Origin of the sequence: Candidatus Defluviibacterium haderslevense (assembly GCA_016712225.1) — a bacterium.
GTDB lineage: Bacteria > Bacteroidota > Bacteroidia > Chitinophagales > Saprospiraceae > Vicinibacter > Vicinibacter haderslevensis.
This window is the reverse complement of sequence record JADJRL010000003.1, coordinates 4,434,090-4,664,775: the sequence shown is the minus strand read 5'-3', so window position 1 is coordinate 4,664,775 and position 230,686 is coordinate 4,434,090. Positions and strand designations below refer to the sequence as shown.

Annotated in this window: 178 protein-coding genes and 2 tRNA genes (1 of these 180 running past the window's edge); 101 read left to right on the top strand and 79 right to left on the bottom strand. The window is 31.7% G+C overall.

Features of this window, described 5'->3' with window-relative positions; genetic code table 11:
- Positions 1–1,103, top strand: partial view of a metallophosphoesterase gene (locus IPK88_18220; GenBank protein ID MBK8245368.1) — the 3' portion only. It extends 70 nt beyond the left edge of the window; the window shows 1,103 of its 1,173 coding nt (coding positions 71–1,173); the start codon falls outside the window, past its left edge; its stop codon occupies positions 1,101–1,103.
- Between the two features lie 3 nt (positions 1,104–1,106).
- On the opposite strand, the gene IPK88_18215 is transcribed toward IPK88_18220, so the two are convergent.
- A complete protein-coding gene (locus IPK88_18215; GenBank protein MBK8245367.1) occupies positions 1,107–3,623 on the bottom strand; it encodes a hypothetical protein in 2,517 nt (838 codons plus the stop codon).
- Positions 3,624–4,396: 773 nt separating this feature from the next.
- On the opposite strand from IPK88_18215, the gene IPK88_18210 reads away from it, so the two are divergent.
- The 3 genes from IPK88_18210 to IPK88_18200 all read left to right on the top strand — a co-directional run bounded on the left by IPK88_18210 (position 4,397) and on the right by IPK88_18200 (position 6,269).
- Positions 4,397–4,717, top strand: coding sequence for a helix-turn-helix transcriptional regulator (locus tag IPK88_18210; protein ID MBK8245366.1), 321 nt, complete (start codon positions 4,397–4,399; stop codon positions 4,715–4,717).
- On the top strand, positions 4,714–5,217 hold the full coding sequence (locus tag IPK88_18205; GenBank protein MBK8245365.1) for a hypothetical protein: 504 nt from the start codon (positions 4,714–4,716) through the stop codon (positions 5,215–5,217). Before IPK88_18210 ends, IPK88_18205 begins: the two co-directional genes overlap by 4 nt.
- Before the next feature lie 494 nt (positions 5,218–5,711).
- Complete coding sequence (locus IPK88_18200; GenBank protein ID MBK8245364.1) at positions 5,712–6,269, top strand: hypothetical protein; 558 nt, start codon at positions 5,712–5,714, stop codon at positions 6,267–6,269.
- Positions 6,270–6,272: 3 nt separating this feature from the next.
- Here IPK88_18200 and IPK88_18195 read toward each other — a convergent pair whose 3' ends face one another.
- From IPK88_18195 to IPK88_18135, 13 genes are all read right to left on the bottom strand, one after another.
- Positions 6,273–6,956, bottom strand: a complete 684-nt coding sequence (locus tag IPK88_18195; protein MBK8245363.1) for an undecaprenyl diphosphate synthase family protein — start codon at positions 6,954–6,956, stop codon at positions 6,273–6,275.
- On the bottom strand, positions 6,956–7,285 hold the full coding sequence (locus tag IPK88_18190; protein MBK8245362.1) for a hypothetical protein: 330 nt from the start codon (positions 7,283–7,285) through the stop codon (positions 6,956–6,958). The genes IPK88_18195 and IPK88_18190 overlap by 1 nt, the downstream gene beginning before the upstream one ends.
- 410 nt (positions 7,286–7,695) lie before the next feature.
- A complete protein-coding gene (locus IPK88_18185) occupies positions 7,696–7,962 on the bottom strand; it encodes a hypothetical protein (protein MBK8245361.1) in 267 nt (88 codons plus the stop codon).
- A 114-nt stretch (positions 7,963–8,076) separates the two neighbouring features.
- Entirely contained in the window at positions 8,077–8,970 is an 894-nt protein-coding gene (locus tag IPK88_18180) for a hypothetical protein (protein MBK8245360.1), read from the bottom strand.
- 291 nt (positions 8,971–9,261) lie between these two features.
- Positions 9,262–9,681, bottom strand: a complete 420-nt coding sequence (locus IPK88_18175; protein MBK8245359.1) for a hypothetical protein — start codon at positions 9,679–9,681, stop codon at positions 9,262–9,264.
- A gap of 136 nt (positions 9,682–9,817) precedes the next feature.
- Positions 9,818–10,168 (bottom strand): hypothetical protein, encoded by a 351-nt coding sequence (locus IPK88_18170; protein ID MBK8245358.1) that lies wholly within the window; start codon positions 10,166–10,168, stop codon positions 9,818–9,820.
- A gap of 289 nt (positions 10,169–10,457) precedes the next feature.
- Entirely contained in the window at positions 10,458–12,062 is a 1,605-nt protein-coding gene (locus IPK88_18165) for a T9SS type A sorting domain-containing protein (GenBank protein MBK8245357.1), read from the bottom strand.
- A 67-nt stretch (positions 12,063–12,129) separates the two neighbouring features.
- Positions 12,130–12,915 (bottom strand): hypothetical protein, encoded by a 786-nt coding sequence (locus IPK88_18160; protein ID MBK8245356.1) that lies wholly within the window; start codon positions 12,913–12,915, stop codon positions 12,130–12,132.
- Positions 12,916–13,275: 360 nt separating this feature from the next.
- The gene (locus IPK88_18155) at positions 13,276–13,962 is read right to left on the bottom strand and encodes a response regulator transcription factor (protein ID MBK8245355.1); all 687 of its coding nucleotides are present in this window, start codon (positions 13,960–13,962) and stop codon (positions 13,276–13,278) included.
- Complete coding sequence (locus IPK88_18150) at positions 13,955–14,740, bottom strand: hypothetical protein (GenBank protein MBK8245354.1); 786 nt, start codon at positions 14,738–14,740, stop codon at positions 13,955–13,957. Before IPK88_18150 ends, IPK88_18155 begins: the two co-directional genes overlap by 8 nt.
- Complete coding sequence (locus IPK88_18145) at positions 14,737–15,132, bottom strand: hypothetical protein (protein MBK8245353.1); 396 nt, start codon at positions 15,130–15,132, stop codon at positions 14,737–14,739. Before IPK88_18145 ends, IPK88_18150 begins: the two co-directional genes overlap by 4 nt.
- Positions 15,133–15,341: 209 nt before the next feature.
- Positions 15,342–15,680, bottom strand: a complete 339-nt coding sequence (locus tag IPK88_18140) for a hypothetical protein (GenBank protein ID MBK8245352.1) — start codon at positions 15,678–15,680, stop codon at positions 15,342–15,344.
- Positions 15,681–15,870: 190 nt separating this feature from the next.
- Entirely contained in the window at positions 15,871–17,022 is a 1,152-nt protein-coding gene (locus tag IPK88_18135; protein MBK8245351.1) for a hypothetical protein, read from the bottom strand.
- A gap of 614 nt (positions 17,023–17,636) precedes the next feature.
- Here IPK88_18135 and IPK88_18130 point away from each other — a divergent pair.
- The gene (locus IPK88_18130) at positions 17,637–17,972 is read left to right on the top strand and encodes a YegP family protein (GenBank protein MBK8245350.1); all 336 of its coding nucleotides are present in this window, start codon (positions 17,637–17,639) and stop codon (positions 17,970–17,972) included.
- A gap of 161 nt (positions 17,973–18,133) precedes the next feature.
- Here the strand turns inward: IPK88_18130 and IPK88_18125 are convergent, their stop codons facing one another.
- Positions 18,134–18,547 carry a hypothetical protein gene (locus IPK88_18125; GenBank protein MBK8245349.1) on the bottom strand — a complete coding sequence of 138 codons (414 nt, stop codon included), beginning with the start codon at positions 18,545–18,547 and terminating at the stop codon, positions 18,134–18,136.
- Between the two features lie 659 nt (positions 18,548–19,206).
- Here IPK88_18125 and IPK88_18120 point away from each other — a divergent pair.
- The 6 genes from IPK88_18120 to IPK88_18095 all read left to right on the top strand — a co-directional run bounded on the left by IPK88_18120 (position 19,207) and on the right by IPK88_18095 (position 27,853).
- Positions 19,207–21,054, top strand: a complete 1,848-nt coding sequence (locus tag IPK88_18120) for a hypothetical protein (protein ID MBK8245348.1) — start codon at positions 19,207–19,209, stop codon at positions 21,052–21,054.
- A 1,480-nt stretch (positions 21,055–22,534) separates the two neighbouring features.
- Positions 22,535–23,497 carry a hypothetical protein gene (locus IPK88_18115; GenBank protein ID MBK8245347.1) on the top strand — a complete coding sequence of 321 codons (963 nt, stop codon included), beginning with the start codon at positions 22,535–22,537 and terminating at the stop codon, positions 23,495–23,497.
- 75 nt (positions 23,498–23,572) lie between these two features.
- The gene (locus IPK88_18110) at positions 23,573–24,142 is read left to right on the top strand and encodes a hypothetical protein (GenBank protein MBK8245346.1); all 570 of its coding nucleotides are present in this window, start codon (positions 23,573–23,575) and stop codon (positions 24,140–24,142) included.
- Positions 24,143–24,625: 483 nt separating this feature from the next.
- Positions 24,626–24,946 carry a helix-turn-helix transcriptional regulator gene (locus IPK88_18105; GenBank protein ID MBK8245345.1) on the top strand — a complete coding sequence of 107 codons (321 nt, stop codon included), beginning with the start codon at positions 24,626–24,628 and terminating at the stop codon, positions 24,944–24,946.
- Positions 24,943–25,446, top strand: a complete 504-nt coding sequence (locus tag IPK88_18100) for a hypothetical protein (protein ID MBK8245344.1) — start codon at positions 24,943–24,945, stop codon at positions 25,444–25,446. The genes IPK88_18105 and IPK88_18100 overlap by 4 nt, the downstream gene beginning before the upstream one ends.
- A 328-nt stretch (positions 25,447–25,774) precedes the next feature.
- Entirely contained in the window at positions 25,775–27,853 is a 2,079-nt protein-coding gene (locus IPK88_18095; GenBank protein MBK8245343.1) for a hypothetical protein, read from the top strand.
- A 63-nt stretch (positions 27,854–27,916) separates the two neighbouring features.
- Here IPK88_18095 and IPK88_18090 read toward each other — a convergent pair whose 3' ends face one another.
- Together IPK88_18090 and IPK88_18085 are read right to left on the bottom strand one after the other, a co-directional pair.
- Entirely contained in the window at positions 27,917–28,510 is a 594-nt protein-coding gene (locus IPK88_18090; GenBank protein ID MBK8245342.1) for a hypothetical protein, read from the bottom strand.
- A 4-nt stretch (positions 28,511–28,514) separates the two neighbouring features.
- Complete coding sequence (locus IPK88_18085; protein MBK8245341.1) at positions 28,515–30,245, bottom strand: AHH domain-containing protein; 1,731 nt, start codon at positions 30,243–30,245, stop codon at positions 28,515–28,517.
- A gap of 485 nt (positions 30,246–30,730) precedes the next feature.
- Between IPK88_18085 and IPK88_18080 the strand changes: the two genes are divergently transcribed.
- Positions 30,731–31,600, top strand: coding sequence for a hypothetical protein (locus IPK88_18080; protein ID MBK8245340.1), 870 nt, complete (start codon positions 30,731–30,733; stop codon positions 31,598–31,600).
- Between the two features lie 19 nt (positions 31,601–31,619).
- Positions 31,620–32,306, top strand: a complete 687-nt coding sequence (locus tag IPK88_18075; GenBank protein MBK8245339.1) for an HAD family hydrolase — start codon at positions 31,620–31,622, stop codon at positions 32,304–32,306.
- Between the two features lie 178 nt (positions 32,307–32,484).
- Here IPK88_18075 and IPK88_18070 read toward each other — a convergent pair whose 3' ends face one another.
- The 5 genes from IPK88_18070 to IPK88_18050 form a co-directional block, all read right to left on the bottom strand.
- Complete coding sequence (locus tag IPK88_18070; protein MBK8245338.1) at positions 32,485–33,369, bottom strand: hypothetical protein; 885 nt, start codon at positions 33,367–33,369, stop codon at positions 32,485–32,487.
- A gap of 7 nt (positions 33,370–33,376) precedes the next feature.
- Complete coding sequence (locus IPK88_18065; GenBank protein ID MBK8245337.1) at positions 33,377–33,586, bottom strand: hypothetical protein; 210 nt, start codon at positions 33,584–33,586, stop codon at positions 33,377–33,379.
- Between the two features lie 141 nt (positions 33,587–33,727).
- Entirely contained in the window at positions 33,728–34,198 is a 471-nt protein-coding gene (locus IPK88_18060) for a hypothetical protein (GenBank protein MBK8245336.1), read from the bottom strand.
- 19 nt (positions 34,199–34,217) lie between these two features.
- Entirely contained in the window at positions 34,218–34,448 is a 231-nt protein-coding gene (locus tag IPK88_18055; protein MBK8245335.1) for a hypothetical protein, read from the bottom strand.
- A complete protein-coding gene (locus IPK88_18050; GenBank protein MBK8245334.1) occupies positions 34,448–34,717 on the bottom strand; it encodes a helix-turn-helix domain-containing protein in 270 nt (89 codons plus the stop codon). The genes IPK88_18055 and IPK88_18050 overlap by 1 nt, the downstream gene beginning before the upstream one ends.
- 1,028 nt (positions 34,718–35,745) lie before the next feature.
- Between IPK88_18050 and IPK88_18045 the strand changes: the two genes are divergently transcribed.
- The 5 genes from IPK88_18045 (at position 35,746) to IPK88_18025 (ending at position 41,529) form a co-directional block, all read left to right on the top strand.
- On the top strand, positions 35,746–37,002 hold the full coding sequence (locus IPK88_18045; protein MBK8245333.1) for a site-specific integrase: 1,257 nt from the start codon (positions 35,746–35,748) through the stop codon (positions 37,000–37,002).
- A gap of 121 nt (positions 37,003–37,123) precedes the next feature.
- On the top strand, positions 37,124–38,134 hold the full coding sequence (locus tag IPK88_18040; protein MBK8245332.1) for a hypothetical protein: 1,011 nt from the start codon (positions 37,124–37,126) through the stop codon (positions 38,132–38,134).
- Between the two features lie 89 nt (positions 38,135–38,223).
- Positions 38,224–38,562: a helix-turn-helix domain-containing protein gene (locus IPK88_18035; protein MBK8245331.1), complete on the top strand. Its 339-nt coding sequence runs from the start codon at positions 38,224–38,226 to the stop codon at positions 38,560–38,562.
- Complete coding sequence (locus tag IPK88_18030) at positions 38,562–40,055, top strand: DUF3987 domain-containing protein (protein MBK8245330.1); 1,494 nt, start codon at positions 38,562–38,564, stop codon at positions 40,053–40,055. Before IPK88_18035 ends, IPK88_18030 begins: the two co-directional genes overlap by 1 nt.
- Positions 40,056–40,134: 79 nt before the next feature.
- Positions 40,135–41,529 (top strand): hypothetical protein, encoded by a 1,395-nt coding sequence (locus IPK88_18025; protein MBK8245329.1) that lies wholly within the window; start codon positions 40,135–40,137, stop codon positions 41,527–41,529.
- Between the two features lie 163 nt (positions 41,530–41,692).
- On the opposite strand, the gene IPK88_18020 is transcribed toward IPK88_18025, so the two are convergent.
- The 4 genes from IPK88_18020 to IPK88_18005 all read right to left on the bottom strand — a co-directional run bounded on the left by IPK88_18020 (position 41,693) and on the right by IPK88_18005 (position 43,901).
- Positions 41,693–42,442 (bottom strand): hypothetical protein, encoded by a 750-nt coding sequence (locus tag IPK88_18020; GenBank protein ID MBK8245328.1) that lies wholly within the window; start codon positions 42,440–42,442, stop codon positions 41,693–41,695.
- A gap of 11 nt (positions 42,443–42,453) precedes the next feature.
- A complete protein-coding gene (locus IPK88_18015) occupies positions 42,454–42,912 on the bottom strand; it encodes a hypothetical protein (protein ID MBK8245327.1) in 459 nt (152 codons plus the stop codon).
- An 8-nt stretch (positions 42,913–42,920) separates the two neighbouring features.
- Positions 42,921–43,019: a hypothetical protein gene (locus IPK88_18010; GenBank protein ID MBK8245326.1), complete on the bottom strand. Its 99-nt coding sequence runs from the start codon at positions 43,017–43,019 to the stop codon at positions 42,921–42,923.
- A 573-nt stretch (positions 43,020–43,592) separates the two neighbouring features.
- The gene (locus IPK88_18005) at positions 43,593–43,901 is read right to left on the bottom strand and encodes a hypothetical protein (GenBank protein ID MBK8245325.1); all 309 of its coding nucleotides are present in this window, start codon (positions 43,899–43,901) and stop codon (positions 43,593–43,595) included.
- Positions 43,902–44,891: 990 nt separating this feature from the next.
- On the opposite strand from IPK88_18005, the gene IPK88_18000 reads away from it, so the two are divergent.
- The 3 genes from IPK88_18000 (at position 44,892) to IPK88_17990 (ending at position 50,407) form a co-directional block, all read left to right on the top strand.
- Entirely contained in the window at positions 44,892–47,906 is a 3,015-nt protein-coding gene (locus IPK88_18000) for a hypothetical protein (GenBank protein ID MBK8245324.1), read from the top strand.
- 63 nt (positions 47,907–47,969) lie between these two features.
- Entirely contained in the window at positions 47,970–49,475 is a 1,506-nt protein-coding gene (locus IPK88_17995) for a T9SS type A sorting domain-containing protein (GenBank protein MBK8245323.1), read from the top strand.
- Positions 49,472–50,407 (top strand): T9SS type A sorting domain-containing protein, encoded by a 936-nt coding sequence (locus IPK88_17990; protein ID MBK8245322.1) that lies wholly within the window; start codon positions 49,472–49,474, stop codon positions 50,405–50,407. The genes IPK88_17995 and IPK88_17990 overlap by 4 nt, the downstream gene beginning before the upstream one ends.
- Positions 50,408–50,453: 46 nt before the next feature.
- Here the strand turns inward: IPK88_17990 and IPK88_17985 are convergent, their stop codons facing one another.
- Together IPK88_17985 and IPK88_17980 are read right to left on the bottom strand one after the other, a co-directional pair.
- A complete protein-coding gene (locus IPK88_17985; protein MBK8245321.1) occupies positions 50,454–50,636 on the bottom strand; it encodes a hypothetical protein in 183 nt (60 codons plus the stop codon).
- A 574-nt stretch (positions 50,637–51,210) separates the two neighbouring features.
- The gene (locus IPK88_17980) at positions 51,211–52,356 is read right to left on the bottom strand and encodes a T9SS type A sorting domain-containing protein (GenBank protein MBK8245320.1); all 1,146 of its coding nucleotides are present in this window, start codon (positions 52,354–52,356) and stop codon (positions 51,211–51,213) included.
- A 104-nt stretch (positions 52,357–52,460) separates the two neighbouring features.
- On the opposite strand from IPK88_17980, the gene IPK88_17975 reads away from it, so the two are divergent.
- The 7 genes from IPK88_17975 (at position 52,461) to IPK88_17945 (ending at position 67,905) form a co-directional block, all read left to right on the top strand.
- Positions 52,461–58,697 (top strand): hypothetical protein, encoded by a 6,237-nt coding sequence (locus tag IPK88_17975; protein ID MBK8245319.1) that lies wholly within the window; start codon positions 52,461–52,463, stop codon positions 58,695–58,697.
- Positions 58,698–58,704: 7 nt separating this feature from the next.
- A complete protein-coding gene (locus IPK88_17970; protein ID MBK8245318.1) occupies positions 58,705–60,333 on the top strand; it encodes a T9SS type A sorting domain-containing protein in 1,629 nt (542 codons plus the stop codon).
- A gap of 43 nt (positions 60,334–60,376) precedes the next feature.
- Positions 60,377–62,023 (top strand): hypothetical protein, encoded by a 1,647-nt coding sequence (locus tag IPK88_17965; protein ID MBK8245317.1) that lies wholly within the window; start codon positions 60,377–60,379, stop codon positions 62,021–62,023.
- The gene (locus IPK88_17960; GenBank protein MBK8245316.1) at positions 62,002–62,619 is read left to right on the top strand and encodes a hypothetical protein; all 618 of its coding nucleotides are present in this window, start codon (positions 62,002–62,004) and stop codon (positions 62,617–62,619) included. The genes IPK88_17965 and IPK88_17960 overlap by 22 nt, the downstream gene beginning before the upstream one ends.
- 413 nt (positions 62,620–63,032) lie before the next feature.
- A complete protein-coding gene (locus tag IPK88_17955) occupies positions 63,033–65,366 on the top strand; it encodes a hypothetical protein (GenBank protein ID MBK8245315.1) in 2,334 nt (777 codons plus the stop codon).
- A gap of 38 nt (positions 65,367–65,404) precedes the next feature.
- Positions 65,405–67,159 carry a hypothetical protein gene (locus tag IPK88_17950; GenBank protein ID MBK8245314.1) on the top strand — a complete coding sequence of 585 codons (1,755 nt, stop codon included), beginning with the start codon at positions 65,405–65,407 and terminating at the stop codon, positions 67,157–67,159.
- Positions 67,159–67,905 carry a hypothetical protein gene (locus IPK88_17945; protein MBK8245313.1) on the top strand — a complete coding sequence of 249 codons (747 nt, stop codon included), beginning with the start codon at positions 67,159–67,161 and terminating at the stop codon, positions 67,903–67,905. The genes IPK88_17950 and IPK88_17945 overlap by 1 nt, the downstream gene beginning before the upstream one ends.
- Positions 67,906–68,007: 102 nt before the next feature.
- Here the strand turns inward: IPK88_17945 and IPK88_17940 are convergent, their stop codons facing one another.
- Both IPK88_17940 and IPK88_17935 read right to left on the bottom strand, forming a co-directional pair.
- On the bottom strand, positions 68,008–68,553 hold the full coding sequence (locus IPK88_17940; protein ID MBK8245312.1) for a bifunctional (p)ppGpp synthetase/guanosine-3',5'-bis(diphosphate) 3'-pyrophosphohydrolase: 546 nt from the start codon (positions 68,551–68,553) through the stop codon (positions 68,008–68,010).
- Positions 68,554–69,207: 654 nt separating this feature from the next.
- Positions 69,208–69,873, bottom strand: coding sequence for a hypothetical protein (locus tag IPK88_17935; protein ID MBK8245311.1), 666 nt, complete (start codon positions 69,871–69,873; stop codon positions 69,208–69,210).
- A gap of 1,751 nt (positions 69,874–71,624) precedes the next feature.
- Here IPK88_17935 and IPK88_17930 point away from each other — a divergent pair.
- The 12 genes from IPK88_17930 (at position 71,625) to IPK88_17875 (ending at position 89,501) form a co-directional block, all read left to right on the top strand.
- Positions 71,625–72,293 carry a recombinase family protein gene (locus IPK88_17930; protein ID MBK8245310.1) on the top strand — a complete coding sequence of 223 codons (669 nt, stop codon included), beginning with the start codon at positions 71,625–71,627 and terminating at the stop codon, positions 72,291–72,293.
- Between the two features lie 69 nt (positions 72,294–72,362).
- The gene (locus tag IPK88_17925; protein MBK8245309.1) at positions 72,363–72,590 is read left to right on the top strand and encodes a helix-turn-helix transcriptional regulator; all 228 of its coding nucleotides are present in this window, start codon (positions 72,363–72,365) and stop codon (positions 72,588–72,590) included.
- 2,231 nt (positions 72,591–74,821) lie between these two features.
- On the top strand, positions 74,822–76,294 hold the full coding sequence (locus IPK88_17920) for an SAM-dependent DNA methyltransferase (GenBank protein MBK8245308.1): 1,473 nt from the start codon (positions 74,822–74,824) through the stop codon (positions 76,292–76,294).
- The gene (locus IPK88_17915; GenBank protein ID MBK8245307.1) at positions 76,294–77,475 is read left to right on the top strand and encodes a restriction endonuclease subunit S; all 1,182 of its coding nucleotides are present in this window, start codon (positions 76,294–76,296) and stop codon (positions 77,473–77,475) included. Before IPK88_17920 ends, IPK88_17915 begins: the two co-directional genes overlap by 1 nt.
- Before the next feature lie 38 nt (positions 77,476–77,513).
- A complete protein-coding gene (locus IPK88_17910) occupies positions 77,514–78,734 on the top strand; it encodes an ATP-binding protein (GenBank protein MBK8245306.1) in 1,221 nt (406 codons plus the stop codon).
- Positions 78,725–79,330, top strand: coding sequence for a hypothetical protein (locus tag IPK88_17905; GenBank protein MBK8245305.1), 606 nt, complete (start codon positions 78,725–78,727; stop codon positions 79,328–79,330). Before IPK88_17910 ends, IPK88_17905 begins: the two co-directional genes overlap by 10 nt.
- Positions 79,331–79,333: 3 nt before the next feature.
- Positions 79,334–82,309 (top strand): HsdR family type I site-specific deoxyribonuclease, encoded by a 2,976-nt coding sequence (locus tag IPK88_17900; protein ID MBK8245304.1) that lies wholly within the window; start codon positions 79,334–79,336, stop codon positions 82,307–82,309.
- Between the two features lie 734 nt (positions 82,310–83,043).
- Positions 83,044–83,793, top strand: a complete 750-nt coding sequence (locus IPK88_17895) for an ATP-binding cassette domain-containing protein (protein MBK8245303.1) — start codon at positions 83,044–83,046, stop codon at positions 83,791–83,793.
- A gap of 7 nt (positions 83,794–83,800) precedes the next feature.
- Positions 83,801–84,502: an ATP-binding cassette domain-containing protein gene (locus IPK88_17890; protein ID MBK8245302.1), complete on the top strand. Its 702-nt coding sequence runs from the start codon at positions 83,801–83,803 to the stop codon at positions 84,500–84,502.
- Positions 84,503–84,517: 15 nt separating this feature from the next.
- Positions 84,518–85,654, top strand: coding sequence for an ABC transporter substrate-binding protein (locus tag IPK88_17885; GenBank protein ID MBK8245301.1), 1,137 nt, complete (start codon positions 84,518–84,520; stop codon positions 85,652–85,654).
- Entirely contained in the window at positions 85,654–87,792 is a 2,139-nt protein-coding gene (locus IPK88_17880) for a tripartite tricarboxylate transporter TctB family protein (GenBank protein ID MBK8245300.1), read from the top strand. Before IPK88_17885 ends, IPK88_17880 begins: the two co-directional genes overlap by 1 nt.
- A gap of 89 nt (positions 87,793–87,881) precedes the next feature.
- Positions 87,882–89,501, top strand: a complete 1,620-nt coding sequence (locus IPK88_17875; GenBank protein MBK8245299.1) for a hypothetical protein — start codon at positions 87,882–87,884, stop codon at positions 89,499–89,501.
- On the opposite strand, the gene IPK88_17870 is transcribed toward IPK88_17875, so the two are convergent.
- Positions 89,498–90,229, bottom strand: coding sequence for a M15 family metallopeptidase (locus IPK88_17870; GenBank protein ID MBK8245298.1), 732 nt, complete (start codon positions 90,227–90,229; stop codon positions 89,498–89,500). The genes IPK88_17875 and IPK88_17870 overlap by 4 nt on opposite strands.
- Positions 90,230–90,258: 29 nt before the next feature.
- Here IPK88_17870 and IPK88_17865 point away from each other — a divergent pair, with 29 nt between their 5' ends.
- Genes IPK88_17865 through IPK88_17855 form a run of 3 tightly spaced genes read left to right on the top strand, consistent with a single transcriptional unit; the run spans position 90,259 to position 93,431 of the window.
- Complete coding sequence (locus IPK88_17865; GenBank protein MBK8245297.1) at positions 90,259–91,131, top strand: branched-chain amino acid ABC transporter permease; 873 nt, start codon at positions 90,259–90,261, stop codon at positions 91,129–91,131.
- 1 nt (position 91,132) lies between these two features.
- Complete coding sequence (locus IPK88_17860) at positions 91,133–92,020, top strand: branched-chain amino acid ABC transporter permease (protein MBK8245296.1); 888 nt, start codon at positions 91,133–91,135, stop codon at positions 92,018–92,020.
- Positions 92,021–92,051: 31 nt separating this feature from the next.
- Positions 92,052–93,431 (top strand): serine/threonine protein kinase, encoded by a 1,380-nt coding sequence (locus IPK88_17855; GenBank protein ID MBK8245295.1) that lies wholly within the window; start codon positions 92,052–92,054, stop codon positions 93,429–93,431.
- Between the two features lie 361 nt (positions 93,432–93,792).
- On the opposite strand, the gene IPK88_17850 is transcribed toward IPK88_17855, so the two are convergent.
- Positions 93,793–94,353 (bottom strand): hypothetical protein, encoded by a 561-nt coding sequence (locus IPK88_17850; protein MBK8245294.1) that lies wholly within the window; start codon positions 94,351–94,353, stop codon positions 93,793–93,795.
- 386 nt (positions 94,354–94,739) lie between these two features.
- Here IPK88_17850 and IPK88_17845 point away from each other — a divergent pair, with 386 nt between their 5' ends.
- From IPK88_17845 to IPK88_17825, 5 genes are all read left to right on the top strand, one after another.
- The gene (locus IPK88_17845; protein MBK8245293.1) at positions 94,740–95,486 is read left to right on the top strand and encodes a hypothetical protein; all 747 of its coding nucleotides are present in this window, start codon (positions 94,740–94,742) and stop codon (positions 95,484–95,486) included.
- 540 nt (positions 95,487–96,026) lie between these two features.
- On the top strand, positions 96,027–96,827 hold the full coding sequence (locus IPK88_17840) for a hypothetical protein (protein MBK8245292.1): 801 nt from the start codon (positions 96,027–96,029) through the stop codon (positions 96,825–96,827).
- 427 nt (positions 96,828–97,254) lie between these two features.
- Positions 97,255–97,704, top strand: a complete 450-nt coding sequence (locus tag IPK88_17835) for a hypothetical protein (protein MBK8245291.1) — start codon at positions 97,255–97,257, stop codon at positions 97,702–97,704.
- Between the two features lie 587 nt (positions 97,705–98,291).
- Entirely contained in the window at positions 98,292–99,524 is a 1,233-nt protein-coding gene (locus IPK88_17830) for a site-specific integrase (protein ID MBK8245290.1), read from the top strand.
- Positions 99,525–99,532: 8 nt separating this feature from the next.
- The gene (locus IPK88_17825) at positions 99,533–100,465 is read left to right on the top strand and encodes a hypothetical protein (GenBank protein MBK8245289.1); all 933 of its coding nucleotides are present in this window, start codon (positions 99,533–99,535) and stop codon (positions 100,463–100,465) included.
- Positions 100,466–100,515: 50 nt separating this feature from the next.
- On the opposite strand, the gene IPK88_17820 is transcribed toward IPK88_17825, so the two are convergent.
- On the bottom strand, positions 100,516–100,872 hold the full coding sequence (locus IPK88_17820) for a hypothetical protein (protein ID MBK8245288.1): 357 nt from the start codon (positions 100,870–100,872) through the stop codon (positions 100,516–100,518).
- Positions 100,873–101,212: 340 nt separating this feature from the next.
- Here IPK88_17820 and IPK88_17815 point away from each other — a divergent pair, with 340 nt between their 5' ends.
- From IPK88_17815 to IPK88_17800, 4 genes are read left to right on the top strand one after another with little or no spacing between them, the layout of a single operon-like run.
- On the top strand, positions 101,213–101,431 hold the full coding sequence (locus IPK88_17815) for a helix-turn-helix domain-containing protein (protein MBK8245287.1): 219 nt from the start codon (positions 101,213–101,215) through the stop codon (positions 101,429–101,431).
- A gap of 2 nt (positions 101,432–101,433) precedes the next feature.
- Positions 101,434–103,014 (top strand): hypothetical protein, encoded by a 1,581-nt coding sequence (locus IPK88_17810; GenBank protein MBK8245286.1) that lies wholly within the window; start codon positions 101,434–101,436, stop codon positions 103,012–103,014.
- An 11-nt stretch (positions 103,015–103,025) separates the two neighbouring features.
- A complete protein-coding gene (locus tag IPK88_17805; GenBank protein ID MBK8245285.1) occupies positions 103,026–103,634 on the top strand; it encodes a hypothetical protein in 609 nt (202 codons plus the stop codon).
- Between the two features lie 39 nt (positions 103,635–103,673).
- The gene (locus tag IPK88_17800; GenBank protein ID MBK8245284.1) at positions 103,674–106,076 is read left to right on the top strand and encodes a T9SS type A sorting domain-containing protein; all 2,403 of its coding nucleotides are present in this window, start codon (positions 103,674–103,676) and stop codon (positions 106,074–106,076) included.
- 148 nt (positions 106,077–106,224) lie between these two features.
- On the opposite strand, the gene IPK88_17795 is transcribed toward IPK88_17800, so the two are convergent.
- The 8 genes from IPK88_17795 to IPK88_17760 all read right to left on the bottom strand — a co-directional run bounded on the left by IPK88_17795 (position 106,225) and on the right by IPK88_17760 (position 112,682).
- Positions 106,225–107,211, bottom strand: coding sequence for a hypothetical protein (locus tag IPK88_17795; GenBank protein ID MBK8245283.1), 987 nt, complete (start codon positions 107,209–107,211; stop codon positions 106,225–106,227).
- Between the two features lie 170 nt (positions 107,212–107,381).
- Entirely contained in the window at positions 107,382–107,750 is a 369-nt protein-coding gene (locus tag IPK88_17790; protein MBK8245282.1) for a hypothetical protein, read from the bottom strand.
- Between the two features lie 468 nt (positions 107,751–108,218).
- Positions 108,219–108,293, bottom strand: a tRNA-Pro gene (locus IPK88_17785).
- 17 nt (positions 108,294–108,310) lie between these two features.
- Positions 108,311–108,399, bottom strand: a tRNA-Ser gene (locus tag IPK88_17780).
- A 34-nt stretch (positions 108,400–108,433) separates the two neighbouring features.
- Complete coding sequence (gene dnaA, locus IPK88_17775; protein ID MBK8245281.1) at positions 108,434–109,843, bottom strand: chromosomal replication initiator protein DnaA; 1,410 nt, start codon at positions 109,841–109,843, stop codon at positions 108,434–108,436.
- A 265-nt stretch (positions 109,844–110,108) separates the two neighbouring features.
- Entirely contained in the window at positions 110,109–110,870 is a 762-nt protein-coding gene (locus IPK88_17770) for a menaquinone biosynthesis protein (protein ID MBK8245280.1), read from the bottom strand.
- Positions 110,871–110,877: 7 nt separating this feature from the next.
- Positions 110,878–111,495 (bottom strand): histidine phosphatase family protein, encoded by a 618-nt coding sequence (locus IPK88_17765; protein MBK8245279.1) that lies wholly within the window; start codon positions 111,493–111,495, stop codon positions 110,878–110,880.
- Positions 111,495–112,682 carry a CofH family radical SAM protein gene (locus tag IPK88_17760; protein MBK8245278.1) on the bottom strand — a complete coding sequence of 396 codons (1,188 nt, stop codon included), beginning with the start codon at positions 112,680–112,682 and terminating at the stop codon, positions 111,495–111,497. The genes IPK88_17765 and IPK88_17760 overlap by 1 nt, the downstream gene beginning before the upstream one ends.
- Positions 112,683–112,925: 243 nt before the next feature.
- On the opposite strand from IPK88_17760, the gene IPK88_17755 reads away from it, so the two are divergent.
- The 7 genes from IPK88_17755 to prmA all read left to right on the top strand — a co-directional run bounded on the left by IPK88_17755 (position 112,926) and on the right by prmA (position 122,631).
- Positions 112,926–113,810: a glycosyltransferase gene (locus IPK88_17755; protein MBK8245277.1), complete on the top strand. Its 885-nt coding sequence runs from the start codon at positions 112,926–112,928 to the stop codon at positions 113,808–113,810.
- Between the two features lie 162 nt (positions 113,811–113,972).
- The gene (locus tag IPK88_17750; protein ID MBK8245276.1) at positions 113,973–116,792 is read left to right on the top strand and encodes a TonB-dependent receptor; all 2,820 of its coding nucleotides are present in this window, start codon (positions 113,973–113,975) and stop codon (positions 116,790–116,792) included.
- 32 nt (positions 116,793–116,824) lie between these two features.
- Positions 116,825–118,414, top strand: a complete 1,590-nt coding sequence (locus IPK88_17745) for a T9SS type A sorting domain-containing protein (protein MBK8245275.1) — start codon at positions 116,825–116,827, stop codon at positions 118,412–118,414.
- A gap of 200 nt (positions 118,415–118,614) precedes the next feature.
- Positions 118,615–119,598: an aldo/keto reductase gene (locus IPK88_17740; GenBank protein MBK8245274.1), complete on the top strand. Its 984-nt coding sequence runs from the start codon at positions 118,615–118,617 to the stop codon at positions 119,596–119,598.
- Between the two features lie 26 nt (positions 119,599–119,624).
- The gene (locus tag IPK88_17735; protein ID MBK8245273.1) at positions 119,625–120,851 is read left to right on the top strand and encodes a carboxylesterase family protein; all 1,227 of its coding nucleotides are present in this window, start codon (positions 119,625–119,627) and stop codon (positions 120,849–120,851) included.
- Between the two features lie 52 nt (positions 120,852–120,903).
- Complete coding sequence (gene folD, locus IPK88_17730; GenBank protein MBK8245272.1) at positions 120,904–121,779, top strand: bifunctional methylenetetrahydrofolate dehydrogenase/methenyltetrahydrofolate cyclohydrolase FolD; 876 nt, start codon at positions 120,904–120,906, stop codon at positions 121,777–121,779.
- A gap of 24 nt (positions 121,780–121,803) precedes the next feature.
- Positions 121,804–122,631, top strand: coding sequence for a 50S ribosomal protein L11 methyltransferase (prmA, locus tag IPK88_17725; protein MBK8245271.1), 828 nt, complete (start codon positions 121,804–121,806; stop codon positions 122,629–122,631).
- On the opposite strand, the gene maf is transcribed toward prmA, so the two are convergent.
- The 9 genes from maf to IPK88_17680 all read right to left on the bottom strand — a co-directional run bounded on the left by maf (position 122,609) and on the right by IPK88_17680 (position 129,249).
- Positions 122,609–123,196, bottom strand: a complete 588-nt coding sequence (gene maf, locus IPK88_17720; GenBank protein MBK8245270.1) for a septum formation protein Maf — start codon at positions 123,194–123,196, stop codon at positions 122,609–122,611. The two genes, prmA and maf, sit on opposite strands and share 23 nt — an antisense overlap.
- 18 nt (positions 123,197–123,214) lie before the next feature.
- Positions 123,215–124,126 (bottom strand): UbiA family prenyltransferase, encoded by a 912-nt coding sequence (locus IPK88_17715; GenBank protein ID MBK8245269.1) that lies wholly within the window; start codon positions 124,124–124,126, stop codon positions 123,215–123,217.
- Position 124,127: 1 nt separating this feature from the next.
- On the bottom strand, positions 124,128–124,625 hold the full coding sequence (locus tag IPK88_17710) for an HAD-IIIA family hydrolase (GenBank protein MBK8245268.1): 498 nt from the start codon (positions 124,623–124,625) through the stop codon (positions 124,128–124,130).
- A gap of 10 nt (positions 124,626–124,635) precedes the next feature.
- The gene (gene iscX, locus IPK88_17705) at positions 124,636–124,884 is read right to left on the bottom strand and encodes a Fe-S cluster assembly protein IscX (protein ID MBK8245267.1); all 249 of its coding nucleotides are present in this window, start codon (positions 124,882–124,884) and stop codon (positions 124,636–124,638) included.
- A 24-nt stretch (positions 124,885–124,908) separates the two neighbouring features.
- Positions 124,909–125,250, bottom strand: coding sequence for a 2Fe-2S iron-sulfur cluster binding domain-containing protein (locus IPK88_17700; GenBank protein MBK8245266.1), 342 nt, complete (start codon positions 125,248–125,250; stop codon positions 124,909–124,911).
- A gap of 238 nt (positions 125,251–125,488) precedes the next feature.
- Positions 125,489–126,703 (bottom strand): NADP-dependent isocitrate dehydrogenase, encoded by a 1,215-nt coding sequence (gene icd / locus IPK88_17695; protein MBK8245265.1) that lies wholly within the window; start codon positions 126,701–126,703, stop codon positions 125,489–125,491.
- Between the two features lie 434 nt (positions 126,704–127,137).
- Positions 127,138–127,905, bottom strand: coding sequence for a hypothetical protein (locus tag IPK88_17690; protein MBK8245264.1), 768 nt, complete (start codon positions 127,903–127,905; stop codon positions 127,138–127,140).
- Between the two features lie 18 nt (positions 127,906–127,923).
- On the bottom strand, positions 127,924–128,658 hold the full coding sequence (locus IPK88_17685) for a hypothetical protein (protein MBK8245263.1): 735 nt from the start codon (positions 128,656–128,658) through the stop codon (positions 127,924–127,926).
- A gap of 18 nt (positions 128,659–128,676) precedes the next feature.
- A complete protein-coding gene (locus IPK88_17680; protein MBK8245262.1) occupies positions 128,677–129,249 on the bottom strand; it encodes a hypothetical protein in 573 nt (190 codons plus the stop codon).
- A gap of 342 nt (positions 129,250–129,591) precedes the next feature.
- Here IPK88_17680 and ruvB point away from each other — a divergent pair, with 342 nt between their 5' ends.
- Positions 129,592–130,617: a Holliday junction branch migration DNA helicase RuvB gene (gene ruvB, locus IPK88_17675; protein MBK8245261.1), complete on the top strand. Its 1,026-nt coding sequence runs from the start codon at positions 129,592–129,594 to the stop codon at positions 130,615–130,617.
- A gap of 247 nt (positions 130,618–130,864) precedes the next feature.
- Here ruvB and IPK88_17670 read toward each other — a convergent pair whose 3' ends face one another.
- From IPK88_17670 to IPK88_17655, 4 genes are all read right to left on the bottom strand, one after another.
- The gene (locus tag IPK88_17670) at positions 130,865–131,404 is read right to left on the bottom strand and encodes a DUF3575 domain-containing protein (protein ID MBK8245260.1); all 540 of its coding nucleotides are present in this window, start codon (positions 131,402–131,404) and stop codon (positions 130,865–130,867) included.
- Between the two features lie 186 nt (positions 131,405–131,590).
- Positions 131,591–131,917, bottom strand: a complete 327-nt coding sequence (locus tag IPK88_17665) for an iron-sulfur cluster assembly accessory protein (GenBank protein MBK8245259.1) — start codon at positions 131,915–131,917, stop codon at positions 131,591–131,593.
- A gap of 12 nt (positions 131,918–131,929) precedes the next feature.
- The gene (iscU, locus tag IPK88_17660; GenBank protein MBK8245258.1) at positions 131,930–132,319 is read right to left on the bottom strand and encodes a Fe-S cluster assembly scaffold IscU; all 390 of its coding nucleotides are present in this window, start codon (positions 132,317–132,319) and stop codon (positions 131,930–131,932) included.
- Between the two features lie 94 nt (positions 132,320–132,413).
- On the bottom strand, positions 132,414–133,634 hold the full coding sequence (locus IPK88_17655; GenBank protein ID MBK8245257.1) for an IscS subfamily cysteine desulfurase: 1,221 nt from the start codon (positions 133,632–133,634) through the stop codon (positions 132,414–132,416).
- A gap of 255 nt (positions 133,635–133,889) precedes the next feature.
- Here IPK88_17655 and meaB point away from each other — a divergent pair, with 255 nt between their 5' ends.
- The 7 genes from meaB to smpB all read left to right on the top strand — a co-directional run bounded on the left by meaB (position 133,890) and on the right by smpB (position 140,870).
- Positions 133,890–134,882: a methylmalonyl Co-A mutase-associated GTPase MeaB gene (meaB, locus tag IPK88_17650; GenBank protein MBK8245256.1), complete on the top strand. Its 993-nt coding sequence runs from the start codon at positions 133,890–133,892 to the stop codon at positions 134,880–134,882.
- Between the two features lie 9 nt (positions 134,883–134,891).
- On the top strand, positions 134,892–136,598 hold the full coding sequence (locus IPK88_17645) for a M23 family metallopeptidase (GenBank protein ID MBK8245255.1): 1,707 nt from the start codon (positions 134,892–134,894) through the stop codon (positions 136,596–136,598).
- 1 nt (position 136,599) lies between these two features.
- The gene (bcp, locus tag IPK88_17640) at positions 136,600–137,097 is read left to right on the top strand and encodes a thioredoxin-dependent thiol peroxidase (protein MBK8245254.1); all 498 of its coding nucleotides are present in this window, start codon (positions 136,600–136,602) and stop codon (positions 137,095–137,097) included.
- 162 nt (positions 137,098–137,259) lie between these two features.
- Complete coding sequence (locus IPK88_17635) at positions 137,260–138,438, top strand: NADP-dependent malic enzyme (GenBank protein MBK8245253.1); 1,179 nt, start codon at positions 137,260–137,262, stop codon at positions 138,436–138,438.
- Positions 138,439–138,508: 70 nt separating this feature from the next.
- Entirely contained in the window at positions 138,509–139,936 is a 1,428-nt protein-coding gene (locus tag IPK88_17630) for an aldehyde dehydrogenase family protein (GenBank protein ID MBK8245252.1), read from the top strand.
- Between the two features lie 17 nt (positions 139,937–139,953).
- Positions 139,954–140,424, top strand: a complete 471-nt coding sequence (locus tag IPK88_17625) for a hypothetical protein (GenBank protein MBK8245251.1) — start codon at positions 139,954–139,956, stop codon at positions 140,422–140,424.
- Entirely contained in the window at positions 140,421–140,870 is a 450-nt protein-coding gene (smpB, locus tag IPK88_17620; protein MBK8245250.1) for an SsrA-binding protein SmpB, read from the top strand. The genes IPK88_17625 and smpB overlap by 4 nt, the downstream gene beginning before the upstream one ends.
- 142 nt (positions 140,871–141,012) lie before the next feature.
- Here the strand turns inward: smpB and IPK88_17615 are convergent, their stop codons facing one another.
- Positions 141,013–142,473: a GWxTD domain-containing protein gene (locus tag IPK88_17615; protein MBK8245249.1), complete on the bottom strand. Its 1,461-nt coding sequence runs from the start codon at positions 142,471–142,473 to the stop codon at positions 141,013–141,015.
- Positions 142,470–142,823, bottom strand: a complete 354-nt coding sequence (locus tag IPK88_17610) for a hypothetical protein (GenBank protein ID MBK8245248.1) — start codon at positions 142,821–142,823, stop codon at positions 142,470–142,472. The genes IPK88_17615 and IPK88_17610 overlap by 4 nt, the downstream gene beginning before the upstream one ends.
- A gap of 493 nt (positions 142,824–143,316) precedes the next feature.
- Between IPK88_17610 and IPK88_17605 the strand changes: the two genes are divergently transcribed.
- On the top strand, positions 143,317–144,957 hold the full coding sequence (locus IPK88_17605) for a M1 family metallopeptidase (GenBank protein MBK8245247.1): 1,641 nt from the start codon (positions 143,317–143,319) through the stop codon (positions 144,955–144,957).
- A gap of 143 nt (positions 144,958–145,100) precedes the next feature.
- On the opposite strand, the gene rplS is transcribed toward IPK88_17605, so the two are convergent.
- On the bottom strand, positions 145,101–145,454 hold the full coding sequence (rplS, locus tag IPK88_17600; GenBank protein MBK8245246.1) for a 50S ribosomal protein L19: 354 nt from the start codon (positions 145,452–145,454) through the stop codon (positions 145,101–145,103).
- Between the two features lie 89 nt (positions 145,455–145,543).
- Positions 145,544–147,796, bottom strand: a complete 2,253-nt coding sequence (locus tag IPK88_17595) for a gliding motility-associated C-terminal domain-containing protein (GenBank protein MBK8245245.1) — start codon at positions 147,794–147,796, stop codon at positions 145,544–145,546.
- Positions 147,797–147,898: 102 nt separating this feature from the next.
- Here IPK88_17595 and IPK88_17590 point away from each other — a divergent pair, with 102 nt between their 5' ends.
- Positions 147,899–148,468: an L-threonylcarbamoyladenylate synthase gene (locus IPK88_17590; GenBank protein MBK8245244.1), complete on the top strand. Its 570-nt coding sequence runs from the start codon at positions 147,899–147,901 to the stop codon at positions 148,466–148,468.
- Positions 148,469–148,925: 457 nt separating this feature from the next.
- On the opposite strand, the gene IPK88_17585 is transcribed toward IPK88_17590, so the two are convergent.
- The 3 genes from IPK88_17585 to IPK88_17575 form a co-directional block, all read right to left on the bottom strand.
- Positions 148,926–150,479 (bottom strand): PDZ domain-containing protein, encoded by a 1,554-nt coding sequence (locus IPK88_17585; GenBank protein MBK8245243.1) that lies wholly within the window; start codon positions 150,477–150,479, stop codon positions 148,926–148,928.
- The gene (locus tag IPK88_17580) at positions 150,479–151,948 is read right to left on the bottom strand and encodes a glyceraldehyde-3-phosphate dehydrogenase (GenBank protein ID MBK8245242.1); all 1,470 of its coding nucleotides are present in this window, start codon (positions 151,946–151,948) and stop codon (positions 150,479–150,481) included. The genes IPK88_17585 and IPK88_17580 overlap by 1 nt, the downstream gene beginning before the upstream one ends.
- 93 nt (positions 151,949–152,041) lie before the next feature.
- Positions 152,042–152,911: a sigma-70 family RNA polymerase sigma factor gene (locus IPK88_17575; GenBank protein ID MBK8245241.1), complete on the bottom strand. Its 870-nt coding sequence runs from the start codon at positions 152,909–152,911 to the stop codon at positions 152,042–152,044.
- A gap of 223 nt (positions 152,912–153,134) precedes the next feature.
- Here IPK88_17575 and IPK88_17570 point away from each other — a divergent pair, with 223 nt between their 5' ends.
- The 5 genes from IPK88_17570 to IPK88_17550 all read left to right on the top strand — a co-directional run bounded on the left by IPK88_17570 (position 153,135) and on the right by IPK88_17550 (position 162,100).
- Positions 153,135–153,509: an activator of HSP90 ATPase 1 family protein gene (locus tag IPK88_17570; GenBank protein ID MBK8245240.1), complete on the top strand. Its 375-nt coding sequence runs from the start codon at positions 153,135–153,137 to the stop codon at positions 153,507–153,509.
- A gap of 69 nt (positions 153,510–153,578) precedes the next feature.
- Positions 153,579–156,227, top strand: coding sequence for an AAA family ATPase (locus IPK88_17565; protein MBK8245239.1), 2,649 nt, complete (start codon positions 153,579–153,581; stop codon positions 156,225–156,227).
- A gap of 284 nt (positions 156,228–156,511) precedes the next feature.
- Positions 156,512–159,793, top strand: coding sequence for a SusC/RagA family TonB-linked outer membrane protein (locus IPK88_17560; GenBank protein MBK8245238.1), 3,282 nt, complete (start codon positions 156,512–156,514; stop codon positions 159,791–159,793).
- A 30-nt stretch (positions 159,794–159,823) separates the two neighbouring features.
- Positions 159,824–161,266: a SusD/RagB family nutrient-binding outer membrane lipoprotein gene (locus tag IPK88_17555; GenBank protein MBK8245237.1), complete on the top strand. Its 1,443-nt coding sequence runs from the start codon at positions 159,824–159,826 to the stop codon at positions 161,264–161,266.
- A 15-nt stretch (positions 161,267–161,281) separates the two neighbouring features.
- Positions 161,282–162,100, top strand: coding sequence for a hypothetical protein (locus IPK88_17550; GenBank protein MBK8245236.1), 819 nt, complete (start codon positions 161,282–161,284; stop codon positions 162,098–162,100).
- Between the two features lie 545 nt (positions 162,101–162,645).
- On the opposite strand, the gene IPK88_17545 is transcribed toward IPK88_17550, so the two are convergent.
- Genes IPK88_17545 through IPK88_17535 form a run of 3 tightly spaced genes read right to left on the bottom strand, consistent with a single transcriptional unit; the run spans position 162,646 to position 165,809 of the window.
- Positions 162,646–164,145, bottom strand: coding sequence for a GldG family protein (locus IPK88_17545; protein ID MBK8245235.1), 1,500 nt, complete (start codon positions 164,143–164,145; stop codon positions 162,646–162,648).
- Positions 164,146–164,154: 9 nt separating this feature from the next.
- Entirely contained in the window at positions 164,155–164,874 is a 720-nt protein-coding gene (locus IPK88_17540) for an ABC transporter permease subunit (protein MBK8245234.1), read from the bottom strand.
- A gap of 8 nt (positions 164,875–164,882) precedes the next feature.
- On the bottom strand, positions 164,883–165,809 hold the full coding sequence (locus IPK88_17535; protein ID MBK8245233.1) for an ATP-binding cassette domain-containing protein: 927 nt from the start codon (positions 165,807–165,809) through the stop codon (positions 164,883–164,885).
- Positions 165,810–166,087: 278 nt separating this feature from the next.
- On the opposite strand from IPK88_17535, the gene IPK88_17530 reads away from it, so the two are divergent.
- From IPK88_17530 to IPK88_17460, 15 genes are all read left to right on the top strand, one after another.
- Positions 166,088–167,137: a hypothetical protein gene (locus tag IPK88_17530; GenBank protein ID MBK8245232.1), complete on the top strand. Its 1,050-nt coding sequence runs from the start codon at positions 166,088–166,090 to the stop codon at positions 167,135–167,137.
- Positions 167,138–167,215: 78 nt separating this feature from the next.
- On the top strand, positions 167,216–167,734 hold the full coding sequence (locus tag IPK88_17525) for a UpxY family transcription antiterminator (protein MBK8245231.1): 519 nt from the start codon (positions 167,216–167,218) through the stop codon (positions 167,732–167,734).
- Between the two features lie 100 nt (positions 167,735–167,834).
- A complete protein-coding gene (gene rfbF / locus IPK88_17520; protein MBK8245230.1) occupies positions 167,835–168,611 on the top strand; it encodes a glucose-1-phosphate cytidylyltransferase in 777 nt (258 codons plus the stop codon).
- Positions 168,596–169,672, top strand: a complete 1,077-nt coding sequence (gene rfbG, locus IPK88_17515) for a CDP-glucose 4,6-dehydratase (protein MBK8245229.1) — start codon at positions 168,596–168,598, stop codon at positions 169,670–169,672. Before rfbF ends, rfbG begins: the two co-directional genes overlap by 16 nt.
- Positions 169,673–169,680: 8 nt before the next feature.
- Complete coding sequence (gene rfbC, locus IPK88_17510) at positions 169,681–170,232, top strand: dTDP-4-dehydrorhamnose 3,5-epimerase (GenBank protein ID MBK8245228.1); 552 nt, start codon at positions 169,681–169,683, stop codon at positions 170,230–170,232.
- A 28-nt stretch (positions 170,233–170,260) separates the two neighbouring features.
- Positions 170,261–171,091, top strand: coding sequence for an NAD(P)-dependent oxidoreductase (locus IPK88_17505; GenBank protein MBK8245227.1), 831 nt, complete (start codon positions 170,261–170,263; stop codon positions 171,089–171,091).
- Positions 171,092–171,124: 33 nt separating this feature from the next.
- A complete protein-coding gene (locus tag IPK88_17500) occupies positions 171,125–171,853 on the top strand; it encodes a cephalosporin hydroxylase family protein (protein ID MBK8245226.1) in 729 nt (242 codons plus the stop codon).
- Positions 171,854–171,877: 24 nt separating this feature from the next.
- The gene (locus tag IPK88_17495; GenBank protein ID MBK8245225.1) at positions 171,878–173,389 is read left to right on the top strand and encodes an oligosaccharide flippase family protein; all 1,512 of its coding nucleotides are present in this window, start codon (positions 171,878–171,880) and stop codon (positions 173,387–173,389) included.
- Entirely contained in the window at positions 173,379–174,560 is a 1,182-nt protein-coding gene (locus IPK88_17490) for a glycosyltransferase family 2 protein (protein MBK8245224.1), read from the top strand. The genes IPK88_17495 and IPK88_17490 overlap by 11 nt, the downstream gene beginning before the upstream one ends.
- Positions 174,561–174,591: 31 nt before the next feature.
- Positions 174,592–175,776, top strand: a complete 1,185-nt coding sequence (locus tag IPK88_17485; protein ID MBK8245223.1) for a glycosyltransferase family 4 protein — start codon at positions 174,592–174,594, stop codon at positions 175,774–175,776.
- Positions 175,777–175,787: 11 nt separating this feature from the next.
- Positions 175,788–176,927, top strand: coding sequence for a glycosyltransferase family 4 protein (locus tag IPK88_17480; GenBank protein MBK8245222.1), 1,140 nt, complete (start codon positions 175,788–175,790; stop codon positions 176,925–176,927).
- A 2-nt stretch (positions 176,928–176,929) separates the two neighbouring features.
- A complete protein-coding gene (locus IPK88_17475) occupies positions 176,930–178,237 on the top strand; it encodes an oligosaccharide repeat unit polymerase (protein MBK8245221.1) in 1,308 nt (435 codons plus the stop codon).
- The gene (locus IPK88_17470; protein MBK8245220.1) at positions 178,230–179,336 is read left to right on the top strand and encodes a glycosyltransferase family 4 protein; all 1,107 of its coding nucleotides are present in this window, start codon (positions 178,230–178,232) and stop codon (positions 179,334–179,336) included. Before IPK88_17475 ends, IPK88_17470 begins: the two co-directional genes overlap by 8 nt.
- A gap of 8 nt (positions 179,337–179,344) precedes the next feature.
- Positions 179,345–181,225, top strand: a complete 1,881-nt coding sequence (gene asnB / locus IPK88_17465; GenBank protein MBK8245219.1) for an asparagine synthase (glutamine-hydrolyzing) — start codon at positions 179,345–179,347, stop codon at positions 181,223–181,225.
- Positions 181,226–181,262: 37 nt separating this feature from the next.
- Positions 181,263–183,374 carry a bi-domain-containing oxidoreductase gene (locus IPK88_17460; protein MBK8245218.1) on the top strand — a complete coding sequence of 704 codons (2,112 nt, stop codon included), beginning with the start codon at positions 181,263–181,265 and terminating at the stop codon, positions 183,372–183,374.
- A 213-nt stretch (positions 183,375–183,587) separates the two neighbouring features.
- On the opposite strand, the gene IPK88_17455 is transcribed toward IPK88_17460, so the two are convergent.
- From IPK88_17455 to IPK88_17415, 9 genes are all read right to left on the bottom strand, one after another.
- Positions 183,588–184,766: an acetyl-CoA C-acyltransferase gene (locus IPK88_17455; protein ID MBK8245217.1), complete on the bottom strand. Its 1,179-nt coding sequence runs from the start codon at positions 184,764–184,766 to the stop codon at positions 183,588–183,590.
- A gap of 79 nt (positions 184,767–184,845) precedes the next feature.
- The gene (locus IPK88_17450) at positions 184,846–185,673 is read right to left on the bottom strand and encodes an MOSC domain-containing protein (GenBank protein MBK8245216.1); all 828 of its coding nucleotides are present in this window, start codon (positions 185,671–185,673) and stop codon (positions 184,846–184,848) included.
- Positions 185,674–186,480 carry a class I SAM-dependent methyltransferase gene (locus IPK88_17445; protein ID MBK8245215.1) on the bottom strand — a complete coding sequence of 269 codons (807 nt, stop codon included), beginning with the start codon at positions 186,478–186,480 and terminating at the stop codon, positions 185,674–185,676.
- A gap of 12 nt (positions 186,481–186,492) precedes the next feature.
- Positions 186,493–187,770 (bottom strand): DUF2130 domain-containing protein, encoded by a 1,278-nt coding sequence (locus IPK88_17440; GenBank protein ID MBK8245214.1) that lies wholly within the window; start codon positions 187,768–187,770, stop codon positions 186,493–186,495.
- 184 nt (positions 187,771–187,954) lie between these two features.
- Positions 187,955–190,399, bottom strand: coding sequence for a ribonucleoside-diphosphate reductase subunit alpha (locus IPK88_17435; GenBank protein MBK8245213.1), 2,445 nt, complete (start codon positions 190,397–190,399; stop codon positions 187,955–187,957).
- Positions 190,400–190,455: 56 nt separating this feature from the next.
- Complete coding sequence (locus tag IPK88_17430; GenBank protein ID MBK8245212.1) at positions 190,456–191,433, bottom strand: ribonucleotide-diphosphate reductase subunit beta; 978 nt, start codon at positions 191,431–191,433, stop codon at positions 190,456–190,458.
- 412 nt (positions 191,434–191,845) lie between these two features.
- Complete coding sequence (locus IPK88_17425; protein ID MBK8245211.1) at positions 191,846–192,799, bottom strand: magnesium transporter CorA family protein; 954 nt, start codon at positions 192,797–192,799, stop codon at positions 191,846–191,848.
- 235 nt (positions 192,800–193,034) lie between these two features.
- Positions 193,035–194,591 carry a hypothetical protein gene (locus tag IPK88_17420; protein ID MBK8245210.1) on the bottom strand — a complete coding sequence of 519 codons (1,557 nt, stop codon included), beginning with the start codon at positions 194,589–194,591 and terminating at the stop codon, positions 193,035–193,037.
- A 10-nt stretch (positions 194,592–194,601) separates the two neighbouring features.
- Positions 194,602–196,620, bottom strand: coding sequence for a caspase family protein (locus IPK88_17415; GenBank protein ID MBK8245209.1), 2,019 nt, complete (start codon positions 196,618–196,620; stop codon positions 194,602–194,604).
- Positions 196,621–197,481: 861 nt separating this feature from the next.
- On the opposite strand from IPK88_17415, the gene IPK88_17410 reads away from it, so the two are divergent.
- From IPK88_17410 to IPK88_17375, 8 genes are all read left to right on the top strand, one after another.
- On the top strand, positions 197,482–197,988 hold the full coding sequence (locus tag IPK88_17410; GenBank protein ID MBK8245208.1) for a hypothetical protein: 507 nt from the start codon (positions 197,482–197,484) through the stop codon (positions 197,986–197,988).
- A gap of 1,153 nt (positions 197,989–199,141) precedes the next feature.
- Positions 199,142–199,714 (top strand): OmpA family protein, encoded by a 573-nt coding sequence (locus IPK88_17405; GenBank protein MBK8245207.1) that lies wholly within the window; start codon positions 199,142–199,144, stop codon positions 199,712–199,714.
- Positions 199,715–200,079: 365 nt separating this feature from the next.
- Complete coding sequence (locus tag IPK88_17400; protein ID MBK8245206.1) at positions 200,080–203,664, top strand: caspase family protein; 3,585 nt, start codon at positions 200,080–200,082, stop codon at positions 203,662–203,664.
- Between the two features lie 89 nt (positions 203,665–203,753).
- On the top strand, positions 203,754–207,254 hold the full coding sequence (locus tag IPK88_17395) for a caspase family protein (GenBank protein MBK8245205.1): 3,501 nt from the start codon (positions 203,754–203,756) through the stop codon (positions 207,252–207,254).
- A gap of 436 nt (positions 207,255–207,690) precedes the next feature.
- Positions 207,691–209,331 carry a tetratricopeptide repeat protein gene (locus tag IPK88_17390; GenBank protein MBK8245204.1) on the top strand — a complete coding sequence of 547 codons (1,641 nt, stop codon included), beginning with the start codon at positions 207,691–207,693 and terminating at the stop codon, positions 209,329–209,331.
- 81 nt (positions 209,332–209,412) lie between these two features.
- Positions 209,413–211,224 carry a tetratricopeptide repeat protein gene (locus IPK88_17385; protein MBK8245203.1) on the top strand — a complete coding sequence of 604 codons (1,812 nt, stop codon included), beginning with the start codon at positions 209,413–209,415 and terminating at the stop codon, positions 211,222–211,224.
- 61 nt (positions 211,225–211,285) lie between these two features.
- A complete protein-coding gene (locus IPK88_17380) occupies positions 211,286–213,571 on the top strand; it encodes a DUF928 domain-containing protein (GenBank protein ID MBK8245202.1) in 2,286 nt (761 codons plus the stop codon).
- 30 nt (positions 213,572–213,601) lie between these two features.
- On the top strand, positions 213,602–215,617 hold the full coding sequence (locus IPK88_17375) for a caspase family protein (protein MBK8245201.1): 2,016 nt from the start codon (positions 213,602–213,604) through the stop codon (positions 215,615–215,617).
- A gap of 493 nt (positions 215,618–216,110) precedes the next feature.
- Here IPK88_17375 and IPK88_17370 read toward each other — a convergent pair whose 3' ends face one another.
- From IPK88_17370 to IPK88_17355, 4 genes are all read right to left on the bottom strand, one after another.
- A complete protein-coding gene (locus IPK88_17370) occupies positions 216,111–216,968 on the bottom strand; it encodes a sulfurtransferase (protein MBK8245200.1) in 858 nt (285 codons plus the stop codon).
- An 803-nt stretch (positions 216,969–217,771) separates the two neighbouring features.
- A complete protein-coding gene (locus IPK88_17365) occupies positions 217,772–218,212 on the bottom strand; it encodes a transposase (GenBank protein ID MBK8245199.1) in 441 nt (146 codons plus the stop codon).
- A 117-nt stretch (positions 218,213–218,329) separates the two neighbouring features.
- Entirely contained in the window at positions 218,330–219,094 is a 765-nt protein-coding gene (locus tag IPK88_17360) for a hypothetical protein (GenBank protein MBK8245198.1), read from the bottom strand.
- An 18-nt stretch (positions 219,095–219,112) separates the two neighbouring features.
- Positions 219,113–219,673, bottom strand: coding sequence for a sigma-70 family RNA polymerase sigma factor (locus IPK88_17355; GenBank protein ID MBK8245197.1), 561 nt, complete (start codon positions 219,671–219,673; stop codon positions 219,113–219,115).
- A 218-nt stretch (positions 219,674–219,891) separates the two neighbouring features.
- Between IPK88_17355 and IPK88_17350 the strand changes: the two genes are divergently transcribed.
- The 4 genes from IPK88_17350 to IPK88_17335 all read left to right on the top strand — a co-directional run bounded on the left by IPK88_17350 (position 219,892) and on the right by IPK88_17335 (position 224,723).
- Complete coding sequence (locus tag IPK88_17350) at positions 219,892–221,445, top strand: hypothetical protein (protein ID MBK8245196.1); 1,554 nt, start codon at positions 219,892–219,894, stop codon at positions 221,443–221,445.
- Between the two features lie 144 nt (positions 221,446–221,589).
- Positions 221,590–222,879 (top strand): CHASE2 domain-containing protein, encoded by a 1,290-nt coding sequence (locus IPK88_17345; protein ID MBK8245195.1) that lies wholly within the window; start codon positions 221,590–221,592, stop codon positions 222,877–222,879.
- A 131-nt stretch (positions 222,880–223,010) separates the two neighbouring features.
- Positions 223,011–223,931, top strand: coding sequence for a hypothetical protein (locus tag IPK88_17340; GenBank protein ID MBK8245194.1), 921 nt, complete (start codon positions 223,011–223,013; stop codon positions 223,929–223,931).
- Between the two features lie 93 nt (positions 223,932–224,024).
- Positions 224,025–224,723 carry an alpha/beta hydrolase gene (locus IPK88_17335; protein ID MBK8245193.1) on the top strand — a complete coding sequence of 233 codons (699 nt, stop codon included), beginning with the start codon at positions 224,025–224,027 and terminating at the stop codon, positions 224,721–224,723.
- Positions 224,724–224,770: 47 nt separating this feature from the next.
- On the opposite strand, the gene IPK88_17330 is transcribed toward IPK88_17335, so the two are convergent.
- Together IPK88_17330 and IPK88_17325 are read right to left on the bottom strand one after the other, a co-directional pair.
- Positions 224,771–225,184, bottom strand: a complete 414-nt coding sequence (locus IPK88_17330; GenBank protein ID MBK8245192.1) for an SET domain-containing protein — start codon at positions 225,182–225,184, stop codon at positions 224,771–224,773.
- A gap of 172 nt (positions 225,185–225,356) precedes the next feature.
- Positions 225,357–230,468, bottom strand: coding sequence for a T9SS type A sorting domain-containing protein (locus IPK88_17325; protein MBK8245191.1), 5,112 nt, complete (start codon positions 230,466–230,468; stop codon positions 225,357–225,359).
- Between the last annotated feature and the right edge of the window lie 218 nt (positions 230,469–230,686).

Below are 230,686 nucleotides of genomic sequence, written 5' to 3'. Positions count from 1 at the left end.
AAATAAAGCAAAATATATTAACCCATATTAGAAATTTTATTGAATGGAAATCAATAAGTGCCATAGATATGGTAGTCACTACTGGCGACCTAATGGATAAAAATGGCTCCAATAAAAGTCATAATTTAGCAATAGATTTACTTGAAAACATACGAGATCAATTTTTCAAGGATAATACAAAGCTATTTTGTACACCGGGTAATCATGATTTATATGATGATTTTGTAAAGTCCTTATTAGAAGTAAACAAATTAAAAGAAGATTATCTTAAAAGTAAAATAGATGCAATAACCTTTTCTGAAATAGTTGATGAATCAAAAGAAAAATTAATCGAAGCTTATAAGTTCTATCTTGAATTTATGCAAGCTATAAAAGCTAATAATTACAAAGGTCATGAAAATATTGAATCACTTACTGGTTGTGAGCAAATAGGTATTGGTCAAAATTACAATATACTTTTGAGTTGGATAAATTCAAGTTGGTTATGTATGAGAGATGAAACATGGAATGAGTCTTGTAAATTGGAATTAAAATTTAAGTATAATAATTTTGATCATGAAAGAATTTCCATAGGAAATAAATTGATGGATCCAATTTGTGAAAAATTAAACTTAGCTGATAATAATAATATAATCTTAACAATTGCAATTTCTCATCACGATCCTAAATTACTCTGTTATGAAGATAAAACAAATTACTTTCATAAACTATTAGGACACAATATTGTATTAAATGGTCATACTCATAATTCGTTGTTTGATGTTCCTTTTTTAACTACAGGGGATGATTTCATTTCTATAATTGAAGTTAACTTAAATCAAAAATGTAATATACATTATAAGTTAAATTTAAAAGGTGATGATATTTTTAACATCGAAAAAATAATAAAAAATAGAAAATTGACTATTTTCAATAATAAATACGAAGATTTTATTTTAAAATTAAGATCTCATTATCAAATTAATGATTTATTGAGTGATATTCAATGGAATAAAAATGAATTAGTAGAATTTGCCCAAGAGCTCCGTATTAAATATGAAAAACCTAAATTAAACATTCCAGAGATTTTAGATTATGATTTAGAACAGAGGTCAAAAATTTAAGAATTAAATTTGATTCTTATATTTTAATGTAAGATTATATATCTTTTTTTGGATGCTAACTCTATAGGCGAAAATCCTTTCTCTAGCTTCTGCATTAATTGGAAAAAAACCTCCATGTGGATCTGCCACTAAGTTTGAGTATGAAGCTGTGTTCAAAGCACTGCCAAGATTGTAATCCCTTTTCAAAATAACTGTCTTTGGAAGGTTAGGGAAAATTTCCTTTGCAAAATCAATCATGACTCTAATTGTAAAGTCCTTATAGTCTTCAAAAAAAGACTTTGTACTTGTATTTTCAATCAAATTGATTGATAGTTCTAATACCTTAGAAATTATAGTTCTAATTTCTTCAAAAAATTTATTTTTCTTTAAAAAATCAATTACTTGAAATACTTCCACATTCATTGATACTTTTTTAAAATTTTCATTATTAAATAACAAAAAATGGAATGGAGTAGACTTAAAAGTCGAATTTAGAGTAATAAATGGATCGTAATTCTTATTAATAAATTTAAGTGTTAAAATAAAATCAAACAATGTCCTTCTCAATATTTCAACCCGCAATGACCCATCAATATTATAATTTTCAGTGGTTTGTAAAAATATAAACCAAAACCATTTTGTAAATAAGTCTAATTCATCTCTGTTGAAAATCAATGAAACCCAAGCATAATAAGTAATAATGTAATTAATCCTTGAATCCAAATTATCTGGTGTACAGAACTCAAATAAAGATTGCTTTATGTCCAAATTATTTTCTTCATGAATTTGGATAGCCAATTCTTCAGATAATTTACCAAGGGGTTGGATGATATTTCCTAAAAAATACGAGTTTCTATCATAAAAGTATCTTAAAATTTGTTGATTAAAAGCCTCTTTCGGTAATGCGATTAAAAATATTTCAGGCTGAAAAAGTTGATAATAATTGATATGCAGAGCATCAATTGTAGATGAGATTCCAATTGTTTGGCTTCCGTATATAGCAATAGGTAAATAACTTTTATCATTTAACTCAGGAATTTCAAGAGTATAAACTATTAATTTATACATTAAATCAAATGATTGAATTAGCCTATGAACACCTCCATTAAATTCAACTTTATTATCTGAATTATATCCGTATCTTTTACTTTCTTGAAATCTATTTTGATATGCTATTTGAAATACTTCAACATATTTATATAATACCTTTGAAACATCTTTTACAGAATGATAGTTATGTTCAAATTTAAAACGATACAAAGAATCATTATCCTGAGCTAACTTATATATAATATTTTCTAAATTACAAAGGATAAATTTTAAATCCAATGCATAATTGATTAAAGAAATATCTGTGATCAAGTCATTATAACTTATAAAAGCTGAAATAATATTATTTGTCAGTTCTCTAGAAACATGTAATTTTTTTAAAATACTTTCAATCTTATTTATTGTTATCTCAACATCAAATTGGTTTTCTAAAACAAACTTAGATGTTGCATTTAATTTTAATGGTGTAATAGTTTTTGGATTTGGGGTACTACTACTGAACTCTAAATCCTCAAATTGCAAGTTGGTGTGGACCTTTCTGATATGATTATAAATACCAGCATTAATTAAATCATTATTATTCCAAAAGTTTAAGTAATCAAATAAACTCTCAAAAGTAATAGAATAATCAGAACGACCATCGATAAAATGCAATTTAATATTAATATTAGGGAGTGTTTGTTTAAAGATTCTTTTCACCTCATTACCATGACCTGTTTTCAATTGAATTTTTGAAGTTAACTTAATATTTTCGCAACCATAATTTTGCATTTTAAATAAATCATCTGTCCAATTAGTATCAAACAAGCTTTGGGCTATACCAAAAGTTGTATGGGTATCAACAAATAAATGGTTTATTTCTGAATTTTGTGGTTGATTTGGAATAGACATTGTTCTTATCAGAGTAATAATTCTCTTAACTTCAATTAAGTTATTTCCAACAACAATTAATGTTAGTTCATGCCATGAATAAGACGTAGAAATAATTATTGGATTATTAATATATTGTGATAATTTTATTTTTAAATTTTCTTTAATTTCATCAATATAATTTGCTTTAGAGTCTTTATATATTAAGTAGTTAATCTTTAATCTTACAATACTAATAAAGTTATAATTTCTTAATTCATGTAATTCGTTTAAATTAAGATAAATATTTTCGAGGGAATAGATAATTTGATATTGAAAATTTGTGGAGTTAAATTTATGCAGAATATGCTTGGAATAAGGTTTGAAATGAAAATTTCCAAAATAGAAATCATCAATTAGAGTAAGTGAAATAATATCAAAATTACCCAATGAGGTAAAGATTACTGGCTCATAAAGATGTTTATTTAATCCTGATCCGTCAATAAAATCTGATAAACATTTTTTATACCCTTCAAATATTGGTAATAAATTTGAATCTACAAAAGTTTTATGGTCGAATGAAAGTGTCGAGTAGGCAGGTACGCAAGTTAATCCAATAAAAATACCATAATTCTTTTCCATAAAGAAATAAAATTTATTTGTGGGCGAAGTTAATAAATTAATTGCTAGTAAGTTGAATTTATTTCACTTCCAAAAACTTTACCTTTTGCTCAATAAATTTGATTTGAGGTTGATAAAGTTTCTTCATTTCAGAAGTAAAGTAATATTCTTCATGTTCCGGAAAAGCTATACTTCATCTATTTTTTTTACTCTTAGAAGTAAGAGCGCTAGATTTATGCTTATTCGCTTAGGATTTAGTTACATATTAACAAGTCTTTGCCCTATGAGAATTTTCACTATTGGAACTTGGTTTTTGCTGAGAATAACTGATAAGTGTACAGAAAATGGTCAAGAAAAAAATAATCATTACCTTCTTTATAATTTTTTTTAAGTAAATATAGCCAATTTTTTACAACATGTGGATAACTCAAAAAGTCAAAATCCTGTGAATAAACTACCATTTCCAAAATAATCATTAAAATAAACACCAAATAGGCCTTTCATCCCATTGGATTGCTTTTAGCAATCCCTTACAAATTTGCGTCAAAAAGTATATTAAATATGGTTATGATAGTGATATAATATCAGCATATTACAACCTAATAAGTTTCCTGAAATGTTCTAATCGAACACCTGGAATCCATACTAAAATCGAAGCTGGCGAAAAAAATTTGCCAATTTGGCAATTTTTGCCCTCTACATATAGAATTGAATAGAGACTAAAGTTAGAACATTAGAAAGCTAATCATTTTCTAGTTATTAATTTTATGTCCCATCCATCAAATTATTTAAGGATGTATCGTAAAAAGTCGCCATTAACTCAGAGCGATATGGGTTTTCTAATTGGCCTTAAAGAAATCTCAAATATTTCCAGATATGAAAAAGGTCAAAGACAACCAACGATTGAATTCCTTCTGAATTACCATCACATATTTGAATTATCGATAGAATCATTCTATGAACCAAAATCAGAATTGATTAAAGGACAACTCACTGAAAGGATACAAATGCTCATATTGGAGATAAAAAAAAGCAATAACACATTAAAGAATACCCCTAGAATTAAATTTCTTGAACATATTATTATTAGACTAACTAATTATATAAATCAATGACTCAATCAACACAAAGGAAGAATATAGTTTATGCATTGTATCCTAATGCGAATGGTTTTGGTTTCGTGTATTTGGAGAACCCTAGGAAACTCCTAGATTATGGAGCAGTTCGAATAAATCCAATAAGTAATAGAAAGGTGCTAGACCGGATCAAGAAGTCTTTTGATTATCTCAGGCCATCCATTGTGATTATCCAAGATCCAGACGGTAATGCTTCTAGGTCCGGAAGGAGGGTGCATAGGCTAATTGATAAAATTATCTCTTTGGCAAACGAAGAGAAGTTAAAAGTAGTATTGTATTCAAGGGATCAAATCAGAGATGTTTTTGAGCAATTTGGAGCGGTCACCAAATATGAAATAGCTAAGGTATTACTAACGGAATTCAAGGAGTTGGAGTTACGGGAACCTAAAAAAAAGAAGACATGGCAAAGTGAGAGTCATAATATGCCCATATTTGATGCTCTTTCTTTGGCTTTGACTTGGTTTTGGATTAATGGATAGTAATTAATTTTTACTTTGTTAATGGTAAGTATACCCATTTACACTTGGTTTGGTCAAATTTTTTTAAATTTGGATTTTAAAGCAAATATCAAAATAAGGCTGATTTACTTGTAAGATATCATTTTATACTAGAGCGGGATGGTGAATAGAATTATTTTCATTCAAGAGAGGCCATATTGGAATTTATTAAGTTTAGCAAATTGTTGATACATTATATCAAGTGAAAACGAAATTATAAGTTACTGTTTATTAGAGTAAAATAGCGTATTTGACTTCCTGTAAACTTGTTGTTGTTTTTTTTTAAAATATTACCATAAGAAACTCAATCAAATTGAGTGAAAATTACCACTAGGAATTATTTTTGGATAGGTTTTAATATTTATCAAACTAAATCATTTTCTAATTGTCTATTAAATTAGAGTCGTACTATTTATATTTTTTGTAAACCAAATCTACAAATTGCAATATTACTATTATAATGATAAACTAGTTAAATGATAAGTATTAAATTGTTTGATCCAATTAAAGTTGGACTTTTAGAAACAAAAATTTGGCAAGCCTATTATAGACATGAATATATTAATTTAATACGATACCTATTTTTATTATTGAAAATTCTTTTTAAATCGGATTACTACTCTTTGCTGCGAGCTACTTTTTATGCAGCTAAAACAACAATTCATTTTAGCATAAGTAAGGGAAATGAAAAAAAGGACATGATTGTTTGTAATCTTTCTAAATTTTTTGAGATAATAAATTCAAAGTGTGAAGAAAGAATAAATTATAAATTATGTGCCGAAATGGAATATAATTGGTGGATGGTTGATAGATATCCACAGCGCTATAAAACTTCAAGAATTGATGCAATTGCACAAGCTATGGCAACATTTTACAATATTGAAAAAGAAGATTTATATGAATTCGCTAGGTTAAGAACTGAGGCAATGCTACTTCAAGATAATGCGGAGTTGGAGAATAAAAATCCTGATTGGGAAATAATTGAGAAAAAACTTACACAGTCATACATAAATTTAAAAAAATGTATTCAGTAAATATCAAATTCCAAAATTTAATTTTTTGGCTTTATAGTTAATTATAATTTGATTTAGATATTGAATGGTGAATTCTGGAAAATGAATATCAATAATAATAAAATCTGCATAACGTGATTGCAAAGGTAGAAAACCACTTAATCTTGTATTTCCACCTGTACGAATAATCAAATCTAATTTTGTGTTGATCGTTAAGTTGTTTTCATCGAATACACCATCCAAAATAGAATTTTTAAGCTCTATAATGGGATCATATCCAATTAATAAATTCAATTTATTTTGATTATTTTTTGTTTTATATTCAACATCATTGAGCAAGCTTACAAATTTTTTCAATTTTTCTTCGATTCCTTTTTTTGTTAAATAAGTTTCCAAATTCGACAATCCTATCCATCTAATTTGAAAATCCACTTTATGAAAGAGGGTCATAAATACAGATTCAAAAAACATAATTCCAATTGATAAGAAATCGTCAATTTCTTTCTTTGATCTATTAAGATTGTCAAAGCTTAATAGATATATTGAAATTTCAGTTAGTTCCGAATACGTTTTAAATGAATATTCAATAATATCGATTATATTGTTAAAACTCCTTAAATAAGCATCAAAATTTGAAAGTTGATTTTGCGAAGCCCACCTTCTGTTTCCATCGGGTATGATACCTAAATGTCTAAGTGAATTATTCATTACCAAACTAATTTCAACATTAATGATTCAGATATAAAAATCAAAATCCACATTATGACTTCTCCTGAAGATCCTTCAAATTTAAAGTTAAAAATTTCAAATTTAATTGGACCTGATTTTGACTCAAAAAGAATAACTACTATTCCTGCTCCAATCGCAGCAAGAGGAATTCCTATACAGGCGAGAAAATGATCTGTATAAATGGTGATAAGCCATTGGCTATTGTAAAGTATTTGAGAAATATAAAAATAGCACCAAATTGAAGAGAGGATTGTAAAACCAATAATTGCTAATATATAAGCTATTACTTTTAACGTATAATGTTTCATTGATTTTTTATTCAGTAGAGTTGAGAATAATTCGGAGATAATATTGAGAATATTTTAGCAAAATTTTAAATTTTACAAATTTGTAATTAATTTAAATGAATCATATACTAGATGCCATAAAATACAATTATATCCCACTATAAATTGTTTTTCGGCAAATTTCATTAATATATATCTTATTAAATATTGGCCAAATATATATTATGGAAACAGTATTATAATGAATGTTTTTTGGTTTATAAAGTATATTGTTTCATCTTTTTGTTTTTGATGTGTTTTATTACTATTACTCTAAGCTTAGAAACTGATTGTTTCATAAAATCTAGCTACCTATCTAAAAACATTGGTTTTCACAATTTTGTTCTACAACATTTTCAATTCGTATCATTATTTGGAACCTTTGTGAAGATCTATCGCTTAAATACTGATGCATGTCCAATAAACTTCATATGTTGTATCGTCTCTTTCTCTCCTGCAACATTGAAACTCAATTTATAAACATCACCCTCAATTGGTCCTCCATTTGAAATAACAATTCCAGCATCGTTAACAAAAACATGTTCACCATCTTTGCTTTCATCAAGTTTACCAGATGTCCCTTTAAGAACAACATGGTGGGGCTTGATTTTGGCTGATGCTGTAATATCACTAATTAAAATAATTGTATCATCTGACATAATTTGTTTTTTAAAAATGAATAATTTAAAACAAGGAGTGATATTAAATTAATACCACTCCTTCCTTAATAAGTTATACTATGTGAGTTATTGAATCAGGTAATGTATTTAAAGCTAAATATTCATCAAGTAATGCTTTGAACTAATACGTTGTTCTATAAGCCTACAAATATTTTGATGTCTCAAACTCATACCTCTCAATTTATCCAATGTAGTTATTGTTTCATCCATACTCTCATTTAAAACGGTGAATGTCATTTTCTCATCCAGTGATCCTTCCCAACCATGTTCAGCTAAACGGTCTTTTAGATTTTGAATAATACCTTCATATTTGCTATCTAGTTCAACCCAAGTATCAATATCTATTTCTCCCTCAGCAAGCCTTTGAGTCAGACCTAATTGAAGTACCTTCATATTTAAAAGGTTCTGTGCGTCAAGAACTGTCAGTCCCCATTCTGCCTGATTTTTTATGTCATCAATGCTCTGCATAACTCGATAAAATATAGAAGTGGCCGTCACTGCTTCAGACCCAAAAGTGTCTTCATCCAGAATGTTTGTGGACTTTGCCATTAAAAAAGCGAACATGCCTGGGCAAAGTCTAGACATTGAAAATGACAAAGAAGATGCTGACTGGGAACTTGATTTTGCGGCTTCTGCAACTGTGTTGACTACCATAGTATATGCTTCTATTGCTTCTTTATCCATTCCTGGGGTAGGGGAGGTAGGATTATTTGCGGCTATCGCTGCTTTTAAAACTGAAACGACTACTGCTGCTATCTTGTCTAAACTAAACTCACTAGTATACTCGATTTTCATATCTGATGCATATTCTAATTGTCTTGCATCTGTAATTTTAGCACTTGCTAAATGTGAGTCAATTTCCGAAAAAAACATTGTTTTGTTTGCATCATTTTGAGATTTTAGAGCGTCTTCAAGTTTTTTAATCTCATCAGCAGCTTTTACATGATTATCTGCTACTTTTTTAACTGATCCAGCTGTACATGCCATATTTTTTAAATTTTAAATTGTGAAATAATTAATATTTTGATTTATATTTATATTTTGAATGATACATTCTTTGAGCAATTCTTGTTATTTTATCGATTGGAAAGTCCGAAAGGATATTTTATAATTATAAGTTGGTAAATTGGCAAACATTAACCTAATATATATTTTCAATTTTAGGATTAAAAAGTTTAAATTACTTTTTAAATCTATTTGTATAATCCAATTAAACACAAAGTTTTTTACATTCTTCTATTGCTAAATTTTTTGCTTCATCATCATTTAGTGCCGTTATTATAATATTTTTCCCCCTTTTTTGCAATTACAAGTAAATATATAATCAAAATAGCCGGGTTTATTTGGAGATTCTTGCATGCTTACAAATGTAATTTGTGTAGGTGTAAGCCACCACAGATTAACCCAGTTTAAGGCATTACAGGAAATACATGCTGCATCAATCGCTGTTGCAAAAGGCCACATTATGCCACCAAGAATTCCAGTTACAACTATGCAAGTTGTTTGTATAATTGGAACAATAATATATCTAGTAACCCAAATTATCACCTTTACTAGAATCGTAACAAACCAACATAGCCAGTTTAGTGGCCATTTCCTGTTTTTACATAGTTGCTGTTGTTGACTCACCCAAGTATCTACTGGATCAAAGATAGTTTGTGTTACATAAGTTATGACAGTAGTACAAATCAATGCCATAATTTCAAACTTAATTGATATGTTTTAAATTAATATTTTATTGGCTCTTGTGTGTATTATTAATACGCCTAATGTTAATCATAGGGACAATTGTAGTGTCCCTATGATTAAAAACAATAGGACAAACATTTGGCAATTAATGATGCGTTGGATGCCAATGACAACTATGCCACCAATATGGACAACAACGGTACCAAGGGTAGTTCTTATTCCACCACCAACACCAAATTGGTCTCCATGGGAACCAGCAACACCAGTGTACCCACGGAAGAACAAAGATTATGCGATCAATCTTTAGTTCTAAAAGGGCTGCTTCATCAAGTTTAATACCAACTGAATTCACAATTTTAAGAACATCAATTTCAGTGGCGTTTTGTTTGACTTGCTTTTCAACTTCAGCGCCTAACTTTCCGAATAATCCATTAATCTCAGAATGTACTTTTGCCAGTTCAAGATTTAAGCCTGACTTACTCTTTTCATCGCTCATTTTAATTTATTTTAGGTTATAAAATATTTATCATGACAAATGTATGATACATCATAGGAGTAAATCAAGAGTATAATTACTTAAACCAATTACAATACTTACTTAATATTTAATTAGTCTTATATTGAGAAATGTACTTAATAGTTGAATATTTAATTATGGTTGTACTATGTAAAAGAACTATTGTAAGTCTTAAATCTAGATCAAATACAAACAGGCATTTATATAAAAACATATGATTAAATCAGCTACTAGCAAATTAGTAGATATAACTTCTTGATTTTATATATCAAATAATTTTGTTAAACTTTTGACGGCCAATAGTTATCCCTTTGAATTTTAGCTCACAAATATACAGTCCATTAGGAATTTTATTAATGTCAATAAAATTAGCTCTAGAAGTAGAATGATGCAATATTGTTCCTGCTAAATTTACAATATTTATCTCATCAAATTTAACTTTGGATTTAATTTCTAAGGAATTTGTTGCTGGGTTAGGGTAAAGTTCGAACCCGAAATTATTTTTAACGACATTTGTTGCTACTTTATATCTTAAATCTGAAATATTGAAAGCGAGGTATTTTGACCATCTGTCCAAACAACTATTTTTACAAAGAATTCCAGCAATAAGTAGGATACTGTCTTTAATTGAATATTCAATGTTTCTGATTGCAAATTCAGGATCCCAGTTAAGAGTGCCAATTTCACTATAATAGGAAGATTTTGTTATTCTAATAAGGTCATCTGAACTATTTGTTAAATGTTTAGAAGGCGATGCTAATATTAATAAACTAGTATCAGATTCAACGATAAAATTATGAAAATTATAGTAATTATGAGAATCTATATTTGGATTTTCAATATGCATAATTTCTTTTCCGTTTTTATCAAACCAAGCCATCCAACCATAAGCCTCATTATTAACACTGTATTGATCATAAATGAAAATTGAACCATTTATAATTCTTGTTTTTGTATAATCAAAGTATCTTGGAAATTTATAGTGATTTGTTATATCAACTCTATTTGTTATTGATATTTTATAATTATTATCTATATTAAAATATACCAATTCAACTTTGGCTGGAAAGGCGCTTTCATCTTTAGCAATATGACTTAATGTTGCAATAAAGAGATTTGAATCAATTTGATTAATTTCAGTCCAATTATTATGAATTCTGTCAGCATCAATTGATGAATTAATACTTAAACTATCGAATGGATCTAAGTCCAATTCTAATTGGTCATTTACTTTATAAAAGTAAAGTCTTCCTTTACCAATTGGTGAATACTTTTTAATAAAAATTAATTGATTTTTTATACTATTTAATTTATAAACAGTACCTACCCCACTTGGTGGGTTGATCTTAGCAAAACTAATAGTTGTGTCAATACCATGGTAAAAAGTCAATAGTCCTCCAGAAATGTTACTTATTGTTCGTTTAAAAATATTGCAATTTGTTCCACTAAAACTAATCCAATTTGGAAAATTAGGATTAAATGGTTTAATTACTCTTAAACCAGTAATTTCTAGATCTCCAGTATTACTAAAGTAATAATTTTGCAATGATTCTTGTCTTTCAGTAGAATATCTATTAAATATAGAAGTCCAAATTACCTCTCCAGATTTAATATTAATTTTTTGAATTCCTCCTCCATAATAATCAAAAGTTAAATCAATGTCTTGAGTGAAAACATAATCATTAAAAATATACATTTTGCCAGTCTCATATCCATATTTACTATGATATCCATCAATTTGACTAAGACTGTCTCTAAATGTAATTTCCCATTTGGGTTTTATATTGAATTTTACACTTGGTGATGGCCATGTGTTCTGTGCTTGTAGAATTGTAAAACCAAAATGAGTTAGTAATAGTAAATAAATTTTCATCGAAATTGAATGTTTGAAGTGAAAAAGATTCTCAGAAGCTACTAACTCCTGAGAATCTAATAAAAATTTATTGTTCACATATTTGAATACAATCCGTAGTTGTTGCATTATTTAAATTGCACCATCCAGATTGTGGTGAAATACTTGTACATGATCCTAAACTAGTAATTGTTGTTGTTTTTACTATTTGTCCAGTTTGAGGATTAATACACATTTCTGTGATCCTTTGACAGCAGTTGGTTCCACACAATGTCCTTCTTATTGCCCAATGATTATTTGCGTCAGTACCCATGCAAAATCTAAAACAACCTGATTGATAATAAGCAATATTTAAAGGTGGGTTTGAGCCACAATAATAAAATGCACTTCCGCCCGATTGAATTGCTTGTTGTATAAAATAGTTTTCAATAGCTATTAACATTCTATTGTCAAACAATGTAATAAATGAAGTGAAAGTATTGTTTTGGTATGCCGCAATGGCGTCATCAAGGAATGATGTACAATCAAAAATATTATTCGTCCATCTCCAATCAGAAATAAAATAATTTATAGGTCTACCAAGATAATCATAACAAATTCTTACATCTATCTCTACGGTAAATGTGCAATTAGGATATTGAGGTAAAGTTAAATTCGTTGTAATGGTATACATGTTAGAATTGTAACATGGGTGAGTAGGAGTTTCTAATTCGGGCGGCACGCAGTCATTTAATCCTCTGGCCACCAAAGATTTAGTATTCTTTAAATTTTTACTTGTCTCGCCCACTTTATCTAGCTCTTTTTGACAGGACCAAATTAAGGCTGAGGTTAAAAGAAGTGTAAATAGTAAGAAAACAATTTTTAAGTTTTTCATATAATATTAATTTAATGGCTGAACAGCAGAACCCACCGTTTTGGGAATCTTCCCTAAAGCATTATGAGTTTGCAACATAAAAATACAAAACAATCTAGAAACTATTCATTCAAAGTGATTAATTTGCCATTTAATACTTTTGGATGGGTCCTAAATTTTCATATCAATGAATGTTCTCAAGTAATGCTATCAAAAAACAAAATATAATCTAAATGTTTAATTTAAGGTTTTTAAATGCATTTAAACGTACCCAAAGATAAAATTGAATTACCTATTGTCAAGCTAGAATTTATACTTAAATTTATTGCAGGAATTACTTAAGTTTAGCCTAAAATATTTATTTATGATAAAAACAAGAATTTATTCATTAAATAAATTATTCCTAAAGCAATATATAACTAAACCGGCAATATTTTTTGTATTAGTTTTCTCCATTAATTTTGCCCTAATTCCATCAATTGTACGAGTACTCAAGAATATAAGTTTCCCGATTTCTGCGGATGTTTTCTCTCTACATATCAACTGCAGTACTTCCAATTCTCTTTCGTCAAAAAGAAATCTTGCATTTGTTTTACTGGAAAGGTTATTATTCTTTCTAGCGACATTCCTTGCCAACACTTCTTTTACTAAATCATTATAATAATATCCGTTGGAGATGCATGAATATATAGCCATTCGAATTTCCTCAGGATCTGAGTTTTTTACTAAGTATGCATTTGCTTTTGCATTTATAAGTTTAATGATGAAGCCATCATCGTCATGCATCGTTAAAATAATTATAATAATTTTCTCATCTGTTTTGCGGATATGTTTTACGACTTCTAACCCATCCATTTTAGGCATTTTAATATCCAATAGTATAACATCTACTGGATGGATATTCATTTTAGCTAACAGTTCATCACCATCACTAGCCTCAATATCAATTCTTAAATCAGAAAATTTTGACAGACTTGATATCAAACCATTTCTTAGAATTTTGTGATCATCTGCAATAGCAATTTTAATTGGACTAGGCAATATTTCCATTATATTTATATTACTCAATTAATATTTGAATGAAGACATTTTGCTCAATATTTTCTACATCATAGTAAAATTTTATTGTGCCTTTTAACAAATTTAAGCGATGTTGTACATTTTTTAATCCTAGACCATTTTTATCTCTTAATCCATCCGCAAATTCACTTTCTGTAAATTGCTTGCCATTATGTGTAATTAAAATTTGTATACAATTCGAATTTGCTTTTAATTCAATTTTAAATTGATTTGCCAAACTATGTTTTTCAGCATTGAATATTACCTCTTGGATTATTCTAAATAAAAGTAGTTTGTTGAAGTTGTTGAGTGGTACTCTTTCAACATTTGTGAAATATTCTATTTTTGAATCTCTGGTTGCCATAAATGAATTACAGAAATCCTCAATTGCATAATTAAATCCCAATTCTTGTAATGATACTGGATGTAATAAATGAGAAATACCTCTTATCTTGTCTATACTTCTATCTATTATTTCAATAGCCTTTTTAAGGTTTGAATTCTTCTCTTCTCCTTTTTCACGTATTTGAGAGGTCAAATACATTTTTGCTCCAGCTAACATAGGAGCAATTTCATCATGAAGGTTATCACCGATATTTTGTCTTTCTAGTTCTTGTGATTTAATAGTTGCCTCAGCCAATAAAAGTTCTTGATCAATTTTGAATTGGGTCCTTTCTTTTTCTAATGCAACGCCCTTTGTATTATGTATCACAACGAATATCAATACTCCTAATATAATTAAAAAGAGAAAAATAGTTCCGAGTACTATTGCAAAAGTTATACTCATTTTAAGAATCGTATGCCTAAAAATATAATAATATATTTAATAATATTGAATATATTTTGTACATTCCAAACATAATTAAAAATATTAGTTTCTGTTATAACATATTGTGCACAAAGCAATAATAACCAAGTGCAACCATAGTAAAGTAAAAAAGCGGTAACAAACCAAAAATTTGGTTCATATACTATAATATTGGACTTTGGTATTCTTAATTCATCAGATAAATAGGTTAAACTGCATGTAAAAACAATCATTCCTTCTAATATTGCATTAAATGGATTTAAATTGGTTAAGGAATTGTACTGGAACAAATATAATCCTGTTAATGCTAATATTAACCAATTGCCAGTATATTTATTTACCGTAATCGAAACAAGCTTAAAATAGTTCAAAATAATTACTGATTCAATAATAATCAAAAATTGAAATATAAATAGATTTGATAATTTGAATTCGGCTAAGATGAATGAAATAAATTCAATAATTGTATTTAAAATACAATACCATATAATCCATTGGAATGATTTTGTTTGAGGACCTTTTCTAATACATAAGTATGTAATTGCAATTGTTAATATAGCTGAAATATTTGCAATTAGGTTCACCCAATAACAGTATTACTTCCGCAATTAGGCGGACAAGGCCTACTTAGTTCTAAAATATAGCCACCTGTCATATCGTCGCCATTTTCATCTATACCGACTACAATAATAACTCTCTTGTTATTCTCATATCCATTATATAATCTAATTCCTTCACATCCATTCTGGTTAATTATTCCTAACATTTTATTGTTTCCAAATGCATAGGCTTTAGGGTTAGCTTCAGAAATAGGCATATTAAGAGAGGACTGCAATCCAGCCCAATTTGAGGCCATTGATTGTGCTTCAGAAAGGGTAACGTAAGTTCCTGTATTTGGGTCGAAATTTGAAGTTGGCATTATTTGTTTTTTAATAAATGATTAATAAATATAAATTTCGCCACAAATATGTAAACAAAACTATGGATAACAACCAATACAATGAGTAAATTAACTTATAGAAACAAAAATAAGTAATTCCTGCAACATTCTAAGTATAAATACTCAAAGAAAATTTTAACTTTTAGAAGTGTACAGAACCTAGTAATGTTTAAAATCCGATGTCTAAATCGGCAATATATTGTACAGCTGCATCTCCAAGTTTTTTGATTACAGCCGATCTAACTAATTTGTATATTTCTTCATTTAGAACCACCTTTTGCGATGCCTTAAATAAATGTGTATCAGCGCTTTTGTATTCGAACCATAAAAATCTAGTTGATGATTGGGTAGAACTAAAATAGAATGATGCCATTGCCATGGCAACATTTTCTCCATCAGATTGAGCTGAACTCATTTGAAAGTTCCCTTGTTTCAAATTAGATCCATTAGTGTCAAACAGTACTAGTTTTCCATCATTATTCGATAATGCCTCCAGTGCCTTAATAGTTTCATTTATAACAGCCTCTTGTTGGCCAGTAGCGATAGCCTTTAATATCTCAAGAACAACTTTATCCATAGTAAATGAGGCAGTATGAGAATCATATTTCGTAAAGTTGAAGCTTTCAATAACCCAACCAACATTTTCAAGGACTTCAACATATTTCTTATACCAATTCTCTGTATTAGTCCATCTGTCAAATGCTGTATTTGCTGCTAATTGAGCCAATAAAGTTGAATTTAAGACATCATTCTTCTGTAATTTTGGAATTCCTGTTACAAATGAGATAAGGCTTCCAGAATCAACAAATCCTGCTTTTTCACCTTCGTTTACTTCTAAAGTAAGATCAGTCCTGCCTTCAATTTTCTTGAAATCTAATGTCAAATTATCAATATAGCTTAATGACTTAGTTAATAATTTTTGAGAGCTTGAGAATTGTTTTGCTTCATGTTGTACAATTAATTGATCTAAATTATTTATAGAAATTTGACTATCTAATATTGAGCTAAACCCAATTATTTCGCCAGCAAATGTAGATCTTATATGGACAGTTGATACGTATGTACTAATAGCTATATCATGTGAAGCAGGAAATAAATAGAATTTTGTATCTTCACCAATATCTCTCTTAACTGCTGTTGCTAATTGACTTTCACCTACATCAATTGTCAAGCCAATACTAATATTTCGTTCAGTATCAATGATAAAGTTGTATGAGATGAATCCTCTCGGATGAATTGTGATTGGATCGCGTGGGTATATGCGCCATTCTTGATCTACATCGCTCTTATTTTCTAAAATAAATTTGTAATGCTTTTCCATCTTATCTAATTTTTATTCAAAGATAAACAAAGATATTTCTAATTTGTAAAATTGCGAAATTATAAGTATTATATGTATAGAAGTTGCAGAATATACTTAATATAAAATCTAAAATTTATATATTTCTAAATGGAATTTCAAATTGATAATATAAAAACAATGAAAATATGTAATGCCTTGTATTATTTTATATTAATTATAAATCTACTAAAATTTCAGAAATCTAATTCCAATTATGCCAACCTATGAATTAATATTATTTTATTTTAAAACATTAAAATTTGGGTATTTTCTGCAATTCAAAGTGATTATTACTAATAGATATTATTAGGTTGGTAAAAAAATAGTTTTGGGACAATATATTATGTGGATTTTGTCATTTTTAATTTTTGATGCATACTGGATAGAATTAATTTAAAATTTCACATTGTCTATGAAATTTGATCAAAACAAGTAAATGATTCTAATTCTGGAAATCAATTGTTTTCAAAGACTAGGTTTTCTGACATGGAATTATTATTTTACTTTGGGTATTTCCTGCAATATGAAATAGTATTTTTATTGATTTGAAATTATAGGAATTAGATAGTTTTGCATAAAATTAAAATTTTAATATGGAATTACCAAGGTATGAAAAATTTAGAAGTTCAAAAAATAATGAATACTATTTTAGACTTCGATCAAAAGGAAATGGAGAAATCATTTTAGCAAGTGAAGGCTATTCTACCAGTCAAGCTAGAGATAATGGTATTAATTCAGTGAGAATAAATTCGCCATTTGAGGAACAGTATGAAAGAAAGCAGAATAATGACAGCTATACTTTTGTGCTTAAAGCAAAAAATGGGGAACCAATAGGAAGAAGTGAAAGTTATACTTCAAGCCAAGCAAGAGAAAATGGCATTGATGCAGTTAAAAGAGATGCTCCTGGTGCAATTGCAGTAGAGGTATAAAGTTTTTTTGATACAAACTTAAAAAAAATGCCATGTCTGAATATTAAATTGGTAATATGTATATATAATTAATTTAAATCTTATGCAGTCCAATGTGCTTTTATGTTTTATATCAATTAAAATTAAAAAATAGGCTTTTAGAAAAGCCTATTTACAAATTTTCAATTTGCAGGTATGAATAACTTTGTCCCAGCAAAAACAAACAACCTTTGATCAGACAATGGCTTGATGTTATCAATAAAAATGTTTTTCATTGCATCAAAATGAATATACCTAAGAAATATTTCATCATTAGATTTCATCAAGAAATAATAATTCAGAGCAGATAAATTGCCATTTCTAGTATGACGAATTTTATTTTTTTCCAGAAATCTATCAATTCTATCAGAATCTAGACAAAGTTTGAATTTATCAATGAAATTCAAATCAACTAGTTTTGGTAGATATAATGCTCTGAGTATTTCCAGATAATAAAATTGAAATGTATTTTCCAAACCAATTTTATAAAAGCGATAATTTAATTGTTCATAATAATACTCAGTTAGATTTGAATTTCTAAATTTGTTGTTTAACATATGTTACATTTTTAAGCCAGTGGGCTCATAAAATATTTATGGTTACCTTGACTCCTTAAGATTCAAAATAAATTCCTAAAGGGTCAAGGCAATCAGGCAAATATTTGCTATCTTTGTTAAATTACAATTTATATTATCATACTAAATTTAAATTTAAATAGCAACATTTATGTAAATTGATTTATTAAACCAAAAAATCATGACTTTAATTCGACTTTTTTTATATAATTTTTACAGCATTATCGTTATCTGTCTAATATATTTTTTGTTGAATCAGTATTTTGAATTTAAGCTCGACAAAGCTAATATTTTATCAGCGGCATCATTTATTGCTATACTTGTAGCATTAAATATAAGTTGGATAAGAAATTTAATTTTACCAATAAGAGTTTCTTGCAATGTAGAGAGATTTAATTCCGAAATATGTTTAAAAGTGGAATTTTCTAATCCATCCAAGGTAGGTGTTAAAATTACTGATATTCAAATATATGGATACACTAATACTATATTGCCTTTTATATTAGAAAAGGAGTCATTAATATCACATAGTTTTCATTTTAATAATTTTAATAAACATGCTTTGGAAGGGAGTATGTACTTAACAATAAAATATTATTATCCATCAAATAATATTAGGAAGCATATTAAATTGACAATCAATGAGTAACACAAGAGCATTAGAAGTTATTGAAAATTCAGCTCACCCTTGGGAATCATTTAATACTATATTTGGGGACCATACGTCTATTTTGGATGACCTATTTAATAGAGGTGTACGAACTAATTTAGAAGGATATGTAAAAACAAATTCTAACTTTGAAATTCAATTTTGCAAAACACAATTAGATCCAGTTCGCGTGTCAAACACACATAGAATTCATGTACTACAAGGCAAAATTGGAAGAGGCAAAAGTACATTTGTTGATTATTGCAGGAAGGTTGTAATGCCTGATTTATATGGTGATGAATTATTAATTTTATTTGTTGACTTACAAACTTTCGATATTGATAATACGGATATTAAATTACGGAATAAAATTATTGAATGTATAGAAGAAATATTGCTTATTCGATTTTTTAATTCGGATCTGTATAAATTGCAAAGAGTATTTATAAAGCATTTCGGATATCCTAATATTAGCCCAATTGACACAATTAGCATATACACAGAAATAAAATCAGTTGATACTTTAATTAAATTTGTAAATGATTTTATTAGCCAAGGTACTTTTAAGATATGTGGAATTTTATTAATATTGGATAATGTAGATGAAAACCCAAAAGAAGTAATAAAAATATGCGATATCTTAATTAAAGATTTAATTAAGATTTGTGAGAACAAGCTAAATATGGTGCCTTTTACAGTTTTAGTACCTGTTAGAGATTACAATGCGAATTCATTTAGCCATACTCAAAAAGTTAATAACACTAATTTAAGGAATGTTGAGGCAAATAAAATTATTTTTAATAAAATAATTCTACTTAAAAACCAAATATCCTTAAATACCAGATTAGATTATCAAGACATTATTGATTATCATGTAAGAGTTGATGGTATTTCTCGTATTCAACAAAAAGTAATTGTTATTTCTAAAATTGATTTAGTGAATTATCTTGAATCATTTGCTGACTCATTATTTAAATCAAATGATGGTGATGTATATGAAATTTTACATCAACTAAGCGCTGGAAATTTAAAAATTTTGATAGCAAATGTTTTTAATATTTTGCATTCCAACAAGCTTCCACTTTCATTATTGTTTCGAAAATATTTTATCGATAGAGATTTGCATACTATAAATGAAATAGATGAGCCGTTTACTGTTGAAAATGTGATCGAGTGCTTACTATCAATACATTTTCCTTATTTCACACATTTGGAAAGTCATATAATAAATTTGTTTAATTGCAATAACTCTAGTAATCCAAAGGAATTCAGAGATCAGCTAGTACTTATAAAGATAATTTGTGCTGCAAATAACATTGGAAGCTTTACGGTAAACAATATTAAAGGTATTTTTGAGCAGTATAATTACAGTTTAAAATTAGTTGAAAGGGGTCTTAAATTATGCTTTGAAAATGGCATTTTAGAAACTGATATTGGTATTAGATTAAGTCACCTTGATATTGAGCATACTCAAATTAGATTATCCTCACTAGGTAATGTTTATTTATATTATTTGTTGACTAATGTTACTTACTTTCAATATGTTTGCGAAGACACTTATCTTCCAGATGATTATGTAATTCCTATTCTATCGAAATATTCAAATGGTAATTTTCATGGAAGTAAAGAAAATCGGATATTGAGTGGGATTAAATTATGTGAATACTTAATAAGTGTTTTGGATAAAGAAAAACAAATTATTGAAAATAATTTAAATAAGAGTTATGATTCTTTTTTGGAAATATTTGGGTATCCTGCTTCTTCTAAGAATTACCCCTTTCAAGATAAATTGCGAATTATAATAAATTCTGCAAATAGAAAATTATACTCCAATGCTTAGCATAAGCCAAATTAAATCTTTTGATATATTGTCACCAGTTTTCAAATCAAATTCATTTTTTTTAAATTATACTGTATTAATATTCCATTAAATTCAAATAACTTATTTATTTTGCTAAATTATTTTTGTTTACAATTAATTCATTTGTATTGAACCACCCCATAGCCAGCCATGTGGTATCAATACGTTAAAGATAATAAGTCTTCTAGAATATGGATATAATATATTGTTAAAATCAATACTGCATCCTATAGGACAACCCCACAATTTTGATGCAACTATATGAAGAAAATCGATCAGACATTTCTCACGATATCTGATTGTATTACAAAAATAAAATAAGTTCTAAACTAATTTAAATTTCATAGAGATTAATAAACAATAGGAAGTATAACAATAATTTCTCTAACTCTAGATTCAGAATATCCAAATGGAAAATGAATTGAATATGATGATATGATTCTATATCCAAGTACTATAGTCAGATCATTAGTATCTAGATCTTCTGGATAAAGTTACGCAAATTGGAAGATTTGCAACGGAACATGCACTACAGTAATTATTACCAGTGGAATACTCTACAACCTATACTCAGGACAAGAAACACAATCCTTAAATACCTATAAAAATCAACACCAATTATACTCTTCATCCCATTGGATTGCTAAAAGCAATCCAATATAATTTGCGTAATAATGCATATCCTAGCAATATTTACAGAGTTAGAGATAAAAATGCTATTTGTAATAATTAGACAAACTAAAGCTGGATAGATAGATATACTGGAAGAAGGAAATTACCAGATAGGATCACCAGATCAGAATTTATGAAGAAAGCTTGATTGTCAGTTAAGATAGTGTCTAAAACGCTCAATTCTCTCATATATCGAGGTTTGATTAATATCAGTAATGAGAATCATAAATCACTAATTCACCCATCACAGTGGAAAGGAAAATAGATACTACACTACTCCATACACCCAGAGAACTGAATGACATAAACTAGGGAACAATGTTATCCAAGTCTAGTGAACGGAGGTGTAAAACTAAGATTAAACTAAAGGATATTAAGTACTAATTTTTACTTGCCCATTTAAAAATCTAAGTGCGCACTCATTACAAACCACTAAATAACCTAAATTTACAAAATATTCTAATAGAAATTAGAATATTGGAATTTGGATTGATCTTAAAATTATTATCTTGAATACAAGATAATTCATTATATAGATCGATTTTAAAACAAATGAATTACAATAAGCCATCTATTATTTTCTATAGATATCCAATATTTGCTTTAAAACAGTAGATAAATTAACATCAGTTCTTTTATGCAAAAATTTATTTAGTCTGTTTATTTTTTCATGAAAATAAATTTTGATATATTTGTATGTCAAAATATTGATAAAGAAAACTGTAATTTGCTTTCGATTTTGTTGGATTAATTTATTAGTCAATTATATTAAAAAATTTGAATACATATGACTGAATATAAAAATAAAATATATACATTAGGCGAAGAACCTAAAATTGGCGATTTAGAAGTATTTGGTAAGTTTCAAAGCGATATTGATGAAATGATATTTTTTTTGCAACAATTTTCAAACTTAATCTCTGATAACGGACATATAATATCTTTCATATCAGATGAAGTGTATCTAGAATTAAATACAATTCTAATTGATTCATCTGCTAACACTTTAAAAAGTATAAAATATTGCTGCTCGATAGGATGTTTTAGTGATGCTAATACACTTGTGCGAAAAATTCGAGATGATTTATTATTGTATATTTACTTACTTGAAATAATCAATTCTAGGGAAGTATTTGATATTAATTCATCGAATAATATAAGTAGTGAAAATACCCAGATTGAAATTGAAAGATTAGTAGAAGGATTAAATTCAACTAGGGTTAACAAAAAAATTAGGGATGATGATAAAATATTAATTGCATGGTGTACAAATACAATAAATGAACTTCCAAAGAACTTACAAAGAAAACTAGGTTTTGCAGATTATATGAACCGAATTAAACAAAATACACTAGTATCAAATATAATTGAAACTTATGCTTTAAATTCATACTGGAATAAATTAAGTTTACAATTAAATAATTATGTTCATAATAATGGAAAAGAATATACAAAAAGAAATATAGTTAAAATTGGCCCCAATGTTAAAAGCTTGCTAGAGGAAATAAGTAAAAATGTTAGTTTAGTGTCTTCTTTTTTTATTGTATTAATAATAATGATTGATCCAAGGTTAATTTCTTCATCGGACTTAATAGACTATCTAGACTCTGGACAAGAGCCACCTGATAACTGTCAATATTGGGTAGCTCCATTTATTCAAGAATTTATCGATATTAAAATTGTGAAGCTTCACCCTGAAATAAAGCAATACTTAATAGATAAAAATATTCATGGAATGGAAATAAAATAAAATAGCAACTTCTAGGCAACAAATAGTTGCTTTCATAATAAAAAATTAACTATTTAATAAGTAATATAATTTGATATGGGTGTAAAAAGAAGATTAACTACAGAAATATTACAAAACAGAGATAGTTGTATTATAATATCTTTTATAATTATAATTCAATATTATACAAGTATTTCAACAGATGTGATTTTTAAACATTTCCTTGTTAAACATAATAAAGAAATCGAGTCTATGACAACTCAAGGCATTAGTATTAATGGCTTAAGTCCAGAAGAAATTTATATTAAACTTTCAAGGTATATTTTTGAAACAAGCAATGGAAACACTCAATTCAACAATACATATTTGTTAGAAATATTTCAAGATTTAATTATATCATATGATATTGAAGCCAAAATTGTTAATTTTAATACTGAAATAAGTTCCGTTGAAAATGATCTTATATCAAAATCAGCTTTTGCAACCATTACATTACATAATGAAGTAGATGTTCATGTTGTTCCAATAGGATGGGATGAAGAATTCTATGCAATTAACCACGGAAATTATATTAATATTGGTAATTCTATTCTTGAAATTCTTGATAAGTTAAATTGTACTAGTTTAGGAGATGGAGTATTGTTTAATAAAAATGAAATTACTTAATATTAATTAAGATAATATAATGCACTCAAGTTCAAACTTTTATTATTATGAATCTAGCAATTCCGATACTTATTTGTTTGATATTTAATCAATAATATTACTTAACCTGTGGATAACTCAAAAAGCTAAAATCAGGATAATAAACTACCAATTCCAAAATAACCAATAAAATAAACACCAATTATACCTTTCATCCCATTGGATTGCTATTAGCAATCCTTTTCAAATTTGCTTCAAAATGCATATCTCAAATGGAAATGAAAGTGATATAATATCGGCATAATACAACCTAATAAGTTTCCTGAAATGTTCTAATCGAACACTTGGAATCCATACTAAAATCGAAGCTGGCGAAAAAATTTGCCAATTTGGCAATTTCTGCCCTCTACGAATCGAATTGAATAAAGACTAAAGTTAGAACACTAGAAAGCTAATCATTTTCTAATCATTAATTTTATGTCTCATCCATCAAATTATTTAAGGATGTATCGTAAAAAATCGCCATTAACACAGAGCGATATGGGATTTCTAATTGGCCTTAAAGAAATCTCAAATATTTCCAGATATGAAAAAGGTCAAAGACAACCAACGATTGAATTCCTTCTGAATTACCATCACATATTTGAATTATCGATAGAATCATTCTATGAACCAAAATCAGAATTGATTAAAGGACAACTCACTGAAAGGATACAAATGCTCATATTGGAGATAAAAAAAAGCAATAACACATTAAAGAATACCCCTAGAATTAAATTTCTTGAACAAATTATTATTAGGCTAACTAATTATATAAATCAATGACTCAATCAACACAAAGGAAGAATATAGTTTATGCATTGTATCCTAATGCGAATGGTTTTGGTTTCGTGTATTTGGAGAATCCTAGAAAACTCCTAGATTATGGATCTGTTCGGATTAATCCTATAAGTAATAGAAAGGTGCTAGAGCGGATTAAGAGATCACTTGATTATCTTAGACCATACCTAGTTATAATTCAAGACCCAGAAGGAAAGGCTTCTCGAGTAGGTAGAAGAGTCCGCAGATTAATCGATAAAATTATTGTCTTAGCAACGGAAGAGAATCTCAAAATAGTCCAATACTCTAGGGATCAAGTTAGAGATGTTTTTGAGCAATTTGGAGCGGTCACCAAATATGAGATAGCTAAAGTCCTACTAACTGAATTCAAGGAATTGGAATTGCGGGAACCTAAGAAACGCAAGACTTGGCAAAGTGAGAGTCATAATATGCCGATTTTTGATGCACTCTCTTTAGCTTTGACATACTATTGGGTGGAGGAATAAATAATATAAATTCAAATCCTGTTTAAATTCCCAATATTTAAAGCTACGCCTAGATTTAAAAATGAAATTATTATTTAATTTAAACTTTTAGGCCAAATAACAAAGCATTTATTTGTTATTATTCAATTAATTGTAATTTCCAATCAACTATTTGTTAAGCTGCCTAAATGAATTTAATCAAGATACTCTATATTGTATTAATAGGAATTCAGAATTGATATACCAAAAAATATCCATAATTTGAAATACAAGAAATTAATATTTCAGATGCGTAATTACTTATAAATATTTTTAATATATTTGTAAGTAAATATAAAATCTAATAATTATGAAAATTTGGAAATTGCAAGGAAATTTGATATTAATCACATCAAGTTTTTTTTTAATACTTCCACTAAAATTATACTCTCAAGACATTATATACTGTATTGATGGAAGAGTAATGAAGTCAATTATAAAAAAAATTGAAGACGATAATATTACTTATAGTTATTTTACTGATAAAAATAATGTGCCTTATGAAATCTCAAAAAGAGAGATTACTGGTATTATTTATCATGATAGTATATCCGTAATGTACAACAATATATACACAGAAAAATTAAAAGATCTCCTAAAAGGGAAACTAATGCCCAATGAAGCTGAAATGCAAATAATAAAAAAGCACAATGTGCCAGGTATAGAAACTCGAAAAATTAATCTAAGTTTGGAGACAAATTATTCAAGAATACTAAAGTATAAGAAGTTTGAAGAAAATAATTTTTTAAAACTAGAAATGCAAGGAGACGTTATTAAAAAAGCGCATTTGACATTAGAAGGAGAGAAACTTGCCCTTAATGGAATTCAAATTGATAAGGCTTATGGAAATTCTTATATTGAAGTAAAAGTAGGTGACTTAGAATTCGATAAAATATTAGAAATTGTAGAAAGATTAGATACGAATGTAGCAATGGTTCAATTAAATTTGTTGAGAAAAAATATTACTAAGAGTGGAGAAATATTTGAAATAATTAATGGTGAATTTACTATCTATGAATATTTTGTAAAAAGCAATGGGGATTGGAAAATAATAAATAAGGAAATTAAAACTCAACAAAAAGAAGTACCTAAAAAAATAAATAATCATGTTCTTAAGACTCATCAGAATTCGAATAACAACTTCAAAGACAAATCTGAAGATAGGGATAAAATAATTGATGTTAGGAAAAAGGAAGTTATAGGAAAATTATTATACAATGATGGTAAAATATATGAGGGTGAATTATTAAATGGCCACAAACATGGAGAAGGTAAAATAACCAATGTTGATGGAACAACTTTTGAAGGGAGGTGGAGAAATGATACCATGGTAGGCAATGCAACTATTATTATTCCAAATAAGAGTAAATATAGTGGAGAAGTAAAATTAAATGGAATTAAAAATGGGAACGGGACTATTACATTTAATGATTCAAGCACTTTTGTTGGGCAATTTTTGAATGATAATTTTTATATTGGAAAATTAACTGATAAAAAACAAAAGGGACATTGGGTAATATATACAGGTGAATTTAAAGACAATCAATTATATCACGGAACAATTGCAACTATAATTTTGAACTGTCCAAAATGCGATGTGATTATCGCTGAGTTTAATAATGGAAATAAAGGTCTGGATATCGCATATAAACTCAATGAATATGAAAAGCATTTAACTATAAGAAAAACAGAAGTCAAATACAAACCAATTAAAAAAAATCGGGTAGAATTCGGTTTGGCATTTTCTGCGGGACGCGATTATGCGAAAATCTCTGGAGCAGATGCAGATCTTAAAGATTCAACTAGTTTTGGATATTCACCTTCCATATTTATGAGCGTTCAAACATCTAAAGCCAGTTTAATTGAATTTTCTGTGCATTACACTTCAAAGCAGTTTAGATTTTATAATTCCGGAAATAATTATGAATATAATTTTGAGAACCAATATAGCTATAATACAAATAATGCGAAATTGCAATTTCAAGAAGTCGGAGTATCAACTAAATTTAAATTCAGCTTCATTTTTATTGAGGGATTTATTAATAAAATTATTAGTGCAAAAAGAACCGGAGGGATTTTTTGTCTAGATAAGTTAGGTGTAAATGATAGAATTAGTGATAATTATAAATATGACTTTTTCAGTCTCAAAGACTATCCTGTGATTTCTGGTCAACGCCCAATGAATGAATACATTTACGGAATTTCAGGCGGCTTAGAAATTAGAGGTGATCATGTATTATTAGGCATGGGATATAGTTTGAATTTATCAAATTATTTTAATAAAAATTACCAAATATGGAGTGAAGATAATAACATTGACTTTTATCCTACTAATGAAATTGATCTGAAAATTGGTTATTTATTTTTAAAGATGGGATATATTTTTTAGGTTGTAATGAGTAGAAGTTTTTGTTATCCAAAATAAGGAGTCATTTATATTAAAGCTTTGATTTTACAAAACTGAAGTATATTCAAATGATATCCCGGTCAACTTTTCTTTCTGCATTATTTTTTTTAGAGTTTCGCTAACATACAAACCTGAAGTAATTTCCCAAAATTCTTGTGGCGCAAAAAACAAATGATAATCAATAATTTTTGAAAGAGAAAAAACTGGTTTTATAATATGAGAAGTATCCTTAACGAATATAGTTTTTTGATTATCAAGCACATCAAGTTTTTGTCGAAATCTTGGAATATAATATTCCTTAATTTCATCCGCACCATTTATAATAGCCTTTATCCATATAATTCCTTCCTTGCCGGTTAATTGTGCGCTTATTACACTTTTCATCTTTTCAGACATTAGTGGCCACGCAAGATTATTTGGTTGATAATCTAACCATATATGTCTCAATCCTGACAAATCATCACTTATTATCAATCCACCTTTTCCTCTTGAAACTTTTTTAAGGAATAATGCAAAAGGTAATTCAGACTTTTCTATGACTTTGGATATTAATTCATGAGCTATTGGCGTAGCTTCTTTGGTACAGGCAAAAGCTGTACTTGGTTTTAAATTTTCAGCTAAGAAATAATATTTAGTCATTGTATCACCAACCTGTTTTATTAAGTATATTAGGATTTTGTAAAAGTGGTTGTTTTACATATTTATCAAACAACTTTAAAAATTTAGTTGGATTTCCTGCAGCTTCTAAATCTGCAGCTTTCATTCCATTTAGAACAAACTCGTGATATTGTGCCGGATGCTTAGAATAATGATCAACATCAGAAATATCCACTTTATTCCAAGCCCCATTAAGCTCTAAACCATATTTGTTTGCAATTACTTCGAACTGAGCAGTGTACTTAGAAAGATGCTTATTAGAAGCGATATGATGTATAATATTTTTTCCACCTTTTGCGGCAAGATCTTTAGTATACTCACCTTTTTTAGATAAGTCAATGACGTCATCAACCTTTTTTAAATATTTTACTCCTTTACCAGATGCATCACCAACAACAGGAACAATGCTTATACCGGATAAGAAAGCACTTTTAAAATCTCCTTCAGTAATATAAACAATAGCGTTTACTCCGTCGGCAAATTCACCTATTACAGGAACAAGGCCTATAGCATCTAAACCAAAGTGAATATTCTTTATTGAAAATGCTTCTTTAAAACCATTTCTAAAAGTGTTATTCACAATACCGCCATAATCAGTTTCGAATGGAACAGTACTATTCCCATTTGTTCCATAACCACCACTGGTACTATTACCTCCATTGGTGAAAATTCCTCCATTTAAAGTATTTTCACCAATAGTTGAATATCCTCCATTAATTGTGTTGCGACCATTGGTACCATATCCACCATTAGTTTCATAACTTCCTTGAGTATTATTTCCACCCTTGGCTTCAAAGCTTCCCTTTGAATCATATCCACCTTCAGTGTCGTAATCTCCCTTAGTATTATAGTCTCCTTTTTCCTTGTAATCACCTTTAGTCTCGTAATCACCTTTGGATTGATAGTCACCCTTTTCTTTGTAATCACCTTTGGACTCGTAATCACCTTTGGATTGATAGTCACCCTTTTCTTTGTAATCACCTTTAGACTCGTAATCACCTTTGGATTGATAGTCACCCTTTTCTTTGTAATCACCTTTAGACTCGTAATCACCTTTGGATTGATAGTCACCCTTTTCTTTGTAATCACCTTTGGACTCGTAATCACCTTTGGATTGATAGTCACCCTTTTCTTTGTAATCACCTTTGGACTCGTAATCACCTTTGGATTGATAGTCACCCTTTTCTTTGTAATCACCTTTGGACTCGTAATCACCTTTGGATTGATAGTCACCCTTTTCTTTGTAATCACCTTTGGACTCGTAATCACCTTTGGATTGATAGTCACCCTTTTCCTTGTAATCACCTTTAGATTCGTAGGTTGGATCAACTTTATAAGTAGGGTCAACTTTGTAACCTCCTTTTGTTTCGTAAGTTGGATTAATTTCATATCCAACTTTTGTTTGATTATCTAATTTAACATTATATGTTGGATTATCAATTTTGTAATCACTTTGGGTTTCATAAGTAGGATTATACTCATAGGTAGGTTGAATGTTATAACTTGGTGCTGGTTTGCTTTTTTGTTTTACTTTATAAGTTGGTTTTACTTTATAATCTCCTTTAGATTCATAAGTTGGCTTTACTTTATAAGTAGGCTTAACCTTATAGGTAGGATTTACTTTATATGTAGGGTCAATTTCATAGCTTCCTACGCTTTGGGAGTATGTAAAAAATGAACTTAATTGAATCAATAAGAAAAAAAATAAATGCTTCATCTATTGCATTATAAAATTAAAATCCAAATATATATAATATTTAATAAATCTTACTTAATTTGAAAGATTTAAGTAAATTTTGCAATTAGAATGCATGAAATACTTGTTTTCTGTTAAAAAATTGGGGGGTATAAGTTTTACATTATTCAAATGATCAAATGTGAGATATTTTTAAGCAATTTCTAAATTGAGATGTATATAACTGAATTCAAGAACTCGGCATCACGTGAACATAAGAAAAGGACTTTGGGATAATGAGGCCGAAATATGATAATATTTGAATTGATGCACTCTCTTTGGCTTGGTACTATTTAGAAGAATATTTAAATAATAAAAGATGTGTAAAATAATATTAAACACTAAAATTAATAAATTCAGAAGTTAAAATGCCTATTTTTGCAATGAAGGCAAAGCTTTATGATTACAACTAAAGTAAAGTTAAGCAAATTAAAAAAACCATAACTCAACAAACTAAAAACTTATATATGCCAGAAAACGATACTAAGTTCAGAAAAAAAATTAATGAACTTGGAGATCTTTGGAATAAGCAAAAGAATAATGGTATTAAGGTTGTTATATTGCTATTTTTAGTAATTAGTCTATTTGCCCAAATCTTTCCACCAATACAAGCATTTGTTTCATCGCAGAAGTATATGCTTCTTGCAATTGCAGGAGCTATGATGTATATTATATTTGACTCTATAGTATCAACTCCGCAGAAATCACGATTTGATCAATCTGTTGTTGCAGTTCATTTTACTGATCTGCGCCCTTTCCTTCATACTGCGTTTAAGCAGGCGGTAATCGAAATCAATATTGCAGCTTATTCTGGAGAAACATTTTACAATTTATTGACAGAGTTTTTACAGGGTGTTTTAAATGGAATTTATAAACCTCGTCGACTGTATTTACGTTTAATAGTCCCTGATTGCAAAGCATATATGTTTGTTCCCTGTGAGGTTGATAATCTTAAAGTAAATGAAGATTATAAAAAATCAATTCAGGAAAGAAATAATCGATTTGCAAATGAATTTGTACACTATTTTTCTGATATTAAAATACGATTTCCAGAAATAGATATTTTACTGAGTATTCGAAAACATAAATTTTCACCGTTATTTAAAATGATTATGATACAACCTAAAATAGTATTTTTTGGTATATATCCATTGGCTGAAACACCAATAAATATAGGTGGTGAAAATATTAAAGTTTGGGACTTTAGGGGAGAGCGTGTTAAAATGGTTGGATTACAATTTGATGGGACAAAAAGTGAAGTAGAACTTGCCAATGAAGTTTCACAATGGTTTGAATCAGTGTGGAAAAATTTATCTGAAATATTAATAGAGATTTAAGCAAGTATAATTTAGTAAAATGAATAAAATTAATTGGCTTATAACTGATTTTGATAGGACGCTTATACAATTATTTTCGGATTTAGATTTAAAACAACTTTTTAAAGAACTAAAAGTTGTTTATTTGGAGAATGGAGTGAATGAGAACTATTTAGTTCCAATGAATGATCCATATGAGATGTGGGTTGCTACATATAAATATCTGCAAAAACAATTCAATCCCCTAAAGGCAAAGGAAATTCATAGTATTGCCACATCAGTAATAACAAAATTTGAAATCAAAGCCTCTAAAAACGCTATTCTGCTACCGAATGTTGTAAATACACTTTTATGGTTAAAGAAGATGAATATCAACTGTGCAATTGTTTCAACCAACTCAACTGAAGCGATTAAACTAATTTTAGAAAGAAATAATCTTTCAGTTATCATTACACAAGTATTTGGCCGTGATGATAACATTCCAATGGAAGAACTAAAACCAAGTCCTACACTTATTCATCGAGCGATTTCAACCCTAAAGGCCAACCCGAAACATTCAATTTATATAGGAGATAGTAAAGATGATATGATTGCAGGGAATTCAGCAGGCATACCTGTGATTGGGGTTTTAACAGGAAAGACGAGCGCCAATGAACTTTTATTGTCTGGTGCTCATATAATTCTATCTAACTTTTCATCTCTTCAAGAATTTGATCATCTTTTTTGAATTTCAAAATATTGAAGAAAATAAGTAACATTCTAGAAATTACAATCAATTAATGTGAATAGGTTGCCACTGATCATAATGATATCTATTCTTTATTAGAATACAATTATTGTATACATCAAAGACTTGATTAAGTTTAGTACATTGTTGCCCATTTTTGCATCAAGATAAAACGAAGTTATAAGTTTCTGTTTATTAGAGTAATATCCCGTTTTGGACTTCCTATAAATTGATTTTTGTTCATTTCAAAATTTCGCCATGAGAAGTACCCCACCAATGAATCTGTCTTATTTGTTAATATATCCAAGTACTTTATAGTTGTTTTGAGGTATAAATTATATTTAATATTATCTAAAGTTTTTCCATCAAAATCGAAAATATAGCTCCATATGACACCCCGACCAATCTTATTTTGTGAAGGAATAGAAGATAAGGGAGTAGTTATTTGTTCAAGATAAATTTTCTTAATAAGTGTATGAAGAGTGTCATCGGTAAAAATTAATAAAATAGTACTATCTTTAAATTTCGATATTGTTCTGTTCCCAATATTAGTCAAAGCAATTTTGAGATAATATTCTTGTTTCTCAGAATTTATTTTCTCAAAGTGAGGACTCCCCAAGAAGGTAAGTTCTCCTTTATTCTGAGCTATTTTATTAGATTCATCATTAATTATTTGTTCAATCTTCTGATTTAACTTATCAAGTTTTTTTAAATTAAGATATCTCTCATTTAGGGTCGCAAGTGTATATGCATGAATTTTATCAATTTGAGGCTCTATTGTATCTAAGTACTGAAGTTTTGTACTTATTTTATTAGTGACACTTTTAACCTCTGAGCGAAATTCTGTTTCTTTAGTTTCTCTGGCTATTTCGCCTTGGCTTATTAAATATTCTTTAAAAATTGCAATTAATGTTAGAACTATTACACAAACATAGAAATTTATTCCTTTATTGGTTAATTTGAATGGTTTCTTAGAAGCATTGTCTATTAATTTTCCTTCAATTGGTATAACCAATACAGGAATTGAAAGTAGTATTAAGAAAACATTAATAATGGTCAACATTCTTGAATTATGAATTAGATAAGCAAATAGGTATATTTAATAATTTATCCTTATATTGTATAAGAGCATCTTTGAGATATAAATTATCGGCATTTATAATAGTTTCAGGACCTTCTTTTTCATTAATCGGAATAACTACTACGCTATTGGCAAGTAATTCCCATGCAAATAATGAATTTAAAAAAGAGAGACAAAGGAAGAATTTAACTTTTTTCATGGAGTAAAATTTCTAAATATCAATGAAACATCGAACCTTCTTATATAGTGATTGAGTCCTAATACAAATATAACTTACGAATAATAAACATAGTAATTATGAATCAAACAGCCATTTCAAAAAATGGAAACCGTTGACTCATTAATACTTGAAGATTTCAACTTCAAAGTCTTTTTTCCATAAAACAAATTTATCTTCATCAAATTCAATTTTTTGAAAACCAAGACTTTCAGCTACTTTAATAGAAATATTATAATCGGACTCCTCATCATTAAGAAGACTAATTTCAATAGAATCATTATGCTTAAATAGATTAGGAAAAATAGCATCTACCATTGCATTTTTAATGAATCCTTTTTTTCGGTAGTTAGGGCTAGTGAAAACATGCAAGTCCTCTTCCATAATATAGACAACACTAACGCATTTTCTGGATTCTGTTTCTAAAATAAAGTAAATGCTATTATATGATTTAGGATTACTTCTTGCAGGAGTAGGAAGTCCTAAAACTAATTTCAATATAACACAATTAGTAATTTGCTCAGACATTTTCACATCGGGTAAAGTATCAGAGTTGTATCTTAAAATATACTCTGCCAAAGTAATATTTGTCATTTCAGATGCTTAAAATTAGTTATACTAAATCCCTAGAATTGTCCTTTTGGTGTCTTATGTATTTAAGTTTTTCTAATTGGGAATTATCAATCTCAAATTGAAATTCCTTTTGTCCAAAGTTCATACCTGAAATATACGAATTGATTGAGTGAATATGTTCCAACAATTCCAGCAATACCTTTGGTTCGTATTTAGCAAGAAAATACCCAGCATTAAATCCCTTTATATATTTACTTTCAACATTTTCCATCAGAAAGTGTCTTTTGAATGTTTTTCCAAATATACATCGATTGAATCGGTATCATAGAGAATTATTTTCTTTTCTGGTTGAGAGAATCGAATCTTTCCTTCATCTCTTAATTTTTGTAGTGTAGTCTTGCTCTTAATCCGAAGTTTTGACATAGCTTCTTCATCAGAAATCCATTTATCTCTTTTGAAACCTTCCTTTTCTTTAATACGAGCCACTACTGTTTCAATAAGAGCATAAAAAGCTTCATCTGATAGGCAAATGACTTCCATTAAGTCAAATTTTATATTTCAAGCGGTGATTAAATAAATTATTTTTTTTCATTTGTGTTGAGCAATTCACATTCCTCACAGAAAAGCTTATTTACTGACCTATTTGTAATTTTAATGATGTTATATAAGTAATGTCAAATTATTATATTACACAATTGCGTTTATACAGTTATAAGGTGTTGTTTTATGCTCAACTCTATTTTTAATCAATTTAAATCCAAATGTAGATAATTTTTTAATGAAACGTCCTTAGATTAAATTTTTAAGTATTTCTTGCAAGTTAATTGCATAAAGTACTTATTTGTATAATTGATATTTAAATTCTTATTTTAACCTAAAGAAGAGAAAGGATTACACTATATGTGAAATATCTGTTTTTTTTGTGAAAAAAATAATTATAGGAGGGCAGCACATTAAACACCACTTAAAAGGCCACACCTAGATATAAGGAGTAAAATATAAAACACAAATAAACTCATTGTACTTATTTCCTATGAGAATCGAATATTTAACTTTATAGTTTGATTTTTGAAGGATTGACTTACTTTTTATCTATAGTTTTGACATAGTCTCTTAGTAAGAAATCAAATTGTCTCCTTTTATTCCTTCTTTATCTTTTAACCGTGCAACTACTGTCTCGATAAGAGAATAAAGAGCTTAATCGGACAGGCAAATGAAATCCATAGTACAAATGTGAGTAATTTAAAAATACTTCAATTTGAATTTATAAGTTAAATTTTGGAAAAATATGCTGGCAAATCGCTGGCAAATAAAAAAGGAGCTATGAAAACTACTTCATAACTCCTTGGTTTTCAGTCGGGGCGGAGGGATTCGAACTCTCGACCCCCTGCTCCCAAAGCATAATATTATATACTTTGTTTGCTAGATTATTTCTCGTTTGTTCTTATAAATATGCTGTATTTCAGTCATTTAGTATCATGTTATTCATATTTATTATATGAGTAATCATAGTTTCTGTATGCAAATCATATGCAAATGACTTACATTTGCATACAAACTTTTAAACAATGGATAAAAAGGTTTTCATTTCAATTGCCTTAGACAAACGAAGAAAAAAAGATAATGGTAAATATCCAGTCAAACTCAGGGTCTTTACAACAGAACCCAGGATTCAAAAGTTATACTCCACTTCTTTTGAGTTTACCGAAAAAGAGTTTCAAAATATCTGGATTACTTCAAAGCCTAAACAAGAGATCCGAGATATAAGAGAAAAGCTAAAGGATATTGAAAAAATGGCTTTTGATAAAGCTGAAGATTTGGTCCCTTTCTCGTTTTTTGAGTTTGAAAAAAAGCTGTACACGAGTAAAGGTGACCGTCAAAATTTGATCTTCAAATACAAAGAACAGATTGAACGATTTAAATCTTTGGACCAAATTGGAACAGCCAAAATGTATGAATTAAGTTTAAAATCATTATTGGCTTTCTCAAAGCAGTTATCCGGCAAAGAGATTGAATCACTTAATTTCAGAGAAATTACTTCGAACTGGCTGGAATTATATGAAAAGCACATGACTGGAACTTTGAATAGAAGTACAACTACAATATCCATGTATTTACGTTCACTTAGAGCAATTTTTAATAATGCGATCGCAGCTAAAGATATTGAACCCGAATTTTATCCGTTCGGCAAAAGGAAATATCAGATTCCAAGCTCTAAATCCGTGAAGAAAGCACTGGATAAATCGCAACTTAAAATCCTTTTCGATGCAATTCCCAAAACACCGGAACAGGAAAAAGCCCGAGATTTCTGGTTTCTATCTTATTTATGTAATGGGATCAATGTCAAAGACATTGCTCTACTTAGATATGAAAATTTAAATGGGGATGAATTGACATTTATTCGAGCGAAAACAAGGACAACATCTAAGTCGAACTTAAAAACAATCACTATTTATTTGAATGAATATTCGAAAAATATTTTATCCAAATACTCCAATACGACTAAGAATCCAAAAAATCATATCTTCACAATCGTTTCCGATCTGGATTCGGAATTAACGAAATTTGATAAAATTAAAAACTTTACTCGTTTTATAAACCAGAATTTAAAAATACTGGCTAAAGACAACGGTATTACTGAAGAAATCTCCAGTTATTGGGCACGACATAGTTTTGCAACGAATTTAATTCGGTCAGGTGGCTCAATGGAACTGGTCGGTGAATTATTCGGACATAGTGATAAAAAGACAACGCAAAATTATTTTGCTGGATTTGAAGACAATGAAAAGAGAAATATAATTTCAAAAATTATGGATTTTGGTTAATCTATATCAAATTTATTTTTCAGTAAAAGCCTTATGGAATCATTAATTACGGTAATGCAAAGTAGGAAAAATTAATTTGATAAGAACGAATTTTAAGTAGAAACCTATTTCAATTAAAAGTATGACAAAGTATATCATTAGTGTCAAAAAAGATCGACTTAATGAGCACCTTCTTGAGGGTGATCATGATTTTCTTTCCTTCTTAGATATATTAGATAAGTATACAGTTACTTTAGATACGCTAAGCAATTTTTCAATTGTTATAGATTATGAAATTCAAGTCCCAGTTTATTTATCTGCTTTGCAAGTTTTAAAATCTCATTCGAATAATGAAGAAATTATTGGAAAAAGAATACCACTTTATCATTATGTGAATGGATACTTTAGAGGTGTTCAATCTGATATTAATCCTGGTGTTGATAAAGTGGAATATTTATTGGAAAATATAACTTCAATTTTTCAATCAATGATTCAACCATTTCATTATGATAATACATATAGACAAATTTATGATTCAGGAATGGTTAGTCATTTAAATATAATTGGTTTTAGTGAAAATTTATGGTTTGAATATGGAATTCAAATAGGGAAGCAAAAGCAAGCTTGGGATATAATCTTAAAAGATCCTGATGCTTTTATAACATATTTAGATATGAAATGTGTCCCTCAGTCACAAAAAAGCATAATTAGTAACTTGTATGAAAATATTGTTACAATCAAACGAATATTACAAAAAATAGAAATCAACGAAGAGGAGAATTTTAAATCTAAACTTACAAATCAGGAAAAAGAAGAAAACAATTTTTTAAAATCAACTATTGAAGACTATCTTTTCCAATTTAAAAGTCAGATAAAAGAAAATGATTATGATTCTTTAGTCAAAGCTTTAATGCAATATTTTGAAAATGGTTCATTTCCTATATTATCGCAAAAGATTAAAATTGGTAAAGTTAATAAAAAAAAATTCGGCTGGGCATTAAATGAAATATATAGAACGGATAAGAGCGGTAAGTTAAGTTTGGAATATCTTAGGTTTGCAAATAAGTATTTATCAATCTTTGAAACGGTTACATTTGATGAAAATGACTACGTAAACAGCAATTTATATAAATATTTCACTACTAAACTGTAATAAAATAGGACTGCCCACTAAAACCACCAAAACCACTTTTTAGACCACCAAAACCACCTTGGATATTTGTAGCTAATTAAAACAGCTATATGCAAAATCCATTTGAAATAATTGAGGCAAAGCTTAATAGCATCGAAAATATTTTGCTTGAACTCAAACACAATCCAGAAATCCAGAAAAAATATCATGAGAATGATCGTTGGTTCGATCTTCAAGAACTTCGAGAATATTTACCTGATAAGCCTTCCAAAGCTACAATATACTCATGGGTTCAAAATCGGTCAATTCCTTATCATAAAGGAGCAAAAAAATTAAGGTTCCTTAAGTCTGAATTAGATGCCTGGATGAAGAAGGGGAGAAAGGATTATTCTTCTGGTTCAGATCTGCCAGTAGAAAGTTATTTAAAAATTAGAAAAGGAAATAAGTAATGAAAGATCAAATGAATACCTCGGAGGGTTCTTCGTTAAATGAACAGAAAAGACATTCTAATTACGGAGAGCCTAAAACAAAATCTGACTTCATAAATAGTAATAAATTTGAAGATATTAATTCTGAATTTGAAAAACTTAACAATGAATTCACTGAAGAAAATGAAAATAAAGAAAACCCTTTTCCTGTTGATATTTTGCCTTATCCTTTCAGAGAGTTAATTATTGAATGCAGCAAATCATTGAACTTTCCAAGTGACTATACTGGCACTGCTATACTTTCGGCCATCTCAACGACCATTGGGAAAAGTGCGAAGGTAAAAGTAAAGGAATCATGGTTTGAATTTCCTAGTTTTTACATAGCCCAAATTGGAAATCCAGGTGCAGCAAAAAGCCATTCTCTAGAATTAATGTTTAAGCCATTCCAAGAAATTGACAATTCATCGATAAAAAAATTCAAAAATGAATTTGAAGAGTTTGAATCCTTACAGGCAGTAAGCAAAAAAAATAGAAAAAGTCAACCTGGGAATATTAAACCTGTTTTAGTAAAAACTGTTTTGAATAATTTTACTCCAGAAATACTACACCAACGGTTGGCAGATAATGATCGTGGTTGTGTAGTTGTAAGTGATGAATTGGCAACTTTCCTTGAGGGAATGAACAATTATTCCAAAGGAGATCAGACTACTATTTATCTTTCTTTTTGGTGTAGTAAGCCGACATCAATTGACCGAGTTAAAAGTCCAATACCTTTGTGGTTGCCGCAACCATTTATTAATATTATAGGAGGTTTACAACCAAGAGTTATACCAAAACTTTTTCCAGCTGGTAAATCTGATAATGGGTTTATTCAAAGATTCCTTTTTGCTTTTCCTGAATTTTCAGAGAAGCAACCCATTAATGATATTGAATTAAATGAAACTTTGTTAAAAGATTACAGCGAATGGATATATAATTATAGGCAATCAAATCCAATAATTGTCGATGAAGAATCAGGGCATTCGAAGCCGAAGATTTGTTTTTGGAGTCCAGAGGCTAAGATTTTCTTTTATGATTGGCATAAAGAGCATATTAAGCAAGTAAATGATAATGCGGATAGTCTAAAAGGTGAAGTTTTGAGCAAGTTTGATATTCATTTTGTCCGATTGGCTTTGACGTTACAGATTATGAATGACAATAAAACAAACCAAATATCATTAAAAGCGGTACAAGGTGCGGCAAAGCTTTGTATCTATTTTCAAAGAAATATAATGAAGGTTTTGGACATATTGCAAAGTAGTAATCCTTCTATTATGCTAACAAATGATAAACAGAATTTATATAATGCCTTACCTGATAGATTTACTACTGCTGAAGCAATATCAATAGGTAGGGAAGTTGAAAGTCGAGGCGGAAATTACTTTGATGAAAAAGCAGTTGATAGGTTTTTAAAGAATCAAAACTTGTTTAAAAAACTTGCTCATGGGGATTATGAAAAAAAATTCAAAAGCTAAATGTCCTTTTTGTCCTTTTTGTCCTCAAATACAGATTTAGGGACGCTAAGGACAAAAAGGACAATAATGAAAACAAACTATGAAAATTTCGGAACAATCAATACATGCAGCTAAAGAGGTCCCATTGTTAGAAATTATCGAGCTTTTTGTTCAATTAAAACCATATAGGAACGGATACCAGGGACTTTGTCCATTCCATAAAGAGCGAACTCCATCATTTTTTGTAACTCCAGGTCGTGGTTACAAATGTTTTGGATGTGGAGCTAAAGGTAAAAATCCAATTGATTTTATTATAATGCATAATGGATCAACATTCATTGAAGCAGTCAATGAAGTTTTATGCTTATCAGGAATTCAAGCCTTGGAATCTGAGTACTGTTATCAGAATAAGATTCCAAGTATTAAAAAATCTACAACGAACAAAGAGCCGCTAACTTTTTCCCATATTCCAAACGAACTTGTCAATAGGTCCATTCAAATAGACCAAAATGGTTTTCAAATTTCAATGTCAAACAAATTTGTGGAATACCTCATTCATTACTTTGGTCCAGAAATTGCCAGTCAATTAGTAAGTAACTATTGTATCGGTAGTTCAAAACATAGATTTAAACACAAAGATTATCCAAATTATGAATGCCAAGCAGGTGCAACAATATTTTGGCAAAAGGATATAAATGGTAAAGTTAGAACTGGTAAAATAATGCTTTATAAAGCCAAGACGGGTAAAAGAGTAAAAGAACCATTCAGTCATATTACAATGGTTCACTCCATTTTGCAACTTCCAGATTTTGAATTAAGGCAATGTTTGTTTGGAGAACATTTGTTAAATGATAAATCAAAACAGGTCGCATTAGTTGAAAGTGAAAAGACCGCAATATTTGCCAGTGTTTATTTTCCACAATTTATTTGGTTAGCGACTGGTGGTATTGAGAATTTGACATATGCTATATGTAAGGTTTTAAAGGGAAGGAAGGTGATTTTGTTTCCTGATCTTAACGGTTTTGATAATTGGACTAGGAAAGCAAAAGAATTTTCAGGTATTGGAAATTTCAAGGTAAACGACTATCTTGAAAAAAAAGCCATTGAGTTTGCAAATGAAAACAATATTGAATTGGCAGAATTACGAAAAGAAGGATTTGACCTTACAGATGTTTTAGTGAGAATTAATTACAAAGAGTTTAACCGTGAAACTTCAAAGCCACTATTGATTATAGAAACATTTCCAGAATTAGGAACTACGGAAGTCGACAACATAATACAAATTCGAACAATTCCAGCTTATGTAAGTGAGACGGGAGAACTTTATATCGAAACACCTATCGGGACAACCTATACTATTTACCCAAGTATTGAACATTATAACAATAGACTATGTTTGCCGGATTTCATAGACAAAGATAAAATCTCTATTAATGGATTTAAAGTGGTACAGATTAATTTAGATTTGTTAAAAATAATTTTAAATGAAGATTGAAATGAAAAAGGTGTAAATTGGTGCTATGAAAAGAGTAATCAAATACCTTGAATTAGTTGCAAAATAATCCAATGTCAATTAAATGCAATTCATTTAACTCAAGGTAGTGTTAACCGACTTTTCGTTGAGCTCAAGTTAGAAACTTGTCTGGCTAGGCAATAACTTATAATCTCTTTAAATCCGGATATTCTTCTTTATCCCAATAGTCCTGGAGAGTTCCAACATCATTAAGCATCTCTGCATATACTTTGTTCTCTTTTATTAGATTCACGAATAATTGAGCAAACTTTTTAAATTCGACTGTAATTCGCATTAGATCAGGAAGAATTATTAGTACATTTCTTTTGTGCTTGAGCTCTGAGGCTAAGTTCATTGATTTATTCCTATCTTCGCCTGAATAATATTTCTCTAGAAAAGCTGGAGATATTATTTTATATTTATCTTCCTTTTTACGAGTATTATTCTCCTTATCGATTTCGTGAATTTGATCATCACCTTCAAAAACATACTTAGGATGATGCGTTAGGATAAAAGCTTTAGGATGTTTTAAAAAATTTGCCCATAACTTTATTTCTTTTACAATAACCATCTTTTCTTCTCTATAGGATTCGGGTAAACCAACTATTTTCAGAACCTCCATTATTTTCTCTGTAAACAAATACAAATGCATAATATAAAGTGAAAAAAAATGAAAATCATCTTTCAAGTGATGAGCACATTTTAAAAATGCTTCAATATAAATTGACTCTCTATATAAATGACATCCTATACAATTATGATCATTCTCTAATTTGTCACCAAATGCCTCATTGATGTCACACATTAAAGGCAACCCATCTTTACCACTCCACAATATCTCAGTATTAAAATACTCTAAAAGCTCACCTGTTATCTTTTTTAATTTCTTAGACATAATTTAAAATATTAACTAACTTCCAAATTATTTTTCACATCTTTTATGAACTGAGTTGATATTCCTGATACTATTAAGTAATCATGGTCATTAAAACACATCAAGAATGTGCATTCTTCATTTGATAGATAGTACACAAAACTAAATGTATCTTCAAGCAAAGTACATAGATCTTCAGAATTTAATTTTATTATTAACTTGGTATCTTCTATTGGATCAAGAAACAATAAAACATCTCTAAATCTAGTCGTAAAATCACAAGAATACTTCCATCCATTAACTAAAGATATACTTTCTCTATTGGCTTTATTTATTTTTTCCCATAAGAATGAATAATTCTCATTTTCATAATTAATAAAATTATTATCTACTATTTTCATAAAACTATCATACTCAGATTCATTAAATAAATAATAACTAATATTATTCTCTGCTAAACTTCTAATTATTTCATTATAAACTAAATTCATTCTAACTATTACTTTTTTGACCCTCCTCCAGCTGGAACCTCATCAAGTAAAATATGCACCTTTGACCGCCGCATTTCTGATCTTTTCCTTGAGTTTTGCCATCCAATATGCGGAGCATCTTGGCCTTAATTGGATGAGAAAAATTAATACTTACTTCATCACCACCAATAACTCGCTATTAAACAGGTATTGAATTTCCGTTGGCATCTTTCGTCCATTTAGAAACATACTATTGAGACTTATTTACACCAATTGCTTTGAAGGCTTCATTTAATAAATCATTAAACATTGCATCTTTACCTCTAAGATCTATATCATTTGCTTTAAGCTCATACCTCAATTTTGAAACTTATTTCAATCGTTCATAACCTCTTAGTCCATTTTAAGCACAGACCCCGATACAAATGTAATAAATTATCCAGCGGCTTGAAAATTTGCATCAATATAATATCCAGGATACGCTCCTTTTCCCAAATATGTTGCAACCATAGGTATTTTTACAACTTCTTGAGCAACATTTTGTGCTACAAATGTTGCCACAGATGTAATTGAAATCCGATCTGAGCTGCTGAGTCACTAGCAACCTTTACCCCAGGTGGTGGTGTTGAATATATGTCAATAGTTATTGGCCTGACTATTTTTTTACAATCTTAGGTTGATAAGCGGGGAACTTTCCTAGATTACAATAGGAGCCAGATCTTTAAACGCAGCGTCAAAAAAATATCAAGAAATCTCATAGGTATTTCTAATTCCATCTTTATCAAAGTAATTAATCTCTTAACTTCATTTGATCCATTGAGGTTTAGGGCATTGAATTCTTCGAGTAGTTCTATATCATCGCTCCAATGCTGGAATAGAATCAATTCATCATCTTTGGAAGTTTTGACTTTTGGATAATTGGATGCTTTGGATTGGTTATTGTAAGAAATTTTAACCTCAGCTACTAACCATGATCGCTTTGTTGGACTGAATACCTTCAAATTTTTCATTTTAAACTGGTTTAGATTATTAAAGAATATTTCTAAACCATTATAATTTATGAATGAATGTTGCTGAGGAGGGCATTTATTGCCAAAATTGCAAATTTAGGTTAAGAGCAAACTCATAATTTGACACATTTCTGTCAAACATATTTATAGCTTTTCTTCAAATTTTGGGTCAAAATCATACGCTCGTTTAAAAGTTCCCTACGTTAGTACGAAATGTCTTGCCAAATTCAAGGAAATATTTGACCTTTGGCTTAATATTTTAAATGATCTGAGCTAAAAGACAAAATCGATCCTTAATCGTTTAGTAAATTATAAATAGATGTAAGACAAAGGCTAAAGAATGGAATATTAAAGAATATTCCCTTTTAGGTTAAAATAATACATGATGTGCTTTTAATTGAATTTGTGTTTGGAAACTCTTGTCTTTTAAATATTGGCTAAGGGTTTTCACTGAATTTCATAGGTGTTTACCCTGAATTTTCATAGATTGAAGCTTCAAACTCAAAATTTAGTTGGATATTTGGAAAAGCAAATTTGAGAATTCAGATCTTTTCTTTTTTCTAAATAATGAAAATTCTTGAATTCTTAAAGCAGCATTTTAATTGAGTCAAAGTCTTTAGTTAAATTGATTTATTGAATTTGTCTGAATTGTTAAAATCTTAAATACTTCTTAAAATATTATAAAATAAATTAAGAAAAATTAGGCAATTTGAAATTACCAATTTAACTTTGAATTGGAACAACCCCATAATCATAAAGAATTTTCATTCTAGGCAATAAAGTCCAATTTAGATGATGGTTTTGTTTAATATATTATAGAAATAACAATTTTAAATAAATAAAAAGCCCACGATCACCCATCGTAATGGGGCGCAGGCCAACTAATCGTAACATTAGGCTGCAAAGATAGAGCATTTTTATTATTGTAATTGTTTGAATTGGTTTTTATTTCTAACCGTCTTGTGAGAACAAGACATAAATTCATTAATTATGAAAAATATTATTTTATTAAATTTAGTTTTCTTTCTTTTGTTAAAAAACAATTGTTATTCACAAAATATCAATTGTTTCAATGATGGATTTGCTAGCTTGCAACCCCAAGTAACAAATTGCCCTTTTTCAGAAATGGCTCCTGAAGATATTGATAATTTACCTTTAGTTAAAGTCTATATTAATATTCATTTTATTAATTCTAGTTTTGGAAATTTTCATCCTGGAACAACTCCAGATAATGATCCAACCAATGGGAATGAATATGCGGATAGAATGATATTAAATGCAAATGGAATATTATCAAACCTCCAACCAAATCCAATAGGTAACCATCATAAACTAGGGGATTCCAAAATAAGATTTGAATTGTATTCAGACCCAAATAACACAAATGATGTAAATCATGGAGTATGGTATTGGGATACAGAACCTACTACTTTGCCTTATGAAAATGTAATGAATATTATTATGTATAGTAATGACGATGAAGACGGTGATTTTAATGGCTATGTATATAGTATTAATGGATGTCCGAATCGAGCATATTTACATGGTGCTTACTATAATGTTATAAATAACGGACCTTTTTTATGGTGGTCATATGGTCCACTAATGTGCCATGAAGTCTTTCATACTTTTGGATTATGTCATTCTTATTCTATTGATGCGTCAAATATATGTAAAGATGTTGACATAAATCCACAAGTCGAATGTAATAAGTCTGCTGGTCATCCTGATTGTGGATCAGGAGGAGGTATTTATTGTAATCCTTGGAATAGTGGTAGTACTAATATGATGGGGAATAATGGAACTTTTAATTCTCTTACAATCTGTCAATGGGGACTTGCTTACAATAATTTGATTTCAAGAGGTTGCTCACATGTTGATTTTTGTGAACCGAATAATAATCCAATCGAAATAACTGTAAATACTTTGTGGGATAAGTTAAAAATAGTTACCCAACCAGTCCAAATTATGCCTGGAGCTACTTTAACTATAACATGCGAAGCACGATTTAGTCCTACAGCATATATTGAAGTTAGAAGAGGAGCTAGGTTAATAGTGGATGGAGCATTATTAACCAATTTATGCCCGAGTGCTTGGCCTGGAATTCAAGTTTGGGGGAATCCGAATCTAGATCAACCTGATCCTGCATCAAATCCTGGTAATGCAACTATAGCTGGAATTGTTAGAATAATAAATAATGCTACTATTCAACATGCTGGGACTGCCATTTCTACTGGAGCTTGGGCATTGGGTGGTGCAGGATGGCAATATGTAGGAGGGGTTGTTTATGCAGAAAATAGTAATTTTATAAATAACAAAAGAGCTGTTGAGTTCTTGTCCTACAAGTTTTCAAATAAAAGTAAGTTTATTAATTGTTTGTTCACAGAACCAGACGGTTGGGCAGGTAATTCCGTTGGGGTAACAATTTGGGATTGTAATGGAATTGTTTTTAATCGAAACAGATTTCTAAATTTAGATGTTGCAGGTATTTATGGTATTGATTTTGGAGCTATTATTGTTGACCATAATCAATTTAGAAATTTAACAACTGGAATTGAATCTTATAACACTCAATTCTATAAAGGAAACTTAGAAATTGGAAGTGAAGCTTTTACTCCCAATTATTTTAAGAATAATAGGAGGCACATATTTTGCAGCTCAACGACTGGATTGGATAAAGTAAATATTATAAATAATGACTTATTTGATGCCCAAAAGAATGGAATCATACTTGATGGTTCTTCTTATTACAATGTATCTAAAAATAGATTCATGAATACACCACTTGCAATGAGTAGCACTGCTTCAGGGTTTGATGGAAATTTTATTCGTTGTAACACTTTTCAATCACATACAAATGGGATCAAGTTTGAAGCTTACAATGAACAAACTCAATTTCTGGACAATTGTATTGAATCAACAGTTAATACAGGAATTGTTCTGAATGTTGGCACTGAAATTAGATACGAACAAGGTGGTGCTGGTCGTCCAGCTGGAAATTGCTTACAATCAGCCTTGGATATATCAACGAACAATAGTCTTGCATTTAATTATTTTGCAACCCCACAACCTTCCTTAACCCACTGCAGTCCAACAGATAATAATTGTCAACGACCAACAAATAATCTTTCAGATGGTGGATCGAATAATTACTTTTTAGGAGTTGGAAATTGGAATGGTCCAAATGGCTGTGGTAATGGAGGAGGAGATGGATTAGCACCTCCAACTATTGTAAATGCACGAAATCTAGAAACAACTGCTTTATTGGCTTGGCAACAAAATCCTGGTGATTTAAGTCTTAAAAAAATATATAATGAAATGAAATTGCAAACACGAAATGCAATCCGAACTGAAATCAAGAATGCATTAGCAACTTATTCATATCAAGAAGCTATAAATCTGTTAATTCCGAATTATTCTGAATTTGAGTTGAATTTGGCTTTCGCAATAAGAATTCAGGAGGGTAATTTTACAGAAGCTGCAATCTTATTAAGCAATATGCCAACAAATAATCAAAATGAAATTTGGCATAAACAAATACAGGCGATCAATTTAGAAAGAGCTCAATTAGGTTCAAATTACACATTAAATAACGAACAAGACCAATTATTAACTCAGATAATGAATAGCAACTCATCAGAGCGAAGTTTTGCTAGATCACTATTAGCTTTATTAAAAGGAGGATCATATGCATTTGATGTATTGCCAACCGAATTACCAGCAGAACCCAGAGTGAAATCACAATTGAAATTAGAAAATGAATATTTCAGATTAAGTCCAAATCCCGCAAAAGATTATATAGAAGTTTGGGTTAAAAATAGTAATATGTTTGAAACATTGGAATTAGTCACTTTATCTGGTACAGTCACACAAAGACAATCAATAAAAGGAAAATCAAATATAAAATTTGAACTTTCCGATTGTATTTCAGGATCATATTTTATTAAAGCAATTGATACTGATAATAAAGTGTTACAAATTAAGCAATTCGAAATTATTAAATAATTATTTATTCAGTACAGAAACAAGATGATTTGTCTTGTTTCTGTACCTTTAAATTTCAGAACTATGAAATGTCTATTGACTTCAATAATAATTCTCTTGTTCCATTCTAATAATACTGGCCAAGTTCCATTTAGTAGATTTTATGATTTTAATAATGACAATGAACAAGGTTGGAAAATAGTTCAAGCCAAAGATAAATTTATAATTGCCTGTGGCAATTTATGTGATAGCAACACAGTTTTTTGTAGTGGATTGTTATGTTTTGATAAAGATTGGAACCTCGAATGGAAGAAAACATTAGATAGTTTACCGCCTCTGTTTTTTGATTTTTTGGTTTCAGATAATGAGTTTATTTACTGTGCAGTAAGTACTGACAGTAATTATGGCCAAGAATTTTATTTAATGAAATTTGATCTTGAAGGAAATGAGATCAAGAAAAAATATTATGGACCATTTCTCAATTATGTATTACCTTTTACTATTAGTATTGATCATGATTATTTATTTATCAATATCCAATACCATAAAGTTGATGCAAATAAACCAGGATATGATTCCACTCAGGTGTGGTACATGAATAAAAATTTTGAATTAATATATTCATTTACAAATACTGATCAAAAATCTTATGAAGGATTGATTGGTTTTGAAAAAATGACAGATGACAATTTTTGTAGTGCTAAAATCTATTATGTAAAAAATGGTACAAAAGGTTTAATTAAAAAATTTGACACTTTTGGAAATATTATTTGGACATATTCAATTGATGATATTTCTGAAGAATATTATCAAGGAATAAGAGTAAGAACTACCTCCGATTCAGGCTGTGTAGGCATATGGAACAAAACTTACTGGCCCCTTTTTAATGATACTTTTCCTCAAGCACCTGTTATTTTCAAGCTTGATAAAAACGGTAGTTTGTTGTGGACCCATACTTTTTACAGCAAATATAGGAAATTTTTAAATTCAATTTTTGTAACAAAAAATGGTGATATCATTGGTATTGGCGATTCTGAATCTTTTGGACCAGGTGTTTTTTATAAAAGTAATGGATGGGTAGTAAGATTTAGTCCAAGTGGACAATTACTTTGGGAACATACATATAATGATCCAAGATCAAAAACTGGTTATGCTCATTTTAATAGCGGTGTCGAAGAGTTAACGACAGGTAATTTGGTAATGGCAGGTTCTATTTTTCCTAAAACCGAATCTGGCATAAGAGTAACAAGTGATGTTTGGATCGTAAGAATGGATGAAGAAGGATGCATTATACAAAGTTGCGATTCGATGCAATTAGTTGGAACAGAAGAATTGTTTCATAAGGTTAGATACAAATCAATAGTATGTACTAATCCTATAATTGATCAATGCTTAATCAATACTTCAGATATTTCGCAAACTATTCATTTAGAAGTTTATTCCACTAATGGAATTAAAGTATTAACAATTAGGAATTTACAATTTCCGACTCAACTTGATTTCAGTACATTAGATGATGGAATGTATTTTTTTCATTTTTTAAATAACTCAAACAAATTGATTCAAACAATTAAAATAATTAAATTATGAAATATCTCTTAATTATATTTTTATCAATTATTTCAAATCGAATCTACAGTCAATTGGAATTTGCCCCGATTGGTGCAAAATGGACTTATGAAACCACAAATTATGACTTTACTGGAGTAAAATCAAATTCGATTACTATTTTTGAAAGCACACAAGATACAGTAGTAAATCAAAAAAAATGTCGATTATTGAATCGATATGAAATAGTGAAAGGTATAATTGGCAACCAGAATATAACTTATTTATATAAACCAGCAATAATATTTCAAGATAAGTACAAAATTTATCATTTATTTCATGACAGCCTCTATTTGCTGTATGATTGGAAATTAAAATCCGGAGATTCTATAGGATTACAAGGTGAAAGATTCCCCACTGGAGGATTAGTTCCAAGGTATTCTACTAAAATTATTAGCAATATATTAGATACAAGTTTTGGATTTTCTGTTCGAAAAATAAATCAAAACATGTTCTGTGGTGGCAGATTAGGTAGTGGGGTAAATATAACACAGTTTGAAAAATTTGGCATGATAGAAAATTGTCTCTTTTATATGGGTGAGTTTTGTGGATTTGATTATAACAAATCTTTTCACTTGAGATGCTATCAAGATGATCAAGTCGGACTTATAAAATTTGATTCAATTACTTGCGATTCAATACGTACAAATACCAAACAAGTTTCAATTGGACAAAACCCCATTATATACCCCACAATAGTTACAAATAATTTGAATTTGTTAATGGCATCTGATCAAATTGTAAAACTAGAAATATATTCAATAGACGGCATAAAACAAGTAAATGCAATAATTAATAGTAATTTTTCTAAGAATATTATTGATGTTAGTCTTCTAGATTCCAATGTTTATTTTTTAAAGATCTACTTAAAAAATGGAATTATTCAAGTAGAAAAATTTATAAAAATTAAATAGTATTATTTACTTTAAGATTAAACTCATTTTACTGCCGACCAGGCTGTCAATTACCCAATAGGTTCAAATTTTTCATGTAATTTGTAAGATTACTAAAATCCTTAACATCAAATTTTGGAAACATTTCTTCTGCCATATGTTTTGTATCTTCAGTTCCAATTCTAAAAGAAATTAGTGTCCCTATATTACCTAAGATAGCGTGTCTTTTATCATCATCTAATTGATGCATATACTGATGAGCTAAAATCATACCTACTTTAAACTAAAGAAATGGCTTTGAGCTTTCAAATGTAAAGGCTTACGATTAATATACAGTAATGGAAAACTATTTGGATATAATGATATCAACATTTAACCAAGGTGTATACGTACCTATTATTGAATAAAATGAAGCTTTAGTTCGATATGCAAATAAACATATTGTGTAAATTATTTAATGATTTGAAGCACAGGAAACAGCAGCTAAACAAGATAGACGTTCTACCAATCAATTCTAATCTAAAACAAACTTATTTAGATGAATTGTATCAAGCACAATAAGTAAGCTTGTAAACAAATGGTTAATATTTATTTCCTGCCAGAATTGCAATTTCCAGCATAAATAGGAAGATAGAAGATGTAAATATTCAAAGTTCTTTCCTCTATCCTGTTAGATAATGACAACAACTAGTGCGATTGTCGACAAACATGAGTGTAAAATAATGAATATAATAAAACTAAGTACTCAAAAATATGTACAAGTCACTTTAAAACAAATGTTACTAATATACTCGTTTTGTAGTTATATATTTTTAAATTTTGAATTAATTTACAATTACAAATTTCTTAGAGCCAATTACTTTTTTAGATTTGCCATCATACGCATTAATGAAATATATCCCAGATTGATATCCTGTAATATTGTTAGTAATTAACTTATATTCATTAATTTCATAGTTCTCCGTTGGGCCTATTATTTTACCTTCTACATTGGTGATATTTATCTCAATATTTTTCTTGCCTTTCGTTATACATTCAAAATAAATGACATTTTTAGCAGGATTTGGATAGACTTCTGAAATTACACTTTCCTTTGATTTTTTATTGACTGATATGCTTCTGATGTCTAATTGAGTTGTATCTCTTGTAACACAATCACCTAATGAAACAATAGTTCGGATTATCGTCTTAATTCCCGGATATGCAAATTTTACATGATCTACTTGGTCACCAGTAAATTCCTGCACTCCTTCTGGATCAATAATGCTCCAGAATATTTGACAACCTCCTAATCCCGCCAAAGAAGCATGAAAGAAGTTAAAACTAAATTCACCTTCTTTAAAATTATCTGAATATTTAAATTGTGGATAATTCTTTTCGAAATCACATGTGCCAGTAAAATGAAAATTAAATCCATTATTTGATTCATAATTATTAATAAATATAATATAATTTTCACCCTGATTTACTTTAAGATCAGCAAGGAAATTATCAGCTGTTCCATAACATCCCTTTTTTTCATTTAGATCTTTTGATTCAGGTTTAAGACCAGTTGCGCCCATGCATCTTTCATAATTATTGTATAGGGTTCCTAGGTTTTTTCCAGAACCCATACATCTTATTGATTCCAATTTATCACAAGTTGAATTGTTTTTATAAATTATGAAATCTATATCATCATTTTGAGCTAATGGTGTTAAATCAAATGAAAATGTACCTGATTTAGTTATTTGAAATTGAATCCAAATTGAATTTGTTTCTTTAGTATCTGAATCAATACAATTTGAAATTCCTAAATTATCTTGTTCAGTTCCATAATTATCTAAACTAGATATTTTAAAATCTTTGCTGCATGGAAGAAATGTTTTCTTGCAATCCCCGAATGGGAGTGATTGTGCAGTTAAATTTAATTGAGCAATGAAAATAATAAATATTATTTTTCTAATAGATTTATTGGTATTTGATCTCATAATATGAATTTCAAATTCTAGATTCAATAATCATGCCAAAATAAAATTTGGCATGATCTTTGGTTTTAAAAATTTCATCACTAATTAGTACTAATAATTTTACTATGAAGAAAACTAGCCAACTTTCGTTTATTTCTTTCTTGTTGCTATGTCAAATAATTTTTGGAAATAAAATAACTGCACAAGAATTAGCTTATCAAAATTCAGATATTAATTATTCCAGTTTTCCCAATTGTACAAATCCATCAGATTTCATCATTTATAGATTTGATGCTGAACGAATTGAATTTTCATGGGCTGGAGTTGAAGCACCAAAAAATGGTATTAGGTATTTAGTAAGATTTCGTTATTTGGAAAATGACATTGCATATCCTTGGCGCGAGAAATTAATTCCAGAAGGAAGGTCGTGTGTACTAAATTCATTAGATAAGACTAAAACAATTGAAATTGAAGTAAAGAAACTTTGTGATGGTATTGGTGGCAAGTACGAGTTATCATCAGATTGGGTACAAGTTATTAAATATGATTTAAATCCAAATAAACCAAGGTCTGAATTTACTTCAATGGAGGAATGCAAGTGGATATTGGGTGCAACAACAACTCGTTTACAAGATAATAATTATCAAGTTGAAATAAATTCAATAGCGCCTCCAAACAATCCTTTTTGGAGATATGAAGTTCAATATAAAGCTTGTGTCTCAGGTGCTCAATATCAGCATATTTTTATTTTAACAGGAACTTCAGATACTATCATTTCTCCTCCTGAAGGAATTTGTGAAATGGCAGTTAGAATTATTTGGGGTGGCGCTGGTGGTGAAAACTATGAGCATTGGTGTACTTGGCAAACTATCATTATTAATAAGGACAATAACCCGCCTATCTCAAGCATGCCTTGCGGTACAGGTCATTCTATCAATATTTCAAATACTAGTCCTTTAAATAACGGTGCGAATGGTCAAACTTGGACCGTATCTGGTCTACCGTTTGTTGTAAGTAATGTAACATCTTCTGCAACTCCAGGAATATACAGTGGTAAAGGAATTTTATCTTTTCCTTTTGGCAATAAGCAATTAGAAGTTGAATTTACTGGTATTGGAGTTAACAATCAAATGCAAGTTTTCTCAGGTACAGTAACTGGAGTAAATGGAAATCTAACTTGTTATAAAACCGGAACAAATTTTAGTATAGGAGGTGATATTTGTATTGCTAAAGCAAATAAAGAAGGATGGAATGCTGATGGTACATGGGCTGCTACAGGATTATCAACAAATCCATTTGGCTTTGATATAAGTGGAAAGTATAAGAAACTGCCACCATATAATGGCTACAAAGAAGGTGACCCTTATGATGATAATTTTGATCCTAATGGCTTTGATGCTAATGGTATAAATAGAGAAACAGGATCTAAATATGGGCCTAATGGTTGCAGTAGAGAAGGATTGGATAAAGATGGAAAGAATTGTGACCCAAGTGATGGCAAAGGGCCATATTGGTGGATGTCAGGTGGAGGATTTTCAGAATCGGGCAAAAAATTTGCTGAAACATTAGGTGAGACCTTAAGAGTTCATGTTATTGCAACTTTAACAGATCTAAATGAATTTATTACAACAAAAGCAGGATTAATTGATGATAAATGCAATGGATTTAGAACAATAATTAACACAAACCTAGACCCAAGTTGGAATGCAGAATTTATTAAAGGTGCTGGAGGAAAATATTTTGAAAAAGGAATGAGTAAAAATTTTACTTCACCACCAAGTGAACTTAACACTAGTATATTGAGAAGAGGAGGAAAACAAAATGATCTTGAAAAAGCACATGTAGATCTATATAATTGCGATGTAGAATATCAAAAATATGATGCAATAATAAAAGAAATTGAACTAATTCTTACAGAGCCAAATATTACAGAACTGGTTGCTAGAATTAAAAATATTATTTCTTACCTTCCTAAAGATAAAATTGATGCTTTTGAAGCTGACAATCAAGTCTTTTTAGATTGGCTAAAAGAAGAAATAATCCGCCAACTTACAACGGATGAGGAATCAAGTTTTAGCTTGCGTCAACAGCCCAAGGGATTTAATTTAGAACCGTTTAATGGAATAAATTTCAATGAATTTATTCCTAATTCTTCAGAAATAGCATCTACTGACGATATATATATAGAAGAAAGTCAAGAAAGTTATAATCAACAATTAAATTATAAAATTCAGCAAGGTCATCAGATTATATTTGGAAAACACCGCGCGCTTTGGTATGAACAGGACGCTTTAATGAAACATTTTATGAAGGACGAACCTCCATGTCTTCATGAAGGATCTAAAATGCCAATAATTTTATCTAAAGTAGTTGCTGATGAAGAACAGAATATTTACTTTGATAATATAGTATTTGGCCCTAATTCAGGCACTTGTGATATTTATTTTGTTGTTAATGTAAATACAACTGGTAATAAATTTGTGTTTCAGGCCATAGGAGTTGAAATTTCAGAAGGAGGATTAATAAGTCCTACCAAACTTAAAATTAATAATGATATAGATATTAGAATTAATAATACCTCTAAATTAAAGATTAAAGGAAATGCAAATGAGACATATGTTGAATTTGATTGCAATGGGCTTAAAGAAATCTCAATTGATGCTGAAGTTGAATTTTGTAGAAATTTCTTAGTTCCTGTCGATCCTGCAACGCAAGAAGTTATTCAAAATCCCGACACTAAAGTTAAAGCTGCGTTTGCAGTCAAAATGGCAAGCTGGGGCCAATTCATGATTTCAATAAGCATTGGAAGTTTCGCAATTGCAAATGCGCAAGATATAAAGTGGACACTTTCCAAAGCTATATTAGATTTTAGCGACCATTCTTCACCTGCTTTTACCTTTCCGCCTAATTACGGAGGTGCATTTGTAGATGCTAATGGTCATCCTACTCCAGAATGGAGAGGTGTTTTTATTGATACTATTCAAGCTACATTACCCAAAAAGTTTTCTAAAGCCGGCTCACCACCTATTTCAGTTGGTGCGTATAGAGTTATTTTTGATGGTATGGGATTCACAGGAAATGTTGCAGCTAATCATATTTTAAGTATCGATGATGGAAGTATAGGAGGATGGGCATTATCAATTGACAACATCACAGTAGGTATAACTAAAAATGAATTATCAGGAGGGAGCATGGCAGGCATGATAAATGTTCCAACTTTTACTGAAAATTTAGCTTATTCTGCAACAATTTTCCCAGGGGATAAATATGAATTTCAAGTAACAACTACAGGTGAATTATCTGCAAATTTATGGGCTGCAAAAGTAATATTAGAAAAAAATTCAGGGGTGAGTATAGGTGTCCAAAATGGTGATTTCAATATCTTAGCTAACTTAAATGGTAAAATAGAGGTAGATGGCAATTTGGGTGGAATCAATGTTAAAGTTCCTTCTATCCAATTTGAAAATGTTCAGATAGGTAATAAAGACCCATATTTCAGTCCAGGTAAATGGTCAGTTACTGGTGCAGTTGGCATCAAGTGTGGTGGGTTTGAAATTACTGCTGAAAAAATTGGTTTATCACAGGGCGCAACAACAAAAGATGTAAACTTAGACTTAACGGTAAAAGTTACCCTAACTGATATCGTTTCAGGAGAAATGGGTGGTTCTGCATCTTTAAAAATTAAGGGAAAGCTTGAGGAAATAAGTGATAAACAAAAATGGATTTATGATAAAATTGAGTTAACAGGTATTTCAATAAAGGGTAACATATCAGGTAATAAAATTTATGGCGATCTTCAGTTTTATGATAATCAAGATAATCCAGCTGTAGGCACAGGTTTTAAAGGTAGTTTACACTGCGAGTTCAAAGGATTAGTAGAACTCAATGTGTTCGCCACTTTTGGACATTTTTCTGACTACAAATTTTTCTGTGTAGATGCAATGGCGTATTTAGACAAGCCTATACCTATGGGATTCCTGTCATTGTATGGTTTTGGTGGAGGTATTTATAATAGAATGTCAAGAAATGCTTTACAACCATTACAAAATAATAATTATGAACCTGGACATATATTACAAGCAGGTCTAGCTCCTTCTGGTGCTGTATATAGCCCTGATAAGAATTTGGGATTGGGACTCATTGCGACAATTGCTTTAAGTGCATCTGTAAAAGAAGCATTTAATTGCAATGTTACATTTGGTGTTCAGTTTCTATCTACAGGTGGATTGAGCAATGTTAGTATTGACGGAAATGCAAGGTTTATGGCAGCATTAGAAATGATTCAATTGCCTGTTAAAATACCAGGTTCGAAGCCTAATGGAGCTATGCTTAGTGCTAATATGGCTGTGAAGTATGATTTTCAATCTCATCAGTTTGATGGAGATCTTGAAGTATATGCAAATGTTTTAGGAATTTTAAAGGGAGCAATGCCTGGTGATAAAATGGTAGATTCTAAAATCCATTTTGGTGCTGGATCTTGGTATATTTATGTTGGAACACCAGAAATGCCTTGTGGTATTAAAATTGCAATTCCAGGTCTTGGCACTTTAGCTGAAGCTAGATCATATTTAGATATTGGTACAGATGTACCAGATTTCATTCCTCTTACTGAAAAAGGGTTTCCAGATTTAAAAGGATCCAATTTAACTGCTAGAGGAAGAAATTCAGGAACTGGTTTTGTATTCGGAACTGCAATGAAATTTGGATTTGATGAAAAATCATTTTTAATGTTTTATGCAAAAATGCAATTTGATTTTGGCTTTGATATGATGGTTTCTAAATTTCCTAATGTCCTTTGTTCAAATGGTTCTGGAGGAAGTGAGGCTTTAGGAATTAATGGTTGGTATGCACAAGGTCAATCATGGGCTAATCTTGAAGCGAATGTTGGAATTAAAGTAAAAGTATTTAAAAAGAAAAAGAAATATGAAATCTTTTATCTGTCGGCTGGAGTAGGAATGGCAACAAAATTACCTAACCCATTTTATGCTACTGGACAAATGAGGGCATCGTATAGAATATTAGGTGGACTTGTTAAAGGAAAATGTAATTTCATATTTGAGATAGGCGAACCATGCGATATTGTTGGAGAAAATGATGAAGCTTTAGAGGCTGGCGTAATATTAACATTAGGGCCAAATGATAAAAGTGAACAACAAGAAGTTACTGTACGACCTGAGGCTGAATTTTCGGTTGATCTAAATACAATTCAAGAAGATATTGATGAAAATGGGAGTACTCACAATTATATAGCAAAACTAAAATCTGTAAGTTTGAAAACTAAAGCAGGATCAGAAATTCCAAGTAAAACAATAATTAAAGCATCTTCCTTGACTTACACTCCATATTACTTTTTACCATCAAACGACACCTTGATTTTCAAGGTAGCAGTTGAAGTATTTAGAGATGGTGTATTAGACACCATTGAAGAAAGACAAGCAGAATTCACAACAGGATCTTATCCAGAATTCATTCCAGAAGGTAATATTACTGGGTCCTATCCTTTTGATAATATGGAATACTTTTATCAAAAAGAATTTAAAAATGCTCAAGGGTTTATAAAACTAGCTTATGGGATGCCTGAATTATTTATTGGAGCATCTAAAAATGATATAAGAGCACGATTTACAGCTGGTGGACAACGAGTCGAATCAGACGCGGCTTATGATTTTGGTCAAAGTCAGATTATTTTTAACATACCTAATTTAAATCATAACCAAGACTATTTACTTGAAATAATAGATACAAGAAAGAAAAGTAATGAAACTGGAGACTTTCAAGTCTTGTGTAAAATTAAATTTCACACAAGCCAATTTGATTATTTTAAAGATAAGTTAGTTGCTTTCGTTAGTAGTAGTACAGTAAATGAAGAATCAAACCATGATTTCATTCTAACTTCATCTGCTCCTGAAAAATTTGCACAATCAGAAATTCCAATGATTAATGTTTATCCAGGATTCAATCAATGGTTTATGGAAAAAATTGGAAAACTAGGTATCGATGAATACGTATTTTGTCCTCATAAAACTATGACAGAATATTTTAATAAATTATTGTATCCAGACGCAATTGATGTAACTCAAATTTCAACAAGCGGTATTCGATGGATGCAAGCTTCAAATTCAGTGAAATTGATTAATCTAATTAGTGATAGTAATAAATCAATAAAAAAACAAAATTCTAATACAGATCAATCTAAAAAGAAAAAGTCAGTTGATGAATCTTGTCCTGACTTCGATGAAATTTCATCAATTGATCTTTATTTCTATGGTGATGTATTATGTGAACTTAGATACTCTCCACCTGGCCTGAATTTTTCAACCAGCAGTGTAACTGTAAATCTTAAAACTAAAACCGTTAAATAAAACAATTATGAAAAAAATATTAATCTTACTTTTAATTAGTTCATCCATTTTAGCACAGCCGAGTTTGTTGCTTGATATTGAAAAAGGTTCTGGTTCAAGTGACTATACCGGAATAAATTTCATCAGAGTAAATTCAAAGTTATTTTTTACAGCCACAAATGCAAGTCTTGGCTCTGAATTATACATTACTGATGGCACACCTGGAAAAACAAAATTAGTAAAAGATATTTATCCAATAGTATCAGAAGGTTCTTCACCAAAATTTTTAACAGAATTTAATGGACAACTATTATTCGCAGCTCAAGAAAATCTTCATGGCCTGGAATTATGGATATCTGATGGTACAGAAGCTGGTACACATATAGTTAAAGATATTAATCCTGGTCCGAGTGAATCCATGTCAGGATCGGTTGGAAAAGGCAAACAGATTATTAGTTTCAAAAACAAAGCTTACTTTTTTGCAAAGGATAAGCCAGGTGAAAATCCTGCTCTTTGGGAAACTGATGGTACAGAACAAGGAACTATTAAATTAGTCACCTTTAATTCAACTTTTCCTGATCCCAACAATTTAACAATCTTTCAAGACAATTTATATTTTACTGTAAAGGAAAATTCTACAGAAGGATATGAATTATATTCATTCAATATTTCAACCAAATCTATAAAATTGGTTAAGGATATTACATCTAATGATGATACCAAATTTAGTGAAGTTACATCAAGTTCTAAATATATATATTTTGTTGGACAATCGACGCTAGATGGTAATAATATTTATGTAAGCGATGGTACAGAACAAGGAACAAAAGCAATTAAAAAAATTATCAAAGTTGGGTTTAATCCAGCAGGTAAATTCACCTTTACAAATGATAAAACCTTTTTCTTTGCGAATGATTCAATTTTTGTTACAGATGGATCTTCTACAGGGACTATAAATCTAGGTTTAAAAGTTCATAATACTAATGCCTCTAATTGGGTTTCTGATGGAGACAAAATATATTTTGAAGGCATTAATCCTGCAACAAATTTAGGATATGAACTATACCAATCGGACGGTACTATTCCAGGAACTAAAATAGTTAAAGATCTTAATACTGGAAGTGATGGGTCCGATCCAGTTTATCTTACATTGATTGGAAAAACTCTATATTTCGTAGCAAATGATGGGGTGAAAGGTCCAGAAATCTATTATACTGATGGCACTAGCGCTGGCACAAAATTGCTTTATGATATTGTACCTGGTCCGAGCTCATCAAGTCCAAGATATCTTAAATATTTCGGAAGTAAGCACTTGTTTTTTTATCAAAATGATAATGTTGTTGGTTTGGAACCATATTCCTTTGAGTTGAATATTGTTGGAACTGTTGATACAAAATCAAAATTCCAATCACTTCAGGTAAACTCATTTAAAAATCACTGGGAAGTATTACTACCTGGGAACCTAAATTCAGCATCAAATAAGACCAATCTTGAATTATTTGATCTTTCTGGAAGAATTATAAAGTCAGTTAAGATTTCTTCATTAAATAATTCAAGAATAATAATGCAAAAGCCTGATATAAAGGGAAATTACTATATTAACTTAAAAGCAGGTAACAAAATTTTCATTTCCAAACAGCTATCAAGTTTTGACTAAACCTAATATTTTTTTAAATAACATATTAAAAAAAATTACACAAATGAGAACATTAAATAAACCTGTAATTTTTCTTTTATTTTCACTGATTAGTTTAACTTTAAAGAGTCAGTGTTATATCAATCTAGGAGATTACTCAGGTGCTACACCCCAAAGCACATCGTTCTTTGAGGCAGATGCCTGCGATTTAAGGAGTGTATTTCCAGATATCGCTAAATTCGCAGTATATGATTTTGGATTCTATACTGAAACAGAACCAATGGCAGGAAGTGAAGGATACGAATCATTCTTGACAGTAGCAAAAAGTCAAATTCATCATGACTATTATCTGCTTTTTGCTAGAATTAATACCCCATCTGGTTTAAATCAAAGAATTATAGTGGAATTCAAGTTTCCATTTGAAGAAACAGCTTTTAATTGTCTTATAGAAGATGATATTAAAAATTTTAGATTATATTTAACAGCCTATTGTAATGACCAATTGAATAAATCTGGAAGTGCTGATTTAGCAATTCAGAATACTATTATTAAATATAAAAAATTTATTGAAGATAAAAAAGAATGTTGTGTGACGGGTTTAACATTTAGTTGTTCAAGTGCTTTAACTGATGAAGAATTGGAAAAAGTATATAATGATCTGGGTTACTATAATATTGTTGGGAGCATATCTAATGTGATTTCGAATCAAACTAATATTGGAACTACATTTTCAAGCGACGTATCATGTAGTATTAATAACTATAATTGTTTAGAAGTACTACTAAACGTGCATAATGAATTAAATAAGTACGTATCAACAGTAATTCATTTTAATGTTAACAATTTAGCAGGTACCACTATAAGTAATTCTAATAACAATAACGCAATTCTAAACATTCATGGTGTTATACAAAAAATGAATAATAATACCTATAAAGGCTTCATTAATGTAAAATCTGAACCTGGCAAAGGTCCAGGGCATAAATTATGGTTTGTTAAATTACCTAATGTTACTTTGAGTGATGACATGTTGAAAGCTGATGTTAAGAATCATTTTAAAACTTTATGTGGGAGTGCTCCTACTATAGAGGTTATAGATGGAGATTCTAATCCTGCAAGCAAATTGAATACTACAAATTATTCCAATACTGACCATATTATTGTTATCGGTGAAACTGCATCGAATATCTTGAATTTTTTGAAAAAAAATCAAACATTATGTAGTTTTGATTGTAGCGGTTGTGGAATTGCTGACGATCTAGGGAATCAAGTATTAATAGAGAGGTTTAATAAAACCCGATCAAGTAAAACAGGCGGTTTTTTAAGAGCACTTTCTGTAGAAATATCAGAAGGATTATGTAGCCACATAAATATAGTTGATGGATTTATAAATTACAGTCAATTACCATCTCATATGATTGATTTCAAAACAAACTCTAAAACAGACCTTATTGGATACCTAAGTGTTCATGTAATGGGGCACAATTCAATAATTGGTACCCACCAAGATCATTTTTATCCGAATCACTTTATGGCCGATGGAGAAGGTATTAAACATTTCATGTCAAGAACAGAATTAAAAAACACAACAAATTGTCCTAAATGTTTTAAATTAACAGATTTATATAACTTCAATAATTATACAGGAGTAAAAGAATTAACTGTTTTCGATGCCCTAAAAGAAAAACTATGTGCCGTAATTGGGGAATAGCATTTATAGTTTTCCTATTACTTTTTGATTGTAATAAAAAAAAAGAATCAAATAGAATAGTAATTAATGATATTAAGAACAAGGATTCAATAGTAATTAATACAAATTGTAGTTATTTTACCTCATTTATTCATGAAAATTTTCATCCCGAATTCTATGGAGATTGGCATGGTTCACAATACTTTTTATTCTATAACTCTGTAGATGAAGAATTTATTTCATTTTCTGTAAAAAATGGAATAGGAAATTTAAAAGAGGCAACAAGATTCGAGCATGATTTAATGATATGGCTATATGATACTTATTATATTAAAAAAGATTCACTTAATTCCATATATTCTGAGTATTATTTTTGTAATCAGGCCTTTAGTGTTAAAAATCGCACACTTATTGACATTAAAGCAAGCTTGACTAAAGATTATAACTTTAAAATAGAATTAATTGATCAAATAGTACCTAACAAGCAATTTTTATACTATTTAAGATTTACTTCAAATAATAAATTGTATAACATAACCTACACAACTAAAAATATAGAATTAATATATAGTAACTATTTTGGAAAGGAATTTTATAATATCGTTCCAAAAAAATAAAATATTGATTGTGGTTTATCCTAATCAGGTTTAATAATAAACTAAAAACACATTGTTTGATTCTATAACAATTTTATGCAGTCAAAATTAATCACTAGAAAACAAATATTGTTCTTGAGAATTGAAAAAGGGAAAAGTTAAAAACTTGATGCATTCATGAAGCAACAAACTACTATCAAGTATGAAATGTTATAATTGAGTTTATTTAATTCAATACTATTATTCAAATAGTATGAATTTTTCATTTCATTAAGTACAATTTACTAAAAATAGTCTACTTGTTTTAACTATCAAAATTAAGAGAATATTGCTTTAGGATTCAAATATGTATATAAATAGCACAAATTCAATGATTTACAATTTATTTTAAAAATTGGTAAGGTTTTTGATTATATAGTATAAAAATCCATTATATGAGAACATATGTTATTTCTTTTTTATTTTTTATTGGAGCTTTTATTGTCGTTTCAAACGGACAAGAAACACCTCTAATATATAAGCTACAGGGGTTTGTTGAAACTGATAAAGTCATGCTGCGGTGGGCACCAGCTAATGAGAAGTCTTGGCGTGAAGGCATAAAGACTGGCTATAAATTAAGTAGGTTTACCATTTCTTATGATGGTGTAGATTATACTAAAGAACAATCTATTGAAAGTAAAGTCATATTATTAGATACTATCAAGCCTCTTCCTGAAGACGATTGGGAACTTAAAGCAGATTCAAACCGCTATGCAGGAATTGCTGCTGGAGCAATATATGGAGATACATTCGAAATAGAAGATTTATCTTCCTCTGCAACAATAAGAGCATTTAGCCAAATTAAGCAAAATGAAAATCGGTTTGCATTTTCATTAATGGCAGCTGAAATGGATTTTTCTGTTGCTTCAGACATGGGTTTAGCATACACAGACACATATGAAATTCAACCTGGATATGAGTATTTATATATCCTAACCTTAGGTCAAGATAAGGATACATTAGTGTTGGAAGACGGATTGTTTATTGCGAAAATTGATTCTATTTCAATTTTAGATAAAGTTGACTCTCTTGTAGTTACTCCTGGTGATAAGGCAGCATTTATTCAATGGAGTTTGCCAATAGAATCTGAATATTCTGCTTACCAAGTGGAACGTTCTTCAGATGGTGGTCAAACCTTTTTAAAAATAAATGATTTGCCTCAAGTAACAGTGGAAGGCGAAAATCAGCAAGGAATTAGTATTACAGATACTTTAGCTGATAATAATACTGTATATGTTTACAGAGTCAGAGGTATTAATTCATTTGGAATGCTAGGACCACCTTCCGATACTATTCAAGTTCAAGGTAAAGTAGGAAAGAAGGATTATCAAATTGTGATAACCAACATTGATGAAGTTGTCAACCAAGGTATGTTGATTCATTGGCAGTATCAGAATATTCCACCTACTAATGAAATTGCTTTTGTTGATGTATATAAAGCAAGAGGTGTTGATCAAGATTATGTAAAAATAAATCCAAGCCCCATTCCAAACACTCAAAATAATTTCATGGACCCAAATCCATATCTTAGTAATTATTATAGAGTTGTAATGACTGATATACATGGTCATCAATATATCTCAATACATTCATTATCACAGAAAGCTGATAGCACGCCTCCTGCAGTTCCTACTCAACTTGTTGGAACAATCGATAATAATGGTCAAGTAGTCTTAAAATGGGGTCGAAATACTGAAGAAGACATGAATGGTTATAGGGTATTTTTATCTAATTTTAGAGATTCAGTTTTCGTTCAAGTGTCGGAAGACATAATTAGAGATACTTTTTATAGTTATACAGTAAGTTTGAATACACTTACCAAGAAAGTTTATTTTAAAATTACAGCAGAAGATCAGAGGCATAATAGATCGGAGAAATCATTAGTTTGTGAGATAACAAGACCGGACATAATTCCACCATCCAATCCACTGCTTCATGTTGTTAACCCAACTCCCGCAGGTATCTATATTAGTTTTGTCCCTAGTATGTCTGAAGATGTAACTTTTCATAAGTTGCAAAGAAGAAAATTGGGAACTAGACTCTGGTCCACATTGTATAGCATCCCAGGAGTTCAATATGGACAATCATATGCTTATGTAGATTCGACAGTTACCATTGATTATATATACCAGTATAGAATTTTAGCCATTGATGGTGATGACAATTTTTCAAGCTCAAAAATTATTGACGTAAGAGCTTTTGATACTGGATTAAGAGGTGACATATTAGCTTTGGAGGTGAACAAAGTTACATATACAAACAATACCGCAAGCGGCAATTCATCCAATTATGTAAGTGCATACCCATCAACTGTCAATATTATACAATGGGATTATCTTAAAAAAGATGATTTATTTAGTTTTGAAATATACAGATCCATAGAAAATGGCCCATTTAGAATAATAGATGTAGTCTATATGAATAGAAATACGCATACCTATCCACCAGAATTAATGCAGTTTGTTAATTTGAACAAATTCTTTTATATAGATATGGCAATGCTTCAAAAGAATGTCATAGGACAAAATGGTTCCGGAAATGGTGGTGGTAATGGTGCAGGAGGAAATGGCTCAGGTGGAAACGGAGCAGGAGGAAATGGCTCAGGCGGAAATAATCCAAATGGAAATGGTAATAGTACAAATAGAATTTATAACTATAAAGTCATAGCACATCATAAAGATGGTGCTACTTCAACCTTTTCGCAGTCTACATCGGTTACAGTAAATTAATAAATTATAGAGATATTTAAAAATTAACATAAAAGGTTATGAGAACTACACTTAATATTTTTATATTTTTTATTTTTATAAGTATAAATTTAAGAGGGCAATGTTTTGAACATCTAGATATAGAAGAATTAACAGGATTTGAACCTTCTCATAATCAAGAATTAAACGAACAATCATGCAATGCCATAAATAATCTACCAACCGAATTTGTGAATGATTTTGGAATTTATGATTTTGCCAATTATATCATTACAGGTGCTGATGCTGACGGGGTTGAAGAAAATATTCAATTAGCAATTCCAAAAATCCATAAAACATATTACTTATTAATTAGTAAAATTTCTGATCCGAACGGTTTATATTTAGATTTTCGAGTAAATTTGAATTTGCCCAATTCTGGTATTTTTGCATGTGTAACTGATAGTAAAAAGAAATTACTAGAAGAAAAGATAGCAATAAAAATTAGAGAAAAATTTGCATCTAATAACAATATTCAGATGGGTGTAAACTCTGCAATTGTAGTTGGAATTCTTCAATTTATAAATTCAGTAAATTTGCTCAAAGCTGGAATTTGCTGCGATTACTCCAAGGATGATATTTTATCTCTAATGAAAAGTAATGGATTTATGCAAATTCCTGGTACTGCACATTTGCTTCCTGGAGGACTAGGAATTACTCCTAGATCTGGTGGAATTATTGGTGCTATTCCATTTACCTTTTCAGCAGGCGGAGCAACCTTAAATCTAGTTTCAAATTTAAATAAAGAGATTAATTTTTTTGCTTCAATTAACAAAACTTGTACTGGCTATTTATCACAAAACTCTGACTTATGTGATGGCAAATTTGATATAGTTTCTGATGATTTTAAATCCTCTACAGATAATATAAAAATTTGGTACCATATATGGGATGATCCAGAAAGTAGCAATGACATACTTTTTCAGAAAATTGTAGATTACAAAACCTATACTGAATTAAAAACATTAGCGATTTATGGAGCTGAAAAAAGTGCAGGATGTGAAGAAACTAATAGGGCATTTAATTGTGGAAGCTTTGATATTACAGATGAAATAGCAATGGGTCTTGGAACTGGTTGGATAATTCAAAGTGCATATAAAACAATGGTTCCTTCTTCAAAGCTTGAATATTCAATTCCAAATGCTGGAAAATGTGAAAGCAATTTTGGTTATGCAGATATTGTAAATCCTATAACGGGAGACATTTGGGAAATTAAGCCAGAAACACCAGGTTCAATAAAATTGGGCAAAGAACAAGTAAAAAATTATGTTACTCAAGCGAATATTTATTGTCAACCCAAAAAGTGGAAACAAGGCACTGGATTTCCAATTACAATAGTCTACAATCCAATGTTTCCAAAAGATGAATTTAAAATAAAAAATATAGATCCAGGACTGGTAACATATGAAAAAAAACCAAGACAATCTCCCCCATGCGATTATCCAGCTATAACTGTTCCATCAGATGCATTAAGAAGAATGTTAAAATGGTATGAAAAACATGCTAACCTATCTGAAAAAGAATTAAAACCAGCCATAGTAAAATATTTGGCTTTTGAGGATCATGAATTAGCAATTACTCTCAATGAATATATTGAAGAAATCAAAAATAATTCGTGTTTTATTGCTGCAGGTGTTGCAGTAGGTATCGTTGTAGTTACTCTTATTTGTCTTGCACCCACTGTTGCTGCATATCTTGTTACTGCTGGAATGACAGTTGGTGTTTTAACAATGAATATAAGGTACTTTGTAGAAACTTCTGATAATTTATATTAATGGAAAATCAAGTCAATTTATATCAAAGCGTATATATTGATTGGTTTGCAATTTTTTGTAAAACTGAACCTGAAAATGTAAAAATTATGGCCTATTGCATTGGTCATAATCTACCTATTCTAGTTGAAGAAATTACAGGCATAAATATAAATAAACCACCTTTTACTTTACTTGCAATTAATTTTGATTTTGACTTTCCAGAAATATACTATTCTGAATTGGATGGTATTAACTGGATGAAATTAAAGGTATTAACTTATGTGACATATACTGGATATTTAATATTATGCTTTAAACACAAAGATGGAAGAAAGTTAGATTTCTTATCCAAAGACTTTGATTGTAATGATGTGAAGTTTTGGATAAAGGATTTCCCTCTGAAAGAATTTTTTGATATATATTATTCTCAACCCAGAAAACTACCTTTTAAGTTGCCAAAGCTTAAATATGAATTTGAATTTTTTGGATTGGTATCAGAAGACATTTCTATTTCCATTGAATTAATTGATTTTTCAAGTTCTAATGTGAAGATTTGTGAACAATTGATTGAGGATAAATTAAAAGATTATAATAAAAAGAGTATAGCCAATGATTACAGAATTGGAGTGGTCCATAATTTTAGTTTTGAAAATGAGGAAAATAAACTTATAGCCCATATTGATTTTGGTTCCGCATCTTTGGCTTTACTAAAGGAAATTTTAATTGCAATAAATATTAAAGATTTTATTAAGAAAGTTATCATTTAATTTATTTTGAAAATTCCATTATTGTAATAAAATAATGTTTATTTCAAGCAGTTTCATTAGTAATCGAACGTTGGTATCACTTGATCATAAGTTACTAGATATTTAAATATTAATGTATTCATCATATTCTAGAATCTTTCCTTCTAATCGCTTTGCCAAAAATTTATTGCCATTATTAAGTTCCTTTAGTATAACCCGCGCTTCATAATGATAGTTGATTTTTTTCTGGTTGTCCCAATGTAGTGGAGGTGGTTGTAGGTTTGTTATTCGGTCTGCAAGTTTTACGGCCCATACCTCTGGTTGCAATTCTTTAATTCTTGTTAAGCTGTCTTGCATCTGTTTGTCTTTTGGCAAATCACTATTCTTTGTCAAAGCAGAAACGGCTTTAGCAATATCAACACCGAACTTATTTTCTAATTCTTCAAATTTAGTTGAAGTATCTTCAATTGTGTCGTGAAGTAATGCAACTTGGACAGCAAAACCTAAATTAAAATGGTCTGTATGGGAAGCTGCAATTATTATTTCCATTGCCACATTACTTAAATGCACAACATAAGGAAGCTCTGTTCCTGGAATTTTCTGGTCCATCTCTAAGTGTTTTGATGTAGCAAATTTTATGGCTTCTTGATAAAGATGTTGTACTTCCATTTATAAATTTTATGAATTCATTTTGTTTCAAAGGTAAGTTAAAGAATTTTGAGATACTTAAATATATTCTAAAAAATATTTATAATTCTTAGTTTATTACCAATTTTTGATATTTAATATTTTACCTTGGAGGCTTCTCCCTTTTATTTCAAGTTTATTTACATCAGATATATCTCTATCAATGTCCTTAAATACAAATCCTTCAGGTTCAGGTTTATTTTCAATTATGTTAAACTGCTTACAATGTTTTTACAGTTCTGAAAAAATCAATATGAAGTTCATTGTTTGTCCATTTGCAACATCTAGCCAAATTGGTTACACAGTAATATTTTCTATATAAAACCATTCACTTTTATGACTTGATTCTTTAACATAAAGAAAAGTTGATGCCCATATTTTTTTTTATCACAATTGATATTTCCATTGTAGGAACAGTGCACAACAACTTGTGATTCTTCATTTTCCTGGTCCAGTAATATATGTTTTGTTAATATATCAATTATGATTTCTAGTGTTGAGGTTGGAATTTCAATTTTACATATTTCTATTATAGCTGTAGATTTAGTGTCTAATGAAATTCAATGATATTTAGTTTCATTAAGGAGTTTACTGACCCAAATCAAGTTTATCAGTTCACGTTTGAGATGATACTTTTCATGTTACAAGATTAAAAATTCTATTATTTATATGAAGTTTGTCCTTCCAAATGTAAATTAAAATATTTTCGTTTGGAATTCTTTTAGGAAGAAAATCCAATGAATTTGTTTTTACAGTTGCTTCACGTTGCCAATCATTTCCTATTCCACTGACAACGATTGTTTGATTTTCACATTCGACTTTTAAAACAGATCCGTTAAAAGAAAATTTTGTTAAAGCTTCATCAGAAGAATTAGACATTAAATTCCTTAATTTTTTTACCATGATTCGAAACCATTCGTGTTCAATAACTGCCTTCGGATTTTCATTAAATGCCTTTGCATCTCTTTTCCATGGTAAATGTTCTTCGAAAGCAAGTCCTTCATTTAACCAGTCAGGCCTATACTTCAGATCTGCTTTTCGCAAACAAAATGCTATATACGCTAACCCTTGTTCAAACGATTCAACAAAAAGTGGTAAAAAAAAATCAAATTCTCCAGCTTTTCTTTCAGAAATGTAAAAGCCATAAAAATTATAACCCTCTTGAAATTGGCGACTGATTCCATGATTAGCTTTTAGTTTACAGTTACCAAAATCAAATTGCAGCCCATCTCCAGTTGGAAGAAAACCAATCTTAATTAAGATTGTTTTTACCGAAACATTTGCTTCATAATTTACTTTCATATTGGCAAATTAAAGATTGAAATTATTCTTGTATTAGGAAATTTTCGTTTTAAATCCTTAATAGAATAAGATTATTTTCAAAAATATTTTTATCATTCATTATACTGGTACATCTTTTTTCCATTTTAACTCGTTTAATACATACTACTAGAGGTCAAATATTTATTTTAATTTTTTTGACAAGTATTTATTACAAAATTAATTTTATCGTCTATTATATTCTGTGAAGCATAGTTGTACAAAATTGACAACCCTGCTCGAATGCGAAATTTGTTTTACTTCTTGTCTAAATGTTTAAAAATTTTAATATTCTACGATCATTTCCTTTTTTATTTTACTGATTTAATTGTTTTATTATCATCATTTAGTTAATTAAATAAGGTTTGGTTTTGTTTTGATGTTTTATTTTTTTAAGTTGTCTCAATGGGGTTGAAGTATTTGAAAATTATTGATTCTATTTTTAAGCATTCCCACCCAAACTTCTGTTTGCAAATCTTTTATTTTTATTGAGCTATATTGCATCTGCTTGGCTTTAGATAAATCATTATTCATTTCTAAAACATTGTAATAAAATAATTTATAATTCACCAAATATTTTTAAATTATTTTTTACAAATAATCTTTTCATTTGCATAACGAATTAATTCCGAATAAATAAAGTTTACTGGTAACTTTAATATACATGTCATAATAATAATAACAACTAATTCAGGCTCCTTAATAATGTAACAAATTATTAATGTCAAACTGAAGCTCAATGCAGTGCTACTATTACCATAAATTCCTAGTTCTCTTTCGATATAATCCGAAATTATAATTTTCTTTTTAAAAGACTTATAAATAAACCAAAAAGGATATAGCCCAGCCCTTAACATTAGAAAAAATGCACATATTAAAAACCATCTAATAAACTCCAAATAAAAATAAATTTGCTCGGTATCCTCCTTTTCCGAATTTACTTAAAAATCAGCGTGGAGAAATCTTCATCCGGCAGCAAGGTTCGACCAAGAACCTAATGTACAAACGTTGATACCCCACGCTGTAGTCGTGGCGGTACTTGCATGTACATTAAAAAACTCGCGAATGGTTAGGAATTTGGTCGATTTTGCTACCTTGCGAGTACGCTAATTGCTCTTATAAGGACAAATATAAAGATAGTTGCCTTCTTTATAAACACTTATTGCCATTTTATATTAAATTCTATTAATTGCTGTAGATAGATACAAGGTTATATACTAAATGAATATCTTTTCAAAATTATGTGTACGAAATGGAATGTAGTCCTATCTTAATTGACAATTGACGTCCAAATTTCCGATCCCCCCCACCTGAATTTGTAAATCCAATATTTCGAAAAAAGTGTATTGGCTTTAAATTGATTTTTTAAATCCTTAGTTGTGTTTACTTATTGTCTGATATTAGTGCTTCAATAACTTGATCAGGTTTAATATATTCAATAATATTCGTAAGTTGATCTTCTATTATTCTTACAATTCTAGAATAAAAACCAAACGATTATGGATTTTATTTGCCTTTTGCCTCTAGGTGAAATGGGCATCTTGATTATTTACAAATAAATAAAATATTTTTTGTTCAATTCATTATAGTACGTTATAATATACGTATATTTGTGCGTACCTATTCAAAATGCAATTAAAATCTCAAAAAAATGAAAAGTTACAGATCAGGAACAGGCGTTCGACAAAATAAAAAATGTAACTTTTAATAATTACACCTCTAAAAATTAAAAAATGAAACATTACATTGCATACCTACGTGTATCAACAAAGGGTCAAGAAAAGTCCGGATTGGGTCTGGAAGCTCAAAGAGCAATTATTGAACACTTCACAAACTTGGAAAAGTCCAAAATAGTCCGTGAGGTCTTGGAGGCTGAAAGTGGTAAAGACATTGAGAACAGGCCAGGGTTAACTAATGCAATCCAGGAATGTGAAACAATGGGTTATACATTGATTGTTGCCAAATTGGACCGATTAAGCCGAAATGTAGAACATATATTTCGTATACATAACCGTTTAGGTGATTTATTCAGGTCATGTGATCTACCCACCACAGATTCACTTACATTATCAATATTTGCAGGTCTTGCTCAAAGGGAACGTGAAATAATATCTATCCGAACCAAACAAGCATTAGCTGCCAAAAAAGCCAGAGGCGAAAAACTAGGCACAATCAAAAACTTAAACCGATTTGGACGGGTAGCTGGTAATAAAGCCATTAAAGAAAAGGCTATGAATAAAAATCAGATGGCAAAATCATTTATTAATAAATGTAACGGAATGACATTAGAGGCCATAGCAACTGAACTTAATAATAATGGTTTCAGAACTTCCCAAGGCAAGAAATTTCATAAGACATCAGTGAAACGATTAAGAGAAACAATATCTGATAAATATGAATGAGATTTTCATTCGATTCATTATGAGTAGTACTATAGAGAACTTATTGAAAGGGACATCAAAACAAAAAAAATGCAAGACTATAACAATCTTATAAATCAACTTAAGGCCCGAAAGGAAGAACTTAGCCTAACCCAGGAACAGATTGCAGATAGAATGCAGACTGAAAGAGTCAGAGTTAATGAGCTATTCTCGCCAAAGAAAACAAATATGACCGTTAAAACACTTCTCAAGCTATGTAAAGCCCTAAATGTAACAATTCAAATAAACCCAAATTCAACAAAATCATCCTTAACCTGAGAAATTGGTCACCAAATTGAAAAAAGGAGATTAAGTCTATATTTTTTTAGCTAAAGCCGGGAGTGGTTTTTAAGGAGAATGTCATGAAGTAATATTTATCTGGGGATCACAAGTATAATTGCTTTGAAATTGAATAAATCCAGCAAATTATTATATTTGGATATTTATCAGTCAAAAAAAAATCATATAATTTTCTATTTATTATTGATTTTCAGAGAGTTAGCATATCGTTTTATAACAATATTACATATCCAATTGTGGTATGTGAGAATTTGAAATTTAAAAATTGAGAGAAACGTCCGAAATGGAATTAGTTTTTAAAGACCGATTTAAAGAGATAAAATTTTGTTTTTAGAAATGGTTGAATTATACTTTATAATATGTACCACCTTATGGATTATGACGTTTATTTGACAATTCAGCTTGTCACGATAATTCGAGCACATCTCATGATTCTTATACTTTATATGCCATTTTGGGTCTTTAATGAATCATTTAACGGCAAGATTTACAATTTTGCTTAGTCAAGACACAATGATAAATATAAGTAAATACGCTTCAGCAACACCTAATATTTAAAAGTCAAAGGAAATGCCTTAATATCTTTTCTTATATTTGGCAATAATAAACCAATATAAGTAGGTGTTTAAATCATGAAGATCAGTAAGTATAGTGTATATCATTGGTTAATAGACTGCACAATTTTTTAAGACGATTAATCTTAATTTCTTCAAAAGAGAATTTAATCAAAACATCCGAAATAGAATAACATTTTAAAGACCACTTTTAAGGGATAAAAATTTTGGTATTTGAAAATGAAAGAACGTACTATAGTATATATGTATAGAGGGCTCTTATGAAGGATGGCGTACTTTTTGCCAACGCAACTTGTCACTATAATTCGAAAGCAGCCCAACGATTCTTATGCTTTATTTGCCAATTTGGATCTTTTATGAATCATTTTACGGCAAGAATCACCATTTACAAATTTTGTTTAAGCATAACACCATGATAATTTACGGTATAACCCTTGCATAACCCAAAGGCCAAATCCTAAAATTCAAAAGAAATGCCTTAATATCCATCTTATAGTTACCAATATTTTACAAATATAGTATAGGAAAGAAATTCATGCTAATCTTTAAGAAAATTGAATATCAGGAGGCAAAAGAATACCCCATTTATTAAAACGATTATTCTTATTGTCTTTCAAAGTGGATTTAATCCAAACACAGGAAATTGAAGTAGAACCTACACCCCGATTTTGAGGGTAAAAAAAATTGTTTAAATAAAATTTATAAATCATTTACAATCTCTTATGGTATACTTATAGTGTTTACGCGCATTTATAAACCCCTTATGTTTGATTTTTTTCCAAACTTCATTTATTACATGCAATTTAACAAGCCCAATAAGTTGCTACAAATCTTTATTTGCCCAAAACCAATAACTATTAGAATAAATGCTTACGACAAACTAAATTAGCCAAAGCTTTAAATGACAAGGAAAACCCATTTAATCTTTTCTTATATTCGCCAATATTTAAAATACAATAAAATACCAACTAATAAGTAATGAAAATTAGGACAATCATATGGTATTGCAAAATACACACTCTGGCGTTTCAAAATAATAAAAGAGTCTTTTTTTTGCCCGCCCACAGAGAACAAAGCAGTTAAAATATTACCTAATTTACAGATAGAATATTAAATTTTAACACCATAGAATGACTAGATAGAAAATTAGATTGAGTCATTAGGCTTCGGATTATGCACTTACACATTATAACTTGATAAAAACTAGGTCATGAATTTAGTACGCACTTGTTAGGATGGAAACAAAATAAAAACATTAGGAAAATAAAAATTGGGATGATCGTCCGAAATTGAATTATGCATTAAACACGGCTTTTGGGGGGTAAAATTTGTTTGTTGAGAATTAAAAAAACGTCATATTATTATGTATATTTCTCCTTATGAGACAATTGAGGTCTTTTTGCTAACTCAGTTTGTCCCTATAATTATGGAATAACCTAAAGCTTAGGGTATTATTTTTTCCAAAGTGTAAAATATTTAGAAATTCTTTGGCAACCGAACAATTTGTACATTTGCTATTTCCTAGAAATACGATTTCGACCCTTTTACCAAACAAAAAGAGCCATTTTGCAGAAAAAAAATGCCAATTTTTAACCACATAAATTTAACTTTACTAACGGATTTCAAGAATAAAACATGACCCAAAAACAATTAGAGGATTATCTGTGGGGAGCAGCTAACATACTGAGAGGAATGATTGATGCGGCTGACTTTAAACAATATATTTTTCCTCTGTTGTTCTTCAAACGGGTAAGCGACTTGTGGGACGAAGAATTCCAAACCGCATTAGACCAAAGCGATGGCGACTTGACTTTTGCTGAGTTTGCCGAGAACCACCGTTTTCAAATACCAAAAGGGTGCCATTGGGAAGATGTAAGAAAGAAAACCGTTGATGTGGGTGCATATTTACAAAAAGCACTGAATGGCATTGAGAAAGCCAACTTTGAAATGCTGCATGATGTGTTTGGTGATGCCCAATGGACCAACAAACGCAGAATGAGTGATGAGAAAATGCTTGACCTGATTGAGCATTTTAGTAAAATGAAACTCACCATTGCCGAAGTGCCCCATGACATTATGGGCGAAGGCTACGAATACCTGATTAAGAAATTTGCTGACGACAGTGGACATACCGCAGCTGAGTTTTACACCAACCGTACGGTGGTAAAGCTGATGACGCAAATTACCGACCCTAAAAGCAGCGAAAGCATTTATGATCCCACATGCGGTAGCGGCGGTATTTTGCTGAGTGCCGCTTTGCACCTGAAAGAACAAGGAAAAGAATACAGAACGCTGAAACTTTACGGGCAGGAACTCAACCTCATTACCTCTGCCATTGCACGTATTAATATGTTTATGCACAATGTAGATGAGTTTTTGATTGTGCAGGGCGACACCTTAGACAGCCCACAGATATTGGAGAATGACGAACTGAAAAAGTTTGACGTGATAATGGCTAACCCGCCTTACAGCGTAAAAAAGTGGAGCCAAAGCAAATGGATGAATGACCCTTTTGGACGCAACATTTGGGGAACACCACCACAAGGTTGTGCCGACTATGCTTTTCAACAACATATTATGAAAAGCCTCAACCCCGAAACAGGTCGTTGTGTAGTGCTTTGGCCGCATGGCGTGTTGTTTAGAGACAGTGAGGCCGAAATACGCAAACGCATGATTGAATTAGATTTTGTAGATGCGGTAATTGGTTTGGGCAAAAACCTTTTTTATAACAGCAGCATGGAAAGTTGTTTGCTGGTGTGCCGTATGAAAAAGTCAAAGGAAAGAAAGGGAAAAATAATTTTCATTGATGCAAAAGATGAATTAAGAATTGACAGAACAAATGCCTGGTTAGAACCAAAACATATTGACAAAATATCCAAAGCATATTGGAATTACAAAGACATTGATGGATTTGCTAAAGTTGTGAGTAATAAAGCAACGCTTGAAAACAATGGAAATCTGAACATCCAACTTTACTTCAAACTAAACAATGCTATAAACGAAAACAAAGTTAAAGACTTGATTGCTGAAATTAAATCAAGTCAAAAATTAATAAACAATTCCTTGCAGAATTTATACAGTCAACTTGATAAAATTGGGATAGAATAATGAAGTTGAAAAAAAATAAATGGAAATCATTAACACTTGATGAAGCATGCACCTTCGTTAGGGGTGTTGTGTTTTCCACTAAAGATGAAGTTGATTCAGGTGGTTATGCAATTCTTCGTTCACACAATGTTGATTTTGAAAATAGCAAAGTGAGTTTGCATAATCTCAAATATGTTTCAGATACAGTGAAAGTAAAAGATTCGCAAAAGTTGATGAAGGATGATATTTTGATTTCAGTTGCAAACAGTAAAGAACAAACAGGTAAAGTTGGTTTCTGTAACGAGGACACAAATTCATACGCAGGTGGCTTCATGGCAATTCTAAAACCCAAAGAAACCATTCATCCATTTTATCTCTTTAACTATCTTTTATCCAATGAATCGAAAGATTTTATTGCAGGAAGAACGCAAGGAACTACCAATATTTTCAATATTACTTTTGAAAGAATAAAGGATTTAGAAATCCCCCTTCCTCCACTCTACGAGCAAAAACTAATAGCAGCCCTTTTTCAATCCATAGAAATGGCTATAGAGAAGGTAGATGGGCAGGAGAAGAATTTGAAGGCGTTACAAAAATCAATGGTAAATGGTTTGTTAAGCAAAGAACCAAGATTTGGGGATTTATTGAACAGCAAGAACTGCACATCAACCACATTTGGCGAAATAACTGAATGTGATAAGAAATATCCCGAACACGAAAAAGAAGTGGATCGCTTTGTGGGTTTGGAATGGATTGAAGCAGACAATTTTCAATTGCAGGGTTTTGGATTAGTTGCCAACGGAACCACTTTTACCAAACGCTTTTGTAAAGGCGATGTGATGTTTGGCAAACGCAGAGCCTATTTAAAGAAAGTAGCTGTTGCCGATTTTGATGGAATATGTTCAAGCGATATTTTAGTAATCAGAGCCAAAGCAAAAAAATTGTTGCAAGGATTATTGCCTTATTATATTTCGTCAGATGCTTTTATTCAACATGCTGTCAGCACTTCAGCAGGTTCACTTTCACCAAGGACCAAATGGAAAGATTTAGCCGAATTGCAAGTTTCTTTTCCTGATTTGAAAAAACAGCAAAAGATTTTAGAAGTTTTGCAACAGTTAGACAGTACAGTCAATCAACTAAAGCGACAGAAAACAACTTTGAAGAATTTGAAGCAAAAACTATTAAATGAAATTTTAGGATAATAAATAATTACAAATTTGAACAATAGAAAAGTAATACAATGAGTAAAATCAGAATAAAGAATTTCGGACCCATCAAAGAAGGCTTCGGTACAGAATGGATAGACGTGAAAAAAGTTACCGTTTTTATCGGTAATCAGGGTTCGGGGAAAAGTACTATAGCTAAGTTAATTTCGACTTTTACATGGATGGAAAAAGCATTGGTAAGAGGCGACATTAAAGCCAAAGATTTAGAAATTTACAATCGTTTCAGAAAAAAGCATTGTGCTTATCAAAATATTCATAATTTCTTTCGAGACGAATCTGAAATAGAATATTCAGGCTTCGCATATTCCTTTAAATATTCAGAAACAAATTTCAAGGTATTCAAAAACAAAAATGATGGTTATTTGATCCCAAAGGTTATGTATGTGCCTGCAGAAAGAAATTTTGTAAGTGCGGTTGTTCAGCCAGAAAAACTAAAATATTTACCATTTACATTAAATACTTTTTTGGAAGAATTTATTCGTTCTAATGAAGAGATAGATGATAATTTAAAAATACCAATTAATGATATAGAATATCGATTTGACAAAAAGAAAAGATCTTTTAAGTTATATGGAAATGATTACGAAATAATATTATCTGAAGCCTCTAGTGGATTGCAGTCCTCAATTCCATTATACTTGGTTTCAAAAAATCTTGCAGAAGGAATAAATAAAGTGACTGACTTCACCAAAACAAAACTTAGTATTGAAGAAAAAGAAAAGTTAAGAAATCAATTGCTCAAAATATTAATTGATAAAACGATAAACGAGGATTTACAAAATACAGCCATTGACTTATTATCGAATTTAACTAAAAACGATTGTTTTATAAACATTGTAGAAGAACCTGAACAGAATCTTTTTCCTAGTTCACAACAAAAAATGTTAAATAGCTTACTTGAATTTAACAATATTAATAAAGGTAATAAGTTGATTATGACAACGCATAGTCCATATTTAATAAATTATTTGACCTTAGCTGTTGAAGCAAACAAACTAAAACCGAAAGTCAATTCTGATGATTTAAAAGCTAAATTAAATGAAATTGTACCCTTGGTATCAACAGTTGATGGTAATGATTTAGTGGTTTATCAGTTGGATGAAAAAAATGGAACTATCGAAAAATTGAAAGAATATAAAGGCCTTCCATCTGATGAAAATTATTTGAATGAAGGTTTGGCTGAATCAAATGATGAATTTTCTAAACTCTTAGACCTTGAAGATTTATGCCAATAGATTTTTATACAACACCCTGTGCTAACCCTGATGGTAATTGCACAACGAACACACTTCCTTGTTTAGCTAATATTCCAAATCCACAGTTTGGTATTACAGATGAAGCTGGTGGTAATAGTACACCTGCAAGGGTTGATATTGCAAACCCCGAAATTTGGGATTTAACCATTACAAACAATTCAGGGGTTGATGTCATATTTAAGGCAGTTGATTGGTGTGTTCTAATTTTCAGAACGGGCATTTATGATTTAGATGATGAAAACAGAACAATAGTTCAATTTTCTTCGGATAATGTTGGAACTGAATGGATTAAAAGATGTGAAGGTTTTCTTCAATTTGATAATAAAATTTGTTTTATCGAAATTAAGAGAATTAGGACACAGCCGAGTAAGTGGATAAAAGATGCGAGGGAAAAGTTTGAAGAAACCATATTGAGTTTTAAAGAACATCATCCACATTTAGCATCACAAATTACAAAGCCTATTTTAGTAAATCCAAAACATGCTGGACTTGCACCAACCGAAATGATTCAGAAAAGAATATTGAAAGATATAATTGGAGTTGAATTTACCAGACAAAAAAGTATTACCATTTAAATTATGACATTCAATGAACAAAATTCCGTAGAGCATTTTATAATTCACCAATTCACTGGGGTGAACTTAAATGCTGTGGAAGGCAATGTAGTAAAAGAGGATGCCGTAGAATATGATTCGGTAAAATGGAAATATGTGCAAGCCGATTTATTGCAACGGGATTATACCGAAGTGTTTGTAGAAAGGGAATTGAAAGAAGCGCTTTGCCGCCTCAATCCTGATATTGCCGCAAATCCCGACAGAGCAGAAGAAGTTATTCATAAACTCAGAGCCATTCTGATTACAGTAAACAATGTGGGTTTGGTAAGAGCTAATGAAGAATTTTCTAAATGGCTTCGCAATGAAGTAACTCTTCCAATTGGTAAAAACAACGAGCATGTTGCTATTCGCCTGATTGATTTTGAAGTATTGAAGAACAACAGTTTTGTGCTTTGCAATCAGTTTAAACTAAGAGCAAGAGAAACCAAAATTCCTGATATTGTGATGTTTGTCAACGGAATTCCGTTGGTTGTTGGAGAAGCTAAAACACCTGTGCGTCCTTCTGTTACTTGGTTTGATGGAGCACATGATATCAATGTGGTCTATGAAAATTCCGTTCCGCAATTATTTGTTCCCAATGTGTTTTCGTTTGCTACCGAAGGCAAAGAAATATTTATCGGTGGTGTAAGAACTCCTTTGGAGTTTTGGGCACCATGGCGTTTAGAAGATGAAAAACACGATTTAAGTCATTTCATCGGTTTGCAAGATGTAGCCAAACAATTAACGCATTTACTCAAGCCTTCAACGCTGTTGGATATTTTGCAGTATTACACCGTTTACGCCACCAACAGCAAGAAGAAAAAAATAAAAGTGGTTTGCCGCTATCAGCAATACGAAGGAGCCAATGCCATTGTGCAACGGGTAAGAGAAGGAGAAATTAAGAAAGGATTGATTTGGCATTTTCAAGGTTCTGGAAAATCGTTGTTGATGTTGTTTGCTGCTCAGAAATTAAGAAAGCAACAAGACCTAAATAATCCAACAGTTATGATTGTAGTGGACAGAGTAGATTTAGATACTCAAATCACAGCCACGTTCAACACTGCCGATGTGCCCAACATGATTACTACCGATAGCATCAAAGAATTACACAAGCTATTGGAACAAGACACTCGGAAAATTATCATTACGATGGTGCACAAATTCAAAGATGCTTATCCCGACATGAACAAACGGGAAAACATTATTGTGATGGTTGATGAAGCACATAGAACACAGGAAGGTGATTTAGGACGTAAAATGCGAAATGCTTTACCAAATGCTTTTCTTTTTGGTTTAACAGGAACACCAATTAATAAAGCGGATAAAAATACATTTTGGGCTTTTGGTGCCGAGCAAGACAGTGGCGGATATATGAGCCGTTACACTTTTCAGGAAAGTATAAGAGATAATGCAACTTTGCCTTTACACTTTGAACCACGTTTGCCGAATTATCACATTGACAAAGAAAGTTTGGACATTGCTTTTAAAGAAATGGCAAACGACCTAAGTGAAGAAGACAGAAACAAGCTAAGTCAGAAAGCCGCTAACATGGCAGTGTTTTTAAAATCACCTGAACGTGTAAAAACCATAGTTTCCGACATTGTAGAACATTTTAAAGCACACGTTGAACCCGAAGGTTTAAAAGCCATGATTGTAACGCCAGACCGTGAAGCTTGCGTTCAATACAAAGTAGAATTAGACCTTTTGATAAATCCAGAAGCAAGCGAAGTTGTTATCAGTTCATCAGCCAATGATGATTTTGATTTCAAACAGAAGTATGCAATGGACAAAGACAAGCAAGAAAAAGTAGTTGAGAAATACAACGATGCAGATTCGCCCTTGAAATTTCTGATTGTAACAGCAAAATTGTTGACAGGTTTTGATGCACCGATTTTGCAAACCATGTATTTGGACAAGTCACTGAAAGACCACACTCTTTTACAAGCCATTTGCAGAACAAACCGACTTTTCCCAAATAAGACATTCGGCAGGATTGTGGATTACTTTGGCGTATTTGACGACACTGCAAAAGCACTTGCATTTGATGAAGAAAGTGTAAAACTAGTAATTACAAACTTGCAGGAATTGAGAGAGAAACTTCCTGAATGGATGGAAAAATGCTTGAACCATTTTGTAGGTGTTGACAGAACCATTGCGGGCTTTGAAGGATTATCAAGAGCACAAGACTGCATTAACACCAACGAAAAGAGAGATGCTCTTGCAAAAGATTTCAGCAGCCTGACAAAACTATGGGAAGCCTTATCACCTGACCCAGTTTTAAATCAATTCGAGAAAGATTACAAATGGTTGTCGCAGGTTTACACTTCTGTAAAACCAGCATCAGATGACAACGGCAGATTGTTATGGCATGCTTTAGGTGCACAGACAACAGCACTCATACATGAGCACATTCATGTTTCGGGTATCAATCACGATATGGAAGAAATGATTTTGGATGCTGAAGTGATTGACGATTTAATGAATAAGAAAGACCCAAAGCAAGCAGAGAAGGTTTTGAAAATTCTTATCAGTCGCTTACACAAACACGGCAACAATCCAATATTTAAAAGACTTAGTGAAAGACTGGAAGCCATTCGTGACAAGGCAGAGAAAGGATTGATAAATTCAATTGAATTCATCAAAGAACTTTGCCAGTTAGCAAAAGAAACATTACAAGCCGAGAAAGGAACTGAACCTGAAGTAGAACAGAAAAATGCAAAAGCTGCCCTGACAGAATTGTTTCTTGAACTGAAAACCGACACGACACCAGCCATTGTGGAACGTATAGTAAACGATATTGACGAAATTGTTAAAGTAGTTCGCTTTGACGGTTGGCAAAACTCGACAGTTGGAGAAAGAGAAGTGAAACGGGAATTACGAAAAGTGCTTTGGACAAAATATCAAATTAAAGACGAGGATTTGTATAACAGGGCGTATGAGTATATCAAGGAATATTATTAACTATCGCACAATTTAATGGATATTTGGAAGCTTCATAAGCTTGAATCTGAACTACAAAGTTGTCAAAAAACTATTCAAAATTTTACTTCAATCATCGAAATTCAAAAGAGGAAACTAAATCTCAACATTAGCAAAAAGATAGGTCAATTGGACAACTCAAAACATCTAGCCAGAGATGTTTCTAAAATTGGTCATTTTGGCAAAGGCGATTATCAAGTACAAGTTGAAGATGATAGAGACTTGGAATATATTATGAGCCTGATAAGACAAGTTATACAATAGTTAAAGTTATCACAATATAATCATTTTTAGAATTTAGCCAAAGTCTGTTGTGTTTTAGACAGTCATGATAACAACAGAAAGGATTTGAGTTAAATGAAGTTCTGAGATTGATTTTTTTGTTGAAAATCCCGTCCAGTAAAACTGAAAACCATGATTTGAAGCACTTTTTACTATTCGAAAATTTAGGTCAGTTAAATAAAAAATGACCTTACTGACCATAATAAACCAACCAAATTAACGTTTTAACTAAGAGGTAAAATTTTAAATACCTTATTTTTACACAATAATATATTGCTTTTTGTACAATGTATAGTTAAATATTTGGCAATAATTACCAATGATCAACATGAACTCAATTCAAAATTAATAGAATGAATTTGCCATTAATTTCTAATAGATAACTTTAAAGGTAGAAGAAATATCAGGTAACAACTTATATTTGTAGATTATAAATGAATCTTCAATTAAAACATATTAGCTTCTCGCATTCACCTGGAAAGCGAATTCTCAAAGACATCTCATTGTCTTTAGAGGAGCAAAAGATTTATGCTTTGATGGGAAGCAATGGGGCAGGGAAGACAACTTTGTTCAATCTCATTTCAGGTTTCATAAAACCGCAAAGCGGTGAGATTTTTTTCGGAGAAATAAATCTCACTTACCAAAAGCCCTACAAAATAAACCGCCAAGGCATTGGCAGAACCTTCCAGGATTTGCGATTGATTAATAAACTATCGGTGAAAGAAAATATCGTATTGGCAATGCAGCAAAACCCAACTGACAATTGGCTCACTGCAATGTTGCCTGAAAATTTTCACCGTATCACAAACGCAGCACAGGAGAAAAAGGCAAATGAAATTGTTGAACAGTTTTTTCTAAGTGATGTGATAAATTCTTTGGCGGCTGAAATTTCTTACGGACAACAAAAACTTCTTTCACTTGCTTGTTGTGTGGCAAACGGTGCAAACCTGTTGTTGCTTGACGAAGCAGTGGCAGGCATACAACCCGAGTATCGCAACAAGATTGCAATGCTTATTAAACAATTGAAAGAACAAGGCAAAACCATTTTACTTATTGAACACAACACTGATTTTATTGCCGATGTTGCCGACAAAATTTTCTTTTTACACGATGGAGAAATCTCCACCTTTGAGAATATGGAAACGCTTAGAAAAGACAAACAGGTAATGGAGGCATACATCTGAAAACAAAATGCTGAAAGTAGAAAACATAACAACCGGTTACGGTAAAAAGCAAGTGCTTTTTGATGTTTCATTTGAAGTGAAGCAAGGCGAAATTGTTTTGATTGCAGGAAGCAACGGAAGCGGAAAATCTACTTTACTCAAAGCCATTTACGGAATGTTGCCACAATGGAACAACGGACAAATAATTTTTGACGGAGATAATATTACAGGCAAACCAACCTCAGCACTTTTGAAAAAAGGTATTCTATACATACCCCAGAAGAATAATTTATTTGAAGACCTAACCGTGAAAGAGAATTTGGAAATGGCTGGTTTAACACTTAATCAACAAATTTTACAGCAACGAATAGAAAATGCACTTTCAATTTTCATAACTCTTGAGCCACATTTGCACCGAACACCAATGAAACTTAGCGGTGGCGAACGCCAATTGCTCACTTTGGCAATGGCGATATTACACGAACCGAAAATGATTTTGGTTGACGAACCTTTCACTGGGTTGTCACCTCAAAATATTACCTTCGTTTCTGAAAATTTGAGAGAGTTAAACCATGCAAATGGAATCACTTTGCTGATAGTAGAACACCGTGTTAAAGAATGTGTACCGATTGCAAACCGAATTATTGGTTTAAAACTTGGCAAGGTTTTTAGAGAATCAGAAGTGAAAGCAAACTTTGACATCAAAGAATTAAATTCAGTATTTGTTTAAAAAAATTCATTCAAAATGAGAAACATAAAAATTTTAATAGCACTTTCAATAATTGTAAATGCTCTTATAGGATGCAATTCATGTAACCAAGGCAAAACCGGCGCAAACCAATATGTAATTGGTTGCAGCACTCCCCTGACTGGTGAGGGTGCGAATTATGGTAAGTCAACAAAAGAAGGCGTTGAACTTGCCGTTGAAGAAATCAACAACAAAAAACTTCTTGACAAGCCATTCAAAGTGATTTTTGAAGATGATAAAATCAATGCAACTGATGGAGTTAATGCCATAAACAAATTAGTGAGTGCTGATAAAGTTCCTTTGATAATTGGTCCGTTTGGTTCATCAGTTACTTTGGCTGTTGCACCAATTGTAAATAAAAACAAAGTTGTCATGATTGGTGCAAGTGCAACGGCTGACGGCATTGCAGATGCAGGAGATTATGTTTTTAGAATTACACCTCCAAATTCAAAACAAGGAAGTGATGTTGCTGCATTTTGCCATAACAAATTGCAATCAAAGAAGGCAGCAATTATTTTTCAGAACAATGATTACGGCATAACTTTAAAAACTGCTTTTGAAAATAAATACAAAGAACTTGGTGGGGAAATAACAATTAGCGAAGGTGTTGACATTGGAATTAAAGATTTGAAAACGCAGATTGTGAAAATCAAAGCAACCAATCCCGATGTTGTTTTCTTTCCATTGCATGTTGCTGAATCTGGCTTGCTTTTAAAGCAAGCGAAAGAATTAGGATTGATTGTTAAATTCATAAGTTGCGATGGGGCGATGGTTGAAGATTTATTGAAGATTGCAGGGGATGCAGCAGAAGGAACATTCTACACAACTTTGGCTTTGGGTTATGGAGTATCTGACGACATGATAAATTCCTTCAATGAAAATTTCAAAAAGAAGTACAACAAAGAACCTGATGTGTATGCTGCATACTATTATGAGGTTACAAATATTGTAGCCATGGCAATTAAAGCAAACAGAATGGATGCTGAAAAAATTAAATCATACTTGTATGCAATGACTGGAGATAAAGGATATAAAGGCATTACAGGAATAACAACCTTTGACAAAAATGGAGAAGTAAATAAATCATTCTATGTTTATCAAGCATTAAACGGAAAATTTAAACTTTATAAATAATGCGATTTTATTGTAAGAAAGACACTGATAGTTTTGAAGCATTCAAAGATAAAGTTGAAATCATTGAACAGCTTTTATATCCCCCTGTTTCAATCCCATTAATTGAATCTAATTATCAAAACAACGGAATTGGAAAAAAAGCAGCCCGTGAAATTGTTCAATCAACAACAGATTCACTGGTCATTTTGATTGTTTTTTCAACTGTGATTTTTGTCCTTTCAAGCGAATTGAATATTCACCCTGCTTGGTCAGTTGTTCCATTTTTTTCTTATATAATATTCACTTCAATTTTAAAACTTATTCTAGGTCATAGAGTTCTAAGGGAGTTGCTTTTTACTTTTTGGTTTCTACTTACATTTATTATTGCAACAGGGTTTTCTATTGGTATCTTTTTCGTTATGCGTAATCAGAACTTTTCAATTTTGATTTCAATTTTAAGTGCCATTGTCCCTATTCTAATTATGATAGGATTTGTCGTTTTCTTTATTCTTAAAAGAAGAGACAGTTTCATAGACGCATTTTATTCAAAGCGAAAAATTGACTTTGCCAAAATCAAGTCCGATTTTATTTCTCAAAACCCCGGGGACGACAACATGGAAAAAAAGGAGCAGATTGAAAAATTCTTTAGATATTCAAATCGTAAGAGTGACAAAGAAGAAAGCATTCGCTATTTTGCGATTTACCTATCATCACAAGAAAAGCGTTTTTTTGTAATTGATAAAGTAATTACTACAGTTCCGTTTTCGCTAAGAAATATTTGGCTTTGGTCATTGATAATTGGTGTTTGCACTTTATATGTGAAGAAGGAATATCAAATGCTTTTAGGTGGCTCAATTGATAATAAACTCTTTCAAGACTTTACTTCTGATTTCTTTCGTGTGTTACTAATTGCAGTTGTGTCCTACATTGCTACGAATGTAATTAGTGAACTCCTACAGTTGAGAGAACAGTATGTTCAAGGGAGAGATGAGATGAAATCGTTAAATGAAATTATCAAAAACTCAAAAAGGGATTTTAGTCAAGTTGCAACTAATGCTGAATACTTAGTAGGAACAAGCAGTATTAGGTCTGCATTGAAAAAACTTCGGGATAAAGTTTCTGAAAATATCAATGAAAAACACCCTTTAGACTCTGTTTTCAAAAGTTTTACTGAAACTATTTCTGAGCAGTTTTTAGTCATTACAAATCAAGTAAAAGAAAACGATTTGATTAACCTATGGATTATTAGTTCACTCAATCAATACTTCAAAGTTTCTTCTGAAGAACTCAATCAAAACTCTTCAATAATTACCAAGTTTCAGTTCTTTGGGAAAATTCTTAAAGAAACCTTTCAACCAATTTTACAGAATGAAAGTTTTCTAAAAAAGTTTAAAGAAGATTACGAAGTTTACACTGTAATTGTATTACCCCCAAAACGATTTCTTAACTATGATGAAAATGGAACAAAAAGAAACGAGGACTGGAATCAATTCATTGTAAGTTGCATACTTTCAAAAAATAAAGAGTTAAAAATTAACAGGCATTTCTTAGCCATTGACCCTAATGGTTCAGATGATGATTTCTTGAAAAAAGAATTAGGCGAAGAGTGTATTGACTTAAAGAAAGAGTTTTTTCAAGAACAACTAAAAGATGAGTATTACTATTCAACAAATGCTTCACATAATGATGATGAGATAATTTTTGGCACAAAGGAATCCTTTCCCAAATTCAATTCAACTGATGCCAAATTGGGATATACCAATAAAGCATTGTCTGATGTATTGGATAATCTTCATTTCAATAATTCTTGCAAGGTTATTGAACTTAAAATACCTACAGGTGCTTCTTCTGATACTACCAAACTAAATATCTTTGCGGATATTTTATGGGATTCAAAGACCGATAAAACATTGGACTACTTTGCTATTAGGGAAACAAAAAGTAAAGAGTGGCTGTTTTGTTTCAAAACGGTTATGGACAAGTCCTTTGACTTTGCTCATATTGAAATTCACCATAAGAAAGAAGACATTGATAAATGGAGTAACATTTGCAAAAATCTTGACAAAGTATTCTTGACTGCCAAAACGCCCAATGAAGATGGAATACTAAAAGATGAAAACTTAGGAATCAGCATTTACCCAATAAATAATTATAAATAAAAGTCAAAAAAGTATGTTCGACATGATATCAAAAAAATCAAAAAAATCTGAAGAGATTAAAACAAAAGTAAAAGAACGATTTAAAAAAATTGAAACGAAAAAAGCATCTTCAACAAGGAAACCCAAAAGTGGCAAAGGAATCTAAGTGCTCTTTTACAAGCACTTTGCTTATTCAACCGCCAGGATGGACTTACCTTCCAGGCGGAATCTATTTTTCTTTGCCGTTACTGAAAGGTTTTCTTGAAAACAGTGGTTTGAATGTTTCTGTTTTAGATCTCAATATTGAATTTAGCCACCGCAATAGATTTTCAATTACGGCAGCAGAAGTAAACAAGGTTGGAGCATCTTTCAATCTTGAAACTTATAGTGAACTTTATTACAGGTCTGAAGATAGAATAACTGAAATTGTTTCTCCCTACAATGCAATTTGGGATATTCAGTCCGGGTTTAATTTTACTGGATGCAATCTAAAATCATCAGAGTCCATTAGAGAGTTTTCTTTTCTGAAATCTCCATTTGACGAAATGTATTTAGATACGTTATTGAAAAAAATTCAAGCGGAAGATATTCCTATTATTGGTTTTTCAATTATAGTCCCTTCGCAATTACTGACTTCGCTAATTGCTATTCGGGTTTTAAGAAACGCTGGCTACTTAGGTAAAATAATTGTCGGCGGAAATATGATAACTCGATTAGGTGATGATTTTATTAAGAAATGGATTTTTGAATTGATAGATGCAGCCGTTTTATTTCAAGGAGAGAAATGTATTGCTGAATATGTGGCTGCACATGAAAGCAATAGTTCGCTATCTTCTATTCCTAATTTGATTTGGAAAGACAAAAATGGAATTCAAAAAAACAGAATTGAATATCTCAAACCAACTGAATTTGGCAGACCTTCTTACAATGGAATTGAGAATGAAAAATATTGGGGAAATCAATACTTACCAATATTAGGTTCAAGAGGGTGCTACTATGGAAAATGCACATTTTGTGCAATCCCTTATGCTTACGGGAACAATGGCTTTTTGGGAAATGACAAACCGATTAATGTTTTTACCGATATCCAAAATGGTATTGCAACAACAGGAATTAGAAACTTTAAATTTGTTGACGAAGCACTTCATCCTACTATATTGAGAAAATTATCAGATGACATAATAAAACAAAGAGTTGAATGTAGTTTTGAAGGTTATGCAAGGTTGGATAACTTTTGGATGGATAGTAAATTTTTAAAATTGGTTTCTGCCGCAGGGCTGAAAAAAGTTTATATCGGATTGGAGTTAATCAATTCCACAAAAAGAGATTTACTGAATAAATCTGATTCAGATAAAGCAATTGAACTATTGAAAGCTTTTGCGGACAAGGGAATAAAAACTCATTTATTTACTTTGTTTGGCTACCCCGGCACTGGTGTGGAAGAAGCTATGAATACAATTGAATTTTGTTTGAATAATTCTAGTTTGATTGATTCAATTGATGTGTTTCCATTCTATTTTGCAAAGCATACGCAAGTTGGTTTGATAGACAAGAAATTATTTCCAAACGAAGATTGGGCAATTGAGTATGATTATTTACCAGCTGCTGAAAATGTATTAACTCAAATGGAAGTAGAAACTTTGTGCAACGAGTTAGAAGAAGTTGTTTGGGCGGAGCAACCACAATGGCTGCATCCTATTTACCGAATGTTTTCACCTTGGAAAAATTAAGGTTGTGTTAAACCATAAATTGCATTTTTATTTTTGATTTTACCCCAAAGTTGATTGCCGTAATCAAAGTGCCACCATTCGTTTGAATAGTTTGTAAACCCAGCTTCAATCATTAAGTGAAATAGAATTCTCCGATTGTGTAATGCTTCAAATTCAGCATTTGAAAGTTCAGAGCCATTCTCAATCATTTCTTCAAAAAATCTAGTTCCCGATTCAGTAATACTTGCATCAAATTCGCTACCCATGTTAAATTCAACTCCAACTTCATTTGCAAGAGTAACATCAACTGCACCACCTGTAAAATGTGGTGAAGGCATTTCTGGAATCAAACTTCCAATTGATGCGTATTTTGCAGCTTCATCATGTAATTGGCTTTTTGAAAAATTAGGATGAATTTGTTTTACATTTTCAAACACTCTCTTGTAAATTTCTAATTGAACTTTATAGGGTCTCCAACCATCATTCACAACCAAAACAAAACCGTCAGGCAGATTACTTGATGCATTTAAAAGCATTTTTGCAACTGAACTTCTCAAATAGCAAACAGATTCCGACCCTTCAAAGTTGTTTTGGTAATATGTGTTGGCAATTTTTAATCTCTTACTTTCAGTTAGTTGAACCAAAGACTCGTTGCATTCTTCAATTGGAACATTGTTATATCCATCGATTGGAAAGAGAGTTGGTATTTTTCTTTTTAAAGCCAAAGTCATTTCGTAAATTTGACGCAAAATTAGGAATTTTTTAGAACTTTAATTCATTGCAGATTATCATAAACATATTATTGAGTTGGCAGCTTTACTTACTGGTAGGGCTTTCGTTTAGTTTAATTTACTACACGATTAAGTTCTTCCATATTGCCAATGCAGCCATTATCACATTGGGTGCTTACATGGTCTTATTTTTCACAAATAAATTTTCAATTCCATTTCCGGTTTCAATTGCTTTATCTATTTCAGTGGCAATTTTAGTTGGTATGGGTTGTGAGATTTTTATTTATCGCCAAATGCGTAAAAGAAATGTTCCGTCATTGGCTTACCTCATTGCATCTATTGGTTTGTATGTAGTACTGCAAAATTTCATTTCACTTTTTTTCGGAGACGATACTAATATCATCAACACGGCAGAAGTAACGGTAGGCAATCAAATTTTCGGTGCATACATCACCACCATTCAAATGATAACCGTTGTTATTTCCATTACTTTGTTCATTGGAGTCAACTTGTTTCTGCAATATGCAGCAACAGGGAAATCAATTCGTGCCGTTGCAAGCAATCCCGAACTCTGTAACATTTATGGCATCTCATCCAACAAAATTGTTTTGATTGCCTTCGGCATTGGTTCAGCATTGGCAGCTACCGCGGGGATACTTTCAGCAATGGACACAAACATGATACCAACTTTCGGTTTCAATCTTTTGCTTTATGGAGTAGTAGCAATGATTATAGGAGGTGTTGGCAGTACAAGAGGACTTATTGCCGGCGCACTGCTGGTAGCCATAGTACAGCATCTTGCAGCGTATTACTTAGATACAAAATGGATGGATGCAGTTACTTACATTATTCTCATTTTATTTTTAATCTGGAAACCGCTTGGCTTTAGTGGCAAGTGGCTAAAAAAAGTGGAGGTGTAATATGGAATATATTTTGCACCTTTTTATTTTCATTTGCTTTTATACTTTGCTTTCGCAAAGTTTAAATCTATCAGCCGGTTTCACTGGTTTGATTTCATTGGCACATGCAGGTTTTTACGGAATAGGTGCATATACAACAGCAATTCTTACAACACAGTTTGGTTTTTCTTTTTGGTTAAGTATTCCTTTGGCAATGCTCATTAGCGGAGCAATTGCATTTATAGTTTCACTTATCGCTTTGCGGACAGTGGAAGATTATTTTATCATTTGCACATTGGGCATTCAGGTAATTCTTTTTTCCATCATGAATAACTGGATGAACTTGACAAGAGGCCCTTTAGGCATTTCTGGCATTCCTTCTATTTCACTTTTCGGTTTCAACTTAGACAGCAAAATTTCTTTTCTATCGCTTTCACTTATCTTTGTTGCAAGCCTTTGGTTAGTGTTGCGAAATATTTCCAATTCTGGATTCGGCAAAACGCTGACAGCTATCAGCGAAGACGAAATTTACTCACAGAGCATTGGCAAAGATGTTTACCTCGCCAAGACTGTTTCATTTACATTGAGTGCAATGTTTGCAGCCATTCCTGGGACATTATATGCTCACTACATTTCCTACATTGACCCCACAAGTTTCACTGTTTCAGAATCAATTTTTGTTCTCTCGATCGTTATCATTGGCGGACTTGGCAACTTGACAGGAAGCTTTTTAGCATCAGCATTTTTGGTTCTTTTACCCGAAGCACTTCGCTTTGTTGGTATGCCAGACAGCATTGCCGCCAACATGCGTCAAATTATTTACGGACTTATTTTAGTTATAGTGATGATGACGGGACGGAATGGCATAAAGGAATTGCTTAGATCCAATTTTATAAAGAATTCCAAATAAGATTTAAGTCATACAATCAAAATATTGAAATATGAATATAGGAGACAAGATAGATGGGAAATATATAATTCTTGATGAACTTGGAGAAGGAGGAATGGGTAAGGTATTTCGAGTTCAGCTGGGACCAGATCAATTTGCATTAAAAATATGTAAAGAATTGAATGAAGAGAGTATACGTCGATTTAAAAGAGAAGTACGACTAATGGCAAATATCAAACACGACAATGTTATGGAGGTTCTATACTATAATCTAGATACTGATACACCTTATTTTGTAATGCCCCTTTGCAAATTTTCTATAGACCAAAAAATTGATAAGTTGATGGCAAATCCGGAATTTGCTATTAATATTTTACTTCAAGCCTGTAAAGGAATTAATGCTATTCATATTTCGGGAATCATTCACAGAGATATAAAACCCAAAAATATTCTAATAAATATAGATAATAAAGTAAAAATTAGCGATTTAGGATTAGGTAAATTCACTGACCGGGATAGTACAATTTTAACAAATTCTAATGCTTTTATAGGCACTCAAGGATATATTCCGCCAGAATTTTATTTAAAAGGAGGAACAAAAAACGCTGCTATTCGAAGCGACATTTATCAGCTTGGAAAAACGATTTATAATGTGTTTACAAATTCTTATCCTGGATTAATTGAAAGAGGAAGATTACCTGCCGGACTTCAATATATAATTTTAAAATGTATCGATGACGAATTGAATCGCAGATATCAATCAGTTGGAGAACTTGAAAATGCTTTAAATAACTATTTAATGTCCTTAAATCCAGCATCAAATCCAAGGAATGAATACGAAAACTTGTTAAATATAGCTAAAGCCAACTCTAATCAAAATATTTACGATAAGGATAATTTAGAAAGTTTGATCCAAGCCCTTTTCTTTTTTAGTAGTGATCCTGAAATATTTTTTAATCAATTCAATAAAATTCCATTACAGCTTTTAGAAACATTAGCAAGTGATTTTCCACTACTTTGTTCGAAATTAATAGTTTTATATGATTCGTTAACTGAAAGGTATTTTCTTGAAAATAGAATTGACTTTTCTGAAGCAGATATAGTTGCAAAATCCATGAACAGAATTTTTCTGAATAGCAAAGATTTAGAAACTCGAATTAAAGCAATGCGTATTACACTTTTCACATCTGTGTACTGTAATAGGTTTAGTGCAATGGATACATTTGACAACATGCTACAAAGAATCAAAAATGATCAAGATTCTATTGCTATTGTCGAAATGTTAAAAGAGAATAAAAATTCTTACAAAAATATAGCAGATAGGATTCCTTCGTCAAGGCTTAATCCAATTATACAAGCATTACAACAAGATATTAAGCAGGAAAAAAACGAACAAATTGCCAATAATGCATTAGATAATGATTGGTTATAACCTTAATGGTATAATTATAGAATTATTTAAATTCTAAGTTATAAGGTATCCAAACGACTAACTGCTTTGTGTTTTATTTTTCTATATTACAACAACTTAGGCACTTCCCAAGTCATCGGAGTTCGCTTTTAAAGTATTATTTAATACATTCTTAATACTTTTGAGCATAAAACTGCACAAAATATCGCACCTAATCAATTATATTAACTTAATTAATTGATTTTTAGATATAACTTAGTCCCGAGCGAATCACCTGCTTTTGGAGAATTGACAGCAAAACCGAACAATTAAAGGAGAGTAGGGGAATGGGCTTTATTTTGACTGCTTAAAGAGATGAGACAATTTGCTTCAGATCTTAGTATCATTCACAACGATAACTTTCTGAATTTTCAAAATCAGGGTGGGTCATTTTGCTCCGGATTATGCAATTATAAATTAAATTCTGACTATTATACCTATTTGTTTTAATGCCAAAAAGACAGTAATGCCAAAATTCATGATATCGAATTAGTGTTTGAACATCCTTTTCTCTTAATTCAGGTAATCTTTTCAAGTCCATATTATCTTCCAGATCTGCAATTTTGACCTCTAATACCCGCTGGCTCCCGTTATAAATGCTTTGTATATAAACCTCATAGCTTTGATACGTATCATTAGTAAGTAAAACTACATCGTGAACTATATCTTGAGGAAAATATTTTAATAATCTTTCAGCACTCCATGTTGGGCAATCCTCTAATAGATCATGTAACAATGCAACTACTTTAGTGGATTCATCAACACATTTTTCCGCTACCCTAAACAAATGATCAGAGTAAGGAGTTCCTAGAAACTCATATTTTCCTGCAAATGCCCGTTCTACAATTGCTGCTGCAAGCGAATCAGGGCTTAATGATTGATCGAATAGGTCTACTTCAAACAAATGGCTAGATGATTAGTGTAAATATAGGGCAAAATCTGATTGGACTTCATATTCATATTGTTTTGTTCAAGAAGGTATTTGAAATTATATTCATATCATAAAGGGGGAATATTTATAATTTTTATAAATATCTACTTGCAAACTATCATTTTTCATAATATATTTGAACTTGAGTTTACAAATTTACACCTTCAATATGCCAGTTGGCAAACGGAGGCACAAACGGAGCCAATTTAGCTCAGAATAAGAGGAAACTATTAGGAAAGTAATAGAATATTAACATTACATTTATTTGCCACAATTATTGATTATTAAAATTTAAAAATATAATTTTGCATATTTTACTTGACGCGTATAAAAAGTATTGTTCCAAGTACAAAGTTGGAATGAAATTTCTATCTCAGAATGTGCATAAAATAGCAATTGAAACAAAATCATTTGATCTGGTAATGGAAGCCCAGTTTAATAATACTTATAGATTATACTTTAATTCAGAAGGTCTTCTAACGGAAAGTTTTCACAATGGGAGGGACTGCATTTATAAAATAAATTATTTCTATAATCACCAAGCCGTTTTAATATCTGTAACTTGCTCAAAATTACACAATTATGAGCTATGTTCAACTAGTGAATTTACTTATGACAGTAAAGGAAGAATTAAAATTGAAACAGTGAGACATTTTTCATTCAATTCAAATTTAATTTGGACAGAACAACACATCCATACATATAATGAAAATAAAGAAATAATAAATATTTTGGGTCTTTATAATAAAGATGATGAATTTATGATATACAAAACCTATGATATAAATCACAATTTAATAGAATCATTGACCTACCGTAATATAGATGAGATTATATCTTGGAAAAAAAACAAATATAATTTCAACGGTGAACTAATAAGATGCATCATACTTGATGATAAAAAAGAATTGATAGATGTGCTTAATTACTATAGGTTTAAGGATGGATTAAAATCGGTGTATTTACGCAAATCAAAAATATTCAATAAAGTAAGTGAATATCATTATACTATAGATGAAATGGGAAATTGGACAAATAAAATTCATATCTATAATGGGGAACCACGATTTGTTACTAATAGAACAACAGAATATCGTGATATTTGAGTTCTCATTTCAAAATTAATTCAATTATTTCATTAATGAAGTCATTAATAAAATGCGCTCTATAACTGGATTCATGTATACTTAGCAAACTTACTTAGACCACCTTCCTGTGTCTGACCATTTTGGACCATGCATAGTCTATAGGTGGAGTTGTTGGTTTTGTGAACAGGGGCAACATTTCAATATTATATTGAATATTTAAACAATTATATGCTAAATTTGGACCTTCGTTAAATAAACTTATTGAAAGATTATGGAATCGCAGATAGAATCGAAAACCTCTCAGAATCCCAAGGAACAAATTTATTTCAAAAATTTAACGACACTTACGGAATCAGAAAGAGAATTTTTGCTATCAGAGATAAAAAGGCAGAATAAATATATGAAGGATCATCCATACCAATAGATAGATTTAAGCCTTTTGTTGATAGGCCTGTGAGATTTAAGATAAGCGAGAAGAAAAGGGCCAACATTAAAAAAAATGCATAATGTGTTTTAATTCGGTTTACTCATTAGAATTGAAAAAACATATAATCTACAATGGACAAGAAAAAGCCAAACATTTTTGATGCAACAATGAATGCATTGATCTCTAGTATTCCTCTTGAAGAATACAAAATAATTTACGAAAATGAATCCAGTCGAAGATTTTTTGAGTTCTTTGTATTGAGGCATACAGATATCTTAAATTACAGGTCTTTGGTTGTTGGTAAATATCTTCCAGCTACACAGCAAGCAGTTGAGCAACAAAAAGCAGATTTAAAAAGAAGTAAGTTTAAGGATTTACTCCACATATCAGAAGATGAATTCCGAGAACCTATTGATGAGCTTATGCGACTATCATATGTTGGATTATTTCATAAATATGAAAACTTTATAGACAAACTTCTTGAAATGGTTTATGAAATGAACAATGATTCTTATAAGGATAAAGAAGATGTTGCAAATTTTTTTGAGCAAAAATTTGGGTTTAAAATGCGTGATTGGAAAAACAATAAACATTTATGGAGAATATCTTGGATATGCAATTGCGTAAAGCATAGAGATGGATATCCAGTAAAAGAGTTTCCTCCAGAAGAGTATAAAGATGCAATTAAAGATCAAAGAATGAGGCTCACTTCATTACAATTCAAAGAAGATGTAGAATTTATTCTTGGGTATATAAATCTCATTTACCAAAAATTCCCAATGTTTGCCATCTTAAAGGGTCTAACAAAACTAAATGAAAACTCTATGCACGATGAAGAATTTAAGGCTTCTCAAAGGATAAAATTGGAAGAACTAAAACTTAATGCTTCCAACTACTTTGGCTTACTGAAAACAAATAGACACCAAGATTAATAAAAGCTAGGGATATACTCTGGCTCACTAAAAAAAAAGATGCCGTTACTGAACATTAATAAAATAGCTCACCTCGAATAGGTTCTGTCGGTATAAGATGAGTTAACTCAATATGTTTGTGATTGTTGTAGATGATTTTTCAATCCTTTTAGATTTCTCAGAATAACCAACTTAAATATTTTTTGTACTCATCATAATTACCAGTATGATGTTTTGCCTTGTTCCTGAGTTATTTGATTGGGTAAGCTATGACACAGCGGAATTACTAACAGGATATCAACCGAGCGGTGAGCTTATGGCAATATTTGAGAATAATATAGACTTAGATAGCCAATAGCTTTAATTGGAAAATTTATCTACAATATTTCCAATATGATTTCTTAATTTTGAACGATTTAATATATTTTATTAATTAAATTTTAAAAATATGATTGATTTTTTTGTTTCGATTCTTGAATGGATATTAAAAGCTTCTGGCTTTTTTGGTGTCTTCCTTATTGCTCTTAAACTTGGTTTAGCTACATTTTTTACTAAAATAATCGAATTTCGAATCGAACTCGAAAAAGATAAAAAACTTGAAGATTATAAGATAGATCAATTAATTAAACTTAAAGCTGATATGATTGCAGAATTGATATTAGAATTTAATAAAAAAAATGGAGATTCGAATAGGTTAAACAAGTTGGCATTTGACGCAAGTTTATGGTTGCCAAAAAATTTAGTTGAAATGATGACAAAGATGTTAATAAAGGAACCTAATGCACCACATTATAAACAAGTTTTAGCAGAATTTAGAGTACACCTCCTAGGTGAAAATGAAAGAATATCGCCTGAATCAATTGCTCATTTTCCGGATCCTAGTCAAAATAATATGTAATCTAAAGGATTTTGAATTTAAAAATTTGCACCATATTTGTAACCCACTTGCACCTATATTTTATAACTAATTGATTATCAATAGTAATTACTTTCTGTATCGGGTAATTAACTTATTATATAGAATTTTTACTTTAAGTATTACAAGCTAACTATTTTATTTAAAAAAAATAACAAGTAATTTTGGAATCAGAACAATTGAGATTTGAGTAAAAAACATACTAAAGTAGATAAAAGGTTAGGAAAGTAGATAAAAGGTTAGGCGGTATTGTAGAATTATTAATTGATTATAAAAACAAAAAACAAACGTATTGTATGCAAATTGTATGCAAATAAAAAAGGAGCTATGAAAATGAATTCATAACTCCTTGATTTTCAGTCGGGGCGGAGGGATTCGAACTCTCGACCCCCTGCTCCCAAAGCAGTACTACAATATTTGCATTTAATTTTGTATCTTTGTATATGGAAATAAAATGGTAATATACAACATGTTATATAAAATTATAGTTTTGTTATTTTGTATATTATTTTAAATCTCACTTACACCAGCACTTACACCAAGATTATGGACTTTTTAAATTTTATATTATGATGTTAAGTTATAAAATATTGCAATACAAGCATAAAACGCTTAAGGATGGCACACATCCTATTATTTTACAAATTGTATCCAATGAAAAGCCGAAGAGGTATTCTATTGTCAAGTCATGTTTCCAAGATCAATGGAATGTTGAAAAAGGTGGGTATAATTCTAAAATGCCAAATTACAAAGTATTGAATATGCTTATAACAAATGTTCGTAGTAAGGTTGAACTGATCTTAAGCGATATGGCCAAAAGTGATAAGCCATTTACTTTTGAGGCTTTTGATAAGTATTATAAGGGCATTAATAAGCCAATTGGATTATACAGCTTTATTGAAACAATCATAGAGGAGCTTGAAAAAAAAGGTAAAATTGGTAATAAAAATGTCTATGTGGACACTTTAAAAGCTCTAAAAGGATTCAAGCCTAGTCCAAATCTACAACCAGAGGATATTGATTATAACTTCCTTGTTAAATTTGAAAGCTTTTTAGTTGAACGTGGTGGAAGCAACGGTGGTATCTCAGTAAGAATGAGAACTTTAAGAGCGATTCTTAATGAAGCAATTAATAGATCATATTTAAATAAGGACTTTTATCCGTTTTCAACACCACAATCAAAGAATGGAAAGTATAATATAAGTAAATTGAAATCTAATTTTAATCCTAGAGGTCTTTCAAATGATGAAATAGTAGCAATAAAGAACTTTGATTCTGACCTAAATAGTCACCTTAAATTGGCGCATTATTACTTTTTATTTAGTTACTTTGGTGGAGGAATGAATTTTACAGACATGGCACATCTCAAATGGAGTCACATTATGCATAATAGAATTAATTTTAGTCGCAAAAAGACTGGGCATAATTTTAGTGTACTTATAAGTGAGCCAATTCAATTCATTTTGGATCATTTTAATATACATAAAGAGGATAAAGGGAGCTATATTTTTCCAATACTTAATAACTTAATTCATATTTCACCGCAACAAAAGAATGATAGAATTAAGAAATGTTTAAAGCAATATAATAATGATTTGAAAATGATTCAAGTAAAATTGGGAATCCAAAGTAATTTGACATCATATGTCGCAAGACATTCATTTGCTCAAGTTTTAAAAAGTAATGGAATATCTAATGAAATTATTTCTCAAAAACTTGGTCATAAAGACCTCAAAACAACTGATTATTATTTAAGTAAGTTATCTGTAGATGAAACAGATTTTGCTGATAAAGTTTTATAATTTATAATATGGATTTCAATACTATAAAAAGAAGAATACAAGAATTGGGTTTTTATGGAAAGTTCATTAACAGAGATCGCTCTTATTATTTTGAAGAAATCGAAGGAGCTGAACCAGAAAAATATACAGAATTTGTAAAACCAGTATATAAAAATGTTTCAGAAATTATTTTAGCAATAGAATCGTTTGAAATTGAAGTTTTAGAACATATAGAAAAAATAATTAAAGGAAAGGAAAAAAGAAAATCTGAATTTTTAAAGGCACATTTTAAATCTGTTTATAAATCATTAGATGAATTAGCAAAGCCTATCTATTTTGAAAAAAATGAGTTCCATTATTTATTTAAATTATATAATCTTACAATTCCAGTTACTGCTTTATCCATAATTGCTGATGGAATTCCAAAAGAATTGTATTCTCCCATTGATGAGTTCATAAACCATAACATAGCTTATGATGAGCAAGGTATTGCTTATGAATGGTATACTGATAATGATATTGTAAATAGATTTAGAGCTGCAGTTTATATAGTTGTGGTTAAAAGATTTGTTGATAGTGTTTTGTTATTATTTGATGAAGGTCCAAAATCATTTCAGATTATTAATTTTAATAAAAATAGAAAATATTTGAAAGAATTATTTCCATTATCTGGAATTGGAAAAGAATTAGAAGATGATTTTTTAAATTTATTTAATGGGTCTCAACCAATAATTCCATTAATTTGGAGTGGATATCCAGGTGATCTTAAAGATATCATTATAGAGTTAAAAAAAGCGAATTTGTTTATAGGACTTAAAAGTAAATCTCATTGGGATTTAACTTTATTGTGTTTTAAAAAAGATCTAAATGAAAATTTTGTAAAAAGTACTTTTAGAAGCGGAAAATCAACAAAGAATTGCAGTGATATAACTAAAATTGTGCATTGCATGAAAAACCAATAAACCAATAAACATTAGATACTAAAATCTGTAGAATGACAGATACAATTATTCTATTTTGTGAATTCTATAATTTCAGCAGAGATTGTTACAGTTACTCTTTTTTTGTTTTGTATAATGTCAACACAAACATTGACAAGGGTTCTGCTTCCAGTTAATTCAATGCCTGCTGATTTTGCACTTGCTAATAAATTTGATTTAGCAATATTAATTAGCCCTTCGTTGCCTTTAATACTAATTTGCATCTTCTTTTCTGATGCCATACCTTTAAAACTTCCCAATACTTTAAAGTTGGAATTTGAAAGTACAACTTGAGTTTGGTTTATTTGTCCATAGCTTCCAAAGTATAAAGTTGGTTTACAAGATACCAATGTAATTGAAATTGCTATTGTTGCAAAGAATAATTTCATATTGAAATATTTATTTATTATTAAATATTGATTTTAAAAATTCAGGTATTTTATATTATAAATTTATTTAAAGTAACGATTTTGAATACTAATTTTTATTACAGAATTAAACTTTGAAAGTATTCTAATCATGTAAAAGTACAAAAATATTATTATTTTTCAATTAAATTTATTTGTGTTTTCAAGATTAAGCATAAATTGATAATATTCCAATCGCAGAGTATCTCAGAGTAATAACTACCTATTAATCAGTTAAGTAGGTTGACTTTTTCTTGTTGTTTTAGAAATTTTTTCGTATCTTTGTACTTCTAATTAATTATTACACAATTAAATTTATTGAATGAAAACCTTGCTAAATAATAGTAAGGCTTACCTCACACCAGATGAGGCAGCCGAATATTTGTCCATTAAAAAAAGTACCTTATATCAGATGACCTCTAAAGCATTAATTAAACACATTAAGTTGTCAAGAAAGATGCTTAGGTTTAAACTAACTGATTTAGATGAATTTATGGACGGTTTTAAAGTTAAAACTATTGACGAATATAAACTTATTTAATTATGGTACAAGTACTTGAAAGAAGTCAAAAAAAAGCACCAAGAAAGGCGGTATTTACTATTAGTGAAGTTTTTACACTTTTACCCATACTCCTTATTTCTAAACTAAAAGAACTGTTTGATGGAAAAAATTTAAATCTAGCCATAAAAGTTTGTTCTACAATTTATCATAAATATATTTTAAATAAAATGGATTTTGAGGAATATAATGTCTTAAGCAAAAGCTATAAGCTGCTAATGGTGAATAATAATAATGGAAATTATAAAATTATTTATAATCCATTGAAGAAAAATGATATACTTCAAAAATTTGTGTATAAAGATGGTACTACTTTTAGTAAATTAAATCATTTAGCTTGTAAATACAGAATTAATCCGAGCTATTTAACTGGTGAATTAGCGAAAATTTCATATACCACGAAAAAAAACAATAAATCGAAGTCCAAAAAAACAGACTACGAAATCCCAAATGGATTTAAAATAAATTTAGAAAAACTAAAGGCTACTTATACCACTGAAAATGAAATTGATAGTATTTTAACAGAGCATTGGAATTATATATTGAACAAAGTAGAATCAAAGACTTATACAACTCCAAAAATTAAAAAATTAAAGTATAAAGCTAATTCGAAATCTGATCCTTTAGAAATCATTGATAAATCAGAATTTATTGAAAGCAGGGCTTTTGACTTAAGAAATAGGTATAAGGTTATTCTAAATATGGCCCTTTCCAACACCATAGAACCAAAGAGGAATTCTACCAATTTTAGATTGGATTATCTGTTAACAAACTTTCCAAAGATCTTTGTAAACTTACTTGAACTGGACTCAGAGCCCATAACGGAAATTGATCTTGCTAATAGCCAGTTATGTATCTTTTTCAATTACTTAGATCAAGTAAAGTTAAGAAAGGGATTTCTATTGGATTTAGTTGAACCTTTGATTAATAATTATCTATTTAAATTAGATAATAATAGTAATATAAGTAATAATAGTAGTAAAAGCGGTAATACATATTACTGTTCCGATTTTTGGAGCATATTTGATCAAAAAGATGTAAGGTTATTTAAAGAACTCGTTTATGATGGAGTAATTTATGACAAATTAGTATTACTATCCATTGAAAGCGGAAAAGAAAAATCAAGGATTGAGATTAAAACATTAGTTTTTGAATTAATCTTTGGAAAATATAAATCTTATAAGGTAAATGAGTCAAATATATTAAATCAGAACTTCCCAAACGTCATAAAGCTCATTAAATCACTTAAGATGATATTTGAGCGCTTAATGGATCTCAAGGAGCTCGAGCCGATAAAATCGCTTAGATCGTCTGAAAATGAGGATATAAACGATTTGAATTATAAATCGGGTAATAATTACTTCCCAATTCTATTGCAAAGACTCGAATCCAGAATTTTTATAGATCATCTATTGCCTAAATTGTATAATAAAGGAATTTGCTGTCTTCCTAAACATGATTCCATTCTAGTTTGCCAAAGTCAACGATCAAAAACTCTAAATTTAATGAATAATGAATTATTCAACATATTCGATAATAACTTCAAATTAAACTGTAAACAATAAAAATCCAAATAATGAACAAATATCAAGAATTTTATTTAAATGATCCATGCAGGATTGCAGAAACTATTGCTCAAGAAAAACATTTTCGGGAAATTTATGAAGCGTCTTTAGATTGCATATTAGAAAAATCAGGTAAAGGGGTTGAGGGTTTAAATATAAACTTTGATAAGAATGGGACTTTTGACTATTTCAGTAATTGTATATGTACGAATTCATATTTTGATGTAACAGGGTCAAAAATTATATATTTTAATGACAATATTGAATTGTGGATTGCAGAATGGAAAGTCAGGTCAGCCAAACATCTTGTAAAACAAGAGTTTAATGTATATATTATTTTTTTTATAAAAAAATGTCACCAAGTTGATCGAATTACTAAAGTTGATCTGGTTCTTAAAGCAGTTAAAATTGACAACGACTTCATCAAGGATATTGATTGTGGAAAGATTAAATTGGATAATAAATCAATTTCAAGTAAGGCTAATTCATCAGAAATAGAGGAAAAAATGTATATAGTACCAAAAAATCATTGTAAAATACTTTCATGGGAAGAATTTGTTGATGAACAAATTGAAATAAGAGATTATTGCTCATTGCCCTATAATAATTGTTGCAATTGATAAAATAGAGACTATATTTGTTTGAATAAACATCCAAATATGAAATATTTTGTTATTTTCCTTGGTCTTTTACTTTCAATTGAATTGAAAAGTCAAATCAAATTTCATGAAACCTACCGATTTAATCCCTCTTGTAATGCTTGTGATGGGGTAGTTATTATTGGAATTTCTGGTTTATACACACCGTATTATGCCTATTTAACTGAAATCGGTTCAAAGGCTGTTAGATATGGACCCTTTTATGGTTCAGGTCTTACCATTGATTCTTTATGTGCAAAGTCTTATTTACTTGAAATTTCTGATGCTTGTGGCTGTTACGGTAAATATTACTTTAATTTAAATTCAGGCGTATTAAATGCCAATGTAATTCCAACGGATGCGACATGTACTTCAAATGGTGCAATTACAATTAACTTTAATATTTCCAATGACTATACAGTTTATTACAGGAAATCTGATCAACCAAATGAAATACGAAAAGATTACAATAAAGTCGCAAGTGCATTTATTTCTGATTTAAGTCCAGGGCTATACTATATTAGAATAGTTGATATTAATGGTTGCGAGAAATATACCTCAATTAATATAGCAAGTAAATCATTTACAGTCAACAATGCTATCCTTAATGCTTCTTGTAATACTAGTAATGGAAATTTGCATTTTAGTATTGTGGGAGGTTCAGCTCCATACAGATATGAGTGGTATGGCCCAAAAAATAATAATGATCCTTTTGTTTCTACAATGGAGTATGATATCCCTCAACTTCCAGCTGGAGTTTATACAGTTATAATTAGAGATAGTAAAAATTGCACTTTCTCAGCAACATATACTATTAATACAATAAATTCAATAAATCCAGTTTTTACATCTGGGTTTGCAGATTGTGATGGCATTAATGGCTATATTGATATTTTATCTTCAGGTGCTTTTTTACCTTATCTGGTGGAATATTCAGGTCAAGGGCACAGTGGAAAACTAAATGTAACATCAACTTCAAGTAAAATCCGTAGTCTTAGAGCAGGCACTTATAAAATAATAATAACTGATTCTAGAGGTTGCAAAGTTGAAAACAATGTTGAAGTTAAAAACGGTGCGCCTTGGATTCAACTTGAATCAATCGCTAGAGATAATTGCTCTGGCGATGGTGCATTTACTGCAACAATATTTCGGTTTACCAAATTTAGTTTATACGGCCCTGATGGAAAGCTTATTGGTAGTCCCACGACTGGCAATGGTGGTTCAGCTCCGTATTCTATAAATAAACTAATGGGTGGTTTTTACAAAGTAGTTATTGAATATAATGGTTGTATAAAAACATATGAATTTGAAATCCCATCAAATGGACCAACGGCAATAGCTGTAAGCCAAATTCCAATAAATTGTGTCACTGGAGATAAAGGGCTTATTACGCTAAAAATAACAGGTGGTAAAGCTCCATATAAAGTCCAGTATAGACATGAAAGTGAAGTTGGCCATAGTGTTTTAAGAGACTATCCCGGGCCTGATGCTTTTGTAATTACTTCAATGGAAGGATATTATTATATATGTGTAATAGATGCAAATGGATGTACCACATTGATTAAAGTTAAGGCTGAAATCAAAGGCGGTGTTGAAATTATCGAAACAAGTACCAAGCCATCGACATGTTATCAATCTAATGGAAGTTTTAATGTAAAATTATCAAAATCCCAGTATCCTTATCTTATACAGTTAAGAGGTCCAGTATCAAAAGACACTTTTAGATATGATACTGTTTTTACAATTACTGATCTATTGCCTGGCGATTATTTAATTACTTTTATAGATGGCAATAATTGCAAGGTTGAGTTAAGTTTTCATATTTTTGATGAATCAAATGATATTGTAGATCCAACTAAACTTTCACTTTTAAAAGGTTCGGGCGAGTCTATTCTTATTTATAATGATTTGGTAACTAATAATTATTATGTTTGGGGTATTAGTTTTTGCAGGGGTAGTATAAGGATAGATTCTATTTTAGGAGAAGGAATTAGCAATATTTTCTATTATGGCAAAGGCAATTCAGATGACTTATTACCTAATCTTAATAAAAATAATACTTATTTATGGTGTAAGTCTTATAGTGATGAATTAAAACGAGGCTGTAGTAATCTGCGCTATTTAAATGGACCACCAAATTTACCTTGTAATAATTCAACAAATAATATAAATACGCTAGATGATATTAAATTATTCCCAAATCCAACGACGGATGTTATTAATATTGATGTGGGAGAAATTCAGTTTAAAACTATAGAATTTGGACTAGCCAATTCAACTGGTCAGACATTCAAAATCATTCCATATAGAATTAGTAATAAACAATTTCAATTGGAATTAACTAAAATGCCAAAAGGAATGTATTTTATTTCAATTGTTATTGATCAAAGAAATATTGGGACCAAAAAAATTGTTGTAATTTAAAATTCTGGTGTTAAATCCAATAAACTAATGTAATAATAATTTTAAATTGCTTTAAACTAGATGTTTAATTACGTATCTAAGACTTTTAGTAATTCCATTTTCATGTACTAAAATTAAGATTATACGACAATATTACTATTTCTAAATACTAAATTTTGTTTGTATAGTTTTTAAATAGGTTAAGTTTAGTAGTCAATTTTAGACTATGATCGTAAATGTTTGCCCTGTAGAGTTCCTTGTATTTTTCAAGATCAATCTTGCGTATAGTATCAAAGAGAATCGGAGACATTGTCCAAAATTCAAGTCTTAATGTAATTAGATCACTTATTTCTTTGAAAATTCTCTCTTTCTTTTTTCTTTTTAATTTTACAATAAAATTGTCAGTCCATTTGCAGCTGAAATCGTTATGATACCCAGCAATTATATAAGTAAATTTTCCCTTTGGAAACACGTTAATAAAAGAAGTTGTAAAAGGTATAACCTTTTTCATTTTAAATTCTTCGTATGTTTCATCTTCACTAATTATATCCGCTACGCCAATATTAAGCGGCACAGATATGCAAACTTCAATTTTAGGGATCTGGATTGTTTCAAAATGGAAAATATTAAAATTCTTATTTTGTATACATTTTTCAAATTCATTTTTAAAATAAGTCAGATTCTTTATTCCATCTGTGTATCCATCAAGTAAAGCTACCACATGATCTAATAAATTTGGTGGTAATTTATCTATGAGCTCTGTTAACCTTTCAAATGCAAATTCTTTTCTTCGAATTTCTTGACATAATCCTCTATATGAAAATAGTGATTGATGCTCCTTATTTTTCAAATCTAAGGTTTTATTAGATTCAATAGCTTTAAAGATAGAAGAATCATGAATTGCACAAAATCCTGGAAATGAATATGCATTATTAATCCCAATTGATTTAAACTCAAAAAGTCCTACTTGCTTTATTTTGAATGAATTAGAGGGTTTAAGTTCAATTAAATGATTTTTATAAGACATTTCAGCTAAAATTCCATTTTTTTGAAGGACATGAGATGAGATAGCTTGATTTTGACAATTCTCAAACATACACTGTCTAGCTTTTTTCTCTAGCCTTAATGTTATTTCATGAATTTCATTTTGTAACATGCATACTAATATTTTGTTTTTTAACTGTATTGTTTTTTTAATTAGTGGGATATTTAAATTGAAAATGGTTTGTCACTAATTAATACTTAATATTTATCTATACATGAAAACAAGACAAAATAGGTACCTGAAATTATTGTAAATTTGAATCTATAATTCTATGCTTTTTATCATTGTTTAATATAATCAAGGGATGATCCACCTTGCATTATAGTCATTTTTGATCCTGATGTATTTCCTGATATTGAGTTAATATTCAATTCTAACTGAACACCAAGACCAAAAGTATTTAATAATTCAACAGTATTGCAGCTGCCATTTTTCTTTCTCCAATTATAGAGATGCCCTCCATTAAAATAGTATTCACCATTTTCTCTAAACTCCCTTTTATCAAGAAAACAACCATTTCCAGCTGGTGAATCAATGCACCAAGAGCCACCCTCAAACAAACATTTTTGAGAATTTGAAGTATCATCCTTACTACAAGATAATATTAAAACTGATAAATACATTACTAGTGCAACTTTTTTAATAGACATAATTTTAATTTACTTAGTTTAAATTTTGTTAAAGGTAGAAAATATATAGACTAAATGTCAAATAAATGATTTATTTTTAGTATATTTTTAAGGCAGTAAGATTGGACGAGTTCCAAAAAATTAAATTCTATCCTTATTGGATCACATAATAGTGAGAATCAATGCTACATCTATTATGGTTGAATTGCATTGTTTTTTTAGTTAAAATATATTAATATATATATGTAAGTAAATAATTATATTATCAATTCAAATTTGGTTGAGAATCATAGCCCCATTATAAATTGCCCCTATCATAGTTTTGAGTTTTTCCGATTAGCCCCCCTTAATTCTAATCGAAAGAGATTTTCAAAAAAAGCTAACTTATTTAGATTTTAGATGCTAATAGTTACACCATACTTACACCGAAAATTTTTTATAAAAAAAAAGAGCTATAATTTACATTATAACTCTTTGATAATCAGTAAGTCGGGGCGGAGGGATTCGAACTCTCGACCCCCTGCTCCCAAAGCAGGTGCGCTAACCGGACTGCGCTACGCCCCGAATCTATTCTTGTGCAGCGGAGGGGGAGGGATTCGAACCCTCGGTACCTCTTTCGAAGTACGACGGTTTAGCAAACCGTTGGTTTCAGCCACTCACCCACCTCTCCATGTTTCAAAAAGAGACGCAAAACTATAAAAAAACTACTTAACTCCAAGACTTTTTGAGATGATCTTTTCTAATTTATTTACTAAGTCTTGAAATAGCTTGTCTGTTTCCATTAAATTTTCGACCGTATCACATGAATAAATGACCGTACTGTGGTCTTTTCCGCCAAATGCCTGACCAATTACGGTCAAGGGTTTCATGGCCATTTTTTTTGAAAAATACATGGATAATTGTCGAGCTTGAACAATATTTCGTTGTCTGGCTTTACCTAAAATACTGCTAACGGGAACTTTTAAGTGGTCTGAGACTATTTTGGTGATGGATTCGATGGATACTTCTTGATTAACCTTATTCGAAAATCCAGCTAATACTTCTTTTACCAGTTCTATACTAATAGGACGACCAGAAAGGGTAGCTTGAAGTTTTAAATTCACGATAACGCCCTCTAACTCCCTAATGCTACTTTTAAGATTATGACAAATGACCTCCTTGACATTGGTACTTAGTTCTAAGTCCTTCTCTTCAAGTTTTGCATCAAGTATGGCCATAAGGGTTTCGTAATCTGGACTGAGTAGCTCCAATGAGGCGCCCCATTTAAATCGACTTATTAATCTTTCGTCTATTTCCTTCAAATCTTTTGGAGCCCTGTCTGAACTCATGATGAGTTGCTTCTTATTTTGATGAAGTTGGTTGAATAGATGGAAAAAGGTCTCCTGGGTGCCTGATTTGCCGGCTAAATACTGGATATCATCAATGATCAGAACATCCAAGGCATTAAAGAAATTAGAAAAATCAGATATGGAATTGTTTCTAATGGCCTGGATGAATAAATTGGTAAATTTATCTGAACTCAGATAGATGATCCTTGATTTTGGGAATTTCTCCAATATCCCGTTGCCAATTGCCTGGATTAGATGAGTCTTTCCTAAGCCTACATCTCCATAAACCACCAGAGGGTTGAACAATTCGCCCGGTCTTTGGGAAATTTGTATGCCAGCCTGTCTAGCTACTCTATTACAATGACCTTCAATGTACTTATCAAAGGTAAATTGAGGCATTAAATGGTTGTCGTATGCGACTTTTTTAATTCCTGGAATTACAAATGGATTGGATATGAGACTCGGGTTCGTCTCTAAAGTAATGGACTCTTGTTTAAGAGGTTCTTTTTTTATCCTACCTGGTTTTTTATAATTGTCGACCAAAATTCGGTATTCGATTTTAGCCCTTTGTCCCAGGACAGATCGCAATGAATCTTTGAGTATGTCTAAATAATTGGATTCCAAATGTGCCAGGAAAAATTCATTAGGAACTTCAAGGGTTAGCACTAAGCCATCTAATTGTATAGGCCTGATCGGAATAAACCAAGTGTTGTAATGCTTTTGTTCTACGGATTGTTGAACCAATTCTAGTATGCGATTCCATATAGATACATGGTCTTGGTTCATCATCAGGTTAATCTGTTAAATTTTGGAAATCTAAAGATAGACTAATAAAGTCTATTTTTAAGGACTGCAAAAGTCTAATTTTTTTTCAAATTCAGGGTGCTTCTGTTTAAAAAATTTATTGGACATTGTATTTTATCTATTATTTTGTATATCAATAATATACAAATAAATTAAATTTATAAATTGTATTTGTTTGAATTTATGATTACTATATATTATGAAAAATGTATTTGTAATTTTACTCCTGAATTTAGTCCTGCTTCGATTACAACTCACTCTTCCCTATAATGGAAGAAAGATCCACTTGATTCAACTCACAAAAATAATGTAACGAATCTTTTTTTGCCTGATCAAAATGGTAGGATATATGTTCTGAAAAATAAGCATCCAACTTGGGTGGAAATTGTTTTAAATCCAAAGTTTTAATAAATGATTCAATGTGTTCAATACTTAATTTGAAGATATGATTGATTCGCTCTTCTAATTCACTGTTTATTTTATATCTACTGGCCCACACAGCAAATGTAAATGGACGTCCTGTTAAGTTTTTCCAAATCTCTCCTAAATCATATTGATGCTTAAATTGAGTCTCTGCAACAAAAGATTGATCGCCAATAATCAAATAGGCATCTGCCTCAATAGAAGATTCTGATGCAGGAATGATTTCTATTGCTTGCTCTTTCCAAAAAATACGATTAAGTGTTGATAACAGTAAGTTAGAAGTTCGTGATGATGCATCTTCTTTTATGGATTTTATTTCACGGAATTCCTTATTAGAATATATAGCCACAGTACGTACAGGTCCATCACAACCGATGCAGTAATCTGAAATTAAAGACAGATTCTTGAATTGACTAATAGCACCAATGGGAAGGAGTGCAATATCAACCGTTTCATTCATTAAAGCTTGTGCGCATTCCTGTGGAGTTCCGGTAATTAATTGAATCTGATTCCAAAGAGCGCTTTCCCTTAATCCATGAATAAACGGTAAGGTATTTAGATATTCTACTGCAATAATCTTCACCATTTATAACTTATAATGCTAGATGTGATAAATCGTTTTCCTGATGAATATGCCATTGTTGATCTCTGTATACGCAATGATATAATCCTGTATTATTGTGTAAAACATCCTCCATCTTAGCTAAGGGCCAGTTTTTCAACAGACATATAAAAGCTCTTAAAGTTCTGCCGTGTGTGCATACTAAAGCTTTATTAAATGTTCTTTGTTCAAGGTCTGATTTGAACAATAAAAGGCGACTCATTAATTCTGCCGCGCTTTCACCTTCTACAGCTTTAGCGTGATAATCTTCGGATTTCCAGGAATTGATAATTCGATAATATTTTTCTAATAGTTCAGGTTCGCTTTGTTTGCCTTCATGTTCTCCCCAACATATTTCATTGATACGATGATCAAAAATTATTTTTTTTTCCTCTGATTCAAATTTTCTAATGGTTTGATAAGATCTTTTTAATTGCGATGCAATGATTAAATCAAATTCATGGTGTTTATATTTTTCAAAAAAAGCAGCACCCTGAGCGAAACCTGAATGATTTAAATCGGAGTCAATTCCACTACCTTGCACGATGCCATTGAGATTCTGATTGGTTTCTCCATGGCGAAGGATAAAGAGTTCCTTAAATTTCGTCATTAGGCCATTGGTAATTGATAATAAGAATATTTGATTTCGTTTTCTTCTGTGTAGTTGGTATAATCGTTCAAAGTATTATATAAAGAATCGCGCTCTATAGGAGTTTTATTAACCTCACGAATGAGATTAACTATTTGAAGCGTATTTAAACTGGGTGATTGCTCTTCTGACCCCGCCATTGAATAGATTTTTGTGGTATCGTCTATGGTGCCATCCATATCATCTACCCCGAAATTGAGCGCCAACTGTGCTTGATTTCGACCTAACATGGGCCAATAAGCTTTGATATGATCAAAATTATCTAAATATATTCGGGAAATAGCGTAGTTTCTTAAATCTTCAATGACACTAACTTCTGCTAAATGGGACATTTCATTGTCCTTATTTCTAAATTTCAAAGGAATAAAGGTTTGAAATCCTTGAGTTTTATCTTGTAATTGACGCAATAAATCCAAATGTTGGATCCGGTGCTCAAAGGTCTCTATGTGGCCATATAACATAGTCGCATTGGAACGTTTTTCTAAAGAATGCCAAATTTCATGAATGCTTAACCATTCCTCCGTACTGCATTTTCCACCTGCTATTTGATCTCTGATGTCTTTGTCAAATATTTCAGCGCCACCACCTGGTAGAGAATCAACTCCGGATTCTAATATCAGCTTCATTCCTTCTTCATAGCTGACTTTAGCTTTTTTAAAAATATAATGAAACTCTACCGGGGTTAAGGCCTTCAAATGAAGCTCTGGTCTATGCTGTTTTATAGCTTTGAAAAGTGAAATGTAAAAGTTTAAGTCATATTGAGGCATCACTCCTCCTACTATATGCACTTCAGTAACTGGCTTATCATCATATGATTTTATGATATTCATGATTTCATCATGGGTATATTCCCAACCATCAGCCTTATTTTTAATAAGTCTGGAATAGGAACAAAAGCTACAACTATATATGCAGATATTAGTTGGCTCAATGTGAAAATTACGATTAAAATAGACCTTTTTACCGTGTTTTTGCTCTTTAATATAGTTGGCTAAAATACCGAGATAGGATAATGAAGCATGTTGGAACAAATAGAGACCTTCTGCATTTGAAATTCGTTTTTGTTGATTCACTTTTTCAGCAATTTGAACCAGTATGGGATCTTTTTCTTGATTTATGATTTCCGACAAGTGAGTAATTGCAGTCATTTTTTGGATTGAGTAGACGAAGATATAACACAATTTTGGACCGAAGGTTGCCTTTTATAACATTTCAAAGGGAAGACAAAGATTCAATGGCTCAGTCTTTTGTTAAACATAAAAATTATAAGGGTTTATGTTGAATGATAATTAAATCAAGATCGTTTTGTTTGTTGATTTTGAATTATACAAAAATTTAAGCTTGGAATTATTATTATGGCTGGTTTCGAAAAAATTAAAATACATTTGATCATGATTTCGATACTAATTCCCATCTATAATTATGAAGTAATAGATTTAGCAAAGGATCTATTGGTGTCATGTCATAAAGCCAATGTTAGCTTTGAAATTATTTTTGTAGATGATGGTTCTAATGTTCAATATTTAATACAAAATGATCCATTGAATCACATGGAAGGTGTTCAATATATCGTACTGCCAAAAAATATTGGTCGATCAGCAATTCGCAACTTCTTAGCGAGAGCATCAAAATTCGATTTTCTTCTTTTTTTAGATTGTGATGGCAAGTTATTAGATGAGGATTTTATATTGAATTATTTGCCTTATTTGTTAAAGGATACGGTAGTGTCTGGAGGAAGAATTTATCCTCAATTGAAAGTCGCTGATTGTGAATTACACTGGACCTATGGAACGTATAAAGAATCAAAATCTGCATTAGATAGAAATAAAGTTCCTTATGTGAATTTTCATTCCAATAATTTTTTGGTTCCAAGAAATATAATGCTGCAATTACCATTTGATGAATCTATTGTCACATATGGATTTGAAGATACATTATGGGCAAATCAATTGTCGAAGCATAACATAAAAATGTTACATATAGATAATCCAATTATACATCAAGGACTTGAAAAGAATTCAGTATTTTTATCGAAAACAAAATGGGCTATTGAGAATCTGGTTGAATTAAATGTCAAAGGAATTGTATTAGATACCGGAATTGAAAAACTATATGGGATTCTGAAAAAATGGGGATGCCATCAATTTGTTGGTTCTATTTTGAATAATATGCAAATTCAAATATCAAAACAATTGTGCTCGAGTCATCCACGATTATTTTTATTTCAATTGTATAAATTAGGACTTTACATTCATTTAAGAAACAGTCGAAGATAAAGTCATCCCCAAATTTTATGTGTATGTTTTCTTTTTAAAACCAAAAAAGGGCTATTGCCAAATCATTAAGAATTCAAATAATTTTTATTATGAATTCTTAGAGAACCTTTATATTGCATTAAAATCCAAAGATTTTTTCAATTAGAGTCAAACAAAACGAAGATGAATTACAATACATTGTGTAAGTCTATTATATTTATTTTGGTGTTAATCAATGGGTTGGAAATCATTAGTGCTCAAGTTAATGTTAAAGGGGTGCTAAAAGATGCTAAAACGGGGGATCCATTAATTGGCGCCACAGTAATTATTAAAGGAACCAATGTGGGCACTATAACAGATTATGAAGGTGCATTTATCTTTAAAACAACCCAGGTTTTGCCTTTGGATCTGGAATTTCGATACAGTGGATATGGAACAAAAATAGTGAGTTATTCAACCCCCAATAAATCGGTGGATTATGTATTGGAAGAGGAATCCATACAAATAGAAGTAGTTGAAGTTACTGGCCAACGAATTTCTGATAAACAAAAATCATCCCCTTTAACGGTTGAATCTATGGATCTCATTGCTATCAAAGAAACGCCTTCAGCTAATTTTTATGATGGGCTTGGATCATTAAAAGATGTAGACCTTACAACAGCTAGTTTAGGATTTACAGTAATTAATACCCGCGGGTTTAATAGTACAAGTCCGGTTCGTTCTCTTCAAATTATTGATGGGGTGGATAACCAATCTCCGGGATTAAATTTTTCGTTAGGTAATTTTTTAGGTTGTTCTGAATTAGATGTTAAAAAAGTGGACCTTATAGTTGGTGCCAGTTCAGCTTTTTATGGTCCCAATGCATTTAATGGGGTCATTAGCATGGAGACTAAGAATCCATTCATTCATGTAGGTCAGAGTGTTTCATTAAAAGTTGGTGAACGGAGGTTAATAGATTATGCCTTGAGGCATGCGGATGTTTTTAAAAATAAAAAGAATCAGGACTTTTTTGCATACAAATTGAACATGAGTTTTATGCGAGCCGATGACTGGCAAGCGGATAATCATGAGGCTGTATATAATTCTTTTTCACCAATTACTAATCCGGGAGGATATGATGCAGTTAATGTATATGGAGACGAATACCAAACAGATTTTGATTATAGAAATGCGTTAACGACGTATCCTGGATTGGGTGTGTTCCATAGAAAAGGATATCAGGAGAAAGATTTAGTGGATTATAATTCTTATAACATTAAAGCCTGTTTAGCCTTACATTGGAGATTAAATCCTCGCAAAATATATGATTCTCCTGAACTTATTTTGTCATCTGGTTTTGGTGGTGGGTCTACTGTTTATCAAGGTGATAACAGATATAGTTTAAAGAATATTAAATTTTACCAACATCGAATAGAAGTCCTTAAAAAGGATAAATACTTTTTTAGACTTTATGGGACCCATGAAAATTCGGGAGATTCATTCGATCCATATTTTACAGCAATTAAACTGCAACAAAGTGCAAGTAATAATTTTAATTGGGTTACTGCTTATAGTAATTATTGGACACTAAATATAGTACCTAAAATTGTTGTTAAAGAAGGTTATCCCAAAATTTTTGATTATATAGGGAGGCCCAATGATTTTAAGCTTGCATTAAATTCATTTCTTACCAATTTACATGATTCTTTGACAGCCTGGCATATTTTAGCTCAAAATCAGGCAAATATTGGAAATAATAGATTAGGTACTAATGATTTCTTAGAACCAGGTAGTGATGCTTTCAAAACTCAATTTAATGACATTACATCTAGAATAGCATATTCAGAAGATGGTACCCGATTTTATGATAGATCTGCATTAATTCATGCACAAGGTGAATATATTTTTAGCGATCTCTATTCTGGTGATAGAATAACAGACTTTGATATAACAGTTGGTGCAAGTGGAAGAAATTATATTCCAAATTCCAAAGGATCCATTCTGTTAGACACTGGGAATACCAGTATTAATACTTATGAATGGGGTGTTTATGTTGGGCCTAGTTTAGGCGTATGGCAAAACAAAATGCGCTTAAATGTTACTGCCCGTTTAGATAAACATGAGAATTTTAATTATTTAGTTTCACCTGCTGCTTCTATAGTATATCAGCCCAATAAAAAGGATTATTTAAGGGTTTCTTTTTCATCTGCAATTCGTAACCCAACTTTAACAGATCAATATTTGCATTACAATGTCGGACGAGCCATTTTACTTGGTAATATTAGCGGTTATGATAATTTAATTACTTTGAATTCTTTCGTCGATTTTCTAAACACAGGATTAAAAGATACTTTAGAATATTTTAATATAGCACCTATCCGCCCGGAACAAGTAAAAACCATTGAGATAGGTTACAGGACTACTTTGTTTAATGTATTATTTGCAGATCTGGGTTATTATTTTAGTCGCTACAAAGATTTTATAGGATATCAGATTGGTATCAACGCGTTTATACCTCAGGGTTCAGCATTACCTACTTCCGTTCAGGCTTATCGTGTTAGTTCAAATGCACAGGATCAGGTAACAACTCAGGGATTTTCGATCGGGTTGAATTATTTTTTCAAAACGAAATATGTACTCAAAGGAAATTATTCCTGGAATGTTTTAAATACAAATACCAGTGATCCTATTATTCCTGCTTTCAACACGCCTGAGCATAAATTCAATATTGGAATTAGTGGTCGGGATTTTGAATTTTTTGGAATAAAAAATTTGGGATTTAACATTAATTATAAATGGATTGATTCATTTGTGTTTGAAGGTTCTCCTCAGTTTACAGGAATTATTCCCAGTTACAATATGACCGACGCACAAGTCAATTGGTTTAGTAAAAAATTAAATACTACATTCAAACTTGGTGCATCCAATGTACTCAATCAAAAATCATATCAAACTTATGGTGGACCAAAAATTGGTCGCTTGGCTTATTTTAGTTTGTTGTATGAACTCAAAAAAAGTAGTTAAATTTATTTAGTCATTTTAATAAAATTATAAATATGAAAAAACGTTACATTTTACCTTTCTTTTTGTGTTTTACGGTCTCTTTTTTGATGGGACAAAATCGATATTTTGATGCCATGTTTGGTGTCGTTCGTACTCCAGATATCGTCTATGGAAAAAATATTGGAATTATTACTGGTGCACCTGCATTAGAAGACCTCAAGGTTGATATTTATACTCCTGCAGGAGATACAAAAACAGATCGGCCTTTAGTATTAATTGCTCATACTGGTAGTTTTTTACCCCCATTGTATAATGGACAAGTCACAGGGTCACGCAATGATTCAACAGTTACCGCTACAGCGGCTTATTTAACATCTAGAGGATTTGTTGTAGGGGCATATACCTATAGACAAGGATGGTTGCCAACTTCTCCTGATCAAAATGTTAGGACTAGTTCACTTTTGCAAGCAGCTTATAGGGCCATTCAAGATACAAGAACTTGCATCCGGTTTTTCAAAAAAACGGTAGCTGAGGATAGTAATCCGTATGGTGTGGATCCATCTAAAATTTGTGTTTGGGGAATTGGAAGTGGTGGTTATTTAGCAATGGGTGCCGGTAGCTTAAATGATTTTTCAGAAGTTACGTTGCCACAGTTTTACAATACAACCACTTTACTTCCTTATATTGATAGTACATTATTGGGAAATATTTGGGGTACATCTCAAGCTGCCATTAGTGTACCTAATTATCCAACATATTCTTCCAATTTTCAATTGAGTGTGAACTTAGGCGGAGCACTTGGTGATTCTACTTGGATGGATGGTGAAGCTATTGAACCAGCTTATGTAGGTGTTCATTGCCAAAATGATTTTTTCGCTCCGTATTACCATGGTGCAGTTATTGTTCCTACGACCAATCAGTTTGTTATTTATGCGACTGGTACTCGTAAAGCAATAGAACTTGCCAATGAGAAGGGTAGTAATAAAATTTTAGAAAATGTGGATCCACTTCATGATCCAATTCAAGTATTGATCAATGCTCAAAAAAGTAAAATAGTAACCTTGCCTTTAACCCAACAAACAATTACTCAAGGCACTAACAATTTTTATGGATTTGATATTCCGTTGGTCTATAATGGTAATGTAACACCACAAGGATCTCCATGGGAATGGTGGGATTTGAATACCCTTACTGCGGTCGTTGCATTCGTGAATCAAGCTCGGGGTACTAATTTCAATGCAGATAGTTTACACTTAAGTGGATTAAAAACGAATCCTGATATGTCTGCTGCAAAAGGTAGAGCCTATTTAGATACAATTTATTCATTAGCTTTACCTCGTGCATGTGCGGCATTAAATTTAGGATGCACATTTACAAATACTAAAGAGGTAAATAAAACGGATGTTGGACTTAGAATGATGCCTAATCCAGCTTCTAGTTATGTTAATTTTACAACCAATACTGATTCACCTATCCAGTCCATTTATATCTATGATTTACAAGGACGATTGGTTAAGGCACATACAGATATCAATAGTTCCCAATTTACCATGCCACGTAATCAATTACATGGTGGTTATTACAGAGCTCAAATTGTTTTAAACAACAAATTTGTTTCTGAATCATTAATTCTTAGGGATTAAAATTGAATTAAAATAATTAATTTAAGAGGTCATCTATCTAGATGGCCTCTTTTATTTAATCTTGGTTTGTTTTCTATTGAAACCAATACCTGAATTAATATACTTGATTTAATTGTTTTTCGATTTTGAACGTACTCTCATGTTTTTTGTTCCATTGCTATGCCTTCAAATGTGAATATAATTTTAAAAATAAATTGTTTATGATATATAGATATTTAGGAAAATCTGGAGTTCAAGTTAGTCTTTTATCTTTTGGTTCATGGTTGACTTTTGCAAAACAAATTGATGATCATATTGCTGAAGATTTAATGGTTTGTGCATATGAACACGGGGTGAATTTTTTTGACAATGCGGAAATTTATTCAAAAGGACAATCTGAAATAGTCATGGGATCCATACTTAAAAAATTAGCATGGGATCGCACCAGTTATATGGTTTCAAGTAAAGTGTTCTTTGGAGATGGCAGAAATAAGCCCAATCAAACAGGATTGAGCCGGAAGCATATTTTTGAAGCATGCCATGATGCTTTGAAGAGATTTCAAATGGATTATCTCGATTTGTTTTTTTGTCATAGGCCAGATAAGCATACTCCAATTGAAGAAACAGTATGGGCTATGAACCAATTGATTCAACAGGGCAAAATTTTATATTGGGGAACATCAGAATGGTCGGCTCAGGAAATTATGGAAGCACATATGGTTGCCAAAGATCTTAGACTCATTGGTCCAACTATGGAACAACCACAATATAATATGTTACACAGAACTAAAGTGGAGGTTGAGTTCAAACAAATTTATAAAACGGTTGGCTTAGGCACTACGATTTGGTCACCCTTGGCATCGGGACTACTTACTGACAAATACGCGAATTCCATTCCAACCGACACTAGGATGAATATTGAAGGTTTGGAATGGTTAAAGGATCGTACGGTTACTGAAGAAAATCTAACTGTAGTTAGAAATTTATCAAAATTTTCAAAAGAACTTGGAGTAAGCTTAGCCAATCTGGCATTAGCTTGGTGTATTCAAAATCTTAATGTAAGTACAGCTATTTTAGGAGCATCCAAAATCGAACAATTGGAAGAGAATTTTAAAGCTTTAGAAATATTACCATTATTGACTGCTGAAGTAAATGAAAAAATTGAAGCAATTTTAGGCAATAAACCACTTCATCCCCTGTATTAATTGTTGTACTTTTGGCAAAAAATAATATGAAAGTCTTATTTACCTATATTTTAGTGTTGACTTTGACGGTCTTACAAGGTCAAAATTGCGATTATACCATTCCTAAATATGGTTTCAAAGCAACCAAAAATATTTATTTAGGTTCTGACAAAGATTATCGTTTACTTGACGATTCATTATTCGTCGATATATATTATCCAGTTGGATCACCTGAAGTTAAAAGGCCTTTGGTGATGTGGGTTTTTGGAGGTGGTTTTTTTCAAGGTAAAAGACAAGATTTTGACCTTTTGTGTCAAGAGTTTGCCAAGAGAGGTTTTGTTGCTGCTACAATAGATTATCGGATTGGTTTTGAAGGAGCAGGACCAGGATTAAATCCTCCATTTGCCTTCGATGCGGCTGAAATTGTACGTGCAGGGTACCGTGGCATGCAAGATGGAAAAGCTGCTTTGCGATTTTTGAAATCGAATCATGAAAGAGACTCTATAGATTTGGAAAGAGTCTGGGTCGCAGGAGCAAGTGCGGGAAGTTTTGTAGCCATGGGTACTGTATTCTTAACCACAGAAGATCAAAAACCAGCACAGGTAGGTAAGATAACTCCAGCTAATGGAAGAAATAGAGACGATTTAGGCCCTGTGGAAGGGAATCGGTATGTAAATGGATATGATGCCAAAGTCCAAGGAGTATTTAATATTTTCGGAGGATTATTAGATACGAATTTGATCCGTCCTGATAATAAAATTGCGGTGATGTCATATCATCAGGATATGGATCCAGTTGTGCATTGCGGTGCGAATATGCCTTATTACCCCATTCCTTTTATTTCTGCAAATTATCCCATTGCCTATGGATCATGTATGATTGATAGTCGCCTTCGAAATATTGGCATGTCTCCGGATTTATTTGAAACATGGATTTATCCGGGTAATCAACATGCTACACACGATGAAGCTGCAGTAGTTAATTATATGTTGACCAATGCCAATCCAATTCTTTGCGGTACGGTAAGCGCTACAACAAATTCTAAGTTAAATACCATTAAAGTTTATCCGAATCCAGTTGAACATCATCTATCAGTTTCAGGTATTGAAAATCAAACGAATTATAAAATCTTAACCATGTCAGGTAATATAGTTGATCACAATAAAATAAATTCCAATCAAAAGATTTCAGTAGAAACTTTAATTCCAGGAATTTATATCATTCAATTCAATGAAAATGGTTTTCAAAAATCCATACGATTTGTGAAAATATAATTTTTTTATCAAAGCTAAATTCGATTATAAACATTAGGAATAATAAATGAATATGTTGGTATTAGACGGCAATAAATTATCTCATATTATCCGAAAGGAAATTTCGGACAAAGTCAGACAGTTTTGTGGTATTGAAACGAGACCTCCACATTTAGCAGCAGTTATAGTAGGTGATAATCCTGCAAGTCAAGCATATGTTAGAAATAAAATCAAAGCTTGTGAGGAAGTTGGTTATGCTTCCACTTTGATTAAAAAGCCCAGCAATATAACTCAGGAAGAATTATTGGAGGTGATTCATAAGCTTAATCAAAATGATGAGATTGATGGTTTTATTGTTCAACTTCCACTTCCAAGACACATTAATGAAGAAGAAATTAATCTTGCCATAGATCCTAAGAAAGATGTAGATGGATTTCATCCAAATAATTTTGGACGCATGGCACTTGGAATGCCAGCATTTCATCCTGCTACTCCCATGGGGATTATGATGATGCTTGACCGCTATCAAATTGATACTGAAGGTAAGCATTGTGTTGTACTGGGAAGAAGTAATATTGTTGGTACACCTATTTCTCTATTAATGTCGAAAAAGTCTAAACCTGGCAATGCCACAGTTACGATAGCTCATAGTAGATCGCAGGGATTGGAAGCCATTACAAAAACAGCAGATATTATTATCGTTGCTCTTGGAATTCCGAGGTTTCTAAAAGCTCATATGGTAAAAGAAGGTGTTGTCATTATTGATGTAGGAATCAATAAAATTGATGATCAAAATGCTTCTAAAGGATATCGTTTGGTAGGTGATGTTGATTATGATACAGTTGCCCCATTAGCAAAAGCCATAACTCCGGTGCCAGGAGGAGTAGGCCCAATGACCATAACTGCATTATTAGAAAACACTTGGAAAGCTTTTCAAAAGTCAATCTAAGAATAATTACCGATACAATAGCATATGCAAGATTATCTGGCTTTTCATTTTCAAGTTACAACTGATTTTCAAGATGTAATTATTGCTGGTCTTTACGATTTAGGGTTTGAATCTTTTGTTGAAGAAGATGAAAAACTTCAGGCATTTATTTCTCAATCAGATTGGAATCAAATAGATCAAGAAGCGTTTAAATGGTTTTGTTCGAATCACGGATTGTCATATCAAATTATAGTTCACAACCCTAAAGATTGGAATGCAATATGGGAAGCTAATTTTCAACCTATAGTCTTGGCCAATACACTTCGAATCAGGGCACCGTTTCATTCTGCTGATCCAAGCTATTCCGATGAATTAATTATTGCTCCCAAAATGGCCTTTGGCACTGGGCATCATGCTACTACGGCATTGATTTTAGAGTGGATGACTGGAGAAACGTTTAATGGGATGTCTGTACTAGATTTTGGATGTGGTACAGGTATTTTGGGGATCTATGCAAAGAAAAAAGGCTGTCGAAATTTGGTAATGATTGATATAGAACCCCAGGCTGTAGAAAATGCATTCGAGCATTGTGAATTAAATCATATACATGCTGATGCTATTTTGGTAGGTTCAGCAGAAGTGATACCAGCACAATTATTCGACATCATATTTGCCAATATTACAAGAAATGTTTTAGAAGAATTATTACCAAAACTTAGATCGCATTGCTCCGAAAATGGTAAGCTCATCATCTCTGGTTTTTTGAAACAAGATGAATTGTTTATGATTAGTTGCTTGGAAAAAAATCAATTTAGTGTAAAATCCACATTCCAAAAAGAAGACTGGATCGCTATATTAGCGGATGTAGTATAGCGCCTTTGAAATGTTTTAGGCTTTCATAAACTAGATCAGTGGGAAGTCCCATGATGTTTGAATAAGTTCCCTCAATTTCAGCTATTTTACAAAGTCCGATCCATTCCTGAACTGCATAGGCTCCTGCTTTATCGTAAGGCTTAAATTGTTCTATATACCAGCGAATTTCACCATCATTTAGATCACGCATGGTTACCTTGGATTTTCCGGTGAAACTTATTTTTTTTGTATGATCCATAATGCATACACCGGTATAGACATAATGAGTTTTTCCAGATAAAAAGGCTAACATTCGGTAGGCATCTGAAGCATCTTTTGGTTTTCCAAATACTTTATTGCCCAGTACAACAATGGAATCAGCAGTTATTAAAATATCATCTGACTGCAATGTTGAAATAACTTCTTCAGCTTTTTGATTAGCAATAAATTCTGCAATAGCACTTACATCCAAATGCTCTGGATAAGTTTCGACAAATTCAAAAGCCTTGACTTCAATCCAAAAGCCGGCATCTTGCATGAGTTGTTTTCGCCTTGGAGAAGCAGAAGCCAATATTATTTTACGCAAATTAATCTTAGTATCCATTTATTGAATTAAGAAATAAAGTAAGCCGATAATCATGTAAAATTTACTAATTAAACTGATCTGTGTTATATGAGTTTCTTTTTTTATTAATGTTAAATAAACCAAAATTAAAATGGGAGTCATAACCATGAGAATAAATGGTCCATCAACTGACTGCTCTAAAATATAAAACATAAAAAATAAACTAAATAGAAATAAACCCAATAAAACAAGCTGAGCTATGATCCAGGTTTTTTGAATGCCAAAATAAACAGCGGTTGATTTGCATATACAAGCCTGATCACCATTGTAATCTTCGATATCTTTTATTATTTCACGAAATAAATTGATGAGGAACGCAAAAATACTCATTGCGATGAGATCACTAATGATCAGTTTATAATTAGCAAAATCTTGTTCTTTCAACAATAATAAGGAGTCGTGAAAACTATAAGGTAAAAGTAAAATCACCCCACCAATAAATGCAGAAACCAAAATATTTCCAATCAAAGGCAAGCATTTTATTTGATATGAATAATACCAAAAAATAAAAATCGATATCGGATATATAATGTAAGAATAAAACAGATTAAATTGGATGGTTAGATAAATAGCAAGTATATTTCCAAGTATAACTACAAATAGATAGAAAAATATGGCATCTTCCTGACTAATAGTTTTGCCTATAATTTGTTTCGATTTTTTTTTATTTATCTTATCATTTGATTGATCGAATAAATCATTGATAATATAACCTGAAATGGCTACCAGTATAGTGCAGGATATTAGTAATACAATATTAATGTTCTTTTGAAGAATCTCATTGGCCGGAATTAAGGCCAGTGGTTTGAAATATTTATAGAATATAGCTACTTGAGTAATGGCTATAATGATTAAATTAGGCCAACGAATTAAGTTAATCCATTTAATCATACTAAGGCCATTTTGATTGGGCTTTGAGTATTTGTTCTATCAACTCTCTAACACAACCTTCTCCACCATTAAAATTTGAAATGTAACTTGAAATGGTGACTACTTCAGAAACAGCGTCCTTTGGACATGCAGCGATTCCCACTTTATTCATACAGGGAATATCCATGATGTCATCACCCATATAGGCTATTTCAGATGCACTGATGTTCCATTTGTGTAGTATTGCTAACAGGGTAGTGTATTTGTCTTCGATGCCTAAGTGAATTTCATTAATTCCTAAGATCTCTAATCGTTTTTTTGTTCCTTCAGACCGCCCTCCAGAAATAATTGCAATTTGTAAACCAGCTTGAATGGCTTTTTTTATTGCATATCCATCTCGGACATTCATAGATCTTAGAAATTGACCTTCGTCTGTGACTAATATCTGATTATTCGTGAGTACCCCATCTATATCTAATACCAAGGCTTTTATATGAGGTAAAGTTTGATAATAATTCATAAGTGTAAAGCTAACGATTATTATCGCGCCATTCATACACCCATTTGGCTTGAATTTGCTCCAAATGACCTTCTGAACAATCTTCTTTTTTTCCTTCGAAATGGGGTAATGCCAATATCCATTCCATTAATTCTGTGAAACGAACTCTATATATTTTACTTTCGTTGAATGAAGCACCAAAGTTCTCATATAAAGCCATTGCAATATCCTCGTGATCTGACCATTGCATGGGAAGATTATCAATATCCTTAAATGACATGTTCTAATAATTAATGTTTATCAATTAATGTTCATGACCAATGATTCTTTTCTGATCAGGAATTTCTACTTCGATTATTGCATTTTCATCTAATATGATACATTGGCAAGCTAGTCTGGATTCAAGCCTAGGATTATGGGCCCTATCAATAAAGTCTTCTTCTTTATCTGAAATATCTTCCAAAAAACGGTCCCCATATTTTATATATATGTGGCAGGTAGAACACGCACATACACCACCGCAATTGTGATTTAAATGTATATCCAGTTCTTCAGTTAGCTCAAGAATAGATTTGTCTTTCCCCTGTATATCAAATTCTTGTTGAGGTATTGATTTGTCTTCGAATTTGAATAAAATTTTTGCCATATACCTTTTGTCCTAAGCTTAACACAACTTTAGAAATGTGGTTCACGATTAAGCAGAAATATTAGCTTAAGCTTAAGTTAAGGGTTGTAATTATAATCAGATGCAAGGTTGTATCCAAACTCATGATCATAGTAATAGAAGCCTTTTCTGATAAATCTTAGAGATAACATAGCAACCCAAAATAAACAATTAGATATTCTAATCAGTCCAATATTTTTGAGTTAAGTAAATGCAGAAACTACATATTTCTAATAATCTCATCACCAAATTCACTACACTTCAATAAAGTAGCTCCTTCCATCAATCTATGAAAATCATAAGTTACTCTCTTCGTAGCTATGGCTTTTTCCAAGCCTTGGATAATCATTTTTGCTACCTCGTTCCAGCCCAAATATTCGAACATCATGACACCAGAAAGGATAACCGAACTTGGATTTACTTTATCAAGATCCGCATATTTAGGAGCAGTTCCATGAGTCGCTTCAAAAATAGCATGCCCACTTACATAATTGATATTCGCTCCCGGAGCTATCCCAATTCCTCCTACTTGAGCAGCAAGAGCATCTGAAACATAATCCCCATTTAGGTTTAGCGTTGCAATGACATCATATTCTTCAGGTCTAAGGAGTATTTGTTGTAGGAAGGCATCAGCGATAACATCCTTGATGATAATTCCATTTGGTAATTTTTGCCACGGACCACCATCTATCACTTGGCCACCAAATTCTTTAGCTGCTAATTCATAAGCCCACTCCATAAATCCACCTTCGGTGAACTTCATGATATTACCCTTGTGAACTATAGTGACTGATTTTTGATTATTGTCAATGGCGTATTTAATAGCCGCTCTAACTAAGCGTTCTGTTCCTTCTTTTGAAACAGGTTTGATTCCAAATCCAGCTGAATCAGGGAATCTAACTTTTTTATATCGATCCGGAAAATTTGTTTTTAATATATTTTTGAAAGTTTCGGCATCTGAAGTTCCTGCTTCGAATTCAATCCCAGCATATATATCTTCTGTGTTCTCTCTGTAAATGACCATATTGACTTTGCCGGGTTCTTTGACTGGACTAGGTACGCCTTCAAACCATCTAACAGGTCTAATGCAGGCATAAAGATCTAGTTGTTGGCGCAAAGCCACATTTAAAGATCGAATACCTCCACCTACTGGTGTAGTCAAAGGGCCCTTTATGGCCACTAAATATTGATTTATATCATCTATAGTTGCTTGCGGTAACCAATTTTGGGTTAGTTTAAATGCTTTTTCACCAGCTAAAACTTCTTTCCAATGGATTTTTCTGGCACCTTTATACGCTTTTTCAACTGCCGCATCAAATACACGGACAGATGCTCTCCAAATGTCCCCACCAGTACCATCTCCTTCAATAAATGGTATTATAGGCTGGTCAGGTACGGTTAGTATGCCGTCTTTACAAGTTATAGTCTGATTCATGATGTATAAATGTTTTAAGGAAAATAAATGTAAATAAATTAAAATAACGAATTTTCGAAATTTCACGCAAAAGTATAAAACTTGACAGGAAATACCTATATTAAAAAAGGATATATTATTTTTTTTGTATCATTTGTTTGTTTTTTATTGAAAACGAATAAAGCTTTTAAAACTTGAATGTTATCAATGTGTTTTTATACAAACATTAAGCCTCTAAGATCATTAAGACTTTCCAAATATGAATGAACTCTTTAATGAGTTTGCTTAAATTTGAAATCATCCAATAATTCATTGATTAGTTCAGTGTTCTTGTTCTCAATTTAAAATCATTTCAAATAATGTTATGGATAATTAAAAGGAAATTCTATTCTTAATTTGAATTAACAGTTAATAAAATAGTTTTAATTTCTTGATTTCTTACTTGAATTAAAGCATTATTTTCTTAAACCCATCTTTAAACTAAAAGCTAAATTGGGTGCGAAGGCATCTTGGTTTCCAAAATTAATAAACAAGGCAGCTGGTTCTGGCGGTAAGGTTCCTGGTTTTGGTGTATTTGTAAAAAGATCTATGCCTCTGGATGCTAATAGGCTAGCGTCTGGAAATTCTGAAAGCACGGAATTACAGTCTCTAAAATATTCAAAACCAACTCCAAATCCTATTTCTACAAAAAGATGGTTGCTTTTATCTGCGAATATAAAGCCGAATTTGTAAAATAAACCAAGCGTATGAAATTTCCAATTCGTATCTAAATATTGATTGTATGAATTAAAGCGACGGTAGTTCACTTCGCCTTGAGCCAACTCATGTTGATACACAATCTGAGGCCCATGAAATAGTTTTTTATACAGCCTTTGTTTCGCTAAAAATTTGTATTCAGTAGAAATTTTTATTCCGTAATTATTTAATTGGATATTATTGATATCATCAGAAGAATAAAAACTTTTGACCGCATAGGGAGAAAACATAGAACTGTACGGATTGATAAATCCTACTTGTAAATCGATTATAGTATTATTTTTTATTGGGTAATAGCATCCAATACTTATTGCAGCACATGGATCTAACAAATCTCTTAAGTTTAAATATAGAGCCTTGGTATTTGCAAATGTTGAACTTGCTGGAGTAGTATTTGTCTTTTGACTTTGTACCTTAAATATAGTCAAATAAAAAACACAAATAATTAAACAGCTAAATCTTATCATGTACTTAATAATGTTCAATTATTGTATAATTGAAACTAGTTTTGGGTGAACAGGATCTTTAATATCTAGTAAATGAAATTCATTTTTTGCAGAACAAATCATGATGTCACCAATTATTATAACATCTCTTGGTGAAGTAATAGATGGATAGATAGCGACTTCAAGAGGATTTTCTCTATTGGTGATATTAAATATGATGATTCCATTTCTGTCATCACATACAAAAAGGAAATCATCTTTAATTACGATACCGTAGGGTTGATCTATGGCAATCGTATTCCTTTCAATAAAATTTCCATTGGTCCTATCTTCATAGATTGTTAATCGTCCTCTATTGAAATCTCGAGTAGTCGAATAAATATACTTTCCTGTTATTGCAACAGGATCCTTTGCAATCCAATGTTCAATGGATGAACTCACTATTGGATTTAATGGATTGGTGATGTCCACAGCATATACACCTCTTCGTGCACCAACATATATATGATTTTGATAAATGGTAATCGTTTCTAATTCGTCGTTAATGGTAAGCTCATTTTGTAATATTGGATCTGAAGGATTGTCAATGCTAAAAATTTTGATTTTATTAAAATCAAGAGTATACATTACATTCTTATAAGTAGCAAATCGACTGGTAGATCCATTGATAGAATTTGAATCTCCATAAGAGGTGTCTCCGAAATCTCCGCCATCTATGCTGCAAGAACTAAGGAAAAGGACGATGGTCATCAGGAATATTATCTGTTTTTTCATAAGCTTCATTTTAATTATTTATAAAGAACATTTAGGATCTGTTAAGGTAGTTGTTTGCCAATCTAAAACCCAACCCGCATTTGGGTTGTAACATTCAAACCATCCAAATCGAACAGGAGGATGTTTGGCATCTGTCTGTTGAAAGACGAATAAATTTCTTTTCAACAAAACAACATGATTCAAATCTGTTATATCTATAACAAGTAAGTGTGGACCATTGTCAGTATATAAAATTTGATCCTTTAAAGTAATATCTTGAACTCCCGGTATTTCTAGGAATGAAATTCGCTCAGGTTTCGTAGTGTCACTGAGATTTATGATATGAACACCTTGTAAATGTTCAACCATAAAAAGATACTTGTTGTAATAAGAAATTTTACCTGTATTGGAAAACGTTCTGGGATCGGATTGTTTAAAATGTAAAAGTGAATCATAAGAAATATAGGTGGGTTTATATCCATCCACGACTTGGTGCAGGTCATTGTCTCGTATACAAGCAGTTACAGTCATAACAATACAGACATATAGCCAAATGTAATTAAAATAGTTTTTGCATGATGACATAAGAATTGTAGGGCAATGATTAGTCATATTGTTTTATTGGCAAGATTCATTGTTTACTACAATAAGACATAAAACCACAGCGATATGAACGGGTATCCATGTTGTAAAACGATTTAGAGTGCTTGTATAAAGCAAATATAGCTAATTGTTTTTTTGTTTGCATCTTAGATTTGAACTTTTTTTAAAAAAAATCAGATTTTTATTTATTTGGTTAAAATATCAATTTAGGTTTAATTGATTGATTTAATCATTTTGGATTTGATGTAAGCTAAAAATTCCTACCCTTTTTTAATATCTTTTGAATCTGAATATACTTGACTTGGATATCTATTTTTTCATCAACATTTTCTCAGTATCTTTGCTCATGAAATGAGGAATCCACTATTAGAATCTGAAGACAAGAATTTAAATCCAGAAGAGCGACAGTTTGAAAAGGCACTGCGTCCCAAGGGGCTGCATGAATTTGCAGGACAACCCAATGTTGTTGAAAATCTTAAAGTATTTATTGAAGCCGCCAAACAAAGGGGTGAGGCATTGGATCATGTTCTTCTGAATGGACCACCAGGCTTGGGTAAGACTACCTTATCTCATATTATAGCACATGAACTTGGGGCTTCATTAAAAATGACATCTGGCCCCGTTTTAGAAAAGCCAGGTGATTTAGCAGGCTTATTGACGAATCTTCAATCTGGTGATGTTTTATTCATTGATGAAATCCATCGTTTGAATACAGTTGTTGAGGAATATTTATATTCTGCAATGGAGGATTACCGTATAGATATTATGATTGATTCAGGCCCTAGTGCCAGGAGTATCCAGTTAAGTTTGAATCCTTTTACTCTTGTTGGAGCTACTACTAGAATGGGTCTCTTAACTGCTCCATTAAGATCTAGATTTAGTATAAATTGTCATTTGGATTATTATGATAGTGCAACGCTTGAAAAAATTATCAAACGATCAGCTACCATTTTAAATATTCCTTTTACTGTAGAGGGTGTTCAGGAGATATCTCGAAGAAGTAGAGGAACACCTAGAATTGCTAACGCTTTGTTGCGGAGATTAAGAGATTTTGCTCAGATTAAAGGGTCTGGTGAATTAGATGTTGAAATTGCCAAATTTGGATTAAAAGCATTGAATGTGGATTCACACGGGTTGGATGAAATGGATAATCGTATTTTGCATACGATCATTGAGAAATTTTCTGGTGGTCCTGTGGGATTAACTACCATAGCAACGGCTGTGGGAGAGGAAGCTGGAACAATTGAGGAAGTGCATGAGCCCTTTCTCATAATGGAAGGCTTTATCCAAAGAACTCCAAGAGGACGAGTTGCAACTCAGGCAGCATACGACCATTTGAAAATTCCATATATGTCACAACCAGGCAGTTTATTCTAGATCAAATGCTTTGAAATTATAATTTTGATGAGCAGTCTAATAATTGAACCAAGTTGAAATAGAATTTTAGTAATTGCTAGGCTAATCCTAATTAAAATTAATTACCCCAACACGTTTTTATAATTATTTGAAGTTTTGTTTATTTTGCAACAATTATTTTGAAACGAATCTTCAATAAAGACAATATTGATATTTTTAAAATTCTATTATTTTTATCATTAGAAAATAATGATTTTATAAATGATATTTAAAATCGATATCCCATCATTACACTTAATATAAAATCATAGTTTATATATGGATATGTACTGAGATCAATGGTAGCAATTTTTGGATAGGCTTTATTAAATAACGCTCTGCCGTAACCAAAGTTGGTTTCAAATAATATATGATTCGTACTCACGAATTTATATCCAAATCCGATTCCCATGGATATTTTCACTGCATTAATACTATAAATATTTTCTAAAGCATAATTTCCTGCAATGGGCTTTAAATAAAGCATTCCATAAATATTATCAATTCTTTTTTTTGGTATGAAATAATATTTGCCTTGCAGTATCGCTCCAAAACGGGCTGATTTATAGGTCTCACCAAAAAGTCTAATTCTATCAAAATCAATGATGGGTTGTAGGCCAAGTCCAATGTTTTGGGATATGCCGTATTCTGCACCAATGTCAATGTTTTTTAGCACAAGTCCAAGTGGATTAGCTTTAATTTCTACTTGACCAAAACTAAGAAAGGTGCAAACAAATATCAGGACAAATGACAAAATGAATCTATTCATGTAATGCGTTTGTGTGAAGGTTGTGATCTTAAAGTTGAAAATTTTAGAAAGTTTCTGGCAATTGAAATTCAATGCTATCTAGGATTGATTTATTAAAATTACCAACCACTTTTTTAATGTGAAGGTAAAATAAGCAATAAAATAATTTGTGAAAATTAAGTATAGTAATTTGGTGTTTTGATTAATTTATACTGAAAAACTTTCGCCACAACCACAAGTTCTAGATGCATTTGGATTCGTAAAATGAAAGCCCTTGCCATCTAATCCACCTGAAAATTCAAGCATAGAATCAAATAAGTATAAAAAACTCTTTAGATCAGTAACTACTTTTATTCCTTTGTCTTCAAAAACTTGATCATTTGGTTTAGATTCATTGTCGAACTCCATATTGTAACTCAAACCACTACAACCCCCACTGGTAACAGATACCCTTACAAAATGAGATGGATCCAAATGTTCTGCGGCCATCATTTGTGTAATTTGATTTTTTGCAGAATCAGCTACATAAATCATAAGTGCTTAGTTTTAAGATAAACCGTTTTTGGATTGATAGTCCTTGATTGCTGATTTGATTGCATCTTCAGCTAATACCGAGCAATGAATTTTTACAGGCGGCAATGCAAGCTCTTCAACGATATCCATATTGTCTATTTTCATCGCATCGGATAAACTCTTGCCTTTAAGCCATTCAGTAGCAAGTGAAGATGAGGCTATTGCAGATCCACAACCAAAGGTTTTAAATTTTGCGTCCTCTATGGTATTCGTACTTGGATTTACTTTGATTTGTAATCTCATTACATCACCACATTCTGGAGCGCCAACAAGACCTGTTCCAACTGTTAAATCGTTTTTATCCAAAGTACCTACGTTTTTAGGATGTTTGAAATGATCTAAAACTTTTTCTGAATATGCCATATTGTTTTAATTTATTGAGCTTGTATTCTGAAACACTTTTTATTGTAGAAAGGTTTCAATTCTTATTTTTCTTCTGTTAACAAAATTCTCGATACTAATGTGCCGACCACACCACGGTACTTAAATCAATTCCATCTTTGTACATTTCCCAAATAGGCGATAGATCTCGCATATGGTTTACACCATTTCGAATGGCTTCAATTGCAAAATCAACCTCCTCCTCTGTGGTAAATCGACCTAAGCTAAAACGTAATGATGAATGTGCCAAGTCATCACCTAAGCCTAAGGCTACTAATACATAAGATGGTTCTAATGATGCTGATGTACAAGCTGAACCAGAAGACAATGCAATGTTTTGATTGAATGTCATCATAAGTCCTTCACCTTCCACATGCTTAAACGACATATTGGTCACATGTGGCATCCTGTGATCTATATTTCCATTGATATATACTTCTTCCATCGAAGATTTTAAACCATTCTCTAAACGATCCCGCAAATTGGATAATCGCACAGCTTCTTGTTCCATTTCTGCCTGTGCAATTTCTGCTGCTTTTCCAAATCCAACGATACCAGGTACATTAAGTGTGCCTGAACGCATACCGCGCTCATGTCCTCCACCGTCCATCTGTGCTGTTACTTTGACTCTTGGATCTTTACGACTAACATATAAAGCACCTACTCCTTTAGGGCCATACATTTTATGCGCTGAAAATGCCATGAGATGTACACCTGTTTCTCGAGGGTTTACCGGGATTTTTCCAACAGCTTGAGTCGCATCGGACATGAATAAAATACCGTGTTTGGCGCATATATTGCCTATTTCCTTCATCGGTTGAATAACCCCGGTCTCATTGTTAGCCCACATTACAGATATCAGAATTGTGGTAGGCTTAATCGCTGCTTCTAAGGCCTTAAGGTCAATCATTCCGTCAGCACCAACCTCCAAATAGGTAACTTCTGCCCCTTTTTTTTCTAATACCTTGCATGTGTCTAATACGGCTTTATGTTCGGTGGTAACTGTTATGATGTGATTTCCTTTTCGACTGTACATTTCATAAACACCTTTCAAAGCCAAATTATCAGCTTCTGTAGCACCAGAAGTGAAGATGATTTCTTTGTCATCCGCTCCAATAAGCTTAGCGATTTGTTGCCGGGCAATATCCACGGCACTTTCTGCTTCCCATCCAAAAGGATGACTTCTACTCGCTGCATTTCCTGGATGTTCGAAGAAATAGGGTAGCATGGCTTCAACTACTCTTGGATCGCAAGGAGTAGTGGCATTATTATCTAAATAAACTTTTTTTATCGACATAGGAATAGATTGCCTTTATTACTTTCAAAGGTAACCATAATAATCAATTTTGGTTCATAACCAGCTTACAATATAGGGCTTACTTCACTTCGTTTTGTATTTTAATTTCATACTTCTGTTTGCCCCTGTAATTAAACGTGTATTTGGAGGGAATGAAAGTTTGTTACTTAAAATATACTAACTTTATGGCTTATAAACCATCTATCTACAAGTATAGAAGCTTGTCAAATCTTTTTACTTTACGAACTGAGTAATTTGAAACCAAAAAAAGAAATAAAGGAGTGGGCAAATCGAATCAAAGATGGGGACCGTCAAGCCTTATCTCAAGCTATAACATTGATTGAGTCATCAAATGTTGAAGATCGACAATTAGCCCAATCTTTAATTGATTTTATTGAACCCTGGACCGGGAATTCGCTTAGAATTGGTATCACCGGCCCTCCAGGTGTTGGTAAAAGCACATTAATTGATAAGATTGGGGTAGTTCTTATCGGACAATCTCATAAAGTGGCTGTATTGACCATAGACCCTACAAGTGCATTGTCTAAGGGTAGCATTTTGGGTGATAAATCAAGGATGGCTCATCTTTCTTCACAAGCTAATGCTTTTATAAGACCTAGCCCTTCAAGTCTTAATTTAGGTGGTTTAGCTTTATATACTCGTGAAGCCATGTTGCTTTGTGAAGCCGCAGGTTTTGATAGAATCCTAATTGAATCAGTTGGGGTTGGCCAATCGGAATTTCTGATTTCTTTATTATGTGATATGACTCTTTTGTTGTTGCAACCACATTCAGGAGATGAAATGCAAGGAATCAAGCGAGGTGTGATGGAGTGGGCTGATATGTACATTATTACAAAAACGGACGGAGAAACGTTAAATGGTTCAAATAAAACTTATATAGAATTAAATTCAATATTAAATTTTGTACCCAGAAAGTATAGTTTTTGGACCCCAAAAATAGTTCAATTATCTGTGATTTCTGATTTAGGTATGGCAACATTGTTGGATAATATTGATTTATTTTATAATTTGTTAGTTGATGATAATCAATTATATAAGTTAAGATTGAAACAATCAGAAACCTATTTTAAAGTTCAATGGGCCAAAATGATAGAACAGTACATTTTAATGAATAGATCCAATGTCGAATTGATCAATTTTCTAGCCACCGAAGTGGGACATGGTAATATGAGTTCAGAAAAAGCGTTTGATAAGCTATTAAAGTTTATTTTTGCGACTTTAAAGTAGGCAGGTAAGATGAAGAAGTTTTCTTGGGTCATTTTTTTTGTATTTTTTTCATTTAAAATGGACCATTCGAATCTATTTTATTGTGGTCCAGGAGAATTTCATATGGAGTCTCCGGTTAGGAATAGAATCTCAATGACTGGAAGTTTTGGCGAGTTGCGAAACAACCATTTTCATGCAGGAACAGATATTAGGTCCTTAACTGGAGTGGGAGGGGATGATTTGTTAGCTGTAGCCCAAGGTTTTGTCAGCAGAATTGTCATTGATGCTGATAATTATGGAAAATCATTATTTGTCCAACATCCCCAGGGTTATACAACCATGTATGCACACATTAATCATTTTCGACCAGATATTGAAGCCCGAATCAAAACAGAACAGTATAAACACAAATCATTCGAATTGGACTTAAAGTTTCAACCTAATGAATTAATAGTGAATTCAGGTGACTTGTTAGCCTATATGGGGAATACCGGATCCAGTAGGGGAGCTCATTTGCATTTCGAATTAAGACGAACTGGGACCGATGAAGTCTTAGATCCGGTAACATTTGGACTACCTGTGGAGGATGATATTTCACCTTCTATAAAAAGAATCAAAGTCTATGGTTTTGATGGCGAAGGAATAACTACCTCCGAAAAGATCTATAGCCCAAGTCAATTGTCCAAAACCATTTTAGTACCGGGAGATGTGATGGCATTAGGCATTAATGCTTTAGATCGAAGTGATCATTCATGGAATTGGGTTGGGATCAAAACAATCAAAGTTTTAGTGGATAGTCAAATGATTTATTTTTTAAGTTTGGATCATTGGTCTTTAGAGGATACTAAATATATCAACGCGCATATTGATTATAAAAATAAGATGGCATCTAAAGGACAATTTCATAGATGTTTTAAATTATTGGGGAATAAACTATCCCTATATAAGACTATTGAAAATAATGGTTTGTATTATATAGGTGACAGTCTTTTACATCGAGTACAACTTATTGTTGGTGATGCCAAACAAAATGAATCTAAAGTTGAATTCAATATTCAAAAAGTAAATTATACAACACCAGTAAAGAAAAATGAAAATTCCCAAAAATTAGTTTTTGATCAAGAACATATCTTGGAATCTGAATCCGTAAAATTCGATATTCCACAAGGGTGTTTTTATGAAAATTTATGCTGTACTTTAGATAGTTGCAAAAATTCTTTACCCATAGCATATTCAGATTGGTTTGGAATAAAACCAAATAATGATCCCATTCACAAACCCTATAAGATCGCCATAAAGCCTACAAAATCAATTCCTGAAAGGTTGATGTCTAAATGTTATATAGCATGTAAACAAGGATCTAAGTATATTTCAACCGGAGGAAATTGGGAAGGGGAATACTTGGTGAGTGAATTTAAGAAATTAGGTACTTTTTCAATTCAGGTCGACACCATTCCGCCAACTATTATTCCCTATACATTTAGATCGAATATGCCTAAAAACAAATTTATGAGTTTTGGTCTGTATGATAACATTATTTCATTAGGCACTGCAAGAGAAATTCAATATAATGCATATATTGATGGACAATGGATACTTATGGAGCATGACGCTAAGACGCGGTCTATAAAGCATTATTTTGAAGATGAATTAAGTCCGGGCAAACATGAATTATTAATTACAGCAATAGATGACCGTGGAAATAAACGCGAATTCAATAGTACGTTTTATCGCTAAAATGGGAACTAGTGAACTGCCTGAATATCAACCCAAATTTTTATTCAAAAAGGGTGATCTGATTCCTGACTTTGAATTTATGATCCAAGATGGAAGTAGACACAAATTATCAGATGCATCCGAGGATTGGATTGTGCTTTTTTTTTACCCAAAAGATAATACACCAACCTGCACCAAAGAAGCATGTAATCTGCGAGATCACTTTGGTGAGTTAAAAAAGCATTCTTGTGTTATTTATGGTGTTAGTCCTGATGATCGGAAAGATCATAACAAGTTCATGACTAAATATTCATTGCCCTATGATTTAATTGTCGATGAAGACCACAAATTGGCTACAAAATTTGGTGTTTGGGGAAGGAAGAAATTTATGGGTAAAGTCTATGATGGAATGCACAGGGCTAGTTTTGTAATGACCAAAGGATTAATTTTACATGACATTATTTATCCGGTTAAATCTGATATACATAATGAACAAATTTTAGCTTCAATTTTAAAATAGAAACATTTTTATGAGTACTGAATTGTTACTATTTTAAGATTTAATGGTTTATTTGAGATCAGAATCTAATAAATAATTGGACTTAATATGGATCTATGGTATTAATTTTAAAATTTTATTTAATATGGCAATATTTTTGCTATCTTAATCCAAATCTAATTTATGGACGTCTTTGAAAAGGCCTTAGTTTTACATAGTCAATTAGTGGGAAAACTAAGTGTTGAAAATAAAATGGAACTCAGTTCTAAAGAAGATTTGTCTTTGGTTTATTCCCCTGGTGTAGCAGCTCCCTGCGAAGAAATTCATAAAGATCCATCTAAAGTATATGATTACACCATTAAAGGAAATACTGTAGGGATTATTTCAGATGGTTCGGCAGTTTTAGGATTAGGCAATATTGGAGCTTTAGCTGCAATCCCGGTTATGGAAGGAAAAGCCATGCTATTTAAGCGTTTTGCAGGGATTAACGGGTTTCCTATCTGTCTTCAAACTCAAGACACAGAAGAGATTATATCCATAATAAAGAATATTGCCCCGGTCTTTGGAGGAATAAATTTAGAGGATATAGCATCTCCTAGGTGTTTCGAAATCGAAGAAAGACTTCAGAATATTGGGATACCGGTTTTTCATGATGATCAACATGGAACAGCAATAGTTGTGTTAGCTGCCATGATTAATTATTGCAAAATTACTGGGAAGTCCATGTCAGATCTTAAAATTGTTATCAATGGCGCAGGAGCAGCAGGAATTGCAATCAGCAGGTTTTTAGGAAAAAAGGATCCAAATACACCCAATCAACAAATAGTAAAAGAGTTGACTTTATGTGATTCAATGGGAATTATTCATAAGAATAGAACCGATTTGAATGCAGTCAAATTAGATTTGCTTAATTATACCAATCCAAGAAATCTAGAAGGTTCAGTTTTTGAAGCCATACTTGACGCTGATGTATTCATAGGAGTTAGTAAGGCAGATTTGTTAGATCGAAATGATATACGTACCATGGCTAAAGATCCATTTATATTGGCTTTGGCAAACCCTATTCCAGAGATTTTTCCAGATGAAGCATTTGCTGGTGGTGCTTTTGCAGTTGGAACAGGACGATCCGATTTTCCGAATCAGGTCAATAATGTTTTAGCTTTTCCGGGAATATTTTTAGGAGCTATTCAAGCTCGTGCACCCAGAATAACTTTAGCAATGAAATTTGCTGCTGCGGAAGCTATAGCTGCTGGAATATCTCATCCGACTAAAGATCAAATCATTCCTCCTGTAATGGATGAGTCTATTGCTATAAAAGTAGCTGATGCAGTTAGAAATATCGCATTGAACAGCCAGGTATAGATTTATTGTATTGACATTTACCAGAGGATCGCATTGCCTGTTGTATCTTTGGTTCTAATATCGTGATGTTGTGGAATTAATGGTTGATAATGAAAAGAATGTAAACGCAATTTGGGCTTTTGAACATTTGCGAACATCTTATTATGGTAACCCATTTCCAAGTGTTTCCAACAGAATTGAAGGATTGAAAAGACTTCGAAAATCTTTGTTAGCACATCGAGAACAAATTCAAAATGCCTTATTTCAAGATTTTAGAAAACCACCTTTCGAATCAGATGCATCTGAATTATTAGTTTGTTTAATGGAAATAAAATCCATGATCAAACATTTGAATCGGTGGAGTGAAAAACAAGCTGTTTCTTCCAATATAACTTTAATTGGTACCCGATCTTATACCATATTAGAACCCAAAGGTGTTGTACTTATTTTTTCTCCTTGGAATTTTCCAATCAATTTATCATTTGTTCCACTTATTTCTGCTTTTGCCGCTGGAAATAAAATCATTCTTAAACCGTCAGAATTAACTTCGCACACTTCGAAATTAATAGAAAAAATAGTGAAGCAAGCATTTACCGATGACGAAATCATTGTTCTAAATGGTGGGGTTGAATTGGCTGAAGACTTAATCAAATTGCCATTCGACCATATTTTCTTTACCGGATCAGGAAAAAATGGAAAAAGAGTTATGCAAATGGCTGCTCAGAATTTAACTCCGGTAACTTTAGAACTGGGTGGGAAATCTCCTGTTGTTATCGACCAAAAGGTCAATCTTAAACAAGTGGTTGAAAGGGTAGCACACGCAAAAATCATTAATGCCGGTCAAGTTTGTATCTCACCTGATTATATAATAATTCACAAAGATTTGGTTGATGAATTTATAACTCTTTGGAAGCAACAATTAATTAATTGGTTTGGTGATCACATGGTTTCGCACCAAGATTATTGTGGAATTATTGACTCAAAGCATTATCATCAATTATTGGACTTGGTGAATCAAAGTTTAGATGAAGGAGCTGAATTAGTTGAACCTATTGAATTAGATTTGAGAACATTAAAGATCAAACCTATACTTTTAAGAAATGTGAATTGGAATGCTCCAGTAATGCAAGTAGAATTGTTTGGACCTGTATTACCTATCATTACCTATTCCAATATTGAAGAATTGCTTCCAAAAATGATGATATTAGATCGCCCATTATGTCTTTATGTTTTTAGTAAGCGAGAATCATTTATAAAGCAGGTCATGAATGTATGTCGTTCAGGGGGAGTCTCAATTAATAATTGCCTCATTAATTTTTGTAATTTGGATTTACCTTTTGGAGGCAATCATCAAAGTGGAATGGGTTATAGTCATGGCAAATATGGCCTTGAAACTTTTTCTCATGTTCGAAGTGTTTCTAAACAAGTATTCTTTTTTAGTTCACTTAAATTGTTTTATCCCAATTATTCTAAATTAAAACAAAAAATTAAAAACTTAACCATAAATTTATTTTCTTAAACATTAAAAACTAAAAAATGAAAAGCTTAATTTATGTATTGATAATCATTTTATTTTCTTGCAGTTCCAGTAAAGTTAATGTAGTTAATAAGAAAGACCTTGATTGTTCTTGGTTGCTCGGAACCTGGAAGATTGTGGATAAAGAGTATTATGAAAAATGGTCTAAAATATCGCCAACTGAATTTATGGGCGTTTCGTATGATATGAGTCTTGGGACTGCTACAATTAAAGAGAATATGAGAATTTATAAATCTGACAAAAATTGGATTTATGAAGCTAAATTAAAAGTTGATAGTGTTATGACTACAACTGCTTTTGTCAGAAATGCTGATCCCATTTGGAACTTTCGATTTGTAAATGAGAAACATGATTTTCCACAAATTATTCAATATAAAATGAATGCTGATAGCAGTATGACAGCTCAAATTTTGGACCTCAAAGCATCCAAGGTGATTAATTTTAATTATTTGAAAGTAAAATCTAAATGAGTGTTGTAGAAATCGTTAATCGCAAAGCAACCCATCTCTATCATTTTGTTCAAACCATTGAGGCTGGTGTCATGCTTAAGAGCACAGAAATCAAGTCGATCAGGGAAGGCAAAGCTAACCTTAGTGATGCCTATTGCCTATTTGAAAAAGGGGAGCTATGGATTAAAAATATGCACATTTCAGAATATGATCCTGGTTCTTATAATAATCATGATCCAAAAAGATCAAGAAAATTACTTTTAAATAAAGCTGAATTAAATAAGTTAGAACGTAAAGTTGCAGAAAAAGGAATGACGCTAGTTCCGTATAAGGTTTATTTTAATGATCGGGGAATTGCAAAAATTGAAATAGCATTAGCCTCCGGTAAAAAAGCATTTGATAAACGAGATTCGATTAAGGAGAGAGATCAAAAGCGTGAATTGGATCGTGAGTTTAAGAGAAATTAAAGTCAATGATTAAGTCAAGTTAGGTATAATTTGAACTGAGAATTACTTACGTCGGATACAAGTTGCACTTGGAGTGTCGGGAAACTTGACACCAACAGGGGAGAGATCAACCATGTGAATTGGATTGAGAATTTCTGAAAAATTAATTATCAAAATACTCTCTTGCTCGACGGTTGAAATGTCCTTCCATCTCGGTTGCTTCAATTGCATTTTTACCTTTGAATTGATCTTTTACATTTTTATATAATTCGATTTCCCATTTATAATTGTACCTTTCACCAATAGCATTACAATGCAATAATCGAAAATTGGATCCTGCTAAGTCCGGGTTATAAAAAATAAATTTAACATTGGTTTGACCTGTGTTATTGATTTTAGCATATTTCCAGATTTCGTATGGAAATGCTCCATTGTCATTATCTTCTTGAATAACTTCATTCGGAACACCATATCTTAAATAGATCTTGCCTCGGTCTGATTCAAAGCCATACCCAAAGCCTGATCTGTAAATTTCATTAACTTTATTCACCTCTAACATATAGTGGTTAAACGCTTCCACAGGTTCTTGTTTGCTCCGTTCATACCAAAATTGATAAAGCATTAATTTCTTTTCTGAATTGCGATTTTCTGCTAATAAATATTGTATTAAATGTAATTCTTGACTTGATGCAATCGGAGATAATGATCTTAAAGCGAAATTTAAACTGTCTTCACTTAATTGTTCAAACTGTCTTTTTGGTTCGGACTGTTCATAATATAGGGCTATTAATTTATCCCAGAATGGATTATATCGTTCGAAATAGGTGAACACACTATCTAGAACTTGGCCTTTATTTGTTTTTAAAAATATGCTTAATTCATATTTGCCCGAAGGGATTGCACTAATATCTTTTTGATGCAGAACAAGGTCTCGTTTTTTGTTAGTAGATTTTTGATACCACTCTAAGAGTTTTGTTTTAGTATTATTAGAATCAATATTGGATAATTTATAATGTAAGATCAGTTTATTATTTGTTAAAGGAGTTGTATTGTAGCATTCAACGTAGGAATATAATATGTGTAATTGTGGTGGTAAGAAATGATATCCCAGAGGTTCAAAATAGAATCCGTTTTTAAATAATATTGAAGATTTATCGGAACTGTTTTTACAAACTGAATAGAGTTGAATTTCAGATAGATTGGGATTTTGGTTTATTGGTTTTGCCTTGAATGTGTTTATAAATGTAATTTCATTCAAGGGGTTTAAAGGGTCTGTTAGCGTTGATTCCAAGTTATACTTACCAGCTTGAACCCTCCATCGTATTACATGGATAATGGGTTTTTGGTCGAATGAATAAGGGCTTTGTAAAAGTAATTTGTCAACTTTAACAATTTGCTCTTCGTTCTTAAGGACTACAGTTAGAAGAATTTGATTTTGAAATTGACTGTCAGCGTGATATATTTTTTGAAGTGATTCAGTCTTCAGATAATATGAAATTTCTACGTATTGAATGTCTTCATCTTGATATACAACGGCTCTAATATCTCCATTAATTCCTTGCGCAGCATGAATACTAAAACTGCATAAAAGGAGAATCCAAAGACATATTATGCGCTCAATCATTCCTTTTTTAATTTTAATGTAAATGGTACATTTTGAATTTTTGTTTCAAATATTAAGTTTTGTTCCTTATCAAGCAACGTTTGAAAAAGTAATTCGTTATGTGTTTTTTCAAAAATATTATTTTTATCTATATAATAATAAAATTGATTATCTGCACCCATATAATTGGTGGATATAATACTATCATCAAAGTAAAAATAGGCACCTGACATCATTTTAGTTTTTTTTCCGTCCCGATGCGCTTCTGTTACCATCCATTTACCTTTAATCAAACTGTTGTTGATGAGGGTGTCTTTTTTGCATGATGCTCCTATGAGCAGAAAAAGGAATATGTATATCGATTTATTCATATGGTTATTACGTATTTCAAAGATATTGCTTTTTAGAACTTTCGAATAGTTATCTTCAATTTCTAAGTCAATTTAATTTCTAAGTTTAGGCTTGATTTTAGACTTTGGATGGTATAAAAAGATAAATAGGGTTTGTCAATATTCAAGATTTGTAGATTAGGTAAAGATTAACATTGAGCCTTAATGAAACATGGTCTTCAGGCCTTAATCATTTGTAGTAGACGGCAAATTGATTAATTTATGATGATTAATGGCCATTTTGTTTGTTTTTACTTTAAGATGCATCCTTTTTTTAAGGTTTACGGCTCTAGTATAAGGCCTTTTTGGAATTTTTAAGAGCATTTTAGTCGCTTTGACCTGATTGAAGATTAAAAATCGATATCTTGTGCGCCGAATCAAGATCTTATATATTGGTATGCCTCAATTTAATTACCTCGAATTCTTTAGATTCTATGATTCTTAAATTTTTATGTAAATTAAATGTTTGGTTCAAATGAAATTTGGTACTCAATTATTGATATCCCTTTTATTCCTAATAAGCTTTTATGGAATTGCGCAAAAGCCTGTTTTTGAATTAAAAGATTCGCTTAGGGGAAGCTTACGGCTGGAAAGGACTTATGATGTGAAGCATTATGACCTGAACCTATCTGTAGACCCCGACCGCAAATTTATTAAAGGGACTAACGCGATAACTTTAACGAGTATGGCGGATATGGAAGAAATTCAATTGGATTTATTTGAAAACATGAAAATTCTCAAAATCACTAAAGACAAGAAGGAATTAGTATACAGAAGAATATATAACGCTGTATTTATTGCCAATCCTATAAAGTCTGGAGAATCATGTACCATTTTAGTAGAGTATGAGGGAAATCCTACTATAGCTAAAAATGCACCATGGGATGGAGGTTTTGTTTGGTCTAAGGATGCGGATAATATGGATTGGATTGGAGTTGCTTGTGAGGGCGATGGCGCAAGTCTATGGTGGCCCAATAAAGATCATCTATCTGATGAACCTGAATCTATGGATATGTATTTTACAGTGCCAAATCCATATGTTGCTATTTCAAATGGTAAATTAGTTGGTAAAAAGAAAATGGGTAAAAAGAAAACAACCTATCATTGGAATGTAAGCTATCCGATAAATAATTATAATGTTACGGTTTATATTGGTCAATATGAGACTTTTAATGAAACATACACCACTAAAAGCGGTGAAGCATTAGCTCTGAATTTTAGTGTTTTGAAACCAAATGTTACTAAGGCTAAAGCTCATTTTGGACAGGTACCAAAAGTCCTTGAAGCCTTTGAGCATTATCTAGGGCCATATCCATTTATTCGGGATGGTTATGGTTTAGTTGAAGCTCCCTATTTAGGTATGGAACATCAATCTGCTATTGCCTACGGTAACAAATTTCAACGTGGGTATCTTGGTTCTAGAATTCCAGAGGAATTTGATTTTGATTACATTATTCTGCATGAAACAGCACATGAATATTGGGGAAATAGTGTTTCATGTAAGGATCATGCAGATATGTGGCTTCACGAAGGATTTGCCACTTATATGGAGAGTTTATTTGTAGAATATTTCTATGGTAGGGAAGCCGCCCTAAGGTATTTGAATAGTCAAAAGAAAGGTATTAGTAATGATCAACCCTTAATAGGTCCTTTGGGTGTTAATTTTACAAATAATCCTCATGATATCTACAGTAAGGGTTCTTGGGTATTGCAAACCTTGAGATACGCCATCAATAATGACAGTCTGTGGTTTGATATTTTTAAAGGTTTTTATGATAAATATAAAATGGGATTTGCAACAAGTAAGGATTTTATAGAATTTGTCAATCTTAAAACAGGTAAAGATTACGGCCCTTTTTTAAGACAATATCTAAGGTATAAAAACCTGCCTAAATTGATATATTCAGTCAGTTTTAGAGATACTTACACTCAAATCAAGTATAAATGGGATAACTTAGAACAACAATTTAGTTTGCCCGTAGAGTTTAGTTTAGATGGTAAAATTATAGTTTTGGAACCTGGAAACGATTGGAAATACATTGAATTTAATAGAAAATTCAACAAAATCGCACCAAAGGATGATAAGATATTGATAGAAATCTTAAAGGCAGAATAGGATTTGTAAATTAAGGAATATAGTTATATATTATATTGAAATATTGTTTCTAATATTCTTAATTTCTTAAAGGAAAGTTATCTTAAACAAGACAGAAATCCAAAAAAGGAGTAGGATTTGTAAATAAAAGCAGTAATCGGATATTATTTAGAAAAAGTTGCCTCTTTGATTCTTGCTTTCTTACCGGATAGTTTTCTTAAATAGAAAAGTTTAGCTCTTCTTACCCGACCTTTCTTAACTACTTTGATATCAACTATATTCAAAGAAGAAAAAGGGATAATACGCTCTACACCTATACCGCTTGATATTTTACGTACGGTAAATGACTTGTTTTTACCTTCGCCACGGATGTTTAGTACATCTCCCCGAAAGTCTTGAACCCTTTCTTTATTACCCTCTATGATCTTATAGCTCATGATAATAGTATCTCCTGCTGAGAATTCAGGAATTCTACTTATGTCAAGTAATTGGTCTTCAACGTATTTAATCAAATTCATGACGGTAATAATTTAGGTCTTTTAAAAAGAGTGGCAAAGGTAATTATTATTCCTTAAAATAATAAAAAAATATTAAATATTATTCGATTTTATCGAACTACAGTTACAAATCCTTTCAAATTTACAAGTTTGTCTCTTGGGGTAGAAAATGAAATTTTGTATACATAGACTCCATTTTGGACAATTGAACCAGTATTGTTGATTCTTGAATTCCAGGCTTCATTTGGATCATTGGATTTAAATAATAGGGCACCCCAACGATCCCAAATGCTCATTTCAAAGTTTTTCATACCTTCTACATAGCCCACACCATAAAAGAGTTCATTTGAACCGTCTCCATTTGGCGTAAAAGCATTGGGAACAAAATAAGTAACTTTAGGCTCTACATCAATAAATTGGATAAGTGTATCCTGACAGCCACTTGCATGGACTACAATTTGCTTAACTTCATGAATACCGGTATCTCTGAAAGTATATTTAGGATTTCTTTGGATTAAAATATCCCGATTATCGATAATATACTTTAATGATTGAGCATCAATAGACTGATCAGTAATCAGGATTTCCTTATGAAATGAACTTGGATCTTGTGGTTTGAAGATAAAATCGGCAATTGGTGATGGTTTAACTTGAATCCAATTGGGATAGTTGATTTCTGTAAAACAACCAATTGGAGATCTGACTTTTAGATTAACAGAATATATTCCCGGTAGGTCAAAAGTATGTGTTGGAGATATTTTTCCACTGGTCTGTCCATCACCAAAATCCCAAATAATATCATAAGTAGAATCAATGGGATAGGAAAGATTTTCAAATTGTACTTCCATTGGATTGCATCCAATAAAATCACTGGGATCAATAACCAATAGTTGTGGAACAGGATAGTAATTGATATCTTTTGTGATGGTATCCATGCAACCATTAATATCTTTGATTTGCAGAAATACGGGTTTTATTCCTGGTGTTCGGAAGTCAAATGAAGGATCTTTAATGATTGATGTCCCTTTTGGTTCAAATAGCCAATTCCAGTTAGTGAGTTTATTGGAGCCTGAAAAAGAAAGATCTTTAAATTGAACGGGGCCAGCTATACATGTGTCATATTGAAATGAAAAATCGGCTTTGATTTCAGGAAAGACATTGACTCTAACATTGGCGGTATCATTGCATCCTTGCGCCCCACGATTAAGAAATAATGTACCTAAATAACTGCCTATCCCTGGAAAATTAACACTCGGATTTTTAATATTGTAGGACTGAATTTGACCATTAATATTGAATTCCCAATCATAGGTATTTATAAATTTTTCATCAGAGCTTTGATTGATAAAGTCAATGGTATTATTTCCACATGAATTCAGGATATACTCCTTATTATTGATAATTGAATCAGATGCGATTTTTGCATTAACTAAATCAATACAAGTCGTGACATTGAATTGGAAATCACGTCTGGATTCAGATAATAACTGTCCATTCCGGTATTCTTTCATGCAGACACCCACTACGAACTGGCCAATAATATTAGGTGTTCCCGTGATTAACCCCGTCAGGGTATTAATGGTAACCGGAGGATTTCCCCCTAGAGGCTCAAAAACGGTGTAAAAGGGAGCTCTAAACTGCACTGTAGAAAACGGTGGTAAACATTTTGAAGGGTCTGGAGTTACTCCATTACAATCTGTTGCATTACCTATTCCATTGGAACCATTCATTCCTCCTGCAGTATAAGGATTGCAAAATTCATAAGTTATCAAATCACCTTCAGGATCTGTAGCAGAATGGTCAAAAACAAGCGGGGAGTTTACACAAATTACGATTGGTGGAAATTTTTTAAAAAGTGGACTATTATTACAAACTTGTTGGGCTAATGGCGTAATTTCAATAGTATAAGCAGCTCCTTGATCTCCTGGATTCAGAATATTTGAAATCGTTTCATTTCTACAACATCTTTGATAGGCAATAACGTATGTAGAAGTAACGATAGGCAAATCAATGGTAAATTTATAAATACCTTCTTCTACACATACATTAGGTGGAATAATGATACAAGGATTATCAGAGACTAACTTATTTACCTTAGGTGAGGGTATTGTGAAACTTTGAAATACGGTATAGTTATTATTTGCCGATTTCAAATAAATGCCAATAAACGGATTTTCATCGAATTTAGCCCCATTTCCATTACAGTCCCGATAAACTTTAATGGTAACAGTATAGTTTGCTCGATTTGTTGTTTTGTTTATACCATTACATACATAGGAAATATCACCACCAATGATGTGCTTGGCGAAAATCGAATGATTACATAGGGCAAATAGTAATAAAATATAAAATTTTAAACTCATTTAGCTATTTGAATACTAAATGAAACGCCAGATTGCGTTAATTGATTATTAAATATCAAAATATTTTAACAGAAGGCTTAAATAATCCCAAAATTCATGAATATGAACTTTGAATACAATGAAGTTACAGAAATAGCAAAGCTGCTATTGGATGATAAAGTCATATTATACCCAACAGATACAGTTTGGGGAATGGGCTGCCTGGTGAATAATGTAGCTGGTATCGATAGAATCACCCAACTTAAAAATAGGACTCCGGATAAATCTTTCATCATTCTAGTTAATTCTGTTCAAATGCTTAAGCATTACGTTGTGGGTATACATCCTAGAATTGAAACCCTGTTAAGTTATCACAGCCAGCCATTAACCATAATTTATCCTAAAGCTAAAAATTTACCTCATAATGTTATTGTTCAGGATGGAAGTATTGCCATTCGAATATGTGGAGATCCTTTTTGTAATCAATTAATTGGTCAAGTTAATCAAGCGATTATATCAACATCCGCAAATAAAACGGGTGAGCCAACACCATTAAATTTTAATCAGATATCTGAAGATGTCAAATCTTCAGTGGACTATATTGTAAAATACGGACAAAGCAATTCAGAGCTAAGAGAACCTAGTGTTATTGCTAGATATGACAAGGATGGTGAATTGATTTTTATTCGTTAAACAATTAATTAGCTTGCTGATGTTAAATGGCTCTTTAATGTTATTAGGTAGTTCATGGAAATGGTTGAGCAGGATTTATTGCGCCGTAAGCATTTTAAGTTATGAAGGTTTTTTAATTAAATTATTTACTCATAAAGAAAGGAAACCTTTGGTGCCGATAAATTATGTGAAACTTGGAATGCGAAGTCCGAAATTATTCAAACATTATTTACTTTTAGAATCAAATGTCCGTATGTAGGAATAACACCAACTATAGGAGTACTTATTATTTACATCTAATTAAACCTACTTCAATGGTGTCTTAGTTGGTATCAAACCTACCCTATAGGAGTACATACTTGTGGTATACTTGTGGTATACTTGTACCTAAGGTCATGGTAGAGTATTATTTTCATTTGTATTAGACCCCAACTTTTAAAGATTACCCGATTTAATCAATAGTGGGATTTAAGTATATTTATTTATTGTTTTTTAAAAGATTTAATGCCGTTAACATAACTTCATCTTGATTCAGCGAAGCTCTTTGTTCCATGTCTTCACCAAAAAGTAAATTCGTAATTGCAAATTTACTTTCTTCGATAATCCAATCGAAGTGATTTTGTTTGGTTATTGAGTTTTCCCAATCCTTTAACTTGGTTTTCAAAAATAAATCGATGGTCTTATCATCTATTTTTTCTACATCGTCACCTATAAGGTTTTTTAAACTCTGAATATTATTCAATGCCAATTTCAGGGCTATTTCTTTTACATCATCACTTGAATTAGGTTCAGCGACTGGGTTTGAAACCAACAAGTCAGGATAAATGGCTTGTCCATTAATTATTTTTTTTCCATTACTTATAAGAATACTATTGGTGTCACTTCGAAATGGACTCAACCAGTTTGAAATACTATCAGCGGATTGATTATATGATTTTTGAATGCACCGACCAGAAGGTAAATATATTCTTGAAGTTGCTATCCGCAAAGCTGACCCATCTGCTAAATTGAATTGTTCCAGTATGGTTCCTTTTCCAAAACTTGGCGTTCCGATAATAGTTGCTAAGTTTAAATCTTGCAGTGATCCGGCAACTATTTCAGCTGCTGATGCCGTTTTTTCGTTGATTAATACTATAATTTTATTTAATTTGAAAAAAGGTTTGCCTAAAGATTTATATTCTTTGGATACTACTTGTCGTCCAGATGTCCTGAATAACATCACATCTTTTTCTTGAACCAATTGATTCAAAATATCAGCAGCTATATGTACCAATCCGCCTTGATTATCTCTGAGATCTAAAATTAAATTTGTGCACTTGTGTTCAAATACATAATTCTCCAGCACTTCCATAAATTCTCGATAAGTGCGATCTCCGAAAAGTTTAATTTTTATATAAATCGTTTTATCATAAGGACTAAAAACTGTACCAATGGTGCTTGTTTCTATATTGTCACGTATAACTTTTGATTTGGTTACTTCAGCATTAAGTTGTTTTTTCCAAACCAAATCAATGGTGTCGTTGCTTGCTTTGATGAACGTATTGATGGAATCTGACTTTGAATTTTGGAAATTAATGACATGATTATTTATACTTAAAATTTCGTCACCTAATTCAATCGATGTTTTCGAAATGGGTCCTTGTGAAATTATTTTTGAAACTATAAGCTTATCATGTATCAATTGATATTCCATTCCAATGCCTTGATAACCTCCATCCATTTCATCCATATATTCTTGCAGATGATTTGCAGAAATATATTCTGAATAGGGATCTAACGCATAGGCCAATTGACTAATTAAATATTCGCTAAGGGCTTCATTTTTTAAGCTATCTACATATTTTGTTTGGATATAGGATAATGCATCTTGAGTTTTCTGATGGACAAAATAACTAGGATCAATAACTTTATTATATACATTATTATTTGATTCTGCAAGTTTTAATTTATATCCTCCAAACATGCCGATAGCGGCACATAATCCGAGCAGAAATGGTTGCCATTTTTTATAATCCAAATGTTCGTTATTCATTAATAATAAGTAAATCTTCTGACCTGAGCAACATATTTAGCTAACCGGACTACCTGACATGTATAACCAAATTCATTATCGTACCAAGCATAAATAGTTGCTGTTTTTCCATCGTTTGAAAGTATCGTACTTGGAGCATCAATAACTGAGGCAACTGTTGATCCTACTGCATTGCTGGAAACATATTCGTTTGAAGTAGAGTATTGTAATTGTTCAACTAAATTGCCATGAAGGGTGGCTTTTCTTAGTTCACCTAAGATGTCTTCTAAAGTGGTTGGATTAGCAAAACTAAGATTTAAAATAGCAAGAGAAACATTTGGAACGGGAACTCTAACAGCATTTCCGGTTAATTTTCCTTTTAGATGAGGTAACACCTTTGCTACTGCACTCGCTGCGCCTGTACTTGTTATAACCATATTGATTGGTGCTCCCCGGCCACGTCTTGGTTTTTTATGAAAATTGTCCAGGAGATTCTGATCGCTTGTATAGGCATGAACGGTTTCCAAATGTCCTTTTTCGATTAAAAATCTTTGATCAAGTACTTGGATGATTGGAACAATAGCATTAGTCGTACAAGAAGCAGCACAAAAAACATTTTCTTGTTCTAAATTTATTATATCATGATTGACGCCTACTACAATATTTGGAATATCCTTTCCGGGTGCTGTAAGTATAACTTGTGATATTCCAGGACGTAAGTGTGCACTAAGTTTTTCTTTAGTGTCCCACATTCCGGTATTATCAATGAGTAGTGCATTTGCAATACCAAATGATTCATAATTGATATCACTTGGATCATTTGCAAAAATCATTTGAATTCTATTTCCATTGATTTCAACTTGAGAATGTTCTACATCTACATCAATAGTTCCAGGAAAATCGCCATGTATGGAATCTGTTTCCAGAAGAGCCATCCTTTTAAATATTTCTTCTGACCTGTCTTTCATACTAGGTCGAATGACTATGGCTCTTAATCTTAATTGTTCGCCACTACCTGTACTTGATATCAGGCGACGGGCTACCAATCGTCCAATTCTTCCAAAACCATAAAGTACAACATCCCTGTGACTATCGCGTTTGATGTTGGAATTAAATCCTTTTTTTAGTTTATCACGAAGAAAAGAATCAATGGAATCAAATTCTTTATTGCTTGTTTCCCATTCTGAAGCTAATTTGCCGACATCAATTCTTGACGGCTCCAGCTCTTTTAATTCGACTATAGCTTCAACAATCTGAAGTGTCAGTTCAATAGATAGGGGCTTGTCTATATAATGTTTTGAAAATAAATGTTTGTTGATGATATCACTTGGCCTTTCATCATATAAGTCGTGTCTAAAAAACACGATTTCTATAGATCGATCGAATCTTAATTCGCCAACTAATTTACTTAATTTAAGAGCTGTTTTTTCCTTTTCTCTCCAATTACGTAAAGCTGCTTCTATTTGTTCAAATTGATTGTTTGTGCTCATGCTTTAAATTTTGTGCAAAGTTGACAAAAAAGAAGGCATCATACAACAGATTTGTATTTTTTATATATAAAAAAATTGGCACAAAGTCAGATTCTAGAAACCCAGGTATTGCTTTAATAGTTTACTTCGGGTAGTTGATCGTAGTTTATTGATGGCTTTATCTTTAATTTGTCGAACTCTTTCACGGGTTAAGCCAAATTTATCACCAATATCTTCAAGTGATTCTGGATGTTCAACACCAATTCCAAAATAAAGCTTTATTACATCAGCTTGACGGTCGGTAAGTGTTCCTAAAGCACGTTCTATCTCTCTTCGCAAAGAGTCCTTATATTCCAATATGGAATCAGTGGCTGGTGTACTACTGTTTTCTAATACATCTAACAATGAATTATCCTCACCTTCAACGAATGGGGCATCCATTGACACGTGTCTAGCAGCTACACCTAGAGTAGTTTCTACTTCTTCAGTTGGTATTTCAAGTAAAGTTGCCAATTCTTCAGCAGAAGGTTCACGTTCATATTCTTGTTCGAGTTCTGAGAATGCCCTATTAATTTTATTTAATGAACCTACTTTATTTAAAGGTAGCCTTACTATCCTGGATTGTTCAGCTAAGGCTTGTAATATGGATTGGCGGATCCACCACACTGCATAGGAAATAAACTTGAATCCTCTGGTTTCATCAAACCTTTGGGCTGCCTTAATAAGACCTAAATTACCTTCGTTGATAAGATCAGATAAAGATAAACCTTGGTTTTGGTATTGTTTGGCAACTGAAACCACAAATCTTAAGTTAGCTTTAGTTAATTTTTCCAAGGAAATTTGATCGCCTTGTTTAATTTTTTTTGCTAACTCAACTTCCTCTTCAGGAGTTAACAAATCTACTTTGCCGATTTCTTGCAAATATTTCTCAAGGGATTGGCTCTCTCGATTTGTGATGGATTTGGTTATTTTTAACTGCCGCATGTCTACTTTTAATTGTAAATAATTGAAATTCAGTACTTTGACTATAAAATAAAGTAATTATCAGCATAAGGAAATCGAATTCCATGCCAAAGATTTATATTTTAGCCCAACTGATTAATGAAAACTTTATAAATAAAGTTCATAAAAGTGAAAAAAAATATAGAAACAATTTAATATTGCCCAAATTATCAATGATTTAATTAAATAACTATAAAAATCCAGAATGCCTAGAGTACAGTTTCAGACAGAATTTATGTTCAAGGCATCGCCTTCGATCATTTACCTTTTCATTACTCAGCCTACCGGATTGGTTCGTTGGTTTTGCGATAAGGTAGACAATGTAGGTGATCATTATACCTTTAGTTGGGAAGGTGACTCCGAAGAGGCTACATTAATTGTAGATATTGAAGATGAACTTATTAAATTTCAATGGGAAGAAAGACCAGAAGAATTTCTTCAATTTAGAATTTATAAGACCGATATTACGAATGAGACTATCCTTGAGGTGACTGATTTTGCTGATGATGATGAAGTTCAGGGTCAAATTGATGTTTGGGAAGCCTATATCAAGAAATTCAAGGCATATTGTGGTGGTTAGTAATTTTGATGTTAAAAACACCATTTTGGAAACTTTAGACCGTGTCATTTATGTTATCCTTGATTCAACATGGAAGAAAAACCTAAGGAAGACGAATTAAAAATTGTCGAACCAAAAAAATATAAGTTTAAAGAGTTGAAGGTTTATGCTTCAACAGAGTGGTTGGCTGACAATAAAAAAAAATACCGACAAGTTTTTGATCGGTTCAGTACAACTTATATATATACTGAATTATCGTTTTACAATAAGTGGTTTGATTTAGACTTTTGGGAGGCTGACATAGAATTGAAATGCTTTAGTCTAATTAAGGCTAAAAAGGAAGTTTGTAGTCTTAACTTTAAAAGAAAGATTTCCAAATACGATCAATTGGTCTTTATTAGAGAAGGTTGGGGGAACAAGAAAGAAGGCTCCTTTTGGAAAAAAGGCGCCTATTTTTGGGAAGCCTGGATGGATGGAGAAAAATTAGGTACGAAGTATTTTTATGTAGAAGATCCTGGTGTTGGGTTGGATTTTGAAGAAAATCCTTATGTGGAATTACAAAGTTTAAAGTTATATGAAGGTCCTTTTGATGATGTACCTGAATCTGAAAGAAAATATCTAAATGGATTCAATGGTGAAGAAACCCGATATATATATGCAGAATTAGTTTTAAATAATAAATGCAAGCAATCCAATTGGCAGTGTGAAGTATTTATCAAATTTCATAATGAAGCTCGGGAACTAAAAGGTCAATTGGTCAGACTAGTTCCAGTTAAAAAGGATGATACCACGATTCAAATTACAGCTGGATGGGGGTCCAACGTAAAGGGGTCATGGTGGGACGGACTTTATACCGTGGAGATTGTATTTATGGAAGAGTTATTAGGCATGATGTCCTTTGATGTGTCTGATGAATTTGAAGAAGGAGTCTCGAGTATCACCTTACCGCATCTTTCAGATCCTGTAGTTCTGCCAAGTCTTTACGAAAACAAGCAGACTTTTGAAGAAGTTCTTGTTCATCTGGATGCTTTAATTGGCCTTGATGAAGTAAAGAAAAAAGTGCAGGAACACGCACAATACATTCAATTTTTGAAATTAAGAAAAGATAGGGGAATTGTAGAAAAAGATCAAATCATTTTGCATTCTGTTTTTTTTGGTAATCCGGGTACCGGCAAAACAACAGTGGCTAAAATGATGGGCTTATTGTATAAAAAAATGGGTGTTTTGTCTAAAGGACATGTATATGAAGCAGATCGTGCAGAATTAGTAGGAGAATATATAGGCCAGACAGCACCCAAGGTTAAAGATGCAATCGAAAAGGCGAGAGGTGGGGTATTATTTATTGACGAAGCCTATGCCTTGGCAAGAACAAATGATGATAGCAAAGATTTTGGTAGAGAGGTCATTGAGATCTTAGTAAAGGAAATGTCTAATGGCCCCGGGGATTTAGCTGTAATAATGGCTGGATATCCAAAAGAGATGAAATATTTCCTTGATTCAAATCCTGGACTTAAGAGCAGAATCAAACTTTATTATGAGTTTCCTGATTACCTTCCACAAGAATTGTATGAGATCGCTGAATTTGCAGCTAAGGATAAGGGCTTAATTTTCCATGAAGAAGCCAAACAAGCTTTGCATCATTTGATACTCAATGCCTATAGAAGCAGAGACAACACCTTCGGTAATGCCAGATTCGTGTTTGACATTGTCGATAAAGCCAAAATCAATTTGGGTATAAGGGTCATTTCTTCCGGGCATGCTGACGAACTTGGAGCCGAGGGATTGAGTGAAGTGAGTCTTGGTGATGTTCAGACTATTCAGATAGAACCAATGAAAAACAGGCCAAAGATTCCGGTGGACCAGAAATTATTGGAAGAGACCTTGTTGGAGTTAAACGAACTCATTGGTATTCCACAGGTCAAGAAAGAAATTCACGATTTAGTTCAGGTAGTTCAATATGCTCAAAGGGCAGGAAAACAAGTTTTGAATCAATATTATTTACATACCGTATTCTTAGGGAATCCCGGGACTGGAAAAAGTACTGTAGCACGTATTATAGCCCGTATTTTTAAAGCTCTGGGAATTTTAGAACGCGGCCATATGGTTGAGACAGATCGACAAGGATTGGTTGCGGGCTTTATAGGGCAATCGGCTATAAAGACTGCAGAAAAAATTGAAGAAGCTATTGGGGGTGTCCTTTTTATTGACGAAGCCTATTCATTAACCCAACAATTATCTGGGCAAGGGGATTATGGGGGAGAGGTTATACAAACTCTTTTAAAGCGTATGGAGGATCAGCGTGGTCAATTCTTTGTTTTTGTAGCCGGATACACTGAACCGATGGAGGTTTTTCTTAAATCAAATCCAGGTTTGAATAGCAGATTCGACAGAATTCTCAAATTTGAGGATTATAATGCACAGGAACTCATGGAAATTGCTATCAAAATGTTTCATGATCAACAATTTATACTTCACGATGAAGCCCGGGGCCATTTGTTGAATTACCTGGAATACATGTTTAATACTAAAGATAAGTTTTTTGGAAACGCACGTACCATTCGAACTATGGTCCAAGAAATCGTGCGTAACCAAAACATACGTTTATCCCAACTATCAGCCACAGAATGGGAAGGTGTAGACAAAAATAGTATTATTTTGGATGATCTTAAGGACTTGATACCTGAGAATGACAGAAGAAAAATGTTCGATAGGCCACGATTGGGTTTCCGCAAGAATTAAAAAATTATAATATTAACTAGGCTTTTAAGAGTGAATTTAATAAAATGTCATTATTAAGATGAGCTTATCTTATTTTGAAATACAGACAATTTCAGTATAAATTATGTTAAAAAATACGTGTAAAGGATTTAAATAAATTGATTTATACATTAAATAAAAAACTAATATAAAATAAGTTGTTATGAACTTATTAATTTTTTGTTAAGAAATTAGGAATTAAATTAGATATCCTTTTATATTTGTGAGTTATCAACCACTTTTAAAAAATTAAAACAAATTAAATTATGAAGAAAGTATTACTGATGCTTTTAGCATTTTTTTCTGTGATGTTATCTACAGAAGCCCAACGGCTTATTAAAGGTAATGTCACCGATAAATCTGGTGATCCTGTGATTGGGGCGAATGTGCTAGCCAAGGGAACAGCAGTGGGTACCATAACTGACCTTAATGGTAATTATACCTTGACCGTTCCGGAGGGTGTAAATACGATAGTTGTTAGTTATACTGGTTATACATCCCAGGATATTGTTTTAGGATCAAGCAATATGGTAGATGTTTCATTACAAGAAGGCGTTTTATTGCAAGAAACGGTTATTTCTGCCTTAGGTGTTTCTAGAAACAAGAGTGCAGTGCCTTATGCTGACCAAACGGTTAATAATGAGGAATTAAACACCGTAACTAACAAAAGTGTATTAAATGCACTGCAAGGTAAAACTGCAGGTGTAAAAATTAATCAAGGATCTGGTCAAACAGGTTCTTCAACACGTATAGTGTTACGTGGAGAAACTTCATTAACTCAAGGTAATAATGCCTTAATCGTAGTGGATGGGGTACCAATTAATAATAATTCAAGCTCCGGAGGAGGAGGAACTGGTAAATTAGGAGATCGGGATAATTATGTCGATTTTGGAAATCGAGGAAATGACTTAAATCCTGATGACGTAGCATCAGTTACGGTTCTTAAAGGTCCATCAGCTACAACATTATATGGATCAAGAGGTGCGTCAGGTGTGATTTTGATTACTACCAAAAAGGGAAGATCAAATGCTGAAAGTAAGCCGACAATTTCATTTAGCTCATCTTTAAGTTCTGAAAGTGTCTACTTAGTAATGAAACAACAAGATAAATTTGGTTCAGGATATGCGTCTTGCGGTGGATGTGGTGGAGGAATCGATATCTTCATGGGTGAAAACTTTGCTTGGGGAGCACCGTTAGATGGAAGAATATTACCTTGGACTGGTCAACCTGCTGATTCTCATGGAGATCTTATTCCATTGAATAATGGTAAGTATGAGCAATTAACAAGACCTTATAGTGCAGTTAAAAATAATCTTCGTGATTTTTTTGATATTGGAACGACTCGAAGAAACAATATTTCAGTTGGAGGTGGAAATGATAAATACAATTACTTTGTATCCTATACCAATTTTGATAATAAAGGTATAATTCCACATACTACTTTTAAAAAGCACAATATTTTATTGAATGTAGGAAGTAATTTTTCAAAGAAATTTAATACTTCGTTTTCATTCAATTATTCAAAAATTAATCAAAGAGGTGCTACCGAAGGTGGATACCCATTTGGATATGCTAGTGGAACACCTGCATATTCATTTGCATTACAAACACCGCCAAATATTCCTTTTCATGAACTAAGAGACTATAATAGTCCTTATCAAGATTTTAAAGGATTTTACGGACAATATTCTGTAAATCCTTATTATATCCTTGATAAGCAAGTGGTACGTAATAATGTCGATAATGTCGTTTCAAGTATTAATTTAAATTATATGCCTATTGAGCATTTGACATTAAGTGGCCAAGCAAGTACAAACTTTAGCATTAGTGGTGTTACTGAGAACAATCCAAAGTTTTTTTACGAGAGAACTTTGTCATGGTCTGATGGTGTTTTAAGTGATTTTAATAGTCCAAGAAACAGTACAAGTTTAGGAGGGTACAAAGAACTAACCGATCGTAGAACCGATTTAGTTTTTGACTTAAAGGCTAGATATGATGCCAAGATAAATAATGATTTTACATTTACTCCTACCATTGGATTTAATTCAATCCAAGAGCAATTTCGTCAAGTGGCGGGGCAAACAGTAGGAGGTTTGGTAATACCAGAATTCTATGATTTGTCCAATTCTGTTGAAAATCCATTAGCTAGAAATGAATCTTATTTATATAGATTATTTGGTGTTTATGCCAACGCTTCTTTAGGATTTAAAAATTTCTTATTTGCTGAATATTCTGCAAGAAATGACTGGTCTTCTACTTTACCTAAAAATAAACGTGACTTCTTTTATCAAGGTGGAGGTCTTTCTTTTGTTCCTACTAATTTGGATAACTTTGATGTTAATCCAATTTCTTTTTTAAAATTAAGAGCTAGTATTGGTACTGCAGGTAAGGATGCTCCGAGATATAGATTAAATAGCAATTATGTTTTAAACCCATTGATTTTAGATTATGGTGATGACTATCAAGTTAGATTTCCATTTAATGGCAATCCAGGAGCTTCAAAATCAACTATAATTGGAAATCCTGATTTAAAACCAGAGTTATCTGTAACTTCTGAGATTGGAATTGATTTAGGTTTGTTAAAAGACAGAATTAATATTGAATATACATACTATAACATTGATTCAAAAAATCAAATTGTGGATGTGAATATCCCATGGTCTTCAGGTTATCGTATTGCTCCAACCAATATTGGAAGAATGGAGAACAAAGGACATGAATTAGGACTTAGAATTACAGCCATCCATAATAATTTAATTGAATGGAAAGTATTTGGAACTTGGTCAAAAAACAAAAATACTGTTAAGACAATCTTAGAGAACGATTCAGATAAAGATGAATTAAACATATTCACAAGTTTGGTTCACTTTGCCGGACATGGTTCTTTAAATTTAGTTGCAGCAGAAGGACAAGCTTTTGGAACATTTAAAGGAACTGGATATGTACATGATTCATTAGGACGCATCGTTGTCGATGGAACTGGTAATCCAATTCAGAGCTCAACCTTATCTTATTTGGGTTCGTACCAACCTAATTTCCTGGCTACTTTTGGAACTGAATTCAGCATAAAAGGATTCACACTTCATGCATTATTTGACATGCGAGACGGAGGATTATTCTATTCTGGTTCAAAAGTGAGTTCTCAGTTCAATGGAACGGCAAGTACTACTTTATTAAAAGATCGTAAAGCATTTATTTTGGAAAATAGTGTAGATGCTGAAGGTAAAGAAAATAAACTTGAAACAAATGCTTATTCTTATTTTAGAGGTGCACCTGCATCATCATTTCTTGTAGATGCGTCTTATTTGAAATTCAGAGAAATGGCAATATCTTATACCTTACCTAAAAAGTCTTTGGGTCGTGTAGGTGTTTCTGATGTTACCATTAGTATCTACGGCAAGAATTTGAAATTCTGGCTACCTGCGGAAAACACATTTGCAGATCCAGAAGTTGGTGGCGTTGGTGGAGCATCTGATGCAGTAGGAATTGAAACTACTACTACTCCATCACAAAGAAGTTTTGGTGCTGAATTAAGATTAAAATTCTAAAAATATTATTACAATAAAAAATTATAAAATATGAAAATCAAAATATTATTTTATATAGTCGTTTGTATTGTCGGTACTATGGTATTTACATCATGTGATGACTATTTAGATGTTAATACAAATCCAAATCAATCATCGACTTCAGGACCTAATTTACAGCTTTCATCTGCACAATTATATATCGGTAATGCTATTGGTGATCGATTATTTTCTCAAACTAATATTTGGTGCCAATACAATACAGGAGGTCCTGGTGTTGCCTTAGGTGATTGGGATCAAAATACGATGAATTCGAGTGATGCCAACCAAGTATTTGACAACTTGTATAGAAGCTCAAGTAACTTAAGTTATCTTCAATCTGGCCACAACGGTTATAAAGCCATTGGAAAAATTTTAAATGCTTATAATGCTCAAGTTTGTGCCGATTTATTTGGTGACATTCCTTTTACAGAAGCATTAAAAGGTGATATTAACGATGGATCTATCTTTAATCCAAAATATGATAATGCAAAAGAGGTAGTTTATCCTGGTATTGAAAAATTATTAATTGATGCCATTGCATTGTTAGGTAAGGTTGGAGCTACAGATGTTGTAGAAGGTGATTTAATGTATGCAGGAGATCTTGGAAAATGGAATCGATTTGCTAATTCTTTATTGTTGAAAGTTTATACTAGAATTGGTGATAAAACTAAATTGGGAGCATTGGTGGCTAGCGGAGATTTTATGGCTACTAACGATGACAATGCGAAAATTGCATATGCTGGGAATTCAAAAGGATCCAATCCTTTTTGGTCAGATGCTAAAAGTACGGCATTAGGAAATTTTTATGTTGCATCTAAAACAACTATGGATTTCTTGCAAGGAAATTCCGATCCTAGAATCAGTTTATTTTTTAATCCTGGTGCTGCTGGTCATTTGGGATTAAAGCATGGAGATGTTCAAAATGCACCTGCGACAGCTTCATTTTCTCGACCTAACGGAGCATTAGCTGATAAAGGAGGTTTGATTTTTGGTCCAAAAATTCCGGTTATCTTGATGACAGTTTGGGAAGTCAAATTTTTATTAGCAGAAGCAGCTGCAAGAGGTTTCGCCGGGGGAGATGCTAAAGCTTTATATGAAGCAGCAATGTATGCTAATAGTGATTATTTAGGTTCTGACAGTGCTTCCATGTCCAAATATATTTCAGATAAAGGTGCTTATGATGCATCAAATGGTGTTAAATCTATAGCCATTCAAAAATGGGCATCTATGAATAACCTTCAGCCTGTTGAATCTTGGATTGAAACAAGAAGATTTGATAATGCTTTAAATCCATTTTTTACATCACCTGGCGGGTTATTTGCAGTGCCAACTGAAAATGTATTGGGTGGCAATAAATTTCCATCTATTTTATTTTATCCAGAAACTGAGCAAAGCTTAAATAAAAATTTTGTTGCTCAACATTCTTTAACTGACAAAGTATTTTGGGACTAATTAAAAATTAAAAACATGAAAAAAAATATAATATTATTATCGGTTTTATTTGTTTTGTCTTGCTGTATCATGTCGTGCAGTGATTCAGATGAAATAAATTCGGTGCCTCAAACAACGTCAATTCCATTTATAGCGGAGCAATTAATACCTTCTAGTTATGTTTATGGAATAGGTAAAACCAATATTTTTAATGATATACCTGATATTGTCGGTATAGCAGTAGATTCAGTTGTAGGTTTTGCTGGTGGACATGGTGGTAAAACTGGAATGGATACCATTAATGTTTTAAAGTCTGATATTACAGGATGGCCAGATACAGTTGCTGTAGGTGGATATGCTTTATCATTTGAGAAATTCAATAAAGCTAACTTCAAAGCAGTTATGGGTACAAATATTGTAATTGCTGGTCCAATTCCTGATCCAGGGCCAACCGATTTATCTGGTACATACGTAAGACCAGCCAATGGAGTTGTAATTACACTCGTTAAAGTATTTGATGGGGTATATGTCATTGATAACCCTGGTGGAGGTGCAGTTGATCCATTTCCATATTTGTTATATAATCATAAAGATGCTAATGGTAATGATCAATTGAGATTTCCTAACCAAAGCAACCCATGTGGTGGTGGTCTTCAACTTGTTGGTGATACAGCACCTAATGGATTAACAAGTGCTGATTATTCAGCACAATATCTTCCAAAAATCATTGCAACTTCACCAATAACTCTAAGATGGAAAGTTTTTGAATTTCCGGAAGCTTCTCCTACTTCAGCCCATACGGGTGCTGCATTATGCCAATGGGGTCTTGGTGTAAGAACTTTTGAAAAACAATAATTGTAATAATTAATTATTTAAAAAAAATGGCGAGGTAATTACTCGCCATTTTTTTTATCCTAAATTTTATATCATTTTCTGAATAGTGTATAGTTTGACAATAGCAATTAAACTTGTTGCTCGATTCAAACACATTTTGAACTTCTATTATGGATATTATGTATTCCAGCATCATTTGATTTTACGCGATATTTTGAATGTAAAGACATTCTATTTTACAAAAAATATTAAATCAAAAATTCAATACAGTAATTTATCATCTCTGCTTCAAGTTTATTAAACTTGTCAAATATTTGCATTAATGGTCCTGTCCCAGATTTATGCTGTTTTAATAGACAGATTGAATGCATTTCAATTTATTTGATTAATATTTATTAGGTTGAAATTTCGATAAATAAATGAATAATATTTGATGAATGATTATTATCCAATACTCAAATAAATAATTTAAAAAAAGAGCACTTAAAAAATCGATAATTACTTAAAAAATAAACTTTGTGCTAGCTCAATATTTTATTAGAATCAAAGGTCCGTTTTTGAAGTCCTTACACATATCTTTCTTCCATTCTTTGGATTCGTTTCCTTCTATTCATCGAAGATCTAAAAAAGCTATAAACTAAAATCAAACCAATAGGAAGTAAGAAATTCAAATATTTATAAAGGCTCCTGGTGGCGTCATCAAGTTCTTTAATAGGTCTTGTATCAACTGCTTTGGTTCGCAGATCTATGAGACCAGTATCATCACTTAGCCAGTCTATACCATTAACCAATAGGCTGACATTGTCTGCATTGATTTGTTGATTTCTTCCACGACCAACCGGGAAATCTCCATCGGTATATACAATGAGTCTTGAACTTCTATCTCCAACGATTTTGCCTTCCAAAACACCACCCATACAAATATTCGATTGAGGAAAATCACTTTGAGTCCATTGGCGCTGAATATCAAAAACTAATGGGAGATTTTCACTAGCAGATTTGTCTGAGGAAAGTAAAAGTGGGGTAAACACATTACGAGCATCACCACCATAACTTAGCGGGCTTGCAAACTGTAAAATAACGCGTTCTAAACCTTTTGTAACTGGGTGTTCAGGAAATTTTTGAACCAATGGCAAATAAGGCATTTGTATTGGTGTGTTAAAGGAGAAAAACCCATTTTGTTGTTGCACTTGTACTTGTCCACAAGCTACATCGCGTACCAATGCATCTTCGACTTTTAGACCTTTAGTGTTAAGCCATTCTTTTAAACCGGTTTTTGAAACATTCACCAATCCTTGTTGCATATCAGCTTCAATATGGTTCATTGCTAATAAGATATTCCCACCATTTGATAGGTATTCATCTAATTTTGCTAAATCAGCTGGTGGAAAACTATCTTGGGGTCTAACTATGACGAGAGTTTTATATTTACCAAGATCAACAGTATCAGTAATGTATACGGATTCAGAATGATATAAGATGTTCAATGATTCATAAGCCTGAGCTAATTCCTGAATTGCAGCCTCCCGGTGTCCCTGCAGAAATCCTAAAAGTGGTTTGTTTTTTACAGCTAATTTCTTAATACTTGTGGTAAGTGCATATTCCATGGCTGTGCCGGGTTGTATAACTGGAATAACTTCTTTGGCGTCTCCTATTTTAACGGTAGCACCCAGAAATGCTTTGAGTTGCTTTGATTGATCTTTCTCCCGAACATTGATCATCACAGGTTGAATGCCTTCTTTCATGGCTTCTTCTTCCTTTTTGGGATCATCATTTGGTGATATGAATTGATATTCTACTTGTCCTTTTGAAATATTAGCAAATTCGTTGAGTATGTCTTTTAATTCTTCTTGAGTTTTTGCAACATCAGTAGGTAGATCATTTGAAAAGTAAGCTGTAATATTTACTTTTTTATCTAAATTTTTTATAATATCTTTTGTTGCTTTACTCAGCGTAAATTCTTTGTTTTGAGTTAAATCGAATCTGAAAAAGAATTGCTTTGCCAAAAAATTTATAGCTACAAATCCTGTGATGGCGATAAGAATTTTTGTTCCTAATGAATTCATGGTTGATAATTATTTTCTTTTTGCAATAAATAATTCTGCTAAGTATAATCCTAAGCCGGTTAAAGTAATAAAATACAATATATCTTTTGTGTCTATCACGCCACGAGAAATGGAATCAAAATGTTTACTCACACTTAATGTGCTAAAAATCTGTCCAAATAAACCCCGGCTTCCATATGAAAACACATCAAATAAAAAATGAAAGAATATGCCTATTAATAAAGCTAATAGAAATGCAACGATTTGATTGTTTGTAATACTACTGGCAAACAAACCAATGCCAATATAAGCTGCACTCATTAGAATAAGGCCTAGATACCCACTGATGGTAGCGCCATGGTCTACAGCGCCTAATTGACTAATTGAAAAGTAATAGGGTAGGGTTAAGGCTAATGCAATGATGATCAACAATAGACAAGCCAAAAATTTGCCTAAGATCAATTGTCTATGGCTAACAGCTTTTGTTAGCAGTAATTCAATAGTACCTGTCTTTTTTTCTTCAGCTAGCATTTTCATGGTAATAGCAGGAATAAAAAAGAAAAGTGTCCATTTTGCGATACCAAAAAATACCTGTAAATCTGCTTCTTTCCTAATAAAAACATCTGAGCCAAAGATCCAGGTAAAAAAGCCACTAAATCCAAGAAAGGCCACTAACATAATATAAGCTGTTAATGAATCAAAAAAAGAAGCTAATTCTTTCTTTGCAATAATTGAAATTGGAGATTGCATAATTTTGCTTAATTTATAGTAAGGTCACGGAAAATGTCTTCTAATTTCGTTTCAAAAGGAATCATTTCAAGTAAGTCCCATCCGTTCTTTACACAAAGATGAAAGATTTTTCGATTGAGTGGTTCAGCATCGTGGGATTGGATTTCGAATTTGTTCTCATTTCTATTAATTAGATCAACCATGCTGACACCAGGTTCATTTTTTAGTACTTCGTAAATGTTGTTTTGATTGGGACCATCGATACGAACATGTAGAATTTGTCGATTTTCCGATTGCTTTCTAAGATTAGAGACTGTTCCATCAGCAACAATTTTGCCTTTGTTAATGATCAATAATCGATCGCAAGTTGCTTCTACTTCCGGTAAAATGTGTGTACTAAGAATAACCGTTTTTTCACGTCCTAATTGTTTGATTAGTTCTCTGATTTCAACAATTTGATTTGGATCTAGACCAGTTGTCGGTTCATCAAGAATCAGAATTTTAGGATTGTGGATGATAGCCTGTGCAAGTCCAACGCGTTGGCGAAATCCTTTAGACAGTTCACCAATTTTTTTATGTTTTTCTACATCTAGGCCACATTTTTTGACCATATTTCGGATATTATTCTGAATTTCACCTTGTGGCACACCTTGCAAGGCCGCACAAAAGGCCAAGTAATCCAACATGGGCATATCTTCATACAAGGGATTATGTTCAGGAAGATACCCAATGCTTCTTCTCAATTCAATGGCATCTCTGGAAGACGAGGAGCCATACCAAATGGTACCATGATCTGGTGAAATATATTGGGTAAGCATTTTCATAGTGGTGGTTTTGCCAGCACCATTCGGCCCTAGAAAGCCAACGATTTCTCCTGACCTTACCTCGAATGAAATGTTGTCAACTGCTTTTTGATTGCCAAAACTTTTTGATAAGGACTCAATTTTTAAATCCATAATAATCTGATTGTCAAAAACTTAAATAATATTTTTTAATGTTGAGTTGCAAATTTAATAATTATAAAGTTTTAGAAATACTAAAAAAATGTTATTTTTTATGAGAAAATGTCATAAAATTTAAATCAAGTAAATGAAAGAGAACACAAATGAAGATTTATCAAATTACAGGTACAGTTTTTTAGATCAAATATTTTTATATATGTAAATTATTCTTAGTTTTGCCTTTAGATATTACAAAAAAAATGATTGGAGTCAAAACAATGGATTATTAAGCGATGGAAGCATTACAACATCAGCCTGAATTTAGCTTAAAAGATTGGATTAATTCCATGAAGGGCTATGGTTTGGAGATCAAAAGGAATGGAAAAATCATCTTATTGGTTATGGTTCCATTTCTCGCTTACTATTTATATAAGACTTTTTCAAGTCCAGTGCAGTATATTGCCCGAGCTACATTCATGTTGAATGAATCAGAAGGCGGTCAATCCGGCTTGGCAAGTATCTTAGGCCAATTTGGATTAAACGCACCAGGACAACAAGTGAGTCTTCAAAAAATTGTTGAAATTGCCAAAACAAGAAGGATTGCTGAGTCTGTTTTTTTTCAGAAAGTAAAAATCAACAATCTCGAAGACTATTTAGGTAATTTCTTAATTGATGAATTGGTTCGTACCAATGAGTGGTTCGCAAAGGCTATTTTAAAACCTATTTCACCACTGCGCTCGTATCGATTTACCCATGGAGAGGTCAATAAATTTTCAGAAACGGAAAATTTGGCTTTGCAACAATTGCATAAGTTGTTTTTGTCTAAATTGGAAACTGGATTCAATGAGAAGACTGGAATTATGGATATGGCGACACGGTATACAGATCAAAACTTATCTTATTTGGTTTGTATCCATTTATTTAATCAATTGAGTACTTTTTATATCAATAAATCAGTTGAACGCCAACAGGAAACTTTTGATAATTTACAGCACAAAGTAGATAGTCTACGTGATTTAATTTACCGGAAAGATTATTCATTGGCAAATATTAAAGATACGTATCGCAACACATGGTTGAATGAAAATGCAGTGCCACAAATACAAGTAGACAGAGATATTAAGGTTTTTAGTATTCTGTATGGAGAAGCACTTAAAAATTTAGAGTTCGCATCATTTACATTACAAACACAGACGCCATTTATTCAAGCTTTGGACTTACCTATAATCCCTTTGGAAGTAAAGAAAGAAAAGCTTTTATATAATTTAGGTAAAGCAATTGCAATTGCCTTACTGCTTAGTGTTGGTTTTATTATTTTGAGAAAAATAATTAGAGATAATTAATTTAATATATTATATTATTGTAAAAAGGTATCATTAGTATTTTATTTATAATAGCGAATGGAAACTGAATTGAACGTGATGGATAAAAAATGGAAGGTTATACTTGTTCCACATCGTAGAGAAAAGTTCGTTGGAGAAATATTAAGTAGGCTAGATTTAGAATGTTATATTCCATTAATTCGGAAAACAAAAAAGTATCAGCGCAAAATAAAATTTTTTGATATACCACTAATATCTAATTATGTTTTTGTTAAAATATCCAGTGCGGAGGAAATTAAAATTTTACAAACACCAAATGTTCAAGGATTTTTAACATTTGGTAAAAAAAAGGCGACAGTTCCGGAAAATGAAATCAATATTTTGAGGCGCATTTGCAATGAAGGTGTAAATGTTGCTTTTGGAAATGAAACTCATGTTGAAGTAGGCCAAGAGGTTGAAATAGTAAGTGGTAATTTGACAGGTATAAAAGGTAAAATTATTCAAAATTGCGGACCGAAACAGGTGTTAATTGAATTAACAAGTATTGGTTTGTCATTGAGAATATATATAAATAATCAACAATTAAATTACTTGAATAGGACTTTTCAAGTGGCTTAATTCAAAAATAAAATTTTATTTGGTAAGTTGGTGAGACTTATCAACGGCGAAGCCTTGTTTTTTTGTAAATTGATCAATTTCTTAAAATGTCATTAATCATATGAAAGTAGTAATATTAGCCGGAGGACTTGGAACACGATTAATGGAAGAAACAGAATCCAGACCAAAGCCCATGGTTGAAATCGGAGGCAAACCGATTTTGTGGCATATTATGAAAATCTATGAAGCACAAGGATATAATGATTTTATTATTTGTTTAGGTTACAAAGGTCACATGATTAAGGAATATTTTTTAAATTATTATTTATATAATTCAGATGTAACTATTGAGTTAGAAAAAAATAAAGTTGATGTACATTTTTCAAACAGTGAATCTTTTAAAGTAACTTTAATCGATACAGGAATAAATACAAATACAGCAGGTCGTATAAAGAGGATACAAAAATATACGAAAAATGAGACCTTCATGTTAACTTATGGGGATGGCCTTTCAAATATTGATTTAAGTAAACTAATAGAGCAGCATAGAATTTCAAAGAGGTATGCCACACTTACAGCAATACAAATTCCCGGGAGGTTTGGACATTTAGATATTAATGAAACCGGAATTGTTGGTAACTTTCAAGAAAAGCCAAAAACAGATGGCCTTTGGATCAATGGAGGTTTTTTTGTTTTGGAGCCACAAATATTTAATTATTTGGAAGGAGATATGGATATGATTCAGTGGGAAATGCAACCCCTTATGAAAATAGCTGCTGATGGACAATTGGCATCATATTCACATCGTGGTTTTTGGAAAGCTATGGATGCTATGAGAGACCGCATTGAACTTGAAGAGTTGTGGAAATCAAATCAAGCTGAATGGAAAATTTGGTAGAAGATTTAGCAACTTGTTATTCAAATAAGAATGTATTTGTAACAGGACATACTGGATTTAAAGGCTCTTGGTTGGTTGCAATATTTCAATATTTTAAGGCCTATATTACTGGTTATGCATTAGCTCCTGATTGTTCCCCTAATCATTATTCATTATTGCCAATAGATTATATATCTCACAAGGGCGATATATTAAATTTAGATTTATTAAAGGAGAACATAAAAGCAGCACAACCTGAAATCATATTTCATTTAGCAGCACAATCATTGGTTAGAAGATCTTATGAACTTCCAATTAATACCTATCAAACCAATGTGATTGGAACCTTAAATGTATTAGAAGCAGCTAGATCTTGTAGTAGTGTCCGAGCAGTAGTTGTAGTCACAACTGATAAAGTTTATGAAAACAAAGAGCAGGACCTTCCATATAATGAATCTGATGAATTGGGTGGTTATGATATGTATAGTTCATCAAAAGCATGCTGTGAATTATTGGTAAATTCATATAGAAGATCTTTTTTAAATCCAAGTCGTTATGGAATTGGTCATAACATTTTAATTGCAACTGTAAGAGCGGGGAATGTTATAGGTGGTGGAGATTGGAGTATGGATCGATTAATACCTGATATTGTGAAAGCGACTGCACGTCATGAACAAGTTGTAATAAGAAATCCTAATTCAATAAGGCCCTGGCAACATGTAATGGATTGTTTAACTGGATATTTGCTGCTTGGAAAGAAATTATTGGAGCAAAATATTGATTATTCTGGATCTTGGAATTTTTCACCGGAGTCAAATGATTGCAGAACAGTTGAAGAGATTTTAAATTATTGTAAAAAGAATTGGGATGATGTTGATTTTGCAATCAGTAATTTAAATGACGATCGGCATGAATCTAAAATTTTAAAATTGAGTCATGATAAATCCGCAAGACTTTTGGATTGGCAAACAAAATGGAATTCCAAACAAGCAGTGGAAATGACTATAGCGTGGTATAAAAATTATTATATGAATCATGTTGTACAAACCAATGACCAAATAAGAAAATATTTTAATGGTTAAGTAAGTTTATGGATTTTAAAGAAACTATTTTTCCTGAATTAACTGTAATAAATGGAATTCCATTTATTGATGACCGTGGTGCCTTTGTACGAATTTATTGTAAAGATGAATTTTTGAATCATGGGATTACAGAAGAATTTGTGCAAACAAACCTTTCAATAAATACAACTAAGGGGACCATCCGAGGCATGCATGCACAAAACAAACCAAATTCTGAGGCTAAACTGGTCCGATGTATTTCGGGTCGAATTTTGGATGTTGTGGTGGATTTAAGATATTCATCACCAACTTTTTTAAAGTATTTCTCTATAGAGTTATCTGCAAATGATTATAATGCTATTTACATACCTAAAGGGTTTGTGCATGGATTTCAAGTTTTGGAAAATAATTCTATTTTAGTATATCATGTGAGTGCTAATTATAATTCCAAACATGAATTTGGAATTCGATATGATGATCCAATTGTAAATATTCAATGGCCTTTAAAACCTATAAATATAAGTGCAAAAGATTTGTCGCATCCATTATTAAGCCAACAATTTAAAGGTCTAGATATATGAATTATCATACGTTGTTGATTTTTTGCAAATGAAGGTTGCAATAACGGGCGGAACAGGTTTTGTTGGCCGTTATGTTGTGGAAGAACTTTTGGATCGCGGTTTAGAAGTTTTAGTTCTAACAACAAGTCCTGACAGAGTTCAACAGTTTCATTGGCGTGATAAAGTGATTGTCATAAAAGCAGATATAAATTTATCTATATCAAATGAGGTACTTAATCAATTCAATGGAATTCAAAAATTAATACACCTGGCTTGGACAGGTTTGCCAAATTACAACAACCCTATACATTTTGAAAAATATTTAATGCCTCAGTATTATTTTTTGAAATCAATTATTGAATTTGGCATTTGTGATATTACAATTAGTGGTACTTGTTTTGAATACGGAAAAAGGGAAGGTTGTATTACTTCTGACATGTTTACGAATCCTAACACTTATTACGGATTAGCTAAAGATACTTTGCATAAGTTATTGGTGTTATTGCAAATGAATAAATCGTTTGTTTTAAAATGGATTAGATTATTTTATTTATTTGGAGAGGGGCAAGCAGAAAGTACAATTCTTGGATCTCTTAATGCTGCGATTAATAATGGTGACCAGACTTTTAATATGAGTTTAGGAAAACAAGAGCGAGATTATTTGTCAGTCCAAGATGCAGCAAAAATGCTAGTTAATCAGGCAATATTAGTTAATGATAATTGTACTGTGAATTGTTGTAGCGGAATTCCTATTAGCATTGAATCGTTGGTTGAAAAATTTGTTAAGCAAAATAATGCAAAAATAGAATTAAACAAGGGGTATTATCCGTATAATGTTTATGAACCTATGAGTTTTTGGGGGCATAATGATTGTGATTAAATTATTTTTTGAAATTTTAATATATAAAAATGTATGACTGAATTAGAGCGATTTGAAAAAGAAAAATCAGAAAGGATAAAGAATAATGGAACTAATGAAAGTTTAAAAAACGCTGCTCATCAGTTTAATATTGAATCTAACAAAGTTCAATATACCTATAATTTCACTTGGATGGGAATACCAATAATTCAATTTCCTCAGGATATGATTGCTATGCAAGAAATCATATGGGATTTGAAACCTGATTTAATTATAGAAACTGGAATTGCTCATGGCGGATCAATTATTTTTTACGCGTCTATATTGGAGCTCATAGGTAAGGGAGAAATGTTAGGTATTGATATTGATATACGAGCTCATAATCTTGTGAGAATTAATGAACACCCTATGTCAAAGCGTATAAAAATGATTCAGGGATCTTCTATTGACGTGGATATTGTCAACGAGGTCGCCAAAATTGCTAAGGACAAGTCAGTTGTATTAGTATGTCTGGATTCAAATCACACGCACGAACATGTATTGGCGGAATTGAATTTGTATCAACAATTTGTTACTAAAGGATCGTATATTGTGGTTTTCGATACTATCATTGAAGATATGCCAAAGGGAATGTATGATCGTCCTTGGGATCAAGGAAATAATGCAAAAACGGCTACTTGGGAATTTTTAAAGAATAATCAATCATTTGTTATAGATGATGGTATAGATTCTAAATTGTTAGTCAGTAATGTGCCACAAGGATTTTTAAAAAGGATTTCATAAACTCCTTGATAGTTTTTATTCTTAATGTTTAGCGGTTTTAGAGCAAATATTCTTTCCAATTTTATATTGCAGATTTGGCTATTTATTGGTCAGCTGATTTTAATTCCAGTTTATATTAAGTATTTAGGAGTTGAACAATATGGTTTAGTTGGTTTTTATGCAAGTCTTCAAAGTATTTTTTTGTTATTTGATTTGGGTATGAGCGCTACGATTACCCAAGAAATGGCAAAGGAGTGTGAAACCCTAGAAAAAAAGCAACGCATTGTAAACTTAACCTTTACACTTGAATGTATTTTCTGGGGGCTGAGTATTTTATCTTTTGTTGGATTGTTTCTTACGGCACATTTATTTGCAAAATCTTGGTTTGTAGATTCTAATTTGAGTTCTGAAAAAATTATTCTGAGTATACAGTTAATGGCATTTTTATTATTATTTAGATTGCCTTTAGGTTTGTATATGGGTGCAATGACTGGTTTACAACAACAAGCCAAATTGAATTATTTTACTTTGATTATTGAATTTGCAAAATTTATTTCAATCCTTATTTCATTTTACTATTTTAGCAGTGATATTATATCTTTCTTAATAATACAAATTGTTTTTGGCATTATAATGATTTTCGGATTAAAAATATTTGTTTGGTTTAAGATAAATATCTTGAAATTTAAAGCCATGTGGTCTAATTATGTTCTAAAGGAAATTCAACATTTTTCATTGGGAGTTGCAGGAATAGCTATAGTTTCGATATTATTAACTCAAGCTGACAAAATCATACTAATGAAATTTGTCAGTTTGAAAGATTTCGGGTATTATACATTAGCGTTTTCAATAGCCTCCATACCTTCTAAAATTGTTGGAACAATAGCAACCGTTTTTTACCCTAAATTAGTCAAGCAATTTTCTCTTAATAATCTAACTGAAATGTCAAGGGTTTATCACGAAGGATGTCAGTTTATTTCTATCTTAATTATACCAGTATCTGTTGTGTTATTATTTTTTACATCCAATATTTTAAATTTATGGTTTTCTGATATTGACTTAGTGAACAAAATCGTTTTTTTAGTCAGGGTATTTGTAATTGGGTTTTTATTTAATGGATTTATGACGATGCCTTATTATCTGCAATTAACTATTCAATGGACGAAATTGTCATTTTATAAAAATATTATTGCCATTATTATACTCGTACCCTTGATTTATTTTCTAACGGTATTATATGGAATTTATGGAGCAGTATGGTTTTGGTTAATTTTAAATTTATTATATCTGATATTTGAAATTCCAATTATGCATAGAATGACTTTACAAAAGGATATGAGAATATGGTATCAAGATGATATTTTATTACCATTAACAATTGTTATTGTTTTCGATTTTTTGTTTTATGAATTATTGAATTATTTCTCGATTTCTAATCTAACAGTTATTGTTTTATGTTCATTTCTGGTTTTAATTCAAATTATAATTCTGAATATGATCTTAAAGCATAACCCTATCAGTAATTTTATAAGAAATAATCGTTTGTATGAATCATAAATTAAATATCATTATTCCGACAAAAGATAGAGCAGAAACACTTATCTGGGCAATTAATTCCTGTCTACAGAATAAATATAGTCATTTTAGCATCATTGTATCTGACAATGCAAGTACTGACAATACAGAAGAGGTTGTAATGAGTTTTCGTGATCCCAGGATCACCTATTTGAAAACTCCTTTTCGAATGAGTATGACTGCAAATTGGGAGTTTGCATTGAAGCATGTTAAAGAAGGTTATGTTACCGTTTTGGGTGATGATGATGGTTTTCTTCCGAATAGTTTTCATGATATCAATGAAATGTTAAACAGACATCCATCAAAGGCAATATCTTGGAAACAATCCTTTTATCGTTGGCCAAATAATGATTTTGTTAGATTGAAAAACCTTTTGCAAGTGCCATTTAAGGTGGGCTTTGAAATGAGAAAATCACACATAGTATTAAACAAGGTTATAGACCAACAGATGTTCCCAGGAGATTTGCCGTGGCTTTATGGTGGATTTGTTAGTATGGATTGTATTCATGAAGTTAAGGATAAATCAAATGGAGTTTTCTTCCATTCTAAAATACCTGATATCTATTCAGCGATGGTATTAAGTTCCATTATTGATGAATATTTATTTTCTTATACACCTTATAGTATTGCTGGTCATTCTGCTAAAAGTAATGGAGCAGCACAAATTCAAAAAAATGCAAATGAAATTTTAAGTAATGATATTTTTTTAAAAGAATCTACAGATTTTCCTTGGCATCCTAAACTGGAATTTGTTCATGTGTATCCTTTTATTATTTGGGAATCCATTTTACAAGCTATGGAAGTTGGAATATTTACCCCCAAAGTGAAAATGGATTATCAACAATTATTTGACAAAGGAGTCCAACATTGTGTTCAATTAGGAATCATTGAAACAGAAAGAAATAAGTTAGAAATTATTGCGAGTAAAAATAATTTGGTTTTTAAAAATAGGAAGTATTTTAACAAAATATGGTGGCTTATTTTGAATTTGAAGCATTATATTCATGTTTGGAGTAATAATGCATTCTATATGTGTATAAATGCTAATGTGACAAACGTATTAGAAGCATCCGTATTTCAATATTCTTTAGTTCGTCCTAGTTGGATTGGAATGATTTTTAATAATTTGAGCTTATTGTTAAAGTTGGTTTAAATTGGTTAGTGTTTGTCAAATAGGTGGAAGAATGCAATATGCCGTTGCAAGGATATTCGATTCACAACAATTGCTATCAAAATTGTATACAGATTTATGTTTTGATAAGTTTCCATTTTCAGTAATCAAGGATTCTACTTTTTTTTCTAAATATGGATCTACCAGAAAGGTTAATATTGATCCTAGGCACATTGAGCATTTTCCACTTTTAGCCTATCAATATTACCAGAATAAACAAAATGCCAATACTGTAGCGTTAGAATACCAAAATTACATGTGGATGGAGGAACAGTTTGGTAAGAAGGTAATAAACCAATTGAAGAGCGATGGATCTGAGTATCTATATGTTTTTAATACTGCAAGTCGGATTATTGGAAAATGCAAGGGAGAAAAAAAGATCATTTTAGAACAATGTAGCCTCCCATTTGGACAATACCGTAAAGCTATTATTAGTGAATTTGAGAAGAATTCAGGATGGTGCAAGCCAGAAGCTATTTATAGTTTTTTGGATGAATCCGTTGAACAGTTTATTTTACATGAGCGTGAGGAATGGATTAATGCTGAGTTTATCATTGTTCCTTCTGTATCCGTAAAAGATTCTTTGATTTCCGAGGGTGTAAACCTATCAAAAATCATACTTGTTCCCTATGGAATTAATTTTAGTACGGATATAGATTTACCTGATCAGATCGATAGAAAGCGATTTTTGCCATTTACTGTTTCAACAGTTGGATATTTGGAATTAAGAAAGGGAATACATCATTTTTTAAATGTTGCTAAGGCTTATCCAAGTGCGCAATTTAGGGCTATTGGTAAGCAAGGGAATTTGATTCCAGATGATAAATTATCTGAACTTAAGAAATATGTTGAGTTGACTGGACATTTGGATAGGTTAAGTTTAAGCAAAGAATTTCAAAGAACTCATGTCTTGTTATTTCTTACTATTGGAGAAGGATCAGCAACTGTGGTATATGAAGCATTGAGTTTAGGGATACCTGTGATCACAACTAAGGAAGCAGGTTCCATCATTGAGCATGAAGTGAACGGTTTTATCATTGAACCAGATAATACATCATTGATTATATACTATTTGGAAAAATTGAAAGATCCGGACTTTTATCGTTATATATCAATGAATGCATTAACGCGAAGTCAATATGGTAACTTTGAAGCTTATAGAAATAGGCTATTGGAAAACTTAAATTTTGTGCTTTAAATTTATTTTTAATGAGTAAAATGTCACTAAGTTTCTATACCAATATTCCTACACCAAATCAAGATGATTTTTTCGAAGAATTGAACCAAGTATTTATATTCAATGCAATTTTTTATGAAAAAACTGAAAATGATCGGCATTGGCAAATAAGTAACAAGACCTATAAGCATGTGTATTTAAAAGATAGCAAATTAATTAAATGGGTTCAACATTTTTATAAGGATTTTCATTTTAGCTGGAGTATTGTTAAATATTCATTAAATGAAAGTAGTCAATTTATAATTTTATCAGGTAATTATTTTGCTCTTAATACAATAATTGCTGCTTTAATATTAAAAGTCAGAGGAAAAAAAGTAGGTTTTTTTAGTGAAAAAATTAAGGAAGTACATGGTTTTAAAAGATTGGTGAAGAGAACGATTTTGTTCCCGTTTGTTAAATTGCTCGACTTTATGATTTTTGTCGGTGTATGTTCCAAACAAAGTTATGGTTCCCTGGGGTTTAATGTTAAGCATCATGTTATTATTCCATATAATATTAATAATTCCAGTTTTAAAGACATTAATTTAAATACTGATAAATTGAAGCAACTGAAGGATGAATACAATTCGAACACTCATTTTACTTTGTTAACGTCAGGTGCATTAATTGAACGAAAAGGTATAGACTTTACTATAAAGATTATGGAACATTTAAACAAGGAGCGCATAAGTAATATACAGCTGCTTATTCTGGGCGATGGCCCTTTAAAGCAATCTTTACAAGAATGGTCAAAGGAATTGCCTATCAATTTTCTAGGGTTTAAACAGAAAGAAGAAATACCTTATTATTTTGGTATTGCAGATGTGTTTTTGTTTTGTTCTAGATACGATGGTTGGGGATTGGTAATTAATGAAGCTATAAGTGCAGGATTGCCTTGTTTAGTTAATAAAGATGTGGGTTCTTCTGAACTTATTGAAAACTATGTCAATGGTTTTATTTGTGATAATCAAAATTTACAGTCATATGTAAATGCCATTGAAATGTTATACAATGACAAAATTTTAGTAGATTCCATCCAAACTAATAATCTTCAGTTAAGTGAACAGATTAGTTCCGCATCAATGGCTACTAAGCTCATTCAATTTTTTAACGAGAAATTTAATAATAACTAGAATTGAATATTTATATCATCATTCTATTTAATATTATTGTATTTGCGTTAGGATATTTATTTTTGTTAATTAAGGGATTTCGGGAGCATATATTATTTGCATTTTCTTGGATTATATTCACCATCTATTATTTTTTAACACCGCTTTATTTTTTTAGCATTGGTAGAAAGACTATTTGGGGTGATACGTACTCATTTTATGGAGTTGGAGAAATTATCACCGAATACTATGATGAGGGATTTCTGTATTTTGGGTTAGCTCACTTGATGTTTTTTTTGGGTTATTTTCTTGTTTCGTATGTGCCTTATCAGAGTATTAATAGGGTTACTATTGATTCTAAAAAGAGAATTGTTATTATTACACTATTATGTTTTATTATTGTGTATATAAATTTCGTTTCATCCGGCGTTAATCCATTGGATGTATTATTGGGAAATTCTGACGAATCTCTTTTTGGAGCGGCTGGTGAGTCGAATTATTTTAGAAATTTTGCAGATTCCTTAGTTACTTGTTTAATTATTTGTGTGTTTGTGAAAGTAGATAAAAGATTTATTTACTTAATGGTATTGATTTCTTTTTTACTTTTTGGATTAATGGGTTTTCGATATCGAATTGTAATTACTTTTTTAGGTTTTATATTATTATACTTATTTAGAGTTCAAATATCATACAAGAAACTGATAAAGCCATTATTTATATTTTTAACTGTAATGTATTTTATATTATTCATCACAATCAATAGATACAGTCTTATTTTGGGGAATTTCAGTCAGCTAGAATTTAATCCAATCCAGTTTGATTCTGGTCAATTATTAGCTGAACAGACTCGTGGAGCATTGGATGACATTACGATTATTAAGTATTACGATTCCCATATTAACCCCAAACATGATTATGGTATTACTTTTTTATATTTCGTTATCAGAGCTTTGCCAAGAGCCATTGTTGGAGATTGGAAAGATAAGTGGTATCCGCCCCCGGCTTTTCCAATCATAGATCAAGCCTATAATTTGCCTCGTGCTTGGGAAAATACAGGTGAGGCTCCATTGCATTATGCCTATTTCATTATTGCCGGTGGTTTAATTTTTTTAATTATAGGTTCTTTTTTAGTAGGAATTGTTTTGCGATTTATAAGTATTAATAGGCATTATAAAATCCCTAGAGATAGGATTTTTTTAACTATTGTATGCATGGGATTATTTCAATGGTATACCAGAGGCTATTTTCCCCAGTTTGTCGACCATTTGGTTTTTTTATTGATCCCATATTGGCTCTATTTTGGATTGGGTAAAAAATCAATAAATGCCTAAAGTTTTATTTGTTGGTCCTTATCCACCTCCGGTACATGGACAGTCCAATGCATTCAAAATGGCATTTGATCAATACAAGTTCTCGAAATTTTTAATTTCACAAAATTTTGAAAAAATATCACAATCTTATAAGGTATTTGTTACAATTCGTGTAATTGGGTTATATATAAAATCTTTTTTTGACTTTTCCATTGATGTTATTTATCTGTCAGGATCACGTTCTTTGTTAGGAGCTTTTAAGGATGTTGTTTTGATTTTAATTTTTAAATTGAGAGGAATACCTATAATAAATCATGTCCATGCAGCTAATTTTGACCAATTTCTAAATGGGTTACCCTTTTTAGTTAAACAGATTTATTTATATGCATTTAAAAAAGTTGATGTTTTTATTTGTTTGTTAGAAGAAATGCAGCTGGAGTATTTGAATTTTTCTTCTACTTCTAAAACTTTTGTTGTTCATAATTTTTATGATCCAATATTGGATAAAGTTGAAGTGGTTATCCCTAAGCATAATGATGTTGTTATCATTTCATATTTTTCAAATTTGATGTTTAGTAAGGGGATCTTTATATTATTGGACGCATTTGAGTTAATTCATAATCATGATTTGAACATTGAATTGCATATAGCAGGTGGGTTTTCAGATGATGAATTTATGACTCGGAAAGAAGTTCAAATTAAATTTGAGGAATATTTGAAAAGGAATTCAAGAATTAAATATTTTGGTTCTGTTTATGATAATCAGAAAATTGGATTTCTATTAAATTCTGACCTTTTTGTTTTACCTACATTTTATAAAAGTGAAGCATTCCCAATATCAATTTTGGAAGCTATGCGAACAGGTTCATGTATAATTACAACGCAACATCACTATTTACCCAATTTAATTAGTGAAAAGAATGGTCAGTGTGTTAAGTGTAAGTCCGTAATCGATGTATCGAATGCCCTACTTTTCTATTTAAATAGACCTGAAATGCTTAAAGTCATCCAGGAATACAACATTATTTATGCAACAGAATCCTTTAATGTTTCTTTTTATTTGAAAAAAATTGATCAAATTATTGAACATGTCAGATTAAGTAACCGAAGTAAATTATAACTTGAAAAATGTGTGGAATTTTCGGTATTAGCGGTGGTCATCAAGAGATAGATTTAACTCAAATCAATGATTTATTAAAGCATCGTGGGCCAGATGATTTTGGTATTTATTCTAATGAATTTATTTCATTATTGCATAGAAGATTGTCCATTTTGGATTTATCTGAGTTGGGTCATCAACCTATGTTTTCAAAGTGTGGTCACTATGTAATTGTATTTAATGGGGAGATTTATAATCATTGGGAAATTAGAAATGAACTCTTAGGTAAGTATGAATTTATATCTACCAGTGATACGGAGACTTTGCTGTATGCTTTTATTGAATATGGTGAAACCGTTTTATCTAAATTAAATGGAATTTTCGCTTTTGCAATTTATAATATAACCACAAACGAATTATTTATTGCAAGAGATCATTTAGGTGTTAAACCTTTATATTATAGTTGTAATGAGAAACAACTCATTTTTTCTTCTGAGTATAAGGCAATATTATCATTAATTGAAGATCATTCATTAGATTACCATGGGATACTTAATTATCTTTATTTTTTATGGTCACCAGGACAAAGAACGCCGTTCACTCAAATTCATAAACTTTTACCAGGGCATTACATAAAGTATAATAATCATCAGCGTTTAGAAGTAATTAAATATTATGAAATACCCTTCATAGGCAGTTATAAATTCCAATCCACACTAACTTGGATGAATGAAATTGAATTTCAAATCTTGAAATCAATACAAAGTCAGTTGTTATCAGATGTACCTGTTGGTTTTTTTCTTTCCGGAGGATTGGATTCAAGTTTGATAGTAGCTATGGCAGCAAAATTGAACCCAAATTCGAAGTTAAAATGTTATACCATTGGATCTGATGCAAATTATATTAAGGAGGGTTTTGTTGATGATTTGCATTATGCTAAGCGTGTTGCTGAATTGTATAACATAGAGTTGATTGAAGTGGTTAATGAAATAGATTTTGCTGAAGAGTGGGACCGATTAATTTGGCATTTGGAAGAACCGCAAAGTGATACTGCTCCAGGGTTGGTATCAAATATTTGTAGAAGGGCTAGAGCTGATGGGTGCTATGTATTAATGAGTGGGACAGGTGGTGATGATCTTTTTTCAGGATACAGGCGGCACCAAAGTATTGCTTTTCAACAATGGCTTAGAAGACTTCCGTTAGCTAAAATGGGTCTTCAATTGTTGACTTTAATGTTTGAGAAAAAACATCCAATCGGACGAAGGATATATAAATTTTATAACAGTTTTAGACAGGAGAATACTGATACGTTTATTTCCAATAGTTTTGCTTGGTATGACTTAGATCAATTAAAGAAGTTGTTTAAACCTGAAATTCGGCAATATATTCAAAACATAAACCCGGAAGATTATTTAAAAGAAAGTTTAAATAACATACCCTTTGAAAAATCAAATCTGAATAAGATGCTTTATTTAGACATTAAATATTTTTTGGCCGATCATAACTTAAATTATACAGATAAATTAAGTATGGCGCATGGAATTGAAGTTAGAGTGCCGTATTTAGATAAGGATTTAGTTGAATTAACAACTCAGATTCCTATTTCATTAAAAATGAAAGGACAAACAACAAAATTCATTTTAAGAAAAATTGCAGAAAAGTATCTTCCTAAAGACATTATTTACAGATCAAAGTCTGGTTTTGGTTCACCAGTTCGTCAATTAATAAGCCATGAGTTAAGAGAATTTGTTGATGATCGATTGTCTAAAGTACGATTAGATGATCAAAATATTTTTAATGTAGAGGAGGTACATAAACTAATAAAGGATAATTTAGATCAAAAAGTTGATGGATCTTATATTATACTCAGTTTGTTGGCGATTGAATCAGTAATTAGACAATTTAGATAAGGATTAATTTATTTTTACCATATTTTATTAACATTATATGTTCCAAATAATTCAGAATTTACAAACAGGGACTACAAGTTTAATTGAAGTGCCGTGTCCGCTACCACAAAAAGGACAAATTTTAATAAAAAGTCATTTTAGTTTAATGTCACTGGGTACCGAACGTATGTTAGTTGAATTTGGTAAAGCTAGTTGGATTGACAAAGCAAAGCAACAGCCGGATAAGGTTAAACAGGTTTTACAAAAAATTAAAACAGATGGTTTAGGTCCAACAATAGAAGTGATCAAGAGAAAATTGGACACACCTATTCCTTTAGGTTATTCCAATGTTGGTGAAATTATTGGTGTTGGTGAAGATGTCATTGAATTTAAGATTGGGGATAGGGTAGTATCTAATGGACCACATGCAGAATTCGTTTGTGTTCCGCAAAATTTAGTAGCTAAAATTCCTGAACGAGTATCCTATGAATCAGCTTCTTTTACGATTATAGGGGCTATAGGATTACAAGGTATACGACTTTTAAATCCAACTTTTGGTGAGACTATAGTTGTTATTGGTTTAGGTCTGATTGGAATGATAACTTGCCAATTATTAAAAGCTAATGGATGTAAAGTTATAGGATTTGATTTAGATCCTGATAAGATTAAATTAGCTCAATCCCTTGGATTTTCAGCATTTCTATTGGAACAAAGTAATGATCGAATTTCTGTTATTGAGAATTTAACTTTGCGGTTGGGTGCAGATGGGGTCATCATTACTGCAAATTCTAAATCCAATGATGTCATTCATGAAGCAGCACAAATGTGTCGCAAACGAGGTCGTATTATATTAGTAGGAGTTGTAGGATTAGAATTAAGACGGTCTGATTTTTATGAAAAGGAAATTACATTTCAAGTGTCTTGTTCATATGGCCCGGGACGTTATGATGACACTTATGAGCAAAAAGGTATTGATTATCCAATAGGATATGTTAGATGGACTGAGAAGAGGAATTTCGAAGCTGTATTAAATGCATTGGAAGAAGGAATTTTGAAGGTTGACGAACTAATCAGTAGTATAATTCCTATTGAATCTTTTAAGTTGGTGTATGATGAAATTTCAGAATCAAAAAATATAGCTACTCTATTTAAATATGCTGAAAATAAAATACCTGAAAAGTCTACTTTAGTTACTAACCGAAATATTATTCTCAAAGCAGGCAAGGAATGTATTGGTATTATTGGAGCAGGAAATTATACATCAAGTGTGGTATTGCCTATATTAAAAAAGTATAATGCGCAAATAAAATATTTGTGCAGTGCCAAAGGATTGACAGCCTCAACGCTAGCCAAAAAGTATTTTATCCAAAATGCTACTTCTGATTATCGTATACTTATAGAAGATAGTGACGTTAATACTATAATTATTACTACAAGGCACAATACTCATGCGCAATTGGTTATTTCTGCATTGGAAGCTGGAAAAAATGTTTTTGTTGAAAAACCATTGGCATTGACATTAATGGAATTAGATCAAATAGAAGCAGCACATAAAGCATCAAAAGGCCAACTTGTAGTTGGATTTAACAGAAGATTTGCTCCATTGGCCATAGAGCTTCGAAAATTGATTTCCGGTACGGATATCCCTATATCTGTTATTGCTACTATGAATGCCGGACCATTACCTTTGGATCACTGGACAACAGATCAAATTACCGGTGGCGGAAGAATAATTGGTGAAGCTTGTCATTATTTTGATTTAATTTCAAGTCTTACAAATTCTTCGATCAACCAAGTTATCATGAATTCAATCGATGTTGATGAAGATACGGCAAGTATATTATTACACTATCAAAATGGATCATTAGGAGTTATTAATTATTTTTCTAATGGATCTAAAGATTATAATAAAGAAAGAATTGAAGTGTATTCTCAGGGTAGAACTGCGATCATTGATAATTTTAAACGACTAGATAATTATGGTTTTGGTCGTTCAAGTATCTCGCTTAAACAAGATAAAGGTCAAGACAATCAATTCAAGTATTTTCTTGATAGTATTAGGCACGGGGGCAAAGCAATCATTCCAATTGAATCCATTCTTAATACCTCTAAAGCGGTTATTGGTGCAGTATTATCACAAAAATCAAGAAATTGGTATAAAATTAAATAATCCTTTTTAAAGTTTAAGAACTGTAGAAAGAATGCCAACAAATTGATCAATGAACGTATGTTGACAAATTTAATTTATCAAATATTCTAATTGGAGTTAGGGCCATATCTAAGTTAACTTTAGCAAAGTCTTATTCGAATTAAATGATTAAAATGAAATCATTCTTTAAATATAATCTCTATATTTAATTATAATACTTTAGATAGGACTTTCTTAAATTCTTTCGATAATAATAGCGGAAGCTCCGCCACCACCATTGCAAATAGCTGCTAAGCCATATTTAGCTTGATTTTGTTCAAGTACTTGGCTAAGTGTGCATACTATTCTTGACCCTGAAGAACCTAATGGATGACCTATTGAGACCGCGCCTCCGTTTACATTAAATTTAGCTAAATCAACTTCTAAAAGTTGAGCAACTACAATAGGAACCACAGCAAAGGCTTCATTAATTTCGAAAAAATCAATATCGTTTTTGTTTATTCCGGATCCTTCAATACACAAATTAGCAGCAAGAGCTGGACTTGTGGTGAATAATCTTGGTGCTTGTTCAGCATCAGCGTAATTCACAATTCTAGCTATGGGTTTTATATTGAGTTCTTTGATTTTTTTTGCACTCATTAAAACAAGTGCCGATGCGCCATCATTTAAAGTAGATGCATTAGCAGCGGTTACAGTGCCATCTTTTGAAAAAATAGGTTTTAAGCCTGGTATTTTAGCAAAATCAACTTTCTTATATTCTTCATCTTCAGTAAATACTAAGGGGTCTCCTTTTTTTTGTGGTATCGAAATGGGAACTATTTCATTCTTAAATTTACCATTTAATGTGGCCTCAGCAGCTCTGGAATAGGATTGAATGGTAAATGCATCTTGAGCCTCTCTAGAAATTTGATATTTTTGGGCTGTTTCATCACCACACACACCCATCGGAATGTGGTCATAAGCATCCATTAAGCCATCTTTTTGTAATCCGTCGATGATTTCACCTCCACCAAATTTATAACCCCATCTGGCTTGGGACAAATAATAGGGGATATTTGACATACTCTCCATTCCACCTGCCACAACAACATCGGAAAGGCCTAATTGAATAGCCTGAGCACCAAAAATAATGGACTTCATTCCCGAGGAGCATACTTTGTTGATAGTCGTACAATTAGTGTGTACGGATAACCCTGCGCCTAAGGCGGCCTGTTTTGCCGGGGCTTGACCTAAATTGGCTGAATTTACATTCCCCATAAACACATCTTGTACTGATTCAGGGTTAATTCCAGCTCTTTCCACAGCTGATTTAATGGCTATAGATCCTAATTGAGTAGCTGAGAAACCTGTCAAACTCCCTCCAAAAGAACCGATTGGGGTTCTTGCTATTGATACAATATATACCTCGTTCATATTTTTTTCAAATTAAGCCGCAAATGTATATGATTTAACCTTAAAAATTCAAATTAAAAGATGACTATATCTTTAAATATTAACACGACATTTCAGAAATAGTTAATTCTATTCGATCATTTGTGGATATATGTTGCGATTCAGGATTCAGATCATCATTAGCTATGGCATATATACCAAAATGTATTGCGTTTCCTGATTTACGATATTCTGATAGCGTTTTTAATGGTTCTTTGCCAAATTGTATATTGTTTTTAAACAAAGTTGTGATGATACATCTTTCACAGCGTTTAATGATATCAAAGTGGACATTTCCGATTTGGATTCGATTTATGTTATCTTCAGTATATGCTTTTAAATTGGTCAAAATAACATTGGGGCGGAATTGTAAAGGTTCAATTTGATAACCCACTCTATTTGACAAATCATCAACTGATGCTTGATTGATAATATGAATTGGATAGCCATCAGAAAAATTAATTGAAAATGGTTTTGGATAAAAATTTGTGTGTTTTATTCTCCGATTCTTATCCATTTTAACCAAATGGACTTTTTGTTTTAAATAGTCTGTTAACCATTCAGAACCAATTGGATTAGAGACAGAAGTTAAAAATTCACTTGACCATATTGTCACATTCATTTTTTGTTTTAACAATTCATCATGTTCTAGAATAAATCCATTCTTGGGTTGGTCATTTAGATAAATGTAAAAACCGTTGTCAATTAATTTTATCTGAATCAAATTTAATATGGGTGCTTCACGTTGTGTGATGCATTGACCTAATTCATCTACAATCATCCACAATCGATCATATTGAAATCCTTCTTCAAAAATTTGAGTTTCAGTTAATTTTATTGATCCTAAAGATTTAACGGGATAGATATATAATGCACCGAGAGTTGTCATTTATATTATTTTTTTTATACAAGATAAACTAAAAACTAAAGGCCATTTAACTGTTGTGTTTTTAAATTGGAATTCTTTTGGTGCCACTTCTACTAAGTTATGAAAACAATTATATGGTGAAAAATCATATTCTTTAAAATCTTCAATGGTCAAATCATTTTTAATTAATGCTGTTAATATCTCACTTATACTGTGATTCCATGTTATGGTTTCATGGTGTATTGGGGCTGTTCGGTCTGCATAGGTTCCATGTTCTAGTTCAACAATGGGTTTGATATTAAAATAATCATATTTTATTTCCGTGAACTCTTCATTAAACATGTGTATTAAAGGATGAAATTCTACAAAAATAAAACGACCTTTTGGTTTTAAATATTTCGAAATTATTTCTCCCCAGCGAATCAGGTCAGGCAACCAAACAATAGTACCATAACTAGTATAAATGATATCAAATGTATCATCTAAATAGTCTGATAGATCATAAATATTACAAGCAATAAATCGAATTTCTATTTTTAAATCATCCGCTAATTTTTTTGCTTCATTGATGGCAATGTTTGAAAAATCAACAGCAGTCACCTTAGCACCCAATGTAGCAAGTGAAATGCTGTCTTGACCAAAATGACACTGGAGATGCAATATTTTTTTATTTTGAATGTCACCTAACAAACCTAATTCTATATTAGTTAATGATGCAGGGTTTAGTTTGAAATGATTTTGATCGTAAAATTCCGAATCGATGTGATACGGAGTTCTTTTATTCCAAGATTCTTTGTTTTTTTCGATAAAATCAAAAGGAATATTCATGTTTTGAGTTATTTAATCATCAAATTCATTACCCTCATCCAGTTCATCCGTGTGACCTAATTCGAGTGCTTTAATGGATTGTATGGCATTTCCTGCGATGCCTTTAATTGAATTATACATAAAGTTGGTATTGAGCAGAACTTTTTGAATTTGCTTTTCCCTACGTTTCCAATGTCCTTGCATTGAGCGCTTTTCTGTGTTTAAATCGTTATGCATTTGAGTAAAACCATCAACTATAGATTCGATCTGCAATTTGAATTCATTACTGGTTAAATAGCTGTAGAGCATGTTCATTTTTTCACCCTTATTTTCCTGGGATGAAATAGCTAAATCTACATGAAGAATGGATTCTCGTAAAACAAAACAAAGTCCTTTGAATTCTTGATAGGTACATATCCAAATCCCATCTCTGAGGCCCATGCGTTCCATATCTTTAGGTAAGACGTCGGTGACCAGAACACCAATATTTGCATTTTGGTCACGCATATCATTTCTAAATTTTTCTATCCATGAATTTTGAAAATCCTTAGTTCGTTTACTTTCATAATATATGGTTCCGCAATTTTGTTTCGATCTTGTGTGTATGATTTGTATACAATCTGCTCCTCGAGCTCCTTTTTTTATTTCTGAAATGGTGTCGAGGGTAAAATTATTTTTTAACCATTCTTCAATGGCTAATTCCTGAACCTCGCCTTGGAGTTGCATAGATCCTTGATCTTGCTTCCTTTTCATTTCTTCAGTGAGATATTTTTGCGCTTCAAGTTGTTTTTGTAATTCTCTTACTACGAGTTCGTTTTTTTCAAATTCAAGTTTGCTAATACGTTCACGTTCTACGACTAACAACTCGTTTAATTTTTTTTGTGCTTCCGCCTGAGCTATTTCCTGAAGTTCATTTTTCTCACGCTTGAGCGTTTCGATTTCTGCTTTTGTTTTGTTAAGTTCTTTGATTTGTTCGGATTTTGCATTTAATTCTTGTTGAATTGCTTGATATTGATCAGCATTCTCCAATTCCAGGCTTTTTCGAATTTGCAAGGTTAATTGATCTCTTTCTTCACGTAATTTGACACGTACTCGTTCTTGAAAAAGGTCGTTTTCATTTTGTTTTTTTAGTTCAAAAGATTCTTTTTCTTTCTTAAGTAGAGCAGCTTTTTGTTCCAGTTCTAAATTAGCTTCTTGCCATTTAGAATTATATTGTTTTTTTAAATCTTCATCTAGCCGATGAAAGATGACATCATTGACGTCAATTTCAAATTCACAATTTGGGCAAATAATTTTAGTAGAAGAATCCATGAATAAAATAAATCAATTTATTATTTATAGAAACGTATTCATTGATTTGTGAATCGAAGCGTACTATACTATTTCAAAATACCTTAAAATAAATATTGGACCAAACGAATTAACTTACATATAAGAATATCGTACTAATATAAATTACAATGTTAAAGTCAAGTTTAAATCAATAATTCAAAGATTAACTTCCACACATTAAACAACCATCTTCCATGGAACAAGTTAGGCCTTCCTGATTTTCAATGGGTGAAGTGGATTGAATTAATGAATTTATTTCTTCTTGTTGATATTGGTGAGAAACGGTTGTAGAAATATCATCTGTTTGTGGTAAGTCAATAATATTTACATATTTACGTTGATGTTTTTCACTAAGTGTAAATTTTATTGGGTCTACTGCAGCTTTGGTTCGCAGATAATACATACCTGTTTTTAAGCCTTTTTGCCAAGAATGAAAATGCATTGAAGAAAGTTTTCCAAAAGTTACATTTTCCATAAAAAGATTTAAGCTTTGGCTTTGACATATGTATGCACCCCGATCTGCACTCATGTCAATGATAGCTCGTTGACTTATTTCATATGCTGTTTTATATAAATCTTTCAATTCCTGTGGTATTGATGGAATGTTCTGGATAGATCCATTTTGAACCATTAAGGTTTCTTTCATTTCAGAATTCCAAAGACCGAGTTTAATTAAATCTTCGAGTAAATGTTTATTGACAACCATATATTCCCCTGAAAGGGTGCGCCGAGTATAAAAATTGGAAGTATATGGTTCAAAGCATTCATTATTTCCGAGAATTTGAGAAGTTGAAGCCGTTGGCATAGGAGCTAATAATAAGCTATTTCTTACCCCATGTTTAATAACTTCTTGTTTGAGTGCATTCCAATCATATCTATTTTCTGTGGGATTAACGTTCCACATATCGAATTGGAAAATACCCTGACTCATTGGGCTGCCCTGGAAAGTTTGATATGGTCCATCTATTTTAGCCATAGCGCATGATTCACTTACTGCTGCATAATAAATGGTTTCAAAAATTTGTTTGTTTAAAGTTGCAGCAGCTTCAGAATCAAAAGCCATACGCATTAAAATAAAGGCATCTGCTAATCCTTGAACGCCTATACCAATAGGTCGATGTCTAAAGTTTGAATTTTTGGCTTCCGGAATTGGGTAATAGTTAATATCTATAATGCGGTTTAGATTTCTAGTTATGACTCTGGTAACCGACTCTAATTTTTTAAAATCAAATGCCCGATCATTAACAAATTTAGATAATGATATAGAAGCTAAATTGCAAACGGCCACTTCATCTGGTGCTGTATACTCAATAATTTCAGTACACAAATTGGATGATCTGATGGTTCCAAGATTTTTTTGATTTGATTTTTTATTAGCAGCATCCTTAAATAGAATATAAGGAGTACCTGTTTCAATTTGACTTTCTAAAATTGTAAACCATAATTCTTGTGCACGAATTACTTTTCTTGCTTTACCTTCTTTTTCGTATTTATGGTACAAGGCTTCGAATTCACTTCCATAAGTATCACAAAGTCCTGGTGCTTCGTTTGGACAGAATAATGACCATTCTTGATCATCTTTAACCCGTTGCATAAATAGATCCGGGATCCACATAGCATAGAATAAATCACGGGCCCGGGCTTCTTCTTTTCCATGGTTTTTCTTTAATTCAAGAAATTCATGAATATCGGCATGCCATGGTTCAAGATATACAGCAAATGCGCCTTTTCGTTTTCCACCACCTTGATCTACATAACGAGCCGTATCGTTGAATACTTTTAGCATCGGGATTATACCATTGGAGGTTCCACCGGTACCTTTGATGTAACTGCCTTTGGCTCTAACATTATGAATGCTTACGCCGATTCCGCCAGCTGATTGTGAAATTTTGGCACATCTACTTAAGGTCTCAAAGATTCCTGTTATGGAATCATCAGTCATACTTAATAAAAAGCAAGATGATAATTGAGGTTTTGGTGTACCTGCATTAAACAGGGTAGGGGTGGCATGAATAAACCATTTTTCTGACATGAGATTGTAGGTCTCAATGGCGGCATCAATGTTGCTACCATGGATACCTACAGAAGCTCTCATCAGAAGATGCTGCGGACGCTCTACGACTTTTTTATTCATGCGAAGCAAGTAAGACCTTTCAAGTGTTTTAAACCCAAAATAGTCAAAACTATAATCGCGATCGTAGATGATTGCAGAATCCAATCGATCGGCATTTTGGCGAATGACCTCAATGGTCTCATCACTTATGAGACCTGCCTTTTGGTTAGTAATTGGATCTATATACTGATATAATCCTTCCATGGTTTCAGAGAAGGATTTATTGGTATTTTTATGTAAATTCGAAACAGCAATCCGAGCTGCCAAAATAGCGTTATCCGGATGTACTGCGGCCAATGACGCTGCTGTTTCTGCTGCTAGATTATCCAATTCGGATGTAGTAACCCCATTGTATAAACCTAGTATTACTCGTTTAGATATTTCAATTGAATCGACAAATTTCGAATCAAGGCCATAACATAGCTTTTTTACACGAGCCGTAATTTTATCAAAACTTACGTCTTCACGTTTTCCGTTGCGTTTTAATACTTCCATGATATGAATACAAATTAAAGGGTTAAAAAATGGTTGAACTTAAAAACTGTTGAGTTTTAAAAATCCTCGTCTATAGTGAACACCTTGACCTCATGACCTCCAGTCACTCCGGCTTTTTGGTAATCACCTACCCTTTTTTCAAAAAAATTGGTTTTTCCTTGTAAAGAAATGAGATCCATCCAAGGAAATGGGTTCTCTGAATGATAAACTTTATTATTTCCCAAAGAAATTAAAAGGCGATCAGCAACAAACTCAATGTATTGACACATGAGATCTGCATTCATTCCAATTAACGCCACCGGGATAGAATCAGTAACAAATTGCTTCTCTATTTGTACTGCTTCAGTTATAATGGTCTTAATGGTTTCAGTTGGTAATTTATTGACTATATGTTTATTATATAGCAGGCAGGCAAAATCACAATGCATGCCTTCATCTCTAGAAATCAATTCATTGGAAAAACTAAGTCCAGGCATCAAACCACGTTTTTTTAACCAAAAAATGGAACAAAATGAACCACTGAAAAAGATACCTTCCACCGCGGCAAATGCTATTAATTGTTCCGTAAATGTGCCTTTACTTATCCAGCGAAGTGCCCAATCTGCTTTCAATTTTACGCAATCTAAATTATCAATTGCATTAAACAGATAGTTTTTTTCTTGAGGGTCTTTAATGTAAGTATCAATAAGTAAAGAATAGGTTTCTGAATGGATATTTTCCATCATGATCTGGAAGCCATAGAAAAATTTTGCTTCAGTGTATTGAACCGCACGAACCATGTTTTCAGCAAGATTTTCGTTTACAATTCCATCACTCGCCGCAAAAAAAGCTAAAACGTGCTTTATAAAATGTTTTTCGTCAGGTGTTAATTTTTCCTCCCAATCAACAAGATCAGCTTGAAGATCTATCTCTTCGGCAGTCCAAATGCAAGCCTCAGCATTTTTATAGAACTTCCATATATCATCGTGTTGAATTGGAAATAAGACAAATCTTTGCGGATTTTCGATAAGAATGGGTTCAATATTTTGGTTCATGTGGCTCTTTATTGATTTGTTCTTTGGCTAGTCTTGATACGAAGCTCAAAAGTAATAATTATACATTGAATATATAACAATAAAATATATATATTTTTTTATTGTGTTTGTTTTATTTTGATATTCAGTTAACTACGTCAAAAAAAAATTATGATTTCTTAAAATTATCATATTATAGAATAATTAAATATCTGACGCAAACTTATGGTGAAATGCCCAAAAAAGGCTTAATTTTTATCCACATATTGTGGATAACTTTAATAAGTAAATGAAGATTAAGGAATTATAAAAGAGATTGCAATCCCATTAAATGCAGCTTTAAAGTATTTTTGATTGTAATATTTAATTTACCCAAAAATAAGACCTTATATATTAGATAGACTTGATATGTGTAAATGATAAGTCAGAAATTTCAGAAAAGATCTTTTCGCTTAAAAAACCAAGCCAGGCCCACACTAAAAAGTATTGAAAAGAGCATGATCAAGAAAAAGGTCCAATTTGATTGGCCAAAATGTACTGGTAAGGGGACATTCATACCAAAAAAACTTGCAATCAGTGTTGGTACCATGAGTATGACCGTGACAACTGTGAGTCTATTAATAAATTTATTTAAATTGTTTGATATAATAGAGGCATAAGCTTCCATTGTTCCACTTAGGATGTTGGTATAAAGTTGTGCTACTTCCCGGGCTTGATTATTGTCAACAATAATATCCTCGTAAAGCTCAGAATAGTCTGTGTTGTCTTTAATTCCTAAGAAATCCGTTCTGCGCATTTTTATTTTTAATAATTCATTGGCATTTAAGGAATTAACAAAATAAACTAAGCTTTTTTCAATTCGCAATAAGCTTTTAAGTTCTTCACTTCGGCTTGAATTATAGAGTTCTTGTTCTATTAAGCTACGTCTTAAATTCAATTTTTTAAGAAAATCAAGAAAAGAAAGTACCGTTTGTTCAAATATTTGGAGAATAAAGAGTTTTTCATTAGCTATGTCAAATCCTTTGATTTTATTATCGGAGAATTTTTCAAGGACTAAATTTTCAACAGCGCAAACTGTAATTATTTTGTGTTGACACAGAATGATACCTACTGGAACTGTAATGAAAATAGGATCATTTTCCTTCTCAGATTCATTAATTACTGGTGTATGGAATATGATACTTCTTGCCTCATCGTATTTCTCATAACGAGCTCGTTCCTCAATATCTAATGGATCTGATAGAAAATCAGGAGCAATACCAAGACTTGCGGCAAAGTGTTCTAACTCTCCATTATCAAATGGAGGTGAAACATTTATCCAGGAAGCTGATTCCAAATTCGTCACCTCCTGGAAAGAATCTTTTGTTTTTCCAAAGTAACGGATCATCTTTTTTATTTTCTGGTAATGCGATAGTCATTTGATTTATCTATTTCATATAGATCACCTATAAGTCATAAAGGTACAAATATTGGGCCAATTGATGAATACCAATGTGTGACAAACAAGATTTTTTTTGTTGTTCGAAATTAGCCTAACATCCTATCTTGGTATCAGACCTATTTGCGAATAGTTAGATATATTGAGTTCTTAAGTTTTATAACAAGTGTATTCTGAGTAATAACTAAAGGGCAGATAGATTATAGGTTAAACCAATAAAATACCCGAAACTATACTTCTTTGTTGTTGGAATATCGCCTTGACCAAGATTGATCTCATCTCCCACCACAAATCCATTTGCCAAGGTTTTTACTTTAGAAAACATGGTTCCACCAGAAATCATGAAAGATTGTTTCTTGCCAATATAAAAACCGGGACCAGCAAACACTGCAAAATTTTCTACACTTTCATTCTTTGAAAACGGAATACCTAAGCCCAGTGATAATGTCGGAGTTATCAATGTTCTCATGTCGTAACTTAGACTAAATAATGAAGTGATCATAGGAACATAAGGATCAGAATCAGTCGCATAAATTTTTTGTAAGTTATCTATATTTCTAACAAAGTAATTTTGAGGTACATGGATGAATTTTGAACCAGTCAAACCAACACTCATTCCGAAGGAAGCACCTCCATATGATTTGACTTTTACTTCGATATGTTTTACCAATTCTGATTTAATATCACCATTTTCCAAGCTATCATTTTTAAAGAGGTCAAGGTCGTAGATTAAATATTTTTGTTCAACTCCAGAATGATGGGAATATGAAAAATGATTTTCATTAATTTCATGGTATTTTAAATAATATTGTTGAATTTTTGAAGTGTAATCAAGGCTTACGAGTTGCGAATCTATGGCACATTGATTGTCTAGTTTTGTGGCAATGTCCAACACTGAATTTGAAATTTGAGATTCTGACAATTCAAGTTTTTTCATAAGTGGATATAAAGCATCTATTCCATGATCCGTGGCCTCTAATTTTATTCTTTGTTTTTTTAATATTTTGAGATTTTGATCGTATGTGGATATTTTACCTTTGAGTTGTTTTTCAAGGATTGGAATTTCAATTAATTTTGAATTTAAGTTGGACACATCATCTAAGATAATAGGTTCCTTAGGTGCTTTAAGAAATACTTCTGAACAATGATCCAAAAGAATTTCTTTAATTAACAAGGGTGATATACTTGGATTTTTAATTAAAGAATTGGTGAATTCTAAACTATTATTTAATGATACTAATGATTTTTTTCGGATGTTGATTTCAGTAGATAAGGTGTTGATTTCTGCTTGAGTCACTTCCAGTTCTTTTAATTTTGTTTCGAACTCCATTAAATCATCATGATCACCTCTACTTGCATTTGCATCCCCGCCTTCGGGCATAGCCCCTAATATATTACCAAAAAGCGGCGAATTAAGTAAAGGCAATCCAACACCTGGTAAAAAACCACTGACCAATCCAGATAATAATCCTTTTACCACACTGTTTGTTGGGGCATTAGCTCCCAATGGTGCTGTGCTATGTGTAGCTTTTATTTCGGCTCTGTATATATAATTATTGAAATCTACCAAGTGAAAATACACCTGTTTACCTTTTATAACGATGGGCTCCTCAATGGGCTTGTTGTTTTTCATAAACCACATACTATCCTTATATACATTATAGTAAATATTAAGGTCATGATTCTGACTGTATAAGCAATCAACAGTCAGAATAAACATAATTAAGAGAAGGTTTTTCATGTTTAAAATATTAATTAGCTATTATAAATGATTCAGTAAATGTATTGATTTCCATGTTGCCTAGTGAAACTGGTTTGCCACCTCTGGTATTATAAAACTCGGGTTTTTCTGTTTCTGAAAATAATTTTTCAAATGGATTTTCATTTTTGTTTCCTCTCGTGCCATAAGCGGACTTGAGATCTAAGGGTTTACTAGATGCAACCAACTTGAATACTTCATTACCCCTAGGAGGCCAAACTTTATAGATACTTGGCATTAATTTTTTTTGTCCTGGTAGAATTCGTAATTCTTCTGCGGTTTGATTTTCGAAAGGAAGTAAAAAATTAAAAATATTATCTGGTTGAATATCTATTAAATTAAAGTAAGCTGGTTTGATTCCTTCATTATATATCAATATTTGAAATTGATCTCCAACCTTGATTTTTTTTGTGCCTGTTGCATCTGCTTGTAAAGGGATTAATGTTGTTGAATCAGAAGTATTTTGTCTATTAACAACAGGTATAATTTCAAATCTTAGTTTTAGGTCCTCGCTTTCTAATTCAAGTTTTCTTAAAAACTGACCCTGGACATATTTTGTAATTAATTTTGATAATTTGTTAAGGGTTCCTACAGTCATTGATTCAATTAAAAAACTATCCAGTATATAATTGTCTAATGTAGTTAAGTATAAATATTGTTGACCAGATGCAATGGTGTTTTCAGTAATAAATAGTTTTGCATTTTTTTGATCTTCAATAATAAAAGGATATGAAAATAATTTAGTTTTGATTTTTTGAGCCATGGCTGTATCGGACAATTTAATTTGAAGTGCAACCTGTATGGATCCCATTGATTTTTCTGTAATGTATACCCAAGATGAGGTAAGGGTATTGTGGTCTACCGTTGAATCAAGTTCTACAACAGATGATGCTGCCAGACTTTTAGAAATTTTACCAGTGACTATAGGTCTATTGTTTTCAATATCTCTAGTATCACTGGGGTAGAATCCCACCACTGAACCTTCATTTACACTCTGTAAAAACCCAGCATTAATAATGATTTGATCATCAGTAGATTTTGAAATGACCTTGTAATAATTTGCAGAACTAAGCGCTTTTCCATTCAAAATTTCTGTGTCTAGGTCGCCTTCTGCCTGAGGTTGTTGTAAAGGGGCAATAGAACTCATTTCGATTTTTATCTTATCAAAAAGGCCCCTATAGGATTCTTCTTTTTTGGATAAGACTAGGTTTTTTGAAATGGCATAACTTAATGAACCATATGGTATACCTTGATCATTGGTCATTTCATAATTTACTTGATTTTGGGCTGATCCAAAAAAAGCAATCATCGAAGCTAATCCATTATTTGCAATACCTGTTTTTTCATTTATTTTGTTGTCTTCTTTTTGAAGCTTGTGTTGAACATTTTTTTGAACATAATCCGGACTGGCCATAGGTTCTGAACTGCCTCTTGCTGTGCCACCACCTCTTGTTCCCGTTCCAGAATGGCAAGCATCAAGAGCAACAATTAATTGTCCGGAACTGGTTAATTGTTTACGAACTCCTACAAAAAGTTCATTGAGCTCATCATCCAATATTAAGTTTTGACCTTCGTAAACACCTGGATTGAATTTTTTTGGAGAATCATAAGGTACAATGCATTCGTCATAGCCATCAATTTCATCACCATCCAAATCTTGTTTTTGTTGTCCGTGTCCTGAAAAATGAAAATATACAATATCTCCTTTTTTAGTTTCATTAATTAATTTAGTCTTGATGGTAGCAATAATATTTTGTCTAGTGCCCTTTTCATCCTCAATAATGCAAATGTTTTCATTTAAAAAACCTTGGCTTAATAAGGCATCTTTAATTATAGTAAGGTCATTTTTTGAATTCAAAGTAGCCCATCCTCCTGCCACCGGGTAGGCCCCAACACCAATTAAGAGCGCTTTTTTATTAGATTTAGTCTGTCCTGATAGATCGCTTCCAATTCCAATAATTAGAATAAAGCTTAGCCAAAGGATTGATTTTAATGAAAAATTATAAGCCATGATGCTTTTAATATTTTAAAAATGTTATACACTTATATATTAATATGGATTGATTTGTTATCATCTATTTTCTATATTATGACCAAATTAAATGATAATTGTACCAAAAACAATAATTTAGCCCGTCAAACAAAGATAAGTTTTTTAATAAAAGCAAGGGTTAATATTGTGAAAGCGCTGTAAATTGTTGTAAATTTAGATAAAACCAATCATCTGAACATCAATTGCCTTACCTATGGATTAAGTATTAGGGATGAATAAAATTAAGCTGATTGGTTTTTATGGTTAATCATGAAATTTATATTAAATTCTGAATTGGGACTATTTTATTATGTATTTCATTAAATATATTTTATTTATAATATGTAATTTATTGTATTATAGTTATATGTATTTATATTTTTAAAAAATTCTTAATCCATGACGGTTGTGCTGCCTTAAAAAGAAACATATTTTGTATTCAAAGAAACAATGAATTTAGAATTTTTGACAAAAGGTTTTAAAAATTATTATATTTTACATCGTTTTTTATAGAAAAAGCCAATTTTAGTTTATTTATTATTTCTTTAAATTCATAAATCTTTTTTTATTTTTTGGTTTTAGCTACTTGTTTCGGCAAAAAAATAATCCAAAATTTTATTTATTGCTTGTAAGTGATTTAAAATCAATTAGTTAAAAAATAAATTTAATTTATTTTAAAAACTACTGATAACGAATAAACCAATTGGAGATCTAATTATGTTTTTAGGGAAAGAGTAAAAAGTATGAAGATTGATTCTAATAGTTGACAGACCTAGTAAATTTCAATCCTAATACATCAAATTGTAAAAACTTTTTAAATCACAAATAAAATTTATTAAAATGAAAAATGGTATTTTGCTTTTATCTGCATTTGTATTAATGCTTTCTACAATTACAGCACAAGTTGGCGGAGCTGCCGGCGGAGGAGCTACTCCTACAACTCAAGGTGGTACGCCTTCTCAAAAGCCAGCTACAGGATCTGATTCAAAAACTACAGACAAGAAAATGGTTGGCGGAAGTGGACCTTCAACAGACAAAAAAGCTATTGGTACTGGTCCTAAATGTTGCGGAAGATTATTGGTTAACAGACCAGGTACAACAGCAGCAAGTCAGGCTACGGTATTAGCTGAATCTTTATTAGCTGGAAAAAATGCTGAAGGGGTAGATCTTACTTTTGATATGTTAGATCCTAATAACAAGCCTGTTGATAAAAAATTATGGAAAGTAGCTGAAAATACTGCCGGTGAATTGGTATTAGATGCTAGTAAAGCGCCAGTTTTGGCTAAAGGCAAGTTTTACATGTTACGTGTTAAATACGGAGCTAAATACATGGATTACAAATTGTAGTAGTAATTTGATTTTTTAAATCTTGCACTTAATTTTTATTTCAAGATTTAAAAATGAAATGGAGACAAATTCGATTTTGTCTCCATTTTTTTTTGTTTTAGAATTTAGGAATTCCTATTTGGAATGGATTACATAAACCTGTTGAAGATACTGTAATAGCTTAATGATTTAGACGGATTGATAAAGTTATTAACTCAAATTAAATGATTATTTTTTTATCAGCATCATTTATTAAAGGCATTCGATTTGAGTTCAAAAAGACAATTTTTAATAATTCATTAATACCAATCAAATGAAAGAATGGATTTTCGAAAATTAGGATTAGCTATAAGATTTAATTATTTAATGGATAATTAATACGACTATTAGAGATCTATTTGTAGGTGCTGTATAGCTATTGAGTATGAATATATTGTTGACTTTTAAAGATGAGCATTAAAAGAGTGCTTCCAAATCTGGATTCGATCGGCATTAATTTTGTGTGTTTATCGTCGAATTAACAGATTTATATTTTATTTTTAATGTTTTTTTGTTTGAATTTCCAAATTTTATTATTTTTACTCTGTATTATCCATTTAAACCACATTTAAATCTAAGTAAATTGCATATGAAATATTTTATTTTAATCATTGGTATATGGGTCATTAATGCGACCTTGAGTAATGCTCAAAATGGGTACCCTTCCAATCCAAAACCTGGTATGTGTTATATTCGGTGTGCACCGGAAAAAAAGGTAAAAAAGAGTACCATTCAGGTTACCAAAGTTCCGGGCTATAAGAAATACGAAATCATTCCTGCAAAATTTGATACCATTATAACACAAGAATTAGTCAGGGCTGAATCTAAAAGATATGAATATATTCCTGCAGTTTATAGAAAAGTTTCGGATACAATAATCGTTGAAGAAGGTTATAATAAAATCAGTTTAAGTCCAGTAAAATTAACAAATGCAATTGAAACTGTTGTTTTGCAACCGGCTTATTCTGATTTTGAATATAGATCTGCCGTAGGAGCGTGCAAATCTAAAAATCCAAAAGATTGCGAAGTTCTTTGTTATGTTCAATTTCCAGAACAACTCACCCACATTCCAATACAGAAGAAGGAAGTAGAGGCTACTTATACCAAGCAGTTAACCAAACCTAAGACTAAAGTAATGGTCAGGGAGGTAGTGATTACTCCTGCACAAGTTAAGGAAATTGTCATTCCGGCAGTTTATAAACCTGTAAAAAAATTAGTTCTTGCCACTGATGAAGTTGCAAAGGAAATTGTGGTTGAACCTCAATTTGTAAATGAGGAAATCAATGTATTTGAAGAACAAAACGCAAACAGATCTGAAGGAGTTTGGGAAGAAGTAGAATGTTCCTTATTGGATTACAATGTGCTTCCAATTTATTATAATTTAAACAGTGCTTTATTAACAGGTGCGGCCAAACAAATAATAAATGACAAACTTTATAAATTATTGGTTGAAAAGCCTGGGTTACGTATTGAAATTAGCTCTCATACAGATTCACGTGATTCTGATAAATACAATATGGCGCTTTCGCAACGCAGAGCTCAATCTGTTGTAGATTATTTAGCTTCAAAAGGGATCAATAAAAAAAGAATGAGTGCTATCGGTTATGGTGAAACCAGGTTGAAAGAACCTTGCCCAAATGGGTCCAATTGCCTAGAAGCTCAACACGCAAAAAATCGTCGAACAGAATTCAGGATTCTTGGAAATTAACTTAAGTATATAAAGACATATTTTAATTAGAATTATGATTGACTTTGTGTGCAATTGTATAGATTATAATTTGTATTTGAAATAGGAATTCAAATATCATTTGAATCCAATTCATCAGATGAAATGCTTTGTATATTGTATGGTTTTAGGTCTTGATTGTATTGATATAATATTAGGAATTATTGAAGTTATGGGCATAAATTAGATGATCTATGGTTAATTTCCTAATGGTGCAAAAGACTAAAGTGAGTAATTATATACTAGTAATTTTAAAAATTTGAGTTAATGTATATTGTTTAGTTTTTGAAAAAAAATTAATGTTTTAGATTGATTGACTCATTAAAAAATGCGAAAATGTTCAAATTATGAAAGGAAGCTTAACGATTCTAATGATGTTTCACATATTTCTTGGATCAACTCAAAAACCCGTTTTGGTAATTCCTAGGGGACATACAGAAGGGGTGAACACTATTGCCTTTTCACCGGATGGACAATATTTTATTTCAGGAAGTAGGGACAGAACTGCAATAATTTGGGATACTTCAGGTCATCAAATAAAATCTTTTAAGCATGAACTTCAGGTTAAATATGCAAGGTTCTCTATGGATGGAAATTCAATTTACACAACGAGTAGTGACAGTCGAATCAATACAGCACGAATAACTGATGATAGTCTACGTCCTATGTATAAACATGGGGAATTTATAGGTGCTGTTAGTTTTTATGATAGTAAAACACAGATGGCCATCTCAAATGAAGAAAATGGTACCATAGAAATAAGGGGTTTTGATGGAAAATTGATAAAAAGTTTGCTACAAGCTCAACCTGTTACCTCTCTTGCTTTTTCAAAAGATGGGCAGTTCTTATTAACTGGAAGTCAAGATCAAAAACTTGTTTTATGGAATTGGATGAATCTTTCAAAAAAAGTATTTCCACTTAGAGGAATATTAGGGCATTCAAATGTAGTTACACAAGTTTGTTTGTCTGAGGATGGCAAATTTGCACTTTCTGCAAGTAAAGATAAAACCGCCATTTTATGGAATTTGGATGGTACAATTCTGAAGAGAATTAAACACAATGCTGCAATATTTGCATGTGATATTTCAATACGTAATCTAATCATAACTGGTAGTGAAGATGGAGTAATAAAAATCTGGGGTTCGAGTCAACAAGCTAGAGAATTAAGTTTTCAAGCACATGCTTTATCGATAAATGCCGTTTGTTTTGCACCAGATGGAAATTCCTTTTTAACTGCTTCTAATGATAATACTATATGCCAATGGGATTTAAATGGTCGTCTGATTAAAAGATATTGTGGGCATTTAAAACCAATAAGTTTTACTCATTTTATAAATGATTCTTCTGAGAATATATTGTCTATGAGTAACGATGCTACAGCAAGTATTTGGAATAATGCTGATTATACCTATCATAGTTTTAAGATCCAACATTCCAAAAATCCTCCCTTAGTTGCTATTCCATTAGAAAGTAAATTTTTTATAGCTGGAGGAGATCGCGGTGAATTTGGTTTTTGGAAGAGCAATGGCAATCCTTTAAAACTGGATTCGAAAATAGATTCGAATGAAACACTTAAAAGTCTCCAATTTAGAAATCAGGTTACTTCTATTGAATTATCGCCTGATGGAAGATCTATACTGACAGGACATCTTAGTAACGGTGGAGCACAATTATCTGATATTCGTGGTAGGGTATTAAAAATTTATAAGCAGCCAGAAGCCATTGGGTCAGCAGTTTTTTCTACATCAGGAAAATATATTGCAACAGTTGGTTTTACTGAAAATGTGATTTCTGTATTTGATACTTCTAATTCTGAAAGACCAATCCATAAATTTGAAATACCTTCTAAAGTTAATTGTTTAGTCTATTTATCTGACAGTATCCTATTTACCGGTAATAAAAATGGTTTGGTACAAATGTGGAATGTTGTTAATGGAAAATTATTAGGTAACTATGGCGCTCCTGATGGAGAAATGATCAATGCACTATCGGTGTCGACGAATCAACAATTTTTAGCCACTGGAAATAATGCAGGTATTATTAGAATTTGGAATTTAATGGATGGAAGTTCAAAAGATTGGATTGGCCATAGTAGTAAAGTTTTATCTGTTCACTTTTCAAGGGTCAGGGCATCTGAGTCTGAATTGTTGATTTCTGGAAGTGTTGATGGAACAACCAAGATTTGGAATCGGGTTACGGGTAAAGAAGTGTTAACTTTATTTTCAATAGATTCATTGGATTGGGCGGTTGTTACGCCGGATGGTTTGTTTGATGCATCCCCTGGTGCTATGGAGCTGATGTATTACACAGTTGGTTTGGAGGTTGTTGAGTTGGATCAATTAAAATCATCTTTCTACCAGCCTGGACTTTTAAGAATAAAGCTTGGACATGAAAAGCTACAGCCAGTGGTAACAACAAACATAAATTCCCTAGATTTGTCTAATAAATTTAAAGCTGAGATTATTGAAAACCAGATCAATGTTTTTTTTGAACCGAATTCAGATGGATCAAAAAAATTAAGTCTTTTTGTTGGAGATAAGGAGGTGGATTCAAATATAAATCCTGAAGGATTATTGGAGGTTAAAAATCTTGATTTATTAAAGTATTCAAAATATTTCCTTGAAGATACCAATTACATTTATCTGGTGTCATACAACAAAGATGAGTCATTGCATAGTCAGGCTTACCCTTTAATTTACAAATATTCAAGTGGTAGTAAATCCGGCTCTGGTGAAATAAATACTAATGAACCAGTTAGTTTTAAAGGATTACCAGATTTGTATGCATTGGTTGTAGGGACTTCGAAATATAGTGGAGAAATTACAAAACTTGTTTTTCCGGATAAAGATGCTGAGTCCATGGCTCAAGGTTTGAAAGCCGTTGGTAATCGATTGTTTGACCATGTTTTCCTTTCTTTATTAACCACAGCAAGCCAAAATGCTGATTCTATTTCCAATCGAAATAATATTGAAAAAGTTCTTAAAGAATTTGCAATAAAAGCTAAAGCAAAGGATGTTTTATTAGTTTATTTTTCTGGACATGGGTCAACTTATGCAGAAAATGGAAAGCCTCAATTTTATTATTTAACCAAAGATGTTACAACTTCTGATTTGAGTAATCAAGATGTTAGAAATAATTTTACCATTTCATCTAATGATTTGTCTTCATGGTTAACTGCGATTCCCGCAAGGAAGCAAGTTTTAATTTTCGATGCCTGTCATTCAGGTGAAGTGATAAGTGCACTAGAATCTTCGGCAAGAGATATTAGTCCTTCTAAGATAGTTGCATTAGATCGGTTAAAAGATCGATCCGGTACCTTTATACTTACAGGAAGCGCTGCGGATAAAGTTAGTTTTGAATCCAGTCAATATGGTCAAGGTCTTTTAACGTATACACTTCTTCAAGGAATGCGTGGTTTGGCTTTAACAGAAGATAAACGAGTCGATATAGCTAAATTATTTGGATATGCAAAAGATCGTGTGCCAGTGTTAGCTCAAAGCATCAATAGGGTTCAAATTCCGATTATTTCGTACCCAAAAGGTGGAGGCAGTTTTGAAATCGGATTGGTTGATACGATATTAGATATTCCTGAAGTAAAATCAAAACCGGTTTTTGCAAAAAGTAAAATTCAAAGTAAAAGTTTTGGTGATCCAAATAAAATCGTAGCCGGTTTTTCTAATTATTTTGGTCAGTTTATGGCTCAAGGTGCAAACGCTGAACTCATTTATACTGAATATGATGGTTATCCAAATGCTTATTCCATTCAAGGTAATTATGAAGTAGTAGGTAATGAACTACGTTTAGAATTTAAATTGTTTAAAGGCGAAGATCCAGTTAGTAATGAAGTTTTTAAAGTGACGAGTCCAAGAGCTCCCTATATGGATTTGTATGAGAAAGCTTTTGAAAAAATTGAAAGTTTGATAAAATCTTAATTGAAAAATATTACTAACTCAAATTTGGCTTTATAATTGAACCGTTATTTATCATGTAATTTGTACGGATTTTGTTTTAAATATAATATATGAAATTTTATTTTATTCTAATATTGACTTCGTTTTCTTTCGTTGGATTATCCCAACCTGCTCATTTAGTAATACCCAAAGGTCACCTGGAAGGAGTTACTTCAGTTTGTTGTTCTGCAAATGGAAAATATATTTTGTCCGGAAGTAGAGATCATACTGCTAAAGTATGGAGTACACATGGTCTCGAAATAGAGACGTTTGATTTTAATCATGAAGTTTTAGCGGTTGCATTTTCGCCTGACGAAAAGCAAATTGCAACTGGCAGTAAAGATGGAAAAATTAGTATTTTTACGGTGGATGGGAAATTGGTAGTAAGAATCGACGCTCATAAAAATTCAATCAATTCTTTGTTTTTTTCTCCAAATGGAAAGTCTATACTCTCGGGGAGTAGTGATAATACAGCTAAGTTGTGGAATACAAGCGGCCAATTAGAACATACTTTTCCACATAAGAAAGCGATTAATAGTGTATCCTTTTCTAGTGATGGAAAATTTATTCTTACGGGTAGCGATGATAGCACAGCTGTTGTTTGGGATTTATCTGGTAATAAACTTAGTACATTAATTGGGCATAAGGGATCAGTCAAACATGTAAGTTTATGTTTAGACCATGAATATTTAGTTACTGGTGGTGATGACAGTACCGCAATTTTGTGGAATACTCATGGAGATATATTACAAGTGATCAAACATCCAGGAAAAGTACATTCTTGTGATTTTTCACCTGATAATCAAACCATAGTTTCTGGGTGCTACGATGGGAAAGTAAAGATATGGAATAAATCTGGAAAGGTCCTGCAGGAATTTAAAGCACATGAATGGGGTTTGACTTCATTGTGTTTTTCTCCCAATGGAAAGGCTATCTTGTCTGGAAGTGACGACAAGACTTTGAATATGTTTGATTTAAATGGTCATCTAGTGCAACATTTTCAAGGGCATTCACATGATATTCATGCTGCATGTTTTTCAAAAGATGGGAATTTTATTTTAACTGGAAATGGCGACAATACAGCTAAGCTCTGGGATATACTTAATTATAAATACCATAATTTTGTAGGTCATAAAAAACGAGTTGTTTCTGTTGCGGCTTCACCAAATGGTCAATATTTACTTACCGGTAGCGAAGATAAAACTGCAAAGTTATGGGATAAACATGGTAAAGAAATTAGATCATTTGAATTACCTGATGAAGTAAATTCTGTTTCATTTTCAAGTGATGGTAATTCAATATTAACAGGTTGTTTGACCGGATGTACAAAATTGTGGGATTTGACTGGTAAGGAATTACAAATGTTTAAGCAAGAAGAAGAAGTAAGTTCAGCTGTTTTTTTACCTGATGGCAAATCTATTGTGACAGCCAGCAAGAATGGTGTAGTCAAGCATTTCGATTTATTCGGATCATTGATTTTTAATTTTAATACCAAATCTGTTATAAATAGTTTATCAGTATCCTTTGACAGCAAGCAGTTATTTACAACAAATAATAGTGGACAAATAAATATATGGGATCTTAAGTCTGGAAAAAAAGTCCAAACACTTGGAAAATTAAAAAATAAATTATTGTCAGTCGCGAGTTCATCAGACGGAAATTTAATTGCATCAGGTAATCATGACGGTGGCATTGAATTGATTAATCTTTCCAATAAAACTACTATTTATCTTGAAGGACATACTTCAAAAGTATATTCTTTAGATTTTTCACCAGATAGCAGATTTTTGTTATCTGCAAGTGAAGATGAAACCACGAAATTATGGAATTGTAAAACTGGAAAAGAAGTTGCAAATCTAATATCTTTAGATGATACCGATTGGGTAGTTACTACACCACATGGATTGTTTGATGCTTCTGAAGGTGCCATGTTGCATATGGATTATGAGGTTGGATTGGAGGATATTGCGCTTGAACAATTAAAAGAGCGGTATTATGAACCAGGATTACTTGAAGAAACTTTTGGATTAATAGAAACTGAATACCATGATGTGCCAGCATTAAAAAGTATAGCTTTATATCCGGATTTAGAAGGTAAAATTGAGGGTGATTTATTACGTGTGAAATTTCTTGCACGATCTGGAGGAATAGGTAAACTAAGTTTTTTTATTAATCATAAAGAAGTCATTGAAGATGCTAATCCAAGCAGAAAAACTGAAATTCAAATTGATTTAAAAACATATCTAAAATTTTATGAAGAGGATACCAATGTAATAACCTTAAGGGTATACAATGAGGAGGGGTGGTTGGAAAGTCATGCTCACGATTTTTTTTATTTTCCCTATAAAGGTAGTAAAGGATCAGAAACTAATGTAGCTAATCCAAAAACCATCATTCATAAAGGCAAGCCCCATTTGTATGCATTAGTAGTCGGTACTTCTGATTATTCAGGGACTAATTTGGATTTAAGGTTTCCTGATTTGGATGCTGCTGCAATGGCGCATGGACTTCAAGCAGTAGGATCTAGGTTATTTGATGACCGGGTTTATATCAGGGTATTATCAACTGCAGGTAAGATTTCTCAGGATATTTCAACTCGAGCTAATATAGAAAAAACGCTTAAAGAATTTGCTGAAAAAGCAGGAACTGGAGATGTGGTTATTTGTTATTTTTCTGGCCATGGAACAACTTATGGGCAAGCAGAAAAAAATCAATTTTATTATTTAACCAAGGACATTGGAAGTGAAAATTTAAGTGATCCAGAAATAAGAAATAATTATACGGTGTCATCAGGTGATTTGACTAAGTGGTTAACGGCCATTCCTGCTCATAAAGAAGTTGTTATATTTGATGCTTGCCATTCGGGAAAAGCAGTTGAAGCTTTATCTTCATTAGGAGCAAAAGATTTGAGTCCATCACAAATTAGAGCGTTGGATCGGATGAAAGATAGATCAGGTATTTTTATTATTTCGGGAAGTGCTGCAGACGCAGTTAGTTATGAGGCTAGTAAATATGGGCAGGGTTTATTGACTTATAGTTTGCTGCAAGGGATGAGTGGATTGTCTGTTACAGAAGATAAAAGAGTTGATTTGTCTTTACTTTTTCAATATGCACTGGACAAGGTTCCGGAATATGCTAAGAGTATTAATAAAATCCAAGTTCCCATTGTTGCATTTCCACATGGGGGAGGAAGCTTTGATATTGGTATTGTTGATTCTACGGTTAAAATAAAACTAGCCCAACCCAAACCTGTATTTATTAGAAATATCTTTTTAGATGAAAAGAATATGTCCGATCATCTAAATATTACACATACACTTGCAGAATATTTTAGAGAACTAACTGCGCAGGGTGCAGATGCTGAATTAATATATGTGGATGTCAATGAATATGAAAATGCATATTCAATAAAAGGTTTATACAATGTAACCGGAAATAACATAAACTTAAGAGCTAGAGTATTTTTAGGCACTAATTCTTTAGGTGAATTTCAATTAACTGGAGACAAGGGAAATATCCAAGGATTGGTTGAAAAAATTATGGAAAAAATTTCCACCTTTATGAAGGGTTGATACACTATCATGTTGAAAGGTTTAGACTCAAATGCTTATATGGGTATAAATCATTTTTTTTGGCTTTTTCAATTTGTGCAGTGAGACAATGTAATCTGATAAAAGCAAAATTAATGATATAAATAAATTGCCCAAATAATTTGAAGCCTACTTAAATTATACATAAATGTTAATTAAGTTGAAGTGTTTTTTAAATGTATAACTTGGTCTTTAGTTTAAGATTAAAAGCTTATTAATTTTTTTAAAAAAAACTAAAATGAATCTCAGAATTCAATATCTAAGTCCATCAATAAGGGCGGAGTTCATGTTTAAATGGAGTAACATATTAAGAAATTATAATAAATAGACTTGATTGCTAGAATAATTTTGATTTTCATTGATTTATTGATAACTTTACTTCAAATTAGGATATATCATATTTAATCAAATAAAAGAAATGCAGAAATTCATTTTGATTTTAATTTATTTAACTCTAGGTACATTTATAAATGGCCAAAACAGGAGTTTAGGAACGCTATCAATGGTTCAAAGACCTAATCCATCCGGTGCAGTTACAAGAAGCAGTGTAGATTCTGTTAAATACAAAAAAGCCTTAAAAGTTTACAATAAGTTGGTTGAAGCCAGAGGAGATCTTAGATATCCGGTACCTAATCTCATTATGAGTAAAAGTGAGGATGCTGTAGCTAGTATGGATTATAAGAAAATGACTATTGACTTAGAAGAAAAAGCATTTGATGTCTGTTCTAAGTTTGGAGATGATGCCCAGGTAGAAGCTGCAATTGCTTTTTTATTAGGACACGAACTAACCCATTATTATGAAAAGCATGCATGGAAAAGAGGTTTCGTTGCAGATTTTAAAGATTTAAATATAGGCTTAAAGTTGGATAGTATTCAAGATGATGTAGCAAAGGAAACTGAAGCAGATTATCTTGGGGGATTTTTATCTTATACTGCTGGGTATGGTTTTTTTGATAAAACCGGAGATGTAATACAGGCACTATATAAGGATTATGGTTTGCCTGAAATCATGGTTAAGTATCCATCCTTATCAGATAGAAAGAAAATGTCTGCCAGAACTTTAGAAAAGTTGAAGGAATTGATACAGGTTTTTGATATGGCAAACCTTTTGACAGCCATCGGAAATTATTCAGAAGCTTACGAGTATTATAGATATGTGCTTCAGGATTATCAAAGTCGTGAAATTTATAATAATTTGGGAGTTACTGCCTTGTTAGATGCCATTCAGTATTTTAATGCAGGCGAATTGAAGTTTAGATATCCAATTCAACTTGATCTGCAAGCATCCTCTCGTGGAGATGGATTCGCCACAATCAGAGAAACATTAATTAAACAAGCGCTACTCCATTTTGATGCCGCTATCAGTTTGGACCCGAATTATGCGCCTGCTTATTTAAATAAAGCATGTGCCTATGCACTTTTAGGTGATTTGGATAGAGCTCAATTTTATGGTGACAAAGAGGCAAGATCCATTGCCCGTAAAACTAAGCAAGCAAAAACTTTGGTTGATGTTGATATATTAATGGGTATCATTGAAGCCACAAATGGACATACTGAACAAGCAAAGAAATTATTTCAGTCTGCAGCTGACCAAAATAGCGGTTTGGCGAAAATCAATTTGAAAATATTGAACAATGAAGACCTAGGTTCAGAGAGTGAAACTTTTGGAGGTTTTGCTAAGAAAGAGCTTATCGATGGACAACATTTGAAGAGCCTTGTGCTTGAAAATGAATTTAGCAATGTTAAATCATTGGTTATAGGAAATAAGATAACTTTTTCTAAAGTAAATGAGCAAGGTCCAAATTCATTTTTGTTTGTTGGAGAAAATGAAAAAACCGATAAACGGGTTTTCTTTCATGGAACCAATCCGAATTATAGTGGTGAATCAGGAAGAAAAATTAAAATAGGAAGTGATCTCAAAGCAGTCACAGATGCTTATGGTAATCCAAAAACTACCATTGAGACACCTGTCGGTCAAATATTGGTTTATAAGTCCATTATTTTTATTTTGGGAAATCAAGGAAAGGTAGATCGCTGGTTAATTTATGAAAAGGAATAGAGCTAGTGAAAAGGAAGAAATGAATGATTCCAATGTTCGTGTGACATCTATTTTATTTATAAAATCAGGATTTGGAATATCATGAATAAATTATTTTGTATTTTATTTCTTATTGGAACTTTGTATCAGGGAATTAGTCAAAATAGAAGTTTTGGTACCCTATCTATGATACAAAGTCCAACTGTTAAGTTGAAAAAAAATACAACTAATAATTCCAAAGTGGATGAGCTTAAACTTCAGCACGCCACTGAAATTTTTGATAGATTAGTTGAGGCCAGAGGAGATTTTAGATATCCTGTTCCTACACTTGTGATGAATAAAAAGGAAGATTATGGGGCGTACATGGACTATGAGAAAATGGAAATTAATTTAGAGGAGAAGGCTTACGATGTGTGTGCGAGTTTTCGCGATACTGCTAAAGTTAATGCTGCTCTTGCTTTTATTTTAGGTCATGAACTAACCCATCATTATGAAAAACACGCCTGGCGAAGGGGTTTTGTTACCAATTTCAAAAATTTAGATATCGGAATGAAGTTAGACAGCATTCAAGATGATGTAGTTAATGAAACACAAGCTGATTATTTGGGTGGTTTCTTATGTTATACTGCTGGTTTTGGATATTTCGAAAACGCGGGGGCTTTAGTTGATTCCATTTATAAGGCATACAAATTACCAAGTAAACTTGCAAAATATCCTTCTTTGGCTGATAGAAAAAAATTGTGCACAAGAACCTTTGATAAGTTGCAAGACCTTATTCAGATTTTCAATATGGCTAATCTGTTAACTTTAACAGAACATTTTGAGATGTCCCATGAATTTTCAAAATTTGTTTTGCAAGATTATCAAAGCAGGGAAATTTATAATAATTTGGGCGTAAGTATATTGTTACAAGCTATAATTGATTTTCCGCAATATGCTAAAAAAAGATTAAAATATAAATATCCTATAGAGATTGAGCTTCAAGAACGATGGCCAATCATTGAACCCCCTCAAAACAATCAAACGACTGGTGGATGGGGAAGTTCAAAACCAAAATTGATCGTATTTAATCCTTTCCAGAAATTAGTATATCAAGCCTTACTTAATTTTGATGCCGCAATAAGTTTAGATCCAAATTTTGCACCAGCGTATTTAAACAAAGCTTGTGCGTATGCTTTATTAGGTGATAGTACTCGAGCTGCGTTCTATGCCAATGTTGAATGTAGATTAAGAGCTAAACAAAATTATGAAAAGACAACTTTAGATATAGAAGTTTTATTAGGTGTTTTAGAAGCAAATTCGGGTAATGATTCGATTGCCAAAACTATTTTTCAAACTGCTGCAGAAAAGGGTAGTTCAATTGCAAAATTAAATTTAAAAGTGCTGGTTCTAGGACCTAAAGATTTCTTTAATGAAGATATAAAGGAACCTAAAATTATCATCAATGAACCTGTAGAAGATGACAAATCTAAAGGGTCGGGAGGTGCAACATTGATGAATCACATTGAATATACTCCGGCTAAAGATTACGGTGATGATGAACAAATTGATTCTCTAAATTTGAGAAATTTAATCACTAAAAGTATTTTGCCAAACATGAAAACCATCAATATTGGAGATAAAACTCAATTGTCTACTTCAACCAAGAAAAGTAATTATTCCACATTGTACATAATAGAACAAGTGAAATCTTATGATAAAATATATTTTCTTGGTACTAAACCTAAATATAAAGGAAAAACATTCAGAGGTATTTCCATTGGTTCGAATGTGGAATCAGTTTTAAAAGTTTATGGGGATCCAAAAAGTACTTATGAATCTTCAACGGGTCAAATTTTAACCTATCATAATATTATATTTATTCTGGGAAAGAAAAATCAAGTAGAGCAATGGTATATTTATGAAAAGGCTTAAAGGATATAGAATATAATTTTAATAAGTAAAAATAAAATCGAAAAATATTAAATCAAATAAAATGAAAAAATTAGTTTTATTATTTATTTTCTTAATTCAATTCTTTGCCAATGTGTTGGCTCAAGAAAAAGCAATTATAGTTGTTTCGGTAAGTGGATCTGTTAGTTATTTATCAGATGTTATTAATATAAATCAAGTTACACCGGGCGTCGTTTTGACTTTAGATGGTAAGGTAACATTAGCGAATGACGCAAAAGCCATGATTTACTACAATGCTGAATTTATTTCATTAAAAAGTGGAGTTAATATCCTTAAAGATGTTTGCAATGTTCAAGAGGGAAGGAGGAATTTTAACATAGATGGTAAAATTGGTGAGCGATTGCAAGATGCCATTGATTTAGCTAATTTAGCTGGTAACAGAGATGCTAATTGGACAACTATTAATAATTTTAAAAAGAGTGGTTTTGGAGACAAGGGCGCTAAGGATGGCTTTGGGGAAAAAGGAGCTAAAGATGGATTTGGAGACAAAGGAGCTAAAGATGGCTTTGGAGATAAGGGAGCTAAGGATGGATTTGGGGACAAAGGAGCTAAAGATGGCTTTGGAGACAAGGGCGCTAAGGATGGCTTTGGTGACAAAGGAGCTAAAGATGGCTTTGGTGACAAAGGAGCTAAAGATGGCTTTGGAGATAAAGGAGCTAAAGATGGCTTTGGAGACAAGGGTGCTAAGGATGGATTTGGGGACAAAGGCGCTAAAGATGGTTTTGGAGAAAAGGGTGCTAAGGATGGTTTTGGAGACAAAGGAGCTAAGGATGGTTTCGGGGACAAAGGCGCTAAGGATGGTTTTGGAGAAAAGGGTGCTAAAGATGGTTTCGGTGACAAGGGAGCCAAGGATGGGTTTGGAGAAAAGGGTGCTAAGGATGGTTTTGGAGACAAAGGAGCTAAGGATGGTTTCGGGGACAAAGGAGCTAAGGATGGTTTTGGGGATAAAGGAGCTAAAGATGGTTTCGGGGACAAAGGAGCTAAGGATGGTTTTGGGGATAAAGGAGCTAAAGATGGTTTCGGTGACAAGGGAGCCAAGGTTGGGTTTGGAGAAAAGGGTGCTAAGGATGGCTTTGGAGACAAAGGAGCTAAAGATGGTTTCGGTGACAAGGGAGCCAAGGATGGGTTTGGAGAAAAGGGTGCTAAGGATGGCTTTGGAGACAAAGGAGCTAAGGATGGCTTTGGAGACAAAGGTGCTAAAGATGGATTCGGCGAAAAGGGCGCTAAAGATGGTTTTGGAGACAAAGGAGCTAAGGATGGCTTTGGAGATAAAGGAGCTAAAGATGGCTTTGGAGACAAAGGAGCTAAAGATGGCTTTGGAGACAAAGGAGCTAAAGATGGATTTGGAGACAAGGGCGCCAAGGATGGATTTGGGGACAAAGGAGCTAAGGATGGTTTTGGGGATAAAGGAGCTAAAGATGGTTTCGGTGATAAGGGAGCCAAGGATGGGTTTGGAGAAAAGGGTGCTAAGGATGGCTTTGGAGACAAAGGAGCTAAGGATGGCTTTGGAGACAAAGGAGCTAAAGATGGATTTGGAGACAAGGGCGCCAAGGATGGTTTTGGTGACAAAGGAGCTAAGGATGGATTTGGGGACAAGGGCGCTAAAGATGGCTTTGGAGACAAAGGAGCTAAAGATGGATTTGGAGATAAAGGAGCTAAAGATGGGTTTGGAGACAAGGGCGCCAAAGATGGATTTGGAGACAAAGGAGCTAAGGATGGATTTGGGGACAAAGGAGCTAAGGATGGTTTTGGAGATAAAGGAGCTAAAGATGGTTGGGGTGGAGTTGGCAAACACATACATTTGATTCTCCCAGCCGGAAAATTAGAATTAAAGGCAACTCAATTTTCATGGTCAAGACCAGCTAATACAACTTCTTATCAATTGGTAATAAAAAATTCAAGTGGCAAGAATATTTATTCCATACAAGTAAGTGATACTTTTGTGGATGTCGATCTAAAAAAAATCAAATTGAAATATGATGAGGAATATCAATGGGTAGTTAGCTCAGTTCAAACTCCTACAATTGGTTCCTCTACAAATTCAATTGTAATAGAAAAGATGGAACCATCAAATACACCTGAAACCAAATTAAGTAAATCAAAAATTTATAATCAGGCAGATGCAACAACTCAATTATTGATGAAAGCAATAATCCTTGAAAATGATGAATGGTATTATGAGGCTGCTTTGATTTATAAGGTCTTAAAAAATAAGGAACCAAACAATCAATTGGTTAAAATGATGCATGCTGCTTTTTGGTATCGTGGTGATATTTATGAGATGGCCGATGCGGCGGTGATGCCCTAAATATTAAAAATGCTCAAAGAAAATTATAAAATGAAATATTTTTTAGTTTGCTGTTTTTTATATGTAACCAGTATATCCACTATTGCGCAGAATACGAGAGGAGTAGCTCCTGAAGGAGGTAAACCGACAACAGTTGGTAATACCTGGGCTGTCATTGTGGGTATCTCAGATTACCAAAATCCCAATATACCGGACTTGTCGTATTCAGATAAAGATGCACTAGCTTTTGCTCAATATTTAAAAAGTCCTGCTGGCGGTAAAATACCGGATGATCACATCACTTGTTTGATTAACGAAAAGGCAACAGCAGGCCAGTTTGCTTCGAGTTTAGATTGGCTCATGGAGAAGACGAAGGAAGGAGATCAAGTGATTATTTTCTTTGCCGGACACGGTGATGTAGAAAGAAAAACCTTAACACAGCCAGGGTTTTTGTTGTGCTGGGATGCTCCTTCAAAAGTTTATATGGGTGGAGGTACTTTTGGTTTAGTTTATCTTCAAGAAATTATTTCGACATTGTCTCTACAAACTAAAGCCAAAGTATGGGTTATTACAGATGCATGTAGATCTGGAAAACTGGCAGGAAGTGAAATAGGTGGAACCCAGGCAACAGCTTCAAATCTCGCCAAACAATTTGCTAATGAAGTGAAATTAATGTCATGTCAACCAGACGAACTTTCATTGGAAGGACCAAATTGGGGTGGGGGTAGAGGACTTTTTTCTTATTATTTAATTCAGGGATTGACCGGATTGGCAGATCTGAATAATGATGGTAAAGTGACGCTTTTTGAAATAGAAAAATTTCTCAGTGACAAAGTTCCGGAAGCTGCTTTGCCCAGGAGTCAAATCCCAATGGCCATAGGTGCAAAAAGTGTTTCTTTGAGTAATGTGGATGCAACAAGTTTATCTGCATTACAAAAAAGTGATTCAAATGATGATAAATTATCAGTAGCTTCAAAAGTTGATCCTACCAGTGCTAATGATATAAATAAAGTGCCACCCATAGCTAATGCTAAATTGGATCAATTTAATAAAGCGATAGAAAGTGGACGATTATTATACCCCGAAGATAATTCAGCCTGGAGTCTGTATCAACAACTTAAAGATGATAAATCATTAGCGAATGAGTGGGCAGCTATGAAAAGCAAGTTAGCTGCAGCATTTCAAGATGAAGCCCAACAAGCTATAAATGATTATTTGAAAGCAGATCCTAAAGAATTAAAAAAACGTTGGAATTTCGATGATCGATATGAAAAATTTCCAGTTTATTTGAACAAAGCTGCTGAATTATTAGGTGAATCCCATTTTTTATATAAGGACATCAATGCGAGAGCGCATTATTTTTCAGGATTAAACTTGCGATTGGCAGGTGAGCGCAAAAAAGATACTTTGTTATATAAAAAAGCATTCATAGAACAATTTAAAGTTATAGCACTAGATTCTAATGCTGCTTATGCATATAATGAACTTGGACTATTGGAACGAAGAACAAAAAATTATGCCAAGTCCATAGTGTATTTTAATAAAGCTCATTTATGTTCGCCTAAATGGGTTTTTCCAATTGCTAATCTTGCTGCCATTTATTATGATTTAGATTCGACATCTAAAGCCATTGAATATGGAATAGAAGCGATAAGAATTGATCCTGAATCTCCATTGGCTCATCTCAATCTAGCAGCAGCTTATGAATTGAATAAAGAGTACAGCAAAGCGAAAGTAGAATATGCTAAAACGATTCAACTAGATCCATCTGAAAAGGATTCAAGAATCAACCTTTGCTTTATGTATTATTTAGAAAAAGATTATAGTGAAGCTGAAAAAATCATCAAAGAATATAAATTGCTTTATCCCAATGATGTAACTAAGTACATCAATGCTGCATTGTGTATTCATTTGGCTCAAGGTGAGGAGACCAAAGCTTTCGAACTTTTGGAATCAGAAATAAAAAAAGGTTTTAGAGATTTTAAATTAATCGAAGAAGAACCAGAATTAAAGCCTTTCATTTCAAATTCGAAATATATTGCATTAAAAAGTAAGTATTTGAATTAGGGGGAGTAATAGTATTTAAATCAAATAATTTTTTAAAAATAAGTACTATTTAGTTTTAATTAAAAATCATTAATTTTCGAAATAAAAGATTTGGGGTCTTAGTTCTGCCATAATGATCATTCAAAGATAAAAGCTATTTATCTATAAGTATTTTGATATTTTTCTAAGTTCATACAAAAGCAAATACTAACCTTAGTTATTGTTTTAAGTTTAATTATTTTTGTAATAACTTTTAATATGTTCGTTCTTTGATTTGATCCAAGGAATCTTTGAGAATTTCGTATGTAACTAAGTAAGCTCATTTAAAAAATTGATATGGAGGGTTAGAGCTTTCCCAATTTAGTTGGAATAGAATCTTATTTGTAAATTTATGATTTTTATTTTCCAGATGTTTTATCTTAATCTTTAGTAAAGCCTAAAATTATTTTGGTATATTTGTATCAAATACTTGATTTTTATTTTTGTTGGATACTTATACTTTCAAAAATATCACTTAAAGCGTTATATTCGTTGTTTCTATTTTTTTATTATTTCTGCTCCATTCACTCCATGAACCAACATAAAGTTTTGGTATTTCCATGTCAGCATAATTTAAAGCAAGTAAAGTATGGCAAGCCGTTACACCGGAACCACAATGGACTATAATATTTTCAGTTTTTATTTCTTTAAAAATCGGTTCATAGATTTTTCTTAATGCATCAGGTTTTAGAAATAAACCGTTTTCGTCTAAATTTTCAGTAAATGGTATATTTATGGCGCCTGGAATATGACCCGCAATTAAATCAATAGGTTCATTTTTTCCTTCATATCGTTCTTTGGATCGAACATCAACTACTAAATAATTCAGATTTTGTGAAACACGTTCTACTTCGTTTAATTCGATGATTGGCAAACTCCACTGGCTTATTTGATAAGGTCCAGAAGCACGTTTAATATATTCTACTTTTGAACTCATTGGGAAATTTTCATTTTTAGCATGATTAAATCCACCGTTTAATACTTGAACCTTTTTGTGTCCAACTGATTTGAGCATCCACCAAAATCTGGCAGCTGCATTTGAACCATTGTTGTCGTCGTATATAATTACATGCTTGTCTTTTGAAATTCCTAAATCGGTCAATGTTTTTGCAAAGGTTTCTATTTTTGGCAATGGATGTCGTCCCCCGATGGAAACATCGCTTTTAATGTCCGCTAATTGAGTATTCAGATCAACAAACAAGGCGCCTTCTATATGTTCAGCATCGTAGTTCGTTTTAGCGTTTTTACTGTTGCTTACATCGAAAATCAATACGTCAGCATTTTTATAAATGTTTAGAAACATTTCCACTTCAATAATTGGAGGTATCTTCATGTTTTTCATCTCATTTTAATTTTTCTTGAATGGAGTGCAAATCTAGGTCTAAATGATTATGGATATAAGGAGCGATATTTTTAGCATTGAAGGTAAAATATCTTAGATCTGATAGCCAACATATGAAATTGTAAATTTTATATATAATTGACATATTTATTTTTATATATTATATTTTTTTGTAGTATGTGCAAATATCACATGAAGGGAATTGTACAAATAAAACGAATTTTTAGCTGAAATTGTTACATGTTAGTTATGATGTAATCTTATTTGGCATTGAGACAACATTGAGACTGTATTGCGATATCAATGTGACAACTGTTCTCGAGAACACGCTGTTCCTCTAATGTTATTGTCTTCGCCCATGTGTGTACATCTAGTTTAATTTGTAAATGATGTCAGATAGATCATAGAGCGAATTACGAAAGGTTCAGATTAATCGTTGACATTGGTTTATTTGGTTAAAGCGAATTATTGATTGGTTATAATAGGAATGGGCTAAAGCCGCATTCCTATTGTTGGTAAAACCTTCACTTTTATTGGAATAGGTTGTATTCGGATTATTTTTTTACGGGCATTAACTTTGCTTATTCGCGGATTTCTGAATTCTGTTGAATGTTTTTTTTATTTGGCTAAAACCAATTTATTAATTGGTTATAATAGGAATGGGCTAAAGCCGCTTTCCTATTTACAGGATACCGCATTCCTATTTAAAATGATGACTCAATATTTAATTGTAAACGGAAAGAACCTCATCCTCTGTAAAGAAAAATCGTCTCTATATGAATTCCCCTCCATCTTTAGATGGAGGGAAATTTCTCAAATCCATTACTGCTAATAAATTCATCAAATTCATCCTGAAATGTCTTTTTGCTGTGGTGTTCTTCCTGATTTTTGATATATGTTCTAACCTTATTCAGTATTGATTCAGAAACAGATGCAGCATAGTATTCATCTTGCCATTCAAATTTGTGCTTGGTTAATCCATTTTTGTTAATCCAAAATGAAGATTCACCTTTGATGAGTTGCATTATTTTCTGAATGGTTTGATCAACTCCTAGAGAGACTAAACAATGACAATGGTCTGAATATCCATTAACAAAATCAATGAAGATTCCTTTTACTTTTGCATTATCTCTCATATGATTCCAAACCTTTATTCTCAATTCTTTTGAATCCAGGAAAGGAACCCTGTTTTTAGTGCTCCAAACACAATGTATATAAACCTTTACAAATGGCATTTGGCAATTGGAATTTTAGGGTGGTCCAATTTATAATTTTTGGTTGTCGATCGTGTTAGTTTTAACATGAGTGTTAAGAAAACAAGGAATTCTGAAATTTTTAAAGCTGTAAAAAAGTTATAATGATTTGAGAATTTCAGTCGCTTGAAGCGCATACTTGCCATTAGATTGGACTATCTGTTGCAGGATCATTTTTGCTTTCGGTATTCCATTATTGATTTTTAAAAGACATAAGGCGTAATTCCATTTTACTTCTTGTGAAAATTCTAATTGGTTATTGTCGTTTAATAAAGCTAAATTAATTTCAGCTGCTTCAAATTGATTTTCATTCATTTGAGCAAGTGCCAAATAGAAACGCGCGGTGTATTGTTCAGGATAATGGATCGAATAGTCTGTAAGCAAAGCTATAGCTGCTTTGTAATTTTTAGTCTCGTATAATTCAAGTCCTTTTAATATGGAGTCTCTTGATTCAGCTTGTGGATCAATCATGCCATATTGTGATAGGTTTTCTTTCGCTTTGATGATATATTCTGTTTCAGGCTTAAAGTTCAAGGTGAACATTTCACTAGGGTCGGCTGAATTTGTTCTAAGGATTAAAAAAGTAATGATAATAAGTGCAATGCTGGCAGCAACATTATACCAGATTTTCCATTTAAATGGAAAAATGGATGGATTGGCTGGTGGGTCAAAAGAAGTGCCCAATTTATTAGGGTCAGTAGATTGATAAATGGCTTGAGAAATTTTATTTTTTTCTTCTAATGCTGCGGTATGCTTAATAGCTTTAATTAAATCATAAACATATAATTCATCTTCAGTAAGATTCGAAAAGTTTTTTTCCGGTCCTAGTTTTTCAAGTATGGTTTTATAATCGATAGATTCCATAGTAAGTATTTATAATGATTAAAGCATGTTTTTTTTAAGTTCTTTCATGCATCTGAACTTTTTTACTTTGATAAAATCATAAGTATAATTCATTTTTTTTGAAATCTCATCAAGAGATTTTTGATAATAATAGAATTCAGTAAGCAAGGTTTTACAATCATTACCCAATAGGGCAAATTGCTTAGAGAGGTCTTCTTGTCTTTTGTTTTCCAAGTCCATGCTCTCCACCTCATCATCTGAAATGTTCATCCATTGTTCCGTTATGCCATCCAAATTTTCAACATGTCTCATTTTATTTTTCTTCAATTCCCGTAACCATAAATTCCGTGAAATGGATAGAAGATAATTCTGCAAACTTGAACTCAATTGGAATTCGGGTTTTCTGATATTATTCAAAAGGGCAATCAGACTATCCTGAAATAAATCTTCGGCATCTTCCAAGTTTCCACTATTATTTATTACATATTTGGATAACAATTTAAATGATTTCAAATGAATTTCTTTAAATCCCTTTGAATCACCAACACGTAATAACTCCAATAAATCAGAGTCATCTATCATGGTTGTAATATTTTTCATCAGTATATACCATTTTGCAAGCTAAAGTTACCACCAATCTAGAGGTTTTTATTTGTAATAGCAAAATAATATAAGATTAATTTATTGTTATATATTTAAACTATTGAAAAACAATATGATATATATTAAGGTATATTATTAATTTAAATTTCTATTAAATGAGATAACGAAGCAATCATTTTGGATATTTATAGTAGATCATATTCTAACTTTGTCAAATGGTATACATTCGCAATTTATCTCTTTATCTCATTTTGATGTTGCCTCAATTCGTTTTTGGGTCTGGACAACTCGATGTTGCCCAATATGTATTGGATAGATTATATCAAGTTCATGGCCATTTTAATACATCCAGACCGAAGATTGAACTGGTAAAAAACAAAAAGAATGTTGCAGTATACATAAAAAGCAGAAATACAATCCAATTAGAGTTGAGTGCCTATAAATTGTGTATTGCCTTTGGTAAAGATTCCCTGGATGCATTGTCTTTTATCCTGGCCCATGAATTAGTCCATGCACTTCAGACTGCTAATGATCTACCTAAAACTAGTTTTATTGCATACGATAAAACTTTTAAAGGATCATTGGAAATGGAGCGGGATGCTGACATTCAAGGTGTTTTTATTAGTTATTTGGCAGGATATAAGTCGATCAAAATCTTGCCGGATCTAATTGATAGAATGTATGAAGTCTATGGCATTAATGATAAATTAATAAAAGCCTACCCAAACAAACAAGAGCGTAAATTATCCGCACAAGTAGTTATACAACAGGTCAATGATTTAATTGAGTTGTTTGAATTGGCTAATCGATTGACTCAAATTTCGGCTTATCAATCAGCTATACCGTGTTTAGAATATATTTCTAAATTTTATCAGGGAAAGGAAATTCTCAATAATTTAGGAGTGAATTATGTATTATTGGGCATGAATGTGGGAAAACTGCAAGGGGACGCTCTTCTTTTTCCATTTGAATTGGATTGGAATTTGAGAATTAAAAAACCAAGGACAGGAAGGGGAGATGATTTTTTATCTCCAATTGATTTATTGATTCAACAGAAGTATTATCTGAAGGCACAAGAATATTTTGAAATCACCAAGCGTTTGGATCCGACATATTACTGGAGTGATCTTAATTTATTTGCGATAAACATTTTGCGAGGTAAGCTGGATTTGGCTCAAGGTTATTATGATTCTTATCTTAAAGCTCATTGTTTGGTAAATCAGGAGTCTGAGATCTTTCAAAAAATTAAATTCGTCTATGCCATTTTATTGTTTAAAAAAGGCGAAATTGGAGAGGCTAAACGTATTTTGAAATTAATATCAAATCAAAATAATCCATACTTATCTCATATGGCGAAATATAATTTGAAAGTTATTACTAATGGCCAATTTGAGTATGCCTATCAGAATGCTGGTGTATGTAGCACTCCAGGCTTTGAACTTGTGGATATACCTGATACTGAAGTCAAATTGACAAAAACTTCTACCATGGAATGGATCGTTATAGATACTGCAATTCAGATAGAGCGGAGGATATTGTCAAATTCCATGATATACACTTTTTTTGAAAACAATGAAAAGTCAATAACCATTCAAAAGATTAATATTTCAAATAAATACAATTTTAATATAGACCCCATCCTTAGTAGTTATTTAGGTAAAGATGAATCTGTGTATCATTGTGCCAAAGATGGCATTGCGTATTTAGTTCGTGATGGACTTTTAAATGGAATAATCAGGTATTATACATATTATGATAATATGCCTTAGATATATGAATGGATCGAATAAAGTTATGACTAATCTAATAAGTTTGTTTTGTTGTAGTCCCATTTGTTTTTACTTTTGCTCTTGTGTTTTGTTGATTGGGCACTGAGCATGTATATATAAACAGTGTCATTAAATGGAATAAAGTTGAATCTGAGATTGAAGAATAATATACTTAAAGGATTTTTGCAGAAATTATTGCGACCGAGGAATCATCTTTGGATACATGCTATTACGTATTCGGGGTTTAGTTTATTGTTTGTTTATTTAATGCATCATTTGCCTGTCAATCAATTGTTTATTGACCCATTCAGTGAGGCCATCAAAAGCCATGACATTATGGATGTGGCTTTTTCTAAGTTTAGAGATAAACGAAAAGTATCCTTTGATTCTCGAATTGTAATCATTAATTCAGGGATTACGGATCGAGCTAAATTGGCTAAAACCATTGATATACTCAATTTCAGAAAAGCAGCTGCCATTGGTATTGATTTAATTCTTGACACATTGTATAATACTCAAGAGGATAGCATGTTGCAACAAGCAATAAGCAAGACAAATAATATTGTATTTGGATATATATTTTATGAAAAGAAGGGCTCTCATAATAGTATTAAAGCATTAGGTTCTAATGATTTTTTTATTCAAGATAAAACGGAGGCTTATGTTAATTTAGGAACCAATGATGGGTTTTCGGTAAGGGCCTTTGAGCCGGTACATCATGTTGGCGGTTCCGAAAATTTTTCATTTGGTTTGCAATTATCTGCTTTATACGATACAACAGCACTTCCATTTATTCACAAAAGGCATATTGAGAAAGAATGGATTAATTTTAAAAGAGTTCAGCCTGGTTATAGTTCTATGGCTTATCCAATTAATCACGATGGGGTGGTTCATTACAACATGATTCACATAGATCAGTTGTTAAATGATACCTTGCAATATGATTCAACTTATTTTGCAAATAAAATTGTTCTTATAGGATTTTGTGGAGAAACAGAACAGGCGCTTTCTATGAAGGATAGGTATTTTACTCCTTTAAATGAGGAGTATACTGGTAGATCAATCCCTGATATGCATGGAGTAACAATCCATGCAAACATTATTTCAATGATTTTAGACCGGGATTTTATTTGTGAAGTTTCGCATTTTCGGATCTATCTGTATTCATTTTTACTTTATCTATTCAATTACTTTGTGTATAGGAGGATGGAGCGGCATAATTTTTTCAGATCGATGCCATTCATTCGTTTAATTCAAATATTGGAATTCTTTATATTGTTGATGATATGCGTATTATTATTGTTGTCTTTTAATATTAAATTGGGTTTCGTGTTTATCGTTACAACCGTAATATTGTCTTATGAGTTATTTGAATTGTATGAGCACAAATTCAAACCATATGTTCAAAGAAAATTAGATGCTTTTCTTAATTAAGAGGGCTCAGATTTGGATTGATTTAATAATCCTTTTGTCAAATCGAATAGCCCTGCTTTTTTTGACTTAGATGATAACCAATTAGTCTAAAAGTGTATCTATCTTTACATTTCAGTCATTAAACATTAGCAATGAAAATTAAATTATTATTAACTGTTTTTGCACTAGTATATTTGTTGCCAGGTTATGGGCAAGAGTATGCCGTAGTTTTAATAAACGGCCCCGTAAAAGTTGGCAGCAATAAACAAGATGCCAAGTCCTTAAAAAGCCTGGTATATGGACCGTTAAATGGAAAGGATGTACTTCATTTACCTAAAAATGCTCAGGTAAAGTTGGTTAAATCTGATGGATCTGTCTGCGAAATCGCCAAAGAAGGAGTTTATGAAGTTGGATCACTCTTATGCAGTAAAACCGACAAAAGTTCACTGGTTGAGAAGTTTGGAAATTACTTTGTAAGTTTTTTTGAAGTTCATCCATCATCTGAATCCAAAGAAAATTATAAAAATAGTATTTACGCAATATCCAGAGGTGAGCCTTCTATAGTACTTGAATTTCCATTTTCAGGAGTATATCCATCTGAAGTGGATTCTATTGAATTTTCATGGGCACATGCATGTGATACTTGTCAGTATCAGCTGAATGTATATAATGAAGCTTCCAAAACTTTGATTTTTCAAAAGAAAACAAGTCAAAAGAAATTTAAATTATTAAATCCAAAAAAATATTTCAAGGTTGGAATGTCATATTATTGGAATGTAGTTTCAGATTCAACTAGAGAAGTAGAGTCTTCAAATCGATTTATATTATCTGCCAAAGGTGATTATTTGAAGACATTAAGTGGAATTCAGAATGATATCAAGACTAGTTTACCTAAGATTTCCTATATTCCAAAAACACTTTTTATAATGAATGAGTTGAAAACAATGGATCGGATGAATTATGCTTTATTGTATTCGAATCATATTAAATTATTATATCCGAAAGATAAAAATTTAGTCAATTTGACCGATCGTTTTTATTTTGACGAATTAAAGCAAAAATTAGCGGATTAAGACATTGTTTTGTGGCAATATTGTATTCACTGAAAGTTGACTGGATGATTTTGTTAATATCTTCTTTTAATTTCATAGAATCTGATATTAATTATGGATAAACCTAATTTGTTACTCCTACATGGGGCATTGGGGAATAGAGATCAGTTTCTGAATATCAGTTCTCTGCTGAGTAAGCATTTTCAAGTATGGAGTATGAATTTTTCAGGTCATAGTGGGGAGCCTTTTGATTCAAATTTTAGTCTGGAACTTTTTGTAAAAGATGTTAATTTTTTTTTGAGGCAGAATAAGATTCCAAGTGTTAAGATTTTTGGATATAGTATGGGCGGATATGTTGCGATGAAATTTGCATCACAATATCCCGATAAAGTTTCAGGTATTATTACCTTAGGAACAAAACTCAATTGGACTTCTGAATTTGCGAAGGCAGAAGTTTTAAAATTGGATGCAGAATTAATAGAACTTAAAGTTCCAAAATTGGCTTCTATTTTAATCAATAGATACTCAGCACATTTATGGAAAAAAGTAGTACAACAGACCGCTTCATTTTTATATACTCTGGGCCAGGGTAAAGGACTTAATGATGATGATTTAAAGAATATTGAATGTCCTGTATTGATTTGTCGTGGTAATGATGATGTTATGGTTGAGCAAAATGAATGTATGAGTGTGGTACTAAAATTAATAAAGGGACATTATAATAATATTGAAAATGGGCATCACCTTTATGAACGGTATGACGCTCCTGTCCTGGTTAATTTAATAAAGCATGAATTTCTTAATTTAGTCTAACTATTTGTACTTGCCGTAGATGATAAAAGTAATATCATTATTTTTAGCTATTCATTTGAATCTACTATGGTGCCATAGTCAATAAATAACTCTTCCCCGGATTTAATATCTCTTGTAGTTTCAAAGTATCGGCCATCGTCTATGGAATTAAGATTGGGTTGATCTGAGTGATTTAAATATAAGGATAAGTCCATTTTCTTAAATCCTTCTAAAGGGACAAAATAATAGGCCTCGTCAAATAGACAAAAATTTTCAATTAATTTTTTACTATGATCAGGAAGTTCGTTTACTTCCTCAAAAGTCAACTTAATCCAATCACCCTCTTCATCCATGAACAAATCCCTGCATCCTTTAGGGATGTCTTGGATAGCAAAAACACCTATTCCATGTGTAGTGGAAGGTAAAAGCCTAATGTATGTATTGTGTTTTAGTTCTGACAATAGTTTTTCTTTTGGGGTCATTGTATATTATTTTTAAAGTTAATTAACTTAATGTTTCATTAAAATTGAATGTGAGTACAAAATAGTTCTTCTTAATACTGGTATAAAATTAAAAAAGCCTTGCTACGTTAAGCAAGGCTTTTTTTGAAAACTATAATAATTTATTTTTACCTAAATATTATGAATTAAATCATTATTCTAGGATGATCATTCGTTTAGTTGCAGTTTGATTCGCTGCATCTAATTGATAGTAGAACATTCCAGAAGTTGATAAATCATTGTGATTTACACTAACTGTATTTAATCCTTTTTGTCCTTTAACATTATAAATTCTATGAACTTTACCAGTTACATCATAGATCGTCAATGTAGCAGGAGATGCTTCAGGTAATCTGAAGGTAATCTCTGTAGCTTGTTGGAATGGGTTAGGTGAGTTTTGATACAATTCAAATACACCTGATGATGTAACTCCGTTTGAGCTACGAACATCTAAATTAACACCTTGAGTATTTAATTGTCCATCATATGCTTCTGCATAAGTAATATCACTTGATATGGTCAATGATTTACTAAGAGCTGCATTATGATTTGCTTTGAATACTAATGTGAATAACACATCTTTTTTGTCTACTGATATCGGATGGTTTGAATTCCAACTGGTTGTGATCATTCCATTTTCAACTTGGGTTAAACCAAAGTTTTCATTGGTTAATTGTAGTTCACCAGCTTCGATACCAACATATGATAATCCTAATTTATCAAAGTTGATGGTAAATTGGTATCCACTTACATTATTGAATTCATTAGATCTGAATGCAACTCTATAGGTTTCACCAGCTTTCATAAATGTTTCATCAACTTCAAAAGTTAAATTCTCATTTGTTCGTATTTGTACTCCTCCTTGTGCATTCGCTGCTGCTGAATGGTTTACATCACCCACTTTTACTGCTATAAAATTAGCTATATCAGATGGTGTTTTTAATCCCATTGTTTTGTCAGTAGTATAGTTCCAAGGTGATTTCGGATCTGCAAACGTAGTAGTAGTAGGAATAAAAATCCAGCTTGGTGATTTAGTGAAATTTGGAATTACACCAAGGATTAATTTTCTTGTCTCTGCTATGTCAGATGCAGTTATTGAATTCGTTTTATTGACGTCAGCTGCAATCAATTTGTATGGTGTATTTAATGTTTCAACACCTAATATATGTTTTTGCATCTTAACGATATCCGCAGTAGTAACACCGTTTAATGGATTGTCATTTCTTCCTGGTTTAATGGTGTAATCCTGAGGGAATGATAAGTCAGGGAAAGAATATGATCCATTGGTTCCAGTGAATCTATTTTTCAATAATTGACCGTTCATGTAAAGATCTACAGTCACGTTTGCTGCATTTGATCCTTCTTCAGTTTTTAATTCACCAGTAATTCCAGCTAATCCTGTAGGGTTTGGACAAACATTTTGGTTGTCTTGAATGATAACTATAGTTGTGCAATAGTCACGATTTCCTTCTTCATCTTCTACCCACATTTGAACTGGTATACGCAATTCATCACTTGCTTTTTCTTTAATGAAATCTGCGCAACAAACTCTAATGCTACGTTTAGCAGTATCGCCGTCGAAATAGAATTTCAATTTATCCTTAGGTGTACAATTGTCATAACTATTGAAATCTAAATCTTTAGCCCACACATCAACACATCCGGATGAAGGCATAGGAACAGTAATGATTCCAGTTAAGCAATATGGTGTTGGTGCTTTGCAATCTTTTATTTCAAATAAAGTTGAACAAGTTCCAATATTTCCACAACCATCTTCAACATACCAAGTGATTTTATGAATACCTATTGGATAAGTACCACTAGCATCAAAAGGATTATTTGGATCATCTGCAAATGGATTATTGTGATTTACTGGTTTGTCGCCTAATGAGAATTGACGTTTAGTTAATGTACCTACTGTGAAATCAATTGTTCCATTATTATATGCATCAATTTTGTATTCATGAGATAACCAATCAGCTGGTGTACATGAATCTACAGCAGTAGCAGTTAATCTGATATGTCCAACACATACTTTTAGTTTTGGATCAATCACAGCTGGTTCGCAAACACCAACATTACATGTAACTTCAGGTTTAACTTTGTCAGAGACTTTGATCACCTGAGTGAATTCCCAACGTCCGTGAGTAGGATCAATGTTTGGATCATATTGACACCAATCAATAACTACCCATCTTCTCAGAATTTTGTAGCACGCATCTGGTTCAATAGTGAATACTTCATCAAAAGGTTCAATTGCAATAAGAGCACAGTTGTGATCTTTTCCATTTAATATAACTGGTCTACCGGTAACACTAGGATCTGTGTCTGCTCCGCAACCATTTACGTGAGTTCCAAGTCCTTTGCAATCCGGCCAAACGATATCATCAGTTGTGTCGCAGAAATCTCTTGAAATATATAGAGGATCACAGTTAACTACCCAAATCGTTTGAGTTGCAGTAACCAAGATACCATTAGGACCTTGAGCCGAAAAAGTTCTTAAGATTCTTCCTTGTCCACATTCTCTTAAGTCATTAACTTTAATTGTTGGAGTAGTGCCACATGCAGATAATACATATCCATCAAAACCCCAAGTCAAGTCATACTTATTATCAGGATGCGCAGCATTAAATAAACTGTTATAGAAATCACATGCTTTATTTGGTGCAGGAACCACTTGGTTCGGAGCCAATTTAACGTAGCCCGGATATTTAGTATACGGATTTTCTTCGCAGAAATAGCTGCACACGACATCATTTGTAGAAACCTTTGTTCTCCAAGCAACATCATTTACTATTTTTCCAAAAGTAGCATCAGCAGGATCTGTGATTTTATTTAAATCAAACCAAAACTTACAACTTACAACAATATCAGGAGGAGCTACAACAGTAGGAATTCCTTTGTTCTGAACCTCAACTTCTATCATACAATCGCTGTATCTTCCAAATAAATCTCCACCAGAGTTCATTCTGCTTGGAGTAATTGGTCCAACTCCAGGATCAACATCAAATACTCTAAATACAACTCGTATTGAATTTCCTGCATCAGCGCAACAGAATTTTACATTGTCATCAAAGTAAGTTTGTGAACCAGTTAATTTAGAATCATCATCACCATTTGCTTTGTTACAAACAGTTGATTCTTTAGTGCTACCATTATTGGTACCATCTAGCTCGTCCATACGAATTGCCTTAAAATAAATATGGGGAGCGCAATTATCAAAAGACCCATTGTCAAATGAAGATGCAAATACTTTTGCTAAATTTTCACCAGGAGATTGAGTTCCTCCGATGGTAACTGTTGTTTTTTGAATACACACTGCATTTGGTGGCGTGTTATCTTGAACATCAATTACAATTAATTTTTCTGTAACATTACCACAGCAGTCTTCAGCAACAATATAGGCGTTTTGGATACCAAGAGGAAGATTTACCACAATATAACCTGTATTTTCATTACCCAATACAGTTCCATTCTCTACTCTAATAGTGTAATGTACTTCATTAGAGCAATTGTCAACTACGTAAGCAGGAGGAACGTCCCAACGGCCTTCGCATTTCCAAGGATCAGTATTGACAATTAAATTATCTGGATACAAGACATTAGGTCCTTCATCATCAATGACTTTGATGATTTGGCTATATTCGTCAATCTCACCAGTACACCAATCCAATAAGGTCCAAGTTCTTAATAACTTGTAACAACCAACCGGACCAGCATTACATCCTGGTTTAGAAACATCAATTCTTAAATCTTTAAATGTTATAGCTATATTAGAACAACCAACAGCAGATGGCTCACCTGTTCCTTCCCACATAACAATTTGATTAGCTGCCCAACAAGATTGAGGATCAGTGTGAGCAGGATAATAAATAGATTTAGGATTTGGGTGACCAGCATAAGCTCCTGATTCAATGCAATTCCAACCTAATAATTTAGGTACTCTAACACCAGTTGCATCAAAAATAGCTTTATCTAATAAATAATCATCAACACATTCAGGTGAAGGACGATAGTGAGCATTTGCATTAAATTTAGAATCATATTTTTCATCACAAACTAAATAGTGTGTATGATTTGGTAAAATTAATCCTGTGAAATTTAATGGTGGAACAACATCAGCTAAATCTCCTAAGTTAACAGTAATTGTTTGTACACAAGTAGATTTATTTCCGGTAGCATCAACAGCAGTCCATGTTCTGGTAATTATTCTGTCGAAACCAGCCTGGCAACCACCTTTAGTAATCAAGTCACTATAATTAACAGTAAATGCGCTACAAGCCTCATAAGCATTTGCTTCACCTGCTAATCCAAGTGGAGAAACGTCTTCAAGGCAGCTAAGCGTAATATCTCTAGGACAAGTTAATATTGGTGCTAATTTGTCTTCAACAAAAGCAGTTCCCCAACAATTATTTCCTGTTGACGGATCCGTAATGGTGATTTTTAATTTATGACCAATTTGTTTGAATCCAATTTGTGGATAATGCGTAATTGGATCAATGTCAATAATCGCATTTGTAACCCAGTCACGAACTACTACTGTAAAATCACCAGGGCAAGTAGAAGAAATATTTCCTTCTAAAACCATATCAGGTGTAACCGTAGCAATACAGTTTTCATCCAATGAAATCTGTATGTTATTGTTACATGCAATGGCACCATTATTGGCATCAATATTAATTCCGAATTCACCTACTGCAAATCCAACATTACCAGCTGGTATATTGACCGTAATTGTAGTCAATAAACAACTAGCACTTGTAGTATAAAACCCATAATATTGAGCTCCATTTGGTGTTGTAACTGGAATGGGACCAGAAGTTGTTCCGTCATTAGCAGTAGCGGTTAAATTCGCTGTACCAAAAGAATTTTTTTCCATATAGAAATAAAATCCTCTGGTATTAGCAGGCAAAGTAATCGTCATATTACCACCAATTAAGGAATAATAGACATCACCAGTGTAACCATGACTCCAATTGTTCCATCCAGCATTTATTTTGGCATGTGTCATTGGTCTTGAGAAATTAACAAGACTTGGACAATCATAGCTAACAGATGCTGAAGTCACTAAATCACCTAGCGTTCTAGGGTCATTTGGAAATGAAAACATCGGTAATCCACCAAGATTATTTGGTGGTGCTGCAGTCCCCGGGCTGCCATTAAACACAATACCGGCATTTAATTGCCAGCCAAGTGAAAAGAGGAAAAGAAAAAGAAAACTTCGGTGAAGTGTTCTTGAAAAACTTCGTAAGCATAGTTCAATCATACAATAAGATTTAATTTATAAAAAAATTTAACAACACAAAATTTCGAAATAAAAAAAATCACTTTCCCTCCGTGATAATTGGATTATCAGTTTCAGGAAAATGAGTTTTGTGAGTTGAGTTAAATTTAGTTATTGCATGAAGTCTGCACGTATCCAAGGTTAATTAGACCTTGTTTCTTTGGTCATTCTTTAAAGCAATGAATAGATGAACCTTTTGA

What these genes read in the sequence shown, in the direction of transcription:
- IPK88_17945 (MBK8245313.1), top strand. Translation starts at nt 67,159, where the DNA reads ATGGAAAATCAAGTCAATTTATATCAAAGCGTATATATTGATTGGTTT.
- IPK88_18040 (MBK8245332.1), top strand. Translation starts at nt 37,124, where the DNA reads ATGACAAAGTATATCATTAGTGTCAAAAAAGATCGACTTAATGAGCAC.
- IPK88_18060 (MBK8245336.1), bottom strand. Translation starts at nt 34,198, where the DNA reads ATGACAAATATTACTTTGGCAGAGTATATTTTAAGATACAACTCTGAT.
- IPK88_17825 (MBK8245289.1), top strand. Translation starts at nt 99,533, where the DNA reads ATGGATTTCAATACTATAAAAAGAAGAATACAAGAATTGGGTTTTTAT.
- IPK88_17935 (MBK8245311.1), bottom strand. Translation starts at nt 69,873, where the DNA reads ATGAAAGTAAATTATGAAGCAAATGTTTCGGTAAAAACAATCTTAATT.
- IPK88_17430 (MBK8245212.1), bottom strand. Translation starts at nt 191,433, where the DNA reads ATGAACCAAAATATTGAACCCATTCTTATCGAAAATCCGCAAAGATTT.
- IPK88_17970 (MBK8245318.1), top strand. Translation starts at nt 58,705, where the DNA reads ATGAAAAAAATATTAATCTTACTTTTAATTAGTTCATCCATTTTAGCA.
- IPK88_17530 (MBK8245232.1), top strand. Translation starts at nt 166,088, where the DNA reads ATGGAAGCATTACAACATCAGCCTGAATTTAGCTTAAAAGATTGGATT.
- IPK88_17680 (MBK8245262.1), bottom strand. Translation starts at nt 129,249, where the DNA reads ATGACTAATCATTGCCCTACAATTCTTATGTCATCATGCAAAAACTAT.
- IPK88_17655 (MBK8245257.1), bottom strand. Translation starts at nt 133,634, where the DNA reads ATGTCGATAAAAAAAGTTTATTTAGATAATAATGCCACTACTCCTTGC.
- IPK88_17360 (MBK8245198.1), bottom strand. Translation starts at nt 219,094, where the DNA reads ATGGAATCTATCGATTATAAAACCATACTTGAAAAACTAGGACCGGAA.
- IPK88_17550 (MBK8245236.1), top strand. Translation starts at nt 161,282, where the DNA reads ATGAAAAAAAATATAATATTATTATCGGTTTTATTTGTTTTGTCTTGC.
- IPK88_17960 (MBK8245316.1), top strand. Translation starts at nt 62,002, where the DNA reads ATGTGCCGTAATTGGGGAATAGCATTTATAGTTTTCCTATTACTTTTT.
- IPK88_17690 (MBK8245264.1), bottom strand. Translation starts at nt 127,905, where the DNA reads ATGATAAGATTTAGCTGTTTAATTATTTGTGTTTTTTATTTGACTATA.
- IPK88_17855 (MBK8245295.1), top strand. Translation starts at nt 92,052, where the DNA reads ATGAATATAGGAGACAAGATAGATGGGAAATATATAATTCTTGATGAA.
- IPK88_17435 (MBK8245213.1), bottom strand. Translation starts at nt 190,399, where the DNA reads ATGGAAGTATTAAAACGCAACGGAAAACGTGAAGACGTAAGTTTTGAT.
- IPK88_17910 (MBK8245306.1), top strand. Translation starts at nt 77,514, where the DNA reads ATGAGTAAAATCAGAATAAAGAATTTCGGACCCATCAAAGAAGGCTTC.
- IPK88_18120 (MBK8245348.1), top strand. Translation starts at nt 19,207, where the DNA reads ATGAGTAACACAAGAGCATTAGAAGTTATTGAAAATTCAGCTCACCCT.
- IPK88_17490 (MBK8245224.1), top strand. Translation starts at nt 173,379, where the DNA reads ATGAATCATAAATTAAATATCATTATTCCGACAAAAGATAGAGCAGAA.
- IPK88_17805 (MBK8245285.1), top strand. Translation starts at nt 103,026, where the DNA reads ATGAACAAATATCAAGAATTTTATTTAAATGATCCATGCAGGATTGCA.
- IPK88_18030 (MBK8245330.1), top strand. Translation starts at nt 38,562, where the DNA reads ATGAAAGATCAAATGAATACCTCGGAGGGTTCTTCGTTAAATGAACAG.
- IPK88_17685 (MBK8245263.1), bottom strand. Translation starts at nt 128,658, where the DNA reads ATGAAAAAACAGATAATATTCCTGATGACCATCGTCCTTTTCCTTAGT.
- asnB (MBK8245219.1), top strand. Translation starts at nt 179,345, where the DNA reads ATGTGTGGAATTTTCGGTATTAGCGGTGGTCATCAAGAGATAGATTTA.
- IPK88_17790 (MBK8245282.1), bottom strand. Translation starts at nt 107,750, where the DNA reads ATGTCTATTAAAAAAGTTGCACTAGTAATGTATTTATCAGTTTTAATA.
- IPK88_17540 (MBK8245234.1), bottom strand. Translation starts at nt 164,874, where the DNA reads ATGCAATCTCCAATTTCAATTATTGCAAAGAAAGAATTAGCTTCTTTT.
- IPK88_17595 (MBK8245245.1), bottom strand. Translation starts at nt 147,796, where the DNA reads ATGAGTTTAAAATTTTATATTTTATTACTATTTGCCCTATGTAATCAT.
- IPK88_18215 (MBK8245367.1), bottom strand. Translation starts at nt 3,623, where the DNA reads ATGGAAAAGAATTATGGTATTTTTATTGGATTAACTTGCGTACCTGCC.
- IPK88_18100 (MBK8245344.1), top strand. Translation starts at nt 24,943, where the DNA reads ATGACTCAATCAACACAAAGGAAGAATATAGTTTATGCATTGTATCCT.
- IPK88_17585 (MBK8245243.1), bottom strand. Translation starts at nt 150,479, where the DNA reads ATGAATAACGAACATTTGGATTATAAAAAATGGCAACCATTTCTGCTC.
- IPK88_18065 (MBK8245337.1), bottom strand. Translation starts at nt 33,586, where the DNA reads ATGAAAAAAGTTAAATTCTTCCTTTGTCTCTCTTTTTTAAATTCATTA.
- IPK88_17555 (MBK8245237.1), top strand. Translation starts at nt 159,824, where the DNA reads ATGAAAATCAAAATATTATTTTATATAGTCGTTTGTATTGTCGGTACT.
- dnaA (MBK8245281.1), bottom strand. Translation starts at nt 109,843, where the DNA reads ATGAACCAAGACCATGTATCTATATGGAATCGCATACTAGAATTGGTT.
- IPK88_17370 (MBK8245200.1), bottom strand. Translation starts at nt 216,968, where the DNA reads ATGAAGATACCTCCAATTATTGAAGTGGAAATGTTTCTAAACATTTAT.
- IPK88_17940 (MBK8245312.1), bottom strand. Translation starts at nt 68,553, where the DNA reads ATGGAAGTACAACATCTTTATCAAGAAGCCATAAAATTTGCTACATCA.
- IPK88_18080 (MBK8245340.1), top strand. Translation starts at nt 30,731, where the DNA reads ATGCCAGAAAACGATACTAAGTTCAGAAAAAAAATTAATGAACTTGGA.
- IPK88_18195 (MBK8245363.1), bottom strand. Translation starts at nt 6,956, where the DNA reads ATGAATAATTCACTTAGACATTTAGGTATCATACCCGATGGAAACAGA.
- IPK88_17895 (MBK8245303.1), top strand. Translation starts at nt 83,044, where the DNA reads ATGAATCTTCAATTAAAACATATTAGCTTCTCGCATTCACCTGGAAAG.
- IPK88_17840 (MBK8245292.1), top strand. Translation starts at nt 96,027, where the DNA reads ATGGACAAGAAAAAGCCAAACATTTTTGATGCAACAATGAATGCATTG.
- IPK88_17750 (MBK8245276.1), top strand. Translation starts at nt 113,973, where the DNA reads ATGAATTACAATACATTGTGTAAGTCTATTATATTTATTTTGGTGTTA.
- IPK88_17575 (MBK8245241.1), bottom strand. Translation starts at nt 152,911, where the DNA reads ATGCGGCAGTTAAAAATAACCAAATCCATCACAAATCGAGAGAGCCAA.
- IPK88_17800 (MBK8245284.1), top strand. Translation starts at nt 103,674, where the DNA reads ATGAAATATTTTGTTATTTTCCTTGGTCTTTTACTTTCAATTGAATTG.
- IPK88_18200 (MBK8245364.1), top strand. Translation starts at nt 5,712, where the DNA reads ATGATAAGTATTAAATTGTTTGATCCAATTAAAGTTGGACTTTTAGAA.
- IPK88_17545 (MBK8245235.1), bottom strand. Translation starts at nt 164,145, where the DNA reads ATGAATTCATTAGGAACAAAAATTCTTATCGCCATCACAGGATTTGTA.
- IPK88_17425 (MBK8245211.1), bottom strand. Translation starts at nt 192,799, where the DNA reads ATGATCCGTTACTTTGGAAAAACAAAAGATTCTTTCCAGGAGGTGACG.
- IPK88_17610 (MBK8245248.1), bottom strand. Translation starts at nt 142,823, where the DNA reads ATGAATAAATCGATATACATATTCCTTTTTCTGCTCATAGGAGCATCA.
- IPK88_17340 (MBK8245194.1), top strand. Translation starts at nt 223,011, where the DNA reads ATGAAAATTAAATTATTATTAACTGTTTTTGCACTAGTATATTTGTTG.
- rplS (MBK8245246.1), bottom strand. Translation starts at nt 145,454, where the DNA reads ATGAATTTGATTAAATACGTTGAAGACCAATTACTTGACATAAGTAGA.
- IPK88_17845 (MBK8245293.1), top strand. Translation starts at nt 94,740, where the DNA reads ATGAAATTTCTATCTCAGAATGTGCATAAAATAGCAATTGAAACAAAA.
- IPK88_17820 (MBK8245288.1), bottom strand. Translation starts at nt 100,872, where the DNA reads ATGAAATTATTCTTTGCAACAATAGCAATTTCAATTACATTGGTATCT.
- iscU (MBK8245258.1), bottom strand. Translation starts at nt 132,319, where the DNA reads ATGGCATATTCAGAAAAAGTTTTAGATCATTTCAAACATCCTAAAAAC.
- IPK88_17485 (MBK8245223.1), top strand. Translation starts at nt 174,592, where the DNA reads ATGCAATATGCCGTTGCAAGGATATTCGATTCACAACAATTGCTATCA.
- IPK88_17375 (MBK8245201.1), top strand. Translation starts at nt 213,602, where the DNA reads ATGAAATATTTTTTAGTTTGCTGTTTTTTATATGTAACCAGTATATCC.
- IPK88_17380 (MBK8245202.1), top strand. Translation starts at nt 211,286, where the DNA reads ATGAAAAAATTAGTTTTATTATTTATTTTCTTAATTCAATTCTTTGCC.
- IPK88_17930 (MBK8245310.1), top strand. Translation starts at nt 71,625, where the DNA reads ATGAAACATTACATTGCATACCTACGTGTATCAACAAAGGGTCAAGAA.
- IPK88_18005 (MBK8245325.1), bottom strand. Translation starts at nt 43,901, where the DNA reads ATGAAAAATTTGAAGGTATTCAGTCCAACAAAGCGATCATGGTTAGTA.
- IPK88_17400 (MBK8245206.1), top strand. Translation starts at nt 200,080, where the DNA reads ATGAAAGGAAGCTTAACGATTCTAATGATGTTTCACATATTTCTTGGA.
- IPK88_17830 (MBK8245290.1), top strand. Translation starts at nt 98,292, where the DNA reads ATGATGTTAAGTTATAAAATATTGCAATACAAGCATAAAACGCTTAAG.
- IPK88_17920 (MBK8245308.1), top strand. Translation starts at nt 74,822, where the DNA reads ATGACCCAAAAACAATTAGAGGATTATCTGTGGGGAGCAGCTAACATA.
- IPK88_17330 (MBK8245192.1), bottom strand. Translation starts at nt 225,184, where the DNA reads ATGACCCCAAAAGAAAAACTATTGTCAGAACTAAAACACAATACATAC.
- IPK88_17810 (MBK8245286.1), top strand. Translation starts at nt 101,434, where the DNA reads ATGGTACAAGTACTTGAAAGAAGTCAAAAAAAAGCACCAAGAAAGGCG.
- bcp (MBK8245254.1), top strand. Translation starts at nt 136,600, where the DNA reads ATGGGAACTAGTGAACTGCCTGAATATCAACCCAAATTTTTATTCAAA.
- IPK88_17570 (MBK8245240.1), top strand. Translation starts at nt 153,135, where the DNA reads ATGCCTAGAGTACAGTTTCAGACAGAATTTATGTTCAAGGCATCGCCT.
- IPK88_18170 (MBK8245358.1), bottom strand. Translation starts at nt 10,168, where the DNA reads ATGAGCGATGAAAAGAGTAAGTCAGGCTTAAATCTTGAACTGGCAAAA.
- IPK88_17590 (MBK8245244.1), top strand. Translation starts at nt 147,899, where the DNA reads ATGAACTTTGAATACAATGAAGTTACAGAAATAGCAAAGCTGCTATTG.
- IPK88_17975 (MBK8245319.1), top strand. Translation starts at nt 52,461, where the DNA reads ATGAAGAAAACTAGCCAACTTTCGTTTATTTCTTTCTTGTTGCTATGT.
- IPK88_18070 (MBK8245338.1), bottom strand. Translation starts at nt 33,369, where the DNA reads ATGTTGACCATTATTAATGTTTTCTTAATACTACTTTCAATTCCTGTA.
- IPK88_18175 (MBK8245359.1), bottom strand. Translation starts at nt 9,681, where the DNA reads ATGGCATTGATTTGTACTACTGTCATAACTTATGTAACACAAACTATC.
- IPK88_17605 (MBK8245247.1), top strand. Translation starts at nt 143,317, where the DNA reads ATGAAATTTGGTACTCAATTATTGATATCCCTTTTATTCCTAATAAGC.
- IPK88_18115 (MBK8245347.1), top strand. Translation starts at nt 22,535, where the DNA reads ATGACTGAATATAAAAATAAAATATATACATTAGGCGAAGAACCTAAA.
- IPK88_17385 (MBK8245203.1), top strand. Translation starts at nt 209,413, where the DNA reads ATGAATAAATTATTTTGTATTTTATTTCTTATTGGAACTTTGTATCAG.
- IPK88_17990 (MBK8245322.1), top strand. Translation starts at nt 49,472, where the DNA reads ATGAAATATCTCTTAATTATATTTTTATCAATTATTTCAAATCGAATC.
- IPK88_17625 (MBK8245251.1), top strand. Translation starts at nt 139,954, where the DNA reads ATGAAAAGCTTAATTTATGTATTGATAATCATTTTATTTTCTTGCAGT.
- IPK88_18000 (MBK8245324.1), top strand. Translation starts at nt 44,892, where the DNA reads ATGAAAAATATTATTTTATTAAATTTAGTTTTCTTTCTTTTGTTAAAA.
- icd (MBK8245265.1), bottom strand. Translation starts at nt 126,703, where the DNA reads ATGAATCAGACTATAACTTGTAAAGACGGCATACTAACCGTACCTGAC.
- IPK88_17900 (MBK8245304.1), top strand. Translation starts at nt 79,334, where the DNA reads ATGACATTCAATGAACAAAATTCCGTAGAGCATTTTATAATTCACCAA.
- IPK88_18165 (MBK8245357.1), bottom strand. Translation starts at nt 12,062, where the DNA reads ATGAAAATTTATTTACTATTACTAACTCATTTTGGTTTTACAATTCTA.
- IPK88_17950 (MBK8245314.1), top strand. Translation starts at nt 65,405, where the DNA reads ATGAGAACTACACTTAATATTTTTATATTTTTTATTTTTATAAGTATA.
- IPK88_17965 (MBK8245317.1), top strand. Translation starts at nt 60,377, where the DNA reads ATGAGAACATTAAATAAACCTGTAATTTTTCTTTTATTTTCACTGATT.
- IPK88_18025 (MBK8245329.1), top strand. Translation starts at nt 40,135, where the DNA reads ATGAAAATTTCGGAACAATCAATACATGCAGCTAAAGAGGTCCCATTG.
- IPK88_18205 (MBK8245365.1), top strand. Translation starts at nt 4,714, where the DNA reads ATGACTCAATCAACACAAAGGAAGAATATAGTTTATGCATTGTATCCT.
- IPK88_17795 (MBK8245283.1), bottom strand. Translation starts at nt 107,211, where the DNA reads ATGTTACAAAATGAAATTCATGAAATAACATTAAGGCTAGAGAAAAAA.
- IPK88_17665 (MBK8245259.1), bottom strand. Translation starts at nt 131,917, where the DNA reads ATGATTTATGTAGCTGATTCTGCAAAAAATCAAATTACACAAATGATG.
- IPK88_17350 (MBK8245196.1), top strand. Translation starts at nt 219,892, where the DNA reads ATGGTATACATTCGCAATTTATCTCTTTATCTCATTTTGATGTTGCCT.
- IPK88_18130 (MBK8245350.1), top strand. Translation starts at nt 17,637, where the DNA reads ATGGAATTACCAAGGTATGAAAAATTTAGAAGTTCAAAAAATAATGAA.
- iscX (MBK8245267.1), bottom strand. Translation starts at nt 124,884, where the DNA reads ATGTCATTTAAGGATATTGATAATCTTCCCATGCAATGGTCAGATCAC.
- IPK88_17505 (MBK8245227.1), top strand. Translation starts at nt 170,261, where the DNA reads ATGAAGGTTGCAATAACGGGCGGAACAGGTTTTGTTGGCCGTTATGTT.
- IPK88_17470 (MBK8245220.1), top strand. Translation starts at nt 178,230, where the DNA reads ATGCCTAAAGTTTTATTTGTTGGTCCTTATCCACCTCCGGTACATGGA.
- IPK88_17915 (MBK8245307.1), top strand. Translation starts at nt 76,294, where the DNA reads ATGAAGTTGAAAAAAAATAAATGGAAATCATTAACACTTGATGAAGCA.
- IPK88_17365 (MBK8245199.1), bottom strand. Translation starts at nt 218,212, where the DNA reads ATGCCATTTGTAAAGGTTTATATACATTGTGTTTGGAGCACTAAAAAC.
- IPK88_18135 (MBK8245351.1), bottom strand. Translation starts at nt 17,022, where the DNA reads ATGGAAAAGCATTACAAATTTATTTTAGAAAATAAGAGCGATGTAGAT.
- IPK88_17445 (MBK8245215.1), bottom strand. Translation starts at nt 186,480, where the DNA reads ATGAATATTCCTTTTGATTTTATCGAAAAAAACAAAGAATCTTGGAAT.
- IPK88_17635 (MBK8245253.1), top strand. Translation starts at nt 137,260, where the DNA reads ATGGACGTCTTTGAAAAGGCCTTAGTTTTACATAGTCAATTAGTGGGA.
- folD (MBK8245272.1), top strand. Translation starts at nt 120,904, where the DNA reads ATGTTGGTATTAGACGGCAATAAATTATCTCATATTATCCGAAAGGAA.
- IPK88_17535 (MBK8245233.1), bottom strand. Translation starts at nt 165,809, where the DNA reads ATGGATTTAAAAATTGAGTCCTTATCAAAAAGTTTTGGCAATCAAAAA.
- IPK88_18035 (MBK8245331.1), top strand. Translation starts at nt 38,224, where the DNA reads ATGCAAAATCCATTTGAAATAATTGAGGCAAAGCTTAATAGCATCGAA.
- IPK88_18150 (MBK8245354.1), bottom strand. Translation starts at nt 14,740, where the DNA reads ATGAGTATAACTTTTGCAATAGTACTCGGAACTATTTTTCTCTTTTTA.
- IPK88_17755 (MBK8245277.1), top strand. Translation starts at nt 112,926, where the DNA reads ATGATTTCGATACTAATTCCCATCTATAATTATGAAGTAATAGATTTA.
- IPK88_17710 (MBK8245268.1), bottom strand. Translation starts at nt 124,625, where the DNA reads ATGAATTATTATCAAACTTTACCTCATATAAAAGCCTTGGTATTAGAT.
- IPK88_17700 (MBK8245266.1), bottom strand. Translation starts at nt 125,250, where the DNA reads ATGGCAAAAATTTTATTCAAATTCGAAGACAAATCAATACCTCAACAA.
- IPK88_17560 (MBK8245238.1), top strand. Translation starts at nt 156,512, where the DNA reads ATGAAGAAAGTATTACTGATGCTTTTAGCATTTTTTTCTGTGATGTTA.
- prmA (MBK8245271.1), top strand. Translation starts at nt 121,804, where the DNA reads ATGCAAGATTATCTGGCTTTTCATTTTCAAGTTACAACTGATTTTCAA.
- IPK88_17770 (MBK8245280.1), bottom strand. Translation starts at nt 110,870, where the DNA reads ATGGTGAAGATTATTGCAGTAGAATATCTAAATACCTTACCGTTTATT.
- IPK88_18020 (MBK8245328.1), bottom strand. Translation starts at nt 42,442, where the DNA reads ATGTCTAAGAAATTAAAAAAGATAACAGGTGAGCTTTTAGAGTATTTT.
- rfbG (MBK8245229.1), top strand. Translation starts at nt 168,596, where the DNA reads ATGGAAAATTTGGTAGAAGATTTAGCAACTTGTTATTCAAATAAGAAT.
- IPK88_17670 (MBK8245260.1), bottom strand. Translation starts at nt 131,404, where the DNA reads ATGAATAGATTCATTTTGTCATTTGTCCTGATATTTGTTTGCACCTTT.
- IPK88_17980 (MBK8245320.1), bottom strand. Translation starts at nt 52,356, where the DNA reads ATGAGATCAAATACCAATAAATCTATTAGAAAAATAATATTTATTATT.
- IPK88_18090 (MBK8245342.1), bottom strand. Translation starts at nt 28,510, where the DNA reads ATGACTAAATATTATTTCTTAGCTGAAAATTTAAAACCAAGTACAGCT.
- IPK88_18105 (MBK8245345.1), top strand. Translation starts at nt 24,626, where the DNA reads ATGTATCGTAAAAAATCGCCATTAACACAGAGCGATATGGGATTTCTA.
- IPK88_17415 (MBK8245209.1), bottom strand. Translation starts at nt 196,620, where the DNA reads ATGGCTTATAATTTTTCATTAAAATCAATCCTTTGGCTAAGCTTTATT.
- IPK88_17760 (MBK8245278.1), bottom strand. Translation starts at nt 112,682, where the DNA reads ATGACTGCAATTACTCACTTGTCGGAAATCATAAATCAAGAAAAAGAT.
- IPK88_18095 (MBK8245343.1), top strand. Translation starts at nt 25,775, where the DNA reads ATGAAAATTTGGAAATTGCAAGGAAATTTGATATTAATCACATCAAGT.
- rfbC (MBK8245228.1), top strand. Translation starts at nt 169,681, where the DNA reads ATGGATTTTAAAGAAACTATTTTTCCTGAATTAACTGTAATAAATGGA.
- IPK88_17815 (MBK8245287.1), top strand. Translation starts at nt 101,213, where the DNA reads ATGAAAACCTTGCTAAATAATAGTAAGGCTTACCTCACACCAGATGAG.
- IPK88_17460 (MBK8245218.1), top strand. Translation starts at nt 181,263, where the DNA reads ATGTTCCAAATAATTCAGAATTTACAAACAGGGACTACAAGTTTAATT.
- IPK88_17955 (MBK8245315.1), top strand. Translation starts at nt 63,033, where the DNA reads ATGAGAACATATGTTATTTCTTTTTTATTTTTTATTGGAGCTTTTATT.
- rfbF (MBK8245230.1), top strand. Translation starts at nt 167,835, where the DNA reads ATGAAAGTAGTAATATTAGCCGGAGGACTTGGAACACGATTAATGGAA.
- IPK88_18015 (MBK8245327.1), bottom strand. Translation starts at nt 42,912, where the DNA reads ATGAATTTAGTTTATAATGAAATAATTAGAAGTTTAGCAGAGAATAAT.
- IPK88_17405 (MBK8245207.1), top strand. Translation starts at nt 199,142, where the DNA reads ATGGTCAGGGAGGTAGTGATTACTCCTGCACAAGTTAAGGAAATTGTC.
- IPK88_17735 (MBK8245273.1), top strand. Translation starts at nt 119,625, where the DNA reads ATGAAAGTCTTATTTACCTATATTTTAGTGTTGACTTTGACGGTCTTA.
- smpB (MBK8245250.1), top strand. Translation starts at nt 140,421, where the DNA reads ATGAGTGTTGTAGAAATCGTTAATCGCAAAGCAACCCATCTCTATCAT.
- IPK88_18045 (MBK8245333.1), top strand. Translation starts at nt 35,746, where the DNA reads ATGGATAAAAAGGTTTTCATTTCAATTGCCTTAGACAAACGAAGAAAA.
- IPK88_17645 (MBK8245255.1), top strand. Translation starts at nt 134,892, where the DNA reads ATGAAGAAGTTTTCTTGGGTCATTTTTTTTGTATTTTTTTCATTTAAA.
- IPK88_17335 (MBK8245193.1), top strand. Translation starts at nt 224,025, where the DNA reads ATGGATAAACCTAATTTGTTACTCCTACATGGGGCATTGGGGAATAGA.
- IPK88_17745 (MBK8245275.1), top strand. Translation starts at nt 116,825, where the DNA reads ATGAAAAAACGTTACATTTTACCTTTCTTTTTGTGTTTTACGGTCTCT.
- IPK88_18125 (MBK8245349.1), bottom strand. Translation starts at nt 18,547, where the DNA reads ATGTTAAACAACAAATTTAGAAATTCAAATCTAACTGAGTATTATTAT.
- IPK88_17995 (MBK8245323.1), top strand. Translation starts at nt 47,970, where the DNA reads ATGAAATGTCTATTGACTTCAATAATAATTCTCTTGTTCCATTCTAAT.
- IPK88_17765 (MBK8245279.1), bottom strand. Translation starts at nt 111,495, where the DNA reads ATGACGAAATTTAAGGAACTCTTTATCCTTCGCCATGGAGAAACCAAT.
- IPK88_17495 (MBK8245225.1), top strand. Translation starts at nt 171,878, where the DNA reads ATGTTTAGCGGTTTTAGAGCAAATATTCTTTCCAATTTTATATTGCAG.
- IPK88_17835 (MBK8245291.1), top strand. Translation starts at nt 97,255, where the DNA reads ATGATTGATTTTTTTGTTTCGATTCTTGAATGGATATTAAAAGCTTCT.
- IPK88_17390 (MBK8245204.1), top strand. Translation starts at nt 207,691, where the DNA reads ATGCAGAAATTCATTTTGATTTTAATTTATTTAACTCTAGGTACATTT.
- IPK88_17890 (MBK8245302.1), top strand. Translation starts at nt 83,801, where the DNA reads ATGCTGAAAGTAGAAAACATAACAACCGGTTACGGTAAAAAGCAAGTG.
- IPK88_18140 (MBK8245352.1), bottom strand. Translation starts at nt 15,680, where the DNA reads ATGCCAACTTCAAATTTCGACCCAAATACAGGAACTTACGTTACCCTT.
- IPK88_17440 (MBK8245214.1), bottom strand. Translation starts at nt 187,770, where the DNA reads ATGGATTCTTCTACTAAAATTATTTGCCCAAATTGTGAATTTGAAATT.
- IPK88_18085 (MBK8245341.1), bottom strand. Translation starts at nt 30,245, where the DNA reads ATGAAGCATTTATTTTTTTTCTTATTGATTCAATTAAGTTCATTTTTT.
- IPK88_17395 (MBK8245205.1), top strand. Translation starts at nt 203,754, where the DNA reads ATGAAATTTTATTTTATTCTAATATTGACTTCGTTTTCTTTCGTTGGA.
- IPK88_17420 (MBK8245210.1), bottom strand. Translation starts at nt 194,591, where the DNA reads ATGAAAAACCTTCTCTTAATTATGTTTATTCTGACTGTTGATTGCTTA.
- IPK88_17615 (MBK8245249.1), bottom strand. Translation starts at nt 142,473, where the DNA reads ATGATTGAGCGCATAATATGTCTTTGGATTCTCCTTTTATGCAGTTTT.
- IPK88_17410 (MBK8245208.1), top strand. Translation starts at nt 197,482, where the DNA reads ATGAAAAATGGTATTTTGCTTTTATCTGCATTTGTATTAATGCTTTCT.
- IPK88_17885 (MBK8245301.1), top strand. Translation starts at nt 84,518, where the DNA reads ATGAGAAACATAAAAATTTTAATAGCACTTTCAATAATTGTAAATGCT.
- IPK88_18180 (MBK8245360.1), bottom strand. Translation starts at nt 8,970, where the DNA reads ATGGCATGTACAGCTGGATCAGTTAAAAAAGTAGCAGATAATCATGTA.
- IPK88_17565 (MBK8245239.1), top strand. Translation starts at nt 153,579, where the DNA reads ATGGAAGAAAAACCTAAGGAAGACGAATTAAAAATTGTCGAACCAAAA.
- IPK88_17500 (MBK8245226.1), top strand. Translation starts at nt 171,125, where the DNA reads ATGACTGAATTAGAGCGATTTGAAAAAGAAAAATCAGAAAGGATAAAG.
- IPK88_17985 (MBK8245321.1), bottom strand. Translation starts at nt 50,636, where the DNA reads ATGCATCAATTAGATGATGATAAAAGACACGCTATCTTAGGTAATATA.
- IPK88_17740 (MBK8245274.1), top strand. Translation starts at nt 118,615, where the DNA reads ATGATATATAGATATTTAGGAAAATCTGGAGTTCAAGTTAGTCTTTTA.
- IPK88_17525 (MBK8245231.1), top strand. Translation starts at nt 167,216, where the DNA reads ATGGATAAAAAATGGAAGGTTATACTTGTTCCACATCGTAGAGAAAAG.
- IPK88_17450 (MBK8245216.1), bottom strand. Translation starts at nt 185,673, where the DNA reads ATGACAACTCTCGGTGCATTATATATCTATCCCGTTAAATCTTTAGGA.
- IPK88_17580 (MBK8245242.1), bottom strand. Translation starts at nt 151,948, where the DNA reads ATGAGCACAAACAATCAATTTGAACAAATAGAAGCAGCTTTACGTAAT.
- IPK88_18055 (MBK8245335.1), bottom strand. Translation starts at nt 34,448, where the DNA reads ATGGAAAATGTTGAAAGTAAATATATAAAGGGATTTAATGCTGGGTAT.
- IPK88_17480 (MBK8245222.1), top strand. Translation starts at nt 175,788, where the DNA reads ATGAGTAAAATGTCACTAAGTTTCTATACCAATATTCCTACACCAAAT.
- IPK88_18190 (MBK8245362.1), bottom strand. Translation starts at nt 7,285, where the DNA reads ATGAAACATTATACGTTAAAAGTAATAGCTTATATATTAGCAATTATT.
- IPK88_17860 (MBK8245296.1), top strand. Translation starts at nt 91,133, where the DNA reads ATGGAATATATTTTGCACCTTTTTATTTTCATTTGCTTTTATACTTTG.
- IPK88_17715 (MBK8245269.1), bottom strand. Translation starts at nt 124,126, where the DNA reads ATGATTAAATGGATTAACTTAATTCGTTGGCCTAATTTAATCATTATA.
- ruvB (MBK8245261.1), top strand. Translation starts at nt 129,592, where the DNA reads ATGAGGAATCCACTATTAGAATCTGAAGACAAGAATTTAAATCCAGAA.
- IPK88_17355 (MBK8245197.1), bottom strand. Translation starts at nt 219,673, where the DNA reads ATGAAAAATATTACAACCATGATAGATGACTCTGATTTATTGGAGTTA.
- IPK88_18050 (MBK8245334.1), bottom strand. Translation starts at nt 34,717, where the DNA reads ATGGAAGTCATTTGCCTATCAGATGAAGCTTTTTATGCTCTTATTGAA.
- IPK88_18075 (MBK8245339.1), top strand. Translation starts at nt 31,620, where the DNA reads ATGAATAAAATTAATTGGCTTATAACTGATTTTGATAGGACGCTTATA.
- IPK88_17325 (MBK8245191.1), bottom strand. Translation starts at nt 230,468, where the DNA reads ATGATTGAACTATGCTTACGAAGTTTTTCAAGAACACTTCACCGAAGT.
- IPK88_18185 (MBK8245361.1), bottom strand. Translation starts at nt 7,962, where the DNA reads ATGTCAGATGATACAATTATTTTAATTAGTGATATTACAGCATCAGCC.
- IPK88_18160 (MBK8245356.1), bottom strand. Translation starts at nt 12,915, where the DNA reads ATGAAAAACTTAAAAATTGTTTTCTTACTATTTACACTTCTTTTAACC.
- IPK88_18110 (MBK8245346.1), top strand. Translation starts at nt 23,573, where the DNA reads ATGGGTGTAAAAAGAAGATTAACTACAGAAATATTACAAAACAGAGAT.
- IPK88_17905 (MBK8245305.1), top strand. Translation starts at nt 78,725, where the DNA reads ATGCCAATAGATTTTTATACAACACCCTGTGCTAACCCTGATGGTAAT.
- IPK88_17880 (MBK8245300.1), top strand. Translation starts at nt 85,654, where the DNA reads ATGCGATTTTATTGTAAGAAAGACACTGATAGTTTTGAAGCATTCAAA.
- IPK88_17455 (MBK8245217.1), bottom strand. Translation starts at nt 184,766, where the DNA reads ATGAACGAGGTATATATTGTATCAATAGCAAGAACCCCAATCGGTTCT.
- IPK88_17925 (MBK8245309.1), top strand. Translation starts at nt 72,363, where the DNA reads ATGCAAGACTATAACAATCTTATAAATCAACTTAAGGCCCGAAAGGAA.
- IPK88_18210 (MBK8245366.1), top strand. Translation starts at nt 4,397, where the DNA reads ATGTATCGTAAAAAGTCGCCATTAACTCAGAGCGATATGGGTTTTCTA.